This is a genomic window from Saprospiraceae bacterium, from assembly GCA_016713025.1.
GTDB lineage: Bacteria > Bacteroidota > Bacteroidia > Chitinophagales > Saprospiraceae > OLB9.
In genome coordinates, this window is sequence record JADJPZ010000004.1 from 57,672 (window position 1) to 288,357 (window position 230,686).

Consider the following 230,686-nt stretch of genomic DNA (forward strand, 5'->3'; position numbering starts at 1 on the left):
TGGCTTTGGGATTTTGGTGATGGACAAAGCTCTACCAACCATAATCCACATCACACATACGCTCATGCCGGAACATATGAAGTATGCCTAACTGTGCATAACAATCACGGTTGTAACAGCACTTATTGCCATTTTGTAACGATTCATGCCACTGCCCATGAATGTATTGCTTTATTTACATCACATTATGATTCGAAAAGCAATCAAATGCGATTTTTTAATACATCTTCTTTTACCACTGATCACACTCAATATTTGTGGAGTTTTGGTGATGGGCATTCATCTTCATCTGAAAATCCAATCAATACTTATTCTCATACAGGCATTTATACTGTTTGTTTATTTATTATTGATGAAATCACTGGATGTAATTCGCATATATGTACAGAAGTTGAAATTAATCATATATGGCATGATATGGTTGTAAATAAGGAGCATTTAGTAACATCGAGGTCCACGGCAAATGAAGTTACAGAACCAGAATCTTATATTGAATTTGGCAGTTTTCCAAATCCTTTTATTTCCAATACGAACATACCATATGAATTAAAAAGTGACTCGCATTTAAACATTGAGATGTATGACTTAAGTGGTAGATTAATACATCAAATATTTAAGGGAGATCAGTCAAAAGGTTCACATACCTTGGTATTATCCGGAGATTATTTAATAGATAAAATGTACATTCTAAAGATAGTCATTAATGATAAAATATTTCATAAAAAACTGTTAGTTGCAAAATAAGATTGAATGATTATTTTGAAAAATTTATTTGAATTTGGATTGACAGAATTCAAAAGATTTCCTTATTTCTTATTTATGAATTAGAAACAAGGATTATCAAAAAAAAATATTATGGTAGAAAAATTAATCACATTTTCATTAAAAAACCGATTCATTGTACTGATGATATCTGCCGGACTATTTGGCTGGGGGATCTATAGTGTTCAACAGAATCCAATTGATGCCATACCAGATTTATCTGAAAATCAAGTTATTGTGTTTACAGAATGGATGGGCAGAAGTCCGCAGGTCATAGAAGATCAGGTGACCTATCCGCTGGTCTCCAATCTGCAGGGTATACCGAAAGTAAAAAATATCAGAGGTACTTCAATGTTTGGAATGAGCTTTGTCTATATCATTTTTGAAGACAATGTAGATGTGTATTGGGCAAGAACACGTGTATTGGAACGTCTAAATTATGCTCAACGACTGCTGCCACAAAATGTAGTTCCTACTTTAGGGCCAGACGGCACAGGTGTAGGTCATATTTTCTGGTATCATCTGGAAGCAAATGGCATGGATTTGGGAGAACAAAGAGCCTTACAGGACTGGTATGTTAAATTTGCACTACAAACAGTTCCCGGAGTGGCTGAAGTAGCATCATTTGGCGGTTTTGAAAAACAGTACCAATTGGTTTTAGACCCATTAAAAATGCAATATTATGGCATTAGTATGATGGAAGCCATGAACGCAGTAAAAACCAGTAATAATGATGTTGGCGGTCGGAAATTTGAAATGAGTGATATGGCCTATATTGTGAGGGGATTGGGGTATATTAAAAATATTAAGGATATAGAAGACATAACTATAAAAAACTACAATTCAGTTCCTATTCTTGTCAAAGATATCGGATCCGTACAGATGGGTGGCGACTTGCGTCTAGGTATTTTTGACCAAAATGGTGAAGGTGAAGTTGTAGGTGGCATTGTGGTCATGCGATATGGTGAAAATGCCGATAAAGTCATTAAATCGGTCAAAGAAAAAATGAAGGAAGTCGAAAAAGGACTGCCAGAAGGAGTCACATTCAAAACATCGTACGATCGCGGTGAATTGATAGAAAAAGCCATTGAATCAGTCAGAGGAACTTTGATAGAAGAAATGATCGCTGTATCCATCATTGTATTACTCTTTCTCTTTCACTGGCGTAGTGCCCTGATCATCCTGATACAATTGCCCATTTCTGTGTCCATAGGGTTTATTTTGCTGGAAGCTTTTGGTATCTCATCCAATATCATGTCATTGACAGGAATCGCATTAGCCATTGGTGTTGTAGTCGATGACGGTATAGTGATGGTTGAGAATGCTTACAGGACAATATCGGAAAAACAGGAAGAACTGGAAAATATTCAAAATTAGCCAACTGATCATCATGAACATAAAAAATATATTTAAAAAGGCACATGATCCATTATCTCCTGAAGAAAAATTGCTGCTTATAGAAAGCTCTTCAAAATTGGTTGGACCAGGTGTTTTCTACTCGACGATCATTGTAATAGCATCCTTTTTACCTGTATTTCTGCTTACGGGTATGGAAGGAAAACTATTTAGTCCTTTGGCATGGACCAAGTCTTTTATACTGATTGTAGATGCTTTTTTAGCCATCTCACTTACTCCGGTATTGATCAGCTTTTTGTTAAAAGGAAAACTAAGACCTGAAAACAAAAATCCGCTTAATAAAGCGCTTGAAAGGGTCTACACACCTATGTTGGTTTTTTGCTTAAAATGGCGCAAGACAATTTTGGGTCTCAATATAATAGCACTTGTTATCGGAATTTTAATGTTTACTAAGCTTGGATCGGAATTTATGCCCCCATTGGATGAAGGATCAATATTGTTTATGCCTGTTACTTTGCCGGATGTTTCCAATTCCGAGGTAAAAAGAATTTTACAGGTTCAGGATAAACTTATAAAATCTATACCCGAGGTTGCGCATGTATTGGGTAAAGCAGGCAGAGCAAATACTGCAACGGATAATAGTCCGATCAGTATGGTGGAAACGATAATACTGCTCAAGCCCCAACACCAATGGCGTGACAATTTAAGTAAGAATGATATCATTACTGAAATCAATAATAAACTTCAGATACCAGGTGTAATCAATGGTTTTACCCAACCCATCATCAATCGTATCAATATGCTTTCTACAGGTATCAGAACTGATGTCGGTATAAAAATTTATGGTGCAAATCTGGATTCTATAAATGTACTCGCGCAAAAAATAAAAAAAACACTTGAAGGAACATCTGGTGTGAAAGACTTATATGCAGAGCCCATCACGGGTGGAAAATATATCGATATAGAAGCGAAACGAGATGAAATAGGCAGATATGGTCTAACCATAGATGATATAAATGTTGTCGTGGAGGCGGCTATAGGTGGAATGAAACTCACTACTACTATCGAAGGAAGGCAAAGATTTTCGGTAAATGCAAGATATGCGCAGGAATTTAGAAATAGCATAGAGGCCTTAAAACAACTGCAGGTACAAACGATGGAGTATGGTCCTATCCCACTGGAGGCTGTAGCAGATGTTAAGGTCAGCGATGGCCCACCTATGATAAACAGTGAGAATGCAATGTTGCGTGGAAGTGTGCTATTTAATGTCAGGGACCGGGATTTGGGCAGTACAGTAAAAGAAGCACAAAGCAAACTGAACACCATGATGACTAAGATGCCCAAGGGATACTATGTAGAATGGAGTGGACAATGGGAAAATCAAATCAGGGCCAACAGAACTTTAAGTATGATATTACCAATAGTGATACTTATTATTTTCACAGTGCTATATTTCACCTATAAATCCATGAAAGAAGCGTTGATCACCATGATCACTGTTCCCTTCGCATTGATAGGAGGCATATTTATGGTGTATTTTTATGGTATAAATTTGTCCGTTGCTGTTGCTGTTGGATTTATTGCTCTTTTCGGAATGGCTATAGAAACTGCCATGCTGATGACTATATATCTGAATGAAGCGATGAATAAAATGGTAGAAAAACATGGAAATTCTGCTCAGACTCTATCAGAAGATATACTGAAAGAATATATTATCGAAGGCTCAGCGAAGAGATTAAGACCCAAGCTCATGACCGTTTCAGTTTCCCTGTTCGGGTTGATTCCTATCTTATGGGCTACAGGCACCGGTGCAGATGTCATGGTACCTATCACAGTGCCGCTTATAGGTGGGACTATTACTTCTACCATTTACGTACTGCTGGTGACGCCCATAGTGTTTGAAATGACAAAACTTCGTGAATTAAAAAGTAAAGGTAAAATAGAACTTATAGATGTTAAAGAATAGATACCAAGTCATCCTGTGCATATTTTTCATAAATATTGCACCCTTAAAAGGTCAAATACTTACATTGAATGAAGTGCTGGAGAATATAACATTGAACAATCCACAGTTAAAAATGTATGATGCAGACATTCAGAGTATGGATGCCGCATCTGCCGGAGCCAAAAGCTGGATGCCGCCACAAGTGCAAGTTGGCTTTTTTATGACACCATACAACCCTTCCTTCTGGAAAGCGGATGGAGCATTTGCCGGAATGGGTAATTTTATGGTCGGTGCTACTCAAATGATACCAAATCCTAAAAAGCAAATGGCAGACTTTAACTATATGAATGCCATGTCTTCTGTAGAAAGGGAAAATAGAAACTATACCTTAAATCAATTATATGCTTTAGCAAAAACCAATTATTATGAATGGATGATAATAAGCAAAAAAGTCAAAATAGCCAATGAAAATCTACTACTCCTGGCATATATGATAAAAAGTATGGAGATAAGATACCAATATAACATGGATAAACTACCAACCTATTATAAAGCCAAAGCCAAATACAGTTCATTAGAAAATATGATTGTCATGCTTAAAAATGATATTTCACAAAAAATGATTGTATTAAATACATTGATGGCCAGAGATAAAAATATCACATTTGAAGTGGACAATACCTATCGTTTTACTGATTTTAATAATGAAGCATCAGATACGACTTTTCTCACCAAAAGACGAAGTGACATCAAAGCAATAGAGAAAACTATAAATATAAATCAGTTAAAAATCGAAGTAGAAAATACAAGACTTTTGCCGGATTTTGGGGTGCGATATGATCATATGTTTGCGTTTGGTCAGCAACCACAACAATTCACCTTAATGGGTATGGTAAATATCCCTATGTCATGGTCCACCAAAATGAATAAAGCCAATATACATAGTTTTCAAATTAAAAATGAGAGTCTGTACTGGCAAAAACAAATGGTGCTGAATGAAGCTTCAGGAATGATAAAAGCAATGAAAACGGAACTTAAATTTTTAAAAGATCAATATCAAATTTCTGAAAACTCAATTATCCCTGCAATAAGAAAAAATTATGAAACCGCTTTATTAGCATGGCAAAATAATACAGGGGACTTATTTCAGGTACTAGATGCCTGGGAATCACTAAATATGGCACAATTGGACACATTGGATAAACTACAACGTATTTTAGTCACTCAGGTAGAAATTGAAAAACAAATGGAAATAAAATAGTGATGAACAAATATATAAAATACAGTATCGGATTACTCCTGATGGTTATCATAGGTTTTGGTATTTACTATTTTGCCATAAAATCAAAACATCACAGTGGAGATCATCAACAAACCAAAACCTATACCTGTCCGATGCCCCAAGACTCATTTTTTAGTGATCAGCCCGGAACATGTCCTAAATGCGGCATGACACTGGTCGAAGTTGATGCACACAAATATGATGAAAGTTCTAAAAAAATGGCGTCCTATACCTGTCCTATGCCTGAAGATTCAGTGTACAGCGATAAACCCGGAATATGTCCTAAGTGTGGCATGACACTGATAAAAAAAGAAAATCATGACCAACATACAGATGACTATACCATAGATCAACTCCTGAAGCCTACTAATCAATTTGTGGTAGGAAAATATCCTGTTATTACTGCAAAAGACACCGCTATATCCGGGGAAATAAATTTGCCCGGACTCATAGCTTACGATCTGGATGCGGCAGTAAATATAGCCGCACGCATCAGTGGGAGAATAGAGAAAATGTACATTAACTATAAATTTCAAGCAGTAAAAAAGGGCCAAAAATTATTTGATGTATATAGTCCTGAATTGTTGACAGAACAGCAAAACTTCATCTTTTTAAACTCTGATGATCCGGAAAATACTTCCATCATTGAGGCTTCGAAACAGAAATTATTGTTATATGGAATGACTCAAAGTCAGATCAGTAGCATGGCTAAATCAAAAACAGCAAATGCTCAGATTACGATATATAGTCCGGTAGAAGGGATTATCTCAGGAACAGAATCCATGAGTGAACAAAATGAAAGCGGTATGTCCATTAAAAATAACAATACCGAAGCATTAAGTGTGAAAGAAGGCAATTACATAAAAAAAGGAGAAGTAATTTTTAAATTACTGAGTACAGATCGGGTTTGGGGTATATTTAATGTCATGCAGGGCAACAGCGCATTTATAAAGATAAATCAACCAGTCTTAGTAACTTCCGAAATGAACGGAATGAAGCCCTTTACCGCCAAAATAAATTATATAGAAACCCAATTTAATCCTGAAGACAGGTCCAATAGCGTGCGGGTATATCTGAATAACAAAATGCTGAAATTGCCTATAGGTTTAAGACTGGAAGGACTGGTAAAAATCAGTCCTGTAAAAGGTATCTGGCTTGACAAAAAAGCTTTAGTTAGTACCGGAACTCAAAAAATAATTTTTACAAAAAAAGAAGGTGGCTTCAAAGCAAAAGCCATAAAGACAGGTCTCGAAATAGGTGATTTTATACAGATATTAAGCGGTATTTCCCTTAAAGACGAACTGGCCCAAAATGCTCAGTATCTGATGGACAGTGAAAGTTTTATAAAAACAAAATGAGGAATCAAATGACAAAATCAACCATAATTGTACTTTTATTTTTTGCTGTATCCATTTCCTGTAGTGAACAAAAAGAAAATGATCATAGTACCCATTCTGATATGGCTAATGTTTTTTATACTTGCTCGATGGATCCACAGGTAAAAGAAGATAAGCCCGGCAAGTGTCCTATATGTCACATGGAATTAACGCCTATCAAGAGTGATGATACAAAGCCAAATGAAATTAAGTTAAGTGATCAGCAAATTCAATTGGGAAATATCACTACCCAAACTTTTGTCGCTACGCAAAACAATCTGGATCAGAGCTATACCGGTACATTAACTTTTGATCAGGACAAAATAAAAACGATTTCCGCGAGAGCAATGGGCAGGATTGAAAAATTATATTTTAAAACACTGGGTGGATTTATTTCTAAAAATCAACCGGTCTATGATCTTTACAGTGAAGATATAGCCATTGCCAAACAAGACTTTGTCTCTGCTTACCGGCAACTTTCCTTGCCCGGTGATTTTGGCAAAAATGCGGACAGATTATTACTTGCGGCAAAACAAAAATTGCAGTTTTACGGATTGAATGACAGACAAATTGAAAGTTTGAAAACCAGCAAAGATGTTTCTCCTTACACTACTTTTTATAGTGTTACCGGCGGTTATATCAATGAAATATCAGTGACAGAAGGCAGTTATGTGATGGAAGGAACAGAGATACTTAAAACAGCAGATTTAACCAGTTTGTGGCTCGAAACGCAGGTAAATATTAACTATGCGAATGGATTTAGGATAGGACAACAAGCTAAAGTTTCTTTTAATGATTTTCCTGACAAGTCAGTTAATACTGTAGTATCATTTGTTAATCCTGAAATTAATCCCGATACAAGACTACTTCTGATTCGGATGAAAATAGAGAATAAAAACTTACAATTGAAGCCTGGAATGCAAGCCGAAGCAAATATAACACGATCCAATATCAAAGGACTGTTTATACCCGTTGACGCCCTAATCCGGGAAGAAAAGGCTACCTATATCTGGTTAGAAAAGACACCCGGTGTTTTTGAAAATCAAATGGTTAATACAGGTATTGAGATTAATGGTTTGATAGAAATAAAAACATCCATGGACAGCTTAAAAAATGTAGTTATAACAGGTGCTTATGCGATTAATAGTGAATATAAATTCAGAAAAGGAAGTGATCCAATGGAAGGGCATAATATGTAAATAAAAAAAGAAAATGAAACACACGTATAGTATCTCCGGAATGACCTGTAAGGGTTGTCGTGGACATGTCGAAAAAACACTTTCAAATGTAGAAGGAGTTACGATCGCCAAAGTAGACTTGCAAATGGCAGAGGCTATCATAGAAATGGAATCCCATATACCTATAGAGACATTTGCAGAAGCTTTGAAAAATGATGGTGGAAGGTATCATATTCACAAACAAGGACATCAGATAGATGAAGTCAAAAAGGATGAAAAGGCAAAAGGTAAAGGTAGAGGTACTTTTTATTGTCCTATGCATTGTGAAGGTGAAAAAACGTATGATAAAGCAGGTGACTGTCCGGTATGTGGAATGGACTTGGTGGAAGAAAGATCATTATCTGCCACAAGTGCTCAGTTTACTTGCCCTATGCATGCTGAGATTGTCAGGGACGAACCAGGCTCGTGCCCTATATGTGGGATGGATTTGGTGCCACTCGAAACCGATGCTTCTGAAGAGGATAAGACCTACCAAAAGCTTTTAAAGAAATTTTGGATAGCGGTTGTTTTTACTGTACCCATATTTCTGATTGCTATGTCCGAAATGATAATGGACAACCCTTTGTATTCTATATTTTCTCAAAAAAATTGGAACTGGATTCAGCTAGTATTGTCAATACCCGTAGTGTTTTATGCCACCTGGATATTTTTCCAACGAGCCTGGACTTCTATCCAGACTATGAATCTCAATATGTTTACGCTCATAGGCATTGGATCAGGTATAGCCTGGATATTTAGTGTCTTTGCTATGTTGTTTCCTGATATATTTCCACCCGATTTCAAAACGATGAATGGCAATGTTTTTGTTTATTTTGAGGCTACAACAGTCATACTTACTTTAGTTTTACTTGGTCAATTGCTGGAAGCAAGAGCCCACAGTCAGACCAGCGGTGCCATCAAAGCATTACTCCAATTAGTGCCTTCTACCGCCACTTTGGTGGAGAATGGCAACGATAAAATCATCTCTATTGATAAGATTGAGAAAGGTTATTTGCTTCGTGTCAAACCAGGCGAAAAGATTCCAGTGGATGGGACGATTGTCGAAGGCCATAGTAGTATTGATGAGTCAATGATTACGGGAGAGCCAATCCCAGTAGATAAAACTGTCGATGATAAGGTGAGTTCCGGAACGATCAATGGTACAAAATCCTTTGTCATGATCGCTGAAAAAGTAGGTTCCGAAACTTTATTATCTCAAATCATCCACATGGTAAATAATGCCAGTAGATCTAAAGCACCTATCCAAAAATTAGCAGATAAAATAGCAAAGTATTTTGTGCCCATAGTATTATTTGTTTCAATGTTGACATTTATAGTTTGGGCTGTTTTTGGGCCAGAACCAGCTTATGTATTTGCTTTTGTCAATGCCATCGCGGTATTAATTATTGCTTGCCCATGTGCTTTGGGATTGGCCACACCTATGTCGGTGATGGTAGGTGTAGGCAGAGGTGCTCAATCTGGAGTGCTAATTAAAAATGCCGAAGCCCTGGAGAAGATGAATAAGGTAGATACACTGATCGTAGATAAAACAGGTACGATCACAGAAGGAAAGCCGTCAGTAGAAAAAGTAATAGCAATAGATGATTCACTTTCTAAAGATTTGTTGCAATATATATCTTCATTGAATCAATACAGTGAGCATCCTTTGGCAGAAGCGGTGGTAAAATATGGGAAAGAGAATAATGTCACTTTGACCAGAGTGTCAGATTTTGAAGCAGTAGCCGGAAAAGGGGTCATCGGAACGGTTGGAGATTTAAAAGTAGCCTTGGGAAATTCGAAATTACTCGAACAATTATCCATTTCTATTGATGAAAAATTATTGTCCCAAGTGACAGCTGAACAAGAAAAAGGAAAAACAGTATCTTTTATAGCTGTGGCCCAAAAAGCAGTAGGTTATGTCACAATTTTTGATGCTATCAAAAAGACAAGTTTAGAAGCCATTCAGGAGTTACAAAAAAATGGCGTCGAAGTCATCATGTTGACTGGCGATAATAAAAATACTGCCAAAGCAGTGGCAGAACAATTGAACTTAAAGCACTACAAGGCGGAGTGCCTTCCGGAAGACAAACTCAATGAAATCAAATTACTACAACAACAAGGCAGAGTCGTAGCCATGGCTGGGGATGGCATCAATGATGCTCCGGCACTGGCACAGTCTGATGTAGGAATCGCGATGGGAACAGGTACTGATGTGGCCATAGAAAGTGCTTCGATCACCTTGGTTAAAGGAGACCTACAAGGAATAGTCAAAGCGAAAAATTTAAGTCACAGCGTTATTAAAAACATAAAGCAAAATTTATTTTTTGCTTTTATATACAATGTTTTGGGTGTCCCTATCGCTGCCGGAGTTCTCTACCCAATATTCGGATTACTTCTATCTCCGATGATAGCTGCATTGGCGATGAGTTTTAGTTCGGTTTCTGTGATTGCCAATGCACTTAGATTGAGAAATATAAAATTGTGAAATTATTCTTCATCCATTAAAAACACAAAAGTGAGCACAATAAGCATTTTTCAAAACGTATTACATTATTTTTTGCATTTTGGTTTTCCGTTTGTAATTGCCTACTTTTTTTGGAGAAAAAAGTGGTTAAGAGCCGGTACAATTATGGTTTCAACAATAATAATTGATATTGACCATTTTTTGGCAAATCCTGTTTTTGAGGCATGTAGGTGTAGTATAGGTTTTCATCCTTTGCACAGTATTCCGTTAATAATATTGTATCCGGCCTTTCTATTTTTTCCAAAAACTAGACTTATAGGATTAGGGCTTACTTTTCATATTTTCACTGATTGGATAGATTGTTTAATTATGAAGCTAAATTGTGTATAGAAATGGCAAAAAGCAGACATTATTATATCCGTAAAACACACAGATATCTAGGAGTCATATTGGGAATTCAATTTCTATTTTGGACCATAGGTGGTTTATATTTTAGTTGGTCTGATATGGATGAAATTCACGGGGATCATCATAAAGCGGCTGTTTTACCATTAGAATTTGATATCAAAGTAGTCAACCCACAAGAAATTGTTCAAAAAATAAAACAAAGGGATTCGATTAAATATATTTTAGATATGCGATTGATACAAATTTTGGGAGAACCAGTTTATCAAATTATTTACACAGATGGTAAAATTAAAGATAAAAGAATTCAATTGGCAAAGGCAAATACTGGTGAACTTCGGAATGCATTAAGTAAAGAGGAAGCCATTAAGGTTGCTCAAAGGAGTTTTTATGATGATGCAATGGTGTCACAAGTAGAATATTTGACAAAAGCCGGTCAACATCATGAATACCGTGAGAGCCCACTCCCTGCCTATGCTGTCAAATTTGATCACCCATCCAATACCACCGTTTATATTTCATCAGAATTAGGTACTGTTCAAAAATTCAGAAATGAAAAATGGAGAATATTTGATTTCTTATGGATGTTGCATACGATGGATTACCAGGGAAGAGATAATTTTGGCAATTGGATATTGAGGGCATTTTCAATTTTTGGTCTGATGACGATTGGATCAGGTTTCGTTTTATTTTTTGTAAGTCGTAAAAAAATAAAAATAGTATAAAAAAGATCTTTTGAAATTATTTTATAAAGCAATGAATTAAATAAATTAATCAGTATCTACTTGCTCAAAAGACAGAAAAAATTATCATTAGAAATAATTGTAAAAACAACTTAAATATAAATATATGTTAAATTTTATATTAATTGTTAATTAAAGCATACTTTTGCGACATGAAGTTTTTTTCTTTAATATTATCAGTTTATATTTTTTGCCTGGCAATCATGCCATGCAACGATATGCATTTATTATTGGAAGAATTCAACACAGGCGGCTTATCATAACGATCATGAATCACAAATAACCATGACCACAATCACGATACTGAAAAGCACTGCAGTACTTTCTGTACATGTACTTGTTGTCACACTTCTGTTAATTTTGAATTTGGCTCTAAGAATGTACTAGTTTCTACAAAATTTGTGCAAGTGAGTAGAGTTGATAATACCTTTTTATACTACGACAGTCCTTCTTCTACCTACCGAAATACTATCTGGCAGCCACCCAAGGTTAATGCTTAATGTATTGTGATTAATGAATGTTTTTTTAATTGGATATTACTGTATAAGTAAAATCTAACATTCTCTTAAAAAATATTTTATTTCCACCCTTTTGTCCGAGATTAGAAATAATCCGGACTAAAACATTATTCATTCATCCTTAATCATTTATTGAATGCTAGATAAAATAATATATTTTTCTATAAAAAATAAATTTATAATAGGGCTGTTTACTGCTGCTATGGTACTTTTTGGTATCTACAGTTTGTCAAGATTGCCCATCGATGCTTTGCCTGACATAACCAATAATCAGGTACAGATATTGACCTTGTCTCCAACTTTGGCTACACAGGAAGTAGAACAACTGATCACCTACCCAATAGAGCAAGCGGTCAAATCTATACCTAAAGTTGTGGAACTGCGCAGTGTCTCCAAATTTGGTCTTAGTTCAGTCACTGTTGTGTTTGAAGAGCATGTGGAGATATACTGGGCACGTGCTCAAATCAGTGAGCGGCTCAAGGAAGCAGAGGACAATATTGCCCCAGGATTAGGCATACCAGAGATGGCACCTATCAGCACCGGATTGGGCGAGATATATCAGTACACGGTATATGCTAAGTCTGGTTATGAAGATAAAATACAGGCTACTGAATTGAGATCCGTTCAGGACTGGATTGTAAAACCACAGCTATTGGGAATAAAAGGAGTGGCTGAAGTGAATACACTTGGAGGTTTACTCAAAGAATATGAGATTGCCATCGAACCGGATAAGCTAAAAAGCATGAATACAAATATCATAGAGATATTTGATGCATTGAGGAAAAACAATGAAAATACCGGCGGAGCTTACATCGACAAAAAGCCCAATGCTTACTTTATACGGGGTATCGGTATGATCAGTTCATTGCAGGATATTGAAAAAATTGTTGTAAAAAATCAAAATGGTATTCCAATACTAATTCGGGATGTTGCTCAGGTGCAGTTAGGGTCGGCAGTAAGATATGGTGCAACAACCAAGGATGGTAAAGGCGAAGCTGTCACTGGTATGGTCATGATGCTCAAGGGAGAAAATAGTGCCGATATAGTCATGAGTGTTAAAGAAAGAGTAGTACAAATTCAAAAAACATTGCCGGAAGGAGTAGTCATTGAACCATATCTGGATAGGACTAAAATGGTAAACAACGCCATCTCTACCGTCAGAACCAACTTACTGGAAGGTGCATTAATCGTATTGTTTATTCTGGTATTGCTATTGGGAAACTGGCGGGCTGGGTTAATAGTAGCATCGGTGATACCGCTGGCTTTATTATTTGCTGTCATCATGATGCACGCATTTGGGGTCAGTGGCAATCTGATGAGTCTTGGCGCCATCGATTTCGGTTTGATAGTAGATGGGGCGGTGATCATTGTTGAAGCCATAGTACACCGGCTTCAGACCATCAATAAGGGAAAACTCACTGCTGCACAAATGGATACTGAAGTGTATGGAGCTGCATCAAAAATAAGAAGCAGCGCAGCTTTTGGAGAAATAATTATACTCATCGTATATCTTCCGATTTTAGCTCTGGTAGGTATAGAGGGTAAAATGTTCAAGCCGATGGCCCAGACCGTATCGTTTGCGATATTAGGAGCATTTATTTTGTCACTGACCTATGTACCCATGATGTCTGCTTTATTTTTAAGCAGAAAAACGGAACACAAAAGAAATATAAGTGATAAAATTATTGACTTTTTATACAGTATTTATCAACCTGTACTTGAAATGGCTCTAAAGGCCAAAGCAATGATCATTGTTTTGTCAGTAGCGTTGTTTGTATTTGCACTATTTGTATTCAGTAATATGGGAGGAGAATTTATTCCGACACTCGAAGAAGGGGACATTGCTACCCATATCATTACTCCCCCGGGTACATCACTGGCTCAGGAAATAGAAACTACTACAAAAGCTGAAGCGTTACTTTTGAAAAATTTTCCTGAAATAGAACAGGTGGTATCAAAGATCGGAAGTGCGGAGATACCGACAGATCCTATGCCTATGGAAGTGGCTGACGTAATGATCATATTGAAACCAAAATCTGAATGGACTTCTGCATCGTCCACACAAGAGATGATGGCTAAAATGGACAAGGTGCTGAATGATTTACCAGGTGTTACCACAGAATTTACGCAACCGGTACAAATGAGATTTAATGAATTGATGACGGGTGTCAGAAGTGATGTCGCCATCAAGATATTTGGTGAAGATATAGAGCTATTATCGGGACTTGCTGACGAGGTGGTGCCTATTATACAGAGCGTGAAAGGTGTAGAAGATGCAAGGGCAGAACAAGTGTCAGGATTGCCACAAATCACTATTCGTTACAATAAAGATAAACTTGCATTGTATGGACTCAATGTAGGCGATCTCAATCAAGTGGTTCGGGCAGGTTTTGCCGGAGAGAAAGCTGGCGTAGTGTATGAAGGAGAGAAACGTTTTAATCTTGTAGTAAGAATAGCTAAAGATAACAGGCAGGATATAGAACAGCTTAAGAATCTGTTCATACCCCTACCTTCGGGTGACCAGGTACCTTTGGAGCAAGTCGCTGATATCACGTATGAAAGAGGAGCTGCCATGATCAGCAGAGAAAATGGAAAAAGAAGGATTGTCATTGGATTTAATGTAAGAGGCAGGGATGTAGAAAGTGTGGTGAAAGAAATCCAGGGATTATTGGAATCAAAGATAAAACTGCCGGTAGGATATTACACTACCTATGGCGGACAATTTCAGAATCTGGTAGAGGCCAGCAACAGATTAGCCATAGCTGTTCCTGCAGCACTTGCACTTATTTTTGTTTTACTATTTTTTACATTTCACAGTATAAAACAATCATTGCTCATTTTTACTGCCATACCGCTATCAGCTATTGGTGGCATATTAGCTCTTTGGATACGAGGTATGCCTTTCAGTATATCTGCCGGGATCGGCTTTATAGCCTTATTTGGGGTGGCAGTGTTGAATGGAATCGTACTGATCGGATATTTTAATCAACTCAAAACCGAAGGTATCACTGATGTCATTGAAAGAATACGTATAGGTACAAAAGTAAGATTGAGACCAGTGGTGATGACAGCTGCTGTTGCATCTCTTGGATTTTTACCAATGGCCATCAGTATGGGTGCCGGGGCAGAGGTTCAAAAACCATTGGCCACCGTGGTTATCGGAGGATTGATTACTGCTACACTGTTGACATTAATCGTCTTGCCAATATTGTATTTATATTTCGAAAAAGGTATAAAGCGACGAAGAAAAAATATCGATACTGCTGTTGTCATTATTGGTTTTTTACTTGTCGGAACCATTGTAAATGGCCAGAAAAAATTAAACCTTACTGAAGCGATAGACATTGCACTTCAAAATAATTTACAAGTCCAGGCAAGTAATATCCATGTAGATATTCAAAATCAATTGAAGGGTACAAAATTTGAATTGCCCAAGACGGAAATTGGATCAATCATTGGGCAGTTTAATTCTAAAAATATTGACCAGTATTATAGTATTTCGCAGTCCTTTAATCCTTTTTTGTTCGGGCCTAAAAAGAAGCTGCTAAATGAAAATGTCAAGAGTGCTGAACTTAAAAGGAATTTTGCAAAGCAGGAAGTGATTATGAACGTCCGTCAAACCTGGAATAACATTATGTATTATCAGAAATTAAATGAGATTTTGATAGAACAGGATAGCTTATTGACCATGCAGGTGAAAGCAGTTGCTTTAAAATATAAAACAGGAGAATCCAGTCAGCTGGAACAAATAATGAGTATCACGCGGAAGGAAGAATTTCAGCAAATGATACGTCAAAATCAGACAGCGATGGATATGGAGACAAAGAAACTTGCCATGATACTTCAATTAAAAGAGGATATTACTTTTGAATTAGTTGATTATGGTGTGTTGGATCTTTTTGATGTAAGTAATGCCGCATCGTTGACTCAAAATACAGCTGTAAGCATAGCTTTGCAAGACGTAAAACTTGCTGATATGCAGGTAAACCTTGAAAAAGCACAAATGAAACCTGAGTTTAGTGTAGGATATTTCATCCAATCTCTGACAGGAAATCAGGAAGTGAATAGTCAGATTATATCTTACAACGGAGTACCCAGGTTTCAGGGGGCCACGATTGGTATGTCGATACCCATCTTGTCTTTGGGGAGTAACAAAGCTAAGATCAGCGCTTTAAAAAACAATGTATTGCTCCAGCAAAAAAATGCCGACATAACAAATCAGAGCATCCTTATTAGTTACAATCAATTGATAAGCGAATTGAACTTAGCGAAAAGCAAACTGGAATATTTTGAGAAGACCGCAAATCCAAATGCAGCAATCATTATCAGGAATGCAAATACTTCTTATACCAATGGAGATATTTCCTATATCGAATACATGCAAGGAATGCAAATGGCTAGAGAAATAAAACTGGACTACTTTGCTTCGTTAAATCGGTATAATGAAATAGTCATAAACCTTCAATATTTAATGAATAAATAGAAATTTTAATACCTTAAAAAAAGTAAAATGAAAAATAAAATAAAGATAATTTTATTCCTGTTCCTATTGCCATTACTGATGATCAATGTATCATCGTGCAAATCCAAATCTAACGAAAATGCGGCAGAAGAACATGCAGAAGGTGATGGCCATAATCATGAAGCAGAAGAGGACCATAGTGGTCATGACCATGCCGATGGTGAACATACTGAGCAAGAAGCACATAGCAAAACTGTACACCTGAATGCTGCACAGTACAAAAATGCAGGTATAGATACCGGCTGGTTTGAAATGAAAAATTTGAGTGATGCTATCAATGCTTCCGGATACACCAAACTACCACCGCAAAATCAGGCAGATGTTACATCGGCGATGGGTGGAATAGTAAAGACCATCAAAGTAATAGAAGGACAATATGTGAAACAGGGTCAATCGCTGGCGACCATACAAAGTCTTGAATACAATAAGATAAGGCTGGAGAAATCAAAACTGAAAGAATCACTCCAATCTGCACAAGCCAATAAACAATACCTGGATGTGGAATATAATAGGCAAAAAGAGCTCTCAGAGGAGAACATCAATGCAAAAAAGACATTTCAGAAAGTAGCGTCTGAATTGGAATTAGAGACAAAAAAAATTGTAAACCTGCTGGAACAGATAGAAATCACAGACCAAATGTTGATATTGGGCGGTACATCAAAATCACCCGTACTGTCCATCAATGCCCCAATATCAGGATATGTATCAGATATATATATCAAAATAGGAAGTAATGCTGAAACAGGAAAGCCAATGTTTACCATACTTGATAATTCAAAAATGCATGTGGATCTGCTGATATATGAAAAGGATCTTTTTAAAGTCAAAGTTGGTCAGGATGTCCGTTTTATACTTACCAATCAGAATAATAAAGAAATCAGGGGTAAAATAAAAAACATTGGCAAAAACTTTGAAAATGATACTAAATCTGTTGCGGTCCATGCGGATATCATCGATTTAAATCACAATCTAATACCAGGCATGTATGTCAATGCATTGGTTGAGATGGGTGGCAATAAAGTAAGCTCATTACCTTCGGATGCTATAATAAAAGCAGAAGGCAGAGAGTTTATATTTATCATGGAAAATGAACAACATGAAGAAGGTGAAATTACTTTTGCCAGAATCGAAGTAAAAACAGGTGTGTCCCAGCTTGGAAATGTTCAGGTAAATTTATTAGAACCTATACATGAGGGTGATAAAATTGTCACTAAAGGTGCCTTTTATCTGCAATCACATCTGACCAAAGAATCGGGAGGCGGAGGTCATGCTCATTAGCGTGGAAATCAATAATAATTTATTTTTAAATAATTCACTAATCATTTTTTAATATGAAAACATTTAATTTTTTTATTTTTCTAATTTTATTTTCTACTGTTTTTGTTTCTTGTGGAGAAAAGAAAACATCTCCGGAAAATAATTCGATGCAACAAGACACTGTAGGGGCAAAGGAGTTAGCACATGTCGATTATGTATGCCCGATGGATTGCGAAAAAGGTAAAGTTTACCATGAAATGGGCAAATGTCCTAAGTGTAAAATGGATCTGATTAAAAAAGAACATGAAGATCATGATGGGCATGATCACCATGAAGGAGATGGGCACGATCATAAAGAAGGAGATGGTCATGAACATAAAGAAGGCGACGGTCACGAACATTAATAGTGATTGAAATCTGATCCATAGTTTAAGTTCACAAATAAATATTTTATAACTTTTTAAACCAAATAAAAATGGCCATTGTAAAAGTAATTGAAGTCATTGCAAGCTCTCCAAACAGTATAGAAGAAGCTATGCAAAATGCGGTAACTGAAGTGTCTAAAACCATTCGAAATGTAGATTCGGTGTATGTAAAAGATACCAAAGCGCATGTAAAAGATGGTAAAATAATTTCTTTTGGCGTGATCTGTAACATATCTTTCAGAATAGATAATGATATGAATACAGTGGATTAGAGATTAAAGAAGTGTGAGATGCAATAAAAAAATTGCATCTCACTCATTATTCGTATTATTAATACGTTTTATTTTTGCATTACAAATCAAAATCAATGAATCAACGAAATACATTTATATCTGGTATGGTTGCCATAACCTTTTTAATCATATCCTGTAGTAAATTTGAGCCTGAAGCTCCTGATGATGATAATATACTAGATGGTCCTGTAAGCGGTCTCACACATGAACAAAATCGTCAGTTTTTAGCTGGAGACGTAGCATTTAATAATGAAATATTTACTCCTGCGACTGGACTGGGACCAATATTTGTAGCAACAAGCTGCGGAAGTTGCCATGCAGGTGATGGTAAAGGAACACCTTTTACTACACTGGTGAGATTTGGACAAACTGATAGCACCGGCAATAAGTATTTGCACTTAGGTGGTCCACAATTACAAAACAGAGCAATTCCCGGATTTAAAACAGAGGTCATACCAAATGGTGCTACTTCATCAAAATTTACACCACCTGCAAACACAGGACTTGGCTTTTTAGAACTGGTGAGTGATGAAGATATACTCTCCATGTCGGATCCTGAAGACAGCAATGGCGATGGAATATCGGGTGTGCCTAGTTTTGGATATTTACCGGAATTCATAACACCCAATAGTAATGCCGTGGTTAAAAATGGAAAATACATACACCGGTTTGGCAAAAAAGCGGCTGCTTACAATTTACTTCACCAAACGGTGAATGCATATAATCAGGATATGGGTATTACTTCCACCTTTACTCCACATGATGTATATAGTGGTCATACAATTGATCCAGAAGTGAGTGACAAAACTGTAAGAGATGTTGTTTTTTACCTTCAAACATTAAAAGCACCGATACAAAGAGACAGTGGAAATCCAATCAATGTACAGGGTAAAAATTTATTCTCACAAATCAATTGTTCGGGCTGCCATACACCACAACTGAAAACGGGTTTTTCTCCCGTCTCGGTATTGAGTAATAAGACCATATATCCTTATACAGATATGTTGCTTCATGATATGGGGAATGACCTTGATGATGGCTATACTGAAGGATTTGCAAAAACTTCAGAATGGCGAACGCCAGCATTGTGGGGACTAGGATTATCTCCAAATTCACAGGGTGGTCAGTATTTTTTAATGCATGATGGCCGGGCAAAAAGTATCGACGAAGCTATCATGATGCATGGTGGAGAAGCTAAACTAAGCAAAGATAAATTCAACCTGTTGAATGAGAGTGAAAAATCTGCCATCATTCATTTTTTAAAATCGTTGTAAGATGAATAGAAAAGATTTTTTAAAAACATGTGGGTTTGCATGCTTGGGCGGTAGTGCAATGGCGACCATTATGCAAAGTTGTACGGTAACAAAGACCATCACCGGTATTATTGAAAATAGTGATCTTATGGTAGCTATTTCAGATTTTGAATCTGTCTCAGATAATAAAATTACATTCAAAAAGTATGTCATTATAAACAATGACGTCCTGAAATTTCCCATTTGTGTATACAGAATAGAAGAAAATAAATACAACGCACTATGGCTGGAGTGCACTCACCAGGGAAATGAAGTACAAGTGTTTGGTGATAAGCTCCAATGCCCGGCGCATGGCAGTGAATTCAGTAATTCCGGGTTGGTAACCAATGGGCCAGCAGACAGGAATCTTCGCACTTTTCCTGTCACAATTGAAGGTAATTTTTTAAAAATTTCATTGAAAGCCGTATGAAGAAGATATTAACCTTGTGTTTATTTTTATTATATATGATACAACATATTCAAGCCCAGATTGATCCTTCCTTACTAAAAGATCCAACGGCACATTCTAAAAAGGATTTATTGAATATGGACGCCATTTATGATCGACCTTTTGTAACTAATCAAAAAGCCCCTGTCTCTCTTGGAGGTTATGTGGAAGCAAACTGGCAGCATATCGGAACGGATGGTATAAGCGATGGACATCAGCTTCAATTCCGGAGGATGACTTTATTTGTGGCATCATCTATCTCTAAAAGGATAAAGTTTTTGAGTGAGATTGAGTTTGAACCTGCTGATAAAGAAATTGCAATCGAGTTTGCGGCTGTTGATATGGAATTTAATGAATTGTTTAATCTGAGGGGAGGAATGATTATAAATCCTATAGGAGGGTTTAATCAAAATCATGATGGCCCTAAATGGGAGTTTACAGATAGACCTTTATCTTCGGTATCTTTGTTGCCTGCTACATGGAGCAATGCAGGTTTTGGGATTTATGGCAAAAAATATAATAAGAACTGGATGATAGGATATGAAATTTACGCATCCAGTGGATTTGATAATTCTATCATAGAGAATAGTGAAAACAAAACATTTCTACCGACTGCCAAAAAAAACACAGAAAGGTTTGAAGAACTGCCAAGTGGTACCCCACTATATACTACAAAGGTTGCCATACGTCATAGTAAAATAGGAGAAATAGGCTTGTCGTATATGGGAGGTATTTATAATAAATGGCAGGACGATGGCCTGGTCATTGATGAAAAGAGGAGTATTCATGTTTTTGCAGTGGATTTTAATACTACTTTACCTAAAACCAATACTTTTATCACCACGGAATGTGCTTGGGTAAATGTAGACATACCAAAAACCTATTCGGAGCAATTTGGGAATAAACAGTTTGGCGGTTTCTTGGACATCGTACAACCTGTTGTAAAAAGGACCATAGCAGGGTGGAAGGATGCAGTCATTAACATTGCAGTCCGGTTCGAATATGTTGATTGGAACAAGGGTCAATTTATTGATACAGGATCAAACATCGGAGATCATCTCTGGAGTATAATGCCGGCAGTTAGTTTTCGACCCAACTCTCAGTCAGTACTGCGACTAAATTATCGCATTCAGAAACAAACTGATGTATTAGGTAATCCACCCAGTAATACTGCTGGTTTTAATTTTGGACTTTCAACTTATTTTTAAAATATTATGGCACTAAAAATATATCTGCCCATTTATTTAATAATGTACATGCTGGTAGCATTTGTTATACCTACTTATCGTACCTATAAACAGACAGGAATAAATCCAATTACTTTTGGAAAAAATGATAATGCACATGATTATATTGGCTTCATCATGAAAGTGCTGATAGTTCTTTTGTTTGTTGCTGTGCTTACTTATTCTATGTCAGAAAAAATGTACTCCTATTTAGTACCAATTTCTTACTTGCAAACTCAAATACTGACTATAACAGGTTTGGCTTTAATACATATTGCTTTGGTATGGATAAGCATTGCACAATTTCAAATGAGTAATAGTTGGAGAATAGGCATTGATGAAGAAAATAAAACCAAATTAGTAACGGATGGTGTATTTTTAATCAGCAGAAATCCTATTTTTTTGGGTATGATCATAAGTGTGTTGGGCCTATTTTTTATTGTACCTAATGCGCTTACATTTTTTTTAACAATAACTACCTACATAATCATTCAAATACAGATACGATTAGAAGAAGAATTTTTGCAAAAGCAACACGCCCAAGACTATGTGAATTATAAACTCAAAACAAAAAGACTATTATAATTATGGAACACAAACACAAACACATATATGATGCAGAAGGTAATCAATTATGCTGCACACAACAAGAAAAAATATACATCTATGCTGGGGTTAAAGACAATGAATTTTTCAATCACAATCAAATTCTCTGAAATGATTGTACATATACATCCTTACATTACGAATGATAAATTAGCCGATAGAGGCAAAGAGAATTTATAGTTTTTATGATGGAAAAAGCGGAAGAAATATTAAAAGTAAAAGGTGTAAATCCTACGGCTGTTAGAATTTTAGTGCTAAGATATCTATTGGAGCATTTGAAATCTCAATCATTAAAAGATATTGAAGAAGGTTTAATGCATACCGATAGAAGTTCTATATTTAGGTCTCTAAAAACATTTGAAGAAAAAAAAGTTGTTCACAGCATCGAAGATGGGTCCGGTATGATTAAGTATGCTGTTTGTCCTACAGGATGTAATTGTGACCCACAAGATTTGCACTATCATTTTTATTGTACCAAGTGCGGCTATACCTATTGCCTTTTAGATAATCCAATACCTATTATCAAATTACCTCAAAATTTCAAAATGCAGCGAGCAAATATGGTAGTGAAAGGGCTTTGTAATAAGTGTAGTTAAACTTTGCAATTGAGTTGCAGTATATTCATAATAACTTTGTGGTAAAATTAAACATAAAAGCAGAAATAATGACAAAAGTTCTATTAAGTTTTCTTACATTCATAACCCTTTCAGTTAGTAATCTTCCAGCTCAAGCCGTTGATTTATCAATAAAACTTTTGGATAGTGAAAATCAAGAACCTTTAATTGGCGCCACTATTCTAATTAATGAAATTAAGCAAGGTACAGTAACTGACATTGATGGAATAGGTTTGTTTTCTAATTTACTTGTCGGTTCATATCGGTTTGAATTTTCGTTTGTAGGCTATGAGAAAAAAGACACAATTATATCAGTAAATGGGAGTAACAGTTTTTTTACCTTCAGTTTACAAAGTGCCAGCCAAGAAATAAGTGCTGTTACTATAAAAGCAACACGAAGTACTCGTACAATTACAAATATTCCTACTCGAATAGAATTTATCGGAGGTGAAGAGTTAGAAGAAAAGGCAATTATGAATGCACCCAATATATCTATGGTACTAAGAGAAAGTACAGGTATCCAAATACAGCAAACAAGTCTAAGCAGTGGAAATAGAAGTATTAGAATACAGGGCTTGGACGGTAGATATACTCAATTATTAAAAGATGGATTTCCTTTATATGGCGGTTTTTCAGGCGGTTTAAGTATAATGCAAATTCCTCCATTAGATTTAGCTCAGTTTGAAATAATAAAAGGAAGTTCTTCAACTCTATATGGCGGTGGGGCAATAGCTGGCTTAGTAAACATGGTATCAAAAAGACCAACGGAAGAAACAGATCTAAACATACTTATTTCTCAAACACATACAGGGGGTAGCTCAGGTAATGTTTTTTATAGCAAAAGAAAAGAGAAACTTGGATTTGCACTCTATGGAGCAGCACATTATAATTCAACTTACAACCCTGATGATGACACATTTACCAATATTCCAGAGACTACTTCGTTTTCATTAAATCCAAAACTATTTTATTATCCAAACGAAAAATCTACTGTTTGGATAGGCATAAATGCAACAACCGACAAAAGAGAAGGTGGAGATATTAATGTAGTTAAAAATGGAGTAGATGCTAACCACACCTACTTTGAGAACAATTCTACAAATAGATTTAGTACTCAATTTGCTTATGAATACAAATTAGCAAAAAGTCAGACTATAGAATTTAAAAATAGTGTGGGTTTCTTTAGTCGTAAAATCAATCAACCGAATTACATATTTAATGGAGACGAGACCAATACATTTACTGAATTTAATTATGGTAAAAATGGTGAAAAATCGGATTGGATAGTAGGTGCAAACCTGTATACTAATACCTTTAAGGAGATTACCGATAGTGCACCTCGAAATATGCAGCAAAGAACCTTAGGAGTTTTTGCCAACAATATTACAAACCTTTCAAGTAAGTTTATTTTAGAAACTGGTTTTAGAACGGATTATTCTTTAGATTGGGGTGTATTCCCATTACCTAGGATATCATTCCTCTGGAAAACTAACGATAAACTTTCAATCCGATTAGGTGGTGGGTTAGGATATAAAATTCCGGATATTTTCACAGAAGATGCCGCTACTCTTAACTTCCGAAATGTAAAACCAATAAGTCCAGATAATCTTAATGCAGAAAGATCTTATGGAGCAAACCTCGATATCAATTACAAATCATCACTAACCGACCATATCTTTTTCTCAATAAATCAATTATTCTATTTGACAGAAATTTCCAATGCTTTGCTTTTAGAGAATATTTCACCTACAGAATATCTTTTTAGCAATGCACCTGAAAATATTAGGAGTCTTGGTTCTGAAACAAATGTGAAATTTACTTATAAAGATCTTAGATGGTTTATAAATTATGCCTTGATTGATACAAGATTAAAGTATTTAGAAGGTAATCCCTTAAAACCTCTGACACCCAAACATAATGCCGGATCAGTTTTAATGTATGAAAATAAAGATTGGCGGATAGGATATGAAGTATATTATACTGGAAAACAATACCTTTCTAACGGTACTCAAACTAAAGATTTTACTACAGTGGGTTTATTAATTCAAAAACATTTCAAATGGGGAAGTCCCTATATCAATTTTGAAAACTTTACAGATAGAAGACAAAGTAGATATTCACCTGAAGTTTTAGGAACAGTTCGAAATCCTGTATTTCCTGAAATTTATGCACCTACAGATGGTTTTATTTTTACTGTAGGAATAAATATTAAGCCTTTTGGTCGTGAAGAATGTACTGATGATTGTCACTCCAAATAGCCACAAATAATAATACCGTTGAATATGCTTAAAATATATTTACCACTTTATCTCATTCTATACATGCTTATAGTATTAATAATACCTAATTATCAAACTATTAGGCAGACAAGAATGAATCATATTATATTTGGAAAGGATGATAATGTATATATTGGCTTTATCATAAAAATGCTGATAATTCTCTTTTTTTTTGTTGTATTTACCTATTCTATGTCAGAAAAAATGTACTCCTATTTAGTACCAATTTCTTATTTGCAAACTCAAACATTGACTATAATAGGTTTGGCTTTAATACATATTGCTTTGGTATGGATAAGCATTGCACAATTTCAAATGAGTAATAGTTGGAGAATAGGCATTGATGAAGAAAATAAAACCAAATTAGTCACGGAAGGTATCTTTTCAATCAGCAGAAATCCTATTTTTTTGGGTATGATCATAAGTGTGTTGGGCCATTTTTTTATTGTACCTAATGCCCTTACATTTTTTTTAACAATAACTACCTACATAGTCATAAAAATCCAGATACGATTAGAAGAAGAATTTTTGCAAAAGCAACACTCCCATGACTATGTGAATTATAAACTCAAAACAAAAAGACTATTATAATTATGGAACACAAACATATATATGATGCAGAAGGTAATCAATTATGCTGCACACAACAAGAAAAAATATATACCAATGCAGGAGCAGAAGACCTATTAAAAGAGCGGCATAGTAAAAACGATGGGCATTATCATGGTATTAAATATAAAACTGAACTAGACCACGACACAAGTACAGAACATACAGAGGCGGATGGTCACGATCATTCCAGTGGGAAAGAGAGCACTTTCAAAATGTTTTATCTTCCCATCATTTCATTCTTCCTTTTATTTTTTGCCCTTGCATTGGATCATTTGATTCCGCAAGCGTGGTTTACTGATTTGGTTCGATTAATTTGGTATTTGGGGGCATATGCACCGGTTGGTTTTCCGGTCATCAAAGATGCAATCGGTGCAATTAAAAAAGGGGAAGTGTTTTCAGAGTTTTTATTAATGAGTATAGCTACTATTGGGGCCTTTGCCATCGGAGAATTTCCTGAAGGCGTAGCTGTTATGCTTTTTTACAGCATTGGCGAAGTATTTCAAACATTGGCGGTAAAAAGAGCCAAAGCAAATATAAAAAGTTTATTAGATCAAAGACCCGATGAAGTTACCATTTTAAAAAACAATCAGGCAAGAAAGATAAAAGCGGAAACTGCAAAAATTGGGGACATTATTCAACTAAAATCAGGGGAAAAGTTAGGTCTTGATGGTGAATTACTTTCATACGCTGCTTCTTTTAATACAGCAGCATTGACTGGAGAAAGTAAACCCGATACCAAAATAAAAGGGGAATCAGTATTGGCAGGCATGATAAACCTTAACACGGTGTCACAGGTTAAAGTTACTGCTGCATATACCGATAGTAAGTTGAGTAAAATTTTAGAAATGGTGCAAAATGCCACTGCTCAAAAAGCACCAACTGAATTATTTATCAGAAAGTTTGCAAAAATATACACACCTATTGTAGTACTCTTAGCTGTACTCATCACTGCCCTTCCCTATCTTTTTGTTGACAATTATGATTTTAGTCAGTGGCTATACAGAGCATTGGTTTTCCTGGTTATATCTTGCCCTTGTGCCTTGGTCATAAGCATACCTTTAGGATATTTTGGTGGCATTGGTGCAGCTTCTAAAAATGGCATACTGTTCAAAGGCAGTAATTTTTTAGACATTATTGCCAATATTCAAAATGTAGTGATGGATAAAACTGGCACTATGACCGAAGGTGTTTTTAAAGTGCAGGATGTAGTAATAGATCAACAATACAACAAAAATGAAATATTACAAATGGTAAATGCTGTTGAGAGTCACAGTACACATCCGGTTGCTACCGCCATCCACAAGTATGTAGGTGATGTGGATAGGAATATCAAACCAGAAAATGTAGAAGAGATTTCCGGACATGGACTAAAAGCTATGGTCAATGGTAAAGAAATGTTAGTTGGTAATTTCAAATTGATGGACAAGTTCTCCATTGCTCATGAAGTTGATTCTAGCTCTATTGTTTACACCATCATCGCCATAGCTTATGATAAAAAATTTGTTGGCTATGTTACCATTGCAGATATTATCAAAGAAGATGCTCAGATTACAATAGACAGATTAAAAGCACTTGGGGTAAAAACAACTATGCTTAGTGGTGATAAAAGTAATGTTGTTCAGTTTGTAGCCAAGTCTCTCGGGATTATCAATGCATATGGAGATTTACTACCGGAAGACAAAGTCAATAAGGTAAAAGAAATAAAAGCCCAAAACGAAACCGTAGCTTTTGTAGGTGATGGTGTCAATGATGCCCCTGTGGTAGCACTGAGTGATGTTGGGATTGCTATGGGAGGATTGGGTAGCGATGCCACCATTGAAACTGCAGATGTTGTCATACAAGATGATATGCCTAGTAAAATACCTATGGCAATAAACATTGGTAAACAAACAAAAAAATTGTTTGGCAAAATATCTCATTGGCCTTCGGTGTCAAAGCAATTGTACTCATACTTGGGGCAGGTGGGTTAGCTACCATGTGGGAAGCCGTTTTTGCTGATGTGGGAGTGGCGTTACTGGCTATATTAAATGCCGTAAGGATACAGAAGATGAAGTTTTAATAAAAAATGAATCAATTATATTATCGGTAAAGCCAAATTGCCAACTTTAATTTCATTATTTGGTTTTAATTAAAATATTAGTAAATCCAATATTACAGAATAGGAGTTTGTAATAGCAAAACTAACCTTGTAATAGCCACTATTCAATCTCCAACTAATCAACCCCGCATACCTCAAATGATGCTTCTCAACAAGCTTTCCTGAAGCATCAGATATCTTCATAATGACTGGTCCTTTGTAGTCCGGAATGTCGATAAAGAATAGCCCTTTAGAAGGATTTGGGTAAATGTTGACTGTGTAAGTTTTAGCTGGTTTGTCTGGATGCGCTACGCAAAAACATCGCTCAACGAGTGATGGATCAAAGATAAAAGGATTGACATTGGATTGAATACGACCAATAGCCATGGTGCGATCGTATTCTGTGGAATCCACTACGTCTTTGCGATGCCATCTACAGATATCGGGCAACATTGATGTGAAAAAGGATCTTGATTTCTTAAGCATAGTGGCTCCGTATATGGAGTAAAAGTAGCATAGGGCTCTGGCGATATCGCCTTTAATGGACTCCCGTGGTTCGAATACATTAGAAGTGGATTCTGAATAATGTTCTATCAGCTTCAGATCAGGACGTGTGAACACCTTGTCATCCAATAGCCAATATTTGGTTTTGTCATCGGGAATGTCGCTGAAGGGGGCATTTTTTCTCATGGTGTTGATGTTGGCCTTAGAAGGCACCAAGTGATGCAGATCACCTAGTGCAGGCATGGAAGCTGATCCAAGCGATCTTGGAAAAAGATGTTCTGTTTGGATGCCATACTTGGCAGTCCAGGAAAGGATGTTAGTTCCCAGCGGCACGGGAATTTTATACCCGGAATAATAGCACTCGATTGAATCGTTTTGCAGGAAGATTTCAGTATAGAGTTTGGTCCGTGCTTGATAATATGGGAGGATGGTTTTGGGGGTGTAGTATTTTTTTAGTTCGGTGATGAGGGAATCTCCGCGGAGTCCGGGGAAGATGATTTCCTGTGATTGGAGATCGACAATAGATATAACCATTATAATGATGGTTTGAATATGATGTTTCATTAATTTTGTAATTGAAAATTTTAAAAAAATGCAGCCCCGACGGGCGCCGGAGCTGCAACAACATGAAGAAAAAAATCCGAAGTGCTATCAACCAACATCGGTGTATCATAAGGCTAAAGTTTAAACATAAATGCTACTTCCTCTTATCAAAGGAATCTGATTTGTACTCAATCCAGTTGCACATCTCCCGGAGACGACTTCGGACACGCTCACCATAGTGTTTTTCTATCTGTGGTGCAGTGAGATTGCTCGTGAAGTGTGTGAGTACTTGGCGCCCCTGAAAAAGCTCATAGCGCATCAGAATAATCTGTCCCAAGACATTGGTCTGGGTTCCGTAGTGCTTGACTTCATCTTCCGTTCCCATGTCATCAAAACAGTAGGTTTGATTGATTGTGTTTTGATCAACATGATCGACATAATTGCGACCGTATTGAGTTAATATCTGAGAGCCCTGGTCCATATACTCTAAAGCCAATTGTTGACAAGACTTCATTTTGAATCTCTCTTTAAAGCTCATAAATTGTCTGACAAGCTTCATGTGGACGGTCTTACCAACACCGGTTTTACCGGATAAGAAAAGGCCTTTTCTCAAATCTATCTTATAATGTTTGCAGAGATCCACGTCACCTGTGAAGTAGGCGTACATCTGCAGGATGACATCTTTATCTTCCTTGTATAACCGGAAATTTACACCGTACATAATCTGGCCATGAATCTCCATAAGCCTGGCAAAGTCGTCATAACTAAAGTGGGACTGAGTAATCTGCATCTGGATCGATTTGTACTCCCGGAGGACGGAGACCGGTACGTCCTGATTGTGAATTCTGATGGTTTGCATAATTGCTGTTATTTGAAAGTGATGAAATACGACTATCAATTTGGGATGCGTAGCGTGGGTCGGTATGAGGATTAAAAGTGGGTGCAGATGGCTCATCGTGATTATTATTCACATCAAATGATAGTGTGAATGACTTTTCTATGAAAAGTATTCCTCTGCCGTTGATGAGCTGGCTTTTGTGATGGACTGGTTTTACAGTTGGATGGGTTGAATTTTTATTTTCTGAAAAGGGTATTTCTATTTGCTTTCCATGCAAACTCTCATGATTAGATACAGCCAAAACTGAAATTTTTATTTCCTTTTCTACATACTCCAGCTTAGAAATACAAAATAAACCGGTTTCATATCTTGACTTGGATGGATAATATCGGATCAGGTCCAGCTCAGAAATTTCACGCAACAACCTATAATAACATTCCTTAGATTTGATACCAGCATACATCATTATTTCGCTTCGGGCAGGTGATATCGGATTAGTGAAAAATGCATGGTTCCATATTCGGAAAAGTGATATGTACAAAGCAATATGGGCATAGTTGATGGCTGGTGAAATTCTGACAATGTCAAAAAAGATATCGATATGCCTGATGTAGTTCACAGCCGGAACTTTAGTTTGATGTGTCATGGGTCAAAATTTTGGGAAGGAGTTATTTACTTTGGCTTTGGGTGTTTTTTTGTTTTGCTCCAGAATTATTATGATGTCTTGCCAATCGTAGTACATGGTAGCTCCAATTTTGGAATATGGCAATATTTTCTTTATTCGCAGATGTTGCAAAGTGGATGCGGAAATGTCCAGTAATTCCATCACTTCAGATGAGCGAAGAAATCTCTTTTGTTCCGGAAGAATTCTGTTAAAAGTGGAGATTGTTTGTTTAATCTCCTGCAGGAGTTCAATTTTAAACTCTCTCAGGTCATCAGAAGTAAGAATATTTGCTGGCATGATATTGAATATTTATCTGCTGCAAAGTTCTGCTGAATGAGAATGCAAAACATATAAGGTACCTATAAGTTATATGTTTTTTATTTAATAAAAAGTAAAAATAAAATAATTACACTTTTCATATTCTATTGAAATACATCATAATATGATATTTTTTGTCATTTATTTTTTTGCAATTTTTATCAAAAATACGTAAAACAGAATAAAAACATATAAGGTATACTATTTAACATACTTTAAATTTGGATAATTTAAATTTCAAGTTGGTGATAAAAATAATAATTGGTTAGATTAGACTTTTGCAGAATGTGTGAAAGTAATTCAATAATAATTTTTAAAAAAAAGATATTTCGTGATTTAAAAAATGAAGCTATAGTTCTATACCAATAAGAAAAGCCAATATGTTATACTCAAAAAAACGACTAATTTTAAAGCGATTTGAGCTGCCCAAAAATCACATCCCCTACTCTGGTGCCAAAAGTGACTTATAAATCATTGTGCGCTAAATGAAGGGCATCTTTGAATGATCTTAGATGGTGTCATATTAATTAAATTTAAAATATATTTTGCCGCCGCCCCGGTGCGAGATATCCCGCTTGCGTTTTTTTTCGGTTTCAATTTTTTTTTTTTCGCACGCCATGTTTTATGTTTTAACATGTTTTAAATAGTTTTATATTGTTTTATATATTGTATCGTTTCACTTCCGTCTCTTGTACTGCTTCGAGTTCGGATAACGGTACACCATCGGTCGGTAATCCGAACGGACAGTAACGTAATCCGAACGCACGTGTTCGGATTAGCGACCATGTGACAGGATGGTTAAGATTTAGATAATTGAGATCAAAAATCTGTCGTTAGATGTTATTAATTCACGTTATAAGTGAAGCATTTTTAGGATTAAAAATGTGAGGAAACTTTAAAATATCTGAATATATAAACGGTTCATTTTAGGTCATCTTGAAACAGATTAAAAAGTCAATAAATAAAGATAAATAAAATGAAGGACAATGGGTTCAAGTCCGTAAAAACACGTAAATTGCAGTAAATTTAATGCAGCCAATTTGCAGCCAAAATTAAGATTTTTGGAGACACATATTGTAAGTTGCTGTAATATATAGCGTTATGTTTTCAAAGTGCTAATACTGACTGTCCCGTCCAGTCCGCAAAACATAACGCCAAATAGAAGTAAAATTCTGTTTGGCGTTTGTTTTTCAAGGAGTTATGAATGTCAAAATGCTTAAAATGATGTTTTTCGACTAAATTTTATGCGACAATACTGCGACAATAACACAGAACGCCTATTATTTGCGACAATATTGCGACAGTCGCAATTATGAAAATAGGTGTCGCAAATGTTATTCGCAGCTAATTGGGAGATTCTTGGATTAAAACTACCTTTTTATTTGCGACAGTTTGCGACAAGTGATACTAAATAAGTTTGTTATTTGCGACAGCCTTATGGTCAAAAACTGATATCTTGCAACAAAACTTCACTTTACAGCCGCTGCATGGCAACAGGAAAATATTTTTTCACGTTTTAAAACCATGCAATACAAATGAAAAAGTTAGAACTTAAAGTGACTTTTATCCTGAGATCGGATAAAAAAGATACCGGGGCGTCACCGGTGCTTATGCAGATTTACCTGAATGGTAGGCGAGCTTATATTGGTACCGGATACAAGGCCAATTTTTCTGAATGGGATTCAGAAAATGGAAAGTACAGGGGGAATAGTGCAAAATTCTTGACCATGAATGAATACATGGACAGGCTAAAAATGGATGTCATCCGGATGTATAACGAAATGAAATCACAAAATCTGGATGTGACAGTTGATGACTTAAGACGAAAGTTGAAAGGTGAAGAAGAAAAGCAATCCAAAACATTGCTTGAAGTTTGTGAAGTATACAATGAAAAGTATTCTTCACTTGTCGGAATAGAAATTGAAAAAGATACCTTCAGGAGGTATGGCGCTTTCAAAACTAAGATTGGAGCCTTTATTAGGTATAGTTTTAAATCAAAAGATATCCTTCTTACGGATTTGAAATATTCTTTTGCAATTGAGTTTGAGCATTATTTGAAAACTGAAGCGAAGCTACATCAAAATACTTTAGTTAAATACATGCAATATCTGATCCGTGTAGTTGACTTTGCAGTAAAGTATGAATGGGTTGAAAAAAATATTTTAGCCGGGCATAAATGTTCAGTAAAAGAAACTAAGAGAGAATATTTGACTGGGGCAGAGTTGCAAAGACTCATTGAAAAAGAGATTACATTACCAAGACTAAGTGAAGTACGAGATTGTTTTGTATTTTGCTGCTACACAGGGTATGCCTATAAAGATGCCACTCAACTGACTCCTGAACATATAGGGACCGGCATCAATGGAAAAATTGGATTTATAAATCAAGACAGAAAAATGACAACGTTAGTAACGTGCCACTCCTGGAGCCTGCACTGGAGATCATAGATAAATATAAAGATCATCCTATTTGCATAAGTAAAAACAGATTGTTACCTATGAAGAGCAATCAGAAGCTTAACGCGTACTTGAAGGAAATTGCCGATATTTGCGAAATTAAAAACCACTAACCACCCACATTGCAAGACACACGTTTGCGACTACAGTACTATTGGCCAATGGCGTGAGTATGGAAGCCACGAGTAAGATGTTAGGGCATAGTAGCATTAAGACCACCCAGATTTATGGCAAGATTGTAGAGAGTAGAGTAGGAGCGGAGATGGACCAGCTTAGCGAAAAACTGTTCGCATCGAAAAAGGACGATATTAAAAGACGGATATCAAAAAGGCAAAATAGTATTTCCACAATTTGTTATAATAGGAAAAGCAGTCAATAGACTGCTTTTTTTTTATGTTGCAATAGCAAAAATGTTAATTGTTTTGATTTATATACAAAAACTAAAACCAGTATCGTTTTATGATTTATTATAAGCAGAATAAGAAAAGCCTAAATATTATGCAAATTAATAAATCAAATGTGATAGCATGCTATTGCAGAAGCTACAAGGGTGCGTACAAGATTTTGACACCAAGTGTCAGGGGTACCGCCATGTGAGCAAGCTGCCAATAAAGGTTATTAAAGAAAGATGGGGATTTATTGAAACTATTCTTAACGAACTCCAAGAAGAAGAGAACAAATATACATTCCAAGAGGAGGAGGAAGAAATACAATACTACAAAACAGATAAACCGGAGCTCACAAGGTATTTTCACTATTACAAGAAATTACTTAATATTGAAGCAAGAAGGCCATTTGGGGATAAAAATTACTATCAGGAAGCCTTAAATCAATTAAAAAATGATTCATTAAATATCATTGATGAGATTGTGTATTTCAGAACGCAGGATTCAGATAGTGATAAAGAATGGTTTGTCAGGAATTCTACTAAGGTGGACATAATTGCTATTATTATTTCCTACGAAATGATTGAAAAGTATTTGGAAATCTGTCTTGGTCAATCTGATGGAAATCAATTGACCCCAATGTTTCATTTGGAGTGGACAAGGCCCAAAATAGAATATGTAGAATTAGTGAACTATTGTAATCTGAAAGGATGTTTTAACAATGGAAAAGCAAGTTTAGATGAAATACATAGAACCTTGAGTCATTTTTGGGGCGTTGAGATTAATGATATTCATATCTATACCCACGAGTTGTATAGGAGAAGGGATCCAGGTAAATTTGCTATGGAATGTAATGAGATTTTGAAAGAAAAGAAACAAGAGCTTATGAGGCTGTAAAATATTTTGTGTAAACAAAACTTCAAAGAATTATGGCTGAATCAAATTATCCTCAAAGATAATTAAAATTTCATTATGAGTAATATGCCAGTTATGAATTGGCATTGTCCATTTAACTTGAATTTGCTGAATAGCAAGATATACAGATTTCAAGGCTGCCTGATCATTTGGAAAAAGTGTTTTGGTTTTGGTAAATTTTCTGATGGCTCTGTTGAGGCCTTCAATGGTATTAGTGGTATACATAATTTTACGAATGTTAGTAGGATACTGAAACATGGGAGATAGATTTGACCAGTTTGCTTCCCAACTTTTAATGGCATAGGCATATTTAGACCCCCATTTTGCTTTAAAAGCTTCAAAAGCAATGAGAGCAGTTTCCATATTTAAAGCGGCATAAACAGTTTTTAAATCAGCCAGGAAGGCCCTTCTATCTTTCCATGGTACAAACTTTACTGAGTTACGTATTTGGTGGACAATACAGAGCTGAGTTACCGTATCTGGGAAGGATGCTTGAATGGCAGTGGTAAAGCCAGTAAGGTTGTCCGTACAAGCTATTAAGATGGATTTTACGCCACGATCCTTTAATTCAGAGAGTACGGAGAGCCAAAAAGATGCGGACTCCGTCTCAGCTATCCAAATGCCTAAGATCTCTTTAAATCCATCAGGTTTCAGACCAATAACTAAATAGATACTTTTATTGATCACCTTGTTATCTTGGCGTATTTTGAAACAAATACAATCCATCCAGGTGATGTAATAAATGGGCTCTAAGGGCCTGTTTTGCCACTCTAGGATGGAAGGGAGCATCTTATTGGTGATATCAGAAACAAATGATTTAGAGACGTTAAAACCGTATATCTGTTCGATTTGATCTGCTACATCTTGAGTACTCATACCTTTAGCGTAAAGGGAAGTGATGACAGATTCTACTTTAGCCGTTGTGGTTTGCCCTTTAGGGAGTACCAAGGGGTCAAATTCACTATTACGATCTCTAGGGACCTGGACTTCGATCTCGCCTTGAGTTGTCTTGACCTTTTTCCCATAAGAACCATTTCGGGAGTTGCCGGAATTATTACCTTTTATGGAATGTTTGTCATACCCCAGCAAATGACTCATCTCAGAGTTGAGGAGGTGTTGAATACCAATTTTGTAAATACCATTCATGGCAACTTCGAAGTCGTTGATGTCCTTTACATTCTTAAAAATGTCTGTAAAATCAAAATTAATGTTGTTACTTTGCATTGCAAAAAGTTGTTAGGTTAAAAAATGTGTTCAGGGTAAGCACCGCAAACATATAAAAATTTTGGGACAAAGGGGGGATTGCCCCCGCGGGGGCAATCCCCCCTTTGTCCCAAAGCCTAACTCCCCCTGGGAGTTTACACAAAGTATTCTACACTCCCGATTCAATCTAAGCCTTTGATTATACATTGTCCGTTTATCAATTCACTCCGTCAAAGGCTTGCCGCCTTTGGTGCTTTGCACTACACTGCATTCACCCATACAGGTTCGCTTAGTCATGCATTTTTCTATTGCCATAAGTATTTCATATTTAAATCTACTTTGATCTATTGGAATAAAATAAGTTTTCTCACCACTCTGTGGTTCGAAATGACCAAGGCTGATAAGGAAAAGAGGGAGATGAGGGGAGTTCGGCGAGGCCGAACTCCCTTCATCTCCCTACCTTAAACTCTAATACTAGGTCATTTCGAAGGAGTTTTAGCGACTGAGAAACCCCTATTTTAGTCTCAAATTTTTTAAAATACTAATTTGACAAAGTGGAATTAATCCTTTGTGCTTTCTATGGCAATAGACGCACTTCACCCACCCATCCGTTTCACGGTTCACTTCGTCAAAGGCTTGCGGCCTTTGGTGCTTTGCACTTCACCTGCCCATCCGTTTCACGGTTCACTTCGTCAAAGGCTTGCGGCCTTTGGTGCTTTGCACTTCACCTGCCCATCCGTTTCACGGTTCACTTCGTCAAAGGCTTGCGGCCTTTGGTGCTTTGCACTTCACCTGCCCATCCGTTTCACGGTTCACTTCGTCAAAGGCTTGCGGCCTTTGGTGCTTTGCACTTCACCCACCCACCCGTTTCACGGTTCTCTTCGTCAAAGACTTGCGGCCTTTGGTGCTTTGCACTTCACCTGCCCACCCGTTTCACGGTTCACTCCGTCAAAGGCTTGCGGCCTTTGGTGCTTTGCACTACACTCCGTTCATTTTCTCTATTGCTTGTTTTTTGAACGATAATCTCCGTTAAACTAACAACCAATAATAACAGCTGACTTTTTCAGCAGCCCCTAGGTAGTCCTGTCATCTTTTTTAGAAAAACAAAAATGGACAAAATAAGAGGGACGTAGCCCTGACATCTAGTATGGTGCAGACAATGATGCTGACAAGATTACAGGACTACATCTCTCCACAAATCAAGATTGTTTTTGTGCCTTTGTGGCAAAATTATACTTTTCGGAGCTTACTCAAAGTTTGAAAAAAAATTGTACTCCAAGTCAAATATCAATGATTTATCTAAACTTATTGATCCTGTTTTTCGCAGGATTAAAATACAATTTCATAAAGTATCTATTGATTATGTACGTTAATATTTGACTTTTGTCAAGTAGTTTCCATTTATATTATTTTTATTATAATATTTGCACCATCTAAAAATTTGTAAAATATGAATAATCAAATGTGCAATATTGCCATATTGGATAATGTTTTAATGCTGGATAAAAATCTAGAATTATCTGAAAAATTGAAAAAAGAACATTTTAATATTGTGTACATTGGAAGTGAGTTAAATGAAATATTAGCGATAGAAAATCAAAAAATAGATATATTTATTATTGGTAATTTAGGTTCTAAGGACTACATGAACATGATTTATGAGTATGTGTCAAATCAGAATTTAGCTTCGAAAATTATTTTTATTTTGGCAAAGTGTGATATCAATTGTGTATTGTCTTATATTAATTCAAATGTTTATGCCATGTTAACATATAAGGAATATAATGATTTGGAAAAGATCATAGATGCAGTAAAAATTGGATCAAAATACATTTCTTCTGAACTCCATGCCCCAATCATGCAGTATTTTATAAAAAAACAGTATTCACATTCAGAAATTTTGTTGTCAGGTCATGCACATGAAGTATTACAATATCTAAGTAAAGGTTGTCAATATGCAGAAATTGCTGAAAAAATGGGTTTTTCATTGGATTCTGTCAGATATTACATTAAGGAAATTTACAAAACGTTAGGCGTAAATAATAAAGGGGCTGCTGTGGGTTTGTTTCTTAGAAAAGAAATTAAGATTAATACAATATTAAGAGATAGGAAGAAATTCATGAAACCTAACTCACAACACCATTTTGCTGAAAATTATTAATTCTAAATCTTTATTTGATTATGTTAAATCTTTATCTCTTTATAGTTAAAAAGGTAGATAGAAAAAATTAAAACTTAATTTGGTTTAATTTGGTTTTATAGTACCAATACTTTATAAATGTTCAAATTTTTTATAAGATATAGCAGGTATTTTTATTTAATCTTTCTGATCTTACTTTCCTGGGCTGGAATTAAAATGTATTTGAATCATTTTAATTTTGGAAATGAAGAAAAAGCATTAAGAATTAAATATAAAAACATATTGCAAAGTAAGGATGTTTTTGCCACTACGGCGGATTTAAAAGGCATATATGAAGAGGCTCAATCTTTTGATGATAAAAGGCTTTTTATTGAAAGCTACATAACTTATTTTTCAAATAGGTCTTCATTAGGGTATAAATTAGAAGCTAATGAGGCTTTATTTCAGCTTTTAAATACACACGCCAAATATTTGCTTAATGACCAATTATTCAATATTTACAGTTTAATTTTGAGCTCAAATTTAGAACCGTATCATCTCAGAAATAAAAATGATATCGATTTAGATAAAAATATTATTGAGGAGATGACGGAAATCTTGAATGGTGAAAAAGATAGAGTTAAAAGATATACCTACTTATGTACTATATATGGTATGAATATAAAGAGATCTCATCAAGAATTAAAAGATTTGGAGAAAAGGATTTTGAACCTATCTGTAAATCCTAAAGCTGATTTAAAATTAATTCATTATAAGAAGGCATTAAAATATAGGGCAAAGAAACAACATAAAGACGAGCTATATTTTATGAAATTGGCTTCGCAATATGGAGAACCTGGTGTAGGAGAATTGGGCGTTTCCTATAGAAATAATAATATGCTGGACAGTGCGGAAGTATATCTTTTAAGATCTTATCAGCCTGATCACTATGATAAGCTAAGATTTTATTTATTCCCAAGCATTAATTTAGCAAAGCTATATATCAAAAGCAGGATTACAAAAAGGCTGCTAACTTTCTAAAACAGGCAGAAAATTTTGGCAAACTTTATTTGGGAGAGTTTTATCTCAGTGAAATTTATGAAATAAAGACCAACTTATATAAAACACAAAATTTGAAAGAACTCACAATAGAGGCTTTAGAAGATGAAAAGGAACTGATCATAAGTCAATATAGCAAATTTTACTTGACCAATAAAGCAAATGCATTTGTTATCAATGAGGTTAGATCCATAAGGAATAGCAGAAACTACTTGATAGTAACTTTTTTTTGTGTTATAGCAGGGACAATATTATTTTTTTATCTGTACATCTGTAGCATGCTCAAAAAATATAGAATGTCACTTCACGAGAAAGAAATGGAAAGAAAAAAGTCTTCTGAACTCAAGCAAGAATTGAATGACGCATTTAATAAATTTTCTGAGCTAAGTCATATATCTGAAAAGAAAGATAAAGTCATAGATTCCATTATGTCCAATAAAGACATCAAAAAGGCGCTTAGTCATAAAGATATTTTATTACTCAATGAACTTAAAAGTTTTACTAATACAGGCAATGAATGGAGTTTGGTGAAAAATAATTTCCATATCCATTTTCCAGAATTTTACTCAAAACTACTGAAGATAAATCCGAGTTTGAGTGAATTGGAACTTCGATATGCCACATACATCAAAATGGGATTGTCCAATGCTGAAATAGCGACCTTATTAAACATCAATGTGCAAAGTGTTGCCACATTTAAATACCGATTAAAAAATCGATTGAATTTAGATAAGGATCAGTCCTTATTAGAGTTTATCATCAATTTTTAGTACTGATACATCTTTATTGGTGCAAAATAAATATAGATCTTCAGAAAGTTCCCTATTTGTAAATTAGTAATGTTGCTAATTTTGGTTTATAAAACAGCATGCCCCATGTATTTACCAGTTAACCCATGTCTATAAGTAATAGATAAAGGTAAAACGGTTTCATTGATTAAAATTACTTCTTTTTTATCGAATGATTTAATGAATCTGTTATTTATAATGAAAGACTTGTGTATTCTCATAAACTGTTCCGTCGGTAATCTATGCTCAATAAATGAAATTTTCTCTAAAGATGTAATACATTTATTATTTACAAGATATATTCTAATATAATTACCCATGGCTTGGATGTAAATAATCTCACTAAGATTTAATTTTATTAGATCTCGACTATTTTTGACAAAAATAGTATCATTGTCTGCTTTTAGGGATTTTATCAGTTCAGTAGGTTTAATTTTTTGAATCGTAGTGGATACTCTGTGTGTATTTACGGGATTCAACATGAAATCTATAGCACCATATTCAAATGCCCAAACGGCATGACTGCTTTGACCTGATATAATCACCACATGATTAAATTTATTGAAAACAAATTGATAGATCTCTAAAGGTAATTCAGAACCATGGAGGTCCAAAAAGATGATTTGCTGATTATCTTGCGTTTTGTAGTTACACAATGAAATTAGATCATGGAGCAAGATGATTTCATCGGAAGAAATGATCGGATTAAATTGTTGCAATAAAAATTGCATCTAGTACTATCTGTACAATAAAGAATGTAGTTCATGTTTAAATTGCTTGGTGTTTCATTAAGTAAATGCTTCATAAGTAAAAAGGTTAAAATGAAATGATATAATTTAATGTTTATTTAGTTCGTTGAACTTATAAGTTGGTGTAAAATTAAAATTACATACAGTAACGTACAATAAAAAATGTAAAATACATTAAGATGTATATTGAATGTATATTGGTTTATGAATGTATTTTGTAAAGTATATAATAAGTATATCAAATGATGTAATGTATGAAATCGTTTTTAGCATCATTTTATGATGTATCAAATCTATGTATCCTAAAAAATCTAGACATTCTTCAGGTATAAAGCCAAAAGCTAAAGATTAAGCTATTTTAGAATTAATATATATGCAATTATGTAAAAAAAATTGTTTACAAATGATTTTGGAAGGCTTCAAAATAATCTACATCTTTAGCAAGATGCCCATTTAAATTATGAAAACGATGCGAAAGTAATATCAATGGAGTTCGATTTAGTAAGTTAGCAGCTTGCATATCCAGTGACTCCAATATTGTCATATATAAAGTCAGTTCAGATTACAATATTGGACGAACCACAAACATCGATTTATGGACACCAGCTTAATATGGTAAATTTGTATAAAATGAAATTGCATTATTATGTACTGTACGAAATCATTGTGTCATTTTAAATTGGCATTTCGTCATTTTAAAAAACATATTATAAAATTATGCTATATTATTGCGTTCGTTTTCCTGCACTCTGTATTAATGTATTATTGAAATAGTTCCGACCAAATACCTGTTAAGAATGATAAACCTAAAAAGCCATAAGCGCTTAAAGAGCCTAGGTATAAGATTTGTTAATCATTTAAATATTATTCTTTATGAAAGCTAGAAGTTATTTTTCGTTTATTTTTATTTATTTATGTTGTCATTCAATAGATGCACAGGTCTCAGGTACCGTATTTCGGGATTTTAACGGAAATGGTGTTAAAAACAATACAACTGCTTTTAATGAACCTGGTGTCTCTGGCATTACAGTTACTGCTTATGACGCAGGTGGATCATCTTTAGGTTCTACTACAACAGCATCTAATGGTGCCTATACCATTCCTGCCATTAGTGGAAATGTAAGAATTGAGTTTACAGGGTTAAATAGTTCTGATTATTCTGGTCCATCAGGTTCACAAAACAGTAGTAGTGTGAGATTCGTTACTGCACCTAGTAATAATATTGACTTTGGTATTAACAATCCTGCGGATTATAGCCAAAGTTTTGATCAAATTAATATAATCACGCCATGTTTTGTATATGGTCATTACAATGATCCTGATATAGCTAATGAAGATGTTATAGTATCAATACCATATTTGTCCGCAGACCCCCAATCAGCCAAATATCAGCAGAATCCACCGATGATTCCTCATATCACAGAAGCAATTTCGTCACAAGTGGGAACAGTACATGGCTTGGCTTTTCAAAGATCTAAAGATATGTTGTTTGCTGGAGCATATCACAGGACTCATTCGGGATTTGGACCAGGAGGGTCGGGTGCAATTTATGTAATAGATAGAAGTCTTCCATTAAATGATCCAAACAGAGCTAAGATATTTGCTGATGTAAATGCGATTTTTGGAGCGAATACTGCTGGGGCTGATCCACATCCACAAGTATCAGATAATGCAGGAGGTAACTGGTATAATGACGTAAGGAACCCTTCAGATGCGAGCTCATGGGTAAATACTTTCAATAATGTGGGTAAAATAGCATGGGGTGATTTAGAAATTTCTGATGATGAGACAACTTTATATGCTGTAAATCTTGCAGATAGAAAGCTGTACGTATTTCCAGCTGACGCCACCTTGGCAGGGACATTGACCAGTGCTGATATTCAGAGATATGACATACCATTAAATTGGTGTGTGGATAATACTGCATCGAGTACGGAAAATGATTCTAGGCCATTTGCACTAAAATATAAAGATGGCAAACTGTATGTAGGCGTGACATGTACTGCCGAGTCTTTAGGAGCATACAACAGGAATGATGTAGGGTTAGTAATTTATGAATTTACAGGGTCAGGATTTAACACTACCCCTGTGTTTTCTGTTGATGGGGTCAATTGGGGGGCGAATACAATATTGTTTAGTTGGACACCGTGGGTATGGGGCCCAAGTGGTACAGGTTTTAATCCTAATACACTGCGACAGTTTTTTTTAACGGATATAGAATTTGATAATCAGGATTTAATATTAGGAATAAGAGATAGATGGGGGGATCAAGTACATTTCAATGCTGGTTTGCCGACACCAAGCAATCCTGGGTTGTCACCGGCATCCAATCTTCAGGCAACATCATTTGGGAAAGTGCTACGTGCTTGCTGGAATAGTACTACTGGCACCTGGTCTTATGAAGGAGGTGGAATATGCGGTACATTAAATGGGTATGGAACATTAGGAAGTGCTAGTGTGTGGAATCCAGGTCCATTGGGGACAAATGGAAAGTACAATTCTTTTTATGAAGAATTTGCTTCTCATATTGAAGCATCTCTAGGCAGTTTGATTCAGATACCAGGGGCATTTGAGGTAGCTACTACAGCTATGGGGCCTACAGGTTATAATTCAGGTGGAATAATATGGATGAGCAATGTTGATGGTCAAAACAAACGGCCGTTGTCAATATTGACTGGTGAGCGTGTGGGAGCTACTATATATAATGGCCTAATTCCTGAAACGCCATGGTATAAGTCGTCCGGTTTGGGAGATGTAGAAGCGCTCTTAGACCCGCCACCTATCGAAATAGGCAACAGAGTGTGGACCGACGTCGACAGCGATGGTATACAGGATGCCGGCGAAGCACCCATATCAGGAGTAACAGTACAATTAGTACAAGGCTCAACGGTAATCGCGTCTGCCACCACCGATGCCAATGGTAACTACTACTTCAGCAATGCTACGGGCACAAATACAGCATCAGCAATATACGGCATCACTCAGTTGCAACCTAATATGACTTACATTGTCAGAATACCGAATGTACAAGGCGGAAGTAAACAAACGGCATTGGGTACCAATAGTCTTACGCTCTCCAATGTGGGAGGATCAGGGCAGCCTGATGTAAGAGATAGTGATGGAACATTGGTAGGAAATAATGCTGAGGCGACTGTGCAAACCACTGATATCGCAGTAGCTGGAGCGAATAATCACACTTTTGATTTTGGATTTGTTAGTGCATTATCTCCCTCATGCAACATAAGCATCACCTCCGCCACCCCATCTGTATGTAACCCAGCTACCAACACTTACGGCTTAAGTGTTGTGGTCAATCACATCAACAGCCCTGGTGGTAATATCACCGTACAGACTTCCAATGGAGGAAGTGTAACCGTAGCAGCCGGAACAAGTCCACAGACCATAACGATACCAAATCTTCCTGCCAATGGAGTGACAAATATAGGAGTGACGGCATTTTTTGTGAGTGAGACGACATGTACACATAATTTGAACAATGCGTACAATGCGCCTTCGAGTTGTTCGGTAGGTTGCAGTGCAGGAGTAAATACTCCTACTGTTTATTGTTTTGACAATAGTACATATTCAAATAATGGTGACGATTGGTTTAGTGTCTCGCTCACAGGCACTATTACAAATGGAAGTGGCAATTATGTAGTGAAGGTTGGCACATATTCGAGTCCATCTACACCTTCTGGCACAATCAGAAACATAGTAGGAAATGGGCTAGGGTGGGAATCCTACATTTAGTGCCAACGGTACATCCACATATATATTGCGAATAGAAGACGCGAGTGATTCAAATTGTTTCACTACAGTTGTGGTGGGCCCAGTTGCTAATTGTAGCAATTGCCCTACACCAAATTGTGGTAATGTGACAGTTCAAAAGAATTAAAATTAACTTTCTAAGTCAACTTTAAAAATAGTAAAATGAAAAATAAATTGTTTTTTATATTAATATATATGTTGTATGTGTCATCAGATGTATTTGCTCAAATGCCAATTTGGTACGGTAAGAAAGGAGTACAAGTAGTAACTTGCAGAGCAGATGCTGACAATGAATATAGTATGGGATTACTTGATACCAGGGACAGAACATCAGCACCATTATCACTGGATTGGGCGCCAACTATGTATCATCATCCAACATGGACTAGGAGTAATCTCGGTCAGGTATTTGGTATTACTATGGATGGGAGTAATAATATTTTTGTTACTGCATCATCAAGCTACGGTATGCCAAATGCCTATAATTCATCGACTTTAACGGGCAAGTATGGTCCATCAGGAAGTGGAGCAATTTACAAAATTGACGCAATTACTGGTGTAATTACAACGTTTTCCGTCATTCCTCAAGATCAAACTGTTTTAGTTGTAGATGACACTGGGCCTAATTCTGCATTAGTGGACAAAGACGGGATCAGAGTTGGTGCAGGTCTTGGAAATATATGTTATGATGCTGATCATGATCAGTTTTTTGTAACCAGTTTTGATGATGGTAAAATATACAGAATATCTTCATCTGGCACAATTCTGAATAGCTTTGATCCTGTTTCATGTTCTGGATGTATATCTGACCCATCACCTACAGACACTGGCAATAATGATCAAATATCACCATTAGGAGATAGACCTTGGGGTATTGGTTATTATGGGGGAAAGTTATATTTTTCCATTTGGACTGAGGACAGACGTACCCAAAACCCTGCTCCACTCTCCACAACATTTAATCAAATATTTTCAGTTTCTTTGGATGGTAGTGGGAACTTTAGCGGCACTGAAAGTTTGGAAGTTACAATTCCTGGCTTTAAAAAAGATAATGCTGCAAACCCGGACTTATCATCAAACCCCATTTCAGATATTGAATTTGATGATGCAGGTAATATGGCTATAGCAGAAAGAGGAATGGTGTCAGATGTTGATGCATCAGCCCATAGAGCTGGGGTGTTTTATTTAATTCGTAGTGGGGCAGGTTCATATATATCTCCAACAAATTATCCAACATCACCACCATATATCAGAATAGGAACTGCACCAAGTAATGATAATGGAAGTGGTTCGGGGGGAGTAGATTTTAGCTATGATGGGTATGATACAGGGAGCATGGAGGCAAGTGGTAATTTATCCTATATTTGGGCTACGGGTCATAGATTGAGAGAAGATGCTGATGATGGTGGACCTGGTGGACCAGACTACATATTATCAGGCACGCAAATGAGTCCAGTGGCAGGTTGGTCTCCGAATGGGGATTTTTGGCAATACAGTTATTTTGCAGATTTTGATGGTATCCCAGATGGAGTAAATAAAACGGCCCAAGGCGATGTCGACGTAATAAGAGGTATCACATTGCCACCAAGTGCCAATTGCCAAATTAGCATGACGACAAATCCATCTAATTGCAACCCAACAAGTAATACATACACCTTGTCAGGTACCTTGAATTTTGTGAATCCACCTGCGACAGGTACGCTTATTGTAAGTGTGAGTGGTGGAGGAAGTCAATCATTCACTGCACCATTCACCAGCCCACTAAACTACTCCATTGGTAGTTTGTTTGCAAATGGCATGCTAATATCGGTAATAGCTAGCTTTAGTGATGATACAAATTGTGTGGGGTTTGGTAACTATCAAGCACCTGTAAGTTGTTTTGTAAATAATTGTCCAAATGTACAAAACACAATGTGCACAAACGAAAGTTATACATTGACAGCACCTGCAGGTCTTATAAATGTCATGTGGTATGATAGTACTACAAACACATTAAGAGGGACAGGACAGTCATTAGTAATTAATGGAACACATCCAACATTAAGTGATGGATATGAGGCATTTTATTATACGGCAACTGGGGCTGATGGATGTCCTGTGCAGTTATGTTGCCCTGTTAGAATCAGAATAACACTCGTTTCCTGCAATATCACCCCGAATAGTCAACCAAGTTGTGCTAATCTCACGGGTGGATCTATCACTGTAAACCCAAGCCCTGCTGGTACATATGCGTATGCATGGAGTGATAATGGCCCTCCAACAGCCACAAGGACGGGACTCAGCGGTGGCACCTATACCGTAACGGTGACCAACACCACAACTAATTGTACAGGAGTATGTAATATCACACTGACCACCCCGACCAATTGCTGCAACATCAATTCCGTAGTGCCACAAAATCCAGTGTGTTTAGACAATGGTACTCCTAACAAACATACCGACAATAGGATAAGGTTTAGTGCTAACGTGACCAATACAAATGCAACGCTGACTGCATACAATGTGTCTATCAATGGGGGAACCACCATTACTCCTAATACTAATATTCCTTATGGATTGACCACCTTTACTTTGGGAACTGGTACAGCAGGTGGAGGTGCAACATTTACCATCACAGTGACAGATAGTGCTACTCCAGGCTGTACACAGACTTTTCAGGTGACGGATCCAGGTGGATGCAACAATACTACACCATGCCCTACTCCTACATGTGGGACAGCGGTGATACAGGTAAATGGGAATTAAGGCTAAGATTAAGACAAAGGTTAAGATCAAGTAGATGATTCTCAATCTCAATCTTAAACTCAACCTTAATCTTAATAAAAAATAACGCTTTCATAATTGAGGGGCCTTCACAAAAGAGTGTTGGCTCTTTTTTGTACATACCCTATCTAATGACTTAGATGTTAGCGGAATTGCTTATTTGCCGAATTGTTTTTATGGGTTTCCAAAACTTGTCTAGCATAAGTATGATTCATTTGGAAGTAAAAAAATCGCAAATGCAGATTGTTAGGTTATTAAATTTTCCCACCTTGCCCAAAGCTCTCAAAAACTATCACTTAATAAAACAAAATCATGGGTGTGACAAATGTGGCGGTTGTGATTTACTCAGTGTTATTTGAACGGCTAAAGCGGTGGGACGCCGCAAAGTCGTCCGACCGCAAGTGGACGATTGTCATATCTTTCAAATAGAGCATGTTATTACTGAATACAACCTTACACATTAAATTATATATTAATGTGTATATTGTTTTAATTCATGTTGAAACACATATTAAAATAAAATTTAATAAAATTACTAAATAAATATAATAAAATGTTTTATATTATAAAAATTACAATATCTTTGTGCTTGATTATATGTTTATTTAATATATAATCACCAACCTGACATAAAGAATGATATTATCACTTAAATTCAAACACCCCGTTGGATTAATGTGTTAAATTTTTAATTTATTAAATGTTATTCTTTATGAAAACCAAATCTTATTTAGTTATTGTAATGATTTTGATAGGTTTATTAGGATCAGAAATCAGAGGGGCTTCGTTGGTGGCGTATTCAGCAGCTGATTTGAAGCCTGCTATTTCACAAGCAGAAATCATAAAACATCTGTATGTTTTAGAAAACTTGCAGTTAAAAGCATGTGACTTCATTGATGCAAGTTCGTTTGAAAGTATGCAATTATTGATTCGCCTAAAAGAATCACAAATTGAATTAATGAAATCGGCTTTGGCCTTACAGGGTGTATTAATGAATATGGGTCCTTGTGATGATGTATCTGTAGCATCACTTGTAGGTGTTCCTGGTTTTGCCAATTTAAATGTAGTGAATGTTTGTTCGGCACCAGATACTTTAGCATTGCTGATATATAATGATGGTTCCGTACCATTGACCAATGTGTCTCTTCAAATTGATTTTGATCCGGGTTTAAGTTACGGTGGATTTGCCTATAGCAAAGAACCTACTGCAACGGTAACTACTAGTAATGTGTCTGACCCAACGAGACCGATATTTTCGGTATCAAATATTGCACCTAATGAAGTGGTCATAGCATATATTGGGGTCAAAGCTAATTGTGACATAGATGTGACAGGACCTATTATTTCATTAGATGCTACTGTTGAATTTATGTCTGGCAGCCAGATTTGTTCAAAAACAATAGCAAACGTGGGTGAATACAATTCGGCAATTAAGATACCAGTCCTTAATATGATTTCCGTGACACCTTCAGAGAGAGTTATTACTAACTCCACTTCAAATTTTTGTCAGGATTTGGTTATTTCTCAAGATGGATTGCAATCTAGGTTAGGCTCATATACTTTCATCATAGACAGTGTAGATTTGACTGGATTGTTGTCACTGTCATCATTGACTGCTAATGGTACAGCACTGCCCTATACCTATAATGCTTCTACCCAACAAGTTTTGGCTACTGTAGGACCAAGCTATTTTGTTGCCAATACAGGTACTGGAGCCAATAGTGATATGTTTTTTGATGTAAATGAAAGAATGACTATAAGAGCTTGTTATCGAGCAGGAGGATGTCTTCCTGGCACGGAATTTTTTAAATTACAGGGCTTATTATGGGTGTGATGATAAAGTGTGTTTTGATGTCACTAGTAAAGAAGGCTCACTTCGTTTTCAACCTAATTATGGAGCAAACGCAGTGGTATTGACCAGTAATATTCAGTATGGTGGCATATGTGGAGACAATTTATCGTTCAATGTAAATGTTAGATCCAGCAATACCAATCCACAAGATGGACTTTGGGAAGACGTATTTTTAAAAATAAAAACTTGTATTGGTGGTAATTTGAGTTTAGTAGGTGTCACCATGAATGGCTCCCCTATACCTGCTGCTGCAGTGTCTGTCCTTACCGGTGGTACATTGCAAATCGACTTTAGACAGCTTACATCTGACATTGATGGTACCGGAGGTTTGAGCGATTTTGATGGTGATGGCAGATTTGATGATTTACTCGGTGGCCAATCTATAAATTTTGGAGTAGAAATAGAAATAGGTTGTGCATCTGACTTAAAATGTCAGTCTTTAGGATGTAACATTACTTCTGTAGATGTCAATGGTAAAAGAAATTGTGGATTACCTTTCCAGCAAATAGCTAATCTATCTACACCTATAAATTTTTCTTATGGAAATACGGGAGTCACTACCAATGCGGTACAAACACCTGGATATGGCATACCAATCACCGAAGTGATGCAAACTACTGCCAATGTTTGGTTACCAACTACTAATGGATATACATTTGGGTATACATTTGGTAGTACCAATATCACACCATGTGCATCTCCTGGAAATATTTATCTTCGAGTAGTCATAGATGCTCCGGGAAATCGAGGATCGGATATCAGATATTTAGAAAACTCAGCTACATTTCAAGGGAATCCTGTGACAGGCGTTACTACTGAATTGCTCATACAAGATCAGGATACTTTTGGCTTGGTACTCAATATACCTGCAGGAGATATCAATGCTACTATGAATGATTATTATTTTAACTTAGAATATAGAGGAGATTGTTATCCTAATGATTATATATTGTTCTCTTACCAGGTTATAGAAGAGTGTAACTCATGTGTCAATGAGCCTGGATGTAAAATCATACGTGCATGTGGTAGTGCTGCTACTTACGTAGTATGGAGAGGCACCAATTGCCCATGCAAGCTGCGTCCTTTTATCGCAGAGCAATATAGAACAAACTATGGTTTTGCAGACAAAGCGCTTACCCAACCATTGACCAGAAGCCAAGTACCTGCAGTGGATCAAAGAAGATACTTACCAGGAGATACTATGTATGTAAAAGTGGCTTATGAAATATTAGATAAATCAGCAGTGGAAGAGGCTGATGCACTTTGGAGTATGCGATTTTATCCAAGATACACAGGAAATGCTCCTACTAGGCCGGATATCACTCAAGCACAGTTTTTGGGTTGGTCTTTTTTTGATAGAAGTGCCAATACGGAGACACCTATAGGATTTCCAGCTCATTTGGTGCCATATCCTGACGCTACCCGTGACAATTATTTATTTCCTTCTATGCATTTTATGAATGTAGGCGTTGAAAGTAGTACTGTAGAAAGTAGGGCAAATCAAACGGTCACAGCTGCTCAGCAGGCCAACGCTTGGGGTGTATGTACCAATAATACTAAAATTAATCCTGATTTTCCGGCTTCATCTGCAGCTAACTATAATTTGCAAAATATTTCATGTAATTCACAACATAGTGACATTATGTATGTGGAGATGTGGTTTGGTGTACCGGATGAATGCCAAAATGGTGTACCATCTTATTATCCTGCGGGTGCACAAGATGGTTTTAACAATACCCATGAAGAGTTTTTAGCTCAATATCCGATAGATGACAATGATATCATTTACTTAGAGTTCAAGATTCCCATGATGGAAAATCCGGATTATAGCTTGGCGCTGCTCAATAATCAAACAGTAAATAATACTGCAACCATTTATGCAGATATGATTACTTACAATATACCTTCTACTACTTGCCAACTCGCGACGTTATATGGCAGTTGTGGACCTTCACAGCCATATGAGGGATGGGTGCCGGGCCCTGTAGCTGTCACAAATACAGTAGATATACAGGATTGTGACGTTAATGTGGATTATACATTTACTTTGACCAATCCTGTGCCTACTGTCGCTTCAAGTGTGACACCTTGGTATCAAAATGAATACAGACCTTTTATGGCCACAGAGTTTTTGGAATTCAAATTTCCAAATAATATGGTATTTAGCAATGATGATGCCTTTATTAGATTGCCAGATGGAAGTGAGATTCCCCTTCCATCACAATATATAGACCCAGCATATGGAAATTTGCAGTGTCTGGCCAATGACTGTTGTGTTGCGGCAGATACTTCTGAGCTGGCAGGTTTGCGTATCAATGATGCAGATTTTTATAAAGCTGCCTTGGTACCGTATGCGGCAGGACCAGCATCATCTTCCAGAACAGGAAATAAATGCGATATTTTTGCTTTTGTCCATACGCCAAACGATCCATTTCCATTTTTACCCATAGGAGGCAGCGAAGTATGTTCGTATGGAGTCAAATACAAACTAGCTCCTATATGCCCAGAAATGGTTTCTTCTACCGATTTTGCTCTTGAATATCAGTTTTCTAATCCATATTTGCCCACATTGCCAGCATCAGGGACTTCTTTTGCATCTTGTGGCCCTTGTAGAACAACACCCGTGACGGAATTTTGTGGGTATGAACATGTGGCGCGATACCCAATAAACCCTTATGGTGCCAACTGTAATCAATACCCAGCAGTATTGGATCCAACGGGTTGCTTGAGGTATTTTGAAAATATAGTGCCACACCCTGAAGCGAGTCCAGGTAGTATCAATCCAAACCGGCAAACTGGCACGACCACCACAACACCTGATAATTTTACCGATAACAGTTTGGATTATCCGCCATTGACTACAAATAATGATAACTTCAGACTATTATTGGCTGATCTGGAGGGTATCAATGAGACTAATACCTACGTAGTTTGTGCTGGTGATGTTACATCAGGAGGAGCTACACATGAAAATGTAGTGACTAGCATAGAAGTACCCACTACGATACAATTCGTTGGTGTTTTAGATGGAAATACAAATACATCATTGCCATATAATTTAGTCACTTCTACACCTGGTTCAAATATTTATAGTGTACTTATGCCAGATTTAGCTCCTGGTCAGTGTGCAAGTTTAATTATTCAAACGGAGTTATTGTTTTGTCCAGTGGGAACAAACCTAAACACAGAAATTTGTATCAATACTACTAGTGGATGTATTGATGCTACTAAGTCATCATTATTACTAACTTTGGGAGGTACTTCTTGCAATCAAATAGAATCATGTTATAAATATATTGCTGAGGAAGCGGATATCCAAGTAGAATGGGATCCAAATCCTTCTGCTGAATACAGTTTATGTGATACCATAGATTTGGGCGTAAGGATTAAAAATGTAAAACCTGCTTTGCTATTAAATATACTCACTGATTTTTGGTTGCCAGATGGGTTAGAATTTATACCAGGATCGTGGCAGGCTTGCTATCCTGGAGGGGCAGGCTTTAGTGCACCACCTTATAGTATACCTGATCCCACTGCAAATCCTTCAAGAAACAATTTCCGAGGTACATATTTTGGATATCCTTCGGATCAGATATGGAGCAATGCTATATTTCAAAATGGATTGCCGGGTATAGCAGCAGGATTAGATAGTAACCAGGTGACGCTCAAGTTTAAAGTAAAGACTATTTGTGACGAATTTGTATCAGGTACCTCACCATATTTTCAAGCAAATGCAGCAGATCCATGTGAACAAAGGATTTCGAGCCAACTCGTGCAATCAAACCCTATCATTATTACTAACGCAAACCCTATAAATTTTGCACAATTTTTTGCCTTGGCGGGTCCACTTGAATTCAATTGTGGTGTTGCAGACACGCTTGAGATGACTTATTTAAATATTAGCCCTCTAGGAGTAAGTAATAATTCAAACTTATGCATAAAATTAGATCCGGGAGCATTTACTTATCAGTTGGGCACGGCGTTTTTTATTTCACCTTCCAACTATAGTCCCACCATTACTGAAGATGATCAAGGGAATATCATAGAAATTTGCTTTACCATACCTGATGGCATAAGACCTGGGCAAGCATTTAAGGTAGGCTTGCCGCTGACCATGACAGAAGAGGTTGATTGCGGGCAGGCAGAGTTAGGAGTAGAAGTAAGCTCTACCGTGTTTGACCAAGGATGTGCTGCAGAAGGTATCCAATGTAATGTTAATGTACTCAACTCTGTAAATCCTAGCATAAGTATTAACTTTTTACCTCCTTTACAAACCCAATCACATAGTTTGACTCAGGATTGTGATAATGATCCAGCCAATACGACATTGAGATACAAAGTATAATTAAATAATCCAGGGCAAACTATGCAGCAAATGTCAGAATTGGGTTGATTAGAGATTTGAATGGTAATGGATTAGTGGATGATTTTGACCCTGAAATAGCAACATTTAATGAATTCGTCACTTTACCTATGGGTGACATGGCAGAATTGGAAGGTACATTTTCAGTGGCCAATGGAATATCCTGTCCCGTATTCTTGTGTGTGATGCAAGAGACCAATTGTGTATGTGATAATCAAGAGTTTTTGTACACTAGCATAGAGCCATCATTTTCAGCTGATTTAGAAAATAGAGCAGTCTTATGCCCGAATGTCCCATTGGGTTTGACAGTGTGTAGTGATTTTGGTATCACAGTAGTACCAGCAGAAGGTGCTACACTGACCTATGCTAATGGTGGTGATTCATTGTACATCAATCTCAATCCAGGGTTTGGGGTGAGTTCTCCTGTAAGACTCAGGGTCACCAGCACAGTAGGCGGATGTAGTCCATCAACCTTTGAGACGGAAATATTCAGACTTTCTGATTTTGAGTTGGGACCATATGATTTAGAAAATTTATGTACAGACAATTGCCGTAGATTAGATTTGTTGATACCAGCCCAATATAGAAATAGTGTGCAAGTACAATGGGTGCCTGCTACATTTTTGGACGACCCTACGAGTATCAGGCCTATACTTTGTAATCCAACACAAGACCTGACATATACAGTCAATGTCACCTTTGTAGATGGTGGACAGACCTGTCTATTCACAGCACAATATCCAATAAGAGCGGTAGATTTACAGCCGCAAGTCATAACCAATAGTGTGCAATGTGTGGATGAGGGAACCCCTGAAAAAATCACAGACAATAAATTGAGATTCAATCTGTTGGTTACAGGAGGAAGTGGCAATTACAACGTGACAGTAAGTGGCGGCACGAGTATAACGCCAAGTTCGGGTACCTTTGGTAGTTCTACAGAATTTCTTTTTAGGTCCGGGTACAGGTGGTGGAGGAAGCACGTTTACCATTACTATTACTGATCCCACAGCTCCTGAATGTCCCAAAAATATACAGGTTACTGATTTGCAAAACTGTACACCTGGGACGCCATTAGACAATTGTCCACCTATAAAATGTGGAACCGCAACGATACAGGTGAATGGCAATTAAGGCTAAGGTTAAGATTAAGACAAAGGTTAAGGCTAAGACTAAGGCTAAGAAGTTTCTCAACCTTAACCTTAACCCACATTGCTTACTAATCTGACATAAGTTCCCTTATTGTTGATCTTTCGGGATTTTTGAGTTTCGGTTTGTGTACTACAGATTTCAGTTTTGTGAAGGGCCTGTGTTTTATTTTTAAGGCTATTTGTAATGCGTTTAATTTGGTATATGGTTCCGAACATTTTCGCACTACAATTTCTTTTCCCGCTTTATTATAGCCTGTGGTTGTGATTACTTTTTGGGTATTGCCTATTCTGAGTATTTCAGTCCAAATATTAATAAATTAAACACCAAGTCAAATGATTAAAAAAGCATTAATTGCAAGGCTAAAGAAATCGCTAGAAAAGTAGGTAGAGAATAATGATTAGAAGTTAATCTTTTTTGACATGATGTTATATCAGGCAGTGAAAGAATATAATAGTCCAATAAAAATGAACTCTTTACCTAGGCAATTATAAATTACAAAGAACATAGAATGAAATAGTTTTATCAAATCAATACTTGTTGATTTTTTAGGATAGGCAGATAGGTATATTATTGGAAAATGATATCTAAAAGGAGCATGACATCGAAGTGGACAATTTCATATTCATAGTAAGGATAATAAGAATGAAAATACCTAGAATAGATACTTGTAAATTATATCATATATTTGAGCCTGAACTAAATGATTTAATATCGGCAGGGTTAAATTTTTTCAACATTTTCAAATCCTGAATGCTGATTATTTACTGAAAGGGTCAAAACGAAATTCTTTATTCACAACTAATATACTTCATTGATCATCTAAACACAAATACTTAATACAAGATTTTATTAAACGACCAAAGCAGTTGTGGGAGTCCGATATTACTAGGACTAAATCAAATCATTTGTATTTTAGTTTTATTACAAATTCATGTTCAAAGATAAATAGTAAGTTACAAAGTCTCAAATAACTTTGAAGCTTCAAGAAGTATTGTTGAGCGGGACTTGTTATGACCGAAGTCAATGCCTGAATAACATTGACCGTTTTAAACTAATCAGGTTTTAAATAATAGATAATTTTGGTTCTTTAAAATGTTTAATACTTAATCTGGATTTGTAATTGTAAATTATTAAGAATTGTACTTAAAAGATCAAATTATATACATTATAAAGTGATTATATCATTTATTTAAATGGTTTTGTCATAAAATGATCAAATGCAATGGGACTTAATTACAAAAATGGTGTCATAAAGATGAATTTTGTATTTAGAACCTAAAAATTTTGAGAATGGACATTTTAATCAAATGGACTACATGTTGTGAATGTAGTATACAAAAACAATATACTAAATTGTTTTTTATAATAACTTGTTTGATGGTTTTTCAAATCGAAGTATTTGGACAATCCTGTAGCACAAGCACTTATTTTAAAGCTGCGACAAGATCAGAAAACACTGCAAGATATAACGCATGGGTAACGGCTGCTGGAGAAAGTCCTGACCAAACGATTACATTTGAAAACTATACCAATGGACAAACGCTCAATAATATAAATTTAGGTAGCTTAGGGGCAAGCATCTTAAATTTAGAAAATTCTGGTTCGTCTGGGATTGTTGCGCATAATGATATTGGTAGTGCGCCTCCCATTGGAACGAGGGGAGCAAGAATTGATGATAATTCCAATGATGGAGATGATATCAGAATTTCATTTACTACGCCAGTAAATTATGTTGGTTTTTACATTATAGACTTAAATGGATCATCATCAACCCATCAAGTAAGGGTGAATTATTCTGATGGAACCTTATGTAATTTTACAATTGATGGAACTAATGAAAACTGTCAATGTGAAGAATTTTTAGGAGTAGTAGCTCCAACTGGCAAATTGATTCAGAATGTTGAGTTGTATCCTAATGGAGGGAGTCAATATGGCATAGATAATTTGATGTATGGGACTGTTTTAATCAACAGCTGCCCTAGGTTAATTGAATTTAATATGGATAATTGTGATGTTGGTGATTTGGCTCCTATTGGATGGCCGGCGGAATTCGTATCATCTAATTGTAATCTAGATGTGAGTAACTTATACAGACAAGTTGGTGCAAATTCATGTGGAAGTGGTAGTCAATCTATTGGTACTAATATGTGTTTTAATGGACAGAATAGTTCTAACTGGATTGATAATGACCCTAACGCTTTGAGATTTAATGTAGTATTGGGTGCGAGCCAATCATTGCAATTGACTACTTTAGAAATACGTCAGGGAGTTTTTCAAAATTGCCCAGGGGCTTCAACATTAAATAATTATCCGCGAAAATTTGGATTAAGAATATCTCGTAATGGAACTGAAATATATAAAAGTATTGGTATAAATACACCTTACGGTGTTTTTGGATGGAATACTTTCAATTTAAACTTAACTCTTACTGGTGGTACAATATCATTTGAATTTTTATCTTATGATCCGGCACCTTTGAATGGTTCTTGTGAGATTTGGGATATTGATGAGATTTACTTAAATGGATGTTGTGATCAAGCATGTACAGTTGCATCAGGTAGCATAGGAAGTAGTCAAACGATTTGCGAGAACGCAACACCTTCATTATTGACCAATATCACATCAGGAACAGGAAATGGTACCATAAGTTATCAATGGCAGAGCAGTGCGACAAGTTGTACAACTGGGTGGGCGAATATCTCAGGTGCTACTAGTGCTACATATCAACCTACTGCATTGACGCAAACAACATACTATAGAAGAAGGGCGCGAAATACAATTAGTGGTCAGACTTGTGATGAGTTTAGCAATTGTGTGACGGTGACAGTGAATGTTTGTACTTGTAATCCTGACAATTTTAATGCACCACCCTTCTGTGCACCTACACCCAACTGTCCATCTGGAAGCTTTCTTTGGTCACAAAATATAAATTCATCAAATGGGAACACTTCATTGAGAATGTGGTGTGGTGCCACTACTACATTCATTATACCTGGACCCTATCCTTCAAATTTTGGAAGCGGCGCATTGACTTTTAATATTAATGATGTAGTGAGTTATGATGGGTATAGTGGTAGAAATACTGTGACACAGTCTAATGAACGATGGCGGCTTGTTTTCAGAAAGAACGGGAATAATGTGGCGACTTCTAATTGGACAAATGATGTGCCTGATTTGAGAACTCAAGGCTATTGGAGAGGAAGCTTAGGGAGTGTTTCTGTTCCAAATGGCGTGGATCAAATTATAATAGAACATTGGTCAGTAACTCAGGATTGTAATAGTCAGAATAGTGTAGCCCCTGTAAGTGTATGTATAAGTGTTGAGGAAAACTGTATTGTTTCTCCTGGGGTCATTGGAGATAATCAGGAAATATGTTTTAACTCAAGTCCAAATAGTTTGACATCTGTTGTACAGGCAACGGGAAATGGAACGATTACTTACCAATGGCAAAGAAGTATAACAAGTTGTTCATCAGGGTGGGCAGATATACCCAATGCCACAAATGCAACCTACGCGCCCGGAAATATAACTCAAACAACATATTTTAGAAGAAGAGCAAGAAACACATTTAATGGTCAGACTTGTGATGCGCTTAGCAATTGTATTACGGTGATAGTCAACCCACAACTCACACTCACTATACCCAACGACGAAGTCTGTGCTGGAGCTAATTACACCAAAACAGTGCAAGCCACAGGTGGTACCCCGGGTTACATATACAATTGGAGTGGAGGATTAGGAGTAGGCAATCAAAAGTCAATTCCAGCTACCAATGGTAGTTACACAGTTACAGTCACAGACAGTAAAGGATGTACCGCAATAGGAAGTTTTACAGTAACGATAAATACCCTAACCGCAACAGCATCGAATGATGGACCACTAACGTGTACAAAAACAACGGTAACCATGACAGCCAATCCTTCAGGTATGACCTACTCATGGAGTGGCGGCGGAACGGCACGAACAAAAAATGTAACTACTCCTGGTACCTATACAGTAACAGTCACAGATAGCAATGGTTGTGTTGCCACAGCGACGACAGCGGTAGCCCAAACCATAACGACACCCAGTCCGACAGCGAGTAATGATGGTCCATTGACGTGTAGTAAAACGAGTGTAACACTTACCGCAACAGGTGGTGGCACTTACTCATGGAGTGGAGGTGGCACGAATGCTACGAAGACAGTAACAGCACCAGGTTCGTACACAGTGACGGTGACCCAAACATCCAGTGGCTGTACAGCGATAGCGACGACCCTAGTAGTGGCAAATACATCCAAACCGACGGCCAACATAACAGCCACAGGCAACAACTGTTTGACCGCCAATGCGCAGTTATTTGGCAGTGCGACAGGTGGAGCGCCGGGTTACAGTTATGCTTATACAGGTCCCAACGGTTTTAGTAGTACGCAGCAAAACCCGATGATCACGCAAAATGGCACCTATACGTTAGTAGTAACAGATCAAAACGGCTGTACGGATGATGTAAACATCATCATTTTTAATGAGTTTTTACCAACAGCAATCTCGGCATCATCGGCATTATGTGCAGGGGAATCAACAATATTGACAGCGAGTGGAGGAGGTACGTATGCATGGAGCAGCAATGCAGGGAGTGTCACGACCAATCAAGTCACGGTAACGCCAGCCACGACGACGACCTACACAGTGACGGTCACCTCAGTCAATGGATGTGTAGCCACAGCCACAGTGCAAGTGAACGTTTATACCAAACCAGTAGTAACCAACGTAGCAACAGTATCCAATACATCGTGTAACAATACATCCAATACAGGAAGTATAACCGTAACAGCGACGGGTCAGACAGGGTTGACCAAGCAGTATAGGATCAATGGAGGTACTTGGCAATTGAGTAATATATTTAGCAATCTAGGGAATGGGACGTATAATGTAGAGGTGAGCTATGTGGAGCGAGCGTGTTATTCCAACCCAGCATCCGCCACCATCAGCTCACAAAGTGGCTTGACGGTGAATGCAGAAAACAACAAAACAGTATGCCCATCCACCATCTTTACATTAAGAGCAACGGCAGCAGGAGGGACGACCCCTTATACGTATGGCTGGACAGGTGGCTTGGTAGGAACCCCTGTGAATGTCAGTGGAATCACGGCAGCACAGACATATATAGTGACAGTGACCGATAATAAGGGATGTACCGCTACGGACAATGTAGTTGTATCGGTACATGCATTGCCTGCAGCGAGTATTGCAAAAGATGGAGACTTGACCTGTACGAAGACCACAACCGTATTGACAGCATCACCAAGCACAGGGGTAACCTATTTATGGAGTGTGAGCAATCAGACGAGTAGAAGTATCAACGTAACATCAGCAGCAACCTATACCGTTACAGTGACGAGTACCACAACAGGATGTGCTTCTTCCGCTAGTATAGTAGTAACACAAAACATAACGAAACCAAATGCGAATGCGGGAGCAGATAAAACATTAACATGTACGACAACGAGTGCCACATTGAATGGAAGTAGTACAACATCAGGGATCAGCTACGCGTGGGCACCGAGCAATGGAGGCAATATAGTAAGCGGTGGCAACACAGCAACCCCAACAATCAATAACGCAGGAACCTATACATTGACAGTTACCAATAATAGTAATGGTTGTACGGCGACTGATTTTGCCCAAGTCACATTAAACAATACACCACCAGCAAATGTGAGCGCCGACAACATCGGCGGTCCACTCACCTGTATCGACAATAGTGTGACGATCAGAGCCTTTCCTGATGTAGTTACTTATACTTATGCTTGGAGTGGTCCATCGGGTTACACAGCCACGAGCCGTTCCAATAATGTATCAGTGGCAGGAAACTATACGGTCACAGTAACTGATAGTCAAAATGGCTGTACGGCATCATCTAGTACTGCAGTGTTACAAAATGTTGATATTCCCACAGCGAATGCGGGAGGAGATAAGAGCATCTGTAATAGTACCAATACCACATTGACAGCAACAGGCAATGGCACCTACCAATGGAGCACCAATGCCACCACGGCAGCCATCACTGTCTCCCCAAGCACCACGACGACGTACACCGTAACTGTAACAGGTGCCAACGGTTGTACTAATAGTGCACAAGCAGTAGTGACCGTGACACCACTGCCCGCATCAGGACTTACTGGCCCGAATGAAATCTGTATGAATGAATACGCTGTATTTAATGCGAGCCCATTAGTAGTAGGAGCGACCTACGCATGGAGCTTTGACGGGGGCACAAGCTTGGATGGCGATGCCAATGATCCATCAGAGAGCGTCAAGTGGTCAAGTGCATATCAAAATATGTCAAGAACCGTAACGCTGACAGTGTCCAAAGACAATTGTAGCAATACCTATACGAAAGCAATCTTAGTAAAAACAGGTGTAATCTTAAATACGCAAGACAACTATCCAGTCTGTCAAGGCGGCAGTGTACAAATAGGCCCCAACCCGAATGATGGCAGTCAAGTAGCGCCGGGAACGACGTTCCAGTGGACGCCCAATTTATTTTTGAATAACAATACGGCAGCACAGCCACTGAGTACCCCACCATTTGACATCACGTACACCCTTACAGCGACCTTAAATGGTTGTGCAGTGAGCAGACAAATAATGGTAGATGTGAATGTCAATTTGAATCCAGTAGCCGATGCGGGACAAGACAAGACGGTATGTATGGGCAATAGTGTACAAATCGGAGGCACGCCCACGGCGACACCACCAGCGGGCGCGAGCATCTCAGGGGTGGTATGGAGTCCATTGACAGGAGCGGCACAATACCAACCGAATCCCATGGTAAGCCCATCAAGCAATACCCAATACAGAGTAGTGGTAGTAGCCTCGACAGGGTGTACGGATACCGACTTTGTGAACGTAACAGTTCAACCTAAAGCAAAAATGGGAAACTATGTATGGCGCGATGACAATGCGAATGGCATCCAAGACACTAATGAGCCAGGTATAGGAGGTGTGACAGTAAAATTATACAATACGTCGAATGTAGAAGTAGGTTCAAGTACGACGAATAGTCAAGGATTTTATGAGTTTGAAGTATGTGCAGGGCCATATTATGTAGAATTTGGTACAGTACCAGGCTATAGCAGAACGATAGCCAATACGTCAGATGACACCAAAGACAGTGACGCCAATGTAACGAATGGCCGTACCCAGACTTATACACTCAATCCAGGAGACAATAATCCAACGGTTGACGCAGGGTATATACCGAATGGCAAGATAGGAGACTTCGTGTGGGAGGATAAAAATGGTAATGGACAGCAAGACAGCGGAGAGCCAGGCATACCAGGCGTAACCGTACAATTGCTCGATCAGAACAACAACGTCATACGAACCACGACGACGAGTAGTACAGGCGCTTATGAGTTTGATAACCTACCTCCAGGAACCTATTATGTACGAGTGACACCACCGACAGGATACAACGTCACCACACCCAATAGTGGAAACGATAGTACAGACAGTGATATCAACAGCACCACGAATACGACAGGAGCGATCAATTTGGGAGCCGGGGAGACCAATCTGACCATAGATGCAGGGTTACTGAGACCAGCAAGTTTAGGAGATTTTGTATGGGATGACCGAAATGGTAATGGCGTACAAGATGCAGGCGAGCCAGGGATAGTGGGAGTTACCGTGATGTTGGAGGATGCGAGTGGCAATCCAGCGAGAGATATCAATAACAATATCATAGCATCTACGACAACAGGTAGCAATGGTTCATATCAATTTACGAATCTGAGACCAGGCGTGGTGTATGTAGTTAAATTTACAGCACCAAGCGGTTACCAACCGAGCAGTGCAGATAGAGGTGGAGACGATACCAAAGACAGTGATGCCAATACCACCACAGGCAAAACGCCAGGAGTGACGTTAGAAAGCGGACAAAACAATCCGACGATCGATGCGGGATACTACAGACCAGCAAGTCTTGGAGATTATGTATGGGATGATCAGAATGGCAATGGCCGACAGGATGTGGGAGAGCCAGGAATCAGTGGATTGACCGTAACCCTGACAGGCACCACAGGAGATGGAACACCGGTCAATCAAACCACCACGACGGGAAGCGACGGAAGTTATAGCTTTACGAATCTGAAACCAGGGACCTACACCGTAACCTTCACCAAACCAACGGGCACAGCCTTCACGGGCCAAGACAGTGGTACCGATGACAAAGATAGTGATGCTAGCCCAACGACAGGAAGTACGGCAGGAATCCCGTTGCTAAGTGGCCAAAACATAACGACCGTGGATGCAGGCGTACTTAGAGCAGCGAGCTTAGGCGATTATGTATGGGAGGACAAAAATGGCAATGGCGTACAAGATGCAAGTGAGCCAGGCATAGTAGGAGTGACAGTAAGCTTGGAAGATGCAGCAGGCAACCCAGCGAGAGATATCAACGGCAACATCATAGCAGCCACCACCACAGGCACGAATGGACAATATCAGTTTACGAACTTGAAGCCAGGCGTAGTCTATGTAGTTAAATTTACAGCACCAAGCGGTTATCAAGCGAGTAGTGCAGACAAAGGAGGTAATGATACCAAAGACAGTGATGCCAGTATTACCACAGGAAAATCACAGCAAGTCACCCTCACAGGCGGCGAAAACAACCCAACGATCGATGCCGGATATTATAGACCAGCGACGATAGGTGACTATGTGTGGGAAGACAAAAACGGCAATGGTGTACAGGAAGCTGGTGAACCAGGAATAGGAGGCGTGACAGTAACGCTGACCGGTACCAAAGGAGACGGAACACCGATCACACCGATTACCGTGACAACGGGCACCAATGGCAGCTATCAGTTTACCAATTTGGCACCAGGCACTTATACAGTGACGTTTACCAAGCCAGCCAACACCGTGACGACGACACCAGACCAAGGAGGAGATGACACCAAAGATAGTGATGCGAGTATCACGACAGGAGCAGCAGCGCCCGTTACCGTACAAAGTGGTGAGACGAATAATACCATAGATGCCGGTTATTTGAAATCAGCAAGCTTAGGAGATTATGTATGGGAAGATAGCAATGCCAATGGAGTACAAGACAGTGGTGAGCCGGGTATAGCTGGAGTGACGGTGAGATTAGAAGATGCAGCAGGCAATCAAGCTAGAGACATCAACAATATTTTAGTACCAAATGCGACAACTGGCACCAATGGACAATACCAGTTTACCAATCTAAGACCAGGAGTAGTATATGTAGTCAACTTCATAGCACCAAATGGGTATACCACCACCAGCAGAGATAGTGGCAGTGATGACACCAAAGACAGTGATGCGAGTACGACGACAGGAAAATCACAACAAGTGACCCTAAGTAGCGGCGAAAATAACCCAACTATCGATGCGGGTTATTATAGGAGAGCGAGTTTGGGTGATTTTGTATGGCATGATTTGAATGCCAATGGCGTACAAGATGCAGGAGAGCCAGGAATAGGAGGAGTAACCGTGAGATTGTTCAATAGCAGCGGCATGCAGGAAGCGTTTACAGTCACAGCAGCGAATGGATCATACAGCTTTACGGGCTTGACACCTGGAAGTTACAGTGTGAAGTTTGATACTCCAAATGGCTATATAGTGACACCAAGAGATATGGGGGGCAATGATACCAAAGATAGTGATGCCAATCCGGTCAATGGATTGAGTCCTGTAGTCAATCTGGCAGGAGGAGATAATAATACAACGATAGACGCAGGATATTACAAACTGGCGCAGATTGGTAACTTTGTATGGGAGGATAGAAATGCCAACGGAGTACAAGATGCCTTTGAGCCTGGAATTGAGGGCGTGACGGTCAATCTTACGGGAACAGATGTATTTGGAGTACCTGTAAATAAGACAACGACAACCGATGCAAGTGGTTTGTATGAATTTACCAATCTGGTACCGGGTACTTACACAGTGACATTTGTCAGACCAGGTTCGGCGTATAAATCATCACCATCGAATTCCAGTCCGGACGATGCAGCAGATAGCGATGCTGATCCCGTAAGCGGCTCGGCGGCTCCGGAGTTATTAGTGTCAGGTGAGGATAACAGAACGATCGACGCAGGCTTTTACAGATGTTCCAATGTAGGTGATTATGTTTGGGTAGACCAGGGAGGTATAAAGGATGTACAGGATGCAGGAGATGTAGGAATGAGTGGAATAAAGGTCGAATTGTATTCTACGAACAATCCTTCGGTGCCGGTACAAACGATGTTTACCAAACAAAATCCGAATGATGCCACTAAAAACGGATATTACAATTTTGAAATATGTCAATTGGGAACATATTTTATAAAAGTACATAAGCCTGAAAATTATGATTTTGTAACACCGAATCAAGGATCAGATGATGCCAAAGATAGCGATGTGATAGATTTTCCAAATCAGACGACCTTACTATTTACAGTGGGCTATGCAGTGACAATAACCGATATAGATGCCGGAATAAAATCAAAAGCTCTACCTGTAATACTCAAAGACTTTACGGGAAGATGGAATCAGACTGATGATGTCAATGAGCTTGCGTGGACAACAATGACAGAGGTCAATAATGATTATTTTGAGATAGAAAGAAGTGTGAATAAGGGAGATTTTGAGGTAGTAGGCCGTGTAAAAGGAAAAGGAAATAGTACGGAGATCAATGTGTACAAGCTTACAGATAGAGAAATCAGCAGGAATGGTGATTACGTGTATCGTTTGAGACAAGTGGATCATGATGGCAATGAAAGCATGTATGGACCACTATCGATAAAAGTAGAAAGAGACAATACAGGTAGAAAGCTGACAGTATATCCAAACCCAACAAAAGGAGCCTATACGATAGAAATCCAGGCATCAGAGGGACAAAGAGTGACAGCAGATATCTATGATAGTACCGGCAAGAAGCTGAGAAGTAAGATCATAGACAGTGTCTCTGACGGAGAAGTAATAAAGTATCAGGATACAGGATTAGAGTTGGGTAAAGGGATGTACTACATTGTGATCAATGTGGATGGTGTTCTGACCAGCAAACCATTGATAGTGATTGAGTAAGTAATCAAAGGTTTATAAAGATCATTCTCAAATTTTAGGTTCGCTTAAAGAAGTGTAAAACTTGAAATTTATTAGGTCAGGGAGCTTCGGAACTTCCTGGCCTTTTTTAATTTATTAAAATTTCTAAAGCTTTAAATTTTTGGGTACCAAATGAGAAATTTATTAACCAAATCCCCTTTCCCAATCTCCATGTCATCAAACTTGAATAAACCAAATGATGTGACTCGATGAGTTTTCCTGACTGATCAGAAATCTTCATAATGACTAGTCCTTTGTAATCCTAAATATCGATGTAAAAAGTCCTTTTAAAGGATTGGGATAGATATTGACAGTGTAGGTTTTTTCCAGTAAAGCTGGAAAAGTATTGCAATAACATCGTTCAACGAGTGATGGGTCAAAAACAAATGGATTTACATTGGATTGGATGCGGGCGATGGTCATGGATCGTTTGATTTCTGTGGAGTCTGCTTTGTCCGATCGATGCCAACGGCAGAGATCGGGGAGCATAGAAGTGAAAAAGGTTTTGCTCTTTTTATCAGCTTCAGATTGGTAGAAAGTGTAAAAGTAAAATATAGACCTGGCAATGTCTCCTTTTTGAAATTCAATCGGTTCAAAAGCATTAGATTTGGATTCAGAGTACTGGTGAATTTGTGTTCTGGGTATTGTAGTCAAAACTTTGTCTTTATGGATCCAGTATTTGGTTTGATCATCAGGAATATCTGCAAATGGGGTATTTCGTCGAAGTGTATTGATGCTGGCTTTGGTAGGAACCAGGTGATGCAGATCACCTAGTGCCGGAAGCGATGCTGCTCCAAATGACCTGGGAAATAAGTGTTCGGTTTGGATGCCCAGTTTAGCTGTCAGAGACAAGACTTTGCGTTTGTCGGTGATTGGGATTTTGTACCCGGAATAAAAACATTCTATGGAATCTTGTTCCAGGAATATTTCGGTATAGAGTTTGGTCCTGGCTTCGTCGTATTTTAGGATATTTTTGGGGGTGTAGTATCTTTTTAGTTCGGTGATTAGGGAATCTTCTTTTAGGCCGGGGAAGATGATTTCCTGGCAATTTAAGGGGAAGGAAGAGAATAAGATTAAGGTTGAGAATAGAAATTTGAGTTTCATTTTAATTAGTTTCGATGATTTAAATGATTTGTATTCCAATTGATTTTTGCCTCGTGCCGGCAGGGCAGATACTTTTTGCATTGCCAAAAAAGTATCCAAAAACGCTAGTTCAAAAAAAGGCGATTGCGAAGCATCGTTCATTCCCAAATCAAAATGCTTTTTCTATCGCACATTGTGAGGATTTTATGTGATATTGTGCCAAATGCGATAGACGCACTTTTGATTCTTCACTCACTATCGCTTGTTTTTTGAACAGTAAGAAGTATCCTACAATAAGAGCGCTACTGAAGTAGAGAGCTAAAGCAGCTGCTCTGGACACACACCTTTCTGTATGCGAAAAAAATTAACCAAAACTCAATCAATGATGTGAAACAATTTAATGGTGGTTCACTAAAAGTGGCCGCTGCCAGGGCAGCGACCACATAACCCAAAACAATGTGAACCATGCATCTTATTTTCTTTTATCGGTAGATGTGGATTTGTATTCTATCCAATTGCACATCTCACGCAGGCGGCTCCGTACGCGTTCGCCGTAACATTTTTCTATATGTGGCGCAGAAAGATTGCTGGTGAAATGTGTCAACACTTTGCGATTGATGAAAAGCTCGTAACGCATCAGGATGATCTGGCCAAGGACATTGGTAGTGGTGCCGTAATGTTTGACTTCGTCCTCTGCACCAAGATCATCAAAACAATACGACTGTTGGATCGTATTCCTGTCAATATAGTCTACATAATTGCGCCCGTACAGCATGAGTACATTGGAACCTTGTTCCATATATTCCAAAGAAAGTTGCTGACATGACTTTATTTTAAATCTTTCGTTCAGGTCCATCAATCTTCTCAAAAGCTTTATATGTACGGTTTTTCCAACACCTGTTTTTCCGGAAAGAAAAAGGCCTTTATTGAGATCAATGGAAATCAAGTTTAACAAGATGACCAAAAAAACGATATGAAATTCTGACATTTATCAATATTCACCTATCAAAACAGAATAACATTTTGTGAATATTTCTATTTTTCTTGGTGATATTGGAAACCTTTCGATCGCCGCCCCCTAGTGCGAGTGTCCCGTGTAGTTTTTTGTCTTTTTCTAAAATTTTTAATTTTTTGCTGTAGTTAAGTAGTATGTAGTATATAGTAGTATATGTCTTTATTTGGTACTGCGACGAGTTTTCGACGAGTTCTCATTACGGTACGCACCTGACTGCGAATCAGTACGCACCTGACCGTAAAAAGAACTCCATATCCTATTTTGAGAACTCATCGTGGACTGCTGTTTTGGTATCAAAATATGGCAAAATGTGTGATTGGAATTTTGCTCAAAATATTAACTTTTTTGGCATCATTTTTAGCGGTTTAAAAAGGCAAAAATAAATTTTGCGGTACGCTCAAAATGGTTTAAATTGTATGAAATTACATGTTCCCAGAGATTCCCCTAATTACATATAAAGATATGTTTTATTTATAATCAATTGAATAAAAGTGATATATAGAGAAAATCTTATTTTGCGGCCGACCCGTCCAGTCCGCAAAACATAACGCCAAATAGAAGTAAAATTCTGTTTGGCGTTTGTTTTTCAAGGAGTTATGAAAGGAACAAACTCTAAATCTCACCAAATTATATATGAATTATTTGCTACCAAAATGAGACCAAGTACTAGTTAAAATGTAATGATAGATAGCGAATGATCAAGTTTATACAAAATATAGGGGAATACTTCTCATCCAATTACTTTGATGAAGCCTTTACGTCCAAGGTACCATGATCATCCGGGTTTACCAAAAATTAGATGTACACTCCGTCATAGAGGCTATTTCAAAGGTGTTTTCGAAGAAATAAATGCAATGCCAATAAAACCCCAAATTGTGGGGAAAGAAAATCATGATAGTTTAGAATATAAGTTTTAAATAAGAAATCTTTATTCTTTAATCATTTTGCCAAATACTCGGCATTACTCACGAATTATAACGGGATACTTAAAATGACGGAATCGTTTTGGGACATTGGAAGAAACGAAATTCCTAGTGATTTCAGAAATTTAGAAAACAGAATGTTTTGGTTCTAGGTTAATAGTAAAAATTTTAACATGGTACTGAAATTTGAAAAATTCTACTAAATGATGCATAAAAGCAAAGCAAAAATATTTTAAAATTTTAAAAATCGAAAATTTGTTGTAATGTTGCTTTTAAAAATCATAAAAATGAAAAAATCAGGTTTTATACCGCTAGAGTATAAAAAACCATCAGAAGAATTATTGATCCAATATACCAGCGATTTTTACCGAAAAATGAAATCGAGAAGATCAGTCCGACATTTTTCAGATAAAGTTGTTCCTGATGAAGTGATCCAAAATATCATCATGACTGCAGCTTCTGCGCCATCCGGAGCACATAAACAGCCATGGACATTTTGTGTCATTAAGGATCCTGATATCAAAGCTAAAATCAGAGTTGCAGCCGAGAAGGAAGAATATGAAAACTATCACGGTCGCATGTCTGACGAATGGCTTAAGGATTTGGAAAAGTTTGAAACCGACTGGAAAAAGGAGTTTCTGACCACTGCACCTTGTCTGATAGTGATCTTCAGAAAGGCCTATGACCAGGAAGACGATGGGTCAAAATCCAAAAACTACTATGTGTCAGAATCAGTAGGTATCGCTGCCGGATTTTTGATAGCTGCTATTCATATGGCAGGTTTGGTGACCTTGACCCATACGCCCAGTCCGATGAATTTTTTGCAGGAATTATTGGGAAGGCCTGAAAATGAAAAACCATTTTTGTTGCTGCCTGTTGGCTTTCCGGCTGATGGTGTCTTCGTTCCTGATATCAACAGGAAGAAAATAAACGAAGTTTTGGTGAGGTATTAGAGAAATATGTAAAACAATTGGTACAATTTAGTGTTTCAAAATCATTATATCAAAAATTAAAATTTTAGAATATGGCTTTTACACTTCCTGCTTTAGGATACAATTACGATGCACTTGAACCCCATTTTGATGCGAGAACGATGGAAATTCATCATACGAAACATCATCAGGCATATATCACCAATCTAAATAATGCCATTGCTGGCACAGCCCTGGAAAATCAGGACCTTGATACAATGCTTAAAGGACTGGATATGAACAATATGCCTGTGAGAAACAATGGAGGTGGACACTGGAATCATTCGCTTTTTTGGGAAACTTTAAATCCCGAAAACAGAGGTAGGCTTTCTGGTCCGTTGGCTGATGCCATAGATGCAGCTTATGGAAGCAAGGAGACTTTTATTGAGAAGTTTGCAGCTGCTGCCATGACGAGATTCGGATCTGGCTGGGCATGGTTGTGCGCACATCCTGGCGGACATGTAGAAATATGCAGTAGTGCAAATCAGGACAATCCTTTGATGCCAGGTATCGGTTGCGGAGGTACACCGATCCTTGGACTAGATGTATGGGAACATGCATACTATCTGAACTATCAAAACCGTAGGGTAGATTATGTTGCAGCTTTCTGGAATGTGGTCAACTGGAATGTTGTAGAGAGAAAGTACAACAATGAGATAAAGTAAATAGCTAAAGGAATCTTGCTTTTTTGTAACCCGTCGTCCGTCATAGCTTTAGAGCTACGATATCGTATCAGTAGGCATCTTGTCTAAAACTGTACAAAATAGCGATCAACAACAAGGCTGGGTGGAAGGCATTTGATATATTATATTAACGGGCCGCTACACTGAAATTTGGCACAAAGGAGCTGTTTTCACAAAGAGAACGGCTTTTTTCTATTTACACATCAACATTTGAACTGTTGTTTACGTTATACACTAATTGAGAACAGTTTGGTGAATGTAAAAGAAAATTTTTTTAAATTTAATAATCATTTAAATATAATTCAATGAAATCCCTTGTGTCGTCCTTTTTCATACTTTTAGTGTTTCTATCACCACTTTTTGGTCAAAATGGAGAAAACAATACTATTCAGTTTTATGAAATTATGAAGTCCAGAGATGCAGGCAAACCGCTTGAATTAAACGGGTCAGAATTTTTGTATGATGAGTGGATACCAATGAAAATATTTATGGAGGATGGACGTGTTTTTGATGTTGCTCAGGCTAGAATCAATATTTTAGGAGGCTCTATAGATGTAATGCATAAAGGAAGAGAAATGGAATTATTGCTCACCTTTATTGATAAGGTGGAGATCAATCACGAAAGCAGATCGAAAAGTATGATGCCTATTTTCAGAGTAAAAGCTAAGGAACTGCCGGAAAAGGGATTTGTGGAAGTACTTAATGCCGGTGAAGATATTGTCTTGGTGAGATATCATAAATATATCGTAAAAGCAGATCCGAATGCCAAAATTTTGGGCTTGGATCCCAGGCCAAAGGTATTCAATAAGCAAGAAATATATGTTGTCAAAAGTAAAATTGCCTATGAAGTTTCTTCAAAAAGGATCTTAAAAAAAGTGTACAAAAACAAATCCAGGAAAATAGATGAAATATTTGATGCTGAAAATATTGATATAAAAAATCCTTTAGCTTTGGCATCATTGATAGCAAGAGTGAATGTCAAAGATGCGCAAAACTGATTTTTTATACCAAAGAAAGAATTGCACACAAAAATTCAATCTAATGATTATTTATTTAATATATAATGCATTATGATTTGATTTTTTCAAAATATTTTTTGGTCCCTATATGGTATGGTCGACTTTTCTATTTTCCTTTTTCGTATTTGTACAACACAGGTGCTATTTTTGCAAATGATGTCTCACTAAGTGTATAAAAAGTCTTTGAATCTGACGCCCATGCTATGGATTCTCCTTGAGGTTCTATAAAGTATGGAGGTAGATACGGTGTTGTTAATAAAGCTTCATCAATCTTTTGATTAGTTGACAAACTAAAGTAATATATTTTCTCGTAATCTTTGATTATCATTGCACTACGATCCCTCGCTATATCACCGCCAACTATATATTTGTATGGCAATTCTGCCAATTTTGTAGCTACAATACTTCCACTTTGATATGGATATGCTATTTTTGTAAATTCCTACTTTTTGTTCTCTTTTAGTAATGATATAAATGTCACCATTTTGGGGATCTACCATAAGCGTCTCTGCATCACGAGGGCCATCCGGATAGGTGTAAGTGATGGTTTTGATCGGGGTGACGATTGTTGGTAAGGATGACTACAATACCTGATATCTCATCCATTTGTGGATCCGATAAAATACCAAGTGTTATAGGATTTGTGTAGTATAAACTATCTTTTACCATTTGATGGTTGACCTCATTTTGTGGCATTCTGTAGCAGCTTGCCAACAGTGAAATAGTAAGTATATACCAAACAGAAAATGTATTTCGAAAATATATAATCATAATTATTTAATTTACAATATAATATGATTTAAATTTTTGCAAAATATTTTCTGTTCACTATAAATCCTAAGAACAAAAACGTTTTCATAAAATGATATTTTGAAGCACAGCCAAAATTTAGATTAATTTTATTAATTTTATATAATGAAAGCCACTAAACATTCTCTTAATGTGGGTTTAAAGAAATAAAAATAAAACATGTGCTAAAATAAAAAAGGTTTCAATGCAGCATTGGAACCTTTTTTATTTTAAACTACTCTTAGGTAGAAATATTAATTGCCTTTGATGATATTAGGTTGGGCAGCAGGAACCGGAACTTCTTCTTTTTTTAGGAAGAACTTCTCCAATTACCTGTAATGTGTGATCACCTGCATTCGTTCTAACGGTAATAGATTTACTAATTCTACCAACTCTGTCAGTAGCATATCTTACTTCAAGACTTGCGCTTTGACCAGGTGCTACCGGTTCGGTTGGCCACTTAGGTACTGTACATCCGCAAGAACTGGTTGCGTTATTGATGATAAGTGGTTCCGTACCTGTGTTCGTAAATTTTACAATTCTTACAGGATCTGAATTGTGCTCTATGGTACCATAATTCACGTCCAGCGATTCAAAAGTCATCTTTGCTTTTGATGAAGGTGCCATAATAAATTCAGGGGCAACCTGTGGCGCAGATGGTGTGGCTGGTTGTACAACCTCCTGTTTTGGAGTTTCTGGAGCACTTTTTTACTGCGTTTTTTGCTTTTGTTTTCTGAGCATTGAGACCGAAAGCAACAAAAACTAATAGGATAAATAAAAGCTGTTTCATGATAATTTTTGTTTTTTATTAATTTAAGGACAAATATAGTGGTAAAAACTGTAATATATGAAAAAGTTTCATTTTCTGCTGTTAAACAACTGTTAAGAACACAATTTAGACCCATGACATGTTTTTTATACTGTATAACTATATCATTTTCAGACTTTTGTTTTGTTTTATGCGGGACGGTCTATCACTCATCATTTCAAACCTCTGTTAGCCAGCAACTTAATGATTCTATCCGCTTTTTGATACCCATTGGTCACCATGTATAACTTACCATCTATTTTTGCAACTAATGCCGGAAAAGACTTGATGCCCATGGATCCGGCAAGGTCAAAATCAGAATATGCATCCATTTTTGCCTGGCCCTGCTTGAATCGTTTGTGAAATTCTTTGGGATCCAGACCCAAACCTGCAGCTATCTGTACATATGTATCGTCGTCATTGGGCAGATTGTTTTGGATGTAAAATGATTCCTGCACAGTTTTAAAATAATCATATTTTATAGCCGGATTCATTTTCCCTGCTAATATGACTGCCCTGCATGCTGGTTCGGTATCGTATGTGATTTCAGATTTTTTAAGGATCGCAAAATTGAATCTCTGACCACTTGTTCTGTGGACCTCTGTCCAGTGTTCATGCAGAAAGTCTCTTAAATCACCCATCTTTTCCGTTCCTCCGGGTCTCAAACCGCCCATGACGATCTCAAACGGAGTCTCGGGAAATGCAAGGATAATCTTGTCTAATTCAGGGCTAAAACCATAACACCAGGAACAGATCGGGTCACCTATAAATGAGTGTATCCTTTTGTTGACCTTTTCCCATATAAAATGAAAACATTAATAACAGACAGAAATTATTTCTCTTCATTAATTTCTAAACATACTCTTGATTAGCAATAAAATACAGAATTTAACCTGTATAAAAACACAATTGGTTGATTTAAAAACAGGTGTCTATTGATAAATCAGATATTTTTGCCTGACTTGCATAAATTTTTCCAATCCTTGTTTCCACGTCGACCTGATTTCTTCTTCACTCTTGCCTGCAAGTATTTGTTTTCTTAACTTATCGCTTCCTGCAAGTTTGTCAATGAAGTTGTTATCAAGAAAAAATTTCTGATTAGCGCTTTCATCTTATTATGATAGTCAATCAGATAACTAAGATTAATTCTTTTGTCTTTGATGATACTTCCAGTAGTAATATTACTCAGATCTGTGCCATAACACTTCTCGCCTTTCAGTGGTGGTTCTTTGGCTCCTTCATTAGGTATTGGAGTGAAAGAAAAGTCTGATTTTAAGAAAGGGTGTCCGATGACCTGAAATTGTTTTTCTGTGCCTCTTCCTAAACTTAAAGTGGTACCTTCAAAAAAACACACAGAAGGATACAATAATATAGATCTCGTATTTGGAAGATTAGGACTGGGTTTTACAGGTAGTTCATAGAATGTGTCATGGGTATAGTTTTTACATTCTATGACAGTCAGATCGCAGATGGCTTTATTGGGCAACCAACCTTCTCCATTGATCATTTTTGCATATTCACCAATAGTCATACCATACACAGTCGGGACTTCATGCATACCTACAAATGATTTGTAGGCAGGATCGAGAATTTCGCCATCAATAAAATACCCGTTTGGATTTGGTCTGTCCAGTACCAACAGAGGCTTTTTAAATTCTGAACAGGCTTCCATTACATAGTGCAATGTGGATATGTAGGTATAAAATCTAACACCTACGTCCTGAATGTCAAAAACGACAATATCCACTTCTTTGAGATCTTCTGCTGATGGTTTTTCTTTTGCCATAGATCGAGATGATAGGAAGGCCAGTCTTGGTATCTTTGGTATCATTGATCACTTCACCTGCATCAGCCTTACCCCTGAATCCATGCTCCGGAGCAAAAATCACGCTGATATTTACACCAAGTTTTAATAAAGTATCGACGAGATGACTTTCTCTGACAATACTTGTCTGATTAACCACCAAAGCTACTTTTTTATTTTGTAAAAGCGGGTGGTAGACTGCAATTCTTTCAGCAGCAGTGATGACAGACATAGTTGCTTCAACTGACGACGTAGTCGGTTGAATTGTAGTTTCTTCTGTAGGTTTGCATGTCATCAGGAAAAAGGTGACAAAAAGAGTAAATGTAAAAATACATAAGATGGTGGGTTTGTGCCTGAAAGACAATTGTTGAGAAAATATAACTATAAAATATTCATTTTCAATGTATTATTTCCTATTGATTTATTAGGGCAACAGTCAATTGGATATTTTATCAACCCAAAAGTAAGGGTTTTAGTATACATTAACGCTAATTTATATACTTCTTAACATTTTTTGGCTCTATATCTGCGTTTTTTACAACAAAATGTAATGGTTATGAGACAAGTATTTTTTGTTTTAAGTATTTTATTGATTTCTTTAAGTATGCATGCTTCTCAGAGCATAAAGGAAGGAAGCTGGTATAATCCTTATCTTCAGAGAAATATTTTATTTCACATCACAGAGATGGTGTTAGGATCAAAGGAATTCATTCGCGTTATGGGTGGACATGGTTTGAAAGATGCGGCAAAAATACCTTTAGGGACAGATACGAAAATACTGTAAAATTCACAGGTAGCAGCAGGATGATATATTTTAAACAAAACAGACGGGCGAGGCTCACATTTTATCCAGTCACTGATAGATATTATGACAGATATGGCGAAAGACCTGGCGGTACGTACAGAAATTACGGTGATGATGATTGGTATTCTGAGCATGATCGAACAGACTACAAATATGAAGAATCCCAAAATGATGTGGAAGGGCGTGGCAGTGCCTTGACTTCAAGAAAACATAGAAATCTCATAAGCCCTGAAGGTACCTGGCAATCTCGGGAACTTAACAGGAATGTGTATATTATTGATACCAGAGACGGACTGAAGGCAAGATTCAGCGATGAACATGACTGGTATATTTTCAAATCTGATGATAAAAACAAAGGTGTTTTTTATAGCGAAAAAGGCCATAGATACGAATACATTGATGAAAACAATATGCTATGGATAGACAGTTCCGGTCAAAGAAAGTATAAGCTGATAAAAATATCTGAAGAGATTAAGTGATCTACATCATACTTAAGTGTTTAAAATTTTTCTAAGTGGTAGGTGTAAATCAGGAGATAAATTAAGGTAAAATCTTCGAATCATTTTGTATATTAAAGCAAATAAAGGTTACCTGAATTGCCGTTACTCAGGGGTATATTTTATTTTGATATATTTAAAATATCTCAAATATGTTTTATGATTGAAAAATATTTAATGGTGACCTTGAATGTTTGACTTGTGAGTATGTTTAAACTTTTATCATTTGGCTCCAAGTAGCAAATTTTATTTTGTCCGACGTTATATTATTCGACGTACCGCGTCAAACTATGCTTGAGCCTCAGGACGCTTCTGTCCCGGTCAAGACATTTTTTTTTAAAAATCGTCTTGACCGGCTATGAAATGGATAATAAGGAAGCATAAAAAAACTCAATATGGTTTTTGGAGTAAACTTAAAAACTAAAAACTATTTACAAAAAAGAAAATTAAATAAGATTAACTGCATTTTACAAATTAGACTATATTTGTGTTAAGGTATTTCTAATTTATTAAATCAAACAATCAAAACTTATGTTACGATCATTGGTGCTGATCTTAATACTTAACTGTGCATTTATTACTACAGGTAAAAGTCAAATTGAAACCGATACTATTAAAACACCTATTTTTGGAATAAAAAATTGCTTTACTAACGAGATTTCTGAAAATAAAAGACATCCGGATGCCATTCCTTTTAAAAGGGCTTCCAGAGGTGGCTTTAGGTCAGGTACATGGAATGTAAATGATGGATATGGCACATCATGTACCCATGATTGTGTCATCACAAGCGCAGCGCCATGCAGCAAGTACCGAATACCAGTTGTATTTACAGTAAGTACTCAACCTGGTTGCGGCGTTTCTACCCCCTACACAATCCAATATTGATGCTCAAATAGCGATCACCAATGACTATATGAACTGTATAGGCGTGCCTATTGAATTTTACAAATCTACTACTTATTCTAATCACCCTACGACAGGAGACTTATCTACAAGGTATCAAAATATTGGCTGTACTTATTCAGCAAGTGTATTGAACAATGTACCCAATGTACTCAATATTTATATATTTGCAAATACTTCCTATGGAACAGGGGCAAATGGATGGGCCTACTTACCTACTGGTACAAATGCTCAAAATGTAGTCGTCATGTCAAGAGCAGCATTCAATACATTTACCTATCCCTATCCCAGTGGATATATCGATTGTGGTAATCCTTCATTGGGTCTTAGTATAGTATTGATTCATGAATTTGGGCATATATTAGGATTGCATCACACCCACAATGAAGCTAATGCAACCTCGAATGCCCTAATATGTCCAACGGCTGTGTTGCGGGAGATTACATTAAGGATACTGATGCAGACCCTGGATTGTTTAATGCATGTGCAAATGGTAGTGGATGCAATAAATCACCCAATAATTGTACTTCTCCCTGTGGTACACCATACCCAACTGATATCAACTCAGAGTCCAATATAATGTCTTATAATAATGGATTTGATTGTAGAAACACATTGACTCCATGTCAGAAAGCAAAGATGATGGATGCCTTACTTTGTGTCAGAGGACCTCAGATGCGATAGGAATGTGGAAGTAGAATTTGTCAATGGCATATCAGATACATATAAAGAAATCTGTTTGGGTGGTAGCGCACCTGCATTTACAGCCACATCTAGTTGTTATAATTGGTATGCTAATTTAGGCTCCACTTCCCCATTGACTGTTGGATCAGCAACATTTACTCCGACGATTGGTACTGGGCCCGGACAATTAAATAATTTAGTGCCAGGGGAATATTTCTGGTATCTGGGAGATCGAAATGAAATCAACTCCAATTGCCGGACAAAACTGACCATAAAAGTAAATGCTAATATTGGTACAGCTACAGCCAATGGGTTGTCTGCTTTTGTTTCAAACACATGTACAATGTCCGCAAATGCCAATCTTACAACTACAGCATCAGCCTTACTGAACAACGATATCATAGGTTGGTGGATCACGGAAGGTCAGCCCATCACATCAACAGTCACAAATGATGCAACTTTGGTCAGTGCTCTATCTTCAGCCACCATAAACGGATCCATCTCCAACCCCGTAAACCACCTGATCCAATCCACAGCAGGTACTCCATTGAAAAAATTTGACATTACCTTTCAATTGTGGATCATTGAACAAAGAAAAAAAACTATTTTGCCACCTGTTCTTGCTAAATATGCGGCGGCTATTCCAGATGAAGTTTTTAATTGTACCACAAAACCAAGTCTTTGTGGAAATTCTGTAGAGTTAATTTTGGATGTGGATATGCGAGTGGTGGATTATTTAATACAGGGGCTGTATCAGGCACTCCTTCAATCCCTGTCAATCCTCCTACTTACACTATCGCTATTTCAAACATCGTATATCCATCTAATTGTACTGCAAACAATATGTTGGTCGATGTAGAAATGCACAATACTGCTAGCATTGGCTTGTTTTTACCCGGTAATGTTACATCATATACCCTGACTCAAAATAATTTCCCTGGTTACAATCCGCCAACGGTTTTTTGATATTGCTTTACGACCAAGCCACAGGTTCTTGTTGCGGTGGTAGCCCTGCTGTAGTAAGTTTTACCGTAAATATTACTATCACTTATCCAGGGTTGCCTGCTATTGCTTTTCCATCCATTTCATCATATAAAAGTTGTAAATTTGGAAATGCATTCCCTTTTAAATTATGCTAGTTCTTGCTTACCTTCTGCTGAGATTTTGCAGACAAAGAAGTGATATGTCCTTCCACCACTGTAAATCTATCTTCGTCTCCGGCAATAAATTACTCTTACTTGTGGAGTAATAAGCGTCACCACCCAAAATCAAGATGTAACGCCATTGCTTACAACTTCATATACTGTCACAGTAAGTCACAATGTTGTCAATTGCAGCTCTCAAGCTACCAAGTCGATTTATGTCGAGTCCAGGCAATACAGTAACCAATCCTGCAAATGACGGTGCCGGTACTTTACGAAGTATTTTAGCGTGTATCTCAGATGGGGGCACGATAGATTTTCCCCAATTATAAACTTGACGAATCTTTGGAAGTCAATAAAATATAAGTTTGCAAGATGATCCCATCAATTCATCAATTATAGGAATTAACTCATCATCTAATTACGGTCTAAGTGTAAATGTTAACAAAACTGTTACATTAAAAAGATGTCATTAGAATTTAACGGGAACGGCTTTGCCTTCTCTTAAAAATGATGGAGTACTAAATCTGGATCATTCAGAAATCAAAAGTACAAATGATCCCGTCATCCAAAATAATGGTCAATTGAACATCATAGGAAATAAAATATCTTTGATAAAAACCTTTGATTGGACATTACGATGTTGTAAAGAATGGTAAAGAATCAAATTCTTTAGTAATAAAATGGTGCTACTTTGTCACCTTCAAAATCTAAGTCAATTGCGCTTTCATCAAATAAGCGGCCGGAAACCTGATAGCTTTTCATATTTAAAGACAAATGTATGAGTGAATTTGAATTCACAACTGTTGGGTCAACCCAACAGTTTCCAATCAATCGGAAAGTCCGTTTAATTTTGACAAGTAGAATTAGGACGATTAAGATGTCTTTTATACCATTAATAAACCAAATCTTTGAAGCGAAATAACATCAATCATAATGGGAGGATGTGCTGAAATAATAATGTTATCAAATCCAAAGGGATTACAGCTGAGAGATCTTTGACTGGGCTAGGACACCAAGGGAAAGATTAAATGTTGAGGTACCGTCTGCCTGATAAACACAGAATAACTAGATCCAAGGCACATATTCAGACCACCTGAACCTATACTGCTTTGAAGCAGGATAAATTAATTAAATTTAATCATGCTCTAAAAAGTTATTTCCTGGCAGCCATGGAAGCACCAACAATTCCGGCATCGTTCAACAATGATGCCGTATCTGCTCTGAACTTTTGTGTTAAGGGAATTTACCACGTATTGATCAAAGTTTTTACTCACTCCACCAACTAGAGAATGAGGTCCGGACTTAAAAAGCAGATCCCAGATGATTGAGGTACACATCAAGTTCTTTTGCCCTTTTTCTCCAACTGAGATGATGAAATTCCCGCGCTATACTGCCGTATTTTCAAAGATTGCCATTTTTGTGTTTCAAGTAGTGACCCAATTCGTGTTTGCAAAAGCAACTGCCCGTTATGGGGAGAACAATGCCGGAGCCTACCACCAGTACCCAAGGTCAAAAAGACCACACTAAACCTTTTACCCCTTTTCCTTTTCCTATGTCATTTCAGCGATTCCGGCAGCATCTGCATCATTGACGTAGTGACATCACATCCATAACGCCCACTCGCTAAAAGCGCTGTCCACCGGATAGTTTATAAACTAGCTGTCTATGTTGCTGGCTGTGAGCGAAACGCCATTTTAATGACTGCGGGAAATCGATTCCAACTTTTTTCCTTGCCATTTGAAATGATCTACAGCTGTTTTCATACATTCAATGATGGCATCCCGGGGGTGCTGGAGTTAGTGTTTTTTTAATTTTAAGCTTTTCGCCGGTCAACTCACCTGTTTCAATTTTTACAGTATTAATACGGTTCAGTACGCCAACGTCTATACCTAATACTTCCATGATTATCTTATTTTTTTAAATGGTTCGGTGATTCATATATTTACTTAATTATATATTAATTTTGATGTTTTGTTACATCACTAACAGGACGGTCATTTTGGTCAGTTTTGACATCTGCAATACTATCAATAATTTCAAAACCTTCAATAACCTGACCGAAAACGGTATATTCCCGATCAACTGAGGCGCGCTCCTTTTTGTATCATCGGGTCTCTGGCTGAGGAGTATATTTTATTTTTTTGTGCTTCATATCCATCAAGTACTTGTTCCGGCGCGAGCCTTCCCTGGACTATGTAAAATTGCGATCCTGAAGATGATTGGAAGGATTCATCGTCGCCGATTCAGGCGGCTGCCACTGCCCCTTTGATATGAAAGATGCTATCTGATATTTCAGCTTTGACGGTGTATCCGGGTCACCGCCACCTAATCTTTGTCCTGCTTCTGCATTTTTGATCGGCCTGTACCATAAAGCCCTTGATCACCCCTATGAAATAGTATCCATCATAGTATCCACTTTCTGCCAGTTTGATAAAATTGTCCCTATGCTCGTGGTGGCGTTATACAATTTTATGACCATGCCGAGGTAGTCTGAATTTCTGCCAGACATTCATGAGGTGGAAATACGTACAAAACCATTATCTTTTGGAGGTCTTTTTATTTTTTTAGCTTCAAGTATTACTTCATATCTTCCGGAATGTATATATCTATTGACCGGTTTGCCAATGCAGAGAAATTCCCGTCTCCGAAATGACATAAATACTCTTCCGCGTCTGATGATTGATTGATGAATTTGACCTGAAAGAAGGAGCAAGGTCCGATTTTTTTCAAATGTAAATGCGGCCTTAGGCCCACTACAGGAATAAGTGAAAATAATAAAAATAAAAATAACTTGAATGACTCTGACACAAGGAGTAGTTTTAAAACAATTTATTTATAAATCTTCATTTTGTCTTTGAGCGGACGATCCTGATGATCTGTGTCTACAGAAGTAATTTTGTCCACAACATCAAGCCCATTGACTACCTCACCGAAAACTGTATAATCTCCATCCAACATAGGAGTACCACCCAATTTTTATATTTTTCACGTTGAGCCGGTGTATATTTAAAACCCTTGGTTTTCCATGACATTCAGTTCCTGATCGGTAACAGGGTGATCCATGGACAATAAAAAACTGTGATCCCGAAGACTCTTTCTGAGATTGACAGCATCACCTTGTCTTGCAGCAGAAATCATACCTTTGAAGTGTGGTATTGCTATCTCAGCCGGGATAGTATATCCAGGACCACCAGAACCAAGTGGTTGCCCCGGTGATGCATTTTTGAGTCAGGATCACCTCCCTGGATCATAAATCCACTCATTACTCTGTGAAATAATAAACCGTCATAATATCCTTCACTCACCAGTTTGCTGAAGTTTTCCTGATGTTTGGGTGTTGATTTGAAAACCCTGATACCAATCTTACCCGAATCAGTCTCTATTGTATATGATGTGTCTGATTTACGATATGATCGTCATAACTGTGAAAATCAATAAAAATATCCTTACCATAATTTATTTAGTTTTCTGTAAAAGTATGTAAATGATTATAATTATTAAAATACTCAATGATCTTTCCAACCAAATAAGCTTCCTGCTCATTGATACCTTTAAGACTAAAAGGCATCTTCTCTTTCCAATGAGCCATCCGTCCTGATCTCTGCCTTCAAATTCAAAATAACCTTCACTCTCCAGCAAGGTACAGACTGCAATGTGCATCAGATCCCTTTTTCTTCTTTTGTAAATTTTGATTTTGGTATCCTGCCTAATTCCTGTACACCGATGAGAAACAATATCGTCTGGAGATCTGGTAAAGTGTCTTTTTTTAAGGCATTTTTTACAATGGTCCTGACTCTTAAAAATTCAAAATCTCTTTCCCAAAATTCCATGAATTGAATATGTTTTATAAAGCCTGCAAATATAAGAAAGAATAAGGTATCAATGTATTCTGTCTCCTCTTAATTCTCTTTTTTCATGATTTCAGCTTCAAATTCCACCATTTCCTGCCATCTTTTTTTGACTTTCTCTTCAGGAGCATACATTTTTGCCAAATCAAGAAATGTCCTGTAATGACCCGCCTCCGACACCATAAACTCATGGTAAAGTCTTTTAGCTTATCATCAGAAATGTAATGACAATAATCTGAATCGTTCACAACTCCTCCTTATCAATCATTGCAGAAATGAGGAGCTTGTCCATCAGTCTGTCTTCTTCTCTCCTCCTTTACGTTGGAATTTCATGAGCTCCGTCACATAATTATCAATTCGGTTTTACCGAAAGCATACCCTCTCGACTTAAGTTCTTTCAGTACTTTTCTGAAATGCCCCCATTCTTCTGCGACTATTGGCGTGATTTCTTCCACTAGTTCGGTACGATCAGGAAACTGTATGATCAGGGAAATACAAGTAGATGCCGCCTTTTGCTCACAATAGGCATGATCTGTCAGTATCTCATCTATACTTTTTCGGCAATATTTACCCAATAAGGGTCTGTAGCTAATTTTAATCCAAGCATGATCTTCGAATAAGCATTAAATATTCAGTTAAAACATACCTTAATTTATCACTCGTTTTGATACAAGAAAGTTGCTTCATGATGACATCTATATTGTAGATCACATAAGACTCAAAACCTGATGTCCACATAATGCCGATAGTATCCACAGGAACTTCACTGAGTGCTTTTACATCACTGTCTTTGAGTAGAAAATCAATTTTATAGATCACACTACCTGTATAATTTTCTACTTCTCCATATGAAGTTTCAAGACTATAAATGTCAATTTTTTACCTGATATAAGTGAGATTCGCATCAATGCTTCATATGGAATATGACCATAATTTTTTGATGCATCTTTTGAAATTAGTTTTGAAATAATCTCAGTTTAGTTATATTTTTTTCTGTAATAATTGCTACATCCGTTTCCATCAACTCTTTGTCCTTAAAATAGCTTTTCAATTTTTCAGGGGTGTAGCTAAATAGATATTCTTTTTTCAACTCCAATGTTCTGTTTTTTCCTTCAGTTACGTCTTTGTTAATGATACAATCCGCTGGAATTGGCTTTGATTTTTTAATAGTAATACCTTCAGGAGATGGTGCCTTTACCTCTGTATTTGCTGCCTGCAATATTAAATTTGATTCTTCTGGAATATTCAATTCCTTCATAATGATATTCATGTTCTTTAAGATAATTTTCATATTCTTGTAACCTTAGTTTTTTTGACTTCTTCCACTTTTAGGGAAGCCGAATTGTAGTTGGATTCAGCAAGTTTGATAACTTTTTCTGACCGTTTTAAGTTCTTTTTCAAATTGTCTTTGCTCCAGTTTATTCTTCAGTCTTTTGGACTGCGAAATTTTCATTTTTTATGATCTTTCTCTTTATTGGAGTGAGTCTAAGACCATAAATGCCAAAACTTCTTTTAATTCAATTGCTTTATGACAGATCTGAGTATACGGACAAGAAAAAAACATAACTACTTACAACCTTGCACGTATGAATATGCTCTTGCATGGGATGAAAGACACCGAGTTTGAGATATTTCACGGAGACACTTTGGAAAATAGTTGGTCATTGCTTAATGAAATGAATCCAAGCAAGAAAACAGAATTTGATGCTATTGTAGCCAATCCGCCTTTTAGTTTGCGATGGGAACCAAACGATACACTGGCAGAAGATTTCCGTTTTAAAAGTTATGGCTTAGCACCTAAATCAGCAGCAGACTTTGCTTTTCTCTTACACGGTTTTCACTTCTTAGGCAAAGAGGGAACAATGGCTATTATTTTACCGCACGGAGTTTTATTTCGCGGTGGTGCAGAAGAACGAATCAGAACCAAGCTATTAAAAGACAATCACATCGACACAGTCATTGGTTTGCCTTCAAATTTATTCTACTCAACTGGTATTCCAGTTTCTATTTTGGTTTTGAAGAAATGTAAAAAGCACGATGATGTTTTATTTATTAACGCATCAGAACATTACAAACAAGGCAAACGACAAAACACATTAAGAGAAGGAGAAAACGGAGAGCCAAACGATATTCGAAAAATAGTTGAGACATACCAATACCGACCAGACCATATTGAAAGATATGCTCGTAGAGTTTCAATGGACGAAATTGAAAAGAATGGCTACAATCTGAACATTTCAAGGTATGTCAGCACAACAGCAGACGAAGTACAAATTGACTTGAAAGATGTAAATGATAAACTGACTTCAATAAATGAAAGCATAAAAGCAAACACAGACAAGCACAATGAATATTTAAAAGAATTAGGACTGAAACCTATTTAATGCCAACGCTATACGCCATTTTCATAACATCATGCAGACTGCGTGCCGTTTTTAGAGAAAGCCAAAATAACATTTATAATCAAGAAATTAGTAATTGTGCAATTTGTTATACACACAAATTGATCATCCCCAAATAGTGGCAAATTAATTTTATTATTTTATCATTGTGCCTTGAAGTTTGTTAGATTTAGATTTTTACAAAGATTTTAGGATTTTCTTGATTGATGGGAAATCCCTTGACTTACGATAATTGAAAAAACACACTCTCGAAAGCAACAAAAAATAATAAACCAATTCAAAATGACAAAAATATATTATTCGGACTTTGGAAGACTGAAGATATGGGACTAAATTGGAGAAATATATCTGATGGCTTTTTTAAAACCGGATCTGTCGGAGCTGTTGCTGTAGCAGAAAGTGACCCTAATATCGTGTATGTAGGGATGGGCGAACATGCAGTACGCGGTGTGATGACTCACCATGGAGACGGGATGTACAAGTCAACAGATGCTGGCAAAACATGGAAACACATAGGTCTTGAAAATACTCAACATATTTCCAGAGTGGTCATACATCCCAAAAATCCTGACATCCTATTTGTAGCAGCACAAGGTGCACTATATGGACCATCAAAAGATAGGGGAATCTATAAATCTACTGATGGTGGAACAACTTGGAAAAATGTGCTTTACAATGATGAAAAAACAGGATGTGTCGAGTTGTCCATGGATATGAATAACCCATTGATACTATATGCAGCTATGTGGGAACATGGCCGGCTTCCATGGAAGGTCATCAGCGGTGGACCGGGTAGCGGACTTTATAAATCGCAAGATGGTGGGATCACATGGAATAAAATTCATGAAGGATTACCTGCTGAGCTTGGTAAAATGGCTATTGCAGTCTGCCGTTCTGATTCCGACAAGGTGTATGCTCTTATAGAAAGTGACTCAGAGAAGGGGCTCGGAGGCTTGTTTTTATCTGAAAATGGGGGTAAATCATGGTCCAGAGTATCTTCAGACAATCGTTTGATACAAAGAGCCTGGTATTACATTGAACTATTTGTGGATCCAAAGGATGAAAATACAGTGTATGTCCTGAGTGCACCCGCCTTAAGATCTATTGATGGCGGAAAGACATGGACCAACCTTGATGGACCACATGGGGATTATCATGATTTATGGATCAATCCTGACAATCCTAAAAATATGATCATTGCTGATGATGGCGGCGCATCCGTAAGTTTTAATTTTGGTAAATCATGGTCATTGCAAAACAATATGCCGACAGCACAACTTTACAGGATTAATGTGGACAATCAGTTTCCTTACAGGATTTATGCTGGTCAGCAGGACAATACTTCCTTGGTGATATCAAGCAGAGAGCTGGGGAGTGGCGGAATCACTAATACGAGTTGGTCTGCATCTGCCGGTGGTGAGAGTGCTTTTCTTGCATTCAATCCCGATGATCCGCGTTACGTTTTGGGTGGCAGTTACCTCGGCACCATAGAAGTCCTGGATACAAAAGCAAAAGCAGGAACCAATATCATGGCTGCTCCCATCCAATACTTGGCCCGCGAAACCAAAGACATGAAGTACCGATTTAACTGGAATGCTCCGATTATTTGGTCCAAACATGAACCCGATACATATTATCACGGAGCTCAATTTTTACTTCGTACACGTGATGTGGGTAAATCGTGGACTGAAGTCTCTCATGATCTTACAAGAAATGAAAAAGAAAAACAAGGAAAAGGAGGCGGACCCTACACCAATGAAGCAGTAGGCGCCGAAAACTACGGTACGTTGAGTTATGTCCTCGAATCGCCACATGAAAAAGGTGTCATATGGACAGGGAGTGATGATGGATTGGTATATATTACAAAAGATGGCGGAAAAAACTGGCAAAATGTGACACCTACCGGATTGCAGGAATGTCTCATCAACGCCATAGAAGTATCACCTCATGATCCGGCTACCGCATATATTGCCACCACCAGGTATAAGTTTAATGATCATACACCAGGCTTATACAAAACCAAGGACTACGGCAAAACGTGGACGAATATCAGCTACGGAATACCGAAGAATGCCTTTACAAGAGTTGTCAGAGAAGATGAAACCCGTAAAGATTTGCTTTTTGCAGGCACAGAGACTGGTCTATATATTTCGTGGAATGGAGGTAAAGAATGGTCTCCATTCCAGCTGAATCTGCCGGTAACTCCCATAACAGATTTAAAGGTGCATCAGGGAAATCTTATTGCTGCTACTTCAGGGAGATCATTCTGGATACTTGATGACTTATTTTTATTAAATCAATATAAAACAGATACGACAAATCTGACTTTGTTCCAACCGGCACCTGCTATGCTGGTAAATGGGTACAGCGAGTTGGATGGCGTCAATCCTGAGTTTGACGGCAACAATCCATTCAGAGGAGTCAATCCTGCGACGGGCTCAGTTTTGTATTATTATTTACCGGAGTTGAAACCAGATGAACATATCACAATAGAAATTCTTGACAGTCAGGGCAATACAGTCCGAAGTTTATCTTCCAGGGCAGATTCTACTTTTTTACAGTATGATGGCGGACCCCAAGCAGAACCCGTACTTCCGAAGAATAAAGGTCTGAACAGGTTTGTATGGAACCTGAGACATGCCACCATTCCGGGTGTACCCTATGTGTATATTGAGAGCAGTTTCAGAGGTCACAAGGCCATTCCCGGTACTTATTCTGTCGTCCTGAAATACGGCCAGATGTCAAAAAGTACTTCATTACAAATAACACCCAATCCGCTTTACGCTATCGATCCGGCAACCTATCTGGAATATGACCGCCTCATGACCAAGATGGAAAATGAAGTAAGGATCATGCATCAGATGACCAATACTCTGAATAATAAAAGACTCCAGATAGAGAAGATGCTTGATATTCTCAACAAAGATCAAAAATTTATTAATGTCGCCACTACAGGAAATGCATTAGTGACTAAAATGAAAGCATGGGATGAGGATATGGTGCAGCGTAAATCCAAGGCCTATGATGATGTGGAAAACTTTCCTAATAAATTTACTGCCAATTATCTTTTTATGCTGAATCATACCGAAAGCGATTTGCCCCGAATAAACCAACCAACACTGGACCGCAAAAAGGAACTCGATAGCGAATGGGAGGCATTAAAATCAAGAGCAAATGAATTTCTGGGCAAAAGCCTGCCGATGTTTAACCAACAGCTTTGGGAAGCAGGAGTGGGTGCTGTATGGGAAAAATAAAATAGTCCGATGATAAAAAAAAGCAGTCTTGGTCGGTGTATTTATTTTCATGGTCGGAATATATTTTTATCCGTCTACAAAATATTCTTTTTCTGAGATTTATCAGAGGAAGACGATGTAAGCCTATCTCTGCAAAAATTCAGAGCCAGACCCACAAAAACAGCTGATGTAAATGGTATGACTATCACTTACCAAAAGGAAGGAACGGGCGATACATGCATCCTGTTTTTACATGGCATGGGTGGATCATATGACACCTGGTGGCAACAGATGGATCACTTCAAGCAAAAATATACCACCTTAAGCCTGACATATCCGAGAGTTAATAATCTGAAAGATTTATCAAAATGTGTACTGTCCATACTTGATAGAGAAAATGTAAGAAAAGTGGTCATAGTTGGCAGCTCTTTGGGAGGATATCTGGCACAATATATTACCACTTTTCATCCGGATCGTGTTTTGATGGTCTCATTGGGGAATACCTTCCCACCCAATACAGAAAATAAAAAAAAAAATGAAACCCTGATGCAGATCATGACGTACATGCCTGAGTGGTTTGTAATTCATTCTATACGGAAGAAGTACAATGCAGAAGTTGTCCCCGCAGCAGAAAACTCTATGGTAGTCAATGCGTTTTTGAACGAATTGCTTGGAAGTCAGGTGAAAAAAGGAGATTTCTTAAGCAGGTATTACTGTGTTGTCGATACTTTTATATCAAATATCCACAAAACTATACCCATTCAGATCATTGAGTCAGATAATGATCCATTGGTCAGTAAAACATTGCGTGATCAGCTTAAAGCAACCTATCCACAGGCAAAAGTTATTACCTTAATCAATAAAGGCCACTTTCCATATCTGAATGATGCGGATCACTACAATACCCTGATTGATACTTTTTTGAGCAGTGATGAGAGATAGAGTGTAAAATTATTTTTTGCCAAACCTATTGAATGCTCACCTTTATTTTAGCAACTTAGAGAGTAGTGTAGCTCTAATGCTCTGACTAGATAAAGAACTTAATTAAATGTGGTTCTTTTTCCGAATATCTGCGTTAAAAATACTCGCGGTCCATAGAACATTTATATCATTCAGTTTAAGCTGTGGTACGGAGCCCACAGTTCAAAGCTAAAATCGTTTGCGACGATTTCTGTACGCTCTTCTTCTTGATCTTAGAAAATTACTCCCATTTTAATTTAAACACGTTGGAGTTCGAATTCTAGAAATAAGGCTATGTTTTCAATACATTCATTAACTCCTACGAGGTTAGCTTATTATCTGGACAGAGCGCTTGTATTAAATGTTGTTGAGGTTTTGTTCTTGGCGTTTTATAAAATTGAGAGCATTTTGTGGAGTGATATAAAAAAGAATTGTGAATCCACTCCCAAAAGCTTAGGATGAAGTAAAATAAATCATATTGATTTCTACTGCATTGATAATCAAGTACATTTCTTTAGGTCAACCTTCTGATTAGGCATGAGATAGTGTAAAAAATGGTTGTTTATCATAAAATTATTGTTTTCGGAGCAGCAATGATGATTCGAATAATGGACTCAGCAATATTTTCTATTAATTCTTCAGCATTGGTGATGGCATCGTCAAGGGTTGTTGGTTTATCAATAATCGAAAAGATGCCGTCGAATCCGTTGTTATAAAGCTCCTGATAACCTATCCCCAAGCTGCCGGCAATTGCAATTACGGGTATATTGTTTTGTTTTGCTACTTGTGCTACTCCGAACGGGGTTTTTCCAAACGCAGTTTGAGAATCAATTCTACCTTCACCTGTAAACACCAAATCGGCACCCACGACTGTATCGGCAAACTTGGTTTCCCGCATAATAATTTCAATGCCACTTTCGAGCTTAGCTCCCAAAAAGCACATAACTCCATAACCCAGTCCACCTGCTGCACCGGCACCCGGATACTCACTAAAATCCAATCCGGTATAAGATTTCATTAGGTCGGAAAAATGTATCAGACCTTTATTCAAGGTTTGAACATCAGCATCGGATGCCCCTTTTTGTCGTCCATATACGTTTGATGCTCCATTTATACCACACAATGGATTGTCCACATCGCAGGCAGCTATAATATTTAAACCTTTTACTCTTGTATCAAGACCCGACATATCCACAGAGTGAATATTGATAAGTTCAGCGCCGCACATATTTTGTTCTTTGCCTTTTTCATCCAAAAACCGGACACCAAGTGCTTGAGCCATACCAGTTCCTCCATCGTTGGTGGCACTACCACCTAAACCTATAATGATCTCTGTACAACCCCTGTCAAGGGCATGTTTTATAAGTTCGCCTGTACCAAAAGTACTTGTATTTAATACATTTCTCTCATCATTTTTTAATAATTCAAGTCCGCTGGCAGCAGCCATTTCGATAACCGCCGTTTTACCATCGCCCATAATGCCATAAAATGAGTTAAACGGGCGTGATAAAGGATCATGAACCATCACTTCAACCATCACACCTTCAGACATTGCGATAAGCGATTGAACTGTCCCTTCGCCACCGTCGGCCATTGGAACTATAACAGTTTCAATATTTGCATCCACTCTTTTTATTCCCTTTTCAATGGATTTAGCCACCTTAATGGCAGTTAAACTTCCTTTAAATGAATCGGGTGCAATAATTACTTTCATTTTTATCAATGTTGACTTTTATTTGTTGAGAATTGAAAAATAAATTCTCGGCAGCTTAGCTTACTATATTTTGGGCGTCTATTCTGCCCAAAAGTACAAATATTACCTAAACATCTTATGAATTCTATCAGTGCATTTGCCTATATGGTGTGCAAGATCAAAAGTACAACCTGACTTCACTTCGTTGGCAGTCGGGTAGGGGAGAATCATTTTAAAATTTCAGAGTACTCTTAGTTTATTTCTGGTTCTTTTAAAAACGTACCAATTTGTTATACACACCTACCATATTGTGTGTATAACAAATTGAAATTGCACAAATACTTAAATTCCCTCGCTACCCTCATTCCCTAAAGAGCCTGTCAAGCTACGCTTGAGACGACCCACGCCAATGCTTTCAATATTAGTGCTGGTCTCCACTTTAGGGGTTGGGGGTAAGTATAGGCAAATGTAGCAAGTTAATTTTTTTCACAAAAGTGCAATATGTTATACACACTACCATATTTTGATGATAAGTAATTCCACGATATTCATTATCTTTGCCTTCATCAAGAAAAATCTTAATGAAGTTTTCTAACTACCATTTTGTGAATGAGATAAAAAATAATCTCGAGAAGCTCGGTTTTAAAAAGCCCACCGACATTCAGTTTAAATGTATACCCAATATTCTGAAAGGAGAAGACTTACTGGCTATCGCACAGACCGGGACAGGAAAAACTGCTGCTTTTGCTATACCTATCTTACATATACTGCATAGCAAGGTAAATACCAAAAGGGAGGATGGTATCAAATGTGTTGTTATGGTTCCAACTCGCGAGTTGGCAATACAGATAGCTGAGGTTTTCAATATCTTAGGAAAGAACACCAGAGTCAACATATTTTCGGTATTTGGCGGAGTCGAACAAGGCCCGCAAATAGCCAGGTTGGAAAAAGGAATTGATATCCTGGTGACCACTCCCGGTAGAATGTTTGATCTGGCAAGTCAGGGGTTTATCAAGCTCAATCGTGTCGAAATCCTGGTGCTGGATGAAGCTGACCATATGCTTGACCTTGGTTTTATCAAAGATATCAGAGATTTGATCCGTCATCTACCTGTAAAAAGGCAAACTCTCTTTTTTTCAGCCACTATTGATGATCAAATTAAGGATCTTGCCTATTCACTCGTAAAAAATCCTATTCGGATTCAGATTTCCCCCAAAGATCCAGTTTCAAAAAATGTAGACCACTCCGTGATGTTTGTCAATATGGATGATAAACGTTTTTTTCTTGAAAGGCTTGTTAACGAGCAACCGGAAGCCAAAATTCTGGTTTTTGTAAGGACAAAGGTAAGGTGCGAAAGGGTAAAAGCAGCGATGCATCGCGTTCATATTGCATCTGAATATATGCATGGCGGGCAAGAACAGGCAGACAGGCTATCTGTACTCAACATGTTTAAGAACGGTACAGTAAAACTCCTGATAGCCACAGATGTCAGCGCAAGAGGTATAGATATTCCGGATGTGGATTTTGTTGTCAATTATGACCTACCGGAGCACCCTGAAAGCTATGTACACAGAGTAGGACGTACAGGTAGAGGCAGGAAGCGGGGTATAGCATATTCTTTCTGCGATGAGTCAGAAAAAGACCTGCTTAAGCACATAGAGGAGTATATGGGTACTAAAATAAAAGTGTCCGCTATCCTCCATGAAGACTATAAAGAAGTCGTAGATCTTTCATCAGAAAAAACACTCAACCTCAAGGATATCATCACAGAACTAAAAATGTCGCCTAATAAAAGATATGGAGTGAAAAAGTCTAAAAGAAAGCTGTAAACCATTCTCTTTCTCCAAAGAATGCAGCAAAGTTATGTGGATAAAAGATCATTTAATATACCACAAATTCATCTAAATGTGTGATGATTTCCTGTTTTGAAATGATGATATTTCATCAAAATTCCTAAGCAGAACTGATAGTTTATTTACCTTTCAAATCCGCAATCTTCTTTTCGAGTTCCAGCTCATCACCAGGATTATAGCCATTATGGGCATACACTATTTCACCTTTATCGTTGAGCAGGAAAGTCTGGGGGATAGTCTGGAAGTTGAGTGCTTGCTGCAACTCCTGTTTTGAATCAGCTAAGACTGTAAACTCCCAACCTTTGGTCTTGACCATGGATGGCACCTTAGAAAGTCCTCTTGCATCATCTATGGTGATTGCCAATAATTGAATATCATATTTCTCCACCCATTCGCTGTACAGTTCATTGAGTACATCCAGTTCTCTTTTGCATGGAGTACACCAGGTTGCCCAGAAGCTTACGATAGTGATCTTTCCTTTTGAAGTATAATCTGTTGTACTGACCTGCTTTCCGTCAAGAGATTTGATATTGACTGTCGGAAACGGATTGCCGGAAGCCAATACTGCAAGTGTCAAAAATGTAAATACAGTGGGTAAAAGAATTTTAAAAGGGTTCATTTTTTTATGTTGAATGAATAAAGGTAACATAAATACGCAAAAAAAAGTGTCTGTATTGTTCCTTATTAACTTAATTTTAAGAGGATATGCAAAAAAAAGCCCGAACAAATTTGTTCGGGCTAACTACGGGTGCGTACGGAATTCTTCAGATTGCCTTATAGCTCATAGCCATAAAGACTATTAAAATGCTAAGTAGCAAGAAGGCAAAAAGAAAACGTGAATCCCGGAACAGAATTTCGTCTTTTTTGTAAAACATAAAAATCTGAGTTTGGTATTGGTTATTAAGTTCTATATTTCGATAACTTTTTATCGTGTCGTCTTATCACACTATGCCAAAAATGATACCATATGAAAAATAGATAATATGAACTATACCCACTATTTTATACCAAAATCAGGGGTGTTTTTCTCATGTAAAAATTATTACTCCCTTTGTGTTTTAAGCATCAACTGTTTTTATATGATGATTTTTATTAAAATGTCAATTTCACTAATATATGGCTGGTGAAAATTACCCAAATGATGGTAATAAATAATTTTTATCCATTTTAGACATTATGGATACTTCAGGAATAAATATAAAATTTGGAAAATCATACTTGATATATTACCTTTGATGATCTTCTAATAAGAGTGTTAAAGGAATTTTCAAAATACAACATAATACGAACAAAGCATATGACTTATCCATTAGAATTTGAATTCAAAGTATTGGCACTTGCTCCGCAATTTTATGTAAGAGACAGCTCCGGCAGAAATGTGGCCTATGTGAAACAAAAACTTTTTAAACTAAAAGAAGATATCTCCGTATTTGAAGATGAAAGCCAGCGAAATGTCATTTTCAAAATCAAAGCGAATCAATGGATTGATTGGTCAGCATCCTACATTATGTATGATAAGGAAAACCATGAGATGGGACGGATAGGGCGAAAAGGAGCCAGATCGCTCTGGAAGGCCACCTACGAAGTATTTGATGATGCTGATCACAAAGAGTTCATCATAGAGGAAGAGAATGCTTTTGTCAAAATCATGGATGGTATCTTTTCTGAAGTTCCGATTCTAGGTATTTTTACAGGATACTTTTTCAACCCCAAATACAACATCACCAATACAAATGGTGAATTGGTGGCTGTATTTAGTAAAGAACAATCTTTTTGGGGTAAGAAGTTTTCATTAAATCAATTAACACCCATTTCGGAAATGGAAGAACAAAGAGTCATTCTTGCCCTTATCATGATGGTGTTATTAGAAAGAAGCAGAGGGTAAAAAACTGCCCCGGCAGTGGATGGTTGTAAATAGGTAACTACATTTTACCATCAATTTGACGGGCTATAAAAAATCCGTCATGGCCCTGACTTTGGTACAAAGGCATCAATACCAGTGCTTCTTGCGGCGCAAGGTCGCAACTGGTGTTTTTACTATTATGAATTTTCTTAACCTAATATACCTGTGTAAAACTTTTCCTAGGCTTTTACTTGCTCAATTGCTTCTTTTTTTATACATTGTGGTAGTTATTTGTAGAAGAGCATTATCTGTAAACTATTTTTTTTTATAAGTGATTAACGATTTGCTATCCTTTAACATTTTATGTTTTAACCCTGAATTGCTGGAAAATCAGGTGATTATATCTAATTTTAGATTGAGTATTTTCATACTAAGGTAGCTTATAGTGAACAGAAAATATTTTCCATAAAAATTAAATTATAATGCATTGTAAATTAAATAACTATGATGTTAAATTTTTGCACTCAACTTTCTGTTTATTATAAACGGCTATCATAACTTTTCTAAACGAAATTAATAAATTATGAACCTCATTTTTACAAAGCTCAAAGAAGAGACAAAAACCAATAACGATACGGGATCATATTCTATAGGTAACATGTCATTTTGTACACTTTGTAATAGTGCGCTTGAGGTATTCGCATCAGGTGATTATGCTCCACTTTATGAAGTTTTAACCCCTGATGCAGAACTTTTCTTCCCTCAAGGAATAGATGAACAACGCCGAAACATTCAAGGTATTCAAAATATTTTTGATTTTTGGCAAACTTGGCGCATCAGCAATAACACCATCGCCATGACTATCACTGAAATAAATTCAGTGCCCGTCATCGTAAGCGGATCAGTTGTAGGGCCAGCAAAACCTGGCACCTGGGTATTTTCTTGGTTCAATGTCAATGTCAATTTTGTTCATGTACAAAGAGCCGCCAGGGTAAATGCTACATTTAGTTTCAATGAAGAAAGCATGATCCAAAAAATATTTACTTATTATGACCCAAACCAGTTTAACAATTTGTGATCTTAAATCAAATTCTTTTTATCAAAACCCCATCCACCATGTACAATTTTAATGGTAAACTTTTCTTAACCCCAAATCAACAAATATGATTCACACCACCAAGCCAAGATCCATTGACTATGCAAAAAAACTACATGAACACATAGTAAATTCCGGCTCAAGCGAAAAACTTCAATTACATGACAGGAAAGGCGCCGAAACATTAGAAGCACTTTTCTTAGGTACCAAAGGAATCAATTCGAAGTACCTTACTGAGTTGTTACTTGTTGCTGTTGCAGGTAATGTTTATGCTAGAGAATCCCTTTTTCCAAATGACCCTGATTATGTCAACAAAGAAATTCAGGAGTCCGAAAGTTTTCAGGATACAATGATGCTTATGCGGCGAGAGTTCGTGGTTTTGGTAGATGAATTGACCAAGTCAGGCACTTTTTATAGCATGCGCTCGATCGGCCATATGCTTTGGGATACGGCGATGCCTGGAATTTTGGGATATTTTGCTGCATTGCTATATAATCAAAATAATGTTGCTGTTGAAGCTTCACCAGTTACAACATGGCTGGAGATGGAAGTAGGTAATGAGCTTTGTAAGATGTTGGGCTATAAAATAAAACCCATCGGATTACCACCTTTACTTAACAATCCAATTCCTGCGTCTGATGAAACAACAAATAATTCTATAACTGCTTGGGGGCACATCACTTGTGACGGGTCTGTAGCAAACCTCGAAGGTCTTTGGATGGCACGAAATCTGAAGTTTTATGCAGTGAGTACTAAGGCGGCAATATTAAATGAACCAGCTTTGGCAGCAGCTAAAAACTTTAAAGTTACACTTCTTGATGGCACTGCAAAACCATTGATTCAACTTGATAACTGGACATTACTTAACTTACCAATTGACGAAGTTTTAACCATTCCTGACGAAATAGAAAGTCAAACCAATAGTCAAATAACTGTAGCTATTTTTAGCCAATATGTTACTAATTATTTAGTCCAATCCATTGGATACCATGACATTATGACTAAATATCTTACTGATATAAACTCAACTCCAGTATCAATGGGCCCTGCTACAAAACATTATTCATGGCCAAAAGGTGCAGCTATCTTAGGGATTGGTGCAAATAATATGTGGGCTGTTAAAGTTGACGAGAAGGCAAGAATGTGTAAGAAGGATTTAATATCAAAACTTGATGAATGTTTAGCAAGCAAGACACCTGTATTGAATGTAGTAGCGGTTTTGGGCACTACAGAGGAAAGTGCTGTCGACCCATTGAAAGACATCATTGCATTGAGAGAGGTTTATCGTGCTCAAGGAATGGAGTTTGCCATTCATGTAGATGCTGCTTGGGGAGGATATTTTAATACTATGCTTACTAGTAGTGACGATAGCGATCCTTCAACTTTTGTCACAATACCTGATAAAGATAAAGTAGCACTTCCTATGAGTAAATATGTGGTAAGCCAATACCAGTCATTATCAAATGCAGATTCCATTACTATCGATCCTCACAAAGCAGGTTATGTTCCTTATCCAGCCGGTGGACTATGTTATCGAAATAGCGCTATGCGAAATCTTGTTTCTTTTACAGCACCTGTCGTTTATCATGGAGGAATTGATCCGACCGTAGGTGTTTATGGTGTAGAAGGTTCAAAACCTGGTGCAGCAGCTTCAGCTGTTTATTTTAGTCATAGAGTGATTCGACCGAATGTCGATGGTTATGGTAAAATGCTAGGTCAATGCATGTTCAACGCTAAGCGATTGTATGCTGCTTTTTCTACATGGAATATTAAACCGAATTTGCCATTTTTCTTTGTTCCATTGATACCTATACCAGCCATTCAAAACGGTGAAAGTTCTTCAGATGTCCAAACTCAATATCAGAATATCCTCAATAACATCGTGAATGTCAGTAATGAAACTTTGATCAATGACCCAAAAGCATTTGGCTTATTTAAAGAATTGGGTGGTGATCAAACCATCATTACTTATATGTTCAATTATTATAACCTTGATGGAACGCCAAATACCGACACCACAAAACTCAATAAGTTGAACGAAGCGATATACACTGCTTTTAGCTTTTCGCCAAAAAAAGATAAAGTAGAAGATACTAAACTTGTAGTCACCTCATCCAGTTTTACATCAAGCGCTTATGGGACTGATTTTATGAATAAATTACGAACCCGATTGTTGGTTACTGATGCAGATCCTACACCTATTGATTTTCTTATCACGACTATCATGAATCCATGGCTTTCAAATACAATAGAAGGTTCATTTATACCGACCATAATTGACATTATGGAGTCTACAATAATTGATATAGTTAATGATATCCGAAAACCTAAAGTATAACATTTTTCTCGTATTATAGGTATAATTGATCGTTTGTATATTGGTGCCCAATGTATTTACACCCGATGGTCGCAGTTTCCAACTGAGATCCTATATTTTACCAATTTAAAATTCATTTTCAACTTTCGATAAACCCTTTAGAATTAACTAACTAACAGTACTATTTTCTAATTCAACTAAGTTTTCTTGACTTATACCAAACAGAAAATTGATTGTGAAAATTTACAATCATAATTATTTAATTTACAATACATTATGATTTAAATTTTTTACAGAATATTTTCTGTCCACTACATTTAATTAAGAGCCAGCACTGCTACAAAGATAATCTTGCGTTTTATTTCAAGTTATAGAAGTATAAATTCTTGAGGTATTGGATCGAAGTCACAGGCTACGTCCATCGGGGTTGAGGCAAATAAAGGTATCCTACCTAAACGACATTGGTATATATTTCCTTTACAATAAAAAATCCATCCTGGCCCTGACTTTGGTACAAAGGCATCAATATGAGGCCGTCACAAGGAGCTGTCACTTTTTCTCCATCATATCTGGCGAGGATTTCTCCGGCGGTGATCTTTTGAAAATTTTTATAACCAGGCTTCATCTGCCATTTTTTATTGTCTTGTATATGGTAACGATATATCACCCTGACAATTTGTGGCAGATGATTTGAATACTGCTGTAAAATATAGTCATGTTGGTTTTCTACATCGTCACTATGGATGACTCCTATAGCTCGCATAAAGTTGATAGTAGCTGCAATACATCTGTTAACAGAAAAAGGGTCGTCATGATGCCCGCCTTCAAAGGCAATAGCCGTAGTGGATATCTTTTTATTATTTGTGTTGAAATAGTGGAGGGTAGTCCCTTCTATACCATCGAGCAATCCTGTGATGACTGGTGCATGTATTTGCTTAGCGATTTCGATACTTTCGACTTCTTCTGTAGCAATACAAAAAATACCACCATCAGATGATGTGGTATGTAAATCCAATAAGTAAAGTCTTGACGGTTTCAACCGATTTATCTCCTCTCCGATGGTATCAAGGATATCTCTGATTTCAAAATCTTCATCTCTCAGATCATTTTTATCTTTTTGCAGGAGCTGGTCAATATATGCTGGATGCCAACAACGGTTGATGTCTTTTTTAATATATCTTTTTTGTTGACTGAATGCAGGAATATTACCGAGTAAGCCGACAATCTCCCCTTTATAGCTAAATCCCGGTCTGGTGATTGGTTCGACTTCCAGCATTTTGAAGAGCAAATCCAGTGCTTTAACACCTGCGGGTTCATTACCATGCATTGCTGCCGTAATAACTATAAGCGGTCCGGGTTTATCTCCTGTATATTTACCAATGATTCGATGCATATGGGCGGTGCAGATTTATCCTTGCATCTTTACAAGTAATTTGCCATTTGAATTTCGTTTCCTTGTTGTTTTTATAGTTTTGCCAGACCTCTGCCTCTTTTTTCATTTTATCGATATTATTTATTCTGCGATTTTAACATTGTCCCATTAGTACCGTTCAATTCTATTTTAGCCAAATTTAACCCACTACCATGCTTTGGAGTGTAAACGAATTCAAACCTTTCCCAAATTCATTTTACAGCCTGTGGTTTACAAACTTCACAAAGAGCACCTGGTTTAAAACCCACAACTGACCAAAACACCACTGTATAAAACAGAAAAAAAGGCGAAAGGGTGTTCGAATTGTAATTTCTATTAAGGCTGAGTATAAACAATGAAGGCCATCCAGATGGCCGTTATTTAGCTCTTTTTACTAATCTGAAAGGCGTATTGAGCTCGTCAAGAACGTTATACTCAAAGTCAGTGTTACCGGCAACCATATCAAATCTGCGCGTTATAGCAAAATCACCTGCAGATAAGATACCATGGCCCGATAATTCTGATGCGTATTCTATTGCATCTCCGGCCACATCAATGCTCGTTGGACCATTTTGTAATTCACCATTTTCCCCATCTTTTGGGAAATTACCGAAGTCATCCACAATAGGGCTGCCACTAAGCGCAGCGTCCAGGTCAGAAATTTCTAATTCTTTTATTTTGTTACTTGATTGAACAGAAAATATGGACATTAATGTTGAATCAAGAGCTCCTTTGAATGGAAGCTTGCCATTTTCATGAGAATCTGGACTCAGGCGAGCAATTTCTGCACTTGCCATTAATGCAAGTCGGGCAGCTAATTTTGCTGGTTCTTTTTTATTCCAATTGTGTTTTGCTCTGATTTCTTCCGGGATAAAACCAGATGGCCATATTCCGATAACAGCATCTCCAACAGTATTTAGCACCATCCCCAAATTTTTCTGAATAACAGCAGCTGCTAAACACTGAAAATCAGATAGCATTTTAGAATACTGAAGCAGACTCACATTGGGGTCGTTTCGTATTTTTCTAGATGATTTAACATCAACCACCATAACGGGCAGTTCAAGAGTTGTTTCTCCGGGACAAATTCGCAAGAACATATCGCAATAATTACAATAGTATTTATTTCTATTATTTCTTGTTACTGTTATGAACCCAAAATTAGGGTCTTCATATGTAGAGCCAAAAGCAAGTTTACAAAAAACACAGGTATCGGCATGACTATGCCCATGCGCGGAAACTTGTTTAATTGACTCATCCGAGGCGTGATGTTTATCAATAATAACTTGCCTTACCGCAAGGCTGGGAAATTTTCCAGGCAACGCGCCAAGTCCAACATCTCTAAGTGCCATACCGGGACCACCGTAAGCAAAAAGCACCTCCCACGCGTGATTAAAATCTTCAATTACTTCAAAGCTTGATGAGGTTTTTGTTTTCATCATCGCTGTGGCATATCCTGTTAAAGTTTCCATAATGTAAAAAATGTTTAGCTTGGGGTTATAAGTTTGAGGATATTAATTTTTTTTATATCCAAAATGATAATTTAACTGATTTCTTTACTTTCTGTGCAGAACTGGTAGTTCCAATAATTTATAACTCTAGTTGAAAACCACCAAGTATGTTCAATCTCGATGTAGAGTTCAGGAAGTATATTTTGAAATGTTCCAAACATACCTCGAAACTCTTTAAGGCCGAAATATAATACTTGATGACGCGTTTTATCTTTTAGTGGATTGTTACAATAGGTACTGTAATTATCAAAAGGTAAATTGGGGAAGCAAATATTTATTGTTGCAATTAATTGCTCTTCATCTATCCATTCGGGAACTTCTTTTAATGTGGCTACATGATCATACTCTGGTTGCCATAAGACAGAATGCATTATATGGGCTTCTTTACCTCTTCCAAACAATACATAATCTTCAAATCGTTTTGAAATTTCATTTCTGTTTATATGTCTGTAGTGCACTACCCTTTCTACTGTAACCTTAACATTAGTCAACCACGGTGTAACCTCTGGCTTTTCCCAATACCCACCCCAAGGCGGCTGAGGTAATGTAGCATTAGGCAACTTCATACCCATTAGTCTATTGTCCGGAGCATCTTTTTTGACAGGAACAAGTTCAGTTGCCACTTCTTCTGCATTTTCGACTGAAGTCCAGACATTTGCATTAAACTCTTTTCTATTTCCGGAAGCAAGGCTTGGTATCGTAAATGCATCAACTTCTTCCGACCCAAACCAATTCCCCAAATAATGTGAATTTCCATTTATATTTCTGTCTTCTAAAATTTTTTGTTTGACATCGTCAGGAATAGAGACCTCCAGTATCAATTCATAGGAATGAGCTTCCATGTGGGTCATTATTTGATGAACGAGAAATAGGGTATCTTTTCCCACAATGCAAAATGCATGGTGATCGGGAGCATTTTTGATCGTTTGATTGTCCATTTTGTTAAAGAAATTTTGGTTTTTTGAAATTTTTAGGTTATTAAGAATCAAATATAGCTTTTTTTTTTGTATTTTCACATTGTTGACATATTTATTTAAAAAATAAGGGCATTCTATCAAATTTATTCTAGTTTGTGTCAATAACCAATTGTGCCAAAGCTCTCATACCAACTATAAAACCGCTTTCGTCTATATAAAAATCAGGTGTATGGTGCTGGGAAGCATCCAGCGTGTCGACATCCCTGGGTTTTCCTCCAAGAAAAAAGAAAAGACCAGGTACTTTTTGTGCAAAAAATGAAAAATCCTCAGCTCCGGTGGTTGCCTTTACTACCCGAACATTTGATTCTCCTGCTGCTTTTTCGAGTGAAGGCAGCATTTTAGCTGTAAGTTGGGGATTGTTAAAGGTAACTGGATATCCGGTATGGATTTTAACTTCAGCTGTTGCACCTGTACTTTCTGCAATTTTTTCAGCGGTAAGTTTGATCTTTTCGTGCACTATTTTTTGCATTTCTGTATCAAGTGTGCGTATGGTACCAATCATTTCCACTTCTTCCGGAATGATGTTATTTCTGACTCCACCCGATATCTTACCAATAGTAATAACTGCAGCTTCATTTGTCAGGTCCAATTGCCTGCTTACAATCGTCTGGAGACCAAGGATGATCTGTGCCGCTGTGACTATGGGATCAACTCCTGACCATGGCCGCGAACCATGCACTTGTTTACCCTTGACCTTGATAGAAAACTGGTCTGCAGCAGCCATAGTGCCAAGCGGTTTATATGTGATTGAGCCAGCATCTACTACACTTGAAATATGAAGGCCATACATGACCTGAATACCATATTTGTCTATTAATCCCTGCTTGATCATGAGTGCTGCTCCACCTTCGTCTCCGAGAGGAGCACCTTCTTCAGCAGGTTGAAATACAAAAACTATTTTTCCTTTCAGATCATTTTTCATCGCATGGAGCATCTTGGCTACACCCATCAGGATGGCCACGTGACTGTCATGACCGCATGCATGCATGACGCCTACTTTCTGCCCCAGATATTCTGATTCTTCTTTGGATGCAAAAGGCAATTTGACACGTTCGTATACAGGAAGACCGTCCATGTCTGCCCTTAGACCGATCACCGGTCCCGGCTTACCCGTATTCAGTACTGCCACGACACCTGTGTGGGCCATACCTGTTTCGATCGACACATCAAGCCCTTTTAGATTTGCTGCAATATAAGCCATCGTTTTAAATTCTCGATTGGACAGCTCAGGATATTGATGCAAATGCCTCCTCCACTTTATGACATCACTTTCATTGGCTTTTGCCAGTTCAGCGATCATATTTTCAAGTTTTTCCTGATTATTTACTACCTTTGGCGGATTCCTTTTTTGACCGCAAAGAAAAATACCAGACAACACAAAAATGGTAATGAATAAAAATCTCATATATGAATAATTTTAATTTTGATGAATCAATAATACTCCAAAGGAAATAAATTTTATGCATAAAAGTAATTTTCAGCTTATAATTTTATTATTTTCATTATTGGTCTATGGTTATTTCAATCTACAGAGCCAAAATATCAGCCCAATCAGTAATAAAAAAATTCATCAATACATTATTGAAAATGGCATGTCTTTGATCGGAAAGCCATATAAAGGTGGTACCCTTGAAAGTGAAGGCCCTGAAAAATTAACCTATTTTGATGATGCATTTGATTGTGTGACTTTTGTCGAATACGTTCTCGCCAAGTCAAAAACTCAGGACATAATCGATAAAGAAAATTTTGAATCCTACTTAACAAAAATGAGGTACCGGGATGGTGTGATAAATGGATATGGTTCGAGGTTGCATTATTTTACAGAATGGATATTGCAAAATTGCACACAGAATAATTTTCAGGATATAACTAAGTCTATCGGTGGAATCCCATATGTAAAAACTATAAACTTCATATCTAGACATAAAAGTAAATACGCAAAACTTAGTGTTATTGAAGATTTGGAAAAAATAAAGACTTCAGAAAAAAGACTCAACAATCACAAACGTTACTACATTCCCAAAAAAACTTTAACGAAAGTGCAGCACCGGATACTAGACGGAGATGTTATAGCTTTCACGACTTCCATCAGTGGATTGGATGTGGTACATACTGGTTTTGCAAAGTGGGTAAAAGGAAAATTATGCCTTTTGCACGCATCAGAGACAGAGAAAAAAGTGGTACTGACATCTCTGAGTCTTGCAGAATATATCATGCGGAATCAGAACCAATCCGGTATCATAGTTGTCAGGTGTCTTAAATGAGTATAAGAGTTTAAATTTTTATCACTCTCAAATAAATATAGCGATAGTCGCAAATAAATAATTACAATAAAATTAACTAAATTAATAGAACTGGTGCATTCGATTTTCCGTTGTAAAGAGAAAATTGAATATCGTGAATAAGATAATATTGATCCTTGCTTTCGTCTTGAGTATAAATGCCCATGTGGACGCTCAGCTTAAAGACCTGATGAAAAAGGCAAAAACCGCAGCAGGTATTGCTACCGGAGATGAAAATGAGATGAGTTCTGCCATGAAAGAAGCACTACAGTTGGGGATAGATGCTGCAGTGGTACAACTTTCTGCAGATAAGGGATATCTTGAAAGTCCATACAAAATACTCATTCCTGAAGATGCTCAAAAAGTCATTGATAAAGTCAAATTGGTCCCGGGTTTTCAGGATGTCGAATCAAAACTCACCCTCCAAATGAACAAAGCTGCAGAAATTGCTGCAAAAAAAGCGACTCCTATCTTTGTTGATGCTTTCACAAAAATGACTGTAAAAGATGCTGCATCTATAATAAGTGGACCTGAAAATGCAGCTACAAACTATTTAGCAACCACTTCCAGGGTTCAACTTTATGATGCATTTTTGCCAGTGATTCAAACCAGTCTCGATGAAGTAAGTGCGCGCACATATTGGAAAAGTGTCGTTGACGCGTATAATAAAATACCTTTTGTCAAAAAAATGAACCCAGCTCTGGATGATCATGTGAACAATAAGGGATTGGATGGTCTGTTTTCACTTATTGCTGTAAAAGAAAAAGGTATCAGGACGGACGTCAATCAGAGAAGCAGCGACCTCCTGAAAAAGGTTTTTGGTAAGAAATCTTAAATTTTACGTGTTTGTTTAGGAATAAGTCTTTTGATTTTTCATACTTTTACCGTCAGTAAACCAACCTTTATCTTCGATTGAAACCTGTATTTGGATTATTTGCCGGATTGAGCACAGCAGCATTGATCATAGTGATGGCTCAAATGATCAATGAAGGTCTGTACCCACAACCTATGGATCTGGACACCGATAATCATGAAGCGCTTTCTGCGTGGATGAATACCCTACCTACCAAAATATACATCATCATAGCGATAAGTCATGGACTATCTGCCTTTGCTGCCGGACTCATCAGCAGTTTAGTATCAGGATTTGGCAGATTGACATTTGGGCTGATTGCTTTCTGTGGTATTTTTATACCTGTAATGATTTATCTTTTCACATATCATTTTCCGGTCTGGTTTGTCATCACAGATACCGTCATCACTGCTATCCTTGGTTTTGTAGGCGCCATCACCGGTAGTGCCAGATATGTAAATTAGAGCATGTTTACAATCCTATCAATCTACCTTTACTCTTGAAGATTCACTTTCTGAAGCACTGCTTCTGCCATTCAGGTTTTTCATTTTTGTATTTCCGAACTGATAACTTGCTGTCAATCTCAATTGCCTGGTAAAGTTTCTCTGATAAAAGCTGACTCTTACATCACTGAAATCGATAGTAGCGTTTGAATTTTGCTTGTAAAACACATCGTTAAAACTCAAGGCAACCCTACCCTTTTTGTCAGCAAAAGATTTTGAAATGCCTATATTGACACCGGAGATATTATCAATAGTTAAAAATTCTTCTAAAAATTTTGTCAGGTAAAAGCCGCCGAATTCCATTTTAAAATCTTTCGGAAGATTGGCATTGATCTGCCAGTAAGCTAACCAATGCCATCTGCTGGCTTCATATTTCAGTCCTTGATATGTTGCATTGTAAGAGTTAAATATAGCCTGATTACCTCCAAATCCATCAATGACTTTTCCCAATTTTATTGGAAAATTGAGTTGAATTTCCACTCTCTCCTGGTTAGCTAGGTTTTCAGCTGTGGTAAATGTACGAGTACCTTCGAGTCTGGGAGCATTTTCTATGATCACATCATCAGTTTTATAATATGCAATTCCAATAAATGGCTGGCCATCATAAGTAAGGTTGAGTTGTGCTGTATTGATGATCTCAGGGCGCAATGTCGGATTGCCTCTGGTATAAGTAAGTGAATCAATAAAATATGTAAAAGGATTTTGCTGTTGAAAGCCAGGCCTGTTGACTCTTCTGGAATATGAAGACTGAACCGCCATGTGGCTATTAAATCTGTAAAGAGCACTTGCACTTGGAAATAATTGTGTATAATTCCTATCCAAAACTATTGAATCCAATGATTTGCCGGAGATGACAGTCTGCTCAGCCCTAAGCCCTCCGTTCAATTCAATTTTTCCTAATGTTTTACTCAGATTTACATAAGCGGCGTTAATACTCTCCTTGTAAAGAAACATATTTGACTCGCGGTCAGACCTGATATTGTTTCTGTAAAAATTGAGATCATTATCTACACTTGCAAATGATGACTTCATACCTGTCTCCATTCTAAATGTAGAATCAAAGGGATGTTTATAATCTGCTTTTGCAACATAAATATTGACCGGCTGATCTACATCTTGTGTGGAATATGATTTGTTTGTTGATCTGTCATCCGGATAAATTATCAGGTTGTTGATATTTCTGGTATTGAATCTGTTATAGTCAAAATCAACATTGAAAGTCCTGCCGGTTTTTCTGTCAAACTCATATTTATAATAAGTGCTTCCATATAGTCCACTTCTTTTACTGTCAGAATGATTTTCTGTGATAAAAGAATTGAAAAGTTCAGTTTCCAATTGATTGTAAACCTGAGTTTTATTAAAACCATCTCCGACCCCGCCACGTCCCCAGTACCTGAAAACTAAACCTGCAGTAGCTTTTTCAGTAGCAAAATAATCAGCGCCAAGCCTAATATTTCTAAAATTATAGCTATTATTCTCAAGATTTTTTCCTTTATAGACTTCCTTATTGATATATCTATCCACAATAAAGGCTGAAAAATAGGTACCCTGATTAAAACTCGTATTGCCGGAAAGGTTGATTTTACCATTGCGATACGTAGCATTAACTGATGGATTGATACGATAGTAATCTTTTGTATTACCATTGACATCAGATTGGTCTACCCTAAAGCCCCCAAGGGTCATAGCCGCAGTTCCTTTGAAACCCAGATCTGCATTCCTTTTCAGTACTATGTTCAGGATTGGTCCGCCGGCTGCATCAAACTGAGCTCCCGGTTGGGTGATGAGCTCAATCTTTTCTATCTGATCACCAGGCATATCTCTAAGGACAGCATTCATATCGGTATAAAGTGACGGCTTACCATCAATCCAGATTTGAAGATTTTGACTTCCACCGAGAGTCACTCTATCCTGTGTAACTACAACACCCGGTACTTTCTGGAGAATTTCCATAGCTGTACCACCTGCTGCTACAGCACTGTTGGCTACATTTACTACAAGCCTATCGGATTTTTGCTCTAAAAAAGGTCTTTTAGCTGTAATCACAGGTTCATCCAATACTATACCTCTGTTTATAAAATTGATATCCACTGTGGCAAATTGATTTGAAGCTTTGAGTTCAAAAATGTCACTGTAAATACTTGTATACCCCAAAAATGAAGCTAAAAGTCTGTACTGACCAGGTGATACGTTTTCGATTTTGTAGGCACCAAGGTCGTCAGTAAGACTTCCTTTTATTAAGAGAGAATCACCGGCTGCGATAAGAGATGCTGAAGCAAAAGGAATCGGATTTCCATTTTCGTCCCTGATGATACCCTTGACTATCAATTGGCTATAAGCGCTTACAACAAATAAAGTGATGATAAGTGTGAAGTAATAACGATTCATCTGCATAGTGATCTTTGATTTGATTGTTTGATTTTTTGGAATTGGAGTATGTTTAGATTGCTAATATTTGCCTTTTAAGGCACTCCGAAGAATTATCTGAATACATGTAAAGACGTTATGAAATTCAGTATGGTTGCAAAAAACTTGAATAATATTTCTGTAACTATTGATTTAGAGTATGTTTAAATTTTGTTTTTAGATAATGAAGTGAGCTTATTTTGAGTTAAAAGAGGTAAATTTTGCAGGCCGCCGCGGCGGATGTGCAATTCGACCTGGCTTACTCTGAACTTAAATAAATTTTGCTTTAAAATTCGGCAGGCAGGCGAAAAATTTAACAAATGTGCAGCCAATATATGACGTATTATTGCTAAAGGACAAATTTTAAACACTCGTAGGTATATTCAAAATTTTTCTTATTTGTAAATTAAAAGATAATGATTTTGGCAATAAGATAATCAACGAATTTGGATTGCCAGAAAACTAATTTTATATGCGTGCATGTGAGATAAATAAAGACGATTATATTTAAGCCAGGTTCATAATATATTGATTTTATGTCAATAAAAATTTAAACATGCGCTAAATTTCATTTTCATATAAAATTTAAGAATCGCGAATTGTTTTGAAATAAATATTTTAAATTGGCTTTGTATTTTTAACTTATCAATAATATCTAAATAATGTATCGCATCGAAGTTACAGTTTTCTACCTGAAGCAGGCAGAAACTGAGACGGATGGGGGTATTAATTAATACCTAAATATCTAAAATGAGTTCCGTAATGAAGATCCAAAGTACAACCTGCCCGCTTCGGAGCAGGCGGGTAAAATAAGCATTTTTGACGACAAATAGTACTTTGTGCAGCTATGCTGTAGTCATCGCTACAGCATAGCTGCACACGGTATGGTGCATGACTGAACGGTGCGACTGCAAAATTGAGTGGGAGCTCAATTTAGTGAAGGAACCGTCAGCACACCTGACGGCATGGTCATCTTGTTTCATAGGTCAGAATGCAGTAATTTTGGTCTGGAATAGGAAATTCATTTTAGATTTTTAGGTAAAAGTCACAAGTTACAAACTTGCACCAGCATGGGGTTTGTAAATACACAAAAGCCACACAACTTTTGATTTGTTATGTGGCTTTTTACAAAAAAGATGCCAGTAAATGAAGTTCTAAAAGATCTTAAATCTTTCAAAACATGCTTTTTCCAGATCTTCTCTGTCATCTGGATGGGCAATATTGATTAAGGCTTTTGCTCTCTGTCTCAGGTTTTTGCCATACAGGTATGCGACACCTTGCTCAGTCACTATATAATGGGCATGAGATCTTGTGGCTACTACACCTGCTCCTTGTTTCAGGAATGGCACGATTCTGCCTAATCCTTTATTGGTTCTGGATGGTAATGCTATGATCGGTTTTCCTCCCTGACTCAATGATGCGCCTCTGAGAAAGTCCATCTGACCACCCACTCCGCTGAACTGATAAGTACCTATGGAATCAGAACATATCTGACCTGTCAGGTCTACTTCAATCGAAGCGTTGATCGCTACTACTTTAGGATTTCTCTTGATGACATGAGGATCATTGACATAGTCTATATCCAAGAATGAAAATGCAGGATTATCATCTATATAATCGTAGAGGTTTCGGCTGCCAAGAGCAAAACCTGTGACTATCTTATTGGGGTGTATGGCTTTATATTTGTTGGTAACCACGTCCTTGTCAAAGAGATCAATGATACCATCTGACAACATTTCTGTGTGTACACCTAAGTCTTTATGGTTACCAAGACATCGCAATACAGCATCCGGTATAGCTCCGATACCCATTTGAATAGTACTTCTGTCCTCTATTAAATTGGCTATGTGTTCACCTATTTTTATTTCGTCAGCACCTACCCGTTCTCCAAATGAAGCTTGATGCAATGGTTCTTCAAAATAGGTAATGGCGTGAAATCTTTTTGTATGGATCAGACCGTCGCCATGAGTTCTGGGTACATTCGGATTCACTTGAGCTATCACTTTTTTGGCTGTATTGACTGCAGACCTTGCCACGTCCACTGACACACCCATAGAGCAATAACCATGTTTGTCCGGCGGAGAAACCTGAACAATCGCCACATCAATGGGCAGGATATTTCTTTTAAACAGTTCCGGTATCTCACTTAAAAATATAGGAACGTAATCTGCCCGACCTTCATTGACATCTTTTCGTATGGGTTCTGAGACAAATAGTGAGTTAATATTGAATGAGTCTTCCATTCCGGGCTGATCTACAAAAATCTGGCCTAAAACACTAATGAATACTAACTCAACATCCTTTAATCTATCAGACTGAAAAGATAGTTCTTTCAGCATGTTGGTGGGAGTTTGTGCACTTCCATGGATAAAGACTCTGTCTCCACTTTTGACCAATTGTAATGCTTCGGCTGCAGAGATATAATTTACAGGTAATCGCATATTTATACTAATTTTAATTCTGCTGCAAAGGAACGACTTTTAACTTAATCTCATATATGATATCTGTCAGTTATATGAATAATTAAAATCATTTGAATTAAAATTTAGACCTGCATTGTTAGGTATTTTACCATTTTTGGTGCAATCTTTGCATTAGAAATTTTAAATGTTTCAATAATGACTGAAGGCCAACAGGCTCCACGTACCCAAGCCCAGATATCCAGGGCTGCCATACAGCGATTGTACGTATCAATGAGACACCTCTTTCTGAGAGGTGGATATAAACCATTAGGAGTCTCAGGAGAGTCCATGATCGAGGCAATGCTCTCACTGAAACCTGAAATTTACGGTCTTATCGCTGATGAAGAGAAAGTAGAACTTGAAGGTCTGCTATATATATTTCAGAGGTTGCCAAAAGGTATCGAACAGTGCAGATATATCAAATTGATCTCCAGGGAAGGATATGATCATTCTCATTTTGAAAAACATGTGCCGCCCCGCAGGAAGCGCGATTGTTATAGGGTAGATGAGGAACAGATGTTTATTGAAATGACGAGAGGGGGAAGTGATATTTATGATATCCTCACCCACCTGACATTTATGTATATTGAATCTGAAAAAATCAGAAAAAACAGCCTGGATTCCCGTGGCAGAAAAAATCGGTCATGGCTCATGCTTGAGAAACTAATAGCAGATATTCATGAAGAAAAAGAAATCAACGTCGAAGTGGGTTTTACCTACCTTAATACCATCCTCGGAAGAACTTACGACGAAGTGGCATCCGCTTATGGCAGATTTGAAAAGTCAGCCGAAGTAAATAGCCTGTTTGAGATCACTTACTGGCTGGGCAAACTGAGTATGGAAGAATTTTTGACTCAGATAGATAGAGAAATCACCTTTTCGCCCGCACTACGAGAGAATTTGGGCAACCACATTTATGGTGAAAAATGGGCAAACACTATCAAAAAGACACTGTGGGATAATGATCTTTTCGAAAGACCTATTCACATCATCAGTGCCAATTTACATAGCGTGATGAATTGTTTTTACGCCAAGTCTGCACTGACCAAAAAAGTAAAGTTTGAAAGCTTGGAGCAGTTTGCTGAAATTCTCAGTATGGATGACAATGCAGATATGAGAGCCCTTGTGACCGATTTTGCTTTAAAAAATGGAATGAAAAAACTATCAGACACTAGCGGAACCAATATAGGTGTTCAGATATTTGATAGTGCGTGTATAGATATCAAAAATGTAGCGGAAGAAATTGGGTTTACTCAAAAACCAAAGGACAAAAGTCCGGTTTTTATTGTAATGGATTATGCTTTTGGAGAGCAAGCCTACGAAACCATGGATGAATTGCTCAAGCCTTATGTGATCCATGAGCAGAGAAATCGCCTCAATGTCAGATCCATCAATATCATGGGTAAGGCCGGGATACTCGAAGGTGACAAAGGGGATATTATGATCCCCACAGCCCATGTATTTGAAGGAACTGCGGACAACTATCCACTTGAGAATTCTCTTACACCATCCATGTTTGATGGTTGTGGACTTGGAGTATATGAAGGGACAATGATTACTGTTCTGGGTACTTCATTGCAAAACAAAGATATTCTGACCTATTTTTGGAGATCGTCCTGGAAGGCCGTAGGATTGGAGATGGAAGGAGCTCACTACCAGAAGGCGATACAAGCAGCGTCAAAAATTCGGAATAATATCAGACCGGATATCAAATTGAGATATGCATATTATGCATCTGACAATCCTCTAGAAACAGGCAGCACTCTTGCTTCAGGAAGTCTGGGACTTGACGGGGTCAAACCCACATATCTCATCACTCTGGAAATACTAAAGGGTTGTTTGAAGGATGATTGAAAGTAGATAAATTTATTTGCAATATATTGTATTATAGATATATATAAATATAAATATTGTTAATGTAATTCATTAGAAAATAATTAAATTTTGAATATTCATGTGATAAAGTATGTAAATGGTTAATTTTGCGGCCTTAATTCTTTTTACTCCAATCTATTTGGTGTAGAATAATTTTTTTAACTAAATATTTCAGTATATGAAAAACTTGATGATTCTTTTAACATTTGTTTTTGTGGGGCACCTGATGGCGACAGCCCAGGAAGACACTCAGATGAAAGAGGAGATGAAAGTCTCTACCGATACCTCGATGACTTGTTCTGATTGTGATCGCAATATCATATCAGTGGGAGGTAAGTATTATTTCAATACCCTTAGCAATACACGGACAACACTTTCCAATAGTGGTTTTATCCTCGAGCAGGAAGCCATAGAGTATCAGGTTAGATTGTACAATTTACCCAAGATATTCTATTATCAGCAATTGGGTACATTAAACAGTACTAACTATGTGTCGGTGACAGGTATAGGTCTTAAGGAAGATTTTCGTTTTCCTGTGTTCAAGTCATCTGCATTTATTTTCACTCCGTATGTTGAGCTTGGAGGTGGGCTCTTCAGAATGAATATCGCCAAAGGTGTGAAATCAAATTCCATCACATCTGTTCTGGGATCTCAGACCGAAAGCCACACTCTTGACAATTTTGTAGTAACGGGTGATGTTGGTATTGATCTGGGAGGAAAGTTTAAACTTAACAACAGAAGCGTATCTATAACTGTCAATGGTGGATATATAGCCAATTTTCCCACTGAATGGAGACTTGCAGGTTCTTTGGCATTTAAGGAAAAAATTAACCTTGCCAGTCCTTATGCCGGAGCAACGATAAGAATCGATATGAATGATTGCGGTAGCAATTGCTGCAAATAATTGATTCTATTAAGGAAATAATCACTAAATATCATGATCATTTATGACTTAAGTCATTTCAAATAGCTATAGAATCGTTGATATTTGTACAATAAGTAAGCTTACCAATAAAATGGTAGATTAAATTACTTATTTGAATAATTTTATTATGAATAGGCGAATTAATATAATCCTGATTACTATTCTTGGATTTTCAGCTTGCAGCCCAATATATTATGCACCGAGTATTCAAAATGTTCCAATGATCTCCTGTAAAGGTGAGAAAAATATATCTTTATCGGCAGGTTCGAGTAATATAAATAATATTTTTAATACTATTTCTACCCTCGACCTGCAAAGTGCATATGGAATCACTAATCATTTATCTTTTCAAATTAATGGTGGCTATTATTTTGCTAAAGAAGATAAAAGTGATGCTGGAGGATCAGGCCATATGTTAGAGACGGGAATAGGATATTTTACAAAAATTAATAAAAACACAATAGTTGAATGTTTTGGAATTTTTGGATTTGGAGATTTTAATAACAAAATCGAAATATCAGCTATTAGTGCAAAAGGTAATTATCAAAACATTTCAGGAAGTTTAATAAGGTTAGGTATCCAACCTGCCTTTGGATTCAAATTTAAATCATTTGAAGCTGCTTTGTCTTCAAGAATGGTAAGATTAGAATATAAAAATATTAGAGGGTATTTATTGTATGGTGGAATTGACCAGGTAGATTTATTAAAAAATAAGAATTCACATTACCTATTTGAACCTGCAATAAGTTTGAAAACAGGGTGGGAAAATATAAAATTCCAGTTGCAATATGGCAGAAGTTTTAATTTGACCAATCCCAACTTCAGACAAGGAAAGGATTTTATTTCAATTGGGCTGAATTTTAATTTTAATTAGCAAAATCAAGTTTGTAAATAATATCCAAACTAAGGTATGTTTAAATTTTTATTGCCTTAAAATCAATATATTATCAACCTGACTTCAAAATAATCACCTTATTTAGTTCGCTAAATGCGTTGATTATTTTATCGCCAGAACAATAATCTCTTGATTTACAGCTAAGAAAAATTTTAAACATGCTCTAAAAGAAATATACTCAAAATAAATTGATTTGCGAAAATTGCCTTTCACATTTTATTGATTTTGAGTATAATATACTAACATGACTGATTATGCTTTTGATAGAGTGGGTATAACTTATGATTTCACCCACACACATAGTTTAGAAATATCTGAATGATTAATTGAAAAGAATAAACTACAGTGATCTTAAAATGGGTAATAGGATTTATTTTTTTAGAATCTTTCTTCTGGTTTAGTTCTTAGTCAGTATCTTTGTCCTTTCTAACATTTTTTAAGTAAATTTGTAGTTTTGGTATTCTTATGTTTAAATTATAGTGGACAGAAAATATTCTGCGAAAAATTTAAATCATAATGTATTGTAAATTAAATAATTATGATTGTAAATTTTCGCAATCAATTTTCTGTTTGGTATAATATCACTACATCACTTAAACCTTAACCTTTGAAAGATATAGCAGAACTTTTGGCAAGAATCTGGATATCCTTTGTATTTATTTATGAAGCACTGGATGCACTTGTCTTCTTCCATAAGACAAAAGCTACCATGACCGCTTATGGGATATTGTGGCAACAGGATTTGGTACTCAAAGTAACCATATTTATCTTATTGATAGGTGGTATTTTAGTCCTGATCGGATCCTTTGCCAGAGTTGGTGCTACTTTGCTTCTTCTTTATTGGTTCCCTATGACATTGATTGTGTACTCTTTCTGGGATGACCCCGGAGACTTAAGGCGATTGCATACCTTGTATTTTATGCGCAATCTGGCTTTGTGCGGCGGATTGTTATTGCTTATAGCCAATGGAGCTGGCAAGTATAGCATAAAAAGACTTATTTATATCATGAAGCTCCCGAAATAACTTAAACCCAATATGGCTAAAAAATTGAGATTATTTGACGAACCCTCTGCATTGACAGGTGTTGCAGCATTTCACGATGTATTTGGCATGCCTGTATTGCCCACTCCTGCCATTCCTGACGAAAAACGTTGTAATCTTAGAGTGGCTCTCCTGCAGGAAGAATTGGATGAACTGAAGACGGCCATACTTGAGAATGATATCGTTGGGATAGCCGATGCCTTGAGTGATCTTCAGTATGTACTATCAGGAGCGGTACTTGAGTTTGGTCTTGCATCCAGATTTAAAGCCCTTTTTGACGAAGTACAAAGATCAAACATGAGTAAACCGTGTAAATCATACGAGGAAGCTCTGGCAACTCAGAAATATTATCTGGATGAAAAGAATACACCATCTTTCATAGAAGAAAAAGAAGGAGAATATCTTGTCTATCGGCAGGCAGACAGAAAGGTATTAAAATCCATCAATTACTCAGAAGCAGATCTGCAGACCATCGTTTTCAGATAGCCGGTTTTTGCCGTCAATCATCTAAACTGCAGCTACCTATAGGTGCACCCGGAGGCACAGGTACAGCGGAAGGAAGTTTAATTTGTTGGATTTTAGCCGGGTCGGTATTCATCAACGACACCAGATAATTGATTAACACTTTGCTTTTTTCTTCTGAACCTTTTTTAGCAATAAGTGATTTTTTATGACTTTCTAATATGTTTTGAATGTGCGCTTTCACATGATGAGAAATATTTTCACTGATACTCAAAGCTAATAACCTGCCGACAAATTGAGTATTAGCACATTGCGAGACGACATCCGCGGATATATTTTTTGCCAGACTATTGGATAATTCTTTTAAATGTTCTGATAATCTTCCATCACCAGCCAACCTACTGAGCCTGTCAGGATGTAATAAAAGATCCAGAATTTGTCCTGTAGCACTTTCATACACCTTAAGATAGTCAAAAGCCGGGGCAGCACCGGTGGGAAAACTTTCACGACTGCGATCATATCCGGAAGCAGTTGGAAAAAGCAACCCTTTGATGTGGTCTGGGACGGCCAGATACTTGTCAGTAAGAAGATTAAGAAGTGCAGAAGTGGCTTTCATCTGACGGTTACGATCTACGGGTTTTAGTGGTTCGATTTTGCCAAAACCTTTTACGGCGTAATGGTATTCAAGACCTCCTATCAGTTTACTGACTGCTTCCACCTGATATCTGTGCATAAAGTAGACGGGAACAAATATTTTTTCAAGTTCTGAGACCGGTGTGCCTTTAGGTATAGTATTTAAGCCAAATTCTTTGACAGCGTAAGTTCTGATGGCCATGATCCTCTCCAATTCAGCAATAGGATCAGGACCATTGTCCCAAAGGTGATTTATCGGTGAGGCACTACCGGCACTTCTCGCATCCTCATCTGTCAGGTATTTCAGACCTAGTCTATGATTCTCATTGATGATAGTTTCAAGCCCCGCTCTTTCAGATGCTTCATTCGGGTATTGACTATATCCGTACATAATAGCCCTTTTGTCCCACAGTCCGATTTTATCATCATAGGCCTTTGAAAAGTCAGGCTTGCCCTGATTGTCTAATGTAATATATGGATGTGGATAATCCATGACAGATGCTCTGTCGTTGGTACTTGCTGCAAAGTTGTGTGCCAGTCCGATAGTGTGGCCTATTTCGTGTGCAGAAAGTTGTCTTAATCTGTCCAATGCCATTTTGGTCATGATGGCGTGATTTTCATCATTGGCACCATACGGTGATGCTATGCCCTGGGCTATCATAAAATCCTGTCTCACACGTAGAGACCCCAATGAAACATGACCTTTAAGTATTTCGCCGGTCCTGGGATCGGCGATCGATGATCCATATGACCAACCACGAGTACTGCGATGCACCCACTGTATCATATTGTACCTGACATCAAGCGGATGTGCACCTGTGGGTAGTTCCCTGACATCAAATGCATTTTTAAATCCGGCAGCTTCATATGCCTGAGCCCACCATTTGCCGCCTTCCATGAGTGCTGATTTTATTGGTTCAGGACATCCGGGGTCTATGTAATATATGATGGGTTCAACAGGTTCACTCACATCCTGGTCAGGATATTTTTTTTCAAGCCTGTGTCGGGTGATGAACCTTTTTTCAATTGGCGAATGTATAGGAGTGGCGTAGTCATAATAGCTCGTGTAAAAGTATCCACTCTCAGGATGAAAAACCCTTGGTGTATACTTGTCGTCCGGCAATTCGATAAAAGATACATGCTGTCTGTAGGAGACTGTTTCAGGGGAAGGTGATACACTTTTGATGTAGCCACCTGTAGGCTCCCCGACAAAAGTCAGGATAGACTCCAGTTCGATATTTTTTGGAAAGGCATGTATATTGTCAAAAAATAATGCGGATCGGCTTTTTTCAAGCTTATATGTACCTTGTTTGGTATCTTTAAGAGTATTGACCACCATATTGAGATCTTCAAGAAGCAACGGTGCTATATCTATAATGTAGATTTTATTTTCAGTTTTTTCGATTTTGAATCCAAAAATGACAGATTTTGCAAAGGCTTCTTCAACAGCTCTGACTTCGAGTGCATTATTGGAAATTGCCCTGTATTTTAGATTGGGTTGAATCAATAAGATCTTATCGCCATGTTTTTCAAATCTGACTACTCTTACATCACCAAGTTTGCCGCGATCCAGACCCAGATCATTTGACCCGATACCTGTACCAAAGGCATTGACCATCAGGATATCCTGATTGAGTTTATCTATTTTGAACAGTAGCTTTCCACTGGAATCCTGATATTCAAAATTGAAAAATCCCTGATATTTTTGTCCTAAAAGAGATTGAGTGCTCAATAACGAAAACAAAACTATAGTAAACAATTTTAAAAAATTCATGATGCTGGTATTTTTAAGGTTGCAATATATGGAATATATCCTTAAAATAAATTGGTTGCGAAAAATGGCTCAACTATAGTGAACATAAAATGTTCTGTAAAAAAATCAAATCATAATGTATTTTAAAGGTGATAGAAAACATTCTACAAAAAAAATCAAATCATAATATATTGATTATTAAAAAATTATAATTTTTTATTTGGCAATCAATTTTCTGTTTGGCAGAACAACTAAAGGCCTCTGTTTGACGAAAATCGATTTTTTAAACCTATATCGAACATAATTATACGAACATGATACATAATTTATTTCAAAACCCTGATTTATGCAAACAATTTCCATTACTTGTTTCCTATTGTTTGATTGGCAATTCATAATTCATTAACTTTGCAGTTTTTTAGAATACGTTTCATGCAAAAACGTCGTAAATTGTGGTTATGAAGGCATTACACAACAGGATAAACAGATACATCCTAAAAGAAAAAATTCAAAATGACAAGACTTCCAGAGTAACTTTGTCTTTTTATCAGTACTATCATCTCGGCAACCCCGGATTGTTCAGAGATCATTTATATATCATTTTGTCTGAGTTAGGCGTATTTGGTCGGATCTACGTATCTTACGAAGGGATCAACGGCCAAATATCAGTTCCAGATGCAAGAATTGAAGATTTTAAAAATGCAATACACACCATCACTTTTCTCAGAGATATAAGGCTCAATTGGGCTATAGAAGATGATGGAAAATCATTTTACAAACTCATCATCCGGGTACGCGATAAAATCGTTGCTGATGGTCTGGACGACAAAACTTTTGACGTTACAAATAGAGGTATACACCTCAAGGCTGAAGAATTCAACTTACTCACCGATGACCCAGAAACTATCATTGTAGACATGCGCAATCACTATGAATCGGAAGTAGGACATTTTCAGGGTGCGATATTACCTGATGTAGAAACCTTCAGAGAAGCACTGCCCGTCGTAGAGCAATTACTCGAAGACAAAAAGGACAGAAATATCATCATGTACTGCACAGGTGGAATCCGGTGCGAGAAAGCCAGTGCCTATTACAGACATAAAGGATTTTCCAATGTATACCAAGTCGAAGGCGGTATCATAGAGTATTCCAGAAGAGCTAAAGAACTGGGTATTGAGAACAAATTTATTGGCAAAAACTTCGTTTTTGACGAAAGACTGGGTGAAAAAATATCGGACCATGTCATAGCCAAATGCCATCAGTGCGGCGCGCCTTGCGATACACATGTCAACTGTGCGAATGAGGAGTGCCATATACTTTTTATACAGTGTCCTGCCTGTGCTCAAAAATATCAACACACTTGTTCTGTAAAGTGTAAAGAATTTATAGAGTTGCCGGAAGGCGAAAGGTCATTGTTGAAAAATACTATTGCATTTAATGGTACAAAGTTCGGAAAAGGAAGGTATAAAGCATTCCATAAGTCTGAAGTATTAGACACTTCCAATCATGAGTAAAAATATGACACTTCTTTCATTGTATGGTTCGTATCATATAAGTGATGGACTATTGTCAATTAGATTATTGATTTTATCATTTTAACTCATATAGTATTTAAGATGAATTTACAGTCCTATGGTATATACACTTTAGCTTCCTGCTTGAAAATTAGTATTATAGGATTTTTTGGGCTTGGCTGGATCGTATTCATTCAGGGTTGTGCCAGCACAGGTTCGCCATCAGGAGGTCCCAGGGATGTGACACCACCCAAAATGGATAGTACAAGATCTGCACAAAACCGTCAGACAAATTTCAAACCACGTCAGGTTGATTTCTATTTTGATGAATTTATTGAGGTACGTGACCCGATCAAGGAAGTACTGGTCTCTCCACCTCTTACATACATACCGCAGGTGACGCACAGAGGTAAAAAAGTAAGTTTTGCATTTGATGAAAAAGAAGTTCTCAGAGAAAATGCCACCTATACCATCAATTTTGGCGAGTCTGTTGTTGATTTTCATGAAGGTAATAAACTTCCCAATTTTAACTTTGTCTTTGCTACAGGTCCGGAACTGGACAGTATGACTTTCAAGGGTAAAATCACTGATGCACTCACAGGGGAACCCGATCCGGAGATGGTCGTATTCCTTTACGACAACCTCACTGACTCCGTCGTAGCTAAGGAGAAACCTTTTTATTTTGCACGTCCCGACAAATCAGGTAATTTCGAATTTCAAAATGTAAAATCTGATACTTTCAGGTTGCTGGCTATCAAAGATGAAAATATCAATTACAGGTACGATCTTCCGACAGAAAAAGTGGCATTTTATGATAGCCTGATTGTGTTAGTAGATTCAGCATCTTACAATATTCATCTGGTTTCTTCCCTGCCAAAACCAAAACTAAAGATCTTGTCCTATGATACAAAAATATACGGTAAGATCAACATCCTATATAACACTAATCCGCCATCTCCTACTGTCTTGGATATACCTCATCAAGACATCATTTTCTCTAATGAAATCGTAGAAGACTCCGTCAATATCTACTATGAAACGGCTCTGGACTCATTCGCAGTGATCATTTATAACGACACTCTAAAAGTAAAACCTAGAGGAAAACAGGATTTTATAAAAAAAAGCCGTCTGAAATTGTTATCAACGAATGCAGGAAGTAAAGTGCTGCCTACTGACTCTCTTGTATTTAATTACAATATGCCCTTACAACTGAACTCTTCAAAAAACATCATCATCACAGACACCATAGGACAGATCGACGATATCAGGATTACAACCTCTGATGATAAAAAAAGTATGATCATCCGGTACCCGTGGAAAGCCGGTGAAGAATACAACATCTCCTTTGACAGTAACACTGTACAAAGCATCTATGGTCATGCTGCAGATAGCCTGGATATGGAAGTAAAAATACTCAAACCTGATCAAATGGCAAGTATCAATTTTTTAATATCTGATTTGGATAGTACTGCCACTTATATTATCAATATTCAAAAAGAAAAACTTCTTATCAGCAGTACAAAAGTGTCTTTCGAGTCAAAGTCTGCTATAAAACTGACAGGATTGGTACCTGATAAATACAACGTTGAGATATTTCTTGACGTTAATAATAATGGAAAATGGGACCCGGGAAGCTATTGGACCAAAACACAACCAGAACCATACAGATTTTTCAAAGGAGAAACTGTCAGAGAAAATAAAGAAACCGACATCAATATCTCCTGGAAAATCAACTCAGAATCCGCAACCAAACCTGATGGCCCGCTACTCAATCCACCACTGAACATTAAAAACTAAAAGATGATCTTCAGATCCGACAATCTCGTAAAAACGTATGGACAACGCACTGTCGTCAACAAGGTATCTATCCATGTCGATCAAGGGGAGATAGTAGGGTTATTGGGGCCAAATGGAGCTGGTAAAACCACTACTTTCTACATGATGGTAGGCTTTATCAGGCCGGCTGAAGGACAAGTATATCTTAATGAAGAAGATGTCACACGCGATGCGATGTATGTAAGAGCGCAAAAAGGAGTAGGATATCTGCCACAAGAACCAAGTGTTTTCAGAAAACTTTCTGTCGAAGACAACATCATGGCAGTGCTGGAAATGACAAAACTGACTAAAGAAGAACAAAAGGAAAAACTTGAATCACTGATAAGTGAATTCAGGTTAGATAAAGTCAGAAAAAATATCGGCGATTCGCTGTCGGGTGGTGAGAGACGGAGGACAGAAATTGCCCGGTCACTTGCATCAAGTCCAAAGTTTATCTTACTCGATGAGCCTTTTGCTGGTATAGATCCGATAGCGGTGGAAGATATTCAGCTTATAGTGGCAAAATTAAAGACAAAAAATATAGGCATCCTTATTACAGATCATAACGTGCAGGAAACTTTGTCTATCACTGACAGAGCTTATCTGATGTTTGAAGGCAGTATACTAAAAGCCGGAACTGCCGAAGAGCTTGCAGCTGATGAAGTTGTAAGGCGTGTCTACTTAGGCAAAAATTTTGAATTAAAAAAGAAAGTGATAGATTTTGAAGACTAAATATCTTACAATGTTTGTGTTAGTCGCAGTTGGGTTATTGTCATGTGGTATTGACGACAACCAACTCACAGCCGAAGAAAAATATACAGTAGATACTTTATTTGGCAACAAATTGAATGATTTACGTATCTATACCGATTCACTATGCAAAGTGGAAAGAGATACCCTTTTTATCAGATATGCAGACTCAATGCACAGCGTCAGAATCAAAGAAATCGAAAATCTTTTGATAATAAATCCTGCTGAGGAATGAAACTATCACTCTACTTCAATATTTTATTAATTGGGCTGGTATCATGTGATGATACCGCGGTGGTACTGGACATCAACAATCCTAAAATCAAGGAAGCCTATGAAAACCGCAGAAGAGAATACATCAATGAAAACCTGAAAAACTGCAGACAAGATATCATCGGTAAAGCAGGAATTTACGTGGATTCACTCATTGCAGCTGAAATTGACTACAGAATCAATGATTCCATCATTTTTCCAGAAAAACCGATCAAACCGGAATGGCCTGGTGCTATCATAGTTCCGGATTCTATCAAAGCAAGACCTATCTTTAAATAAACGGTTTTTATTTTGCGTGGTAAAGGGTATTTACTCTTTTACCATTTTCGTATACCGCAATAAAAGCGTCTCTGAAGCCTAATTTTCTTATCTTATACACATCTGATGCAGCATTTTTAATGTCTTTATAACCCGTAAGTGTATATCTGTGTACTGCCTTGTTTGGAAAAAATTCTGTCGAGATATCACCAACTTCTGCCAGCTTAGGGAAAGTTGCATTTGGCTTTTTAATCGCGATAAACTGAATTCTGTATTCTGTTGTGTTGCTGGGCACTTTTGGTGAGTTAGTTGAAGATTTACTTTCGTCTACATTAGTTAAATCAGTCTTTTTGACATTTTTCATTTTCCCTTCAGTTGAACATCTCTCCAGATGAGAAGCAAAAATGATTTCCAAGGTTCTCGCATCAGCATCTTTATAATTTTTTACAAAATCTTTATACTCGCTTTTTGCTTCTGCACAATTTCCCATAGCACAAAGCGACAAGGCAAACATATATTTAGCTCTGGGGTATTTAGGATCTGCTTTCAGCTTGTTGAAACAAGGGAGCGCATTCTCAAAATCGTTGGTTGCAAAATAGGATTCACCAGCCTTGTGTAAAAATTCAGCGGCTTCTTCATCATATTTCGCTTCTGGAGCTTCATAAGTAGTAGCAGGAATTTCTATTGGAGCTTCATTGGCATTGATCACAGGAATTTCTTCCATTGCAACTTCTTTATTTTCTTTTGGAGTTGTGACAACAGGTGCGATAGGCAGATCAATTTCTGGTTCAGGTTTTACTACGATTTCTTCTTTATTTTCTTCAATAATATTGGTAGCGACTTTTTCCTCTGTCACCGGCATAGTAATTTCTCTTATTTCTTCGGGCATCATTTTAGTCACCTTAGTCGGAACTGGTCTTCCCAGTTGAAATATCAATCCCAAATGAACATTGACCACATTTATATCAGCAGCACCGGTTTGAGATAATTTTTGAGCTTCAAAATACTCTGCATCTTCTATGACACCATTTCTGTTTCCATCCTGTGCATTGCGGTAAGAATAATCATAATTAAACTTGCTCATGTAAGATGTGGTCAAGTATTCGGCTTTGGCCTGAAATCCAAGCCATTGATTCATTTTAAAAACAAACCTGGTACCCCCATTCCATGCAAGTTGATAATTTTCTGATGTGCCTGAAAAATGATATATCTGATAGTATTGATTGAAAAAAGATTTTGCAAAAACCAACTCAGGGACATTGATCTGACCTAAGCCTGCTTTTGCATACAAATCCCATTCAAACCTTTTACCTGCAATTTTGAAAGTCGGCCCTGCCAAAACATATTTGGTATTCCAATTTTCTGCATTAGTATTTGAAAAATCTTCAAGATATTTTTTTGAAATATAGGAACTAAATAAGTCCCTGCTTACATTACTGAATTGACCTGCTGAAAAACCTACACCAATGTTTTTGAAAAAATAATCAAACCCACCTGAAAAACTGGTCCCTCTGCCTGCAAACATGTGAGGATCCCCAAATTTTAATATCGGTTGAGAACCTCCTGCACCCAAATCAATTTGCAAAAATTTATTTGACTGAGCATATTGAACTGAAATTACTACCCAAACAATCAATACTGAATGTATAATTCTACTTCTCATAACTATAAAATGTAAAATGAATATCTAAATAATGCGATAAAAAAAATATGGATAGGTCCTTTTATCGATGCAAAAGTAAATATTTAATTTAATATGACATATTATTTTTTAATAAAAATTTTAAACAATTGATTATCTAGAGTTTACAATAATAATTATATAATTTAATAATATGTTAATCATATAACAATAAAAAAATATATGAAGAATATTCGGAGTTTTTTTTAACCGAAATAAACAAGAATTTGTCTATACTGCATCCTTTTCGCTTAAGTGTCGCCCTACCCTGGACGTTTCTCAGTCGAAAAGGAAAATCAACCACTAAGCAGACCATAGCGAAGACTGGCTGGCGATTTTTGGCTCTTTAACCCGCTACACAAGGTGCAATAAAGTTTTGTGAGTAATTTTAACATCACAACCACTTGTAGCCAAATGGTGTAATTTTAATCATCCTCAGAGCATTTCATCACTCTAAAAAAGAAAGCCGGCATCTATTTGCCGGCCTTCCTTAATTCCGATAACACAAAAACAACAGAAATCACTATTTCACCTCAATCGCTTTTGGTGTAATGACTGCTTTTGGTTCTTTTTTATCAATTCCGATATGAAGTATGCCATCTTTGTAAACAGCAGCTATCTTATCTTCTTTCACATTGTCAGGCATACTGAAAGATCTGTTGAATGTTTCATAGCTGAATTCTCTCCTAAGATAATTTCCTTCTTTGTCCTTTTCCTCTTTTTCCATCCTTTTCTCAGCCTTAATGTTGAGAATTCCATTCAGTAATTCTACTTTAAAATCATCCTTTTTCATACCAGGCGCCGCGAGTTCTATATGGTACTCTTTGTCTGTCTCCTTGAGATTGACAGATGGCAGAGTAGAGCCCACTTTTGCAAAATTTTTGTCATTCCAGTCGAAAAAGTCTTTTGTAAAAAAATCATCAAAGAATGTTGGGAAAGTAGGAAACAGTGATGGTTTTTTAACTACTTGTGACATAACTAAATATTTAAAAGTGAATTAATCTTTATCAACGGTACAAAAATATAATAAATATCATCCAATTGTCAATGACTAATATCATCATGAGATATGATTTGATGTGCTTTTATATAATACGGTTCAATATTCGGATACACCCAATATTTTCTGGTCATTTTAGTTTTCTCATAGGAGCGATATAGTAAATAGGTCTACATACTGTTGAATGTATCTTAATGCTAATTTGACGAATTAGTAATATAGGTAGCCAGGTTCAATCTGATTATCGAATTACTAATATTATTAGGAGCAGTCTTATTTTCAAGGGGGTATCTTAATAATAAATACTATTTTTTATGCACATGGCATACAAAAAATTATCTTTTTGTAAAAATATTTAATAAAATGTTTTTTCTGTAATTTTTTTGCCTATATTTGATTTTTCAATAGTAACACCACTTTATAGTTTCACAGTTTTTTATAAAGCTCAATAAAAACTCATCATGATGAATTATGATTTAGGAGATTTTTTTGATGAAATGTATTCAAACGATGGCAATGTAAGACCTCATTATCAGGACCTTTCAGCAGCACTGGATAGTGTCTCCGCCGATAGAATATCGCAATTACAGCATTCAGCTGACAAAACCCAGATGAATATGGGTATGACATTCAATGTTTACCATGATAATCAGGGCATTGAAAAAATTTTACATCTTGACATTATCCCGAGAATACTGCCCAATGATGAATGGCACCATTTGGAAAAAGGATTGAAGCAGAGAATTTTAGCACTGAATCTTTTTATAAATGATGTGTATAATGATCAGAAATCATTAAAAGATAAAATTGTACCGGAAGACCTGATACTTGGTAGTAAAGATTTTCTAAAACCTTGTATCGGATTAAAACCACCAAAAGGCATATGGTGCCATATCACCGGTACCGATCTAGTAAAAAATATTGATGGTAATTATTACATCCTTGAGGACAACCTTCGATGCCCATCCGGAGTGTCATATATGTTGGGTAGTCGGGATATTATAAAAAGGATTTATCCCAATTTATTCAATAGGATGGGAGTGAGGCCTGTTTCTGATTATCCGATCCGCCTTCTCGAAATGCTGCAATATATTTCACAAAAAGAACATCCGGTAGTAGGGTTACTGACTCCCGGTATCTACAATTCAGCCTATTATGAACATTCATACCTTGCTTTGCAAATGGGTGTTGAGTTAGTGTCAGGTGTTGACCTGGTCACAGAAGATGATAAAGTCTATATGCAGACTACAAAAGGTCTGCAGCAAATAGATGTGATTTACAGAAGGATAGATGATACTTTTCTTGACCCGTTAGCTTTCAATCCGGCTTCTATGTTGGGCGTGCCCGGCATCTTCAATGCTTACAAAAAAGGAAATATAGCCATGGCCAATGCGCCGGGTACCGGAGTGGCCGATGATAAAGCCGTTTATGCTTATGTTCCTAAATTGATCAAGTATTTTTTGAATGAAGAACCTATACTGGACAATGTTCCGACATATCTGGCAAGAAGCGAAGAAGACAGAAAATACATTCTGGACAATATCGAAGAGCTCGTGGTCAAAGAAACCAACTCTGCCGGCGGTTATGGAATGATGATCGGCCCCAAATCCACCAAAGAGGAGCATGCTACATTCAGAAATCTGGTAAAAAATAATCCGGACAACTATATTGCTCAGCCGACTTTGTCATTGTCCACTGTTCCGAGTTGGATTGATGACCATTTAGAGCCAAGGCATGTTGATTTAAGGCCATACATTTTGTATGGTGAGGATATAGAAGTAATACCCGGGGCGCTGACAAGAGTGGCTCTTAAAAAAGGATCCCTTGTTGTGAATAGCTCTCAGGGAGGTGGCAGCAAGGACACCTGGGTACTTTATTAATTTTTTTTAAATGTATACATAATATGTTAAGTAGGGTTGCAAATTCTATTTATTGGATGGGGAGATATCTCGAAAGAGCGGAAAACTATGCCCGCTTTATGGATGTAAATTTTAATCTGATGCTGGACCTTCCCAGAGATCAGAAAGAACAATGGCTGCCATTGATTCAGGTCACAGGAGATTCTGAATATTACGCAGAACATTACAGCGGGTATGACAGAAATGATATTATTCATTTTATGGCATTTGATGAGTCCAATCCAAATTCTATTATTTCAAGCGTTTCAAAAGCGCGCGAAAATGCCCGTGAAATCAGAGAAAATATCATCAAAGAAACATGGGAAAAACTCAACGAACTCTTCCATTATGTCAACGGGATGGCTGAAAGCAGTGATTGGATGGACGGTGACCCAATTCCATTTTTTACAGGAGTGAAAGAACAAATTTTGCTGATCAATGGTATCGGATTTGCTACCGTAGCTCGAACGGAAAGCTGGTATTTCAGGCTTTTAGGTATGTTTCTGGAAAGAGCAGATAAAACCAGCAGGATCGTAGATGTAAAATACCATATATTATTACCGTCCCCGGCATTGGTGGGCTCTCCGATGGATTATCTGCATTGGTCTGCATTGCTCAAGTCGGTGTCAGGATTTAATACTTACCGCAGGCTATACGGAAATCTGGAAGCCTCCAAGGTCGTCGAATTTTTAATTTTAAATGACGTTTTTCCAAGATCCGTATTTCACTGTATCACAGAAGCCGAAAATTGTTTGAAAAACATTTCCGGAAACAGTAGCCGAGGATTTACAAATAGTCCTGAAAAAACCATCGGAGCACTCCGTTCCAAACTCGAGTTTACCTCGGTCCATGAAATCATTGATTTTGGTTTGCATCAGTATATTGATCAGCTCCAAATAAAAATAATTGACATTTCTAACAACGTAAATGATACTTTTTCCAACTTAAAAATAACTTTGCATCTCAAAATTCAATGCAAGAATGACATATTGCCTGGGCATTAAAACCAAATATGGTCTGATAGGCCTTTCGGATACTCGTATCACATCAGGAAGTGAGACTACTACATCAAAAAAAGTGTACACCGTCAATAAAGAAAAACACAGTTTTTTTATCATGACTTCAGGACTCAGGTCAGTCAGGGATAAGGCTATCACCTATTTTAAAGACGTGATAGACGACCCTTCCAAAAATTTTAATAAACTATACAAAGCCGTCAATGAATTTGGCAATTTAGTAAAACAAGTTGCCGAAGAAGACAAAAAGACTCTGGAACAGGCGGGATTGACTTTTAATTTATTTTCAATTATTGGCGGTCAGTTTGAAGATGACGATAGTCCCAAAATGTATTTATTGTATCCTGAAGGAAATTGGATAGAAGTGCGGACAGGTACACCTTTTGTGGCCATCGGAAATTCAGGACCAGGAAGCCCGATCCTCAAGAGATCATTAAAGTATGAAGATAGCATCGAGTATGCATTGAAATGTGCATTTCTTGCTTTTGATGCATCCCGTATTTCTGTCAATGATGTAGATTTTCCCATTCATACTGTTATCCTGGAAAATAATTCTTTTTTCACCATTGAAAAAAAGTTTGAAGATCACGATTTGCGGGCAGTGTCGGCTTACTGGAATGACAGACTGAAAGAAGCTATCCACGACCTTCCGTCAGATGTACTCAACAGAGCATTTGATGCTGAAACAGCAAAATTATGATTTTAGAAATCAATCATGAGACACGATATACTTATGAAAATGAAGTGCTGCTCAATCCTCATATTCTATACCTTACTATACAAAACAGGAATTATTATCAGATAAAACACCATGCTATCAGAGTAGATCCCGAACCTACCGGATTGAATGCCCTGATTGACCTGGAAAACTCATCATACTATCAGGCGTGGTTTGGACGATATACCAGTCATTTAGATATCAAGGTGCAATTTATTGTAAAAACCAAGGAGTTTAACCCACTGCATTTTATCTATGACAACAGGTTTACAAAGTTGGACACAGGGTTTGACTATGGCGGATATAAAAACAAGTTGATAGAAGTATATTTACTCCAATTGTTCCTTCCCGAACTTAAATCATTTGCATTAGAATTTTTTCATGCCACCAATGATATAGTAAGCTTTTTACATAGTATCAATGCATACATTTATCAGCACTGGCAACATGAAATCAGGATAGCACCGGGGTTTCAGCATCCGCTTATCACATTTTCTGACAAAAGAGGTTCTTGTCGTGATCTTGCTTGCATGATGATGGAGATGCTTAAAAGTGTAGGACTGGCTTCAAGATTTGTGAGTGGTTATGCATATAATCCATCATTGTCAGATGAACACAATCTTCATGCGTGGATAGATATCTATGTCCCCGGTGCCGGGTGGATAGGCATTGACCCAAGCCTTGGATTGTTCTGCGACCATCATTACTTTCCCCTTGCTGCCAGTTATGAACCATCCAATACACTACCTGTCATAGGTACTTTCGGAGGGACTTCAGGTAGTGAATTATATACTTATGTCGATATTCAAGAGAAAAACTAATAATAAATTACGCTCATCTCACACATCATTCTAATTTTGCAATTACCTTGCACCACTATAAAAGTCAATACAATGAAGTCAATATTTTTAACCCTTCTTGGAATAGTTTTTTTTGGTTTAACTCATGCTCAGCAAAAGCATGCCTATTTCACATCCTTTCCTTGTATAAGTCCTGATGGCAATCATATTGTTTTCACTTATGAAGGCGATCTTTGGAAAGCCAGTATTGACGGTGGATTTGCCACCAGACTTACCGCAATGCTGGGGGAAGAAACAAGGGCCAAGTACTCGCCTGATGGCAAATGGATCGCTTTTACCGGATCTCAATATGGTAATCAGGACGTTTACATATTGCCGGCTGATGGTGGTGAAGTAAAACAATTGACCTTTCATGAAGCATTTGATCATGTGGACAACTGGAGTTGGGATTCGAAAGAAATTTATTTTACCTCATCAAGAGAGAATAGAAACTCAGCTTATGTGGTCCCGATTTCTGGTGGCACACCTAAAAGACTTTTTCATAATTTCTTTCATACTTTACACAATATAGCAATGCACCCTGATGGCGAAATCTTTTTCAGTGAAACATCCGAAAGCAAGGCACAGGCATACCGTAAAGGGTATAAAGGATCTTACAATCCCGAAATTCAATCCTACAATCCTAAAACCAACAATTTTAAAAAATATACTAAATACGAAGGCAAAGATATGTGGCCAACCATAGACCGACAAGGCAATGTATATTTTGTATCTGATGAAAAAAACGGGCAATACAACCTATCTACCTTAAATAAAAGTAAAACCAGCCACCTGACCGATTTTAAGTCATCTATCAAACATCCGGTAGTTAGTGCAGATGGACGATATGTGGTTTTTGAGAAAGATTTTCAAATATTCAAATATGAGGTCAGGTCTGGCAAAACTTCAAAAGTTCCCGTAGTAACATTTACCAATGCGACAGCTGAGAAGGAAAAGGACTTTACGGTTCAAAACAATATTTCATATTTTGATGTGAGTGCGGATGGCAAAAAACTGGCATTTGTTTCGAGAGGTGAATTATTTGTATCAGATATAAAGGGGAAATTTATTCAGAAGCTCAAAACCAATCCTTTGGCAAGGGTGACTGAGGTCAAATGGAAATCAGACAATAAAAGCCTGCTCTATACCCAAACCAATACAAAGGGGTACACCAACCTGTTTTTGATACGCGCTGACACCATTCCGCAGGAAAAACAATTGACCTATGAAAATCAAAATAACAGAGAACTGTCATTGAACAAATCCCGCACTAAGGCCGTCTTCCTCAGTGGTAGAAATGATGTAAAAATCATTGACCTTCATGGAGATTCTGTTGCCACACTGGTTAAGGAAGAACTTTGGGGTTTTCAGAATTCTACACCTTCATTTTCTCCAAATGATGAGTATATCTTATTTACAGCAAGAAGAAATTTTGAAGAGGATATCTTTCTTTATCACCTCGAAAATAAAAAGCTGACCAATCTCACCAAAACAGGTATTACAGAAAACAGCCCATTTTGGTCACCCGATGGTAAATATATTTATTTTACATCCAACAGGATAAAACCCGCATATCCATTTGGACTTTCGGATGCAAGGGTGTATAGACTGCCTTTGGAAAAATTTTCACAAGATTTCAGATCAAATAAATATGACAGCCTTTTTATAGAAAAGAGCAAATCAGTAGCTCCCAAAACGGATTCATTGAACACAAAGCCCATAATGGAAAATTATACCATTGACTTCAACAATATTTTGGATAGGGTAGAGCTGGTCAGTCCTAATTTTGGAACTCAAAGCAGAAGCTATGTATTGCGAAAGGAAGATAAAACCGTCGTCATTTATTCATCCAATCACAGTGAAAATGAAAACCACTTATGGATGACTACATACGAACCCTTTGAAAAGCCAAAAACAGAAAAAATTGAAGGTGCCAGATCATTCGGTACTTTTATAGTCCAGTCGTCAGATAAATATTATGCACTGATCGGCGGCAACGTTCATACACTAAACATCGATGGCAAAAAAACAGAGAAGATAAATATCGATCACACCTTCCGTCGCAATCTCAAAGCTGAATTTGACCAAATGTTTGCTGAAACATGGGCCAATGTCCAGGAAAACTTTTACAATAAAAGCTTTCACGGCCTCGATTGGAATCAGGTAGGAGAACACTACAAACAATTTCTGACCTTTGTCAATACACGTTCAGATCTGAGGGTGTTGATCACCGAAATGCTGGGCGATCTGAACTCTTCCCATACAGGCTTTTCGAGCTTTGGTGATGAAGAAAATACTTTTTATAAAACCACATCACTTGGTACCGGTATAGTCTGGGACAATGATGATCCATACAAAGTCAAACGCGTCATTACATACAGCCCATCGGATAAAAAAGGCATTGATCTGATAGCAGGCGATGTCCTTACTGCTATCAACGATACACCAGTAGATGTCAGGCAAAACCGGGAGTCATATTTTATCAAACCATCATTGGATCAGGAACTGCAACTCACATTTAGCCGTAAAGACTCCAGTTTTACTATAAAAATAACTCCTGAGTCTTTCAATGCAATTAATACACTGAGATATGACGAATGGATAGCAAATAATCAGAAAATAGTAGATCAGAAGTCCAACAAAAAAATAGCATATGCTCATATGAAAGATATGGGAACAGGAGAGCTGAATAAGTTTCTGATCGACATGACTACTGAAATATATGACAGAGATGCATTGATTCTGGACATCAGATACAACAATGGTGGCAATGTCCATGACAATGTGCTCCAGTTTTTGAGTCAGAAACCTTATCTGAAGTGGAAATATCGTGAAGGTGCACTCACTGTACAGCCCAATTTTACTCCTGCCGGAAAACCAATCATCCTTCTGACCAATGAACAATCTCTCAGTGATGCAGAGATGACAACTGAAGGATTTAAAAGACTTGGTCTCGGCAAAGTGATCGGCACGGAAACCTACCGGTGGATCATCTTCACATCCGGCAAAGGACTTGTCGATGGGTCATTCTACAGATTGCCTTCCTGGGGCTGCTACACTCTGGATGGCAAAAACCTGGAGCTCGTCGGCGTGGCACCTGATATATATGTCGGCATGGATTTTAAGGACAGACTCAATCAGGTTGATCCACAGCTGGACAGGGCGATATCAGAGATAATGAGTATGTTGAAGTAAACAAGCCGCTCGACCACTAAGCCTACGAAGGAGGACTGGTGAGCGAAAAACAACAACAGTCTTTCGACCACTAAGCCTACGAAGGAGGACTGGTGAGCGAAAATAAGCAGCATCAAAGCCAACATGTAGTTTTTCCACATCTGCTGCCCCTTTTCGCTTAAGAGTCGCCCTGCTGAACGCATCTCAGTTGAAAATAATGACATTCGACCACTAAGCCGACGAAGGAGGAGCGGTGAGCGAAAAACAACAACAGTCTTTCGACCACTAAGCCGACGAAGGAGGACTGGTGAGCGAAAATAAAGCAGCATCAAAGCCAACATGTAGTTTTTTTCCACATCTGCCGTCCCTTTTCGCTTAAGAGTCGTCATACGGGACGCTTCTCAGTCGAAAAAACGCCATTCGACCACTAAGCCGACGAAGGAGGACTGGTGAGCGAAATAAAGCAGCATCAAAGCCAACATGTAGTTTTTTTACATCTACCGCCCCTTTTCGCTTAAGAGTCGCCCTACGGGACGCTTCTCAGTCGAAAAAAACGTCGCTCGACCACTAAGCCGACGAAGGAGGACTGGTGAGCGAAATAACAAGGCACGCATATCATATATGTGTCGCGATTATGGAGCAGAAAGTGATTGAAAACCGCCGCCCTTTTTCGCTTAAGAGTCGCCCTACGGGACGCTTCTCAGTCGAAAAAAGCCATTCGACCACTAAGCCGACGAAGAAGGACTGGTGAGCGAATGAACAAGGCACGCATATCATATGTGTGTAGTGCTGATGGAGCAGAAAGTGATTGAATTCCGCTGCCCCTTTTCGCTTAAGAGTCGCCCAACGGGACGCTTCTCAGTCGAAAAAAACACCATTCGACCACTAAGCCGACGAAGGAGGACTGGTGAGCGAATGTATCTACATTTTTTATTTAGGGAAGACAAATTAATTATAAAATTTATTATCTATATTTGTTTTTTTTTTAATCAACTAAATTTTCCACATGATGAGAAAAGGAATTTTACTAATTATCGGAGTTTTTTTGACTTTTTTTAATAGTCTTTTGAGCCAAGCACCTGCTCCAGCATCATTTACTTCAGGCACTTCCACCTATACAGTTCCTGCAGGTTATATTGCGGATTTAAGAGTCCAGGTATGGGGCGGCGGTGGTGGAACTACTACTGGTGGAAGCGGAGCTCGAAATGGTGGTGGCGGTGGTGGTTACGCAGAATTTACATATCTTGGAGTTTCTGGGCCAATTACAATTAGTTTAACTGTGGGTGTAGGAGGGAATAATTCAGATGGAGGTACCTCTACTTTTAATGGTCCGGGTGGCACTTTATCAGCTACCGGAGGCGGTAGGGGGAATGCTACATCAGGAGGTTCGGGCGGAACAGGAAGCGGACCTGTAGGTACTAATATAAATTCAGGTGGAAATGGCGGAGCAAGAACGGCTAATATGGCTGGAGGTGGTGGAGGTGGAGCAGGAGGACCTTCTGGTGCTGGTAATGTTGGAGGAGCGGCTTCTGGAAATACAGGTGGTGCTGGAGGAGCATCTGCTGGAGGTGGGGCAGGTGGAAAAGGGGAAAATCAAGATGCAAATCCACAAAATCCAGGCAATGGAATTTCACCAGGGGGTGGTGCAGGCGGATTAGGAGATAACAGAGGTGCTGTTTCAGGTGGCAGTGGTATGAGTGCAGATGGTGGGGGAGGTCAAATTGTAGTTACTCCCATGAATATTCTTCCTGTTACTCTCATTGATTTTTCTGTAAAAAATTATGATTCTCAAAATCATCTGTATTGGTCTACAGCCTCTGAAACTAATAATGATCATTTTTCTATCGAAAGATCATCAGACGGACGCAATTTTAGTGTCATTAGCAGGGTAGAAGGCGCTGGTAATAGTTCAAGTAGACTAGATTATCGTTATAGTGACCAATCCCCTTTGCCAGATGTTAGCTACTATCGACTTAAGCAGACAGACTACGATGGCAAGTTTGAGTACTCTTCCATTGTTGCTGTCAGGGATGATGCTGCCAAAGGGCATGCTGATGTCAGATATAGGCCGGCGCAGCATGAACTTCACATCGCGACACCACTGGCAGCATATACCATCTCCATATCAGATATGAGTGGCAAGATTGTCCGGACGACGTCTGGCTATGCCGATGGCGATCTTCAGCTGTCAGTAGCTGACCTAACACCGGGTATGTATGTAGCTATTATCAATGGACAGACGGGGACAACGAACTACCGATTCAGTAAGTTATAAAATTGTTTTTTAGCGTGTATAAATGAAGAAATACTCTTCATTTATACACTTTTTATTTTATAATTTTCCTTTGCAATTATTTTTGGGAAAGTATTTTTCATTATAATGACCTATCTCCCATACTGTACACTTAAAGAGTGTTGTTGCTTAAGGGTGCCCTTTGTAAGGCACATCTTTCAATAAAAAAACTCAATACTTCACCACCTTCAATGTATAGGTATAACTTATGCATAAGATACAAATGCTAATAATGCTGGCGTAACCGTAAATTTTGCCACATGAGAGACCTTGAGTTTTAAACTTCTGTCAAATACAGAGATGGCCCATAATTAAAAAATTATTTACCTAATTGAAACATAAATTTTAAAATATTTAAATAAATTTGCTGTACATTAAAAAATCAGTACAAGCCAAAATAGTTTGAATCATCTTTGTTTTGAAAATCATAAATCGATTGTTTGCAAGATATGGGTTACAGACAGATATGATTACTATCTATTGAAAGTAAATAGGATGTTATCAAAACAATAATCACTCAAACCATGGTAAAATATATTGTAATCTCAGTTTTAATACTTGTTAATTTTGAATGTCATTCGCAATACAAAATTCTTCCACAAGAAAATCTGAATGATCAATTGGAAGTAAATGAAGACTTAAAATTTGTACAAGAGCAAGCAATGGCTGTACACGAATCAGAGTTTAGTATTGGTGATGTTTGCTCTGATAATCTAAATAATCAAATAGTCAAAAAAAATCTGAATGGACAAGAAAGACCTGTACTTGGTGCATCCAACCTAATCCCTCAGCCTCAAAAATGTACTGAGAGAAGTGGTGTTTTCACTTTGGAAGGTATCACAAAATTAAAAGCACCTAAAGAGTTTTCGGAAGTAGCAAGACTGTTGAAAGATGAAATGAAAATCAGTCTAAATGGAAAAGGAAAGACGAAAATTATAGAATTGATCAAATCTAAAGACAATTTGGAAGGAGAAAAATACAGGCTGAATATCACTCCTTCAAAAATATCCATATATGCTGCCAATGTAAGTGGTGCTATTACCGCAGTTTTTACTTTGCTCCAGTTACAAAAATTGCAACCAGACACCCACTTAATACCATGTGCTGATATCGAAGATGGTCCAAGATTTGTTTATCGAGGTATGCATTTAGATGTATCGCGTCACTTTTATCCGGTGAGCTTTATCAAAAAATATTTGGACATAATGGCGTTATACAAATTTAATACATTCCATTGGCACTTGACAGATTCTCCCGGGTGGAGGCTTCAGATCAATAAATATCCTTTACTTACTTCGCAGTCGGGGTTCAGAAATTATGCCCAATGGACAGATTGGTCAAAAAACGGGAGTCATTTTGTACCGGAAGGCAACCCAAATGCATATGGTGGATATTACACCCAAGATGAAGCAAAAGAGATTGTAGCCTATGCAAAACAAAGAAACATTACTGTCATTCCCGAAATAGAAATGCCGGGGCATTCATTTGAAGTACTGGCGGCATATCCGGAATTATCTTGTTCCGACATTCCGAATACTTGCCATGAATTCTGTATAGGAAACCCCCAAACATTAGACTTTCTAAAAGATATTTTAGCGGAAGTTATGGCTATATTTCCATCCAGATACATACATATAGGGGGTGATGAAGCTGGTACACATTGTTGGAAAAAATGCAGTAAATGTCAGGATTTGAAAGTTAAAAAAGGACTCAAAGATGAACATGAATTACAGTCTTATCTCATAAGTAATATAGAACAATTTTTAAAGTCACGGGGTCGAAAACTCATAGGCTGGGATGAAATTATCGAAGGTGGTCTGCCTGCAGATGCTACGGTGATGAGCTGGCGAGGTGAAAAAGGTGGTATCATAGCCGCCGAACAAAACCACGATGTGATCATGACTCCGGGAGCGTGTTATTTGGACGCATATCAGAGTAATCCGATGACGCAACCATTGGCTATTGGAGGATTTTTACCTATTCAGAATGTATATAATTACGAACCTGTACCAGCTCAATTGAGTGTAGAAAAAGCTAAATATATCTTAGGATTGCAAGCTTGCCTTTGGACTGAATATATGCCCACTACCTATCAGGTGGAGTATATGGCCTTTCCAAGAGCACAGGCAATAGCTGAGACAGGATGGACACAAAAATCACTAAAAAATTATGACCATTTTCACAAAAGAATCCAGGCCCATTATTTATTGTTGCAACGGATGCATGTAAATTATTACCGGCCATCCACTTTCCTGACGATCAGTGAGCAACCTAATGCAGACCATACTGCCAGTGAACTCACATTAGTCAGTGAGCTTTTCAAGCCGGATATAAGATATACTACTGATGGATCATCTCCCACTCCAACATCTCAGACTTATACCAAACCTATAGAAGTCAGAGGTAAAGTGGAAATAAAGTCGGCTATTTTTCAAAATGGTCAGATGCTGGGTAAAGAAACAAGTTACACATCAAATCACCACCGGGCTATTGATAAAAAAGTGACCTTCAACAACGATTGGAGTACATCCTATCCGGCACAAAGTGAAAGAACACTGACAAACGGTGTCATGGGTTCTTTTACTTACCAAGACAAGCAGTGGCTCGGTTATCTGAAAGATCTGGATGTCACGCTTGATATGGAAACCGTACAGCCTCTGTCAGAAGTATCCATCCGTTTTATGCAGCAAATCGGCCCCGGTGTATTTTTACCTTCACATGTCGATATTTTAGTATCCGAAGACGGTGTTAAATACGTCAACGTCAAAAAGATAAACCATGATATTTCAGAGAAAAATCCTGAATTAATTCTTAAAAAATTTACTGCCACAATAGATTCTGTTTCTGCCCGATATATAAGGATCGTAGCTCCGAATATCCATGGCGGTTATATGTTTATAGATGAAATTATGGTGTATTAGTGTACCACGATGGTTTTTATCTCTGGCCGTCGGCTTATAGCGATTACGATATCATGTCATCGCCTATGTTACCCTACAGGAAGTCGGTAGTAGTTGTGATCTTAAATGAGTACCACAACATCGAGATTAAAAATACAGACTGGTTCATTATTTCTTTGTTATTTACCTCGTGCTATGTTAAGGTTAAATTGACGGATGACTTATTGTATCTTTTCCATTTGCTCTTCGTTGATGAACCCCTTTCTTAGCAACGGCTAAGGTCGGGAACCATCGCCTTGATCAAAAGAAAAATCTACTTATAATTGATCCGCCATTCAACACTTACCATAACACTTGCTTTTTATATTTTTTTGCTTGATTAAATTGTGATAATTATTATATCTTTGTTCATAATTGAATTATTTTTACAAACATCTTTAAAATAAATGTGTCATGGCAAAAAGTAAGGACGTCAAAAAAGAAGTAAAAAAGGAGGCAGCCAAAACCCCAAAAGAAAAAAGGGCAGAAAAAAAATTGAAAAAACCAAAATATGATTAAGAGTATGTTTAAAGTTTCATCATTTGGCTCCAATCAGTAAATTTTATTTCCTGTTGCGTTATATTTTTTGCGGTACTGCGTCAAGCTATGCTTGAGCAACCAGCTATATACGGTATTCGCTGCGAGTCTGACTGAATGATGCAAAGCAAAATCGTGATAGAAATCACGATTTAATGAAAGGAACCAATCAAACCCGCTACCCTCGTTCCCTAAAGAGCCTGTCAAGCTATGCTTGAGACGACCTACGCTATCACATTTGATTGGATGGGCGGCTATCGCAGTTCCTTTGTTATAGAGTAAAATTTTTTACTCGATTCTCGACAAAAGACGAGACCACTCAGTCATCTATCATAAAATTAAATTTGCTCACTTTCGCTCAAAAACGAAAATTTAAACATACTCTAATGCCTGACAAAAAGGTGCAAATCATTTCCTATGCCAGACCAAAGTTGCTGTAAATGAGCCCTTTTGAAAAAATTGTATTTATACAGGATGTTGAAAGGATAAGTAAGCTGTTTAAAATGCATAAAAAAAAACTGATGGGTTTGTTATTGAAAGATGAAGTAATCTTTTTGACTGGAGGAGCAGCTGGTATAGGATATGAATGTGCAAAAGTGTATATTCAGGAAGGTGCCATTTTGGTGGTATTCGATAAATTAGATCCAAAAATTGATGGCCTTTATATGAATTTTGTGGGTGATGTTTCGGATGCAGCTGCCAAAGGTGGTATTTGGTTAGACGCTGAGGAAGTATTTCATATAGATTGACCATATTAATTCTACTTTGTCACCTTCAAAAATCTAAGTCATTTACACTTTCATTTCAATGTAATCAACCGGAAACCTAATAATTTTTGATAGTTAAAGATAAATGTATGGGTAAATTAGGGTCACAACTGTTGGGTTAACCCATCAGTTTTCCAATTAATCGGAAAGTCCGTCTAATTCGACAAAGTAGAATTAATCTGATTTTTGTCAATCGTCATTTATCAAATACTCATTTGTAATTATACTATTAGCAATGTAGAATTAGAGAAATTATGCTAAAAATTGAAATTAAACTTTGGATGGTAATTCTTTTGGCATGTACAGGTTTTCAGGCCATAGGGCAAAAGTACTTTGCCGTCCAGCCTATGTCCATTGATGCAAGGTTGGTTGCTGTAAATAATGCTGTCATGCTCAAGGGGCCTTCCATACTGATGGACGATCACAGGTTTGTGTGGTGTGGTAGCGTGGTACAAAGTAATGACTCAACGTATCATATGTTTTTTTCTACATGGACTTGTGATAGAGATAGCCTTGGTTTTTATAATACCTGGGTATTAGAATCACAGATTGGATATGCTACATCAAGGTTTCCTGACAAGGATTTTAAGTTTGAAAAGATCGTACTCAGAGGTACAAGGTTTGATGGCGATACTACTGCCTGGGATGCACAGATGGTACACAATCCTCACATCAAGAAGTTTGGTGACAGATATTATTTGTATTATATAGGTGCAAAAGATCCCGGTACGCAACCACCGGATAGCCCTGGATCAAAGCTGAGTAAAAGAGACAGAATCCAGCAGATGCAGCATATTGGGGTGATAGAATTTAGCGACTTTGACGAGATACTAAACGGGACTTTTATACGTCCCAAACAACCACTTTTATCTCCCCGCACAAGGGTAAAAAAGGAAAATATCATCAACCCATCTCCTCAAGGTACGTTGCAAAAACCTGACAACATCATTGTAACCAATCCGTCGGTGGTCTATAGACATTCAGATGGTAAATACCTGTTGTATTTTAAAGGAAATTGGTACGATCCCCATTGGCGGGGTGTGCATGGTGTGGCCTTGTCTGATCACCCGGCTGGCCCTTTCGTGACAAGTGATCAGATCGTATTTGATGTACGCATGGACGATGGTAAAATAGCTAATGCAGAAGACCCTTTTGTATGGTATTATAAAAAATTCAAGCAATTTTTTGTCATTATCAAAGATTTTTCAGGAAAAATGACGGGTGGAGAACCATCACTGGCTATTTTGTCGTCCCAAGATGGCATCAATTGGAAAAAATCAGGAAGATCAACATTTATGAATAAACAAGTGCAACTAAAAAATGGAAGTCTCATCAAACTTCATCATCTGGAAAGACCATTTTTATTGACAAATGACCAAGGAGATCCCATGACATTTTATGGAGCCGCCACCATTAATTCGCCTGCTGATCAAAAAGTTACAGGTACTTTCAATGTGTCTATACCATTGAAAATCAATTATAATAGCTTAAATAAAAAGTAATATCAATATTGAAGAAATGATACAACACCTTTTGCAGAAATTAATAATTGCTTTTCATTTTTCCATTGGAAATAGGATAGGCGACCATAGTAGAAAATTCCCATCCTTTGAAAAGACAGCTATCAAATATCTGATTCAGAAAAAGAATGTTGTACATATGTTCATAATATTTGTATTCATTTTATTAATTGGTCAAATAGGAAGTAGTCAGATATTGACAAAAAAACAACCTAATATCATATTGTTTTTGGTAGATGATATGGGATGGATGGATACATCAGTGCCTTTTGGAGATTCGGTGACCACCAATAATAGAAAATATCATACTCCCAATATGCAAAAACTGGCTGATGAGGGAGTCAGATTTACAAATGCCTATGTCAATCCGGTTTGTACGCCTACACGTACCAGTATTTTGTGCGGACTCAGTGCTGTACGGACACATATTACAAACTGGACCAATACTCCACCTAACCAACATACGGACTATCCTGACAGCATTCTGCAATTTCCGGCCTGGAATATCAATGGACTCAGTCCCAAACCACACGAAAATGCTTTTCAGGCCACACCTTTTACCGAAATCCTTAAAAACGAAGGGTATTTTACAATTCATGTCGGTAAAGCGCATTGGGAAGCCAATCAACACCAGGATCTGATCCACTAAATTTTGGTTTTCTGACTAATGTAGGAGGCACATCGATAGGTCACCCACAGAGTTATTACGGAAAAAATAATTTTGGTAACAAAGCAGGTTCGATTACCCACTGGGCTATACCTGGTCTGCAGGAGTTTTACGACAAAGATGTTTTCCTTACGGAGGCACTGACTCAGAAAGCCATCCAACTTATGAGTGGATCTATCGGACAACAAAAACCATTTTTTCTGAATTTTGGTCATTATGCTATTCATACGCCTATACAGCCGGATCACCGCTATTTTGAAAAGTACCTTTTGAATGGGTTGGATTCTACCGAAGCCGCCTATGCTACCCTTGTCGAAGGTATGGACAAAAGCCTTGGTGATATCATGCACTTCCTAAAAAGTCAAAATCAGGAAGATAACACCATCATCATATTTTTGTCTGACAATGGCGGCCTTACCAACTCTTCTCGCGGCGGTACCAGGAATACACACAATCATCCATTGAGGTCAGGAAAAGGTTCGGTGTATGAAGGCGGCATTAAGGTACCCATGATCGTTAAATGGCCCAAAATGGTCCGAAGTGGCACAAAAACCAGTCACCAAATGATGGCTGAAGATATTTTTCCCACAATTTTAGAAATGGCAGGTGCAAAGTTTACTGCAGCAAAAATTGATGGAAAATCCTTAGTCCCGGCACTTAAAAGTCCGGTTTACAAAGGGAGCCTTAGAAATTTGATATTTCATTATCCTCATCGCTGGACCAAAAACGAAGACGAAGGCATCGCTTGGGCAAGTGCTCTGCGCAGAGGAGATTGGAAGGTGGTATATCTGATGAAAGAGCAAAAACTGGAACTGTATAATATAGCTAAAGACCCGGGAGAAAAAGTAAACCTGGCAGATACATACCCTGAACAGGTGACTGCTTTGGCCCAAATAATGGGAGATGAGTTGAGAAGTAAAAATGCACAGATGCCTCTATGGAAAAAATCAGGCAAGCAGGTAGCCTGGCCTGATCAGTTGGAAAAATAGATGTAATATATAATGTTAATGTAAAAGCAAGAATAAACTCATGAGCAGATTGGAATCAGTTTAGACCTCCTGCAATTTAAGCAAGACAGACCAATGCTATTGGGTTGCATCAGGTAATAAACCATCCATTCTATTCGAAATTTCAAAGTTTCCTTTTGTCTCTTATTTCTACTTTGTCACCGTCAAAAATCTAAATCAATTTTACTTTCATCAAAAAGTAATCACTTTCATCAAAATGTAATCAACCGGAAACCTGATAATTTTTGATAGTTAAAGATAAATGTATGGGTAAATTAGGGTCACAACTGTTGGGTTAACCCAACAGTTTTCCAATCAATCGGAACGTCCGTAGATTTTGACAAAGTAGAATTAGGCATGTTATAGATTTTCTAATGCTTAATGCGGGTTAAAGATAAATGTATGGGTAAATTAGGGTCACAACTGTGGGTTAATCCAACAGTTCCAATCAATCGGAAAATTCGTATAATTTAGCAAAGAATTACTAAAAAACTAAAGTGCCATTGGGTTGATATACATATCTCAGCGTGTATTTTATTTTAGTCGGTCTAGCAGGTGGAACTACTACTGTACCATTATCATCCGTAGGCTCGCCTTTCAGGATTTCCATTTTAGCATATTTTCCTTTTGCTGTTTTAAAGATGAAAACCTTTCCAGCTTTAGGGGTAAATGACCTTGTAGTGGCTTCATATGTGTACCATTCACCCTTAATGGCGGGGCTACCCTGAGCATCGGTTTTATATCCCGTTGTAGGGGCAGTTTTGACATTGTCCAGAACACCATCCTGGATGATGACTCCTGCATTTCCCGGACCACTTACTCCGCTATTGACAGAAAAAGTGATCAGCTTGAGACCAAAATCCCAGTCTGATGACTGTACTAAACTATTGGATACTATCGCACCGGTCTCAAAACTGAATAAGGCAAAAGCACCCTGATCACTTGCAGATACCAGGATTTCTTTATTCACCGTATTTAATGGCTGTGCTACTTCTTCTTCCTTATCACATGAAAACATTGTGAAAGCAGAAACCACAATAAACGTTTTTAAAATAATTGATTTAAACATAATATTATTAATTTAAGAAATTCCAGGTACAAGTTGCCATAAAGTGCCTTCCCATCATTTGGGGAACGTTTGATGGGTCAATCTGATGTAGCAGATTGTTGATATTTACCATGAGATTGATATTTTTATGGATAGATTTTCCAAGGCTGACATTCAGCAAGAGCAGGTCTTTAGCATACTCTTCATCCATATTGGCAAATTTATTTCCATCCAGATCCACGATACCCCATTTGCTTCTGTAGGTGCATCTGATTGTGCCATTCCATCCACTCTTCTCATCCTGATAAAATAGCTTAAGGTTTGCCATATGTGGACTTCGACCCAATAGGCCGGTATAGTCAGAATAATTCATGAGCCGTGCCGATCCGAGAGGTGTATTTCTACCATATACTTCTTCATTTTTGATTTTTTGGATGACGTCTCTGTCACCGGTGACCAAATATTGGTATCCGGCATTCCACTCCAGTTTTTTGTAAAGTTTTCCCTTAAGATTGATTTCCAGACCTGATGTAAAAGCTCTGTTGACATTGAGATAACTGAATACTAAAGCATTGTTTTTCAGTGTGGCGACAGGCAGATAGTTGATCAGATCATTGATGGCATTATAAAAAATATTAAAATCTAAAGTTATGGGCAGTTTTTTCAATACGGCTGTTCCACCGAGATTGAACCCGTGTGAGCTTTCAGGTCTCAATTCTGAGATTCTGTAGGCATCAGGTAAAATGGTTGACACCAAACCTTCCGCTTTTTGTTGCTCCAACTCGGGCAGAGAAAACTCAGATGCACCATAAACTCTGTATCCCTGGGCAGCAGGATTGACGTAATAGAGGTAAAGCTGTCTGAAATCCGGAGCTTTAAAACCACTACCGTACGAAAAGTTGATTCTGAATCTGTCTGATACTTTGTATTGCATCGACAATTTAGGTGTCACTCTGTCGGCATAGTCAGAATTGCCATCATATCTCAATCCGGGTATAATCGTCAAGTCAGTTGTAGGTCGCCATTCATGCTGGACAAACAAGTAGCTGTTATGCTGTTCTTTTTTAGTTCTGTATCTTATCGTTTCTACAGTCTGAAGGTTGTAACCTCCACCAGCCACTAATTGATGTTGATCGTTGATGTCCCAGTCTGTCTGATTTTCAACCCGGTAATAATTATGACTGAAATTATCATAATAGTACTGCTCAGCTGATCCTTTCTGATTGAGCTGTTGCTCATATCTGTATAAACTGGTATAAAGCCGAAGAGATGATTTTATTTTTTCAGAAAACCTGTGATGAAAGACAGGATTGATATTGATATCGTCCGTAATGCCTGAGCCGGTGATGTTGAGTTCAGAACCATTAAATGCAAATGCAGATGTTTGATTACCTTTAAACCATCTGTTGTTCCAGACCAATCGGGTTTTGTCTGAAAACCTGTACGTCCACTTGAGTTGCGTCGTGATGTTATGGAAAGGGTCCTGTGTTTTTTCCGGAGTTTCAGTCTGCAAATCGTAACCGTCAGAGGTGATATAGTTGGCAAATAAGAAGATACTTGACTTTTTATGAGAAAGATTGGTGGACAGGTTTAAATCTGCGGTGTTAAAACTACCATAGCGCATCATAATAGTACCGGATTTTTTTCTTTTTTCTTCTGTCAATATGTTTATCACACCACCCATAGCTTCACTTCCGTACAATGCACTTGACGGACCTTTGATGACTTCAATTTTTCGTATATTACCTACAGAATATCTGGAGAGATCTATCACGCCACCTTGTCTGCCAGTGAGTGGTTCACCATCCAGCATAATTAGTGTATAATCAGGAGACATACCCTGAATCTGGATTCCATTACCAAATACGCCACCACCCACTGATGAACTACCTGATGCAGATGTCAGGAAAAGTCCGGTTTGCTCTTGCAGTACATCATTCAAACGAACATTGCCTGAAAGTTGTATCAACTTATGATTGATCAAAAGTGTAGGAACAGTAACATTGCTAAGCATTCTTTCATTTCTTGTAGCTGTTACAACCAGTTCATCAACATTGACCTTCATCATTGTATCACTTATACTTTCCTGTGCATAAGCCGCCGCAGTGAAATTTGTAAGTAATAATACAATAAAAAAAGACGAAACAAACGATCTGATCATGCCGCAAAGATGAAAAGATGCGTTTGATCATTTGTCACAGAAATGTCAAATGATTTTTTTGAATACTTTAAGTCATTTTTGATAAATGTTTTGGTGAGAATTTTTTAATCGCTTAGGATTATCATAGAATGTAATAAAATATTAAACGCATTTAACAATATAAATTTTATAAATTTTAAACAAATGTAGTTTACTTAAGTTATTTTTCTTTGTTATTACCCTATCTAAATCATTCACTTACAAGGGAAAGACTTCATAAAGATGTCTTAACTAAACGACATTGATTTTTAAATTGATAAATGCAATTATCATAGAAAGTGATTTTCTGATAAATGAATTTATTAAAATAGAAAAAAATATTTTCTGAAAAACATAAAACAGAGCCCAAAAATCTTATTAATTGATTGCGACGCTTAATTTTTCTTTGTAAAAATCTTTTTGAAAAACTTTTTTGTAGATGATTCACGACCTACCAGGATATATCTCAGACTAAAGCCTGAAGTGGTATAAAATCTTTGATTACTATTATTATCAGCAATGGTTACTAATGGCAAATAGTCGGTAGAAATACTTAATTTTCCGATCGAAAATTCAGCTCCGAAACTCAAAGCCAATCCTTGAGTGTTGATTTGTTGAGGTGATTCTGTATAAGTAGGATTGTATTTTCTTGAATATATCCCTGCACCCATAAAAAAATTAAGCCTTTTGGTCAGTAGTGAGTAATGCTGTTTTGCAAGCAAGGATGTCATTTGTCTGCCGGCAAATGTCCCGGGCTGGATATTTAGTTCTATTGTCGTTTTATTGGCAATGCGCTGAGCAGCACTTATGCCGAAATCATCACCAATGCGCACACCTGCTATGGTATTATACTTCTGGGCTGAAATATTATGTATTGAAATCAACGCCAAAACAATGAACAGGATATTTTTCAATATATTAATTTTGAATTTGAAAAAAAGTACTCAGAATTAAGACGCATAATTCGTTGATATATTACACTTCCAATACCTTTTTTGTAAAAATTTAACAGATTGTGCTAATTTTGTTGTAAATAAGCCATTAAGATGTCCAAAAATCATAAGCTGGATGAAATTACTCTAGGTATCGGCAATAGCCTTCCTGAAAAGAAAAATTTATCTGTTAAATGTGCACATGCACCCAAAAGAAATATCAAAGGGATACTTTCAAAGAGCGAAAAGCGCCTGGCTTTGAAGAATGCTCTGAGATACTTTCCTGCATCCATGCATGCTGAACTTGCAAAGGAATTTGCTGATGAGCTCAATAAATTTGGTCGCATATACATGTATCGGTACAGACCTGATTATGAAATTTTTTCCCGTCCTGTAGATCAGTATCCTGCAAAATGCCGCCAGGCTGCCGCTATTATATTGATGATTCACAATAATCTTGATTTCAAAATTGCAAAATATCCCGAAGAATTGATCACATATGGTGGTAATGGCGCTGTATTTCAAAATTGGGCTCAGTACAGGCTTACTATGCAATATTTGTCTGAAATGACTGATAAACAGACATTGGTGCTTTATTCAGGACATCCTCTTGGCCTGTTTCCATCTCATAAGAATGCTCCAAGAGTAGTGGTCACCAACGGTATGATGATACCCAATCATTCTACTAAAGACGATTGGAATAAGTATAATGCGCTCGGTGTCACTCAATACGGACAAATGACAGCAGGATCATTCATGTATATCGGTCCACAAGGCATCGTGCATGGAACCACCATCACACTGCTCAATGCAGGAAGGATAAATGGTCTGGGTGTTGACAATCTGAAAGGAAAGACTTTCGTCACTTCCGGCATGGGTGGAATGTCAGGAGCCCAATCTATTGCTTCAGTTATTTCCGGTGCGGTAGGAATCATCGCAGAGGTGGATGAAGCTGCGATCAAACAAAGAATTGCAGATGGATATGTAATAAAAGAAAATGTATATACCGATCTCAATACACTTTTTGGCAAAATCACTGAATCCAAAAAAAACCAGAAAGCTGTGGCTTTAGTTTATCATGGCAATATTGTTGATTTTTGGGAAGCCGCAGTCACATCAAATTTTCAGATCGACTTGGGGTCCGACCAGACATCATTGCACAATATTGATGATCTGGGATATTGCCCTGCAGGCTACACATTTAAGGAAGCTAAAAAATTGCTGAATGCAGATAAAGGAAAGTTCATGGGCGAAGTCAGGAAGACATTGGTCAGGCATGTCAAAGCGATCAACATCATGGCTTCCCGTGGTATGTATTTCTGGGACTATGGAAATGCTTTCCTCAAAGAAGCCGGCGATGCAGGAGCCGAAATCTGGAACGATAAAAAAACAAAGACTTACAAGTATCCGTCATATGTAGAAGATATCATGGGTCCGTTGTGTTTTGATTATGGATTTGGCCCTTTCAGGTGGGTATGCCTTTCAGGAGACGAGGCAGACTTGAAAATGACAGATAAGATTGCAGGTAAAGTCATTAAAAAAATGATGAAATCTGCACCCGAAGACATAAAAGGTCAACTGAATGACAACCTGATATGGATCAGGGATGCTCAAAAGAATATCCCGGTGGTAGGATCATTGGCAAGAATACTGTATGCTGATGCCGAAGGAAGAATCAAAATCGCACTTGCTTTTAATAAGGCAATTAAAAAAAAGAAAATCAAAGGCCCAATAGTACTTGGCAGAGATCATCATGATGTATCAGGGACTGATTCGCCCTACAGAGAGACATCCAATATTTATGACGGATCATCATTCACTGCAGATATGGCTGTTCAGAATTTTGTGGGTGACTCATTTAGGGGTGCCACTTGGGTCTCGTTGCACAATGGTGGTGGAGTAGGGTGGGGCGAAGTCATCAATGGCGGATTTGGAATGGTGATAGACGGATCTAAGAGATCTGCAAAAAACATACAGTCCATGTTGCATTGGGATGTCAATAATGGTATTGCAAGAAGATCATGGGCCAGAAACAGGGAGGCCTTTATCACTGCAGAAAGAGCTATGGCTGCATGCAAGGATTTAAAACTTACTTTACCCACAGTCGCAAATGATGACTTGATAGCTGGGGTTATCAGATAATACTTTGAACTTCCGGTTGATTGAAGTTGTTATAGCTGATGGTAAATCAGATGGATTTCCACGTATGGAAGATAGTATAGATAAATGCAGAATTTTATACAAAGGCGATATGATCGCAGCGATGTTTTATATCATGACTGGTATGATTTTATTTGTATTTTCTGCAGGTCTGTACTACTTCAATATCTCTCCGGGCTTTCAGTATCTCAGTATTGGTTTTTTTTTGTTTTTCATTTATTGTACAGGAAAAGGCTTATTGATGTATTATGTTTCGAGAAAAAGATGGTTATTTTATGAAGGCCTGCACCATCTTGACCTTACAACTATAAAGCAGGAGATAGAATACACCCACTTTCGGATAGAGAAAAAACAAACCAACAGAAGGGTTTATGTGTATGCTCTTGTATTTTTTTGCACATCAGCTTTTGCCGGAATATTCAGTGTTTACAAACCTATCATTATGGGTACTTCAATACCTATAGCCCTCATATCGGGGATCGAACTTTCGATCGGCATGCTTACTGAATTCAGGTTGAGGGAATACTACAGGATTTTGCTCAAAAATCAGTCATGGTAATTTGTAAAAAAATTAATTCACGTTATTAGCATACACACTACACAACTTGACTGCCTTAATCACACTATGTTTTGAAAAAGCATTTATGGAAATGACATGATGTAAGCATGATACTGCTCTTTGGTCAGTATTGCTTTCATTTTATCCTGCTTTGTCATATTGAGTTGATTCAGTTTGTTGAACTGATCTTTTTTTGATAACTTGCTTTTGGTCGTTTTTTCGACATTGGTTTCATAATCAAGCAATGCTTTGTATAAATCATCGTGTTGTTTATCTGTAAGTTTCAGACTCTTTTTCAGTTTTGCGGCATTGCTTTTAGCCAGTGAAACAGCACTTTTATTTTCTTCCTTTCTTTCTTCGTTGATATGAGATGGTGCGGAAGACTGTGGCACTGCTCCCTTCAACTGACCAAAAATCTGAGTGGAATGTATTACAAATAATAAAAAAAATAAGATTCTCATTTTGTGGTAATAATTATTTTACTGTGTATTAAACACAATTTTTACATCTATAGTTCAATACTTTTTGATTTGCATTGTAAGCTTTTTCACACTTAAAATTTTAAACAAACTCTTAAATACCTTATAGGTTTCTAAAACCTATAAGGTATTTAACTTTTTACAATACGGCACTTACATCTGTGTACTCAAGTCCAAATGCATCTGCTACACCTTTATAGACGACTTTGCCATTGACTACATTCAAACCAAGTTTGAGTTCTTTATTGTCCTGACATGCTTTTTTCCAGCCTTTGTCTGCCAGTTGTAAGGCATAAGGCAAAGTGGCATTGGTCAAAGCTATGGTAGAAGTATACGGTACTGCTCCCGGCATATTGGCAACACAATAATGAACGACATCATCTATCACATAGATAGGGTCTTCATGCGTAGTAGGATGGCATGTTTCTATACATCCTCCCTGATCCACCGCAACATCTACGACTACCGTGCCAGGTCTCATTTCCTTCAGCATATCTCTGGTGATCAGATTGGGTGCTTTGGCGCCTGGTATCAGTACAGCTCCTACGATGAGGTCGTGATTGACGATCAGTCTTCTGATGGTATACTCATTGGAGTACATCGTGATGACATTGGCAGGCATTACATCCGACAAATATCTTAATCTCTTGAGACTTACATCCAGTATAGTTACTATGGCCCCAAGACCTGCGGCCATTTTTGCAGCTTGAGTACCTACAACACCTCCACCTAATACCAGGACTTTTGCAGGAGGTACACCAGGGACTCCACCCAAGAGCACACCACGACCCTGCATTGGTTTTTCCAGGTACTTCGCGCCTTGCTGTATGGCCATACGACCGGCTACTTCTGACATAGGAATCAGCAATGGCAATGATCTGTCAGGAGACTCAACAGTCTCATACGCCAGACACACTGCATTACTCGCGATCATGGCATGTGTCAAAGGTTCATACGATGCAAAGTGGAAATATGTAAAGAGGAGTTGATTGGACTTGATAAGTTTGTACTCTCTTTCTATGGGTTCTTTGACCTTGATGATCATTTCAGCGATGCTGTAGACATCTTCTATAGTAGGCAACATAGATGCTCCAGCCTGAATATACTCAGAATCCGGAAAGCCTGATCCTTCTCCGGCACTTGACTGAACATACACTTTATGTCCTCTACCTACAAACTCCATCACACCTGCTGGTGTCAGGGCTACCCGATTTTCACTCGGTTTTATCTCTTTTGGTACTCCAATGATCATAATTATGGCTTTTTTTGTATTTAAATTGATTTACTTTTGAAAGGCAAAAATACAAACATAAAATCAAATATTATCACAATTTTAGTATGTAACTGACTAAAATCATGTTTCTTGAATTCCGATTGATTAATATCATGATTTTGAAATCAATCATACCAAAAAGTTAAAGTCACAAATCTTTCGTAATAAAATGAACATTCATATTTTTATTTTGTATATTGCAGAGTCAATAAACAGATTTCGACTTGAGAATTGTAATCTTGATACTTCTATATTTCATAATGCCTTCGATGGAGGCACAGAAACCTTTTGTGTGTCAGGGTCAGTATTACTTATCGCTTACGAGAGACAGGAGTCCTGTTTCAGGATTGTATGAAGTGAAATTCTCTCAAAATGGTCAAAGAGTTGTTTTAGATACAATAGCAGAATCAGTAGGACTTATTCTCAATGGTATGGGATACCGAAGTACTGATAATTTCATCTACGGGATGGATCCCTTTACCGGCAGGCTGAGAAGGGTAGGTAGTGATGGTATTGGTGTTGACCTTGGATTGCCAAGGGGATTGCCTCCGGGCGCACTATACTATGCTGGAGACGTATCACCTGAAGGCAGATTTCTGGTGGTAATAACTTCAGGTACCATCACACCACAATTAGTCAAAATAGATCTTGAGAGCCCTGTTTTTCAGTGTCAGGTTTTACCCCTAATAGACAGATCAGTGAGTGTGGTGGATATAGCATTTGACCCTTTTACAGGGGTTTTATATGGAAATGATATCAGAAATCAAAGATTGGTTACCATCAATACTGAGTCAGGAAGTGTCAATAGCAATTTTCCGATTCAAAGGCAAGTAGATCAATTGGGAGCATTATTTTTTGATTCTTTTGGCAATCTGTTTGGATATGGCTCATTCAATTCTCTTGTGGCTGATAAGTTGTTGGCTATTAATAAAAATACAGGAATTATAACCCTTTTAGCCCAAGGTCCTCCATCTGTGGGTCAGGATGGATGCTCGTGTCCATATACGGTGGAACTGCAAAAAATTGTTACTCCTGCTGAGGCTTTTCCCTGTACCGAAGTGGTTTATTCATTTGTAGTGAGCAATGGATCAGGTATTACAAGAGCAGGCATCAACCTTTCTGATGATATGCCATCAGGATTGATAATTAAGTCAGTGATAAACAATCCCTTCGGAGGTCAGGTAACTATATCAGGTAATAGAATCAGAATTGACAATATGTCCGTGAGAGTAGGTATTGACACTATCAGGGTTTTGGTAGAAGTCGGACCTGATGCACTGGGGACATACAAAAATCAGGCTATGCTTTCCGGTTTACCATTAACTCTTGGAAGAACAACACTTTCGGACAACCCATTTACTACTATCGAAAATGATAGCACAACCTTGTTTGTCAAAGAATTGGATTTGTCTTTTATCAAGGAAGAATACGTAGTATGTCCTGGTTCAGGAGTCATGATAGATGCCACATTTTATGGCTTAAAATACCTTTGGTCTGACGGAGACAGGTCTTCAAAAAAATGGTTACCATCACCAGGACAATACACCTTGCTTGTAAACTCACTTTGTGAAAATTTATTTTTTAATATCAGTGTCGAAGATGATAATATCTCCTTAAAAATACTTCAGGATGACTATTCCATTGACTTGGGTGATGAAGTGATTTTGACTGGTGAATTTACGAGTAGTCAGGAAAATACAAAATTCCTTTGGGAAGGAAAAAACAATCCTCCGCCAGAATGCCCCACTTGTATTACAACAAGTGTTATTCCTCATAATGATGGGTTTTATACATTGTCAATGGATGCGGGCAAAGACTGTATGCTAAAAGACAGTGTATATATCCGGGTGAACAAAAATAGGCTGTATCACTACCCAAATATCATGTCAGCAAATAGTGATAGCAGAAATGACAGGTTCTTCCTGAGTGGTAATACCCGTACCATTCAGGGCTTATTCTTAAGAGTGTACGACAGATGGGGCAATAAAATTTACAGTACAGAAGAATTTGAACTCAACGATGCGAACTCAGGTTGGGATGGTACTTTTAATGGTACATTCGTCAATAATGGAGTGTATGTGTGGCAAGCCGGCTTAAGATACCTTGATGGATATATTCAAAATGTTGCTGGTGATGTGACTGTGATACGATGAGATGATTATCTTTGTTGGAAATTGTGCATATCATGGCTTGTCATTTTCATAAAAGACATCTTTTTGGTTTATTGTTTTTTGCTTATCTTCTTACTACCTGTAAAAGTGCTGAGGACAATATTGCATCTGATAAGCGTCTGACGATATCAAAAGAAATTGCAGAAAATCTATCTCGGCTTCCAGTAAAGTGTCTTCAGAAAGAGTATCCCAATAAGCTTAATCAATCACTTTCTGATGCGACAGAAATAGGAGCACCTGCACAACTACATCCTGCATTCTTTGGTTGTTATGACTGGCATTCGTCCGTGCATGGGCACTGGATGTTGGTCAGATTATTAAAACAATTTCCTGATTTGTCTCGTAGGGATACCATCATGACACTACTGATTGAAACTCTTACAGCTGAAAATATCAATGCAGAAATATCCTACTTCAAGCGTAAGAGTGAAAAATCATACGAAAGAACGTACGGATGGGCATGGTTGCTTAAACTTCAACAGGAGTTGGACTCATGGACTATCCCGGAAGCAAAACAACTCGCACAAAACCTGCAACCACTCACAGATCTTTTGGTAGAGCGGTATCTTGAGTTTCTGCCCAGACTCAACTATCCAATAAGATCAGGAGAACACCCTAATACGGGATTTGGGCTTGCACTGGCTTATGATTATGCCCGGTCAGCAAAAAAAGACTCCTTGGTTCAGTTGATTAAAATCAGATCAAAAGACTACTTTTTGAATGACAGTAATTGTCCTATGACGTGGGAACCGGGAGGATTTGATTTTCTGTCGCCTTGTTTGCAGGAAGCAGATCTGATGGCAAGGATTTTAGATCCTAAAGATTTCAAAGAGTGGATTGACCTGTTTTTGCCTGATTTGCAAAATCGGGATTTTAAATTGGAACAGGCAAAGGTTTCTGACAGAACCGATGGTAAACTAGTACATCTGGATGGAGTCAATTTTTGCAGGGCGTGGTCACTTTACAGGATTGTAAATATTATCCCTGAATATCACCACTTAATCCAGATAGCCAATCAACACATCGAAGCATCATTGCCCAATATCGCCGATGGTGGATACGAAGGGGAACATTGGCTTGCTTCTTTTGCAATTTATGCACTTTCACAGCCTGAAGAAAATTGATCTGACATAAAAATCTCCATGATGTTTTATTTATTCAAATGTCGCCTTAAACCTAATAAAAAGTCATGGAATTAATCATTATTCTTGCGCTGATTTTGATCAATGGTATTTTCTCAATGAGCGAATTGGCATTGGTTTCTTCCAGGAAATTTAAACTTGAAAAAGCCAAAAAAAAAGGAGTCAGAGGGGCTAAAACTGCTTTGGAACTTTCTGAAAATCCTACCAGGTTTTTAAGCACAGTCCAGATCGGTATTACCGGAATTGGGATCTTGTTGGGTATTTATAGTGGTGAAAACATAACTAATGATGTGGAAGCATATATCTCATCTTTTGGTTGGTTCCATCCCTATGAACATGCTATTGCTACCGGAATTATTTTGATTTTGATTACGTATTTTTCTATTGTTTTCGGAGAATTATTCCCAAAAAGAATTGGAATGACTTTTCCGGAGCCAATAGCTTTAATGGCTGCAAAGCCTATGCAAATATTGTCAAAAATAGCATCACCTTTCGTTTGGATGCTCACCATTTCCAATAATCTTTTACTGAGATTTTTTGGAATCAATAAATTGAAGGAATCAATAGTCACTGAAGACGAAATCAAATCTATCATTGCTGAAAGTGCAGAAGGCGGCGAGATAGATTCTATCGAGCAGGAGATTGTCGAAAGAGTGTTTGAGTTGGGGGATAAAAAAGTCAACAGTATTTTTACATATAGGAGCGATTTGATATATTTTGATATTTCAGAACCTTGGAAGAAAGTAAAACAAAAAATCAACGCGGCAAAACATTCCTGTTATCTGGTATGTGAAAACCATAATATCGATGAAGTGGTAGGGATCGTATTGCTAAAAGATTTGTTTGATGTTGATGATAAGACATTTTCTTTGAAAGATTATATTACACAACCAGTATATATTAACGAGTATTTTTCAGCTTATAATTTGCTGGAACAATTTAAAAAGCATAGAATGCATTATGGAGTTGTGGTGGATGAATTTGGCAGTACAAAGGGTCTGGTTACTATGGTTGATTTGGTCGATGCACTGATTGGAAATATTATGATAGAAGATGAAGAAAAGTTTGGAATTGTCCAGCGTGAAGAAAACTCCTGGTTGGTTGACGGTCTGTTTAGTATAAGTGAATTTCAAAAATATTTTGACATAGATTTAGATGAAGAAGTATTGGAAAAATATACCACTATTTCAGGTATTTTTATTTATTTTAATAACGAAGTCCCAATGGTTGGTGACAAAATTACCATTGACAAATATACCATAGAAGTGGTAGACAAAGATGGACAAAAAGTGGACAAAGTGATGGTGACAAAAAATCAGATTTTTTAACATACTAAAAGTTGAAAATGATTTTTTACATGAATGATATAAAACAATAAATTTGGTAAAAATCTTAAATATTCTGAAAAATACCGGGCCAGGCATCCTGATCACTGCTGCATTTATAGGCCCCGGAACGGTGACGGTTTGTCTGCTTGCAGGCAATCATTTTGGCTTTGCATTGCTGTGGACGATGTTGTTTGCGACAGTGACCACTATAGTGCTTCAGGAGATGTCAGCAAGATTGGGATTGGTGACAGGAGCCGGACTGAGTCATGCCATCCGACAATCTGTCCATCTGCCCATCATCAGGTATGTGGCATTTGCTCTGATTTTTACAGGTATTTTGCTGGGAAATGCTGCTTATGAAGCTGGAAACATCAGCGGTACGCTGATAGGCATAAAAATGGTGGTGGATTCGGATATACCATCCTATTTGCTGAACCTCCTTGTCTATCTTCCTGCATTTTTATTGTTGTATTTTGGTACCTTTAAGCATTTTGAAAGATTTTTTATTGCATTAGTCGTTTTGATGAGTATTGCTTTTTTAGCCACCGCAATCATGTCGGCTCCGGATTTTTTGTCTTTGCTGCAAGGATTTAAACCATCATTGCCATCTGAAAGCTTACTTACCGTAGTAGGACTGATTGGCACGACTGTTGTTCCTTACAATTTGTTTTTACATGCTGATGTGATTCGCCAAAAATGGCAGAATGTGAACGACTTGCCATTGGTAAAGAAGGATACCATCATAGCAGTCACTGTAGGAGGTTTGATATCCGGATGTATCATCATCACTGGTGCATCGTTTTCCGGTACTGAGATCAGAGGTATTAGTGAACTTTCTGTACCTTTCACTCAGATGTATGGTAGTGCAGGAAAGTATTTGTTTGGATTCGGAATTTTTGCTGCAGGTTTTACTTCTACTATCACTGCTCCGCTTGCTGCGTCTTTAGTGGCCAAAGGATTATTTGGTTGGGATGCTGAAAGTGATAAAAACAAAATCAGAATAGTGTGGATCATCATCCTGACGACGGGATATATTTTAGCATCTGTAGGATATAAACCCATCGAGATCATAAAAATTGCGCAATTTGCCAATGGACTTCTGTTGCCACTCATCGCCGGATTCCTGATCTGGGTAGTCAACAGAAAGAGCCTTATGGGACAATTTGTTAATTCAACATTACAAAATATTTTAGCTGTTTTTGTTTTGTTTGTTACAATGATCTTAGGGATGAAAGGAGTTGGGTTGATTTAATAAAGTTCAATGGAGTTCAATCATTTCAATTAGTTCAATGGAGTTCAATTTAATATAATAGAGTTCAATGGGGCTCAATTTGGTTCAATAAACTGCGAAAACAATATCAAAAATCATAGAAGATCATATTTATGAAGTATCGGAGTCTTACAGGTGAAGAATTGGCAGGTCTTGAAAAGGAGTTTATCAATTTTCTGATTGTCAATGGCATCGATGCACAGGAATGGGAAAAAATCAAAATTCATGAATCAGGTCAGGGTGAAAGGATGATAGATATATTTAGCGATATGATATTTGAAGGAATTTGCCTGAAAGTCAAATATCTCGAACATTTTGATAAGCAAGGTCTCAAACTTTTCAGGTGTGATGATCACTTGATCAGACTGACTGGAATAATCACTGACACAGCATTTGATTCTGTCCATGAAATGATGGTACACATTGCAAAAAGTCCTGCTAAATTCCGGATTTTTCATACATCAAAAGGGTATTTGCCGGACAGAAATATGGAAATATTCAGAATGATTAGTGCCGGGGCTGTGATCACTGATGGAACATATTATGAACATTTTCAAAATCAATGATAGCTGAACCGCCAATTTTACCGAAAACATTCTATACCGGCAGTGATGTTGTCGGCATTGCCAAAAGCCTGTTGGGTAAAAAAATCATTAGCAAAACTGAAAACGTGCTCACATCAGGCATCATTGTGGAAACAGAAGCCTACCGAGGCCCAGATGATCGTGGCTGCCACGCTTATGGCAACAGATATACGGAAAGGACAAAAACGATGTTTGAACCCGGAGGTGCTGCTTATGTGTATATATGCTATGGCATGCATCCGATGCTTAATGTGGTGACAGGCAGTAAGGACGACCCACACGCTGTATTGATCAGGGCTATAGAACCTATGGATGGTTTCGAAGTGATGCTGCGACGAAGAAATATGGAAAAAGCTAGTCACCAGCTGACCAACGGACCTGGTAAACTTGCAGTGGCTTTAGGCATTACTAAATCACTCGATGGGGCGATATTCCATCATGACTCCAGTCAACTGCAACTCGCTGCAGGATTGTCATTTGATGATGAATGTCACATCATCTCCGGTCTTCGGGTAGGTATGAGCGTCCATGTGGGCCCTTGTGGATATAGACCATGGAGATTTTACATCAAAGGCAATAAATGGGTAAGCAGGCCTCAAGTGGTGAAATATGAATTTTGAAATTTCTTTGGGTTAGAGTTGGAAAATTCAGTTTACTATCCATTTATACCGAAATTGTTCTCACTTATAGGTGTATCACAAAAGTGCACTTTAAGAAAATTATTTTTTGATTTACCCCAACCCATGACTTTTCGGCAGGTTGGCTTTAAAGGGGACAAAAAGAATTTTTTGAACGATTTAATGGAAAAATGGGATACATCCTTCAATTTGGATTGTCTACTTACTTTTCTAAGAACATTAGATTTTGTCTACTATATTGTAGTTATTCCTCTCATGCGCATTTCTGCTGATCATCTCACCCAAAAACCCCGCAATAAATAATTGAACACCCACAATTACTGAAAGAATACCAAGGTAGAATGCAGGCCTGTTGGCTATTCCTACTTCATTAAAGATGACTTTTTCGACACTCATCCAGGCCAGGATGGCTATACCTATGAAGGAAATAAAGGTGCCTATCACCCCAAAAAAATGCATGGGCCTTTTTCCAAACTTTCCCATAAACATGATGGAAGCGAGATCCAGTGGCCCGTATATAAATCTGGATAACCCGAATTTGGTGGTACCATACTTCCTTTTTTGGTGCTGAACTACCTTCTCGCCGATGTTGTAAAATCCATTCCATTTGGCGATGACGGGTATATACCGATGCATCTCACCATAGACTTCTATATTTTTTACGACTTCATGATCATAAGCTTTCAGACCGCAGTTCATATCGTGTAGCTTAACACCAGACATCCGGGAAGTTACAAAATTATACAACTTTGTAGGAATCGTTTTTGAAATAGGATCATATCTCTTTTTTTTCCAGCCTGAGACGATATCGTAGCCACCTTTTGTGATCATTTCGTAGAGTTCAGGGATTTCATCAGGACTATCCTGCAGGTCTGCATCCATGGTGATCACAACGCGCCCCCTTTGTATTTTCAAAACCTACGTTAAGCCCGGCTGATTTGCCGTAGTTTCTTCTGAATTTCAGTCCTCTGACATGCTCATTGCGGGATTGAAGATGCCGGATGACCTCCCAGGATTTATCCTTACTGCCATCATCTACTAAGATGATTTCATAAGTATATCCGTGTTTATTCATCACTCTGACGATCCAGTCATGAAGTTCCGGCAAAGATTCTTCTTCATTAAAAAGTGGAATGACTATAGATAAATCAATCATGATGAAATGGATTTTATGAAAATAGGATTCTTAAAAATGGTCATAATTTTGGCTCTGAGATGTGGAATTTGATTCGTCTGGCCTGTTTTTTTTCATGATAGCCGCAATGATAATAGCAAGGAAAGCACCCGGAAATAAAAAAGAAACGGGAATCGTTACTGCTATCTGTGCCAGACCAAACGGATTGGTATCTTCAATAGTTGCAATTTGTTCCTGAATCTGTTCATCTGATAATTTGAATAGTGTTCCTGTCTGTTTTAAAACATCTATCTGTGTCTCTCTTATTGTGTCAATCAATGACGGATCTATATAATTAACAAGAATAAACATAAAAATAGAGGAAATAAACGATCCTAAGACATAAGCCAGCCATGACGATTTAAATGATTCGCTAAGGGAAAGAAATCCTCCATTCTCAGATCTGGTTACTGATACGGACTTTACCATAAAATATATACAAATTATTAAGCCAATCCATGAGCCAGCTCCTAATAATAATACGGGATCATAAAAATACAATAAGATGTTAAGCAGGATGGATGCAACTCCCATCATCAACCCAAACCTTACAAAATGATTTTGCATAAAGACTGTTTTGTGCCGTAAAATTAATAATAAAAAATGATATGAAAGACGTGAACTCGTTATACCACATCTCAGAATGTCATTATTAATTTCACAACACCTGATTCTTATCATATTTAGTTCTACTTTGACAAATTATCCGGACTTTCCGATTGATTGGTTACTGTTGGGTTAACCCAACAGTTGTGACCCTAATTTAATGTGAATTCGGGTTGGGGCATTTTATATTACTCCTTTATACCAAACAGAAAATTGATTGCGAAAATTTACAATCATAATTATTTAATTTACAATATATTATGATTTAAATTTTTCGCAGAATATTTTCTGTCCACTATAAATAATAGGGGCGTAGCCCTATAATCTGTGTAATCACAGTTCCAAAACATATAATCAGGGGCGTTAGCCATGTAATCTTAAAACAATTTCAGCATCATTAAAGATGTCAGGCCGAATCCGCGTTAATTTAACCTTACATTTATGCCGACGAGAATTTATTTTTCTAAAGACGATGATACACATGTCTTTATGTTAAAAATAATTCTGTCGCCATTTTTAGGAATCTTTAACTTTGAAAAAATATTAGGTCTACTGTTGATTACATTTTGAAAGTGTAATTGACTTAGATTTTTGAAGGTGATAAAGTAGAATTAGTTACAAGGAAGTCATGGTTCATTTGGTAAACACATAAAGAATGAAAGATATTGTTCAGCCACCGTTATGGAAGATGTCACAAAGTATGTACTTTTATTCCAAAATTTGATTTACAAATATGAGGTCACTTTTGGATGAAATAATTTTAAACATACCTTAAAAGGTAATCAATTTTTTAAATGAAAAATTGGATATTTTCAATCAATTTGTAAAAATTATTTAAAAACTTTAAGGAAATAGTTTTGCCCGCATAAACAACCAAAACAATTAAAAAGATTTAACAATTTAAAAGAGAAACAGATGAAACATCTTGATGACCTCCTACAACTCGGCAATCCAGTACTTTATGAAATCTCTGATCCCGTGCTTTTTTCAGAGAAGGAGCTTGTTTCAGGTTGGGTTGCAGACATGCACAATGTGATGGAGGAAATCAGGGCAAAATATCATTTTGGAAGAGCGATTGCTGCCCCTCAGTTAGGGATAATGAAAAGACTGATCTATATGAACATCGACAGACCTATTGTTTTTATCAATCCCGAATTGACTGATCTCAGCGCTGAGATGATGGAAATTTGGGATGACTGCATGTGTTTTCCAAATCTGCTGGTAAAGGTGAAGCGGCATAAAAGTCTTAATATTGACTATCTGGACGAAAACTGGCAGCCACAAAACCGGAGAATGACAGATGATCTTTCAGAACTACTACAACACGAGTATGATCACTTAGAAGGAATTTTATGTACTATGAGAGCCATAGATCACAAATCATTCAAGTGGAGAAATTAAGTATTCATCTACATTTACCCACCCCAACCCTCAACTGTCTTCCGGATCGTCGCAGTTTACAACTGCGATGCCATAAATTAGGAATTTATAATCAATGTCGTTTATGTAAGATAAATTTATCTGTTTTTACCCATCCTAAGTCCTTCCCTCCAAAGGGAAGGACTTCATAATGTGGTCTTATCTTAACGACATTGAATTTATAATTCTCAGCCTGCAAAAAGCCATATGTCAGATAAATTTGTGAGGATTCTTTACACTCCTAAATCAGGCAATCGAATTGCAAATTCTATAACCTAAAAATCTAAAATGATAATCTATTACGACCTCCAAATACTTCAAAATCAGTCGCATTGCTCACTTTTAGCTTCGCACCATAGTGGTGACTATGATTTGTCGCTAAAAGTGCTGATTTTCTTGTATTTGAAGCTCTCACTACGAATCTCATTTTAGATATTTAGGTATAATAATTGGATCGTTTTGACAAACTGTTACTATCAGGGTTATTGCCAGTAATTTTATCCGCCTGTTTATTCAATCGCGTTTTTATGGTACTTAATTTAAACTCACTGCGTCCGGCATCTGTGCGATCACGGTATAGGTATTTCCTTTATTGTGCAGTACGGTTTGCCAAAGTACAAAGGGTTTTATTTTAAAGAGGTAATTGGCATCCATGTCTTCTACAATCCATGACGTCTCCTGCATCTCCTCAATTAATTGTCCTTCTGTCCAGCCGGAGTAACCTACAAAAAATTTAATGTTATTGTCTTTTATCAGGCCGTTTTCCATCAGGAATTTGAGTTTTTCGAAATCACCGCCCCAATAGACACCGGGACAGACTTCCAGACTATTGTCAAGCATATCACCTACATTGTGTAAGTAATGAAGACTGTCTACTGCTACCGGGCCACCTACAAATACTGCCGCCTTAGATTCAGGAAAATCGGGTAGTAGTTCATTTACTTTAATGTCAAGAGTCTTGTTGAGAACAAAACCGGTAGTACCGTGGTCGCCGTGCTCACATATCAGCACTACTGTCCTTTTGAAATTTGGATCCAGCATAAATGGTTCTGCTAAGAGTATTTTTCCGGCTTTTATTTCCATATTAAAGGGTGATTGTTTCAGTATTACGATCTACTTTTTTGATAAGACCTGACAATATCTTTCCGGAACCTCCCGCTTCAATAAAGGTAGTGATACCATTTTTGATCATATTTTCTATGGTTTGAGTCCATTTTACAGCTCCGGTGAGTTGGGCAATCAGGTTTAACTTTATAATCTCAGGATCCGTTTCCGCCTGAGCTGTGACATTCTGATAAACCGGACAAGCAGGTGTACTGAAATGAGTATTCATAATGGCTTCTTCCAGTTCTACTCTGGCTGGCTCCATCAATGGGCTATGAAATGCACCTCCCACTTCAAGTCGGATAGCTCGTTTAGCACCGGCTTCAGTCAGTTTTTGCATCGCCTGTTCAACACCAGGTATGCTACCTGAAATCACTAATTGGCCCGGGCAATTAAAATTGGCGGCGACTACTATTTCGTCCACACTGTGACAAATATTTTCCACCACGTCATTGTCAAGGCCCAATATAGCTGCCATCGTGCCGGGTATGGCTTCACAAGCTGCCTGCATAGCCATAGCCCTTTTATAAACCAATCTAAGGCCGTCATCAAAACTGAGAGTGCCATTTGCCACCAATGCAGTAAATTCTCTAAGTGAGTGCCCAGCTACTGCGTCCGGCTTTTTATGGTCTTTGGCCGAAAGCGTGGCTATGGAGTGTACAAATAAGGCTGGCTGGGTCACTTTGGTTTGTTTTAAATCTTCAGCAGTACCATTAAACATGATGCCAGAAAGGGCAAATCCGACTATTTCATCTGCCCGCATAAAGATATCTCTGGCTTTTTCACTGGATTCATACAAGTCTTTGCCCATACCTTCAAACTGTGCCCCCTGTCCAGGAAAAACTATGGCTCTCATTTTATCTCAATTTTGCTGTAATTAAACTTAAAAACTCATTTCGTGTCTCTATATTTCTAAACGCACCGGTAAATGCAGATGTTGTGGTAACTGAATTTTGTTTTTGTACACCTCGCATCATCATACACATATGAGCTGCTTCTATTACAACAGCTACGCCCAGAGGTTTGAGGGTGTCGTCTATGGAGTGCAGGATTTCATGTGTCATTCTTTCCTGAACCTGCAGTCTTCTGGCAAAAACATCTACCACGCGAGGAATTTTGCTCAACCCAACTACATAGCCGTTTGGTATGTATGCTATGTGTGCTTTGCCGTAAAAAGGTAGGAGATGATGTTCACACATGGAGTATACTTCTATATCTTTGACTACGACCATTTCACTGTAATCTTCCTTAAAGAGAGCTGAATTCAATATGTCAGAAGCACTTTGCTGATAACCTTGTGTCAAAAACTGAAACGCTTTTGCTGCTCTTTCAGGTGTTTTATGAAGTCCTTCACGATCAGGATTTTCACCTATCTGTTGCAGGATATTTGTATAACTTTTTCTTATGGATTCAGTTATCCGGGGATCGTAATGGTCTTGTTTTTTGTATGCCATCTAATTTTATTTTTCACCATAATATTCTGCATAGATTGTATCCGTTTCCTGCAGTTTTACACAATGCAAGGTACAACCTTTGATATGTGGTTCGAGTTGTTGCCAAATGAGAAGAGTCATATTTTCTGTAGTAGGCATCATTCCTGCGGGCAAAAAGTCTGTATCGAGATTGAGATTGGAATGGTCGAGTTTGTCAGTTATGACTTCTCTTATGATCTTACTGAGCTTTTTAGCATCATGCACAAAACCAATCAAGGGATCAGGAGTTCCTTTGACGGTAACATATAGGGTATAATTATGTCCGTGCCAGTTTTTGTTGGCACATTTTCCAAAGTATGAAAAATTTTCTTCTTCCGTCCACTCACTGATCCACAGCTTATGAGCGGCATTAAATTTTTCAACCCTTGTAAGATATACGATCGCCATGAATTATGTTTCTGAAAAATCGGACGCAAAGGTACAATAAAAATCATCAATTGGAGCATGTTTGAATATTGAGTGTGTATAACATATTTCACTTTTTTGATGACAACTAGAAGTGAACAGCACTGCAAACGTGATACACGTGTTGCTTTTAGTAATAATGGGTGGGTCGTCCCTAAGGGAACGAGGGTAGTGAAGAGCATAAACAAAAGTGCAATAAGTTAAACGATGAATTTTGATGATGGGGTGAATATTGTATTTTTTGCTGTAAAAAGCAATCTTTCACTGTCTTAAGGTACCTGTATCACTACAATTTCTTTACTATCCAAGCCCTAATATCTAAATAAAGTATAGATCTCCGCTCAAAAACATCAGATTCTAATGCTATCAATTCGAGATCAAACTCTTTTAACATCTTTTTTCTTTCGTTGACAGGTGCTTGGGTTATTTTTTGAAAAAACTTTAATGTAGTCTTCTGTAGTTTATTCTTTTCTTCCATTTTATTGAAAAACTGCTTGGCTCCTTTGATAAGATATTCCATGATATGATCATTGCCTGCATCAAAGTGGGCCATTAAAAACATAAGCTGACTATAGCCCTGAATGTCTTCTCTTAAGGATCCGACTTCCATTTGAAAGATAAGGTTCAGGTATTTTAAAGCTGTGGAGTGATCACCTGCCATCAGATGCATCCATGCGATTTTGAAGTAGAAAACCAATATTCTGTGGGCATCCAGCTTAAGCTTATACCTTTGAATTCGTTTTAAGGTAGAGGGTATGACCTGCAGTCCTTCTTTGTAGGACTCATGGAGAAAATGGTAATTCAGTCTTCCATAATGCACATATAGGAATGATATGATCTGAGTGTTATTATTAAAAGTTGCATAGTTGTCTGTTCTGTATTTTTCCAGTTCATCCATGTACTTGTCATATTTATCGATGATGCGCAAATTGTAGGTACAAGTGAGCAGATAGTGATATCCTCTCATGTACAGATCAGGATCATCATCAATCAGATGTGGCGTATTGTCAAAAAGTTCTACCCACTTTTCTGCATTGATCAGACAATTTTCAAAATCTAAGCATATGTAATAAAGCCATACGAGAGATTGATACAAATAAATTTTTTCATGGTAGGCCACACCCTCTTTAGTATTGTATTCCATCAGCCATTTGTACCTGTACATGAAGTCATTGAGTTCATCTACATTTTTTACATGACCATTTTTGACATAATGGCTGTGGAGAAGTATTCTGATATTTGAAAGTCGGGCTATGTTGTCTATTTGTTGGATCTTTTCATCACATTTTGCTATCAGTTCCGGTACCATTTCCGGACCGCTGCGTGTTATGTGCCTTGACTCGATATTTTTTTCAGTTTCAAATATTGAAAGATGGAGGATATTATTGTCTGATTTTTCTGCAAGAATTTTTGCTTTATCAAGTATTTTCAAGGCTTGAAGGTAGAGTCCTTTGCCGTACAATATGTCAGCATAATCCAGATACTCACGGAGTTGAATATCTGTTTTTTTCTGAATATGTATCATCCTGAGACTCATCATCAGTTGTTTATAAAGGTGTCGTTTCAGATTGGAGTATTGGTTTTTATCGACGCCTTTGAGCTTGCCGAGAATGAGATTATCATTGACATCTTTTTGTTTGTCAATCATCTCAAACAATTGCATGTACTTCAATGAATCACTATCCTGTATTCTTGATGTATAAAAAGTAAAATTCCTCTTTTCAGCTTTTGTCAGGGATTTTACTAGTTGGAATAGTTGATCTGACTGCGAGATGGGCATAACAATAAAATTTTAAATAAAAAGCTGAATTACAATGATTTGTAACAAATTTTTAATTTTTGAAAATAACATTAGAAGCTCAATTGATGGTTTCTGTTCGGTAAATATAATATAATATTGTCTTCCAATTGTATAATTGCAAAATAAAATTCTAAAATCATAATATAAAATCGTTGTATGCAATCTGTTGAAAATGACCAGGGACTGTATTTACCTCAGCTGGAAAAGGATGCTTGCGGTATAGGATTGATAGCCCATCTTCAGGGTGATAAATCTTATAGTATCGTAAGTGATGCACTGACTATGCTTGAAAATATGGAGCACCGTGGAGCATGTGGATGTGAAGAAAATACAGGAGACGGAGCTGGGATTTTGACACAGATTCCGTACATATTTTTTAGGAATTATGCTGAAAAAATCGGTCAGACACTACCGGAAGATGGACATTATGCTGTAGGGTTTACTTTTATTCCCAAAGATGATATTCAAAAAAAACACATAATTCAGCTCATCAGTGAAATCCTTGGGTCTCATCATTTCAGATTGCTGTTTACAAGGGAAGTACCAACAGACAATAGTATGCTCGGGCAAGGTGCATTAGATACAGAGCCTGATATGATTCAACTGTTTGTGGCACCTGATGATGTTAAGGTCGTTCGCCACGATTTGGAGAGAAAGCTATATGTGATCAGAAACCACATTGTCCGTGTAGTAATTCAACACTACCCTCAACTTAAGGAAGTATTTTACTTTCCATCCTTTTCTTCTCAGACTATAATATATAAAGGACAACTCAGAGCGATACAGATCAGGTCATATTTTAAAGATTTACAGGATACTCAATTCACTTCAGCCATCGCTCTGGTGCACTCAAGATTTTCAACCAACACCGTACCGAGATGGAAACTTGCTCAGCCTTTCAGATGCATTGCTCACAATGGGGAGATCAATACAGTCCAGGGCAATGTCAACTGGTGGACGGCCAGAGAAAAAGATCTTGTTTCTGACATGTACAGCCAAAATGATTTTAAGCATCTGTTACCTGTGTGCAGCGATACACTTTCTGATTCCGGAAATTTTGATGCTGTATTGGAGTTTTTGTTCAGGAATGGTTATAGCATGCCTCATGCATTGATGATGATGGTCCCTGAAGCATTTCAGAATGACAATGGCATGGACGCGTATAAGAAAGATTTTTACAGTCACTTTGAACCCCTGATGGAACCGTGGGATGGACCTGCATCGATTTGTTTCTCCGATGGTATAGTGGTAGGTGCGACAGTGGACAGAAATGGTTTACGTCCATCAAAATATTGTGTGACAAGTGATGATAGAATCATACTCGGATCCGAATCAGGTGTGCTGGATTTACCACAGGACAAAGTTATATATAAGGGCAATCTGGCTCCCGGAAAAATTCTTATTGCAGATCTTGATGCCGGCAGAATAGTCGGTGATGATGAGTTGAAGGAAATAATATGTAAGCGGCATCCTTATAGTAAATGGAATGATCAATTCAGGCTCAAATTAGAATCCATAGAGATACAAGATGGTGTGAAGGTTTTGGTTTTGGAATTACCACTTACCCAGCGAGAAATGGCAGCAGGTTATACAGAAGAAGATCAGGAAATTTTGCTCGTTTCTATGGCAGACACAGGATATGAACCTATTAATTCTATGGGTTCAGACATACCATTGGCGGTGCTGTCAAAACAAGCTCAACCTATATATAATTATTTCAAACAAGAGTTTGCTCAGGTCACTAATCCTCCCATCGATCCTTTAAGGGAAAAATTCTTCATGACCTTGCAATGTTATTTGGGCAATTTGGGAGACATCCTGCATGTCAAACCTGAAAACACTAAACAAATTCAACTCAAAGGACCGGTTTTTTCTGATGATGATTTTCTTAAATTGTTGTCTGTACACTCTGATGAATTTAAACTTGGGAGAGTAGAAGCATTATTTGATATTGCAAACCTGGAGAACCTTCAGAAGGCCATTCAAAAGATTTGCTTGGATACTGAAGAAAAGATAAAAAACGGAAGTACAATAATTATTCTGGACAATACATCTATATCCATAGCCAAGGCAGCAGTGCCGTCGATGATGGCTGTAGGCGCAGTACATCACCACCTGATCAATGCCGGATTGAGAAGGAGAGCATCGATAGTAGTTAATGGCCTTGATATCATTGAGGCACATCATGTAGCATGTCTGTTGTCATTCGGTGCAGACGCAGTATATCCGTCATTGGCGTTGGAAAGTGTACACTCATATGCTTTGCAGAAGGGAAAAGACATCTATACAGCAAAGAAAAATTTTATTAAAGCACTGGATTCCGGATTACTTAAGATTATGTCAAAGCTGGGAATATCTACAGTCAATTCATATAAAGCAGCGCAGACATTTGAAGCTTTGGGTATACATAAAGAAGTTATGGACGTATGTTTCAAAGGTGCTGTATCGAGAATAGGTGGTATGACTTTTGAAATGCTGGCAAAGGAACAACTTCACAAACATCATCTTGCATTCAGCAACTTAGATACAAACCTTCCGGAATCAGGAAGGTATCAGTGGAAACAAAGAGGTGAATTCCACCTCTTTAACCCTACATCTGTGCATCTACTCCAGCATTCCACCAAGACAGGAAACTATGAGTTATTCAAAAAATATACATCCGAGGTCAATAACCAGTCAGAAAGAGCTTGTACCCTCCGTAGTTTGCTGGATTTTAAGAAAGGTGTATCCATTCCATTGGATCAGGTCGAGCCTGCAGAAAATATCATGAAAAGGTTTGCAACAGGTGCGATGTCTTTTGGTTCAATATCTGCAGAAGCACACACTACCCTCGCCATTGCGATGAACAAAATCGGTGGCAAAAGTAATAGTGGCGAAGGTGGCGAAGATGCTGAAAGATATAAACCACTCCCTAACGGTGATTCTGTTCGTTCTGCTATAAAACAAGTGGCATCCGGCAGATTTGGAGTAACAATAGAATATCTGAATAATGCCGACGAAATACAAATCAAAATAGCCCAGGGGGCCAAACCAGGCGAAGGTGGGCAGTTGCCCGGACATAAAGTAGATGCCACTATCGCCCGTATCAGACATTCTACAGAAGGGGTAGGCCTCATATCTCCACCTCCGCATCACGACATATATTCCATTGAAGATTTGGCGCAGCTTATTTTGATTTGAAAAATGCCAATCCAACTGCAAGAATCAGCGTAAAGCTGGTGGCCAAGGCTGGTGTAGGCATCATAGCTTCCGGAGTAGCAAAAGCCCATGCGGACCATATCCTCATTTCGGGATTTGATGGTGGTACAGGGGCTTCACCGCTATCATCTATCATGCATGCCGGTATACCTTGGGAATTGGGTCTGGCGGAGACACATCAGGTACTTGTCAGGAACAGACTCAGAGACAGAGTGACATTACAGACAGACGGGCAAATCAGGACAGGCAGAGATATGGCTATTGCCACGATGCTCGGTGCAGAAGAGTGGGGCATCGCTACAGCGGCATTGGTGGTAAGTGGCTGTATACTGATGAGAAAGTGTCATGTCAATACATGCCCGGTGGGTATAGCTACACAAGATGAGTCTTTAAGGGCAAAATTTGATGGAAAAGTTGAATATCTTATAAATTACTTCACATTTTTAGCTAATGATTTACGTGAAATTATGGCTGAACTTGGATTCCGTTCCGTAGATGAGATGGTGGGCAGATCGGATATGTTGAATTATGATCTGAGCAATAAGTACTGGAAATACAGAAATCTGGACTTGGGACCATTGCTCCATCAACAGAAAAATACTGAGGGCCACACTTTATACAAATCCATCCCACAGGATCATGGCATAGATGATGTACTTGACCACAAATTGATAGAATATGCTTCTCTTGCTATAAAAGACAAAATTGCTATCAACAGCACTTTTCCAATAAAAAGTATCAATAGGGCAGTAGGAACCATGCTGTCAAGTCATATTGCTAAAAAATATGGGGCGTCTGGTTTACCACATGGATCTTTGGATTTCAGATTTAAAGGATCTGCGGGACAAACATTTGGTGGATTCGGGATCAAAGGCCTTCACTTTATACTCGAAGGCGAGGCCAATGACTACTTCGGCAAAGGCTTAAGTGGTGCAACCCTGATCATCACCCCAGACAGGGATTTTTCAGGTGATCCGCAGGAAAACATCATTGTAGGTAATGTAGCACTATTTGGTGCAACATCCGGAGAAGTATTTATAAAAGGGCGGGCAGGCCAGCGATTTGCGGTACGTAACAGCGGTGCATCTGCCATAGTAGAAGGGGTAGGGGACAATGCCTGTGAATACATGACGGGCGGTATGGTGACCATATTAGGTAGTGTGGGTAGGAATTTTGCAGCAGGCATGAGCGGAGGTGTAGCCTATGTCTATGATCAGGCTGAAAATCTGAACATTGTACTCAATCGGGAGATGGTCATCATTGATGATATGACACCACACGATGAGCACATCCTTAAAGAACAACTGAGAGATCATTTCAGATACACAGGTTCTGCTCAAGCTCTTGAAATACTAACTCATTGGAATACTCTGAAGAGAAAGTTCAATAAAATAATGCCAGTAGAGTATAAAGCTGTACTCGAAAAAAGAAAAGACCCCGGTTTTATACCAAAATCTAAAAAAGTGGCTGCCACCAGATATGGTTTTTAATAGTGCAGTATAATCATACCAGATAAAAAAAAATAAAATATGGCTGATCCAAAAGGCTTTCAGAAGTATAACAGAGAAGTACCCTCATCAAGAATGGTAAATGAACGTTTGCAGGATTATAAGGAGATATATAATAAAACGGAAGATAGCTTTATTCATACTCAGGCTGCAAGATGCATGGACTGCGGTGTTCCTTTTTGTCATAGTGGATGCCCGTTGGGTAATATTATTCCCGACTTCAATGACGCTGTATACAAAGAAGATTGGCACAAAGCTTATCAAATTCTTTCGGAGACCAATAATTTTCCGGAGTTTACGGGAAGAATTTGTCCGGCACCATGCGAAGCAGCTTGTGTATTGGGCATAAACAACCTTCCGGTGACCATAGAAAATATCGAAAAACAAATCATCGAGCATGCATATGCTCACGGCTGGGTAAAAGCCAATAATTTTAGGGTAGAATCAGGCAAATCAATTGCCGTCATCGGATCGGGGCCAGCAGGATTGGCCGCTGCATCGCAGCTCAATAAAGCTGGCCACCGAGTCACGGTGTACGAAAGAAATGAAAAACCCGGAGGGCTACTCCGATATGGCATCCCTGATTTTAAACTCGAAAAATGGGTGGTAGATCGTAGGGTCAAACAAATGGAAGCATCGGGAATCACATTCGTATGCAATGCCAATGTAGGTGTGAATACTGATATAAAGCAAATCGAAGCCCAAAACGATGCCATCGTTCTCACCAGCGGAAGTACTATTCCCAGAGATCTCAATATACCTGGCAGGGATGCAAAAGGTGTATATTTCGCCATGGATTTTCTCGAAAAATCGAATAAATACGTAGATAAAGGCTTAGAAAAATTGCCGGATATTTATGTCAAAGGCAAAAAAGTCGTCGTCATCGGCGGAGGAGATACTGGTGCGGACTGTGTAGGTACTTCCAACAGACAAGGTGCAGCATCAGTCACACAAATAGAACTACTTACTAAACCCGGTACATCAAGAACTATGAAAGATCCATGGCCACTCTGGCCCATGATACTGCGGTCATCAACTTCACACGAAGAGGGTTGTCAGAGAGAATGGTCCATCCAGACCAAACAGTTTGTAAAAAATGAAGAAGGTATCCTTACAGGTATTGAAATCGTAGATATAGTCTGGGAAATAAACTCGGAAACAGGCAATTATGGATTCAGAGAATTGTCAGAAACGACCAGAATACTGGAATGTGATGCGGTATTTATTGCAGCCGGATTTTTGTTTCCTCAGAAAGAAGGCATGATTGATCAGCTTGGTGTACAACTGGATGCCAGGGGCAATGTACAGACTCAAAATTATCAAACAAATATTCCACATGTCTTTGCCGCCGGAGATATGCGCAGAGGTCAGTCTCTGGTAGTATGGGCTATTTCAGAAGGCAGAGAAGCTGCGAGAGCTGTAGATGAGTTTTTATCAGGCAAATCATCTCTGGAAGGAAAAGCTGCAAACGTGTTGGAGATGGTTTAAAGTGTTTTGTGATAAACCCTGCTATACCTATTCTAATTCTGAACAACATTTATAAAATAAAATTTTGTCACCCGGAGTCGATAGAAGGAGTTTTTAGAGTCCTTTCATCAGTAAAAAAAAATTACAATCATTCAGGGAAATACTGGATTTTAAAACTTTTTTATAATTTTTTTATTTCCATTTGGTCAGAATACTATAATTTTGAACCAATTAACCAATTGAAATGAAAATATTTTATTTTCTGGCTACTTGCATTTTTTTATTTTTTCATTATCAGGGAAATTCAGCAGATTATTTTTGGGTCGGAGGATCAGGCGACTGGTCTGAAATAAGCCATTGGGCCACAGCATCCGGTGGTAATGTAAAATACGCTGTGACACCTTCAGCCGCAGACAATGTCATCTTCGATGAAAATTCATTTCCCGGTTCCGGTGCAATACTCACTATAAACAATGATATAGCTTTTGCATTAAATCTGACTTTCAGAAATATCACTACAAACCCAACATTTAGAGCCGGAGCAAATACCACTTTAAATATCTATGGAAATCTGACACTGATACCGCAAATGACCTTCCAGTTTGGAGGCAACATCCACTTTCTGGGGACGACCACAGCGAGAACCATTAATTTTGCAAATCACAATGCGGGTTCCAATGTGATGTTTAATGGCTCCGGCAACTGGAGCTTGATGAGCAATCTGATTGTAGGAAATTTGCTGGAAATAAATCAAGGAAATATTTCTTTTGGAAATAACCAGGTCACTACTCAGTTTTTTAAATCAAATAGCACATTGCCAAAGCTTATCAGTTTTGATAATGCTTCAATAAGGGTAACAGGAACTTCAGTATATCCAAATATTTTTTGGTTACAAGACCCAAACAATAAATTCACAGTACATATAAATACTACCAATTGGACATCAACATCCAATGGTGCAAGAATGGAATTGACCAGTCCTTTTAATCATATATTTGTCCATAGCAATGGCAATATTGTATTACCCCAAATTTTGGCATCTTCAGCTGTTGGCACTACCATGATACTTAATGACCAGCAGTTGGCAAGATTAACCATCAATGGTGATCTGGACATCAGACATGATGGTGTAATCAATTCTTCACTGACCGCACAAAATCTGATTCTTACACCAGGATTTGATTATACTCTTTTGGGTGGTGGTGTATATTCTATAAATTCAATTATCTCTACAGGTACATGTTCGTCCATGGCAAGTTTAAATACTAATCCGGTAGGCATGCCTGCATCTATCAATCTTACTGCACCCACAAATCTTGCATTTACCGTTTTGCAGGACATGAAGTTGTCAGGTGCTCCGGCAACAGCAAATAACTCAATCAACCTTGGCAATAATTCTGGTATAACCATCACAGAAAAAAATAGTCAGACCCTGTACTGGATAGGTCGTACGGGCAACTGGAGCAATCCTGCTAACTGGTCTTTGACAAGTGGCGGCGTACCAAGTGGTTGCCTGCCTTCCCTCATAGATGATGTAGTATTTGACGCAAATTCCTTCAATGCAAACGGACAAATAGTCACTTTAAATACGCTAAATTCCTTTTGTAAAAATATGACCTGGACATCCAATGTCAGACAAGATGCAACCATGGCTGGAAGAGATTCTATAAGGCTGAATATCAACGGTTCGTTAGAGTTTTCTGCTCCCATGAAGCAAGATTACAAAGGAGATGTTTTTTTTATCGGCACGGGACAGCATACTTTAAAAGTTGCAGGTAAAAAATTTAATGCTGATCTTATTTTCAATAACCCTGCAGGCATTTGGAGATTGATGGATGATATTTATGTTGAAAAGATAAACTATTTAAGATCGGGCAAACTTGTTTTTGAAAATATTAGCTGTAACTATAACAGATTCTATGCTGATTTTACTACAAGCAGAGCTATGGAATTAAAAAATTCTGAGTTAAACTTCGAGGTCAGAAATAACTTCTGTGCCACATTTAATATGAACGCAGTCAGCCTTCAGCTAGATCCCGGAAAGTCTCATATCCACTTCAGAAATAGTGGTTGTAGTGGTATGTATATCGGTGGACAAGCCGATATCAGTTTTCATAATATTACATCAGGTTGTTCCCATTTTTATATTTCTAATAGTTGGTTTTCTCATAAGGTAAACATCAATCATTTTAAAATATTAAAGAGTGCAGAAATCAATCTACAATCCACGATTGATTCATTGACTGTGACAGGTGGACAGGAAATTAATTTTGGCAATCAGGCCAAACTCACTGTCAACAATATTATAGCCAATAACCCATGTAATTCGTATGTAAACATGAGCATGACAGAATGGCTAAATTCTGATAATAACTTCAACCCAACCATAATATTGTCCAAGCCTCATACCTTTACCAGATTTTCATTGTCAGATATAGTTGTTCAGGGATCTGTGCCTGTTGTACTTTCTCAGTCTATTGACAGAGGCGGTAACATAGGATGGCAATTCAGTAATACTACAGGGCGAACGTTATATTGGGTAGGCGGTTCAGGTGATTGGGATGAACAAATCCACTGGTCGTTGACTTCAGGCGGCCCTGGTGGCGAATGTATTCCGACCGAAAATGATGATGTCATTTTTGACGCAAGATCTTTCAATTCAAATACTGATTTTGTCACATACGGCAGAAATGCTAACCTTGTGGCATTCTGCAAAAATCTGACTTTCAATGTCCCCGGCTTTACAGGATCTTTGACACTCAACATTTTAAAAATTTATGGCAATCTGTCTATAAACCAGGCTATTAACTATAATATCTTTAGAACAGAATTTCATAACCATACTGGCGTTCAAACTGTATTTGCCCCTAGTATTAAGTTCGAATACTTTACCATTGGAGGCAAATCAGAAGTAAAATTATTGTCACCCATTCACATAGAATATGATCTCAGATGTACTGACGGCGTATTTAATACAGATGGTTTTGATATGGTTGTTGGGTTTAAATGTTATTTTGGAAACTTTGGTATCAGGAAAAAACCTTTGATCAAATTCAGGACGTCTAATGTCGAGATTAAAGGTTCAAACCAACAATACAATGAACCCCTGAGTTGTTACAGATTCTTAAAATTAGAAGGTGATAGTTCCAGGATAAACCTTTCTAATAATTCTACAGCTATGGCTATAAATTCACCTGAGTGTAAGTTTGGGGAAATTATCGCTTCCAGTATTACCGGAACTGCCGACATTGCTTCCTATCAAAATACTTCTATCCGCAAATTAATCCTGCGAGGTGATGGGAAATTCATTAATTTTCAGAACATCAATAATATTGGTGCTTTGACTCTTGATACACTTATCCTATCTGCCGGCAAATCATACAACTATGCCGCAACATATACCCAGACCATAAATAAACATCTGCAAGCCCGAGGCAACAACTGTAATCCTATCAGTATTTTTAGCTCCATCTCCGGGCAAAAAGGCATCATATCTATGCCGGCTTCAGCAAGTATCAACATGGACTTTGTACAAATGAAGGATATGAGAGGTATAGGTGGTGCCATTTTTAACGCAGGTCCTTACAGTACCAACATCAATAACAGCAATGAAAACTGGACATTTCCGGGAGTGACATCTATCACTGAAAGTGTAGGTTTTCTGGGACCTGACCGCCTCATTTGCCCGGGTATGAATGGAGTAGTGTTAGATGCCAACAGCTTCACTCCTACAGAGACATACAGGTGGAGCAATGGAAGTACAGCTGCAACTCTAAACGCACAAAATACCGGCAACTATGCCGTTACTGTAACTTTTGCGAATTCATGCAAGGTGATCGATACCATTACGGTCACAAAAGGACAGGATATTGGAAAAATTCTGCCTAAAGACACATCTCTATGCAATCAGAATGCATTTACAATAAACCCGCTGATCAATGACCCACTGGCAAAATACACATGGAGTACAGGAGCTACCAGTCAACAACTTTCAGTCACAAACAATGGGAAATACAATCTTGAATTTACAAAAGACGGCTGCTCCTTCAGAGATAGTGTACAAATAAGTTTTATCAACCTGCAAGCTATAAATCTGGGGCGTGATACCACATTATGCCAGCCAAATACCATCGTACTCAATCTGCAATCAGCCTATCCTTTGATCAGATGGCAGGATGGTAGCTCAAACCAGGTCTTTACAGCGAGTAATACGGGGCTGTATTGGGTAGAAGTGGGCTCTGATCAATGCAAGGTGAGAGATTCGGTCAGTTTGGTATTTAATCCTTTACCGGTTTTCAACTTAGGCCCTGATACTACCTTATGTAGTTTACGTTCGACATTGATATTGACCACTGGTAATGAACCTGGCACAACTACATGGCAAGATGGCTCATCGGGAAACAACTTTACTGTGAGAAGTGGAAATACTTATTCTGCAGTAAAAACATTAAATGGATGTAATTATTCTGATACGATAGAAATAAGAAAAATTGGAATTGGCTTTGAAGAATCCATTACGAGGATCAATAGATGTGACGGACATCCATTTTATAGTGCGGGATATGTTTACGAAAATGCCACTTTCAAATGGAGTCCAGGGCTTACGCCTTCTCCTGCAAATTTTACTAATTTTATTCCTATTGGAGAAAAAGTCACATTCACTAAAAGTGGGATTTATTGGGTGGATATAGAATGGAACGGATGTACTGTCAGGGATAGTTTTGATATCAATTTTAAAGCTCTACCTGTATTTAGCTTAGGAAACGACACTTCAATTTGTCAGGGGAGCTCAACAGTATTATCTCATGGTGTTACCAATGCTCAAACTCAATGGAGTAACGGTAATACATCATCAACAATAACTGCACAAACATCCGGTAAATATTTTGCCAAAGTAACCAAGGATGGTTGCTCATACTCCGATACGATAGATATAAACGTAAAACCACTTCCTCTTGTCAACCTTGGGGCTGATACAATCTTGTGCGAAAATACAACACTGAACCTGAATACAGGAAGCGGACCGGGTACTGTGGTTTGGAGTAACAATACCACTCTGCCACAAATCACAGTCACAGCCGCAGGACAATATTCTGCCACTAAAACTCTCGACGGTTGCAGTAAGTCAGATACCATCAATGTCAGCTATGTCTCGTTACAAAAACCATTTTTGGGCATGGATACCAGTTTTTGTGATGGCAACAGCGTGACGCTCAGAGATATCACAGCTACTCCAAATGTAAAATACCTATGGTCTGATGGCAATACAGCTGCTATTATCAATGCAAATAAAACCGGAATTTATTGGCTTGAAACAGCCTTTTCTCAATGTAAAAAACGGGATACCATCAATCTCAATGTATTGCCACTGCCTAAAATCAGCAGTCCAAAAGATTATAATTTTTGTGAAGGGAAAGATGTCGCCATATCCATCCAGGGTGATTTTGACAACATCAGGTGGGCAGATTTTCCAAACCAGCAAAATATCGTGGTCTCGGCAGCTAAAGCATATAAATATACAGCTACAAAAGGGAGGTGTGATCTGCTCTCTGAAGTCAGCGTGCGCCAGGTGACAATTCCTGATCCTGCCATAGGTGATTATATAGACTTGTGTAGGGGAGAGGTTCTGAAACTAAGTGTGCCTGATTTCGGTGGAATTGCAAAATGGAGTACCGGTACTCAGGCAAAAAGTATTCAGGTAATCACTTCAGGAAACTACTATGTGACCATGACTGAAGCAGGATGCACAAAGAGTGATACAGTATTTGTTGGTTTTTTTGACTGTAACGGTGATTTTCTTTATTTCCCAAATATTATAAACACACGTTCTACTAATGGGAATGAAAAGTTTTTTCCCACCCTTGCAGAAAAATATAACCTGACCGAATACAAACTTTCCATTTACGACAGGTATGGTAATCTGTTGTTTGTTTCAGATGATATTGACAATCACTGGGACGGACTCCGGATTGGAAGTATTGAATTACAGCCGGGCGTGTACACGTATATATGTACCGCGAGTGCAAATGGACCTAAAAAATTTGATAATAAAAGATTTACGGGGACAGTGACTCTTTTGAAATGATTCAGTAACATTGTTCTATAATCCAGCAATTTAGGAAAAATATTATATATTAATAAAGAGCAAATTAAAAACACATAAACATCCAATGCAAATACTTTACAGATAATTTTTTATATTTGTTCAAAAAAAAGATAGACAAATTCGAAAAAAGAGAAGGAATAATGTACTAAAACTTGGCTCAAAACTTATTTAGCTGCAATGGAGCATTTGTTATAGGAGTATTGATTTTTTTGGCATGTTTAAATCTAAGCGTTCGCGGAAACCTTCTATGCTGACAATAGTTTTTCTAAAAATACATTATGTTTTTATTATATAGACATTAATGTCTTTAAGACAGCGTCGCTTCGTAGTTACTCAAAATCAGTGAAGTATTCTGGAGCATGCAGGCGTGGCACCTGATATATATGTAGGTATGGATTTTAAAGACAGACTCAACCAGGTTGATCCACAGCTGGACAGGGCGATTTCAGAGATAATGAGTATGTTGAAGTAGTAGGTAAATAGTTATGGGCTGAGATTCTAGATCATTTTTATAAAATCAATTATGATCCTTTACATCAATCACCACATTTACTCCCATTCTTTCCATATCCTTTATCAGTCTTTGCGGCTCTACCACCTGTCCCATCAACCACAAACCCGGCTTACGGATACCGCCCTCCAGGTATTGAAGGATACAGGCGACAGTAGGGATGGCTGTAAATGCATACACATCTGCATGGCTTGCTATGATTTCTACTTTCCTGAAGTGACCATCTTTAATACCTTCGGCTTCTACTTTAAATAATACACCGAAAGGTGGTTTTGAAAATGTGCGACATCCCCATAAGAGTAAACGGGTTAAAAATCGGGTTCCCAATCCTTTCCTGACTTTTGCGAGCATCATACTGAGTGGTACAATAATATAGTCCACAATCCAATTGAACCCTGCAAAATAAGCTCCGACTTCTTTTATATGATGTTGTTCTGGTATGGATTTCATCTCTTCAAATGAAATAGGGTAGCAAGTGCGTATGCCAAAATCCGGACCGAAGTTGATTTTTCTGCTATCATTGTCAACGGCAAGGATCCAACTATTGTTTTTATACACATACGCTTTGTAATCAGCAAAACTGTCGATGATCTCTGATGCTGACTCCGGAGTTCCGATGTTGCGGGTATTCATAGCCATGCCTATGTATGCTTTGGTATATTGATCAAGGTAAGGCGCAGGCAGTCGTAAAAATGGAGCGATCAGTCCGGGATGAAATCCGGCCTGAGTGATAAAGCATCTGTTTTTTTCGATTATGGATGACTCCAAAGATCTTAATATGTCCACCCCTTCAGATGGGTAATGGATATCCAGATAATCAATACTTGCTGCAATAGCAGCTTTGGCCACTAGTTCAACATATGAAGTTGTCGTAGAACATACTACCACCAGTTCGACACCATCAAATGCCAAATTCAGACTTTTGGTATCAGAAGCATCCACAACCCGCCACTCTACCCGTTCACCATCAAACTCCGAATTCAAAAGGTTTGCAGCTTTTTTGCCTTTTTCTATATGGCGACCTGCAAGCACAACATCGACGGAAGTCTCCTGAAGCAACAATCGGGCTATAGGAAATCCGGCTCCACCGTATCCGCCGATGATTAAGATTTTGGTGTTTTTCATGGATGGGTCTTTTTAAAAATAAAATTTAGTCCATACTCTATTACAAATGTAATGGCTCAACATTTTGTTTTGCTTCAGATATGATTTCTGTCATATCTTCCAATGATTTCTGTCATGTAATTTTTTTTGGTTATCGCATATATTTGTATATCGACTTATGTACTACAATAGTGGCAGAGTGACTCTAGATGCGCCGCTTAAGTTTTTTCATATTATCCTTTTTTGCAGTACTCACAGGATATCTGATATATCTGGGATGGAGGGATGTAGTACCATCTTGGGGTATGGTCCATCACAATCAACAATTATGGCACTTTCTCCGGCAGGGTCTAGGTGGTAATATCCATCTGCCCGAATGGATAGTGTATTCCTTACCGCAGGGGCTTTGGGCTTTTGGATTTTCTTTGTGTTTGGGTGGGATTTGGTATGATGGGTCAAAGAAAACAGGTTACCAGTGGTTGATTGCCTGTCTTGTTATTGTGGTCTTGTGGGAGGTATTTCAGAAAGAGGGATGGATCAATGGCACATTCTGTTGGGTAGATGTAGTTGTCAGCATTTGTGGTGTTGGTTCGAGTGTTTTATTGTTCACATTTAAAAAAGTAGAATCATGAAAAAGCATTTATTTAAGATCGTTTTCTCATTTTTGGCAGTAATAATTTTTTTACTTATAGGGGTTGGATATATAGGGTTATGGTCTGAAAATGAAAGTAAAACTGAATCTCTTGGAAATGGAATTTATAAAGAAACTAGCATTTTCAAGGGCTCTAACGTTCATAGTGCTGAGTCTGAAGTAACAGATGTATATATCGGACCAAAAGATGAGTTGGGAAAATGGAATGGTCAAGTAACTCATGAAAGAATAGTAGATTATAAAAGTTTAGGTATAGAAAAATTTACATATGTAAATGGACGGTTGCATGGCAAATGTTGGGAACGACGTCAGGATTATAACAATCCTCAGCATATTTATTTAGAATTGGTATGTTACAATATGGATAAGGTTGTGCCATGTAATGGAAATCTTGCTTCTAATATTTCTGATTTAAGATCATCTTTATCTGCAGTCGAGATTCTTGAACTAAAATATCCTTTGTTTTTATTTGAAAATTTACCAGAAAATCAAAATATCAGAGATTCAGTAAAATTATTTATGACTGCCATTGAAAAGAAACTTAATACCTACACGCTCAATAACGACAATTTTGATACTTATTTTAATGAGGTGGACGGGTCAATTGATTCCTTTAGCGGTTATTCCAACTGGTATCAATTTTCAGGAAGGTTTGCTTCCGGTGAAAACGAAGCAAAAGACTTCGAATTCCGCAGGGCAGTGATAGAGCGATATACAAAAACAAAATTACCTGTGGCTGACATCATACAAGTCAGATACCCTTATTTTAAGGACCAGTTAGAAAAGGAATTTGGGGCTACTTCTGCTGCATTTAAAACATTCTGCACCGAATTTGACACCAAAATGGACAAAAAGATCAATATACCGGTTGGTGATCCGTTTTTTATTGATAGTCTGGATTCCTGGATGGGTCAAATTTTTTCGGATTATATGAATGATGACAATAATCTTATTTATGCAAAGCTTAAAATTCTATTTTCACAGTCTATTAAATCAGCTACATCACGCAATGGGTATGACCTATCTCCTCAAAGCCTGGTTTCTGAATATTTGGAAAGCAGTCTTACTGATACCCTTCCGGTTCATGAAGCCATATTAACTCTACTTTTTACAAAAGTACTTGAAGCTGATGCAGTCAAACGCTCCATCAAAGAAGCCTGTCTTACCGCTCAAAAAGTTCCTATTTTGCCTGAAATTGTGACCAATATTCTGAGCGAAAATATGGAAGGTGTCAAGGTACGAGGACTTATAGTTTTTGATGGGAATGATCCCATCACTAAATCAGGTATAGTGTGGGATACGGTCTTTAATCCTGAACTGACCCCCAACAATATCATCAATACGAGCAATAAATATGATTTTACGGCAGTCATCAAGGGACTGGTAAAAGGTAAAACATATTTTGTAAGATCCTATGCGGTCAATAAAGCCGGTATAGCTTATGGCAATACCATGGAATTTAAACCAGGATCAGTCAGTAGCAACAAGGACTTAATAAATGAAGGGGTAGACTGGAAGATATACCCCAATCCTGCAGATGATCAGATTTCTATTACCCTGAAAGAAACCATTCCTGTGGTAGATGTATCCGTTTACTCCATGAGTGGACACAAAATATTCATAAAAAGATATAACCAGATAGAAGAAATCAATATAGTTTCAAAAGACTGGCCTTCAGGTACATATAATATTGTACTGAATGGCTCAAATTTCAGAAAAACGAAGAAAGTGGTAATACAGAGGTAAGATTTAAGATTTTAACTTGTGAATAATCATTGGGGGTTTTACATAAGATGGCCGATTATCCTGTTGATAGTTGGCCATCTTTTCTTTTACTACACACCAAACTGACTCAAATGGTGGTGCAGGTGTTTGGCAAACATATTGTTCCATTCTTTTGATGTGAGTTTGCCGAAGGAATGTGATTCCTTTCCTTCAAAATATTTTTCTCCGAGATCTTTGGTTTTATTGATATATCCGATCAGTCTGTTGCGCTCCGTATCAAAATCCCGCTCATCTTTAATGATAAACTGTGGAGCGGTAGGAGAGTTATGCCCATACGGTTTTTCGCTTGTGACTTTGTCTTTGACAAACAACTTTAATATCAACCTCATGATCGCATTTGGTTTTGGGTGTTTATTCTCAAATGCCATCTCGTAGGTGACGTTGCTGTGGGCGAGCATCTGTGTGGCAGACATCTTGCCCCATTGAGGTTCGGTGTTTGGAGTCAGTTTGTTGATTCTTTCAATGAAGTCATTGACATCCTGAGTTGAAAATACATTTTGCATGGTGGTGTGATTTGAATATTCAAATGATGAACACAAAGATAAACTGTTTTCGTGAATCAGGAATAAAATCCAGACAATCGTGTGCATAACAAATTGCACTTTTTTATATTTTTCTTGATTTTCGGTGAAACCTGTTGGAATTGGGCTGGTCGTCTCAAGCGTGGCTTGACAGGCTCTTGAGGGATTGAGGGTAGCGGGGAAGAAATTACTAATTTGTGAAATTTGTTATACACACCAGACGATCAGTTTTTAAAACATATTTCACTTTTTTGATAAAACTATAATTGAACAACACCACATTAAAGGTGCAAGTATATCTATTAGAAGTATTGTGCAGGTTTCCCTTCCAGGGAATGAGATTGGCTGACAAGGCATGCAGGCAGGGTACAGAAGGGCACAAGCAATTTTGAGCCATTTGTTATACACCCAGACAATCATGATTATAAAAAAAAACAATATATTATACCTTGAGACTATAACAAAGATCTTTGCTAAGATACTGCTTAATTATACATTATAAAAAATATTAAATTAAATAATTGTATTATATTAATTATTGGTTCAACTTGTAAGTATAGAATCAATATTATATTTATATATATATATTATCAATTATTTTTCAAAATATCATGCATATATATCGTTATAATATAAAATACATATATATTTGTATAATATTTAATTCCAACCTTACCATTTTGCTGGTTTCCTTATATCAGCCTAATTCCTGAGAAAACAGTACTTTATAATCAAATAATATACCATGTGTAATATATTTGATTACATAATTTAATAGATTAAAAAATAATTATATATATTTTGAATATTTTTTGGTAAAAAGTGGGAGGAAGTGGGAATCGATACTATCTTTGCCTTATCAACCAACATAAAGAGTGAAACAATATCAGTTCACCGGAGAATTTGAATGCAGACTTGATGCCAAAGGAAGGCTTAAATTGCCAGCAGCAATTATTAAGCAGATCGGAGGCGACGGAAATCTCAGGTTTACAATCAATCGTGGATTTGAAAAACACCTTATGTTGTATCCCAATGACGTTTGGGAAATGAAGACGAATGAGATTAATCAACTCAACATTTACAGTACACAACAAAGACAGGCGATCAGGTATTTTTATCGCGGAGCGACAGAGCTGGAGATGGATGCTGCAGAGCGTCTCAATCTACCGGGCAGTCTGATGGAGTATGCAGGTATTGACAAGGATGTCGTGCTTTTTGCATATCAGAATCAGATTGAAATCTGGGCCAAAGACAAATATGATGAAATGCTCGATAATGAGCCTGATGAGTTTGGAAGTATTGCGGAAGCTATCTTCGGAGGAATTAAACCATTAAATGGCCTCAACGATGACGCTCCATGAGTACTTATCATGTATCTGTATTGCTAAACGAAAGTATTGAACATCTTAATATCCGGCCAGACGAAAATTATGTCGATTTGACATTTGGAGCCGGAGGACATTCCAGATCGATTTTAAATGTGCTAAGTGCCAAAGGGCATTTGTATGGCTTTGACCAGGACGTGGACGCTGCTGCCAATGTGATTCAAGACCCCCGATTTACACTCATTGAAGCCAATTTCAGGTATATCAGAAGATTTCTGAGACTTGAAGGTATATATGAAGTAAGTGGAATTCTTGCTGATCTCGGCGTATCATCACATCAGTTGGATGCTGCGGTAAGGGGATTTTCTTACAGATTTGATGCTCCGTTGGATATGCGAATGAACAAGGAAGCAGATTTTTCTGCCCAGGATTTACTGATGACTTACGATGAAGAAGATTTGGTTAGGGTATTGAGCGATTACGGTGAAGTGAGAAATGCCAAAACGCTTGCAAAAGCTTTGGTAACTGGCCGAAAGCTGGTGGCTCTGAAGAGCACTTTTGATCTCAACAGAATTCTTGATCAGCAATTGATGGGCCCCAGAATGAAATATTTTTCTCAGGTGTATCAGGCGCTAAGGATGGAAGTCAATGATGAGATTGGTGCACTTAAGGAGATGCTGATCGAAGGTACCAGGGTATTAAAACCAGGAGGTAGATTTGTTGTCATCACATTTCACAGTATCGAAGACAGAGTGGTCAAAAATTATTTTAAGACAGGCAATTTTGAAGGAGTGGTGGAGAAAGATGAGTTTGGGAATATATACAGACCTTTCCGACTGGTCAATAAAAATGTGATCATGGCTGGAAAAGAAGAACAGAAGGTAAATCCACGATCGAGAAGTTCAAAGTTGAGAGCAGCGGAAAAAGTAGATGAATAATAAAATCATTGATTAATAATTTATAATTAATCATTAGTAATTAACAAATAGTAATTAAAAATAAATAAATCACTTTTATGGCTAGTTTCCAGGATAAGAAAGCTACACTTTTTAGACTGAAATGGGTCGAATGGATTTATGTCAATTTGCCGTTTGTATGCTATCTGGCGTTGTTGGGAGTGATTTATATCACCAATGCTCATGCTTCTGAAAATGCAGTAAGAGAAATTGAAAAACTCAAAACAGAAGTGAAAGACACCAGGTGGCGGGCTATGAACCTCAAGCAGGAGGTAATGCATGGTAGCATACAATCGCAAATTGAAAAAAAAGTAGAAGGATCAGGTTTGTTGCCTTCTACGCAGCCACCGTATAAAATTGTGGCTGAAAAAACAGTAAAATGACAAGTTAATATCCTCATGGACAGAAAGAAGGAGTTGCTTTGGCGGGCTTATTTGGTGATGTTTTTCTTTGTGGTGGCCACATTAGTGATTCTTGTGAGGATATTTAATATTAGCTTTATTGAGCGTGAAAAGTGGAGACAGAAAGGTGAAATAAATGTAAAATGGCGCACAGTAGATGCAGATAGGGGTAATATTTATGCCGAAGAAGGTAATCTGTTATCCACATCACTATCGTTCTTTGAGGTTAGGATGGATATGAGTATAATTCGGAAAGATGATTTTTCTCAGGGTGTGGATTCATTATCCCATTTTCTGAGCAAATTTAATCCGGATTTTATCAGGACAAAATCTGCATCACAATGGAAGGCTGACCTTAAAGCTGCACGTAATAAAGGAAAAAAATACTTTTTTATTGCTAAAGGTTTGGATATCGATGCTTACAATAAACTTAAGAATGCCCCTATATTCAGATTGGGTAAATTCAGAGGTGGTATGGTGACAGCAAGATATGGTAAACGAGTAAAACCATATCAGGAAATGGCCTCCAGAACCATTGGTGTTGACCGGGAGAATGCTGACAAAGTCGGGCTGGAAGGTTATTTTAACAAGTTTCTCAAAGGTGATTCTGATCAGAGATTGATGAAACGGCTTTCTGCCAGTGAGGAGATTTGGGTACCTGTGTATGATCCTTCGGAAAATGAAATTAAACGAGGAGATGACATATATACTACCATCAATGTAGACATGCAGGATATAGTTCACCACGAGTTACTTGATGGTTTGAAGAAAAACAGGGCAGAAGGAGGGGTAGCAATCCTTATGGAAGTAGGAACTGGGGCGATCAAATCTATTACCAATTTGACTATGGCCGGTGACAGTGCATATTTTGAAATGTACAATCAGGCGGCCGGCAGATTGAGTGAGCCTGGATCTACCATAAAACTGGCTACTATGCTTGCTGCACTGGAAGATGGATTTACCAACATCGATACGATCATAGATGTCAATTATGGTGTAAAAAACTTTTCAGACCGAACCATGTACGATTCTGAAAAGCACGGCAAAAAATATATGACTATGGCGGAAACATTCGAATTGTCTTCCAATGTTGGTGTAGCCACCATAGCTAACGAATTGTATAATTCAAGAGATAGCAGGTCGCTGTGGGTCAAAAGACTGAGACAGTTTGGTTTGCACGAACCTACGGGAATCGATATTACTGGAGAAGCAATTCCTGAGATAAAAGATCCTGTCAAAGATAAGATCAAATGGTATGGAACAACAATACCCTGGATGGCGCACGGATATGAATTGATGTTTTCACCTTTACAGGTATTAAATTTTTACAATGCTGTAGCTAATGATGGCAGAATGATGAAGCCATATTTGGTTAGTGAAATAAAAAATGGTGATGAAATTCGCAAAAAATTTGAGCCAATAGCTCTCAGAGAAAGTATCGCTAAACCAGAAAACATTGCAAAAGCAAAAACAATGATGGAAGGAGTCATTCTAAAAGGGACAGGAAAAAGCATGAAATCTGAGCATGTATCGATGGCAGGCAAAACTGGTACTGCCAAGACAAACTATGCTAATAAAAATGAATACGCAAGATACAATGCCAGTTTTTGTGGATATTTTCCGGCAGAAAACCCTATGTACTCATTGATAGTTGTGGTATACGAGCCTAAAGCCGGGGCATATTATGGAGGTGCAGTAGCAGGACCCATTTTTAAGAATATAGCCGAAAAAGTTTATGCACTAAAAACCAAACAGGCAAAATATCTTAATGATACCATATTTGCTAATGTGGGTTTACCTTCAGGTAGCACGGGATATACTAAGGACTTTAATCAGATTTTTGACTACCTGAACATCAAACGCTCTTCGAAAAACAGAGATTGGGTACGAGTAAAGGATGAAGATAAGAAACTGCAATACGCAGAAGTAAAAATAAAGAAAAATTTAGTTCCTGATGTTGTGGGCATGGGAGCGCGGGATGCAGTATATCTGCTGGAGACAGCAGGATTAAAAGTTATGCTAACAGGAATCGGTAAGGTTGTAAGACAGTCTTTACCTCCAGGTTCCAGGGCAAACGGGCAACACATCGGAATCATTTTAAATTAACACTACTTTGAAAGCAAAGAAGTTAGAAGATATCTTACCTGATGGGCTGAAAGCTGAAATTTTCGGCAGTCTGGAATCCAGGATTAGTGGCTTGAGTATTGACTCAAGAAAGGTGGGCAAAGGTTTTGTATATGCTGCACTAAAGGGCACATTGACCGATGGACATCAATACATTGATCAGGCAATCGGACAGGGAGCCATTTGTATCATATGTGAAGAGGTAAAAGAAAGGAGAAAAGGTGTCACATATATTGTAACTAATCAGGTAAGGACTTTGATAGGAGAGATGGCAGATTTATTTTTTGATCAGCCTTCGCGGCAGCTTCACCTGACAGGAGTGACCGGTACCAATGGTAAGACGACGATCAGCACGCTTTTGTATCAGTTGTTTACTGCTTTTGGTTACAAATGCGGGTTAATCTCTACAGTTGAAAATAAAATTGGTGACGTCACTTTGATGGCAACACACACCACTCCTGACGTGATAAGCCTGCATGCATTGATGGCAAAAATGCGGGATGAAGGATGTGAGCATGTGTTTATGGAGGTGAGTTCACACGCTGTAGATCAGGAAAGAATTGCCGGACTGAAATTTGAAGGTGCGTTGTTCACAAATATTACTCATGACCATCTTGATTATCACAAGACCATGAAAAATTATATAGGTGCGAAAAAAAAGTTTTTCGACGGATTATCTAAAGAAGCTTTTGCGATTACCAATACTGATGATAAAAATGGATTGGTGATGTTACAGAATACAAAAGCACGGAAGGTAACATATGGATTGAAAGCGATGGCTGATTATAAGGCAAGGATACTGGAAAGTACGGTACAGGGACTCCACCTTCAGATCAACAACAGAGATGCATACTTCAGGCTGATCGGTGAGTTTAATGCTTATAATCTCACCCTGGTATATGGAGCTGCGTTAGAGTTGGGTATGGAAAGCGATGATGTCCTGGCTATACTTAGTGGACTGAGAGGGGCAGATGGCAGGTTTGAGCAGGTGATAGACCCGGATTCAGAAAAGTGTGGCATAGTAGACTATGCACACACACCGGATGCACTTGAAAATGTACTTGAAACTATCTCGAAAGTAAAAGGTGCTGAGAGTTCTGTAATCACTGTAGTGGGATGCGGAGGAGACAGAGACACTACCAAGAGACCACTTATGGCTCAAGTTGCAGTGAGGATGTCTGACAAAGTGATCCTGACCAGTGATAATCCCAGATCAGAAGACCCTGAAAAGATTCTTGATGATATGGAAGCAGGGTTAAGTCCTGAAAGCAGGAAAAGAGTCATCAGAATATCAGACAGATTGCAGGCTTTAAAAACCGCTGTCATGATGTCAGATGAAAAAGATATCATTCTCGTGGCCGGAAAGGGACATGAGAATTACCAGGAAATAAAAGGAGAAAAGTTTCCTTTTAACGATAAAGAGATATTGAAAGAGTATTTAAGAAAAGGTTGAATTTCAGAAAGCAGGTTGAAATTATTTTTCTGATTTTCTAAAGACTTTAGGCATGAAACTTAAGCTTAGCTTTATTTTTAATCCTTCAATATCAAAGATTTAGGTTCTATTATCATTCTCAGGTTGGTTTAACAGTTGCAGTGAGATCTTTTTGAAAAAAGTTTCAGACTGCTCACTGCGCTGTTAATTTTTGATCTTGCGAATTATGTGCTGGCCAAAGAAAAGTGATTCCCAGGCTTTGAAGTTAAAACAGAAACAAACAGTTAAATTTATATATACAAATGTTGTACCACTTTTTTGATTATATTGATAAATATTACAATCTGCCTGGAGCTGGATTGTTTCAATATATCACTTTCCGTGCAGCATTTGCAATCATCCTCTCATTGGTCATTTCGTTGGTGTATGGAGGTAAGATTATAAGTTCTTTGAAAAGATTGCAGGTAGGAGAGACGGTCAGAGAGTTGGGTCTTGAAGGACAGAAAGCCAAAGAAGGAACGCCTACTATGGGTGGTATTATCATCATCATGGCTATCCTGATTCCTTGTTTATTATTGGCAAGATTAGACAATATCTATATCCTTCTGATGATTTTTACCACCATATGGCTTGGATTGATTGGTGGAGCGGATGATTACATTAAGGTTTTCCTGAAGAATAAAGATGGCTTGAGTGGCAAAACAAAAATATTTGGGCAGGTAATTCTTGGGCTTGTCGTAGCAGTGACGATGTTGATTTCTGATGATATTGTGGTCAGGATGCCGTTGTCAGATGCGAAAGCGGGTGGTTATGAAATCATTAAAGAGTATTCTATCCCACTTCCCAAAGTCAATGACATCTCGCGTATGACAGAGATGGCTTATGTAAAGACGACCATGACCAATGTTCCTTTTTTTAAGGACAATAACTTTGATTACAAGTCATTGGCTGGTTTTGCAGACGATAATGCATCGTTGTTATTATCCATCATTTTTACTCTGATCGTAATATTTATTGTTACGGCAGTGTCCAATGCAGCCAATCTTACAGATGGGATAGATGGACTTGCAGCAGGAACATCAGCCATCATAGGAGCCACTTTAGGGATATTCGCTTATGTATCAGGCAACACTATCATAGCCGAATATCTGAATATTTTCTACATACCCAACTCAGCTGAATTAGTGATATTTTCAGCTTGTTTTCTGGGAGCATGTATAGGATTTTTATGGCACAATTCATTTCCGGCCAGAGTATTTATGGGTGATACGGGTAGTCTGGCGATAGGCGGTATTATAGCAGTATTGGCATTATTGCTACGCAAAGAACTTTTGATCCCGATACTGTGCGGCATCTTCGTGGCAGAAAATCTTTCAGTGATGCTTCAGGTGTCATACTTTAAATATACCAAAAAGAAATATGGCGAAGGAAGGCGAATATTTAAGATGTCGCCATTACACCATCACTTCCAGAAATCCGGTATGCATGAGTCCAAGATTGTGACTAGATTTTGGATTATAGGCATCATACTGGCGATAGTTTCTATACTGACACTTAAAATCAGATAAGTATGAAAAAAGTAGTCATCATAGGAGCAGGAGAAAGTGGGGTAGGAGCAGCATTACTTGCAAAGAAAAAAGGTTTGGATGTATTTGTAAGCGATTATGGTTTAATAGATGAAAAATTTAAAAAAGAGTTAACTGATTTTAATATCCCTTTTGAAGAAGGGGGACATGATTTTGATAAGGTTTTGGTAACTGAGGTGGTAATAAAAAGTCCCGGTGTTCCGGAACATGCGCCAGTCCTGCGCATGTTAAAAGAACATGGACGGAAAGTAATTTCCGAGATTGAGTTTGGTCACTTATTTTTTTCCGGGCTGACCATAGCTGTAACAGGCTCAAATGGGAAGACTACAGCATCGGGACTTTTATACCACATACTAAAGACAGGAGGATTGAATGTTGCCTTGGGCGGTAATTATGGCAAAAGTTATGCTCGTATACTGGCCGAAGACAACCCGAGGGTTATGGTTTTGGAGATATCCAGTTTTCAGCTGGATGATATTGATACTTTCAGACCAAACATCTCTATCCTGCTCAATATCACACCGGATCATCTCGACAGGTATGATTACAAAATGGCCAATTATGTGAATTCAAAATTTCGTATCACCATGAATCAAACAGAGTCCGATTACTTCATTTATAATGGAGATGACGTCGAGATTAAAGACAAAATGTCTGAGTATACAGGCAAAGCCAAAAGGATCAGTATTACGACTGATAAATATACAAATGGGGTGCCATCAAAGGATGGGACCGGAAATTTTGAAATAAGTATTAAAGGAAAACACAACCTGTTCAATGCAGCTTGTACAGTAGAAGCAGCGAGAATCATGGGACTTTCTGAAAGTAAAATTGCAGAAGGACTCAGAACTTTCAAAAACCTTCCGCACAGATTAGAAAGTTGTGGCGTGATCAATGGCGTGGAATTCATCAATGATAGCAAGGCTACCAATGTGGATTCGGTTTATTATGCTCTTGATGCCATGACAAAACCTGTGATATGGATTGCCGGCGGTACAGACAAGGGCAATGATTATAGTGTTTTGTTTCCATTAGTAGAGGAAAGAGTGAAAGCCTTAATCTGTCTTGGATTGGACAACGAAAAATTAAAGAATTCTTTTAAACCCCATATTCCAATTATTTACGAGTCGATTAAGGTTTCAGAAGTGGTGGAGACAGGACTGAAAGTGGCCGCACCCGGTGATGTAGTCCTGCTTTCTCCTGCTTGTGCAAGCTTTGACCTCTTTAAGAATTATATGGATCGAGGCGATCAGTTTAAAGAAGAAGTTGCCTTAAAAATGGAACATTTAAATAATTGAAATAATAAATCAAGAAAAGTTGAATATCACAACTGCATATTACAATCTAAAAGGCGACAGGTCAGTATGGCTGATTGTGCTTTTACTGAGTTTATTTTCTCTGTTGATTGTATATAGTACATCTGGCAGTCAGGTATATAAGTTCAATACAAGTCATGGTACGGAATATTACCTCATCAGACAGTTGCTTTTTATTGGCGTTGGTTTGCTGGTGACATATACCTTGTATAGACTACATTATATGGTTTATGCCAAACTTGCGCCTATACTTATGATTATTGCGGTACCGCTGCTGGTTTACACAGCTTTGTTTGGACCTGAGATAAATGATGCTTCACGATGGATAAAGATACCAATACTTGAACTGTCATTTCAAACATCTGATTTTGCTAAAGTGGCTTTGATTATGTTTGTCGCAAGATCTTTGGCGATAAGGCAGGATTATATCAAAGATTTTAAGGGGGCCTTTGTGCCTATCATTGCTCCGGTTATTTTGTTTTGTGCATTGATAGCTCCATCCAACTTATCGACAGCGGTATTACTATTTGTTACTTGTTTCCTGATGATGTTTATCGGGCGTATCTCTTTGAAATATGTTTTCCTTTTGGTCTTGTTAGGTGCTGTTGTATTTGCCGGTTTATTTATCATTGGACAATATTTTCCGGAGCACTTCAGAGTCGAGACATGGTTGAGCAGAATTAATGATTTTCTTTATTCTGACGGCTCATTTCAGGTACAGCAGTCCAAGATTGCCATTGCCGAAGGCGGTATGTTTGGTTTGGGCCCGGGCAATAGTATTCAGAGAAATCTATTACCTTATGCGTATGCTGATTTTATTTATGCCATTATATGCGAGGAGTACGGATTTATAGGAGGTGTGCTCATATTGTTGATGTACTTGTGGTTGCTTATAAGGACTGTGAGTCTGGTCACAAGATGCCCTAAAACGTTTGGAGCAATGTTGGCCATAGGACTTACATTAAATATCGTGATAACAGCATTTGCCAATATAGCAGTATCAGTGAAGTTGGTACCGGCGACAGGTCTTACATTACCGATGATCAGTATGGGAGGCACATCATTTTTATTCACCTGTGCTTCTTTTGGAATCATATTGAGTATCAGCAGATATGTGGAGCAGGCATTTGAAGATAAGAAGCAACTTGAAAAACTGGAAGCTGATGGCACGAGTGATCATTAGTGGAGGAGGTACAGGAGGCCATGTTTTTCCTGCCATTGCAATAGCAGATGCGCTTAAATCCTTAAGGCCAGACTTGGATATATTGTTTGTGGGTGCTGAGGGTAAAATTGAAATGGAAAAAGTCCCGAAAGCGGGATATAAAATAGTTGGATTAAATATAGCTGGTTTTCAAAGGAAACTGACATTCAAAAATTTATTATTTCCTTTTAAACTTGCCGCCAGCATGATAAAGGCGATAAATATAGTCCGAAGTTTTAAGCCTGATGTAGCTGTAGGAGTAGGTGGATATGCCAGCGGACCTGTTTTGAAAATCGCCAATACATTTGGTATACCAACAGTACTGCAGGAGCAAAATTCATTTGCAGGAGTGACCAATAGAATCCTGGCTGCAAAGGCAGCACTGATTTGCGTGGCTTATGATGGAATGGAAAGATTTTTTCCAAAACAAAAAATTTTATTTACAGGAAATCCGGTACGTAAAGACATACTGGACAATATAAAGAAACAGAACGAAGCGTTAGAAACCTTAGGTTTGGATCAAAATAAGAAAACATTACTCATTTTTGGCGGTAGTCTTGGCGCCAGAACGATCAACGAAGCTATCCGATCTAATGCAGAATCTCTGATGTCTATGGAAGACATTAATATCATTTGGCAGGTTGGCAAGATTTATTGTGATGAATACAAAACCTGTGTTCTTGCCAGCCGGCCGAATGTAAAAATACTTCCATTTATTGAAAACATGGACATTGCTTACAGTGCGGCTGATGTGGTCATTTGCAGAGCAGGAGCTCTGACGGTTTCAGAACTGGCGGTGCTTGGCAAAGCAAGTATTCTGATACCTTCACCCAATGTGGCAGAAGACCATCAGACAGTCAACGCCATGTCTTTGGTTAGTAGAGATGCAGCAGTTCTTGTAAAAGACAATGAAGCGAAAGAAATGCTTATCAGTGAAGTGAATCGATTGCTTTACGATGATTATAAACTTAAAAGTCTTCGGGAAAATATTAAATATTTTGGGAGACCACAGGCAGCTATAAAGATAGCTGAGGAAATTTTGAAATTGTGTAAAAATGCATAGTGTGAAGCTGGATGATGTCAAACATGTCTATTTCATAGGTATCGGTGGTATCGGAATGAGTGCGATAGCAAGGTATTTTGCTGCTCAGGGTAAAGAAGTCTCTGGGTATGACAAGACTAAAACCACCCTGACAGACACCCTGCAAAACGAGGGAATGAAAATTCATTACGATGATACCTTAGAATCCATACCTGCATACATCGACCTGATCATATACACACCTGCTATACCAAAAGACCACATGGGATTTAATTTCCTGATGCAGTCCGGTAAACCCATGATTAAACGGTCAGAGGCTTTGGGATGGATCAGCAATGAGAAAAAATCGATTGGCGTAGCGGGCACTCACGGCAAAACCACGACCAGTTCGCTGATCACACATGTCTTAAAGGTAGGAGGAATAGATGTTTCGGCTTTTCTGGGTGGTATCACTTTGGACTATAATAGCAACTTCGTGATTGGCAAAAGTGATGTTGTAGTACTGGAAGCAGATGAGTATGACAGATCATTTTTGAGGTTGAGTCCATTTATAGCGACAATATCCTCCATGGATCCTGATCATCTGGACATATATGGTGATGCTTCATCCATGATAGCAAGCGGATACAAAGCATATGTGGCGCGCATCAGGGACAATGGTTATCTCATAGTGAAGGAAGGGTTGCTGAATGTTTTTACAGTAAGTGAGTTATTGGAATTGTACAATCGGGGCATTAGTGTATATGAGTACGGATATAGAAAAGGTCAGATTCAAATATCAGATATTCGTGTGGAAAATGGAAGATATGTTTTTGATTATAACGGCCTTGGGAAGGAAATAAAATCGATTGTTTTGAATATGCCCGGAGGTCACAATGTTGAAAATGCATGTGTCGCGGTTTCAGTGGGTATTTTGAATGACGTAGCTGAAGGAGATATCAGAAAGGCATTATCCGGTTTCAAAGGAATACTGAGAAGATTTGAAAGAGTAGTGGAAAATGATAAAGTGGTGTATGTAGATGATTATGCGCATCATCCGAGTGAACTGAAAGTAGCTATTGATGCGGCCAGAACATTATATCCGGGTAGAAAGCTTACCGGAATTTTTCAGCCTCATCTTTACAGCAGGACAAAAGATTTTGTTGATGGATTTGTTGAGGAACTGGACAAATTGGATGAAGTTATTTTGATGGACATATATCCGGCCAGAGAACTTCCTATCGAGGGTGTCACATCTGAAATCATTTTTAACAAGATGAAAAACAGTAATAAAAAAATGGTCACCAAAGAAAGTCTTATGTCAGTGCTTCAGGATATTGAAAGTGAGGTTTGGTTGACTTTGGGTGCCGGAGACATAGACACTTTTGTTCCGAAGATTAAAGAAATGTTATTAAAAGAATAAAAATTGTAGAAGAATTTTGTACTGCTGGGTATATAGCAGGAGCAATAATAAGATAATGGAAAACGAAAGTAGAAAATATAATTGGAAAAAAATCAGAGATACCTTTATTTGGTTGACACTGATCACAGGTATATCTGTTCTGCTGTTCTTTGCCGTGAAAAATAAGGCAAACGCCAGAGTAAAGACACTGGTAGTCAATATAGAAGGAGTAAAAGATAATGAACATCTGATTTCTGAAAAGGAAATTTTGAAAATTCTTACTGAATCTGCCGGAAAACCAATCACAAAATCAAATATCAGTACCTTAAATCTGAGAAGACTTGAAGCAAAGCTGAATAAGGATAAAAGGATCGAAAAAGCGGATATTTATTTTGATTCCAATAACAGGCTGAATGTAAGGATAGTACAGAAAAAACCTGTGATGAGGGTGATAGATAATGCAGGAACTGAATATTACCTTGATGAAAATTGTAAAAAAGTGCCGGTGACAAGGGGGAACTCCATAAGAGTACCGGTTGTGACGGGTATCAGAGATAGTTTTAATGTAAAGATGGTCGTGTCAGACAAGCCGTCCAGGATGAAAGATGTTTTTACCATCATGAAGTATATCTCTGAGGACGAGTTTTTGTCAGCACTGATAGAGCAGGCACATGTTGAAAACGATAGCATCGGTGATATAGTGTTGATACCGAAAATCGGAAGACAAAAACTCATTTTCGGATCTGCGCAGGACATGGAAGCTAAATTTGACAATCTAAAGATATTTTATAGAGACGGACTCCCCAAACGTGGATGGAATCGTGATAAAATTTTGAACTTAAAATATACAAATCAGGTCATAGCCACATTGGTCAATCCTGAAACAGCTGAAAGAATTAAAGCTGTCATGAGTGATTCATTGCAGGCTTCTTTGATCAATTCTGTAAACAATAATATCAAGAGTATTCATCATTAAATAATTTGTACTATGAACGATCAGGTAAAATTAAAAAACACAGCAGTTGCCCTTGATATCGGGACAACAAAGGTATGCGCCATTGCCGGCCAGCTCAATGAGTATGGTAAACTGGAAATAGTTGGTATGGGTGTAGTGCGCTCTGAAGGAGTATCCAGAGGTGTGGTTTCCAATATTGATAAGACAGTTAAAGCTATAAGGGAAGCTGTGGATATTGCCGAAAGAAATGCTCATTGCAAGTTCAAAATTGTTCATGTCGGAATAGCCGGACAACACATTAAAAGTTTGCACCATCATGGATTATTGGTTCGTCATGATTCCAATACTGAGATCAATCAGGACGATATTGATAAATTGATAAAGGACATGTATAAGCTTGTACTGCCTCCCGGAGACAAAATTTTACACGTTGTGCCCCAAGAGTATACCGTTGATGATGAACAGGATATATTCGATCCGATAGGTATGTCAGGAGTCAGGCTTGAAGCCAATTTCCATATCATCACAGGTCAGATATCTGCTAGCAGAAATATTCTCAGGTGTGTGGAAAAGGCAGGATTGGAAGTGGCAGACGTCACTCTTGAACCAATCGCATCAGCTGCTTCAGTACTCAGCGAAGAAGAGAAAGAAGCTGGTGTAGCCCTCGTCGATATTGGCGGCGGCACCACTGATATCACTATATTCAAAGACGGTATCATCAGACACACATGTGTTATTCCATTTGGTGGGAATGTTATTACCAGAGATATCAGGAAGGGTGTACAGTGATGAATGAGCAAGCTGAAAAACTGAAAATTAAATTTGGATCGGCGATGGCTGACGAAATTGTGGACAATAGAATTATCACCATTCCTGGCTTTAAGGGCATAGAGCATAAAGAAATTTCTGAAAAAAATCTCGCAAGAATCATTCAGGCAAGAACAGAAGAAATATTTGATTATGTGCTTTGGGAAATCAGAAGATCGGGGTACGACAACAAACTAATAGCAGGTATGGTACTTACCGGTGGGGGTTCTTTATTGAAGCATATAGATCTTCTCTCGGAATACCACACTGGCTTACCGACCAGAGTAGGTCAGCCTATAGAACATTTAGCTCATGGATATTCGAGTCAGTTGGCAAGTCCTATATTTGCAACAGCAGTTGGATTATTAAAACATACTATCGACAATTATGGTGGAAAAACCAGTTATGTCGAGGAGTTTACAAGAATCACTGAAGATGCCAAGAGTTATGACCCTTATACTGCTGTGCAAAAAAATCTGAACAATCAAAACAATACTGCCGGAAATCAGGAAGATGAAAGCACAGATGACGAACAAGTTAATGAAAATGTAGGACCAAAGAAAAAAGGTTTGTTCAATAAGTTATTTACACTTACAAAAGATTTTTTTGAGACAGTTCCTGATTCTGACTTTTAACACTTATTTTTTTAATCAACTGAAATTGTACAAATATGAAATTCGATATTCCAACAAATGAAAAATCAATAATAAAAGTTATAGGTGTAGGCGGAGGTGGCGGAAATGCAGTGGGACATATGTTCAGACAAGGTATCACCGGTGTTGATTTTGCCATATGCAATACAGATGCACAAGCAATGGAAAGTAGTCCTGTCACAGTCAAAATTTCACTCGGTCCCAACCTGACAGAAGGTCGTGGAGCTGGAAGTATGCCGGAGGTGGGTAAACAATCATGTATTGAGTCTATAGAAGATATCCGAAACTGGCTCCTGGATGGTACCAAAATGCTCTTTATTACAGCCGGAATGGGAGGCGGCACGGGTACCGGAGCTGCACCGATCATCGCAAAAGTGGCAAGAGAAATGGGTATACTGACTGTTGCCATCATCACTCTGCCTTTTAAGTTTGAGGGATTGAGACGGCAGCGTCAGGCACATGAAGGTCTGGAACAACTGAAGAAAAATGTAGACTCGATTCTGGTGATCAGTAATGACAAGATGAAAATGATCCATGGCAATCTGGCACTTTCTGCTGCATTTGGTCAGGCGGATGATATTCTGACCACCGCAGCAAAAGGTATTGCCGAAATCATCACTGTTCCGGGTTATATTAATGTGGACTTTGAAGATGTCAACACGGTCATGCGCAATAGTGGAGTTGCTATCATGGGTAGTGCGATGGCTGATGGCGATGATAGAGCCACCAAAGCTATCAATGCGGCTTTGAGCTCTCCATTGCTGGAAGATAACGATATCAGAGGTGCCCAGCATATCCTACTGAATATCACATCAGGCACGAAAGAAGTGACTATGGACGAGATAGGCGAAATCACTGAGCATGTACAGGAAGAAGCGGGATATGGTACTGACCTGATATGGGGTAATTGTAAAGATGAATCGTTAGGAGAAAAACTGATGATCACTCTTATAGCAACAGGTTTCCGGGAGGGTAGTACAAAAAAACGAGATATAGTACCCGAAAAAGTAAAAGTCGCATTAGAAAGTGAAAGGATAGAAAGTACATTTGTCGAACAGGATTACACGGTATTTGATTTTGAAGAAAGTCACTCAGAAAATGTGGTTGATTTCGATCAGGATGATGTAAAAAATACAATAAATATGCTTGGTGTAAAATCCGATGACCCTTTTGTATCTAAAAAAGGAATTCTTTCTGAAGAACTCCGCAAGAAAAGTGAAGCAGATGCAGCTCGCAGAGAATATCTTCGGAAGAGCAACAGCAAGCCCTTAGACAATCCAAAAATCATTTCAGATATGGAAAATGTCCCGGCTTACGCAAGAAGAAATGTAACCCTTGATGAGACGCATAAGAATAATGGTCGTCAGAACTCCGGCTATACAGTTAATATGGATGATGACAATAATGCATTCTTGTCAAACAATTCATATCTGTACAATAATGTTGATTGATGTTTAAAATAAGAGTGATTCCGGGAGTTAAAATGCTCCCGGAATTTTAAAAAGAATATCTCTGATATCGTTTATATTAAAGACAACTTTGTCACAACCTGAAGTAGAATAGAATCCAGAAGAGAACCGCAAAAGCGGCAATAGATTGATGTATTTCAGTCTTTTCAATTACGGATTTTCGTCTTTATTTATAAACTTTTTTTTGAGATTGGTTTATTAATTACAGGTCCATGGCTCCCCGCCTGGACCTTTTTGTATTTACAGATATATGTCCCCGGCATTCATTTTAATTATATATAGCAAATATTATATTATTGAAAATTCAATTTTATAAATATTTGAAAAATTATGAAATAAATATATCATAATTGCATATATATTATAAAATAATATTTATTTTTGTCCATTAATAAGGTCTTTACAGATGTAATATTTATATTATATCTCACACTAAAACTCAAAATATGAAACTCATTTCCTCGCTTACACGAAGGTATCTATCATTTGTGGTATTTTTTAATCTGTTGTTATTCAGTAAATTAACTGCTCAATCCCAATCTGTTTGCCCTATCGGAGTTGGTACTGAGCCTAAGAAAAATACAGAATTAAGACCTGGAGCTTTATTTAATGAAATCAGATTTGGTTTATCTCCTGCATGGTCAAATTTGTCACATATGAAGTTTTCCTATAACAAAAAAGCGGAAATGACACTGAATGGGATTATCAGATCTCGTCAGATAATAGGAAATAATTTTAAATTTCAAATTCCTGAGGGAGCCACTATCAATGGAATCATGCTTATGGTAGAAGGAAGTTCAAAAAACTATAAGAATATTGATGAACTGGAAATTTTTCTGGTAGGTAAAGATGGTGAGCCCAAAGGCCAAAATAAAAACAATGAGGCCAAACTCCAAAAAGCCTGGAGTAAAAAATCTGACGGTGAGGATCACTCCTGGATGTATGGATCAGGAAAAGATACCTGGGGCACTGCGTGGACTCCAGATGAAATCAATGATCCGAATTTTGGCTTTCAGATTCAGGTCAGAAATATTGACAACTCTATCAACAGTGTGGCAATTGATCAGGTCACCATTTTAGTTGACTATACTCCTGCATACTCCTTTTGTGATGATAATTGCCTGACGTTCTATATAGATAAATATGACAAATATGGTTCATACGTGTGGATTCCTCCAAGTGGCTTCAGACTTGTTTCTCATACTTTTAACCATCAAACTATAGACCTTAAAGTAAACGAAGCATCATATGGACTGTACAATATTTGTGTAAATGTATATGATAAAACTGGAAAATTTGTTGAAAAATGTTGCAGAAACTTCCTATATCAGGACTGTAAGTCATCAGAGATGGAAGGAATAGTTTGGTCTGACTTGAATGACAATGATATAAGAGATGCTGAGGATAGAATTATCGCTGGTTCACCTGTTTATTTGTACACAAAGGATCATAAACCAGTGGATACTGTATTGACTGATGCCTATGGGAAATATCGGTTTGTGATGGCGGAGTCAGGAGTATATTATATCAAAGTTCCGGCCGTCACTGATAAAAAATTTGTTCTATTTTCTAATCTTGATCCGGATAATAATAGCGATATAACCAATGCTTTTGGTCCCGGAACCACAGATTTGATCCATGTTGAAATCGGAAGAAGATACGAAGGAATCGATTTAGGTTATAAGCCAGTTGTTACTATTGGAAATTATGTGTGGGAAGACAATAACTATAACGGCCTCCAAGACGAGGATGAATTGGGATTAAGTGGAATTAAAATATTTCTTCTAAAGCAAAATTTGACCATAGTTGACAGTGTGGTTTCTGATCAAAATGGATTGTATAGATTTGCAAATGTAAATGCAAATAAATATAGAGTGAAATTTTCAACCTTGTCAGGTTTCAGATCAACATGGTTCAATAATAGTGACAATGAAAAAAACAGTAAAGTAGATTCAACAGGAATAACAGGGTTGCTAACATTTATTGATTCAGGAAGCAGACTAAATATTGACGCGGGGTATTACAAACCTGCCACTATAGGTGATTTGGTATGGGAAGATAAAAATGGAAACGGACTTATTGACGTAGATGAATCAGGAGTGCCAAATATTAAACTTACGTTAACTGGTCTGGCAGGTGATGGGCAGAGATTGAATAAAGACGTATTCAGTTCAAACGATGGCAAGTACTATTTTTCTAGTTTACCTCCGGGTAAATATGATATAACAGTGCAACCTGGTGATGATTACGTATTTACAACTGTCAATGCAGGAGCCGATAACATTGATAGTGATGTTGTCAACGGCAAAATAGCGGACATCACCTTAAAGAGCGGTGATAGTTTACTTAATTTTGATGCAGGGATTTACATGTATGCCAAAGTAGGGGACTATGTGTGGGATGATAAAAATGCAAATGGCATTCAGGATGTGGGAGAATCAGGTATACCCGGAATTTCTATTACACTCTCTCAAATACAGAATAACATAAAAGTACCTGTAAAGACATTTACAACAAGTCAGGATGGTTTTTATTTATTTGATTCATTAATGCCGGGAAGGTATTTTATTACTATTCAAAAACCTGAAGAATTTAATTTGACTCCTTTAAAGATAGGTATAGACGAGACTAAAGATAGTGACTATGCCGAGAATGAAGGAATTTCTATCATACTAATGAGCGGAGAAGAAAACAGTGATGCTGATATTGGTTTATTCAGGCTTGGTAAGGTGGGCAATTTTGTTTGGGAAGATAAAAATGCCAATGGCATCCAGGACATTGGCGAATTTGGAATTCCCGGAATTAAAGTAATCTTAGCCGGACGGGATTATTTAAAAGATACTTTAACTGATGCAAACGGACTTTATTTATTTGAGAAGCTAAAACCAGGCAAATACCAATTAAGTCTAAATGCATCATCTGACATTTATGTATTTACTTTGCCAAATATTGGCATTAATGATGCCAAGGATTCTGATGTTGTAAATGGGTCCATACCTGCATTTACCATTGATGGTGGACAAACAGATCTTTCCAGAGATTTTGGTTTAGTAAAGTACTTAGAAATAGGGGATTATATCTGGGAAGATCAAGATGCCGATGGTATTCAGGATGCTAATGAACTTCCTATAGCTGGCATTGAAGTTAAGTTACGTGGAACCTCGTTTGAAAAAAATGTAATTGACTTGAAGGTGACTTCAGATGCTCAGGGAAAATATTTGTTTAATAAAGTATTACCAGGTAAGTATGATCTGAGTATTAGTATTCCTTCGGCTTATACACCAACAAAATTTTCAAAAGGTGAAAATCGAAATTTGGATAGTAATCTTCCTGAAAACGGACGACCTTTTACTATAGAAATCGCAGAAAGTGTAGATGATCGGTCTATAGATTTTGGTCTTATACGTTTGGGAAATATTGGCGACCTGGTTTGGGAAGACCTCAATTGCGATAAACAAAGACAATTGAATGAACCTGGATTGGCAGGAGTCTCAGTTGTGTTATCAGGTCGTGACATTTTTGACAATGAAGTGAATAGCCTCCAAGTAACGGATGCATTGGGACACTATAATTTTAGTTCTTTAAAACCCGGAACTTATACTGTGACAATCACAACTCCTCAGGGCTTTGAAAGTACCGAATCTCTTGTAAGAGTCATCACAATATCTTCAGGAAGCTTAATCGAGAATATAGATATACCTTTTTTCAAAAGAACTTCTGTAGGAGATTTTGTGTGGGATGATGTCAATGGGAATGGCATACAGGATACAGGTGAGCTTGGGATAAGTGGTGTATCTGTCACATTATCAGGAGTTTCGGATGCGATATTTGCTCCAGTTGCCACTACTACCAATGTATCAGGTCAGTATAAATTTGATAACCTGAAGCCCGGTGTTTATACCTTGAGATTCGGTGATATAGCAGATTACAGATTTGCTGATCGCAAAGCCGGCAATGAAGTAACTAAAGACAGCGATGTGGACAACTCAGGTGTGACCGGCAATATCGACTTAGTTAGCGGCAGTCCGAGGACTGATGTCGACGCGGGATATGTCAGTACTTCCACTGCAAGCGTCAGCGATTTTGTTTGGGAAGATTTGAATGGAGATGGTTTACAGGATACCGGAGAGCCGGGTATATCGGGTGTTACAGTGACTTTGGATGGCATGAGTACCTCAGGTAAAAATATCACCAAATCAGTGGTAACTGACGGTGGAGGAAAATATAAAATCGACAGTCTTCCGGAGGGTCAATATCGGGTGACATTTTCATCCTTTACTGGCTACTTTTTTACCAAATCCTTAGGTATCGAAGAGAGCAGGAATTCAGATGCAAATGAAGTCACGGGTCAGACAAGTGTTATAAACTTACAAAAAGGACAAAGACTGGAAACCATAGATGCCGGATTGTACAGACGCACGTCTGTAGGAGATTTTGTGTGGGATGATGTCAATGGGAATGGCATACAGGATACTGGTGAGCTTGGGCTAAGTGGTGTATCTGTCACATTATCAGGAGTTTCGGATGCGACATTTGCTTCAGTTACCACTACTACCAATGTATCAGGTCAGTATAAATTTGAAAACCTGAAGCCCGGTGTTTATACCTTGAGATTCGGTGATATAGCAGATTACAGATTTGCTGATCGCAAAGCCGGCAATGAAGTAACTAAAGACAGCGATGTGGACAACTCAGGTGTGACCGGCAATATCGACTTAGTTAGCGGCAGTCCGAGGACTGATGTCGACGCGGGATATGTCAGTACTTCCATAGGGAGCGTCAGCGATTTTGTTTGGGAAGATTTGAATGGAGATGGTTTACAGGATACCGGAGAGCCGGGTATATCGGGTGTTACAGTGACTTTGGATGGCATGAGTACCTCAGGTAAGAATATCACCAAATCAGTGGTAACTGACGGTGGAGGAAAATATAAAATTGACAGTCTTCCTGATGGCCAATACAGAGTGACATTTTCCATACTGCCAGGCTACTTTTTTACCAAATCCTTAGGTATCGAAGAGAGCAGGAATTCAGATGCAAATGAAGTCACGGGTCAGACAAGTGTTATAAACTTACAAAAAGGACAAAGACTGGAAACCATAGATGCCGGATTGTACAGACGCACGTCTGTAGGAGATTTTGTGTGGGATGATGTCAATGGGAATGGCATACAGGATACAGGTGAGCTTGGGATAAGTGGTGTATCTGTCACATTATCAGGAGTTTCGGATGTGACATTTGCTTCAGTTACCACTACTACCAATGTTACAGGTCATTATAAATTTGAAAACCTGAAGCCCGGTGTTTATACCTTGAGATTCGGTGATATAGCAGATTACAGATTTGCTGACCGCAAAGCCGGCAATGAAGTAACTAAAGACAGCGATGTGGACAACTCAGGTGTGACCGGCAATATCGACTTAGTTAGCGGCAGTCCGAGGACTGATATCGACGCGGGATATGTCAGTACTTCTATAGGGAGCGTCAGCGATTTTGTTTGGGAAGATTTGAATGGAGATGGTTTACAGGATACCGGAGAGCCGGGTATATCGGGTGTTACAGTGACTTTGGATGGCATGAGTACCTCAGGTAAGAATATCACCAAATCAGTGGTAACTGACGGTGGAGGAAAATATAAAATTGACAGTCTTCCTGATGGCCAATACAGAGTGACATTTTCCATACTGCCAGGCTACTTTTTTACCAAATCCATAGGTATCGAAGAGAGCAGGAATTCAGATGCAAATGAAGTCACGGGTCAGACAAGTGTTATAAACTTACAAAAAGGACAAAGACTGGAAACCATAGATGCCGGATTGTACAGACGCACGTCTGTAGGAGATTTTGTGTGGGATGATGTCAATGGGAATGGCATACAGGATACAGGTGAGCTTGGGCTAAGTGGTGTATCTGTCACATTATCAGGAGTTTCCGGATGCGACATTTGCTTCAGTTACCACTACTACCAATGTATCAGGTCAGTATAAATTTGAAAACCTGAAGCCCGGTGTTTATAATATAGTTTTTGGTCAGGTAGCTCTTAAAAATTTGACATCTCCCAAAGTTGGAGCAGATGATGGCAAAGACAGTGACCCTGTGTTGGGAGGTCATGTTTCCAATGTAACATTAGTTAGTGGGGTGCAACGAAACGATATTGATGCGGGTTATGTACCAATTTCAACGGCAAGTATAAGAGGGTTTGTGTGGGAGGATTTAAACGCCAATGGTGTACAAGATGCTGGAGAACCGGGAATATCAAATGATACTGTGAGTTTGAAAAGAGAAGACGGTAATTTTTCCGGAGGATTAGTAACAGTTATTTCAGATCAAAACGGTAGATATATCTTTTCAAATCTTGCTGCAGGAAGTTACACAGTAATTTTTGGCAGGCCTTCAGGTTTCGAATTTACAGATAATGATAGGGGAGATGATGCATTTGATTCTGATGCACTGGCACCTGCAGGTAAGACTTCTGTATTTACAATTGGTTCAGGCCAGAGTTTATTAAATATTGATGCCGGGCTTTTCAGAAGGGGTAGTCTTGGAGATTTTGTGTGGAATGACTCTAATGGCAATGGCCTCCAGGAAGCGAGTGAATCTGGATTATCAGGAATAATGCTTACTCTAAAAGACGAAACTAATAGTGTTATTGGATCAACTAATTCTGATATCAATGGTAAATATCTTTTTTCAAACATTAAGCCTGCAAAATATAAGATTGAAGCTGTTTTACCTAAAGGGTATACATCTGTGCCTATTAATCCGCAGGATCTTACATTAAATTCTGATTTCTATCCATCTGATTCGTTAGCGAATACTGCTTTGATAACTGTGCTATCCGGCATTCAAAATTTGGACATAGATCTTGGCATTGTAATTAAGTCCAGAATTTCAGGAATTGTTTGGAAAGACTCCATTGGTAACGGCTTACGTGAAGAAATTGAGCCAATGATGGGCAGTGTGGTTGTCATATTATTAAATTCCACCGGAAGTGAATTGAAAAGAGATACAACTGATTCAAATGGAGCATATTTATTTAAAGATATTGAAGCCGGGACCTACAAAGTAAAATTCGCAATTATGCCGGGTATGTTTTTCACTTATCCCAACGTAGGCAGCAATGATTCAAAATCATCTGACGTGATAGATCAGTCGGGTGTAACATCTGAATTTTTAGTAATGGAGGGTCTGGATATGGCAAATGTCTGTGCAGGTTATGTCAATAGTAGTTCAATCGGTGATTATATATGGATCGACGAAAATAAAAACGGACTTCAGTCATCAGATGAAGTCGGACTTAACGGAGTGAAAATATACTTATTGAATCAATTGGGTATAGTGATAGATTCGACTACTTCAAATATTAGCAATTCCGGTAGTGGATATTACAGTTTTTCAAATTTGATTTACGGTCAGTATAGTGTTAAATTTAGCCTACCAGCAAATTTTGACTTTACTATGCTAAATAGCAGTGATACTTTATTAAATTCTGATATTGTAGATGCAGCGACAGGTAAAACAAGCACTTTAACATTATTGCCAGGTCAAATGAGGAAAGATGTTGATGCAGGGTATACATTAAAGGCAGCTGTCACAGGAACAATAAATGGCATTGTTTGGCAGGACAATAATAATAATAAATTTCGAGATGGGGCTGATTCATTGCTTTCGGGAATCACTGTCTCACTTTTTAAAAGAGATAGAACATTAGTAGCAACTACACTTTCCGGGCCTGATGGAAGTTATTTATTTTCACAAGTTGCTTTTGGTGATTATTTTGTTTCAGTACCCTCGATAAGCGAAAAGATGTTTGTCTTAAAACAAGGAAATCCAGTACAAAATGGAAGCCAAATATCAAATTTTTTTGGTGCAGGTTCTACTGATTTAATCAGTGTTTTGCCTGGCAGTACCGTATCAGGAATTGATTTGGGATACTCCAGAAAAATTACTATTGGTGATTTTGTGTGGGATGATTTGAACAATAATGGTTTGCAAGATACAAACGAACCAGGGATTGGAAATATCATAATTTCATTAATCAATGAAGCAGGGGTGATTGAAAAAACAACAACTTCCAATGATTCAGGCCAATACACTATTTCTGATATTGGTCCTGGCAGGTATAAAATAAAATTCTCATCAAAATCAGATTATGTTTTTGCAAAACTAAATTCAACAGATGATGGCAAAAACAGTAAGGTAAACCCCACTAACGGGGAAACTCCACTGCTTGATTTTCTGACATTGATTACCTATACAAATATAGATGCAGGGTATACAAAAGCAGGGTCTGTTGGCAGTCGTGTGTGGCTGGATCTCAATGGAAATGGAATATTTCAAAGCAATGAACCTGGTATTCCTGACATTAAAATCAAATTGTATTCTGAAGATGGATCTTTAGCTGATAGCACAACAACCGGCCAGGATGGTACAAGTTTATTCTCTGGATTTTATACTTTTTCTAAAGTCAGGCCAGGAAAATATTATATTAAATTTGAGATTCCATTGACTTATATCATATCGGTACCAGATGTTGGTGGAGATGAAGATGTTGATTGTGATATTACAGCTACGTTTGGCCCTATGACTACAGATTTATTTGAAGTGTCTGGCCATCAGTTTGTCAAAAATATTGATGCTGGAGCATATAGACCTGCTACTATCGGAGATAGGGTATGGAATGATCTTAATATGAATGGTATACAGGAATCAGGGGAACCAGGCGTGGCAAATGTTAAAGTGAGTCTGTACAATCAGAGTGGCATCTTGCTTGACACCACAAGGACAAATGGTCAGGGGATTTATTCTTTTATGAACCTGAGGCAAAGACTCTACTACCTTCAGTTCTCTTTGCCTGATGGATTTCAGTTTACAATTCAGAATGCTCCCGGAACCAACGAAGATGACAGTGATGTAGACAATACAGGTACTACTCCATTGATTTCATTAGCCCACGGCAGTAACCTGTTACAAATTGATGCTGGTATTTTCAGATCTTCAGCGCGTATCGTCATGGGCAAAGTATGGAAAGATGGCAATGAAGATGGGATATGCAATACAGGTGAGACTTATGAAACCGGAGTGAAAGTTTATCTCAAGGATTTAGCCACTGGTGAAGTCAAATCTTCCATCACAAACCACGCTGGTAGATATGCATTAATTACAAATAACGTGGGTGAACATCATGTAGTAGTTGAAGCACCTGAAGACTTTGTATTTACTGAAAAAGGTATGGGTAACGATAATGAATCTGACTCTGATGTCAATGAATTAGGTATATCTGATGTACTTATGCTTACTGATCAATATGCAATGAAATACATTGATGCGGGGTATTATTACAAAGTAGTTTCCAGTCTGAATGGTAAAGTATGGAAAGATAAAAATAATAATGGACTTAGAGATGATACCGATTCATTAATGCAAAATGTGGTCGTTTTTCTATTTGACAAATCACGCATATTCGTAAAATCTACTAAAACAAATTCCGCTGGAGAATACTCCTTTAAATTTTTAGATGCGGGGCAGTATTACTGTCGAATACCTGAATTTTCAGATATGAGTTTCGTTATGTTTACTGGCAATAATCAAGAGAAAGACAGCGAAATAACCAATCAGTTTGGTGTGGGTACATCAAGGTTGATCACTATAGATCCAGGTACTCCTTTTAATAACTTTGATTTTGGATATGTTGATTTAAATAGGCTGGTAGTTTCTGACCCTAAGCGTATAGTTCAGTATGAAGTATTTCCAAACCCAGTGATCAATGAAATCAGAGTTAAAGTACCTTTGGATATTCTGATGAAGACCCAATATAATATCATCAATAATGTGGGAATGGTCGTGAAGTCAGGTACTATCGATGGTGAAAGTGAAATTTTGGAGACAGGTCATTTGCCTTCAGGCAGATATGTGATTCAGTTCTTCAATGAAAAGGAAATGATTTTAAAGACTTTTATAAAAGTTGATAATTGATAGTTTAATTTGCGTTTTATCGAGGAGTTGATCTTGTTGGGCAGTTGTGAATGAAAGACAAAATCGAAATATGTGGAGTTCAGTTAAGTTCTGGATAGATCGTGTCATGGATGTAGTCTGGGTATTTATATGTATATGACAAATTAGGAATTTTCAGTTTTCTTCTGAATTAATTGCTATAAATTGGAAGGATTTTGTGGTTCGCCTCAATCTTAACTTGGCTGGCTCTACTGGGAATGACCCTGCCTGAGAAAGAACACAGGCAGGGATAGCTCAGAATAAATTAAAAATATTTGTAATATGTTATATACACAAGATCTTTTATTAAGACACTTTTATAGAGCAATCAGATATTAACAATAAACGTCAAATGCATGAGCAAGATTGTCAGCAATCACTCTGGCTGAGTTGCCTTCTATATGTCGTCTTTCAAGCATGTGTACCAATTTTCCATCTTTAAACAGAGCGATGGCCGGAGATGATGGAGGATAAGGTAGTAGATAGTCTCTGGCAATTTCTACTGCTTCTCTGTCCACACCGGCAAAAACTGTCACCAATTTGTCCGGTCTTTTATCACTTTGAACAGCCATTTTAGCCCCGGGGCGAGCATTTGCCGCTGCACATCCGCAGACAGAGTTGACTACCAAAAGTACAGTTCCTTCTTTTTTGTCCAGTACTTCAGACACTTCATCAGGTGAAGTCAATCCTTCAAATCCGAAATCTGTTAAATCTTTTGCCAGTGGTAATGTTAATTCAGGTGGATACATATTATTTGAATTATAATTATTATTTAATAGTTTTTTAAACATGAGTGGATGTAAAAAGTTTAAAGTTGTGGGTTATTGAGTGTTTTTCATGAGACCACATATAACAAATTGCACAAATTAGTAAAGCCTCTCTGTACAATCAATCCATAAGAGACGACCCACCCTCCATCTTCTAATCAAAGCGCTAAGCTCCCCATTAGGGTTTGGGCCTGGGTGCCTTGGCAGGCAGAAGTTATTAGAGTAAATCACTTCATTATACTTATTCAAGTTAGCGCTTATGCTCAATACATTTTAAATATCAAATTCGTTTAGATAAGGAATTTTTCTTTGTTTTTACCCTATCTAAATCTTTCCCTTACAAGGGAAAGACTTCATAAAGAGGTCTTGACTAAACTTCTTTGTTTTAAATATTATTAAGTGCAATTTGTTGTACATACTAAAGACGATCCACTCGCACAGCTTCTTCAAGCAATTTTACCACCGATGATGTATCTATTTGTTCCGGAGTAAGGAAGATTTTGTAAAAGATTTTTTTATTTGTTCCTCTGGTGAGATACTGGTCTTCATCATGGAGTTTATTACCATGTATAAAACCCAGCAATACTCCATTTTTTACTCCGCCACCCTTGACCGATGCCGGCCAAATGATACAAATCCCTCGCTTACCATAAAAATAAGGTACATTGAAGGATAGTTTTACTTTACAAGATGAAGGAAGGTACCTGGCAACAATTTCGCGCAATACATCCACGATAATTCTTTCATCTTCAGGGAGATAATCATACAGTTCAAGGATGGAATTGAATTTCATAAGTCATTTTTTGATGTTCTATCAATAGACCATATAATTCCATGCTGATTCATAAGTTCCGGTTTCTTCAATGTGAGCAATCATAGAGGCAAAGAGTTCATTTTGACCTATACATGCGGAGTCACCTACCAGTACAAGTTTTTTCTTGGCCCGGGTCATGGCCACATTGAGTCTCCTTTCATCTTTTAGAAATCCGATCTCTCCTTTATCATTACTTCTCACCAAAGATATGTAAATGATATCTTTCTCCTGACCTTGAAACCCATCGATGGAGTTGACTTCGATATCGAGTGAATGAAGGTTGGAATCATCTGACAATTGCTCTCTGATATACTTTACCTGATCTTTATAGGGACTTATGATACCTATGGATGACCCCATATATTTTTCAGATTGCTGAAGAAGATGTTCTTTGATGATCTGATATTCGCCGTCGTTTTGATAACTTTTGGTTTCTTCGTCGTGCTCCTCGTCAAAGCCGCATCCGGCAGTGTCGATAAAAATCAATGGTTCTGTATCATTTCTCAGTAGATGTTCGCCTGCTTTTGGATCAGATAACAGCTTTCCTTCATAAAATCTAGCATTTGAAAAGGACAAAATCAGCTGATGCATTCTGTATTGTGTATCCAGGAGGTAACATTCCTTAAGTCTCGGTGCAAGGATGTCCAGCATGGTGATCGCCATTCCGGCTTTAAGTGCTTCCGGACTCTTCACAGTAGGTGGCAACTGAAGGTGATCTCCCGCAAGAATAACACGTTTTGCTTTCAGGATGGCATTCCAGCATTCAGGTTCAAGTGCCTGAGATGCTTCATCGATAATGACAGTATCAAAATGTATGTCTTTAAGTATCCTGTTGCTGACACCTATCAGCGTAGTGGCAATGACATGTGATGATTTGACTATGGAGTCTGTGAGTCTGTCTTCAAGCTCTGAAGCCCATTTGTGCAGATCCCGGGCTTCTTTTTTCAACTCTTTTCTCAATTCGCGCTCTTCATGTCCAAACTGCCTTCTGTATTGAAAAGCTTTTTTTTCTGTTTCTCTGGCTTGAATTTTTACTTTTTTGATATGATTCCATTCAGGGTGGTTTTTTACCTTTTCTTCGATGGTCAGATGCGTAAGATCGTCTGCAATGCGCGAGATATTGCCTACCCTCAACACTGAAACTCCCTTTTCTGAAAGTCTTTCAGCCAGCAGATCCACGGCATTATTGCTCGGAGCGCAGACCAGGATTCTTTTTTCTGTATGGAGCAATACCTGACAAAGCCCAATCATTGTAGTGGTCTTCCCTGTACCCGGTGGACCGTGTATGATGGAAATAACAGGAACCAAAGCAGCACAGCTTACAGCTGCTCTTTGAGAAGGGTTTAAACTATTCAGAAAAGTAGGAACAGAACTATTTTCATTTAGAATATTCAGTCGCTGTTCTAACTCACCTGAAGCCAGCGCATTGGTCAATGTACGGATATGGGGTAAATCTGATTTTATCACATCCTGAATTGCTGACAACATGACTTTATATGGTCGGTCATCATAAATCATTTCTATTCCTGTGAGTCCTTTTTCAGGAATTTGGTCAATAAAATCCGATGGAATCAGGATTTTCATGGTGTCTCTTCTGATGGAGTTGACTATGCCGCGTATAAAGAGGTCTTCATCGAGGGAGCTGAATATTCCTACGGCTACACCTGCATTGAACCGATGGTCTTTTTTTTGCATTTTGGTATTTTTGACTTCAACTTCGACATAGTCACCTATAGTATATGATACCCTGACGATATCTATAGGATACCAAACAAAACCTGAATCTACCTTTTCCTGTAAACTTTTGCTTTCATGCAGATTTTTAAAAAACAATTCATCATGTTTCCTTTCAGCTTCTATGGCTTTGATGATATTTTCAAATCTCTCCTGAATTATTTTCCTGTCCATATTGGATCGTAAAGGTATTAAAAAGGTTTTAGGATTATAATCATTTTTTGACTGATCTACCGGATTGACATCATATTTTCTTTTGGTAAAATTCGATTACTTAGTTAAGCTGAATGGAAGAATAGGTATGAAAGGAAATTATATGGGCATTTCGTATTACTTTTGCGACTTTTATACAAGTGGCGGTTGGGTTTAAAGTAAAGATATGAAGCAAGATATTAAAAAATTTGTAAGTAGTCATCCGGGGGAGTTCTTGCTCATCCTTTTTGCTATCATATTGTCTTATACATCGGCGCTCGATGGCGGTGATTTTGATGTGTATCTGGAAGCTGCTTATAAATTATTTCACGGACAAAATCCATATCTTCCGCCTTATGCCAAAGATGGTATGGGCTACTCTTATAGTCCTTTTTTTATCATTTTATTAATACCTTTTACATCCAATTATTTTCTTACAGAATTCGTTTGGTGTTTGCTATTGTGTGTCATGTTGTATCGAAGTTATGTACTTTTCTGCCACTATCTGGATGAAAAGCTCCTCGAAGTAAAAGATAAAAAGTTGTGGATTTGGCTACTATTGATTTTATCCTATCAGTTTGTTAGTAATAATATTGGTATGGTACAGATTACTATATTTCTGTTATGGGCGATACTGGAGTCTTTGAGGCTGATCAAAAGTAATCGTGCTATTTCAGGTGGCTTGTTGCTCGGTGCTGTGATCAATATCAAGATCATGCCGGTAGTTATGATTGGTTACCTTTTCTACAGAGGATATTTTATGGCATTTACAATTGCCATTTTGACTTCAGTTGCTTTATTGTTTTTGCCTGCATTGTTCTGGGGAATGGAGTATAATCTAACTTTGCTGAAAGATTGGTGGCACATCATCAATCCTGCACATGCAGAGCATCAAATCGATGATGGCATCGGCATGCATAGTATGATGTCTTTTCTGCCGGTATACCTTACAGAAACATCCGGCGAATTGCCTTACCCACGAAATATTTTCAACTTTTCAATCGAAACGGCTGTGTTAATAACGCGTTTGAGTATTGTTTTGCTTGGATTGATTTCCTTATTGTACTTCAGAAGCAAGCCATTCATCAAAGAGACAAATCTGATAAAAACGATTTGGGAGATAAGTTATTTTTTGTTGCTGATTCCGCTCGTCATGCCGCATCAACAAAAATATGCCTTTCTATTTGTGATACCTATGGTAGCTTATGTTTTGTATTTTTTTCTGATTACAAAAGCTTGGCATCAGGGACTTTCCTTTAAGGTAGTGCTAGCAATATTTATCATTGCTATGGTTGTTTTTTCTCCTGTCCACGGGTCAGATATTATAGGGAGGGATGCATTCAGATGGTCTCAGCATTACAGACTTATTACTATATCGACACTATTGTTGATACCAGTTTCACTATATTGCCATCCTTCCAAATTAAAACATCTCATGGTAAGTCATTTATAAACAATGTGCTTGCTAATATTCGTATCTCATTCCTCTGAATTTTATAAAAGGAAAATTTAAACATACTCCAGACTAAAAGTATGAGAATTAATAAATAGCTTTATATTTGGCAAAAAAATTGTGTTATGGCAAAAAAGGAACTCAACATCCTGTGTATTTCCAGATTTTTTAAAGGAGGGGATTTTATCAGGAGTGCTAAAGCTGAAGGCAATAAAGTATTTCTGCTCACCAGCAATAAGCTGGATAAAGAAGCCTGGCCGTGGGATAGTATCGATGAGACATTTTATATGGTGGAAGATGAATTGGGGCACTGGCATAGAGATCATCTGATCGGAGGCCTTGCTCATAAGATGCGAAATACCCACTTTGATGTTTTTGTGGCCTTGGATGATTTTGATGTAGAGCATGTGGCACATTTGAGAGAATATTTCAGGACTCCGGGGATGGGAGAGTCTACTGCCAGATATTTCAGAGACAAACTGGCCATGAGGATCAAAGCCAAGGCTGAAGGCATTCCGGTTCCTGAGTTTACAGCCCTTTTTCATGATGATGATATACATAGATATACAGATAGAGTGAATCCACCATGGTTAGTAAAACCCAGAATGCAGGCTTCAGCAGCCGGTATCAAGAAAGTACATAGCAAAGAAGAACTTTGGAATCACCTTGAGTATTTGGGAGGAGAGAGGCACCAATATCTTCTCGAAAAGTTTGCACCGGGTGATGTTTTTCACGTAGATGCGTTGACCTATGATGGTAAGGTATTATTCGCAAAAGTTAGCCAATATTTGGACACTCCTTTTGAAGTAGCGCATGGAGGAGGTATATTCAGGTCGTGCACTGTGGAATCAGGGTCTGACCTTGACATAGCACTTCAGAAGCTCAATGAAGATGTGATGAAAGGCTTTGGGATGGAATATAGCGCATCTCACAGTGAGTTTATCAAAGGTCATGAAAGTGGTGAATTTTATTTTCTGGAGACAGCATCAAGGGTAGGAGGAGCGCACCTTGCAGAGATGGTCGAATATGCTTCGGGTGTCAATCTATGGGCAGAATGGGCTAGAATTGAAACCGCTGTAGCCCGAAAAGAAAAATACAAGCTACCCAAGATAAAAAATGACAGTGCCGGTATTTTAGTATCTCTCAGCAAATATGAAAGACCCGATACTTCTTCGTTTGATGATAAAGAAATTGTCTGGAGAGTAAATAAAAAGCACCATATAGGTATGATACTGAAATCAAAGGATAGAAAGCGGATATTAACTTTGCTGGATCAATACTGTGAAAGGGTCAGGCATGAATTCCATGCGAGCCTTCCTGCTAAGGAAAAGCTGGTGGATGTAGAAGATTAATGATATTTTTGAAGGGTTATTTTATAGAATAAATATGATGAGGATGAAAGTGGGTCATTGTGTAGCCTGCAAGTCAAAAAATATTCGAAGTGTAATGTCCATAAAGGACCATTCTATTTCTGGTGAAATATTTTCGGTGGCACAATGCAGTGATTGCGGGTTCAGATTTACTGAGGATCCTCCTGTAGAAGCAGAGTGCGGGAAGTATTACAAAAGTGAAAATTACGTTTCACATTCTGATACTACGACTGGATTTATCAATAGCGTTTACCACAAGGTGCGTCAGATCATGCTTGATAGAAAATCCAGCCTGTTAAGCAGCTTAAGCTCAAAAAAGACACTACTTGATGTAGGTTCCGGAACAGGCTATTTTCCTGCGCATATGAAAGAAAAAGGATATGATGTGACTGCTGTGGAAGTGGATGATGAGGCAAGAAAGTATAGTATCAAAAAGTTTGGACTCAAGGTATTTCCTCCTTCGGATCTGTTGGGTGGCAAAATTAGTGGTCCTTTTTCATTTATCAGTTTGTGGCACGTTTTAGAACATCTTTATGATCCTGATGAGTATATGCAGCGATTCAATCTCCTGCTTGAGCGTGACGGACATCTCATAGTAGCTGTTCCGAATCACTTGTGTGCAGATGCTGACAAGTATAAGGAGTATTGGGCGGGTTATGATGTGCCAAGACATTTGTGGCATTTCACTCCGAATTCTATGGAAATTTTGGCAAAGAGAAACGGATTTACCATTGTAAAAAAAGAAGGTATGCCTTTTGATCCGTTTTATGTATCTATGCTGAGTGAAAAATATAAGGGTTCAGCATTCGGACTACTCAGAGGTAGTGTTACCGGTATGAATTCACTCTTAAAAGGCTGGCAAAATCCGGATGCTGCCAGTTCGGTGATCTATGTGATGAGAAAGTCAGATAGTCATTAATGGTAGTCAAATTTGTCATGATAAATTTTGGGCCAACTTTTAGCAGACTTTTTAGTTGATAAACTCCTTGAGATCATCAGCTATTTTTCTGTCATTGCTGAGACGGGGTACTTTGTTTTGACCTCCGAGTTTACCCTGAGATTTCATATAGTTGCGAAAACTGTCTTTTTGTAAGATTTTGATTTTTAGGGGTTGAAGTATGTTGCCACTTATAAGGTCTTCATAATATATATTTTGGACACACATCTCTTCATCAACTTCTTTTGCAAAGATATGAAGATCATCCGGCAGATTGCTGAACTCTATAAACCATTCATGATATGGTTGACCACCTTCAGGTGGACTGACTTGGGGAGCCACAGTAAATTCTACAATACTGATATTTTTCGAATTTGCAACTTTCAAAAGGGCTTCTTCTACTTCCTTGCCGATCACATGTTCTCCAAATGCAGAGATAAAGTGTTTTATTCTACCGGTTACCAATAACTTATAAGGATTCATACTCACAAATCTGACACAATCCCCTATACTGTAACCCCATAAGCCTGCATTATTGTTGATCACGAGCGCATAGTCTTTATGCAGTTCTACCTCGCTGAGATTGTATCGTGGCGGATTTTTCTCAAATGCCTTCTCAGCTGGTATAAATTCAAAAAATATTCCTGATTTGGTATTGAGCAATAAAGCATTATCGTCCTGATCGTCCTGAAATGCTATAAATCCTTCAGAAGCAGGGTATGTTTCTATACTGTCTATACGTTGACCGACCAACTCTTCGAGTTTTGCTCTGTATGGTTCGAAATTGACACCACCGTACATAAACAGGCTATAGTTTGGAAAAACTTCTTTTACAGTTTTTTTGCCTGTGACTTCCAGTATCCTTTCATAATACATTTGGACCCAGGGTGGTATACCACTGATGAGTCTCATATCCTGATGCAGAGTTTCTTTGGTGATGTGTTCCAGTTTAGTCTCCCAGTCATCTATACAATTGGTTTCGTATGATGGAAGCTGATTGGTGCGTACCCAAGACGGAATTTCATGATTGACGATACCGGACAGTCTACCGGTTTTTATGCCACCTTTGGACTCAAGTACCGGTGATCCTGAAAGAAATATCAATTTTCCATCAAATACATCAGCTTTTTTGCTTTGATGAAAATAATTGAGCATAGCATTTCTGGCAGTACGGATATGATTGGGCATACTATCATGCGTGATGGGTATGTATTTTACGCCGCTTGTTGTTCCTGATGTTTTTGCAAAATATTTAGGTTTTCCTGGCCAAAGCACATCTTTTTTACCATCGATGATCATATCGATGTAGGGCCTTAACTCCTCGTAATCGCGTACAGGTATATTTTTTTTGAACACCTCATAACTATCGATATTGTCAAAATGATGGTCTTTGCCGAAAACTGTATTCTGACCTTTTCTGATAAGGGTTTTCATGATTGTTTCCTGATCCCGGATGGCGGTTTTTTGCCATTTTTTAATACCTGCAGCCACAAAGCCCGCTGCTTTTAGTATGATGCGTGATTTAATGTTCATTTTGATTTTCAAATGAGAACTGCAAATATGAATATATTTTTATAAAAATCAATCTACACTTCTAGAATTTAAGAAAATGCCATTTTTTGGTCTTAAGGTACAAGAGGGACATTACAGTAATACCTCCCCAGTATAAGATTTCTGCTCCCCATGCCCAATTAAGTCCATGATACCATTGTTTTATCATCAGATAGCTGTAGACTATATACACTATTGTAAATATGGTTTGGATCCTTAATGCCGTTTGAGTATGTCCGGTGCCAATCAGACCATTGATAAAAATACCTCCTGTGCCAAAGGTCATGAGTATCGCAAGCAGTATAGGCATATATGGCTTAGCGAGCAAAATAAGTGTCATATCTTCTTTGCCGAAAAGCGGATACAGGAAAAATTCAGGAAACAAAACTACCGGCATAGATATCAGCATGGTTGATAATAGGTTTAGTTTTGTTGTTTTATATATGAGAGGGAGTACCGCCTGACGTTTTTTATTTCCGATAAAATTGCTGACTAAAGTGTTGATCCCGGCTGAGTATCCCCAACATGGTATAGATAAAATCAGATATACTGTCCTCATCAGATTTGAAATTTCCAGATCTCTTCCTCCAACATTTTCTATGAAGCTAAAAAATAAAAACCAGGATCCTATGCCAAGAATGGATTGGAAAACAATCGGGAAAGAAATGTTAAACATACTCTTGAAAGTAGTAATACTTAGTCTGTGTATACTGAGCAACTCATATTTACGATTGGCTTTATCATAGATCATATAAGCTATAAAAACTACAAAAGCAACAACTTCAGCCAAGGTGCTCGCCAATGCCGCTCCACCAATCCCCATAGCCGGGAAGCCAGCTTTTCCAAAAACCAGTACATAATTTAATATTATATTTACAATGATCAGGACGATAGTGTCATAAATGATGAATTTAGTATTGGCTATACCTGTATAAAATGCTATGAGGGAAACTCCAAGGTAACTGAAAAACACACCCCAACTCCTGTATTTTATGTATTCGACACATTTTTCAAGTATATCGGGATTGTTGATAAACATTGAAAAAAAATCTCTGCTGAATAGTTGAAGCAATAAAAATAATATAATAGAAAGAGTCAACTCAAACAAAAACAAAGCCTGAAAATCAGTACCGGCTCCAATATAATTATGCTCTCCGTTTCTCCTTGCTATGATGATCTGTCCTCCTCTCGAAAATCCATAACCTATACTGGCAACAATCAAATAAAAAACACCTACCAAACCCGCAGCTGCGAAATCCAATGAATTGTAATGATACAGGAATACATTGTCGCTCAGGACTATGATATTCTGAGCAGCACTTCCCAGCATGATGGGTACAGACAATGATAATATCTGACTATAGGAGGTGTTTAACTTCATACGGTGCACAAAATATCCATTTTTTTAGTGATATAGTACACTTTTATAAAAATTAAATTACATTTGATGATTATTTAAATTTATTAACATAAGTCTTTTTATGGCCACTCAACGTTTTTTTTTAGCTCTCCTTTGTTTTACATTTGCTTTTTTTTCTTGTAAACAAAAAGATGGAAATTCAACCCAACCTATGGAAAATAAAGTTAGTAAAATGTTTTCAAAATCCGATATCATACCACCTGTCGCTGAAAAAACACCAAAGACTATTGTCACTCATGGTGATACTATGGTAGACAATTATTTTTGGATGCGACTTTCTGATGAACAAAAAAATGCACAGAAACCGGATGAACAGACTAAAAAAGTTCTGGATTATCTCAACGCTGAGAATGCGTACAGAGAAAAGATGATGTCTCACACAGACAGCTTTCAAAATCGGCTTTTTGAAGAAATCAAGGGCAGAATCAAACAAACGGATATGTCTGTACCATACAAGGATAACGGATATTTTTATATTACACGATTCGAAGAGGGTAAAGAATACCCGATCCATAGCAGAAAAAAGGGAAGCCTTGATGCTCAGGAAGAAATCTTACTCAATGTCAATAATCTTGCCGAAGGCCATGAATACTATGCTGTAGGTGGAAGAACTGTCAGTCCCGACAATAAGATATTGGCTTATTCTGAAGATATAGTAAGCAGGAGGCAGTATACCATAAGATTTAAAGACTTGATCACAGGGAAAAACCTTGATGATGTGATACCAGTCACGTCAGGAGGCATCACCTGGGGTAACGACAACAAAACCATTTTTTATACTAAAATTGATGCAACTCTGAGATCATTCAAAATTTACAGACATACTTTGGGTACAAATGTGAAAAATGATCAATTGGTATGGCATGAAAAAGACGAAACATTCAGTACCTTCATTTACAAAACAAAGTCAAAAAAATATCTGGTCATAGGATCGGCAGCTACTTTGTCCAACGAATATCAGATACTGGAAGCCGACAACCCTACAGAAAAATTTCGTATGTTTCAACCTCGTGAGCGTAAATTGGAATACAGTATATATCACTATGGAGATAGCTGGTACATACATACCAATAAAAATGATGCTCAAAACTTCAAAATCATGGTGACACCTGAAACGGCAACAACTAAGGAAAATTGGAAAGATCTCATGCCGTATGACAAAAATATATTTATCGAAGGGATAGATATCTTTAAGGATCATATGGTGATATCTGAAAGAAAAGGTGGCATCACACAATTGCGTATCAGGCCGTGGAACGGGCAAGATGAGCATTATGTCCAGTTTGGTGAAGAGTCTTATACTACAGGTACAGGTATCAATCCTGATTTTGAGACAGATTTACTAAGGTTGGATTACACGTCACTGACGACACCCAATACCACATACGATTATAATGTAAAGACAAAAAAACTCGAAAAACTGAAGCAGCAGGAAGTGATAGGAAGTTTTAAAGCCGAAGATTATGTTTCTGAACGAAAGATGGTCAAAGCACAGGATGGGACTATGATTCCACTTTCGATCGTGTACAAAAAAGGATTTAAGAAGGATGGAAGCCAGCCGTTTTTACTGTATGGCTACGGGTCATATGGGGCAAGCATGGATCCTTATTTTTCATCTGTTAGATTAAGTTTACTTGACAGAGGTTTTGGATTTGCTATTGCACATATACGAGGTGGTCAGGAGATGGGCAGACAGTGGTATGAGGACGGAAAATATCTGAAAAAGAAAAATACATTTACCGATTTTATAGATTGTGGGGATTATCTGCTGAATGAAAAATACGTAGCCAAAGACAAACTTTTTGCTAACGGTGGCAGTGCCGGAGGATTGCTGATGGGTGCTGTGATGAATATGAAACCTGAAATTTGGAAAGGCATCATTGCGGCAGTTCCATTTGTGGATGTCATCAATACCATGCTGGATGAAAGTATTCCTCTCACTACGGGCGAGTTTGATGAATGGGGCAATCCCAAAGATAAAGAATATTACGCGTATATGAAATCCTATTCACCTTACGATAATGTCGAGGCAAAAGCATATCCGGCTACATTGGTGACAACCGGATATTGGGATTCTCAGGTTCAGTACTGGGAACCTGCAAAATGGGTTGCAAAACTAAGGGAAATGAAAACGGACAAAAACCCTTTGCTAATGTACTGTAATATGGAGACAGGTCATGGAGGAGCTTCAGGTAGATTCAGAAGATTTCGGGAGACGGCTATGGAGTATGCCTTTTTACTGGATTTGGCAGGTTTGGGTGAAGATTGATAGATTAAATATCAATGTCGTTAAGTTAAGGAATTTTTCTTTGTTTTTACCCTATCTAAATCTTTCCCTTAAATGGGAAAGACTTCATAAAGAAGTCTTAACTAAACGACATTGGATTAAATATACCAAATAAAATAAAAAAAGGCAGCTATCTGAAAAGATGCTGCCTTTTTTTGTTTTTTATTAATCTTATATCAAACAGAAAATTGAAAACGATAATTTATAATCATAATTATTTAATTTACAATGAATTATGATTTAAATTTTTTGCAAAATATTTTCTGTTCACTATATTATCTTACGATAGATTAATTTACTGCGTCAACGAAAGACTTTCCAGCTTTAAATTTCACTGAAGTTTTAGCTGCAATCGCAATAGTTTTTCCTGTAGATGGATTTCTACCTTCTCTTGCAGGCTTATGAGCAGTAGAAAAAGTACCAAAACCAACAAAAGCAGCTTTGTCGCCAGCTTTTAATGATGCCTCGATACCACTGAATACTGCATCAACGGCAGATCCTGCTTGTGCTTTAGTAATGCCAGCTGATTCTGCTACTGCATTGATTAAATCTCCTTTGTTCATGATATAGATTTTAAATTTTAATAATAAATTCGGCCGCAAAGGTACTGATTTCTCATATAATTACAAATATTTATTCATAAAATAAATCAAAGTAGCCTCCTGAAGCCTTAATTTTGCTTATAAACGATGAATTTGTACTCATTATTATATATTTAATATTAAATAAAATGTTAATTGTAGCGATTGTTCGATTTCAAAATATATAAAGCGTGCCTATCTATATTATATAAAAATTTGTCTATTACGCCTTTATTCATTTGTTATTTGTTTATCATTGTGCTGATTTTTTAGATGCTTGGATGGTCGCTACGCAAGATATATGGGAGTAGGATTAAAAAAGTCGAATGCAAGTTTATACTTTCTGTCCGGTGAAAAAAAATAAAAAAATGTGATAATATAAACAGATGAAATCCCCATGATACAAACAACACAAATCAATATGATTAATCATGCGAATTCCATTTGACCTTTAAAAAAAAAATAAAAAATAAACAGATGAAATCCCCATAAGCGGTCTGCATACACACCTGAATGATTAAATTGGTACGTAATTCAAGGAAATTTGAAAACATAAACAAATTCACAAATCAAACAAATTCAACGAATTAGCAAAATTTAAACAGATGAAACTTAAGTATATAATTTTTTTAGCCAGCATTATCTTTTGTGTAGGTCTTTTTTCATCTTGCAGTAAAGGTTATGGTTGCGGCCTTGAAGAAAAATACAATAATCCGGATCTGGAGTCTTCAAAACGAGGCAAATCCACTCTTTTTGGCAAATCACAAAAAAAACGAAGATCTTGATGTCAAATTGCATGTAAAGAGATAACCTGTTATTTTCATTATTCCAAATGCAGCATAGCTTGAATAGGGTTAAATCAAAATGTCGTTTAGTTAAGACATCGTTGTGAAGTCTTTCGCTTGTAAGGGGAAGATTTAGATAGAGTAAAACAAAAAAAAAATACTTATCTAAACGACATGGGTTTAATCTCTGAAACTAAAATTGGATTTCTGCCAGTGATTGGAAATGTTATTGAGGCTTAGAACCATTAAAAAAATGGCAAGACCGGGAAATACTACTAACCACCAATACCTCATATTTCTACCTTCTGCCAACATTTTACCCCAGGAAACTTCTTCCACGGGCAAACCTACACCCAGAAATGACAGTGTAGATTCAAGGATGACTGCACTACCGATACTAAAACACACAGCCACTATGAGGGTAGGCATTATATTTGGCAAAATATGTCTGAAAATAATCCTCACATCAGGCATTCCAAGCACAGTAGCAGATGTTATATAATTTTCACTTTTGACAGATAAAGTGTCACCCCTGGCAAGCCGGGCAAAATCTGCCCAGCTGAGAAGCGTTATGATCAGTACAATATTCCACACTGATGGTACTTTACAGACGCTAATTAGTGCAAGGAGCAGGAAAATGCCCGGAAAAGACTTTCTGATTTCGATTGATTTTACCAAAATTGTATCCAATGGAATTGATATTTTGTAGCCTCCTGAATATTTTGCCCATAAGTGTCCTGTTATTTTCAAAACTAAGATAAGTCCGATCATCATAACAAAAAATAAAAACGTATTGTGCCTGAATACCACAAACTCCATCCATATCATATATCCAATAATGACTAAACCAGTTAAATATATCATCATACTGATAGCATTTATCTTGATACCTTTATCTTGAAAATAACCTGCGGCCATTCCAAGGCTCACACCTATAAGAAAAGAAAAAAATACTGATAAAAAACCTATTTTTAATGCTATACCACATCCTCTGATCATGCCAGCCGCAACATCCCGACCCAATTTATCTGTGCCCAACCAATGCCTGATCTCAGTTTCTCCGGGCTTTTGTCCTGCAAACGGACTCATTCCATAGTTTTTAGCAGTTTCTGCGTAACCGCCTGAATATGGTATCAATGGCATGATACATGCTGCTGACCCGGCATTGTTGTTTTTTAACATTTTATCAGATAAAAAAGGAAAAATCCATGCACCTTCACTTTTACATACTATCGGTTTATCACCAGCTAAAAATGGAGAAAATAATGCCACCATGATATAGGTGCCTATAAGAAACAATGAAAGCCTGTATGCGATATTTTTAGATTTTATCATATATCCATGCTGTTTTTCATTTTCGGATTTACTATTTGATATAAGATATCTGTTAAAATCATAAATAGGATCGTGAAAAAAGAAATCACTATCAAGATGCCAAAAACGACATTCCAATCATAACTATTGATGCTGTCCATCATCAGCCGACCCATTCCGGGTATATTAAATATCACTTCAATGATCAATGCACCTGACAATCCAGCAGGTATTCTGCCACCTATGAGAGTTACCATTGGGATCAGTACATTGGGAAGAATATGACGAAACATGGTATTTATGCCCGTAAGTCCTTTGGATCTTGCAAACTTTGCGTACAAAGCTTTTTTTTGTTGCACTACATTATTTCTGATGACCCTGCTGACCTGAGCTATATCATTGGCAGCAAGGCAGATTACTGGTAGGATCAACTGACCTGAATATTGTGAGATAGTTGTTACAAACGACTGACCATCAGGAATATACCAATTGCCGGGAGCTGGAAAAATATCCATCCATCCTCCAAATCTTGTTGATGTAAAATAAATGATCAACATGGACGCCAGCCAAAAAACCGGAATGGCAAATAATAGTATCCAAATAAAATTGCTTATCCTGTCATACCAGCCTTCAGCATGATAGCCTGCATACAATCCTGATGGTATTGCGATGATATTTGTGATCAAAAGATTTAATAATATAAGAATGAAGGTCCATTTTATTGCTGAAGAGATTTTTGAAATGACAGTCCTTCCATCTTTTGTTGATTCACCAAAATTACCACTGATGATGTTCTTTAACCAATGATGAAACTGATTATCAAAACCATGCCATACGATTGTCGGATAAAAGAAAGATATTTTATTATCATTCAAAACCTGAAAACCTGAAATCAAAGAGTCATATTTCACTTTCAATGACAAGTTTCGTGGTGGTATAATTGATAACAACATTTTTTCTATTTCCGGTATTTCTACAGTAAATGTAAGATTTTTTATTCTGTCTTGGTTCGCCTGATGATCATAAATCGTATCTTGATGAGCGAGTTGGATAAATTCGTTTCTGAGGTTTATAAATTCGATGATGTCTGAAAAATATCTTTTTTGGTGCAGCAATTCTTTTACCTGATTCCGGGTAGTCGGGTCGACAATGGAAAGTATATTTGATGGATAGAAATGTGGTTGCACTCCCATGTATGCCAAAGGTTTATCCATGCCTTTTTTGGTATACATCTTTTTATACTCTGTAGAATAATTTTTACTCTCATGATGTACGCCTTGTAAGAGCAACATTGCATCCGCCGCATCTCCAGGTATCAGTTTACTGAGTAAAAATGCGATGATCATCACAAAAAACAGGGTAGGTAATATCAACAATAATCTCTTGATGACAAACCTTACCATATTATTATTCTTTACATTTGGTGTGTGATAGAAGAGTGATACTTGTGTGTATAACAAACTGCACGAATTCAAATTTTCCTCATCGCTACCCTCATTCCCTGAAGAGCCTGTCAAGCTCCGCTTGAGACGACCCGCCCAATTCAACCACGTTTTTACCATTTATTAAAAAGAACACTGAAAAAGTGCAATTTGTTATACACACGTGATACTTTAGTAAAATATAAAAATACTATTAATGTACTATTTTTACTCCTGACAAGGTGAAAGTATTGGCAACATACCCGGGCCGTTTGGCCGTGGCACTACTATTCCATTTTTTGCTGATCACAATTTTTTCTTCCGGCGCATAAAGAAAAATAGCAGGCTGATCGTTATATACTTGTTCCTGAATTTTTTTATACAATCCTATCCTTTCATTGACATCTTTTGTCACAAGTATCCTGTCAATCATATCATCGGTGACATTATTTCTGTAGGACATTTCATTCGAACCATCAGGAGTATCATTGTCCGAATGCCATTTGTTGAGATCATCCCAGGCTATGATATCCTGTGAGATAACAGCAGGTACCAATTGAAATTTCCTTGTTTTAAGATTTTCTGCCCTAATGAGTTTGAAATCTTTTTCAGTAATACGAAAGTTGATACCCACTTTTTTTGATGATTCCTGCATCATCAAGGCTAGTTTTTTTCCCAACTCCTGACCAGAAATGAGTATTTCAATGTCTAAATTTGTTTTTTTGCCGTTTAGGACTTTTTCCAGTATTCCATCACCATCTGCATCTTTCCAGCCTGCTTGTGATAATAATTCTTTGGCTGTTGTCGGATCAAAAGGCAAAGGCACCAAGTCTTTATTAAACGTTTTTTTGATAGGATGTACTGGTCCGACTGAACGAACAGCCATCCCGTTTTCAAGATTTGAAATAATATTGTCCACATCAACCAAATGTGCCAGAGCCCTTCGGACATTTTTATCAGAAAGTATAGGATCCTTATTATTGATGTTGATAAAGTATTGTTTTGTCAGTGCAGGATGATAAAAGTTAAAATTATCCTTGATGGCAGTGTCTTCAGAAAGCTCTTTGTAGCTATCGGCAGATATTTCATTGATGACATCAATCGCACCACTTCTCAGTTGTGCCACTGCAGCAAGTTCATCTGCAATGATGTGAAATACCATTTTATCAGGTCCTTGTTGCAGGGATTTGTGCACCTGCGTTGTTCCCCAATAGTTTTCTTTCTTTTCCAAAATAATATTCTGATCAGAAATCCAGGATATAAATTTATATGGACCACAGCCGCTGATGATATCTCTGGAATAGGTGTTACTGTTGAATCTGTCAGCAAATTGGACTAAGGCTGAATCTGCTTTTAACATGGATGCATTATTTTCATTCAAATCTGCAAATTTATATGTTGACAATACATTGAGACTATCATATACGTATCTTGGATATATCTCCACATTGATGGCAGCTTCAAGAGCATTGATATAATCTTTAGCAAAGATCACCCTGAATTTTTTGGGATTCGTTGGGTCTGGTATGATATCTGAAATATTTTGAGTGATTTCTCTGTATTTTCCTGCATTGGAAAGTGGCAGGTTGATAGCCTTGATTGTAAAAAGATAGTCCTCCGCAGTGATTGGACTTCCATTGTCCCATTTTGCATTGGGTAAAAGCGAGATATCAAAATACACTCCACCTTTGTATTTTCCCGTGTCAATCGCCATTTCAACCGGAATTTTATCAATTAAAATCGGAGATAATTCCAGATCATCAGGATCGAAATCGGCCAGTGGTAAGTGGATGTACTGGTAAATCTCCCTCGATGTAGGATTTGGAAATAATAAAGGATTTATCCTTTCAGGGTCTTTTTTCAACCTGATATGGATGGTATTGTCGTCTTTGTTTTTGTCAGATTTACACGAAAAAACAGCTATTAAAACTATGAATGACAGCAATGAATAAAGTTTATTACGCATCAGATTTGGCATATTGAGGAGTTTAACATTATGGTTTATTAAACACAAAAATATGAAACATATTCAAAAAAAGATTGAATGGCCTTTTTAATATTATGTTAATCGTAATTTTTATGCAAAATGCCTGAGTAGCTGTGGGCTAGAGTCCTACTTGAAAAGAAAAATGTAATCCTTAGCTTATTGCTTATATCTATCGTTTTGTAAACCTATGATGTTTTCTATTGTTTGTTGCTTTTTAACCCAAACAGAAAATAGATTGCGAAATTTTACAATCATAATTATTTAATTTATAATACCTAAATATCTAAAATGAGATTCGTAGTGAGAGCTTCAAATACAAGAAAATCAGTACTTTTAGCGACAAATCATACTGTGTACAGCTATGCTGTAGTCACCACTATGGTGCGAAGCTAAAAGTGATCCGCCGCGGCGGAGACTGATTTTGAAGTATTTGGAGGTCGTAATAGATTATCATTTTAGATTTTTAGGTAATATATTATGATTTAAATTTTTCGCGGAATAGTTTCTGTCCACTTTAATTTTACGGTATCATGAATGAGATAAAAAAACAAGTCATACTTATCGCAGGTGGAACAGGATTGGTTGGCCGTCGTCTGATAGAAATGCTGGATAAAAATAAGTATGAAATCATAGTATTAAGTAGGAAGCCCACTCCATCTAACATATCTGGTATCACCTTTGCAAAGTGGGATATAGATAAGCAATATATTGAAAAAATTCCGGTTCCTGATCACATCGTCAATCTTGCAGGAGAGGGGATTGCAGATAAGAGATGGACTGAGGACAGGAAAAAAAAATTGGTATCAAGTCGGGTCTATAGTGCCAAAACCATAAAAAAGTATCTGAATGATCAGCATTTAAAACCATTGACGTACTTATCTGCTTCAGCTGTAGGATATTATGGTGACAGAAATCACACTGTACTCACGGAAGAAAGTGATCCTGGCACTGGTTTTCTGTCAGAATGTTGTCAGGTATGGGAAGAATCTGCGCTTGAAACTGCCGAATTGTGTCATAGACATATCCTGTTGCGTATAGGTATTGTGTTATCGATGGATGGTGGTGCATTGCCAAAAATGACCATGACTTCTGGTTTGCGTGTGTACAACTATTTCGGAAGGGGTGACCAATATTATCCATGGATTCATATCGATGATTTGTGCCTTATGATGATCTACTGCATTGAGAATAATCATATCCACGGCACTTACAATGCCTGTAGCCCAAACTCTGTCACAAATAAAACCATCATCGGTGAAGTTAAAAAAGCGAATAATCATTTTGGTGTGATCACACCCGTACCTGAGTTCATACTAAGGCTTTCACTTGGAGAGATGGCATCTGTGGTTTTAAACAGCAACAACGTAAGCAGTATAAAAATTCAATCCGCAGGGTTTCGATTTAAATATCCTGATATAGCTTCGGCAATGCAGGACCTGATTGGAAAATGACCTTTTTAGTAAGCATCATTTGTAGTCAAAAGAAATAAACATGGGTATCATATTAGTATATTGGTAATCAAATAGATATATATTTTTGGATCATTTATATTTGTACTATTTAAATTTTATTAACAAATGAAACAATATTTATGATTTCCGGATTGTTATTATTAAAATCGAGTCTTGATTTAGCTTTTGACCCTCACTGAATTGTTTTAAGGTAAATTTTAAATAAAATATAAAAGGACTGATTTTAAAGTGTCTCAAATAATTTATTTACCTTTGTTATTCATTTATGAGAATTTTAATAGACGGATAGTGATATGAAGATCCTTCAGTTGTGTAAAAAATTTCCATTTCCTCTTAAAGATGGCGAGTCTATAGCAGTGACTTATCTTAGTCATGCCTTGCATGATTTGGGATGTGATATTACATTATTGAGCATGAATACTTCAAAACACTATACTGATTTGAATTCATTACCTAGAGAATTTAACCACTATAAAGAAATTCATGTTACCGCTTTAGATAATAGCATCAATGCATTTTCAGCATTTAAAAACCTTTTTTCTAAAGAGTCTTATCATGTAAGCCGCTTTGTTTGCCCTGATTTTAAAAATAAACTTGTAGAACTGCTTCAAAATAATGAGTTTGATGTCATTCAGCTGGAAACTTTATACCTGGCACCATATATAGATGTAATAAAAAAACACTCCAAGGCACTCATTACGATGCGGGCACACAATATTGAGTTTGAAATTTGGGAAAGAATCACTTCCAACACAAAGTTTACATTTAAAAAATGGTACCTGAAGTATCTGACAGGCAAACTAAAAAGATTTGAACTCGAAAACCTGAACAAATATGACTATCTCATCGCTGTTTCTGAACGCGATCTGAGAAAATTTAAAACTCTGGGCTATAAAAACGGAGCAATGTCTTCACCCATAGGACTTGATATCAGAAACTACAATTTAAGTGCCAATAAACAAAACAACAGAGATATCTGCTTTATAGGGGCTCTGGACTGGATGCCAAATATGGAAGGTTTGATATGGTTTTTGGAGAAAGTATGGCCTGCTATACATGAAAAGTATCC

At 37.7% G+C, this 230,686-nt stretch carries 154 protein-coding genes and 12 pseudogenes (2 of these 166 only partly in view); 111 read left to right on the top strand and 55 right to left on the bottom strand.

The features are described 5' to 3' along the window. The 20 genes and pseudogenes from IPK35_06850 to cadA all read left to right on the top strand — a co-directional run. A protein-coding gene (locus IPK35_06850; protein ID MBK8052983.1) for a PKD domain-containing protein crosses the window boundary here: on the top strand, positions 1–744 show its 3' portion. The gene continues 411 nt to the left of window position 1, outside the view; 744 of the gene's 1,155 nt are visible here — the last part of the coding sequence; its start codon lies beyond the left edge, outside the window; the stop codon is at positions 742–744. A gap of 111 nt (positions 745–855) precedes the next feature. After that, entirely contained in the window at positions 856–2,139 is a 1,284-nt protein-coding gene (locus IPK35_06855) for an efflux RND transporter permease subunit (protein ID MBK8052984.1), read from the top strand. Positions 2,140–2,152: 13 nt separating this feature from the next. Continuing rightward, positions 2,153–4,084: an efflux RND transporter permease subunit gene (locus IPK35_06860; GenBank protein MBK8052985.1), complete on the top strand. Its 1,932-nt coding sequence runs from the start codon at positions 2,153–2,155 to the stop codon at positions 4,082–4,084. Next, positions 4,071–5,324 (top strand): TolC family protein, encoded by a 1,254-nt coding sequence (locus tag IPK35_06865; GenBank protein MBK8052986.1) that lies wholly within the window; start codon positions 4,071–4,073, stop codon positions 5,322–5,324. Before IPK35_06860 ends, IPK35_06865 begins: the two co-directional genes overlap by 14 nt. A gap of 2 nt (positions 5,325–5,326) precedes the next feature. Next, positions 5,327–6,703, top strand: a complete 1,377-nt coding sequence (locus IPK35_06870) for an efflux RND transporter periplasmic adaptor subunit (GenBank protein MBK8052987.1) — start codon at positions 5,327–5,329, stop codon at positions 6,701–6,703. A gap of 8 nt (positions 6,704–6,711) precedes the next feature. After that, positions 6,712–7,920, top strand: coding sequence for an efflux RND transporter periplasmic adaptor subunit (locus IPK35_06875; protein MBK8052988.1), 1,209 nt, complete (start codon positions 6,712–6,714; stop codon positions 7,918–7,920). Between the two features lie 13 nt (positions 7,921–7,933). Then, positions 7,934–10,423, top strand: coding sequence for a copper-translocating P-type ATPase (locus IPK35_06880; protein ID MBK8052989.1), 2,490 nt, complete (start codon positions 7,934–7,936; stop codon positions 10,421–10,423). A gap of 371 nt (positions 10,424–10,794) precedes the next feature. Further along, entirely contained in the window at positions 10,795–11,532 is a 738-nt protein-coding gene (locus IPK35_06885) for a hypothetical protein (protein MBK8052990.1), read from the top strand. 672 nt (positions 11,533–12,204) lie between these two features. Continuing rightward, positions 12,205–16,551: a CusA/CzcA family heavy metal efflux RND transporter gene (locus IPK35_06890; GenBank protein MBK8052991.1), complete on the top strand. Its 4,347-nt coding sequence runs from the start codon at positions 12,205–12,207 to the stop codon at positions 16,549–16,551. Between the two features lie 78 nt (positions 16,552–16,629). Next, on the top strand, positions 16,630–17,868 hold the full coding sequence (locus tag IPK35_06895) for an efflux RND transporter periplasmic adaptor subunit (GenBank protein MBK8052992.1): 1,239 nt from the start codon (positions 16,630–16,632) through the stop codon (positions 17,866–17,868). 53 nt (positions 17,869–17,921) lie between these two features. Further along, positions 17,922–18,251, top strand: a complete 330-nt coding sequence (locus tag IPK35_06900; GenBank protein ID MBK8052993.1) for a hypothetical protein — start codon at positions 17,922–17,924, stop codon at positions 18,249–18,251. Positions 18,252–18,322: 71 nt separating this feature from the next. Further along, complete coding sequence (locus tag IPK35_06905; GenBank protein ID MBK8052994.1) at positions 18,323–18,544, top strand: dodecin domain-containing protein; 222 nt, start codon at positions 18,323–18,325, stop codon at positions 18,542–18,544. Between the two features lie 95 nt (positions 18,545–18,639). Then, the gene (locus IPK35_06910) at positions 18,640–19,839 is read left to right on the top strand and encodes a c-type cytochrome (protein ID MBK8052995.1); all 1,200 of its coding nucleotides are present in this window, start codon (positions 18,640–18,642) and stop codon (positions 19,837–19,839) included. Between the two features lies 1 nt (position 19,840). Next, entirely contained in the window at positions 19,841–20,287 is a 447-nt protein-coding gene (locus tag IPK35_06915) for a Rieske (2Fe-2S) protein (protein MBK8052996.1), read from the top strand. Further along, positions 20,284–21,513, top strand: a complete 1,230-nt coding sequence (locus tag IPK35_06920; GenBank protein MBK8052997.1) for a hypothetical protein — start codon at positions 20,284–20,286, stop codon at positions 21,511–21,513. Before IPK35_06915 ends, IPK35_06920 begins: the two co-directional genes overlap by 4 nt. Positions 21,514–21,519: 6 nt before the next feature. Further along, the gene (locus tag IPK35_06925) at positions 21,520–22,116 is read left to right on the top strand and encodes an isoprenylcysteine carboxylmethyltransferase family protein (protein MBK8052998.1); all 597 of its coding nucleotides are present in this window, start codon (positions 21,520–21,522) and stop codon (positions 22,114–22,116) included. A 209-nt stretch (positions 22,117–22,325) separates the two neighbouring features. Further along, positions 22,326–22,733 (top strand): transcriptional repressor, encoded by a 408-nt coding sequence (locus IPK35_06930; GenBank protein MBK8052999.1) that lies wholly within the window; start codon positions 22,326–22,328, stop codon positions 22,731–22,733. 68 nt (positions 22,734–22,801) lie between these two features. Further along, positions 22,802–25,009: a TonB-dependent receptor gene (locus tag IPK35_06935; GenBank protein MBK8053000.1), complete on the top strand. Its 2,208-nt coding sequence runs from the start codon at positions 22,802–22,804 to the stop codon at positions 25,007–25,009. Between the two features lie 114 nt (positions 25,010–25,123). Beyond that, positions 25,124–25,621, top strand: coding sequence for an isoprenylcysteine carboxylmethyltransferase family protein (locus IPK35_06940; GenBank protein MBK8053001.1), 498 nt, complete (start codon positions 25,124–25,126; stop codon positions 25,619–25,621). 2 nt (positions 25,622–25,623) lie between these two features. Next, a pseudogene (cadA, locus tag IPK35_06945) lies at positions 25,624–27,701 on the top strand (cadmium-translocating P-type ATPase). 69 nt (positions 27,702–27,770) lie between these two features. On the opposite strand, the gene IPK35_06950 reads toward cadA, so the two are convergent. The 3 genes from IPK35_06950 to IPK35_06960 form a co-directional block, all read right to left on the bottom strand. After that, a complete protein-coding gene (locus IPK35_06950) occupies positions 27,771–28,787 on the bottom strand; it encodes an endonuclease (protein ID MBK8053002.1) in 1,017 nt (338 codons plus the stop codon). A 133-nt stretch (positions 28,788–28,920) separates the two neighbouring features. Further along, positions 28,921–29,664 (bottom strand): ATPase, encoded by a 744-nt coding sequence (locus IPK35_06955; GenBank protein MBK8053003.1) that lies wholly within the window; start codon positions 29,662–29,664, stop codon positions 28,921–28,923. 589 nt (positions 29,665–30,253) lie between these two features. After that, a complete protein-coding gene (locus tag IPK35_06960; GenBank protein MBK8053004.1) occupies positions 30,254–30,565 on the bottom strand; it encodes a helix-turn-helix domain-containing protein in 312 nt (103 codons plus the stop codon). 1,556 nt (positions 30,566–32,121) lie between these two features. Here IPK35_06960 and IPK35_06965 point away from each other — a divergent pair. From IPK35_06965 to IPK35_06975, 3 genes and pseudogenes are all read left to right on the top strand, one after another. Further along, positions 32,122–32,400, top strand: a pseudogene (locus IPK35_06965) (hypothetical protein). Between the two features lie 285 nt (positions 32,401–32,685). Further along, positions 32,686–33,421 (top strand): annotated as a pseudogene (locus IPK35_06970) (integrase catalytic domain-containing protein). A 148-nt stretch (positions 33,422–33,569) separates the two neighbouring features. Next, complete coding sequence (locus tag IPK35_06975; protein MBK8053005.1) at positions 33,570–34,325, top strand: RteC domain-containing protein; 756 nt, start codon at positions 33,570–33,572, stop codon at positions 34,323–34,325. 30 nt (positions 34,326–34,355) lie between these two features. On the opposite strand, the gene IPK35_06980 is transcribed toward IPK35_06975, so the two are convergent. Then, positions 34,356–35,567 carry an IS256 family transposase gene (locus IPK35_06980; GenBank protein MBK8053006.1) on the bottom strand — a complete coding sequence of 404 codons (1,212 nt, stop codon included), beginning with the start codon at positions 35,565–35,567 and terminating at the stop codon, positions 34,356–34,358. A 1,429-nt stretch (positions 35,568–36,996) separates the two neighbouring features. On the opposite strand from IPK35_06980, the gene IPK35_06985 reads away from it, so the two are divergent. The 3 genes from IPK35_06985 to IPK35_06995 all read left to right on the top strand — a co-directional run bounded on the left by IPK35_06985 (position 36,997) and on the right by IPK35_06995 (position 39,494). After that, complete coding sequence (locus IPK35_06985) at positions 36,997–37,707, top strand: response regulator transcription factor (protein MBK8053007.1); 711 nt, start codon at positions 36,997–36,999, stop codon at positions 37,705–37,707. Between the two features lie 201 nt (positions 37,708–37,908). Beyond that, the gene (locus IPK35_06990; GenBank protein ID MBK8053008.1) at positions 37,909–38,706 is read left to right on the top strand and encodes a hypothetical protein; all 798 of its coding nucleotides are present in this window, start codon (positions 37,909–37,911) and stop codon (positions 38,704–38,706) included. A gap of 92 nt (positions 38,707–38,798) precedes the next feature. Continuing rightward, on the top strand, positions 38,799–39,494 hold the full coding sequence (locus tag IPK35_06995; protein MBK8053009.1) for a hypothetical protein: 696 nt from the start codon (positions 38,799–38,801) through the stop codon (positions 39,492–39,494). Between the two features lie 86 nt (positions 39,495–39,580). On the opposite strand, the gene IPK35_07000 is transcribed toward IPK35_06995, so the two are convergent. Beyond that, entirely contained in the window at positions 39,581–40,243 is a 663-nt protein-coding gene (locus IPK35_07000; protein MBK8053010.1) for a response regulator transcription factor, read from the bottom strand. Between the two features lie 891 nt (positions 40,244–41,134). Here IPK35_07000 and IPK35_07005 point away from each other — a divergent pair. The 6 genes from IPK35_07005 to IPK35_07030 all read left to right on the top strand — a co-directional run bounded on the left by IPK35_07005 (position 41,135) and on the right by IPK35_07030 (position 65,226). Beyond that, a complete protein-coding gene (locus IPK35_07005; GenBank protein MBK8053011.1) occupies positions 41,135–44,011 on the top strand; it encodes a hypothetical protein in 2,877 nt (958 codons plus the stop codon). A 180-nt stretch (positions 44,012–44,191) separates the two neighbouring features. Beyond that, positions 44,192–46,774 carry a hypothetical protein gene (locus IPK35_07010; GenBank protein ID MBK8053012.1) on the top strand — a complete coding sequence of 861 codons (2,583 nt, stop codon included), beginning with the start codon at positions 44,192–44,194 and terminating at the stop codon, positions 46,772–46,774. 730 nt (positions 46,775–47,504) lie between these two features. Continuing rightward, positions 47,505–48,626: a hypothetical protein gene (locus IPK35_07015; GenBank protein MBK8053013.1), complete on the top strand. Its 1,122-nt coding sequence runs from the start codon at positions 47,505–47,507 to the stop codon at positions 48,624–48,626. Between the two features lie 79 nt (positions 48,627–48,705). Continuing rightward, positions 48,706–52,989 (top strand): hypothetical protein, encoded by a 4,284-nt coding sequence (locus IPK35_07020; GenBank protein MBK8053014.1) that lies wholly within the window; start codon positions 48,706–48,708, stop codon positions 52,987–52,989. A 44-nt stretch (positions 52,990–53,033) separates the two neighbouring features. Further along, the gene (locus tag IPK35_07025; protein ID MBK8053015.1) at positions 53,034–54,008 is read left to right on the top strand and encodes a hypothetical protein; all 975 of its coding nucleotides are present in this window, start codon (positions 53,034–53,036) and stop codon (positions 54,006–54,008) included. A 1,525-nt stretch (positions 54,009–55,533) separates the two neighbouring features. Continuing rightward, on the top strand, positions 55,534–65,226 hold the full coding sequence (locus IPK35_07030) for a carboxypeptidase regulatory-like domain-containing protein (GenBank protein ID MBK8053016.1): 9,693 nt from the start codon (positions 55,534–55,536) through the stop codon (positions 65,224–65,226). 264 nt (positions 65,227–65,490) lie between these two features. Here the strand turns inward: IPK35_07030 and IPK35_07035 are convergent, their stop codons facing one another. Then, positions 65,491–66,348 carry an endonuclease gene (locus IPK35_07035; GenBank protein ID MBK8053017.1) on the bottom strand — a complete coding sequence of 286 codons (858 nt, stop codon included), beginning with the start codon at positions 66,346–66,348 and terminating at the stop codon, positions 65,491–65,493. Positions 66,349–66,799: 451 nt separating this feature from the next. Next, on the bottom strand, positions 66,800–67,315 hold the full coding sequence (locus IPK35_07040; GenBank protein MBK8053018.1) for an ATPase: 516 nt from the start codon (positions 67,313–67,315) through the stop codon (positions 66,800–66,802). Positions 67,316–68,552: 1,237 nt separating this feature from the next. Between IPK35_07040 and IPK35_07045 the strand changes: the two genes are divergently transcribed. From IPK35_07045 to IPK35_07055, 3 genes are all read left to right on the top strand, one after another. Then, positions 68,553–69,218: a nitroreductase family protein gene (locus tag IPK35_07045; GenBank protein MBK8053019.1), complete on the top strand. Its 666-nt coding sequence runs from the start codon at positions 68,553–68,555 to the stop codon at positions 69,216–69,218. Positions 69,219–69,289: 71 nt separating this feature from the next. Further along, positions 69,290–69,901 carry a superoxide dismutase gene (locus IPK35_07050; protein ID MBK8053020.1) on the top strand — a complete coding sequence of 204 codons (612 nt, stop codon included), beginning with the start codon at positions 69,290–69,292 and terminating at the stop codon, positions 69,899–69,901. A gap of 323 nt (positions 69,902–70,224) precedes the next feature. After that, entirely contained in the window at positions 70,225–70,917 is a 693-nt protein-coding gene (locus IPK35_07055; GenBank protein MBK8053021.1) for a hypothetical protein, read from the top strand. A 127-nt stretch (positions 70,918–71,044) separates the two neighbouring features. On the opposite strand, the gene IPK35_07060 is transcribed toward IPK35_07055, so the two are convergent. From IPK35_07060 to IPK35_07085, 6 genes and pseudogenes are all read right to left on the bottom strand, one after another. Continuing rightward, positions 71,045–71,317 (bottom strand): hypothetical protein, encoded by a 273-nt coding sequence (locus IPK35_07060; GenBank protein ID MBK8053022.1) that lies wholly within the window; start codon positions 71,315–71,317, stop codon positions 71,045–71,047. Positions 71,318–71,451: 134 nt separating this feature from the next. Next, positions 71,452–71,709, bottom strand: coding sequence for a hypothetical protein (locus IPK35_07065; protein MBK8053023.1), 258 nt, complete (start codon positions 71,707–71,709; stop codon positions 71,452–71,454). A 291-nt stretch (positions 71,710–72,000) separates the two neighbouring features. Further along, the gene (locus IPK35_07070) at positions 72,001–72,354 is read right to left on the bottom strand and encodes a DUF1573 domain-containing protein (GenBank protein MBK8053024.1); all 354 of its coding nucleotides are present in this window, start codon (positions 72,352–72,354) and stop codon (positions 72,001–72,003) included. Positions 72,355–72,361: 7 nt separating this feature from the next. Continuing rightward, entirely contained in the window at positions 72,362–72,517 is a 156-nt protein-coding gene (locus IPK35_07075; protein ID MBK8053025.1) for a hypothetical protein, read from the bottom strand. A gap of 191 nt (positions 72,518–72,708) precedes the next feature. Then, complete coding sequence (locus IPK35_07080) at positions 72,709–73,338, bottom strand: DsbA family protein (protein MBK8053026.1); 630 nt, start codon at positions 73,336–73,338, stop codon at positions 72,709–72,711. Positions 73,339–73,467: 129 nt separating this feature from the next. Further along, positions 73,468–74,634 (bottom strand): annotated as a pseudogene (locus IPK35_07085) (DUF1343 domain-containing protein). Between the two features lie 261 nt (positions 74,635–74,895). Here IPK35_07085 and IPK35_07090 point away from each other — a divergent pair. The 8 genes from IPK35_07090 to IPK35_07125 all read left to right on the top strand — a co-directional run bounded on the left by IPK35_07090 (position 74,896) and on the right by IPK35_07125 (position 79,659). Beyond that, entirely contained in the window at positions 74,896–75,123 is a 228-nt protein-coding gene (locus tag IPK35_07090; protein ID MBK8053027.1) for a hypothetical protein, read from the top strand. 20 nt (positions 75,124–75,143) lie between these two features. Continuing rightward, positions 75,144–75,623: a hypothetical protein gene (locus IPK35_07095; protein ID MBK8053028.1), complete on the top strand. Its 480-nt coding sequence runs from the start codon at positions 75,144–75,146 to the stop codon at positions 75,621–75,623. Between the two features lie 549 nt (positions 75,624–76,172). Further along, positions 76,173–76,526, top strand: coding sequence for a hypothetical protein (locus tag IPK35_07100; protein ID MBK8053029.1), 354 nt, complete (start codon positions 76,173–76,175; stop codon positions 76,524–76,526). A 28-nt stretch (positions 76,527–76,554) separates the two neighbouring features. Further along, entirely contained in the window at positions 76,555–77,124 is a 570-nt protein-coding gene (locus tag IPK35_07105) for a hypothetical protein (GenBank protein MBK8053030.1), read from the top strand. Between the two features lie 66 nt (positions 77,125–77,190). Further along, positions 77,191–78,087, top strand: a complete 897-nt coding sequence (locus IPK35_07110; GenBank protein MBK8053031.1) for a hypothetical protein — start codon at positions 77,191–77,193, stop codon at positions 78,085–78,087. Between the two features lie 462 nt (positions 78,088–78,549). After that, positions 78,550–78,702: a hypothetical protein gene (locus tag IPK35_07115; GenBank protein MBK8053032.1), complete on the top strand. Its 153-nt coding sequence runs from the start codon at positions 78,550–78,552 to the stop codon at positions 78,700–78,702. 162 nt (positions 78,703–78,864) lie between these two features. Next, complete coding sequence (locus IPK35_07120) at positions 78,865–79,029, top strand: hypothetical protein (protein ID MBK8053033.1); 165 nt, start codon at positions 78,865–78,867, stop codon at positions 79,027–79,029. A 453-nt stretch (positions 79,030–79,482) separates the two neighbouring features. Further along, positions 79,483–79,659 (top strand): hypothetical protein, encoded by a 177-nt coding sequence (locus IPK35_07125; protein ID MBK8053034.1) that lies wholly within the window; start codon positions 79,483–79,485, stop codon positions 79,657–79,659. A 671-nt stretch (positions 79,660–80,330) separates the two neighbouring features. Here IPK35_07125 and IPK35_07130 read toward each other — a convergent pair. From IPK35_07130 to IPK35_07160, 7 genes and pseudogenes are all read right to left on the bottom strand, one after another. Then, positions 80,331–80,462 (bottom strand): annotated as a pseudogene (locus IPK35_07130) (peptidylprolyl isomerase). A gap of 226 nt (positions 80,463–80,688) precedes the next feature. Beyond that, positions 80,689–80,805 (bottom strand): peptidylprolyl isomerase, encoded by a 117-nt coding sequence (locus IPK35_07135; protein MBK8053035.1) that lies wholly within the window; start codon positions 80,803–80,805, stop codon positions 80,689–80,691. Positions 80,806–81,202: 397 nt separating this feature from the next. After that, positions 81,203–81,756: pseudogene (locus IPK35_07140) on the bottom strand (peptidylprolyl isomerase). A 77-nt stretch (positions 81,757–81,833) separates the two neighbouring features. Beyond that, positions 81,834–82,203: pseudogene (locus IPK35_07145) on the bottom strand (hypothetical protein). A 49-nt stretch (positions 82,204–82,252) separates the two neighbouring features. Then, positions 82,253–82,828, bottom strand: a pseudogene (locus tag IPK35_07150) (tRNA-(ms[2]io[6]A)-hydroxylase). After that, on the bottom strand, positions 82,816–83,040 hold the full coding sequence (locus tag IPK35_07155; GenBank protein MBK8053036.1) for a hypothetical protein: 225 nt from the start codon (positions 83,038–83,040) through the stop codon (positions 82,816–82,818). Before IPK35_07155 ends, IPK35_07150 begins: the two are co-directional and overlap by 13 nt. Positions 83,041–83,176: 136 nt before the next feature. Continuing rightward, the gene (locus tag IPK35_07160; GenBank protein ID MBK8053037.1) at positions 83,177–83,479 is read right to left on the bottom strand and encodes a hypothetical protein; all 303 of its coding nucleotides are present in this window, start codon (positions 83,477–83,479) and stop codon (positions 83,177–83,179) included. A gap of 283 nt (positions 83,480–83,762) precedes the next feature. On the opposite strand from IPK35_07160, the pseudogene IPK35_07165 reads away from it, so the two are divergent. The 3 genes and pseudogenes from IPK35_07165 (at position 83,763) to IPK35_07175 (ending at position 88,798) form a co-directional block, all read left to right on the top strand. Then, positions 83,763–84,605 (top strand): annotated as a pseudogene (locus tag IPK35_07165) (N-6 DNA methylase). Positions 84,606–84,946: 341 nt separating this feature from the next. Continuing rightward, positions 84,947–87,877, top strand: coding sequence for a glycosyl hydrolase (locus IPK35_07170; GenBank protein ID MBK8053038.1), 2,931 nt, complete (start codon positions 84,947–84,949; stop codon positions 87,875–87,877). Between the two features lie 177 nt (positions 87,878–88,054). Then, positions 88,055–88,798, top strand: a complete 744-nt coding sequence (locus tag IPK35_07175; GenBank protein ID MBK8053039.1) for an alpha/beta hydrolase — start codon at positions 88,055–88,057, stop codon at positions 88,796–88,798. A gap of 583 nt (positions 88,799–89,381) precedes the next feature. Here IPK35_07175 and IPK35_07180 read toward each other — a convergent pair. After that, on the bottom strand, positions 89,382–90,530 hold the full coding sequence (locus tag IPK35_07180) for a glycerate kinase (GenBank protein ID MBK8053040.1): 1,149 nt from the start codon (positions 90,528–90,530) through the stop codon (positions 89,382–89,384). Between the two features lie 560 nt (positions 90,531–91,090). Here IPK35_07180 and IPK35_07185 point away from each other — a divergent pair. Further along, positions 91,091–92,338: a DEAD/DEAH box helicase gene (locus tag IPK35_07185; GenBank protein ID MBK8053041.1), complete on the top strand. Its 1,248-nt coding sequence runs from the start codon at positions 91,091–91,093 to the stop codon at positions 92,336–92,338. A gap of 142 nt (positions 92,339–92,480) precedes the next feature. On the opposite strand, the gene IPK35_07190 is transcribed toward IPK35_07185, so the two are convergent. After that, a complete protein-coding gene (locus IPK35_07190) occupies positions 92,481–92,981 on the bottom strand; it encodes a TlpA family protein disulfide reductase (GenBank protein ID MBK8053042.1) in 501 nt (166 codons plus the stop codon). A gap of 678 nt (positions 92,982–93,659) precedes the next feature. Here IPK35_07190 and IPK35_07195 point away from each other — a divergent pair. From IPK35_07195 to IPK35_07205, 3 genes are all read left to right on the top strand, one after another. Further along, the gene (locus IPK35_07195) at positions 93,660–94,247 is read left to right on the top strand and encodes a hypothetical protein (protein ID MBK8053043.1); all 588 of its coding nucleotides are present in this window, start codon (positions 93,660–93,662) and stop codon (positions 94,245–94,247) included. 541 nt (positions 94,248–94,788) lie between these two features. Next, positions 94,789–95,283, top strand: coding sequence for a nuclear transport factor 2 family protein (locus IPK35_07200; protein ID MBK8053044.1), 495 nt, complete (start codon positions 94,789–94,791; stop codon positions 95,281–95,283). An 85-nt stretch (positions 95,284–95,368) separates the two neighbouring features. Next, complete coding sequence (locus tag IPK35_07205) at positions 95,369–97,639, top strand: decarboxylase (GenBank protein ID MBK8053045.1); 2,271 nt, start codon at positions 95,369–95,371, stop codon at positions 97,637–97,639. A gap of 430 nt (positions 97,640–98,069) precedes the next feature. Here the strand turns inward: IPK35_07205 and IPK35_07210 are convergent, their stop codons facing one another. From IPK35_07210 to IPK35_07225, 4 genes are all read right to left on the bottom strand, one after another. Next, positions 98,070–99,011, bottom strand: a complete 942-nt coding sequence (locus IPK35_07210; protein ID MBK8053046.1) for a succinylglutamate desuccinylase/aspartoacylase family protein — start codon at positions 99,009–99,011, stop codon at positions 98,070–98,072. 395 nt (positions 99,012–99,406) lie between these two features. Beyond that, the gene (locus IPK35_07215; GenBank protein ID MBK8053047.1) at positions 99,407–100,501 is read right to left on the bottom strand and encodes a hypothetical protein; all 1,095 of its coding nucleotides are present in this window, start codon (positions 100,499–100,501) and stop codon (positions 99,407–99,409) included. Positions 100,502–100,572: 71 nt separating this feature from the next. Further along, a complete protein-coding gene (locus tag IPK35_07220; protein MBK8053048.1) occupies positions 100,573–101,478 on the bottom strand; it encodes a hypothetical protein in 906 nt (301 codons plus the stop codon). A gap of 127 nt (positions 101,479–101,605) precedes the next feature. Further along, complete coding sequence (locus IPK35_07225; protein MBK8053049.1) at positions 101,606–102,922, bottom strand: amidohydrolase; 1,317 nt, start codon at positions 102,920–102,922, stop codon at positions 101,606–101,608. A 55-nt stretch (positions 102,923–102,977) separates the two neighbouring features. Here IPK35_07225 and IPK35_07230 point away from each other — a divergent pair, with 55 nt between their 5' ends. From IPK35_07230 to IPK35_07240, 3 genes are all read left to right on the top strand, one after another. Next, positions 102,978–103,781, top strand: a complete 804-nt coding sequence (locus tag IPK35_07230) for a DUF1460 domain-containing protein (protein MBK8053050.1) — start codon at positions 102,978–102,980, stop codon at positions 103,779–103,781. Positions 103,782–103,989: 208 nt separating this feature from the next. Continuing rightward, complete coding sequence (locus tag IPK35_07235) at positions 103,990–104,634, top strand: DUF4197 domain-containing protein (GenBank protein ID MBK8053051.1); 645 nt, start codon at positions 103,990–103,992, stop codon at positions 104,632–104,634. A 77-nt stretch (positions 104,635–104,711) separates the two neighbouring features. Then, complete coding sequence (locus IPK35_07240; GenBank protein MBK8053052.1) at positions 104,712–105,116, top strand: hypothetical protein; 405 nt, start codon at positions 104,712–104,714, stop codon at positions 105,114–105,116. Between the two features lie 18 nt (positions 105,117–105,134). On the opposite strand, the gene IPK35_07245 is transcribed toward IPK35_07240, so the two are convergent. Beyond that, entirely contained in the window at positions 105,135–107,543 is a 2,409-nt protein-coding gene (locus IPK35_07245) for a TonB-dependent receptor (GenBank protein ID MBK8053053.1), read from the bottom strand. 1,172 nt (positions 107,544–108,715) lie between these two features. After that, entirely contained in the window at positions 108,716–110,002 is a 1,287-nt protein-coding gene (locus IPK35_07250) for an acetyl-CoA hydrolase/transferase family protein (protein MBK8053054.1), read from the bottom strand. A gap of 177 nt (positions 110,003–110,179) precedes the next feature. On the opposite strand from IPK35_07250, the gene IPK35_07255 reads away from it, so the two are divergent. From IPK35_07255 to IPK35_07275, 5 genes are all read left to right on the top strand, one after another. Continuing rightward, a complete protein-coding gene (locus IPK35_07255; protein MBK8053055.1) occupies positions 110,180–111,877 on the top strand; it encodes a hypothetical protein in 1,698 nt (565 codons plus the stop codon). A gap of 199 nt (positions 111,878–112,076) precedes the next feature. Beyond that, positions 112,077–112,802, top strand: a complete 726-nt coding sequence (locus IPK35_07260; protein ID MBK8053056.1) for a hypothetical protein — start codon at positions 112,077–112,079, stop codon at positions 112,800–112,802. A 133-nt stretch (positions 112,803–112,935) separates the two neighbouring features. Next, on the top strand, positions 112,936–113,697 hold the full coding sequence (locus tag IPK35_07265; protein MBK8053057.1) for a hypothetical protein: 762 nt from the start codon (positions 112,936–112,938) through the stop codon (positions 113,695–113,697). A gap of 628 nt (positions 113,698–114,325) precedes the next feature. Beyond that, the gene (locus IPK35_07270; protein MBK8053058.1) at positions 114,326–114,742 is read left to right on the top strand and encodes a DoxX family protein; all 417 of its coding nucleotides are present in this window, start codon (positions 114,326–114,328) and stop codon (positions 114,740–114,742) included. A gap of 12 nt (positions 114,743–114,754) precedes the next feature. Beyond that, entirely contained in the window at positions 114,755–115,246 is a 492-nt protein-coding gene (locus IPK35_07275; protein ID MBK8053059.1) for a nucleoside triphosphate pyrophosphohydrolase family protein, read from the top strand. 13 nt (positions 115,247–115,259) lie between these two features. On the opposite strand, the gene IPK35_07280 is transcribed toward IPK35_07275, so the two are convergent. Beyond that, positions 115,260–117,629, bottom strand: a complete 2,370-nt coding sequence (locus IPK35_07280) for a zinc-dependent metalloprotease (protein ID MBK8053060.1) — start codon at positions 117,627–117,629, stop codon at positions 115,260–115,262. 437 nt (positions 117,630–118,066) lie between these two features. Between IPK35_07280 and IPK35_07285 the strand changes: the two genes are divergently transcribed. The 5 genes from IPK35_07285 (at position 118,067) to IPK35_07305 (ending at position 122,239) form a co-directional block, all read left to right on the top strand. After that, the gene (locus IPK35_07285; protein MBK8053061.1) at positions 118,067–119,122 is read left to right on the top strand and encodes a rhodanese-related sulfurtransferase; all 1,056 of its coding nucleotides are present in this window, start codon (positions 118,067–118,069) and stop codon (positions 119,120–119,122) included. Between the two features lie 102 nt (positions 119,123–119,224). Then, complete coding sequence (locus tag IPK35_07290) at positions 119,225–120,919, top strand: Ig-like domain-containing protein (protein ID MBK8053062.1); 1,695 nt, start codon at positions 119,225–119,227, stop codon at positions 120,917–120,919. 3 nt (positions 120,920–120,922) lie between these two features. Further along, positions 120,923–121,669 carry an LPS export ABC transporter ATP-binding protein gene (gene lptB / locus IPK35_07295; GenBank protein ID MBK8053063.1) on the top strand — a complete coding sequence of 249 codons (747 nt, stop codon included), beginning with the start codon at positions 120,923–120,925 and terminating at the stop codon, positions 121,667–121,669. A 10-nt stretch (positions 121,670–121,679) separates the two neighbouring features. Further along, complete coding sequence (locus tag IPK35_07300; GenBank protein ID MBK8053064.1) at positions 121,680–121,922, top strand: hypothetical protein; 243 nt, start codon at positions 121,680–121,682, stop codon at positions 121,920–121,922. Further along, positions 121,919–122,239 (top strand): hypothetical protein, encoded by a 321-nt coding sequence (locus IPK35_07305; protein ID MBK8053065.1) that lies wholly within the window; start codon positions 121,919–121,921, stop codon positions 122,237–122,239. Before IPK35_07300 ends, IPK35_07305 begins: the two co-directional genes overlap by 4 nt. Positions 122,240–122,246: 7 nt before the next feature. Here IPK35_07305 and IPK35_07310 read toward each other — a convergent pair whose 3' ends face one another. Further along, positions 122,247–123,881: a hypothetical protein gene (locus IPK35_07310; protein ID MBK8053066.1), complete on the bottom strand. Its 1,635-nt coding sequence runs from the start codon at positions 123,879–123,881 to the stop codon at positions 122,247–122,249. A 541-nt stretch (positions 123,882–124,422) separates the two neighbouring features. Further along, the gene (locus IPK35_07315) at positions 124,423–124,875 is read right to left on the bottom strand and encodes an Hsp20/alpha crystallin family protein (protein ID MBK8053067.1); all 453 of its coding nucleotides are present in this window, start codon (positions 124,873–124,875) and stop codon (positions 124,423–124,425) included. Positions 124,876–125,363: 488 nt separating this feature from the next. Between IPK35_07315 and IPK35_07320 the strand changes: the two genes are divergently transcribed. The 11 genes from IPK35_07320 to IPK35_07370 all read left to right on the top strand — a co-directional run bounded on the left by IPK35_07320 (position 125,364) and on the right by IPK35_07370 (position 142,256). Beyond that, positions 125,364–126,779: a circularly permuted type 2 ATP-grasp protein gene (locus tag IPK35_07320; GenBank protein ID MBK8053068.1), complete on the top strand. Its 1,416-nt coding sequence runs from the start codon at positions 125,364–125,366 to the stop codon at positions 126,777–126,779. 23 nt (positions 126,780–126,802) lie between these two features. Continuing rightward, positions 126,803–127,801, top strand: coding sequence for an alpha-E domain-containing protein (locus tag IPK35_07325; protein ID MBK8053069.1), 999 nt, complete (start codon positions 126,803–126,805; stop codon positions 127,799–127,801). Beyond that, positions 127,779–128,513, top strand: a complete 735-nt coding sequence (locus IPK35_07330) for a peptidase (GenBank protein ID MBK8053070.1) — start codon at positions 127,779–127,781, stop codon at positions 128,511–128,513. The genes IPK35_07325 and IPK35_07330 overlap by 23 nt, the downstream gene beginning before the upstream one ends. Further along, positions 128,510–129,352 (top strand): transglutaminase family protein, encoded by an 843-nt coding sequence (locus IPK35_07335; GenBank protein ID MBK8053071.1) that lies wholly within the window; start codon positions 128,510–128,512, stop codon positions 129,350–129,352. The genes IPK35_07330 and IPK35_07335 overlap by 4 nt, the downstream gene beginning before the upstream one ends. A gap of 72 nt (positions 129,353–129,424) precedes the next feature. Then, complete coding sequence (locus IPK35_07340; protein ID MBK8053072.1) at positions 129,425–132,565, top strand: PD40 domain-containing protein; 3,141 nt, start codon at positions 129,425–129,427, stop codon at positions 132,563–132,565. Positions 132,566–133,550: 985 nt separating this feature from the next. Beyond that, positions 133,551–134,819: a T9SS type A sorting domain-containing protein gene (locus IPK35_07345; protein MBK8053073.1), complete on the top strand. Its 1,269-nt coding sequence runs from the start codon at positions 133,551–133,553 to the stop codon at positions 134,817–134,819. A gap of 542 nt (positions 134,820–135,361) precedes the next feature. Next, positions 135,362–137,758, top strand: a complete 2,397-nt coding sequence (locus IPK35_07350; protein MBK8053074.1) for a family 20 glycosylhydrolase — start codon at positions 135,362–135,364, stop codon at positions 137,756–137,758. 995 nt (positions 137,759–138,753) lie between these two features. Then, positions 138,754–139,062, top strand: coding sequence for a hypothetical protein (locus IPK35_07355; GenBank protein MBK8053075.1), 309 nt, complete (start codon positions 138,754–138,756; stop codon positions 139,060–139,062). A 272-nt stretch (positions 139,063–139,334) separates the two neighbouring features. Continuing rightward, the gene (locus IPK35_07360; GenBank protein MBK8053076.1) at positions 139,335–140,582 is read left to right on the top strand and encodes a glycoside hydrolase family protein; all 1,248 of its coding nucleotides are present in this window, start codon (positions 139,335–139,337) and stop codon (positions 140,580–140,582) included. Positions 140,583–140,598: 16 nt separating this feature from the next. Beyond that, positions 140,599–141,249, top strand: coding sequence for a sulfatase-like hydrolase/transferase (locus IPK35_07365; protein MBK8053077.1), 651 nt, complete (start codon positions 140,599–140,601; stop codon positions 141,247–141,249). Then, positions 141,213–142,256, top strand: a complete 1,044-nt coding sequence (locus IPK35_07370; protein ID MBK8053078.1) for a sulfatase-like hydrolase/transferase — start codon at positions 141,213–141,215, stop codon at positions 142,254–142,256. Before IPK35_07365 ends, IPK35_07370 begins: the two co-directional genes overlap by 37 nt. A gap of 502 nt (positions 142,257–142,758) precedes the next feature. Here the strand turns inward: IPK35_07370 and IPK35_07375 are convergent. The 3 genes from IPK35_07375 to IPK35_07385 form a co-directional block, all read right to left on the bottom strand. Then, entirely contained in the window at positions 142,759–143,343 is a 585-nt protein-coding gene (locus IPK35_07375) for an HmuY family protein (GenBank protein MBK8053079.1), read from the bottom strand. Between the two features lie 7 nt (positions 143,344–143,350). Next, the gene (locus tag IPK35_07380) at positions 143,351–145,483 is read right to left on the bottom strand and encodes a TonB-dependent receptor (GenBank protein ID MBK8053080.1); all 2,133 of its coding nucleotides are present in this window, start codon (positions 145,481–145,483) and stop codon (positions 143,351–143,353) included. Between the two features lie 413 nt (positions 145,484–145,896). Beyond that, a complete protein-coding gene (locus IPK35_07385; GenBank protein MBK8053081.1) occupies positions 145,897–146,415 on the bottom strand; it encodes a hypothetical protein in 519 nt (172 codons plus the stop codon). Between the two features lie 132 nt (positions 146,416–146,547). On the opposite strand from IPK35_07385, the gene IPK35_07390 reads away from it, so the two are divergent. Beyond that, complete coding sequence (locus tag IPK35_07390) at positions 146,548–148,575, top strand: urocanate hydratase (GenBank protein MBK8053082.1); 2,028 nt, start codon at positions 146,548–146,550, stop codon at positions 148,573–148,575. A 4-nt stretch (positions 148,576–148,579) separates the two neighbouring features. Then, on the top strand, positions 148,580–149,152 hold the full coding sequence (locus IPK35_07395) for a hypothetical protein (protein MBK8053083.1): 573 nt from the start codon (positions 148,580–148,582) through the stop codon (positions 149,150–149,152). A gap of 83 nt (positions 149,153–149,235) precedes the next feature. On the opposite strand, the gene IPK35_07400 is transcribed toward IPK35_07395, so the two are convergent. Both IPK35_07400 and ald read right to left on the bottom strand, forming a co-directional pair. Beyond that, the gene (locus tag IPK35_07400) at positions 149,236–149,613 is read right to left on the bottom strand and encodes a hypothetical protein (protein MBK8053084.1); all 378 of its coding nucleotides are present in this window, start codon (positions 149,611–149,613) and stop codon (positions 149,236–149,238) included. A 157-nt stretch (positions 149,614–149,770) separates the two neighbouring features. After that, the gene (gene ald, locus IPK35_07405; GenBank protein MBK8053085.1) at positions 149,771–150,883 is read right to left on the bottom strand and encodes an alanine dehydrogenase; all 1,113 of its coding nucleotides are present in this window, start codon (positions 150,881–150,883) and stop codon (positions 149,771–149,773) included. A 290-nt stretch (positions 150,884–151,173) separates the two neighbouring features. Here ald and IPK35_07410 point away from each other — a divergent pair, with 290 nt between their 5' ends. The 6 genes from IPK35_07410 to IPK35_07435 all read left to right on the top strand — a co-directional run bounded on the left by IPK35_07410 (position 151,174) and on the right by IPK35_07435 (position 158,019). Beyond that, positions 151,174–153,057, top strand: coding sequence for a gliding motility-associated C-terminal domain-containing protein (locus tag IPK35_07410; protein MBK8053086.1), 1,884 nt, complete (start codon positions 151,174–151,176; stop codon positions 153,055–153,057). 32 nt (positions 153,058–153,089) lie between these two features. Further along, a complete protein-coding gene (locus IPK35_07415; GenBank protein ID MBK8053087.1) occupies positions 153,090–154,199 on the top strand; it encodes a DUF2891 domain-containing protein in 1,110 nt (369 codons plus the stop codon). A 65-nt stretch (positions 154,200–154,264) separates the two neighbouring features. Further along, positions 154,265–155,545, top strand: a complete 1,281-nt coding sequence (locus IPK35_07420) for an HlyC/CorC family transporter (protein MBK8053088.1) — start codon at positions 154,265–154,267, stop codon at positions 155,543–155,545. Positions 155,546–155,606: 61 nt separating this feature from the next. Further along, the gene (locus tag IPK35_07425) at positions 155,607–156,797 is read left to right on the top strand and encodes an Nramp family divalent metal transporter (protein ID MBK8053089.1); all 1,191 of its coding nucleotides are present in this window, start codon (positions 155,607–155,609) and stop codon (positions 156,795–156,797) included. A 131-nt stretch (positions 156,798–156,928) separates the two neighbouring features. Beyond that, on the top strand, positions 156,929–157,381 hold the full coding sequence (locus tag IPK35_07430; protein ID MBK8053090.1) for a hypothetical protein: 453 nt from the start codon (positions 156,929–156,931) through the stop codon (positions 157,379–157,381). Beyond that, complete coding sequence (locus IPK35_07435; protein ID MBK8053091.1) at positions 157,378–158,019, top strand: DNA-3-methyladenine glycosylase; 642 nt, start codon at positions 157,378–157,380, stop codon at positions 158,017–158,019. The genes IPK35_07430 and IPK35_07435 overlap by 4 nt, the downstream gene beginning before the upstream one ends. A gap of 237 nt (positions 158,020–158,256) precedes the next feature. On the opposite strand, the pseudogene IPK35_07440 reads toward IPK35_07435, so the two are convergent. Continuing rightward, positions 158,257–159,193 (bottom strand): annotated as a pseudogene (locus tag IPK35_07440) (glycosyltransferase). A gap of 30 nt (positions 159,194–159,223) precedes the next feature. Continuing rightward, complete coding sequence (locus tag IPK35_07445; protein MBK8053092.1) at positions 159,224–159,778, bottom strand: DUF4199 domain-containing protein; 555 nt, start codon at positions 159,776–159,778, stop codon at positions 159,224–159,226. Between the two features lie 954 nt (positions 159,779–160,732). On the opposite strand from IPK35_07445, the gene IPK35_07450 reads away from it, so the two are divergent. After that, positions 160,733–161,218 carry a peptide deformylase gene (locus IPK35_07450; GenBank protein MBK8053093.1) on the top strand — a complete coding sequence of 162 codons (486 nt, stop codon included), beginning with the start codon at positions 160,733–160,735 and terminating at the stop codon, positions 161,216–161,218. 301 nt (positions 161,219–161,519) lie between these two features. Here IPK35_07450 and IPK35_07455 read toward each other — a convergent pair whose 3' ends face one another. The 6 genes from IPK35_07455 to IPK35_07480 all read right to left on the bottom strand — a co-directional run bounded on the left by IPK35_07455 (position 161,520) and on the right by IPK35_07480 (position 165,205). Beyond that, a complete protein-coding gene (locus IPK35_07455) occupies positions 161,520–161,663 on the bottom strand; it encodes a hypothetical protein (GenBank protein MBK8053094.1) in 144 nt (47 codons plus the stop codon). Positions 161,664–161,770: 107 nt separating this feature from the next. Then, positions 161,771–162,319 carry a YqgE/AlgH family protein gene (locus IPK35_07460; GenBank protein ID MBK8053095.1) on the bottom strand — a complete coding sequence of 183 codons (549 nt, stop codon included), beginning with the start codon at positions 162,317–162,319 and terminating at the stop codon, positions 161,771–161,773. Position 162,320: 1 nt separating this feature from the next. After that, on the bottom strand, positions 162,321–163,196 hold the full coding sequence (gene fabD, locus IPK35_07465) for an ACP S-malonyltransferase (GenBank protein ID MBK8053096.1): 876 nt from the start codon (positions 163,194–163,196) through the stop codon (positions 162,321–162,323). Position 163,197: 1 nt separating this feature from the next. Beyond that, positions 163,198–163,794 (bottom strand): GTP cyclohydrolase I FolE, encoded by a 597-nt coding sequence (gene folE / locus IPK35_07470; GenBank protein ID MBK8053097.1) that lies wholly within the window; start codon positions 163,792–163,794, stop codon positions 163,198–163,200. A 6-nt stretch (positions 163,795–163,800) separates the two neighbouring features. Beyond that, positions 163,801–164,214 (bottom strand): 6-carboxytetrahydropterin synthase, encoded by a 414-nt coding sequence (locus IPK35_07475; protein MBK8053098.1) that lies wholly within the window; start codon positions 164,212–164,214, stop codon positions 163,801–163,803. Positions 164,215–164,524: 310 nt separating this feature from the next. After that, entirely contained in the window at positions 164,525–165,205 is a 681-nt protein-coding gene (locus IPK35_07480) for a hypothetical protein (GenBank protein ID MBK8053099.1), read from the bottom strand. On the opposite strand from IPK35_07480, the gene IPK35_07485 reads away from it, so the two are divergent. From IPK35_07485 to IPK35_07500, 4 genes and pseudogenes are all read left to right on the top strand, one after another. Further along, on the top strand, positions 165,204–165,308 hold the full coding sequence (locus IPK35_07485) for a hypothetical protein (GenBank protein MBK8053100.1): 105 nt from the start codon (positions 165,204–165,206) through the stop codon (positions 165,306–165,308). The two genes, IPK35_07480 and IPK35_07485, sit on opposite strands and share 2 nt — an antisense overlap. 887 nt (positions 165,309–166,195) lie before the next feature. Continuing rightward, positions 166,196–170,727, top strand: a pseudogene (gltB, locus tag IPK35_07490) (glutamate synthase large subunit). Between the two features lie 39 nt (positions 170,728–170,766). Continuing rightward, complete coding sequence (locus IPK35_07495) at positions 170,767–172,233, top strand: glutamate synthase subunit beta (protein MBK8053101.1); 1,467 nt, start codon at positions 170,767–170,769, stop codon at positions 172,231–172,233. A gap of 223 nt (positions 172,234–172,456) precedes the next feature. Next, complete coding sequence (locus tag IPK35_07500) at positions 172,457–178,297, top strand: gliding motility-associated C-terminal domain-containing protein (protein MBK8053102.1); 5,841 nt, start codon at positions 172,457–172,459, stop codon at positions 178,295–178,297. 538 nt (positions 178,298–178,835) lie between these two features. Here IPK35_07500 and IPK35_07505 read toward each other — a convergent pair. Continuing rightward, the gene (locus IPK35_07505) at positions 178,836–179,954 is read right to left on the bottom strand and encodes a saccharopine dehydrogenase NADP-binding domain-containing protein (protein MBK8053103.1); all 1,119 of its coding nucleotides are present in this window, start codon (positions 179,952–179,954) and stop codon (positions 178,836–178,838) included. A 188-nt stretch (positions 179,955–180,142) separates the two neighbouring features. Here IPK35_07505 and IPK35_07510 point away from each other — a divergent pair, with 188 nt between their 5' ends. Together IPK35_07510 and IPK35_07515 are read left to right on the top strand one after the other, a co-directional pair. Further along, positions 180,143–180,565 (top strand): hypothetical protein, encoded by a 423-nt coding sequence (locus IPK35_07510; GenBank protein MBK8053104.1) that lies wholly within the window; start codon positions 180,143–180,145, stop codon positions 180,563–180,565. Then, entirely contained in the window at positions 180,562–182,331 is a 1,770-nt protein-coding gene (locus IPK35_07515) for a T9SS type A sorting domain-containing protein (GenBank protein ID MBK8053105.1), read from the top strand. Before IPK35_07510 ends, IPK35_07515 begins: the two co-directional genes overlap by 4 nt. A gap of 89 nt (positions 182,332–182,420) precedes the next feature. Here IPK35_07515 and IPK35_07520 read toward each other — a convergent pair whose 3' ends face one another. After that, positions 182,421–182,873, bottom strand: a complete 453-nt coding sequence (locus tag IPK35_07520) for a DUF1569 domain-containing protein (GenBank protein MBK8053106.1) — start codon at positions 182,871–182,873, stop codon at positions 182,421–182,423. 893 nt (positions 182,874–183,766) lie between these two features. Here IPK35_07520 and mraZ point away from each other — a divergent pair. From mraZ to IPK35_07595, 15 genes and pseudogenes are all read left to right on the top strand, one after another. Continuing rightward, positions 183,767–184,252: a division/cell wall cluster transcriptional repressor MraZ gene (gene mraZ / locus IPK35_07525; GenBank protein MBK8053107.1), complete on the top strand. Its 486-nt coding sequence runs from the start codon at positions 183,767–183,769 to the stop codon at positions 184,250–184,252. Beyond that, positions 184,249–185,154: a 16S rRNA (cytosine(1402)-N(4))-methyltransferase RsmH gene (gene rsmH, locus IPK35_07530; protein MBK8053108.1), complete on the top strand. Its 906-nt coding sequence runs from the start codon at positions 184,249–184,251 to the stop codon at positions 185,152–185,154. Before mraZ ends, rsmH begins: the two co-directional genes overlap by 4 nt. 77 nt (positions 185,155–185,231) lie before the next feature. Then, the gene (locus IPK35_07535; GenBank protein ID MBK8053109.1) at positions 185,232–185,555 is read left to right on the top strand and encodes a hypothetical protein; all 324 of its coding nucleotides are present in this window, start codon (positions 185,232–185,234) and stop codon (positions 185,553–185,555) included. A 15-nt stretch (positions 185,556–185,570) separates the two neighbouring features. Beyond that, positions 185,571–187,679, top strand: a complete 2,109-nt coding sequence (locus tag IPK35_07540; protein ID MBK8053110.1) for a transpeptidase family protein — start codon at positions 185,571–185,573, stop codon at positions 187,677–187,679. A 7-nt stretch (positions 187,680–187,686) separates the two neighbouring features. Next, entirely contained in the window at positions 187,687–189,150 is a 1,464-nt protein-coding gene (locus tag IPK35_07545) for a UDP-N-acetylmuramoyl-L-alanyl-D-glutamate--2,6-diaminopimelate ligase (GenBank protein MBK8053111.1), read from the top strand. Between the two features lie 281 nt (positions 189,151–189,431). Further along, on the top strand, positions 189,432–190,697 hold the full coding sequence (locus tag IPK35_07550; protein MBK8053112.1) for a phospho-N-acetylmuramoyl-pentapeptide-transferase: 1,266 nt from the start codon (positions 189,432–189,434) through the stop codon (positions 190,695–190,697). 2 nt (positions 190,698–190,699) lie between these two features. Further along, positions 190,700–192,013: a UDP-N-acetylmuramoyl-L-alanine--D-glutamate ligase gene (gene murD / locus IPK35_07555; protein MBK8053113.1), complete on the top strand. Its 1,314-nt coding sequence runs from the start codon at positions 190,700–190,702 to the stop codon at positions 192,011–192,013. 19 nt (positions 192,014–192,032) lie between these two features. Then, on the top strand, positions 192,033–193,214 hold the full coding sequence (locus tag IPK35_07560; GenBank protein ID MBK8053114.1) for an FtsW/RodA/SpoVE family cell cycle protein: 1,182 nt from the start codon (positions 192,033–192,035) through the stop codon (positions 193,212–193,214). After that, the gene (gene murG, locus IPK35_07565) at positions 193,195–194,295 is read left to right on the top strand and encodes an undecaprenyldiphospho-muramoylpentapeptide beta-N-acetylglucosaminyltransferase (protein ID MBK8053115.1); all 1,101 of its coding nucleotides are present in this window, start codon (positions 193,195–193,197) and stop codon (positions 194,293–194,295) included. The genes IPK35_07560 and murG overlap by 20 nt, the downstream gene beginning before the upstream one ends. A 1-nt stretch (position 194,296) precedes the next feature. Continuing rightward, on the top strand, positions 194,297–195,676 hold the full coding sequence (locus IPK35_07570; protein ID MBK8053116.1) for a UDP-N-acetylmuramate--L-alanine ligase: 1,380 nt from the start codon (positions 194,297–194,299) through the stop codon (positions 195,674–195,676). 55 nt (positions 195,677–195,731) lie between these two features. After that, positions 195,732–196,631 carry a hypothetical protein gene (locus IPK35_07575; GenBank protein MBK8053117.1) on the top strand — a complete coding sequence of 300 codons (900 nt, stop codon included), beginning with the start codon at positions 195,732–195,734 and terminating at the stop codon, positions 196,629–196,631. A 12-nt stretch (positions 196,632–196,643) separates the two neighbouring features. Then, a pseudogene (gene ftsA / locus IPK35_07580) lies at positions 196,644–198,052 on the top strand (cell division protein FtsA). A gap of 35 nt (positions 198,053–198,087) precedes the next feature. After that, a complete protein-coding gene (gene ftsZ, locus IPK35_07585; GenBank protein MBK8053118.1) occupies positions 198,088–199,521 on the top strand; it encodes a cell division protein FtsZ in 1,434 nt (477 codons plus the stop codon). 464 nt (positions 199,522–199,985) lie between these two features. After that, positions 199,986–205,526 carry a hypothetical protein gene (locus tag IPK35_07590; protein MBK8053119.1) on the top strand — a complete coding sequence of 1,847 codons (5,541 nt, stop codon included), beginning with the start codon at positions 199,986–199,988 and terminating at the stop codon, positions 205,524–205,526. Next, positions 205,441–209,514: a hypothetical protein gene (locus IPK35_07595; GenBank protein ID MBK8053120.1), complete on the top strand. Its 4,074-nt coding sequence runs from the start codon at positions 205,441–205,443 to the stop codon at positions 209,512–209,514. The genes IPK35_07590 and IPK35_07595 overlap by 86 nt, the downstream gene beginning before the upstream one ends. Before the next feature lie 353 nt (positions 209,515–209,867). Here the strand turns inward: IPK35_07595 and IPK35_07600 are convergent, their stop codons facing one another. The 3 genes from IPK35_07600 to IPK35_07610 all read right to left on the bottom strand — a co-directional run bounded on the left by IPK35_07600 (position 209,868) and on the right by IPK35_07610 (position 213,021). After that, positions 209,868–210,281, bottom strand: a complete 414-nt coding sequence (locus tag IPK35_07600) for a BrxA/BrxB family bacilliredoxin (protein ID MBK8053121.1) — start codon at positions 210,279–210,281, stop codon at positions 209,868–209,870. A 436-nt stretch (positions 210,282–210,717) separates the two neighbouring features. Continuing rightward, positions 210,718–211,092 (bottom strand): hypothetical protein, encoded by a 375-nt coding sequence (locus IPK35_07605; protein MBK8053122.1) that lies wholly within the window; start codon positions 211,090–211,092, stop codon positions 210,718–210,720. A 21-nt stretch (positions 211,093–211,113) separates the two neighbouring features. Beyond that, positions 211,114–213,021, bottom strand: a complete 1,908-nt coding sequence (locus IPK35_07610; GenBank protein ID MBK8053123.1) for an IGHMBP2 family helicase — start codon at positions 213,019–213,021, stop codon at positions 211,114–211,116. 205 nt (positions 213,022–213,226) lie between these two features. Between IPK35_07610 and IPK35_07615 the strand changes: the two genes are divergently transcribed. From IPK35_07615 to IPK35_07625, 3 genes are all read left to right on the top strand, one after another. After that, entirely contained in the window at positions 213,227–214,492 is a 1,266-nt protein-coding gene (locus IPK35_07615) for a DUF2029 domain-containing protein (protein ID MBK8053124.1), read from the top strand. A 125-nt stretch (positions 214,493–214,617) separates the two neighbouring features. Further along, a complete protein-coding gene (locus IPK35_07620) occupies positions 214,618–215,844 on the top strand; it encodes an ATPase (GenBank protein ID MBK8053125.1) in 1,227 nt (408 codons plus the stop codon). 34 nt (positions 215,845–215,878) lie between these two features. Next, positions 215,879–216,781, top strand: coding sequence for a methyltransferase domain-containing protein (locus tag IPK35_07625; GenBank protein ID MBK8053126.1), 903 nt, complete (start codon positions 215,879–215,881; stop codon positions 216,779–216,781). 51 nt (positions 216,782–216,832) lie between these two features. Here IPK35_07625 and IPK35_07630 read toward each other — a convergent pair whose 3' ends face one another. Next, a complete protein-coding gene (locus IPK35_07630; GenBank protein ID MBK8053127.1) occupies positions 216,833–218,332 on the bottom strand; it encodes a GH3 auxin-responsive promoter family protein in 1,500 nt (499 codons plus the stop codon). A 61-nt stretch (positions 218,333–218,393) separates the two neighbouring features. Continuing rightward, a complete protein-coding gene (locus IPK35_07635) occupies positions 218,394–219,731 on the bottom strand; it encodes an MATE family efflux transporter (protein MBK8053128.1) in 1,338 nt (445 codons plus the stop codon). Positions 219,732–219,831: 100 nt separating this feature from the next. On the opposite strand from IPK35_07635, the gene IPK35_07640 reads away from it, so the two are divergent. Beyond that, complete coding sequence (locus IPK35_07640; GenBank protein MBK8053129.1) at positions 219,832–222,039, top strand: S9 family peptidase; 2,208 nt, start codon at positions 219,832–219,834, stop codon at positions 222,037–222,039. A 308-nt stretch (positions 222,040–222,347) separates the two neighbouring features. On the opposite strand, the gene IPK35_07645 is transcribed toward IPK35_07640, so the two are convergent. Next, complete coding sequence (locus IPK35_07645) at positions 222,348–222,620, bottom strand: HU family DNA-binding protein (GenBank protein ID MBK8053130.1); 273 nt, start codon at positions 222,618–222,620, stop codon at positions 222,348–222,350. A 623-nt stretch (positions 222,621–223,243) separates the two neighbouring features. Here IPK35_07645 and IPK35_07650 point away from each other — a divergent pair. Continuing rightward, on the top strand, positions 223,244–223,423 hold the full coding sequence (locus IPK35_07650) for a hypothetical protein (protein ID MBK8053131.1): 180 nt from the start codon (positions 223,244–223,246) through the stop codon (positions 223,421–223,423). A gap of 180 nt (positions 223,424–223,603) precedes the next feature. Here IPK35_07650 and IPK35_07655 read toward each other — a convergent pair whose 3' ends face one another. From IPK35_07655 to IPK35_07665, 3 genes are all read right to left on the bottom strand, one after another. After that, on the bottom strand, positions 223,604–224,758 hold the full coding sequence (locus IPK35_07655) for an ABC transporter permease (GenBank protein ID MBK8053132.1): 1,155 nt from the start codon (positions 224,756–224,758) through the stop codon (positions 223,604–223,606). Then, positions 224,755–226,197, bottom strand: a complete 1,443-nt coding sequence (locus IPK35_07660) for an ABC transporter permease (protein MBK8053133.1) — start codon at positions 226,195–226,197, stop codon at positions 224,755–224,757. Before IPK35_07660 ends, IPK35_07655 begins: the two co-directional genes overlap by 4 nt. Positions 226,198–226,372: 175 nt before the next feature. Next, positions 226,373–228,124: a hypothetical protein gene (locus IPK35_07665; protein ID MBK8053134.1), complete on the bottom strand. Its 1,752-nt coding sequence runs from the start codon at positions 228,122–228,124 to the stop codon at positions 226,373–226,375. A gap of 551 nt (positions 228,125–228,675) precedes the next feature. On the opposite strand from IPK35_07665, the gene IPK35_07670 reads away from it, so the two are divergent. Together IPK35_07670 and IPK35_07675 are read left to right on the top strand one after the other, a co-directional pair. Next, positions 228,676–229,596, top strand: a complete 921-nt coding sequence (locus IPK35_07670; protein MBK8053135.1) for a TIGR01777 family protein — start codon at positions 228,676–228,678, stop codon at positions 229,594–229,596. Between the two features lie 314 nt (positions 229,597–229,910). Further along, positions 229,911–230,686, top strand: partial view of a glycosyltransferase gene (locus IPK35_07675; protein MBK8053136.1) — the 5' portion only. It continues 463 nt past the right edge of the window; only the first 776 of its 1,239 coding nucleotides appear in the window; its start codon is at positions 229,911–229,913; its stop codon lies beyond the right edge, outside the window.

Bases quoted from the DNA above. Each gene is read 5' to 3' on its own strand.
- IPK35_07550 (MBK8053112.1), top strand. From the start codon at position 189,432: ATGTTGTACCACTTTTTTGATTATATTGATAAATATTACAATCTGCCT.
- IPK35_06860 (MBK8052985.1), top strand. From the start codon at position 2,153: ATGAACATAAAAAATATATTTAAAAAGGCACATGATCCATTATCTCCT.
- ftsZ (MBK8053118.1), top strand. From the start codon at position 198,088: ATGAAATTCGATATTCCAACAAATGAAAAATCAATAATAAAAGTTATA.
- folE (MBK8053097.1), bottom strand. From the start codon at position 163,794: ATGGCATACAAAAAACAAGACCATTACGATCCCCGGATAACTGAATCC.
- IPK35_06985 (MBK8053007.1), top strand. From the start codon at position 36,997: ATGAATAATCAAATGTGCAATATTGCCATATTGGATAATGTTTTAATG.
- IPK35_06865 (MBK8052986.1), top strand. From the start codon at position 4,071: ATGTTAAAGAATAGATACCAAGTCATCCTGTGCATATTTTTCATAAAT.
- IPK35_06940 (MBK8053001.1), top strand. From the start codon at position 25,124: ATGAATCATATTATATTTGGAAAGGATGATAATGTATATATTGGCTTT.
- lptB (MBK8053063.1), top strand. From the start codon at position 120,923: ATGATCTTCAGATCCGACAATCTCGTAAAAACGTATGGACAACGCACT.
- IPK35_07235 (MBK8053051.1), top strand. From the start codon at position 103,990: ATGAAAAAGGCAAAAACCGCAGCAGGTATTGCTACCGGAGATGAAAAT.
- IPK35_07000 (MBK8053010.1), bottom strand. From the start codon at position 40,243: ATGCAATTTTTATTGCAACAATTTAATCCGATCATTTCTTCCGATGAA.
- IPK35_07345 (MBK8053073.1), top strand. From the start codon at position 133,551: ATGATGAGAAAAGGAATTTTACTAATTATCGGAGTTTTTTTGACTTTT.
- IPK35_07380 (MBK8053080.1), bottom strand. From the start codon at position 145,483: ATGATCAGATCGTTTGTTTCGTCTTTTTTTATTGTATTATTACTTACA.
- IPK35_07330 (MBK8053070.1), top strand. From the start codon at position 127,779: ATGACATATTGCCTGGGCATTAAAACCAAATATGGTCTGATAGGCCTT.
- IPK35_07190 (MBK8053042.1), bottom strand. From the start codon at position 92,981: ATGAACCCTTTTAAAATTCTTTTACCCACTGTATTTACATTTTTGACA.
- IPK35_07410 (MBK8053086.1), top strand. From the start codon at position 151,174: ATGGAGGCACAGAAACCTTTTGTGTGTCAGGGTCAGTATTACTTATCG.
- IPK35_07655 (MBK8053132.1), bottom strand. From the start codon at position 224,758: ATGATAAAATCTAAAAATATCGCATACAGGCTTTCATTGTTTCTTATA.
- IPK35_07180 (MBK8053040.1), bottom strand. From the start codon at position 90,530: ATGAAAGTAATTATTGCACCCGATTCATTTAAAGGAAGTTTAACTGCC.
- IPK35_07220 (MBK8053048.1), bottom strand. From the start codon at position 101,478: ATGGACAATCAAACGATCAAAAATGCTCCCGATCACCATGCATTTTGC.
- IPK35_07200 (MBK8053044.1), top strand. From the start codon at position 94,789: ATGAACCTCATTTTTACAAAGCTCAAAGAAGAGACAAAAACCAATAAC.
- IPK35_07610 (MBK8053123.1), bottom strand. From the start codon at position 213,021: ATGGACAGGAAAATAATTCAGGAGAGATTTGAAAATATCATCAAAGCC.
- IPK35_07040 (MBK8053018.1), bottom strand. From the start codon at position 67,315: ATGTCAGAATTTCATATCGTTTTTTTGGTCATCTTGTTAAACTTGATT.
- IPK35_07010 (MBK8053012.1), top strand. From the start codon at position 44,192: ATGAAAAATAAATTGTTTTTTATATTAATATATATGTTGTATGTGTCA.
- IPK35_07605 (MBK8053122.1), bottom strand. From the start codon at position 211,092: ATGAAATTCAATTCCATCCTTGAACTGTATGATTATCTCCCTGAAGAT.
- IPK35_07325 (MBK8053069.1), top strand. From the start codon at position 126,803: ATGTTAAGTAGGGTTGCAAATTCTATTTATTGGATGGGGAGATATCTC.
- IPK35_07045 (MBK8053019.1), top strand. From the start codon at position 68,553: ATGAAAAAATCAGGTTTTATACCGCTAGAGTATAAAAAACCATCAGAA.
- IPK35_07625 (MBK8053126.1), top strand. From the start codon at position 215,879: ATGATGAGGATGAAAGTGGGTCATTGTGTAGCCTGCAAGTCAAAAAAT.
- IPK35_07245 (MBK8053053.1), bottom strand. From the start codon at position 107,543: ATGAATCGTTATTACTTCACACTTATCATCACTTTATTTGTTGTAAGC.
- IPK35_07305 (MBK8053065.1), top strand. From the start codon at position 121,919: ATGAAACTATCACTCTACTTCAATATTTTATTAATTGGGCTGGTATCA.
- IPK35_06880 (MBK8052989.1), top strand. From the start codon at position 7,934: ATGAAACACACGTATAGTATCTCCGGAATGACCTGTAAGGGTTGTCGT.
- IPK35_07030 (MBK8053016.1), top strand. From the start codon at position 55,534: ATGGTTTTTCAAATCGAAGTATTTGGACAATCCTGTAGCACAAGCACT.
- IPK35_06900 (MBK8052993.1), top strand. From the start codon at position 17,922: ATGAAAACATTTAATTTTTTTATTTTTCTAATTTTATTTTCTACTGTT.
- IPK35_07005 (MBK8053011.1), top strand. From the start codon at position 41,135: ATGAAAGCTAGAAGTTATTTTTCGTTTATTTTTATTTATTTATGTTGT.
- IPK35_07355 (MBK8053075.1), top strand. From the start codon at position 138,754: ATGAGCCCTTTTGAAAAAATTGTATTTATACAGGATGTTGAAAGGATA.
- IPK35_07350 (MBK8053074.1), top strand. From the start codon at position 135,362: ATGGTAAAATATATTGTAATCTCAGTTTTAATACTTGTTAATTTTGAA.
- IPK35_07590 (MBK8053119.1), top strand. From the start codon at position 199,986: ATGAAACTCATTTCCTCGCTTACACGAAGGTATCTATCATTTGTGGTA.
- murG (MBK8053115.1), top strand. From the start codon at position 193,195: ATGGCACGAGTGATCATTAGTGGAGGAGGTACAGGAGGCCATGTTTTT.
- IPK35_07450 (MBK8053093.1), top strand. From the start codon at position 160,733: ATGAAACATCTTGATGACCTCCTACAACTCGGCAATCCAGTACTTTAT.
- IPK35_07375 (MBK8053079.1), bottom strand. From the start codon at position 143,343: ATGTTTAAATCAATTATTTTAAAAACGTTTATTGTGGTTTCTGCTTTC.
- IPK35_07160 (MBK8053037.1), bottom strand. From the start codon at position 83,479: ATGAAGGAATTGAATATTCCAGAAGAATCAAATTTAATATTGCAGGCA.
- IPK35_07115 (MBK8053032.1), top strand. From the start codon at position 78,550: ATGTTGTCAATTGCAGCTCTCAAGCTACCAAGTCGATTTATGTCGAGT.
- IPK35_06935 (MBK8053000.1), top strand. From the start codon at position 22,802: ATGACAAAAGTTCTATTAAGTTTTCTTACATTCATAACCCTTTCAGTT.
- IPK35_07445 (MBK8053092.1), bottom strand. From the start codon at position 159,778: ATGCAAAATCATTTTGTAAGGTTTGGGTTGATGATGGGAGTTGCATCC.
- IPK35_06915 (MBK8052996.1), top strand. From the start codon at position 19,841: ATGAATAGAAAAGATTTTTTAAAAACATGTGGGTTTGCATGCTTGGGC.
- IPK35_07460 (MBK8053095.1), bottom strand. From the start codon at position 162,319: ATGGAAATAAAAGCCGGAAAAATACTCTTAGCAGAACCATTTATGCTG.
- IPK35_07415 (MBK8053087.1), top strand. From the start codon at position 153,090: ATGGCTTGTCATTTTCATAAAAGACATCTTTTTGGTTTATTGTTTTTT.
- IPK35_07645 (MBK8053130.1), bottom strand. From the start codon at position 222,620: ATGAACAAAGGAGATTTAATCAATGCAGTAGCAGAATCAGCTGGCATT.
- IPK35_07665 (MBK8053134.1), bottom strand. From the start codon at position 228,124: ATGCGTAATAAACTTTATTCATTGCTGTCATTCATAGTTTTAATAGCT.
- IPK35_07515 (MBK8053105.1), top strand. From the start codon at position 180,562: ATGAAAAAGCATTTATTTAAGATCGTTTTCTCATTTTTGGCAGTAATA.
- IPK35_06870 (MBK8052987.1), top strand. From the start codon at position 5,327: ATGAACAAATATATAAAATACAGTATCGGATTACTCCTGATGGTTATC.
- IPK35_07390 (MBK8053082.1), top strand. From the start codon at position 146,548: ATGTCCAAAAATCATAAGCTGGATGAAATTACTCTAGGTATCGGCAAT.
- IPK35_07110 (MBK8053031.1), top strand. From the start codon at position 77,191: ATGCCTTACTTTGTGTCAGAGGACCTCAGATGCGATAGGAATGTGGAA.
- IPK35_07500 (MBK8053102.1), top strand. From the start codon at position 172,457: ATGAAAATATTTTATTTTCTGGCTACTTGCATTTTTTTATTTTTTCAT.
- IPK35_06960 (MBK8053004.1), bottom strand. From the start codon at position 30,565: ATGCCAGCAAATATTCTTACTTCTGATGACCTGAGAGAGTTTAAAATT.
- IPK35_06890 (MBK8052991.1), top strand. From the start codon at position 12,205: ATGCTAGATAAAATAATATATTTTTCTATAAAAAATAAATTTATAATA.
- murD (MBK8053113.1), top strand. From the start codon at position 190,700: ATGAAAAAAGTAGTCATCATAGGAGCAGGAGAAAGTGGGGTAGGAGCA.
- IPK35_07210 (MBK8053046.1), bottom strand. From the start codon at position 99,011: ATGCATCGAATCATTGGTAAATATACAGGAGATAAACCCGGACCGCTT.
- IPK35_07640 (MBK8053129.1), top strand. From the start codon at position 219,832: ATGGCCACTCAACGTTTTTTTTTAGCTCTCCTTTGTTTTACATTTGCT.
- IPK35_07280 (MBK8053060.1), bottom strand. From the start codon at position 117,629: ATGAATTTTTTAAAATTGTTTACTATAGTTTTGTTTTCGTTATTGAGC.
- IPK35_06855 (MBK8052984.1), top strand. From the start codon at position 856: ATGGTAGAAAAATTAATCACATTTTCATTAAAAAACCGATTCATTGTA.
- fabD (MBK8053096.1), bottom strand. From the start codon at position 163,196: ATGAGAGCCATAGTTTTTCCTGGACAGGGGGCACAGTTTGAAGGTATG.
- IPK35_07065 (MBK8053023.1), bottom strand. From the start codon at position 71,709: ATGATTATATATTTTCGAAATACATTTTCTGTTTGGTATATACTTACT.
- IPK35_07420 (MBK8053088.1), top strand. From the start codon at position 154,265: ATGGAATTAATCATTATTCTTGCGCTGATTTTGATCAATGGTATTTTC.
- IPK35_07095 (MBK8053028.1), top strand. From the start codon at position 75,144: ATGATATATTTTAAACAAAACAGACGGGCGAGGCTCACATTTTATCCA.
- IPK35_07015 (MBK8053013.1), top strand. From the start codon at position 47,505: ATGAAAACCAAATCTTATTTAGTTATTGTAATGATTTTGATAGGTTTA.
- IPK35_07480 (MBK8053099.1), bottom strand. From the start codon at position 165,205: ATGAGAGGATATCACTATCTGCTCACTTGTACCTACAATTTGCGCATC.
- IPK35_07205 (MBK8053045.1), top strand. From the start codon at position 95,369: ATGATTCACACCACCAAGCCAAGATCCATTGACTATGCAAAAAAACTA.
- IPK35_07285 (MBK8053061.1), top strand. From the start codon at position 118,067: ATGAAGGCATTACACAACAGGATAAACAGATACATCCTAAAAGAAAAA.
- IPK35_06920 (MBK8052997.1), top strand. From the start codon at position 20,284: ATGAAGAAGATATTAACCTTGTGTTTATTTTTATTATATATGATACAA.
- IPK35_07035 (MBK8053017.1), bottom strand. From the start codon at position 66,348: ATGAAACTCAAATTTCTATTCTCAACCTTAATCTTATTCTCTTCCTTC.
- IPK35_07535 (MBK8053109.1), top strand. From the start codon at position 185,232: ATGGCTAGTTTCCAGGATAAGAAAGCTACACTTTTTAGACTGAAATGG.
- IPK35_07630 (MBK8053127.1), bottom strand. From the start codon at position 218,332: ATGAACATTAAATCACGCATCATACTAAAAGCAGCGGGCTTTGTGGCT.
- IPK35_07225 (MBK8053049.1), bottom strand. From the start codon at position 102,922: ATGAGATTTTTATTCATTACCATTTTTGTGTTGTCTGGTATTTTTCTT.
- IPK35_07175 (MBK8053039.1), top strand. From the start codon at position 88,055: ATGACTATCACTTACCAAAAGGAAGGAACGGGCGATACATGCATCCTG.
- IPK35_07520 (MBK8053106.1), bottom strand. From the start codon at position 182,873: ATGCAAAATGTATTTTCAACTCAGGATGTCAATGACTTCATTGAAAGA.
- IPK35_07400 (MBK8053084.1), bottom strand. From the start codon at position 149,613: ATGAGAATCTTATTTTTTTTATTATTTGTAATACATTCCACTCAGATT.
- IPK35_06975 (MBK8053005.1), top strand. From the start codon at position 33,570: ATGCTATTGCAGAAGCTACAAGGGTGCGTACAAGATTTTGACACCAAG.
- IPK35_07335 (MBK8053071.1), top strand. From the start codon at position 128,510: ATGATTTTAGAAATCAATCATGAGACACGATATACTTATGAAAATGAA.
- IPK35_07090 (MBK8053027.1), top strand. From the start codon at position 74,896: ATGAGACAAGTATTTTTTGTTTTAAGTATTTTATTGATTTCTTTAAGT.
- IPK35_07275 (MBK8053059.1), top strand. From the start codon at position 114,755: ATGGCTAAAAAATTGAGATTATTTGACGAACCCTCTGCATTGACAGGT.
- IPK35_07250 (MBK8053054.1), bottom strand. From the start codon at position 110,002: ATGCGATTACCTGTAAATTATATCTCTGCAGCCGAAGCATTACAATTG.
- IPK35_07100 (MBK8053029.1), top strand. From the start codon at position 76,173: ATGTTACGATCATTGGTGCTGATCTTAATACTTAACTGTGCATTTATT.
- IPK35_06885 (MBK8052990.1), top strand. From the start codon at position 10,795: ATGGCAAAAAGCAGACATTATTATATCCGTAAAACACACAGATATCTA.
- IPK35_07455 (MBK8053094.1), bottom strand. From the start codon at position 161,663: ATGAGATTCGTAGTGAGAGCTTCAAATACAAGAAAATCAGCACTTTTA.
- IPK35_07340 (MBK8053072.1), top strand. From the start codon at position 129,425: ATGAAGTCAATATTTTTAACCCTTCTTGGAATAGTTTTTTTTGGTTTA.
- IPK35_06925 (MBK8052998.1), top strand. From the start codon at position 21,520: ATGGCACTAAAAATATATCTGCCCATTTATTTAATAATGTACATGCTG.
- IPK35_07215 (MBK8053047.1), bottom strand. From the start codon at position 100,501: ATGGAAACTTTAACAGGATATGCCACAGCGATGATGAAAACAAAAACC.
- IPK35_07435 (MBK8053091.1), top strand. From the start codon at position 157,378: ATGATAGCTGAACCGCCAATTTTACCGAAAACATTCTATACCGGCAGT.
- IPK35_07430 (MBK8053090.1), top strand. From the start codon at position 156,929: ATGAAGTATCGGAGTCTTACAGGTGAAGAATTGGCAGGTCTTGAAAAG.
- IPK35_07485 (MBK8053100.1), top strand. From the start codon at position 165,204: ATGTACAGATCAGGATCATCATCAATCAGATGTGGCGTATTGTCAAAA.
- IPK35_07255 (MBK8053055.1), top strand. From the start codon at position 110,180: ATGACTGAAGGCCAACAGGCTCCACGTACCCAAGCCCAGATATCCAGG.
- IPK35_07310 (MBK8053066.1), bottom strand. From the start codon at position 123,881: ATGAGAAGTAGAATTATACATTCAGTATTGATTGTTTGGGTAGTAATT.
- IPK35_07230 (MBK8053050.1), top strand. From the start codon at position 102,978: ATGCATAAAAGTAATTTTCAGCTTATAATTTTATTATTTTCATTATTG.
- IPK35_07615 (MBK8053124.1), top strand. From the start codon at position 213,227: ATGAAGCAAGATATTAAAAAATTTGTAAGTAGTCATCCGGGGGAGTTC.
- IPK35_07620 (MBK8053125.1), top strand. From the start codon at position 214,618: ATGGCAAAAAAGGAACTCAACATCCTGTGTATTTCCAGATTTTTTAAA.
- IPK35_06930 (MBK8052999.1), top strand. From the start codon at position 22,326: ATGGAAAAAGCGGAAGAAATATTAAAAGTAAAAGGTGTAAATCCTACG.
- IPK35_07075 (MBK8053025.1), bottom strand. From the start codon at position 72,517: ATGAAACAGCTTTTATTTATCCTATTAGTTTTTGTTGCTTTCGGTCTC.
- IPK35_07575 (MBK8053117.1), top strand. From the start codon at position 195,732: ATGGAAAACGAAAGTAGAAAATATAATTGGAAAAAAATCAGAGATACC.
- IPK35_07505 (MBK8053103.1), bottom strand. From the start codon at position 179,954: ATGAAAAACACCAAAATCTTAATCATCGGCGGATACGGTGGAGCCGGA.
- IPK35_06905 (MBK8052994.1), top strand. From the start codon at position 18,323: ATGGCCATTGTAAAAGTAATTGAAGTCATTGCAAGCTCTCCAAACAGT.
- IPK35_06950 (MBK8053002.1), bottom strand. From the start codon at position 28,787: ATGAAACATCATATTCAAACCATCATTATAATGGTTATATCTATTGTC.
- IPK35_07495 (MBK8053101.1), top strand. From the start codon at position 170,767: ATGGCTGATCCAAAAGGCTTTCAGAAGTATAACAGAGAAGTACCCTCA.
- ald (MBK8053085.1), bottom strand. From the start codon at position 150,883: ATGATCATTGGAGTACCAAAAGAGATAAAACCGAGTGAAAATCGGGTA.
- IPK35_06980 (MBK8053006.1), bottom strand. From the start codon at position 35,567: ATGCAAAGTAACAACATTAATTTTGATTTTACAGACATTTTTAAGAAT.
- IPK35_07600 (MBK8053121.1), bottom strand. From the start codon at position 210,281: ATGTATCCACCTGAATTAACATTACCACTGGCAAAAGATTTAACAGAT.
- IPK35_07300 (MBK8053064.1), top strand. From the start codon at position 121,680: ATGTTTGTGTTAGTCGCAGTTGGGTTATTGTCATGTGGTATTGACGAC.
- IPK35_07260 (MBK8053056.1), top strand. From the start codon at position 112,077: ATGAAAAACTTGATGATTCTTTTAACATTTGTTTTTGTGGGGCACCTG.
- IPK35_07105 (MBK8053030.1), top strand. From the start codon at position 76,555: ATGAACTGTATAGGCGTGCCTATTGAATTTTACAAATCTACTACTTAT.
- IPK35_07290 (MBK8053062.1), top strand. From the start codon at position 119,225: ATGAATTTACAGTCCTATGGTATATACACTTTAGCTTCCTGCTTGAAA.
- IPK35_07050 (MBK8053020.1), top strand. From the start codon at position 69,290: ATGGCTTTTACACTTCCTGCTTTAGGATACAATTACGATGCACTTGAA.
- IPK35_07185 (MBK8053041.1), top strand. From the start codon at position 91,091: ATGAAGTTTTCTAACTACCATTTTGTGAATGAGATAAAAAATAATCTC.
- IPK35_07360 (MBK8053076.1), top strand. From the start codon at position 139,335: ATGCTAAAAATTGAAATTAAACTTTGGATGGTAATTCTTTTGGCATGT.
- IPK35_07365 (MBK8053077.1), top strand. From the start codon at position 140,599: ATGATACAACACCTTTTGCAGAAATTAATAATTGCTTTTCATTTTTCC.
- IPK35_07195 (MBK8053043.1), top strand. From the start codon at position 93,660: ATGACTTATCCATTAGAATTTGAATTCAAAGTATTGGCACTTGCTCCG.
- IPK35_07670 (MBK8053135.1), top strand. From the start codon at position 228,676: ATGAATGAGATAAAAAAACAAGTCATACTTATCGCAGGTGGAACAGGA.
- IPK35_07170 (MBK8053038.1), top strand. From the start codon at position 84,947: ATGGGACTAAATTGGAGAAATATATCTGATGGCTTTTTTAAAACCGGA.
- IPK35_07315 (MBK8053067.1), bottom strand. From the start codon at position 124,875: ATGTCACAAGTAGTTAAAAAACCATCACTGTTTCCTACTTTCCCAACA.
- IPK35_07070 (MBK8053024.1), bottom strand. From the start codon at position 72,354: ATGGCACCTTCATCAAAAGCAAAGATGACTTTTGAATCGCTGGACGTG.
- IPK35_07650 (MBK8053131.1), top strand. From the start codon at position 223,244: ATGAAACTTAAGTATATAATTTTTTTAGCCAGCATTATCTTTTGTGTA.
- IPK35_06875 (MBK8052988.1), top strand. From the start codon at position 6,712: ATGACAAAATCAACCATAATTGTACTTTTATTTTTTGCTGTATCCATT.
- IPK35_07635 (MBK8053128.1), bottom strand. From the start codon at position 219,731: ATGAAGTTAAACACCTCCTATAGTCAGATATTATCATTGTCTGTACCC.
- IPK35_07320 (MBK8053068.1), top strand. From the start codon at position 125,364: ATGAATTATGATTTAGGAGATTTTTTTGATGAAATGTATTCAAACGAT.
- IPK35_07540 (MBK8053110.1), top strand. From the start codon at position 185,571: ATGGACAGAAAGAAGGAGTTGCTTTGGCGGGCTTATTTGGTGATGTTT.
- IPK35_07055 (MBK8053021.1), top strand. From the start codon at position 70,225: ATGAAATCCCTTGTGTCGTCCTTTTTCATACTTTTAGTGTTTCTATCA.
- IPK35_06910 (MBK8052995.1), top strand. From the start codon at position 18,640: ATGAATCAACGAAATACATTTATATCTGGTATGGTTGCCATAACCTTT.
- IPK35_07510 (MBK8053104.1), top strand. From the start codon at position 180,143: ATGCGCCGCTTAAGTTTTTTCATATTATCCTTTTTTGCAGTACTCACA.
- IPK35_06895 (MBK8052992.1), top strand. From the start codon at position 16,630: ATGATCAATGTATCATCGTGCAAATCCAAATCTAACGAAAATGCGGCA.
- rsmH (MBK8053108.1), top strand. From the start codon at position 184,249: ATGAGTACTTATCATGTATCTGTATTGCTAAACGAAAGTATTGAACAT.